The sequence below is a fragment of the bacterium genome (assembly GCA_035549195.1).
Taxonomy (GTDB): domain Bacteria; phylum Oederibacteriota; class Muellerivitia; order Muellerivitales; family Muellerivitaceae; genus DASZRK01.
The window spans coordinates 1-230686 of the sequence record DASZRK010000017.1 but is presented as its reverse complement, the minus strand read 5'-3'; the positions used below and the strand labels follow the sequence as shown (position 1 = coordinate 230686).

At 59.2% G+C, this 230686-nt stretch carries 221 protein-coding genes and 4 tRNA genes (1 of these 225 cut by a window edge); 135 read left to right on the top strand and 90 right to left on the bottom strand.

Going from position 1 to position 230686, the window contains the following annotated elements; genetic code table 11:
* Window positions 1-88: the start of a 3-isopropylmalate dehydratase large subunit gene (gene leuC, locus VHE12_04340; protein HVZ80013.1), read on the bottom strand. It extends 1319 nt beyond the left edge of the window; 88 of the gene's 1407 nt are visible here — the first part of the coding sequence; its start codon is at window positions 86-88; its stop codon lies off the left edge, out of view.
* A 200-nt stretch (window positions 89-288) separates the two neighbouring features.
* Between leuC and VHE12_04335 the strand changes: the two genes are divergently transcribed.
* From VHE12_04335 to VHE12_04320, 4 genes are all read left to right on the top strand, one after another.
* Window positions 289-1164 (top strand): LysR family transcriptional regulator, encoded by an 876-nt coding sequence (locus VHE12_04335; GenBank protein ID HVZ80012.1) that lies wholly within the window; start codon window positions 289-291, stop codon window positions 1162-1164.
* A gap of 59 nt (window positions 1165-1223) precedes the next feature.
* The gene (locus VHE12_04330) at window positions 1224-1694 is read left to right on the top strand and encodes a hypothetical protein (GenBank protein HVZ80011.1); all 471 of its coding nucleotides are present in this window, start codon (window positions 1224-1226) and stop codon (window positions 1692-1694) included.
* A 90-nt stretch (window positions 1695-1784) separates the two neighbouring features.
* The gene (locus VHE12_04325) at window positions 1785-2456 is read left to right on the top strand and encodes an NAD(P)-binding domain-containing protein (protein HVZ80010.1); all 672 of its coding nucleotides are present in this window, start codon (window positions 1785-1787) and stop codon (window positions 2454-2456) included.
* An 18-nt stretch (window positions 2457-2474) separates the two neighbouring features.
* Window positions 2475-3458, top strand: coding sequence for an aldo/keto reductase (locus VHE12_04320; GenBank protein ID HVZ80009.1), 984 nt, complete (start codon window positions 2475-2477; stop codon window positions 3456-3458).
* Here the strand turns inward: VHE12_04320 and VHE12_04315 are convergent.
* Together VHE12_04315 and VHE12_04310 are read right to left on the bottom strand one after the other, a co-directional pair.
* The gene (locus VHE12_04315; protein ID HVZ80008.1) at window positions 3455-3829 is read right to left on the bottom strand and encodes a hypothetical protein; all 375 of its coding nucleotides are present in this window, start codon (window positions 3827-3829) and stop codon (window positions 3455-3457) included. The two genes, VHE12_04320 and VHE12_04315, sit on opposite strands and share 4 nt — an antisense overlap.
* Window positions 3830-4058: 229 nt before the next feature.
* A tRNA-Ser gene (locus tag VHE12_04310) sits at window positions 4059-4148 on the bottom strand.
* A 136-nt stretch (window positions 4149-4284) separates the two neighbouring features.
* Here VHE12_04310 and pdxH point away from each other — a divergent pair.
* The 3 genes from pdxH (at window position 4285) to VHE12_04295 (ending at window position 8291) form a co-directional block, all read left to right on the top strand.
* Complete coding sequence (gene pdxH / locus VHE12_04305; GenBank protein HVZ80007.1) at window positions 4285-4932, top strand: pyridoxamine 5'-phosphate oxidase; 648 nt, start codon at window positions 4285-4287, stop codon at window positions 4930-4932.
* A 138-nt stretch (window positions 4933-5070) separates the two neighbouring features.
* The gene (mprF, locus tag VHE12_04300) at window positions 5071-7692 is read left to right on the top strand and encodes a bifunctional lysylphosphatidylglycerol flippase/synthetase MprF (GenBank protein HVZ80006.1); all 2622 of its coding nucleotides are present in this window, start codon (window positions 5071-5073) and stop codon (window positions 7690-7692) included.
* The gene (locus tag VHE12_04295; GenBank protein HVZ80005.1) at window positions 7689-8291 is read left to right on the top strand and encodes a hypothetical protein; all 603 of its coding nucleotides are present in this window, start codon (window positions 7689-7691) and stop codon (window positions 8289-8291) included. The genes mprF and VHE12_04295 overlap by 4 nt, the downstream gene beginning before the upstream one ends.
* Window positions 8292-8401: 110 nt before the next feature.
* Here VHE12_04295 and hpnE read toward each other — a convergent pair whose 3' ends face one another.
* The 6 genes from hpnE to VHE12_04265 are packed head-to-tail and all read right to left on the bottom strand — an operon-like array spanning window position 8402 to window position 12959.
* Window positions 8402-9739, bottom strand: coding sequence for a hydroxysqualene dehydroxylase HpnE (gene hpnE / locus VHE12_04290; GenBank protein ID HVZ80004.1), 1338 nt, complete (start codon window positions 9737-9739; stop codon window positions 8402-8404).
* Window positions 9736-10572 (bottom strand): phytoene/squalene synthase family protein, encoded by an 837-nt coding sequence (locus VHE12_04285; GenBank protein HVZ80003.1) that lies wholly within the window; start codon window positions 10570-10572, stop codon window positions 9736-9738. The genes hpnE and VHE12_04285 overlap by 4 nt, the downstream gene beginning before the upstream one ends.
* A gap of 33 nt (window positions 10573-10605) precedes the next feature.
* Window positions 10606-11457: a squalene synthase HpnC gene (gene hpnC / locus VHE12_04280; GenBank protein HVZ80002.1), complete on the bottom strand. Its 852-nt coding sequence runs from the start codon at window positions 11455-11457 to the stop codon at window positions 10606-10608.
* Window positions 11458-11496: 39 nt separating this feature from the next.
* A complete protein-coding gene (locus VHE12_04275; protein ID HVZ80001.1) occupies window positions 11497-12153 on the bottom strand; it encodes an MIP family channel protein in 657 nt (218 codons plus the stop codon).
* Entirely contained in the window at window positions 12150-12572 is a 423-nt protein-coding gene (locus VHE12_04270; GenBank protein HVZ80000.1) for an arsenate reductase ArsC, read from the bottom strand. The genes VHE12_04275 and VHE12_04270 overlap by 4 nt, the downstream gene beginning before the upstream one ends.
* Window positions 12573-12584: 12 nt before the next feature.
* Window positions 12585-12959 carry a MerR family transcriptional regulator gene (locus VHE12_04265; GenBank protein ID HVZ79999.1) on the bottom strand — a complete coding sequence of 125 codons (375 nt, stop codon included), beginning with the start codon at window positions 12957-12959 and terminating at the stop codon, window positions 12585-12587.
* A 104-nt stretch (window positions 12960-13063) separates the two neighbouring features.
* Here VHE12_04265 and VHE12_04260 point away from each other — a divergent pair, with 104 nt between their 5' ends.
* The 8 genes from VHE12_04260 (at window position 13064) to VHE12_04225 (ending at window position 21269) form a co-directional block, all read left to right on the top strand.
* The gene (locus tag VHE12_04260; GenBank protein ID HVZ79998.1) at window positions 13064-13198 is read left to right on the top strand and encodes a hypothetical protein; all 135 of its coding nucleotides are present in this window, start codon (window positions 13064-13066) and stop codon (window positions 13196-13198) included.
* 43 nt (window positions 13199-13241) lie between these two features.
* Window positions 13242-14312, top strand: a complete 1071-nt coding sequence (locus VHE12_04255; protein HVZ79997.1) for a hypothetical protein — start codon at window positions 13242-13244, stop codon at window positions 14310-14312.
* Window positions 14309-14431 (top strand): hypothetical protein, encoded by a 123-nt coding sequence (locus VHE12_04250; protein HVZ79996.1) that lies wholly within the window; start codon window positions 14309-14311, stop codon window positions 14429-14431. Before VHE12_04255 ends, VHE12_04250 begins: the two co-directional genes overlap by 4 nt.
* A complete protein-coding gene (locus VHE12_04245; protein ID HVZ79995.1) occupies window positions 14431-15636 on the top strand; it encodes an MBOAT family O-acyltransferase in 1206 nt (401 codons plus the stop codon). The genes VHE12_04250 and VHE12_04245 overlap by 1 nt, the downstream gene beginning before the upstream one ends.
* 11 nt (window positions 15637-15647) lie before the next feature.
* A complete protein-coding gene (locus tag VHE12_04240) occupies window positions 15648-19673 on the top strand; it encodes a hypothetical protein (protein ID HVZ79994.1) in 4026 nt (1341 codons plus the stop codon).
* A 34-nt stretch (window positions 19674-19707) separates the two neighbouring features.
* Window positions 19708-20217, top strand: a complete 510-nt coding sequence (locus VHE12_04235) for a hypothetical protein (protein HVZ79993.1) — start codon at window positions 19708-19710, stop codon at window positions 20215-20217.
* 144 nt (window positions 20218-20361) lie between these two features.
* Window positions 20362-20438: transfer RNA gene (locus VHE12_04230), tRNA-Val, on the top strand.
* A 141-nt stretch (window positions 20439-20579) separates the two neighbouring features.
* Complete coding sequence (locus tag VHE12_04225) at window positions 20580-21269, top strand: SOS response-associated peptidase (GenBank protein HVZ79992.1); 690 nt, start codon at window positions 20580-20582, stop codon at window positions 21267-21269.
* A gap of 13 nt (window positions 21270-21282) precedes the next feature.
* Here the strand turns inward: VHE12_04225 and VHE12_04220 are convergent, their stop codons facing one another.
* From VHE12_04220 to VHE12_04210, 3 genes are all read right to left on the bottom strand, one after another.
* The gene (locus tag VHE12_04220; GenBank protein HVZ79991.1) at window positions 21283-21753 is read right to left on the bottom strand and encodes a 6-carboxytetrahydropterin synthase; all 471 of its coding nucleotides are present in this window, start codon (window positions 21751-21753) and stop codon (window positions 21283-21285) included.
* Complete coding sequence (locus tag VHE12_04215; GenBank protein ID HVZ79990.1) at window positions 21750-23396, bottom strand: NAD+ synthase; 1647 nt, start codon at window positions 23394-23396, stop codon at window positions 21750-21752. Before VHE12_04215 ends, VHE12_04220 begins: the two co-directional genes overlap by 4 nt.
* Window positions 23397-23496: 100 nt before the next feature.
* Complete coding sequence (locus VHE12_04210) at window positions 23497-25512, bottom strand: hypothetical protein (protein ID HVZ79989.1); 2016 nt, start codon at window positions 25510-25512, stop codon at window positions 23497-23499.
* Window positions 25513-25650: 138 nt separating this feature from the next.
* Here VHE12_04210 and VHE12_04205 point away from each other — a divergent pair, with 138 nt between their 5' ends.
* The 6 genes from VHE12_04205 to VHE12_04180 all read left to right on the top strand — a co-directional run bounded on the left by VHE12_04205 (window position 25651) and on the right by VHE12_04180 (window position 29927).
* Entirely contained in the window at window positions 25651-26166 is a 516-nt protein-coding gene (locus tag VHE12_04205; protein ID HVZ79988.1) for a YfcE family phosphodiesterase, read from the top strand.
* Between the two features lie 13 nt (window positions 26167-26179).
* The gene (locus tag VHE12_04200) at window positions 26180-26896 is read left to right on the top strand and encodes a hypothetical protein (GenBank protein ID HVZ79987.1); all 717 of its coding nucleotides are present in this window, start codon (window positions 26180-26182) and stop codon (window positions 26894-26896) included.
* A 55-nt stretch (window positions 26897-26951) separates the two neighbouring features.
* The gene (locus VHE12_04195; protein ID HVZ79986.1) at window positions 26952-28250 is read left to right on the top strand and encodes an NAD(P)/FAD-dependent oxidoreductase; all 1299 of its coding nucleotides are present in this window, start codon (window positions 26952-26954) and stop codon (window positions 28248-28250) included.
* Window positions 28251-28357: 107 nt separating this feature from the next.
* A complete protein-coding gene (locus tag VHE12_04190; protein ID HVZ79985.1) occupies window positions 28358-28714 on the top strand; it encodes a hypothetical protein in 357 nt (118 codons plus the stop codon).
* 241 nt (window positions 28715-28955) lie between these two features.
* Entirely contained in the window at window positions 28956-29444 is a 489-nt protein-coding gene (locus VHE12_04185; protein ID HVZ79984.1) for a nitrate reductase associated protein, read from the top strand.
* 132 nt (window positions 29445-29576) lie between these two features.
* Window positions 29577-29927 (top strand): hypothetical protein, encoded by a 351-nt coding sequence (locus VHE12_04180; GenBank protein ID HVZ79983.1) that lies wholly within the window; start codon window positions 29577-29579, stop codon window positions 29925-29927.
* Between the two features lie 54 nt (window positions 29928-29981).
* Here the strand turns inward: VHE12_04180 and VHE12_04175 are convergent, their stop codons facing one another.
* Both VHE12_04175 and VHE12_04170 read right to left on the bottom strand, forming a co-directional pair.
* Window positions 29982-32063: a hypothetical protein gene (locus VHE12_04175; protein ID HVZ79982.1), complete on the bottom strand. Its 2082-nt coding sequence runs from the start codon at window positions 32061-32063 to the stop codon at window positions 29982-29984.
* A 71-nt stretch (window positions 32064-32134) separates the two neighbouring features.
* Window positions 32135-33730 (bottom strand): peptide chain release factor 3, encoded by a 1596-nt coding sequence (locus VHE12_04170; GenBank protein HVZ79981.1) that lies wholly within the window; start codon window positions 33728-33730, stop codon window positions 32135-32137.
* 107 nt (window positions 33731-33837) lie between these two features.
* Between VHE12_04170 and VHE12_04165 the strand changes: the two genes are divergently transcribed.
* From VHE12_04165 to VHE12_04140, 6 genes are all read left to right on the top strand, one after another.
* A complete protein-coding gene (locus tag VHE12_04165; GenBank protein ID HVZ79980.1) occupies window positions 33838-34500 on the top strand; it encodes a hypothetical protein in 663 nt (220 codons plus the stop codon).
* Window positions 34501-34671: 171 nt separating this feature from the next.
* Entirely contained in the window at window positions 34672-35760 is a 1089-nt protein-coding gene (gene gcvT, locus VHE12_04160; protein HVZ79979.1) for a glycine cleavage system aminomethyltransferase GcvT, read from the top strand.
* 8 nt (window positions 35761-35768) lie between these two features.
* Complete coding sequence (locus VHE12_04155) at window positions 35769-36320, top strand: GrpB family protein (GenBank protein ID HVZ79978.1); 552 nt, start codon at window positions 35769-35771, stop codon at window positions 36318-36320.
* Window positions 36321-36417: 97 nt separating this feature from the next.
* Complete coding sequence (gene gcvH / locus VHE12_04150; GenBank protein HVZ79977.1) at window positions 36418-36780, top strand: glycine cleavage system protein GcvH; 363 nt, start codon at window positions 36418-36420, stop codon at window positions 36778-36780.
* Window positions 36781-36794: 14 nt separating this feature from the next.
* On the top strand, window positions 36795-39539 hold the full coding sequence (gcvPB, locus tag VHE12_04145) for an aminomethyl-transferring glycine dehydrogenase subunit GcvPB (GenBank protein ID HVZ79976.1): 2745 nt from the start codon (window positions 36795-36797) through the stop codon (window positions 39537-39539).
* A 138-nt stretch (window positions 39540-39677) separates the two neighbouring features.
* A complete protein-coding gene (locus VHE12_04140) occupies window positions 39678-40457 on the top strand; it encodes a tetratricopeptide repeat protein (GenBank protein ID HVZ79975.1) in 780 nt (259 codons plus the stop codon).
* Between the two features lie 25 nt (window positions 40458-40482).
* Here the strand turns inward: VHE12_04140 and VHE12_04135 are convergent, their stop codons facing one another.
* Entirely contained in the window at window positions 40483-42327 is a 1845-nt protein-coding gene (locus VHE12_04135) for a hypothetical protein (protein ID HVZ79974.1), read from the bottom strand.
* 225 nt (window positions 42328-42552) lie between these two features.
* Window positions 42553-43488 (bottom strand): polyphosphate kinase 2 family protein, encoded by a 936-nt coding sequence (locus VHE12_04130; protein ID HVZ79973.1) that lies wholly within the window; start codon window positions 43486-43488, stop codon window positions 42553-42555.
* A gap of 164 nt (window positions 43489-43652) precedes the next feature.
* Here VHE12_04130 and VHE12_04125 point away from each other — a divergent pair, with 164 nt between their 5' ends.
* The 11 genes from VHE12_04125 to VHE12_04075 all read left to right on the top strand — a co-directional run bounded on the left by VHE12_04125 (window position 43653) and on the right by VHE12_04075 (window position 53664).
* A complete protein-coding gene (locus tag VHE12_04125) occupies window positions 43653-43940 on the top strand; it encodes a hypothetical protein (protein ID HVZ79972.1) in 288 nt (95 codons plus the stop codon).
* Window positions 43941-44051: 111 nt separating this feature from the next.
* Complete coding sequence (locus tag VHE12_04120) at window positions 44052-44396, top strand: FlgD immunoglobulin-like domain containing protein (protein HVZ79971.1); 345 nt, start codon at window positions 44052-44054, stop codon at window positions 44394-44396.
* A gap of 2 nt (window positions 44397-44398) precedes the next feature.
* Window positions 44399-45028: a DNA-3-methyladenine glycosylase I gene (locus tag VHE12_04115; GenBank protein ID HVZ79970.1), complete on the top strand. Its 630-nt coding sequence runs from the start codon at window positions 44399-44401 to the stop codon at window positions 45026-45028.
* A gap of 102 nt (window positions 45029-45130) precedes the next feature.
* A complete protein-coding gene (locus VHE12_04110; GenBank protein HVZ79969.1) occupies window positions 45131-45949 on the top strand; it encodes a hypothetical protein in 819 nt (272 codons plus the stop codon).
* 111 nt (window positions 45950-46060) lie between these two features.
* Entirely contained in the window at window positions 46061-46432 is a 372-nt protein-coding gene (locus tag VHE12_04105) for a DoxX family membrane protein (protein HVZ79968.1), read from the top strand.
* A gap of 155 nt (window positions 46433-46587) precedes the next feature.
* Entirely contained in the window at window positions 46588-47292 is a 705-nt protein-coding gene (locus VHE12_04100; protein ID HVZ79967.1) for an ABC transporter ATP-binding protein, read from the top strand.
* Window positions 47292-49376: an FtsX-like permease family protein gene (locus tag VHE12_04095; GenBank protein ID HVZ79966.1), complete on the top strand. Its 2085-nt coding sequence runs from the start codon at window positions 47292-47294 to the stop codon at window positions 49374-49376. Before VHE12_04100 ends, VHE12_04095 begins: the two co-directional genes overlap by 1 nt.
* A 136-nt stretch (window positions 49377-49512) precedes the next feature.
* Complete coding sequence (locus VHE12_04090) at window positions 49513-50802, top strand: FtsX-like permease family protein (GenBank protein ID HVZ79965.1); 1290 nt, start codon at window positions 49513-49515, stop codon at window positions 50800-50802.
* Between the two features lie 135 nt (window positions 50803-50937).
* Window positions 50938-51690: an outer membrane lipoprotein-sorting protein gene (locus tag VHE12_04085; GenBank protein HVZ79964.1), complete on the top strand. Its 753-nt coding sequence runs from the start codon at window positions 50938-50940 to the stop codon at window positions 51688-51690.
* Window positions 51691-51752: 62 nt separating this feature from the next.
* A complete protein-coding gene (locus tag VHE12_04080) occupies window positions 51753-53012 on the top strand; it encodes a hypothetical protein (GenBank protein HVZ79963.1) in 1260 nt (419 codons plus the stop codon).
* 94 nt (window positions 53013-53106) lie between these two features.
* Window positions 53107-53664 carry a hypothetical protein gene (locus tag VHE12_04075; GenBank protein ID HVZ79962.1) on the top strand — a complete coding sequence of 186 codons (558 nt, stop codon included), beginning with the start codon at window positions 53107-53109 and terminating at the stop codon, window positions 53662-53664.
* Between the two features lie 3 nt (window positions 53665-53667).
* Here VHE12_04075 and VHE12_04070 read toward each other — a convergent pair whose 3' ends face one another.
* Window positions 53668-54696, bottom strand: coding sequence for a tetratricopeptide repeat protein (locus VHE12_04070; protein ID HVZ79961.1), 1029 nt, complete (start codon window positions 54694-54696; stop codon window positions 53668-53670).
* 116 nt (window positions 54697-54812) lie between these two features.
* On the opposite strand from VHE12_04070, the gene VHE12_04065 reads away from it, so the two are divergent.
* The 9 genes from VHE12_04065 to VHE12_04025 all read left to right on the top strand — a co-directional run bounded on the left by VHE12_04065 (window position 54813) and on the right by VHE12_04025 (window position 60189).
* Window positions 54813-55073: a (4Fe-4S)-binding protein gene (locus VHE12_04065; GenBank protein ID HVZ79960.1), complete on the top strand. Its 261-nt coding sequence runs from the start codon at window positions 54813-54815 to the stop codon at window positions 55071-55073.
* A 37-nt stretch (window positions 55074-55110) separates the two neighbouring features.
* Window positions 55111-55992, top strand: coding sequence for a lipoyl synthase (locus VHE12_04060; protein ID HVZ79959.1), 882 nt, complete (start codon window positions 55111-55113; stop codon window positions 55990-55992).
* The gene (locus VHE12_04055; protein ID HVZ79958.1) at window positions 55992-56777 is read left to right on the top strand and encodes an ABC transporter permease; all 786 of its coding nucleotides are present in this window, start codon (window positions 55992-55994) and stop codon (window positions 56775-56777) included. Before VHE12_04060 ends, VHE12_04055 begins: the two co-directional genes overlap by 1 nt.
* Window positions 56774-57547, top strand: a complete 774-nt coding sequence (locus VHE12_04050) for an ABC transporter ATP-binding protein (GenBank protein ID HVZ79957.1) — start codon at window positions 56774-56776, stop codon at window positions 57545-57547. Before VHE12_04055 ends, VHE12_04050 begins: the two co-directional genes overlap by 4 nt.
* On the top strand, window positions 57544-58485 hold the full coding sequence (locus VHE12_04045) for an aliphatic sulfonate ABC transporter substrate-binding protein (GenBank protein ID HVZ79956.1): 942 nt from the start codon (window positions 57544-57546) through the stop codon (window positions 58483-58485). The genes VHE12_04050 and VHE12_04045 overlap by 4 nt, the downstream gene beginning before the upstream one ends.
* Complete coding sequence (locus tag VHE12_04040; protein HVZ79955.1) at window positions 58482-58793, top strand: hypothetical protein; 312 nt, start codon at window positions 58482-58484, stop codon at window positions 58791-58793. Before VHE12_04045 ends, VHE12_04040 begins: the two co-directional genes overlap by 4 nt.
* A 127-nt stretch (window positions 58794-58920) precedes the next feature.
* The gene (locus VHE12_04035; protein ID HVZ79954.1) at window positions 58921-59337 is read left to right on the top strand and encodes a heavy metal-responsive transcriptional regulator; all 417 of its coding nucleotides are present in this window, start codon (window positions 58921-58923) and stop codon (window positions 59335-59337) included.
* The gene (locus tag VHE12_04030; protein ID HVZ79953.1) at window positions 59334-59840 is read left to right on the top strand and encodes a hypothetical protein; all 507 of its coding nucleotides are present in this window, start codon (window positions 59334-59336) and stop codon (window positions 59838-59840) included. Before VHE12_04035 ends, VHE12_04030 begins: the two co-directional genes overlap by 4 nt.
* A 55-nt stretch (window positions 59841-59895) precedes the next feature.
* The gene (locus VHE12_04025) at window positions 59896-60189 is read left to right on the top strand and encodes a hypothetical protein (protein ID HVZ79952.1); all 294 of its coding nucleotides are present in this window, start codon (window positions 59896-59898) and stop codon (window positions 60187-60189) included.
* A 27-nt stretch (window positions 60190-60216) separates the two neighbouring features.
* Here VHE12_04025 and VHE12_04020 read toward each other — a convergent pair whose 3' ends face one another.
* Window positions 60217-60585 (bottom strand): hypothetical protein, encoded by a 369-nt coding sequence (locus VHE12_04020; GenBank protein HVZ79951.1) that lies wholly within the window; start codon window positions 60583-60585, stop codon window positions 60217-60219.
* A 270-nt stretch (window positions 60586-60855) separates the two neighbouring features.
* Between VHE12_04020 and VHE12_04015 the strand changes: the two genes are divergently transcribed.
* From VHE12_04015 to VHE12_04005, 3 genes are all read left to right on the top strand, one after another.
* Window positions 60856-61875 (top strand): hypothetical protein, encoded by a 1020-nt coding sequence (locus VHE12_04015; protein ID HVZ79950.1) that lies wholly within the window; start codon window positions 60856-60858, stop codon window positions 61873-61875.
* Window positions 61876-64410: 2535 nt separating this feature from the next.
* Window positions 64411-69465 (top strand): kelch repeat-containing protein, encoded by a 5055-nt coding sequence (locus tag VHE12_04010; GenBank protein ID HVZ79949.1) that lies wholly within the window; start codon window positions 64411-64413, stop codon window positions 69463-69465.
* 235 nt (window positions 69466-69700) lie between these two features.
* Window positions 69701-70084, top strand: a complete 384-nt coding sequence (locus tag VHE12_04005) for a hypothetical protein (protein HVZ79948.1) — start codon at window positions 69701-69703, stop codon at window positions 70082-70084.
* A 52-nt stretch (window positions 70085-70136) separates the two neighbouring features.
* Here VHE12_04005 and VHE12_04000 read toward each other — a convergent pair whose 3' ends face one another.
* From VHE12_04000 to VHE12_03955, 10 genes are all read right to left on the bottom strand, one after another.
* Window positions 70137-70685: a nicotinamidase gene (locus VHE12_04000; protein HVZ79947.1), complete on the bottom strand. Its 549-nt coding sequence runs from the start codon at window positions 70683-70685 to the stop codon at window positions 70137-70139.
* Window positions 70682-72106, bottom strand: a complete 1425-nt coding sequence (locus VHE12_03995) for a nicotinate phosphoribosyltransferase (GenBank protein HVZ79946.1) — start codon at window positions 72104-72106, stop codon at window positions 70682-70684. Before VHE12_03995 ends, VHE12_04000 begins: the two co-directional genes overlap by 4 nt.
* 17 nt (window positions 72107-72123) lie before the next feature.
* Window positions 72124-72429 carry a type II toxin-antitoxin system RelE/ParE family toxin gene (locus tag VHE12_03990; protein HVZ79945.1) on the bottom strand — a complete coding sequence of 102 codons (306 nt, stop codon included), beginning with the start codon at window positions 72427-72429 and terminating at the stop codon, window positions 72124-72126.
* The gene (locus VHE12_03985; protein ID HVZ79944.1) at window positions 72413-72688 is read right to left on the bottom strand and encodes a type II toxin-antitoxin system prevent-host-death family antitoxin; all 276 of its coding nucleotides are present in this window, start codon (window positions 72686-72688) and stop codon (window positions 72413-72415) included. Before VHE12_03985 ends, VHE12_03990 begins: the two co-directional genes overlap by 17 nt.
* A gap of 63 nt (window positions 72689-72751) precedes the next feature.
* Entirely contained in the window at window positions 72752-73708 is a 957-nt protein-coding gene (locus VHE12_03980; GenBank protein HVZ79943.1) for a PHB depolymerase family esterase, read from the bottom strand.
* A gap of 8 nt (window positions 73709-73716) precedes the next feature.
* Complete coding sequence (locus tag VHE12_03975) at window positions 73717-75969, bottom strand: TRAP transporter large permease subunit (protein ID HVZ79942.1); 2253 nt, start codon at window positions 75967-75969, stop codon at window positions 73717-73719.
* Complete coding sequence (gene dctP / locus VHE12_03970; GenBank protein HVZ79941.1) at window positions 75969-76976, bottom strand: TRAP transporter substrate-binding protein DctP; 1008 nt, start codon at window positions 76974-76976, stop codon at window positions 75969-75971. Before dctP ends, VHE12_03975 begins: the two co-directional genes overlap by 1 nt.
* A gap of 48 nt (window positions 76977-77024) precedes the next feature.
* Window positions 77025-77948, bottom strand: coding sequence for a TRAP transporter TatT component family protein (locus VHE12_03965; protein HVZ79940.1), 924 nt, complete (start codon window positions 77946-77948; stop codon window positions 77025-77027).
* 93 nt (window positions 77949-78041) lie between these two features.
* Window positions 78042-78779, bottom strand: coding sequence for a FecR family protein (locus VHE12_03960; protein ID HVZ79939.1), 738 nt, complete (start codon window positions 78777-78779; stop codon window positions 78042-78044).
* A 78-nt stretch (window positions 78780-78857) separates the two neighbouring features.
* A complete protein-coding gene (locus VHE12_03955; protein ID HVZ79938.1) occupies window positions 78858-79040 on the bottom strand; it encodes a hypothetical protein in 183 nt (60 codons plus the stop codon).
* Between the two features lie 172 nt (window positions 79041-79212).
* Here VHE12_03955 and VHE12_03950 point away from each other — a divergent pair, with 172 nt between their 5' ends.
* Genes VHE12_03950 through VHE12_03935 form a run of 4 tightly spaced genes read left to right on the top strand, consistent with a single transcriptional unit; the run spans window position 79213 to window position 85189 of the window.
* Complete coding sequence (locus VHE12_03950) at window positions 79213-79821, top strand: helix-turn-helix domain-containing protein (protein HVZ79937.1); 609 nt, start codon at window positions 79213-79215, stop codon at window positions 79819-79821.
* Between the two features lie 38 nt (window positions 79822-79859).
* On the top strand, window positions 79860-81320 hold the full coding sequence (locus tag VHE12_03945; protein ID HVZ79936.1) for a TolC family protein: 1461 nt from the start codon (window positions 79860-79862) through the stop codon (window positions 81318-81320).
* 3 nt (window positions 81321-81323) lie between these two features.
* Window positions 81324-84470 carry an efflux RND transporter permease subunit gene (locus VHE12_03940; GenBank protein ID HVZ79935.1) on the top strand — a complete coding sequence of 1049 codons (3147 nt, stop codon included), beginning with the start codon at window positions 81324-81326 and terminating at the stop codon, window positions 84468-84470.
* Window positions 84471-84529: 59 nt separating this feature from the next.
* Window positions 84530-85189, top strand: a complete 660-nt coding sequence (locus VHE12_03935) for a protein-L-isoaspartate(D-aspartate) O-methyltransferase (protein ID HVZ79934.1) — start codon at window positions 84530-84532, stop codon at window positions 85187-85189.
* Window positions 85190-85271: 82 nt separating this feature from the next.
* Here the strand turns inward: VHE12_03935 and VHE12_03930 are convergent, their stop codons facing one another.
* A complete protein-coding gene (locus tag VHE12_03930; protein HVZ79933.1) occupies window positions 85272-87404 on the bottom strand; it encodes a glycosyltransferase family 39 protein in 2133 nt (710 codons plus the stop codon).
* 94 nt (window positions 87405-87498) lie between these two features.
* On the opposite strand from VHE12_03930, the gene VHE12_03925 reads away from it, so the two are divergent.
* The 6 genes from VHE12_03925 to namA all read left to right on the top strand — a co-directional run bounded on the left by VHE12_03925 (window position 87499) and on the right by namA (window position 94496).
* Complete coding sequence (locus VHE12_03925) at window positions 87499-87990, top strand: hypothetical protein (protein HVZ79932.1); 492 nt, start codon at window positions 87499-87501, stop codon at window positions 87988-87990.
* Window positions 87983-88273 (top strand): hypothetical protein, encoded by a 291-nt coding sequence (locus VHE12_03920; protein HVZ79931.1) that lies wholly within the window; start codon window positions 87983-87985, stop codon window positions 88271-88273. Before VHE12_03925 ends, VHE12_03920 begins: the two co-directional genes overlap by 8 nt.
* Window positions 88270-89784 (top strand): proton-conducting transporter membrane subunit, encoded by a 1515-nt coding sequence (locus VHE12_03915; GenBank protein HVZ79930.1) that lies wholly within the window; start codon window positions 88270-88272, stop codon window positions 89782-89784. The genes VHE12_03920 and VHE12_03915 overlap by 4 nt, the downstream gene beginning before the upstream one ends.
* 84 nt (window positions 89785-89868) lie before the next feature.
* Window positions 89869-90207, top strand: a complete 339-nt coding sequence (locus tag VHE12_03910) for a P-II family nitrogen regulator (GenBank protein HVZ79929.1) — start codon at window positions 89869-89871, stop codon at window positions 90205-90207.
* A 10-nt stretch (window positions 90208-90217) separates the two neighbouring features.
* Window positions 90218-93292, top strand: coding sequence for a DUF294 nucleotidyltransferase-like domain-containing protein (locus VHE12_03905; GenBank protein ID HVZ79928.1), 3075 nt, complete (start codon window positions 90218-90220; stop codon window positions 93290-93292).
* A gap of 148 nt (window positions 93293-93440) precedes the next feature.
* Window positions 93441-94496 (top strand): NADPH dehydrogenase NamA, encoded by a 1056-nt coding sequence (gene namA / locus VHE12_03900; GenBank protein ID HVZ79927.1) that lies wholly within the window; start codon window positions 93441-93443, stop codon window positions 94494-94496.
* A gap of 70 nt (window positions 94497-94566) precedes the next feature.
* On the opposite strand, the gene VHE12_03895 is transcribed toward namA, so the two are convergent.
* Complete coding sequence (locus VHE12_03895) at window positions 94567-95253, bottom strand: SDR family NAD(P)-dependent oxidoreductase (protein ID HVZ79926.1); 687 nt, start codon at window positions 95251-95253, stop codon at window positions 94567-94569.
* Between the two features lie 9 nt (window positions 95254-95262).
* Window positions 95263-95505: a CDGSH iron-sulfur domain-containing protein gene (locus VHE12_03890; GenBank protein ID HVZ79925.1), complete on the bottom strand. Its 243-nt coding sequence runs from the start codon at window positions 95503-95505 to the stop codon at window positions 95263-95265.
* 170 nt (window positions 95506-95675) lie between these two features.
* Between VHE12_03890 and VHE12_03885 the strand changes: the two genes are divergently transcribed.
* On the top strand, window positions 95676-96818 hold the full coding sequence (locus VHE12_03885; protein ID HVZ79924.1) for a glucose 1-dehydrogenase: 1143 nt from the start codon (window positions 95676-95678) through the stop codon (window positions 96816-96818).
* A 94-nt stretch (window positions 96819-96912) separates the two neighbouring features.
* On the opposite strand, the gene VHE12_03880 is transcribed toward VHE12_03885, so the two are convergent.
* On the bottom strand, window positions 96913-97545 hold the full coding sequence (locus tag VHE12_03880; GenBank protein ID HVZ79923.1) for a hypothetical protein: 633 nt from the start codon (window positions 97543-97545) through the stop codon (window positions 96913-96915).
* 306 nt (window positions 97546-97851) lie between these two features.
* Between VHE12_03880 and VHE12_03875 the strand changes: the two genes are divergently transcribed.
* Both VHE12_03875 and cas2 read left to right on the top strand, forming a co-directional pair.
* A complete protein-coding gene (locus tag VHE12_03875; GenBank protein ID HVZ79922.1) occupies window positions 97852-98505 on the top strand; it encodes a hypothetical protein in 654 nt (217 codons plus the stop codon).
* Window positions 98506-98530: 25 nt separating this feature from the next.
* Complete coding sequence (cas2, locus tag VHE12_03870) at window positions 98531-98785, top strand: CRISPR-associated endonuclease Cas2 (protein HVZ79921.1); 255 nt, start codon at window positions 98531-98533, stop codon at window positions 98783-98785.
* A 327-nt stretch (window positions 98786-99112) separates the two neighbouring features.
* Here cas2 and VHE12_03865 read toward each other — a convergent pair whose 3' ends face one another.
* The gene (locus tag VHE12_03865; GenBank protein HVZ79920.1) at window positions 99113-99736 is read right to left on the bottom strand and encodes a hypothetical protein; all 624 of its coding nucleotides are present in this window, start codon (window positions 99734-99736) and stop codon (window positions 99113-99115) included.
* A gap of 190 nt (window positions 99737-99926) precedes the next feature.
* Between VHE12_03865 and VHE12_03860 the strand changes: the two genes are divergently transcribed.
* The 11 genes from VHE12_03860 (at window position 99927) to VHE12_03810 (ending at window position 112967) form a co-directional block, all read left to right on the top strand.
* Complete coding sequence (locus VHE12_03860; protein ID HVZ79919.1) at window positions 99927-100565, top strand: hypothetical protein; 639 nt, start codon at window positions 99927-99929, stop codon at window positions 100563-100565.
* A gap of 114 nt (window positions 100566-100679) precedes the next feature.
* Window positions 100680-102608: an amylo-alpha-1,6-glucosidase gene (locus VHE12_03855; GenBank protein HVZ79918.1), complete on the top strand. Its 1929-nt coding sequence runs from the start codon at window positions 100680-100682 to the stop codon at window positions 102606-102608.
* Between the two features lie 91 nt (window positions 102609-102699).
* Window positions 102700-105309 carry a glucosidase gene (locus VHE12_03850; protein ID HVZ79917.1) on the top strand — a complete coding sequence of 870 codons (2610 nt, stop codon included), beginning with the start codon at window positions 102700-102702 and terminating at the stop codon, window positions 105307-105309.
* Window positions 105310-105335: 26 nt separating this feature from the next.
* Entirely contained in the window at window positions 105336-107498 is a 2163-nt protein-coding gene (locus VHE12_03845) for a hypothetical protein (protein HVZ79916.1), read from the top strand.
* A gap of 146 nt (window positions 107499-107644) precedes the next feature.
* Window positions 107645-108301, top strand: coding sequence for a FecR domain-containing protein (locus VHE12_03840; protein HVZ79915.1), 657 nt, complete (start codon window positions 107645-107647; stop codon window positions 108299-108301).
* Window positions 108302-108375: 74 nt separating this feature from the next.
* Window positions 108376-110046, top strand: coding sequence for an ATP-binding cassette domain-containing protein (locus VHE12_03835; GenBank protein ID HVZ79914.1), 1671 nt, complete (start codon window positions 108376-108378; stop codon window positions 110044-110046).
* Window positions 110047-110104: 58 nt separating this feature from the next.
* Complete coding sequence (locus VHE12_03830) at window positions 110105-110419, top strand: SEC-C metal-binding domain-containing protein (protein HVZ79913.1); 315 nt, start codon at window positions 110105-110107, stop codon at window positions 110417-110419.
* Window positions 110420-110459: 40 nt separating this feature from the next.
* Window positions 110460-110840 (top strand): RidA family protein, encoded by a 381-nt coding sequence (locus VHE12_03825; GenBank protein ID HVZ79912.1) that lies wholly within the window; start codon window positions 110460-110462, stop codon window positions 110838-110840.
* Between the two features lie 61 nt (window positions 110841-110901).
* Window positions 110902-112050 carry a rhomboid family intramembrane serine protease gene (locus VHE12_03820; GenBank protein ID HVZ79911.1) on the top strand — a complete coding sequence of 383 codons (1149 nt, stop codon included), beginning with the start codon at window positions 110902-110904 and terminating at the stop codon, window positions 112048-112050.
* Window positions 112051-112086: 36 nt separating this feature from the next.
* Window positions 112087-112479 carry a hypothetical protein gene (locus tag VHE12_03815; GenBank protein HVZ79910.1) on the top strand — a complete coding sequence of 131 codons (393 nt, stop codon included), beginning with the start codon at window positions 112087-112089 and terminating at the stop codon, window positions 112477-112479.
* 17 nt (window positions 112480-112496) lie between these two features.
* On the top strand, window positions 112497-112967 hold the full coding sequence (locus VHE12_03810; protein ID HVZ79909.1) for a YetF domain-containing protein: 471 nt from the start codon (window positions 112497-112499) through the stop codon (window positions 112965-112967).
* 78 nt (window positions 112968-113045) lie between these two features.
* Here VHE12_03810 and VHE12_03805 read toward each other — a convergent pair whose 3' ends face one another.
* The gene (locus VHE12_03805; protein ID HVZ79908.1) at window positions 113046-114755 is read right to left on the bottom strand and encodes an NCS2 family permease; all 1710 of its coding nucleotides are present in this window, start codon (window positions 114753-114755) and stop codon (window positions 113046-113048) included.
* A 154-nt stretch (window positions 114756-114909) separates the two neighbouring features.
* Here VHE12_03805 and VHE12_03800 point away from each other — a divergent pair, with 154 nt between their 5' ends.
* Genes VHE12_03800 through VHE12_03780 form a run of 5 tightly spaced genes read left to right on the top strand, consistent with a single transcriptional unit; the run spans window position 114910 to window position 119681 of the window.
* Window positions 114910-115395 carry a MarR family transcriptional regulator gene (locus VHE12_03800; GenBank protein HVZ79907.1) on the top strand — a complete coding sequence of 162 codons (486 nt, stop codon included), beginning with the start codon at window positions 114910-114912 and terminating at the stop codon, window positions 115393-115395.
* 43 nt (window positions 115396-115438) lie between these two features.
* On the top strand, window positions 115439-116833 hold the full coding sequence (locus VHE12_03795; GenBank protein ID HVZ79906.1) for a TolC family protein: 1395 nt from the start codon (window positions 115439-115441) through the stop codon (window positions 116831-116833).
* Entirely contained in the window at window positions 116826-117710 is an 885-nt protein-coding gene (locus tag VHE12_03790; GenBank protein ID HVZ79905.1) for an HlyD family secretion protein, read from the top strand. Before VHE12_03795 ends, VHE12_03790 begins: the two co-directional genes overlap by 8 nt.
* Before the next feature lie 16 nt (window positions 117711-117726).
* Window positions 117727-118038, top strand: a complete 312-nt coding sequence (locus VHE12_03785; protein ID HVZ79904.1) for an antibiotic biosynthesis monooxygenase family protein — start codon at window positions 117727-117729, stop codon at window positions 118036-118038.
* A 26-nt stretch (window positions 118039-118064) separates the two neighbouring features.
* A complete protein-coding gene (locus VHE12_03780) occupies window positions 118065-119681 on the top strand; it encodes a DHA2 family efflux MFS transporter permease subunit (GenBank protein HVZ79903.1) in 1617 nt (538 codons plus the stop codon).
* A 93-nt stretch (window positions 119682-119774) separates the two neighbouring features.
* Here the strand turns inward: VHE12_03780 and VHE12_03775 are convergent, their stop codons facing one another.
* The 4 genes from VHE12_03775 to VHE12_03760 all read right to left on the bottom strand — a co-directional run bounded on the left by VHE12_03775 (window position 119775) and on the right by VHE12_03760 (window position 123413).
* Entirely contained in the window at window positions 119775-120581 is an 807-nt protein-coding gene (locus tag VHE12_03775; protein HVZ79902.1) for a class III extradiol ring-cleavage dioxygenase, read from the bottom strand.
* An 86-nt stretch (window positions 120582-120667) separates the two neighbouring features.
* Window positions 120668-121348: a tetratricopeptide repeat protein gene (locus tag VHE12_03770; protein HVZ79901.1), complete on the bottom strand. Its 681-nt coding sequence runs from the start codon at window positions 121346-121348 to the stop codon at window positions 120668-120670.
* A 61-nt stretch (window positions 121349-121409) separates the two neighbouring features.
* Window positions 121410-122009, bottom strand: a complete 600-nt coding sequence (msrA, locus tag VHE12_03765; GenBank protein ID HVZ79900.1) for a peptide-methionine (S)-S-oxide reductase MsrA — start codon at window positions 122007-122009, stop codon at window positions 121410-121412.
* Between the two features lie 66 nt (window positions 122010-122075).
* A complete protein-coding gene (locus VHE12_03760; GenBank protein ID HVZ79899.1) occupies window positions 122076-123413 on the bottom strand; it encodes a tetratricopeptide repeat protein in 1338 nt (445 codons plus the stop codon).
* A gap of 128 nt (window positions 123414-123541) precedes the next feature.
* Here VHE12_03760 and VHE12_03755 point away from each other — a divergent pair, with 128 nt between their 5' ends.
* The 3 genes from VHE12_03755 to VHE12_03745 all read left to right on the top strand — a co-directional run bounded on the left by VHE12_03755 (window position 123542) and on the right by VHE12_03745 (window position 125789).
* On the top strand, window positions 123542-124357 hold the full coding sequence (locus VHE12_03755; protein HVZ79898.1) for an ABC transporter ATP-binding protein: 816 nt from the start codon (window positions 123542-123544) through the stop codon (window positions 124355-124357).
* Entirely contained in the window at window positions 124354-125127 is a 774-nt protein-coding gene (locus VHE12_03750; protein ID HVZ79897.1) for an ABC transporter permease, read from the top strand. The genes VHE12_03755 and VHE12_03750 overlap by 4 nt, the downstream gene beginning before the upstream one ends.
* 311 nt (window positions 125128-125438) lie before the next feature.
* Window positions 125439-125789 (top strand): DUF3303 family protein, encoded by a 351-nt coding sequence (locus VHE12_03745; protein ID HVZ79896.1) that lies wholly within the window; start codon window positions 125439-125441, stop codon window positions 125787-125789.
* A 10-nt stretch (window positions 125790-125799) separates the two neighbouring features.
* On the opposite strand, the gene VHE12_03740 is transcribed toward VHE12_03745, so the two are convergent.
* The 3 genes from VHE12_03740 to VHE12_03730 all read right to left on the bottom strand — a co-directional run bounded on the left by VHE12_03740 (window position 125800) and on the right by VHE12_03730 (window position 128488).
* Entirely contained in the window at window positions 125800-126189 is a 390-nt protein-coding gene (locus VHE12_03740; GenBank protein ID HVZ79895.1) for a hypothetical protein, read from the bottom strand.
* A gap of 157 nt (window positions 126190-126346) precedes the next feature.
* Window positions 126347-128227, bottom strand: coding sequence for a tetratricopeptide repeat protein (locus VHE12_03735; protein ID HVZ79894.1), 1881 nt, complete (start codon window positions 128225-128227; stop codon window positions 126347-126349).
* A gap of 45 nt (window positions 128228-128272) precedes the next feature.
* The gene (locus VHE12_03730; GenBank protein ID HVZ79893.1) at window positions 128273-128488 is read right to left on the bottom strand and encodes a hypothetical protein; all 216 of its coding nucleotides are present in this window, start codon (window positions 128486-128488) and stop codon (window positions 128273-128275) included.
* Window positions 128489-128667: 179 nt separating this feature from the next.
* On the opposite strand from VHE12_03730, the gene VHE12_03725 reads away from it, so the two are divergent.
* The 7 genes from VHE12_03725 to VHE12_03695 all read left to right on the top strand — a co-directional run bounded on the left by VHE12_03725 (window position 128668) and on the right by VHE12_03695 (window position 136895).
* Window positions 128668-130575 carry an acyl-CoA dehydrogenase family protein gene (locus tag VHE12_03725; GenBank protein HVZ79892.1) on the top strand — a complete coding sequence of 636 codons (1908 nt, stop codon included), beginning with the start codon at window positions 128668-128670 and terminating at the stop codon, window positions 130573-130575.
* A gap of 85 nt (window positions 130576-130660) precedes the next feature.
* The gene (locus tag VHE12_03720; protein HVZ79891.1) at window positions 130661-131212 is read left to right on the top strand and encodes a GNAT family N-acetyltransferase; all 552 of its coding nucleotides are present in this window, start codon (window positions 130661-130663) and stop codon (window positions 131210-131212) included.
* A gap of 87 nt (window positions 131213-131299) precedes the next feature.
* On the top strand, window positions 131300-132271 hold the full coding sequence (locus VHE12_03715) for a hypothetical protein (protein ID HVZ79890.1): 972 nt from the start codon (window positions 131300-131302) through the stop codon (window positions 132269-132271).
* A 114-nt stretch (window positions 132272-132385) separates the two neighbouring features.
* Window positions 132386-133405, top strand: a complete 1020-nt coding sequence (locus VHE12_03710; GenBank protein ID HVZ79889.1) for a hypothetical protein — start codon at window positions 132386-132388, stop codon at window positions 133403-133405.
* A gap of 36 nt (window positions 133406-133441) precedes the next feature.
* Window positions 133442-134182 carry a hypothetical protein gene (locus VHE12_03705; protein ID HVZ79888.1) on the top strand — a complete coding sequence of 247 codons (741 nt, stop codon included), beginning with the start codon at window positions 133442-133444 and terminating at the stop codon, window positions 134180-134182.
* Between the two features lie 93 nt (window positions 134183-134275).
* On the top strand, window positions 134276-135370 hold the full coding sequence (locus tag VHE12_03700; protein HVZ79887.1) for an aldo/keto reductase: 1095 nt from the start codon (window positions 134276-134278) through the stop codon (window positions 135368-135370).
* Between the two features lie 100 nt (window positions 135371-135470).
* The gene (locus VHE12_03695; protein HVZ79886.1) at window positions 135471-136895 is read left to right on the top strand and encodes a hypothetical protein; all 1425 of its coding nucleotides are present in this window, start codon (window positions 135471-135473) and stop codon (window positions 136893-136895) included.
* Window positions 136896-136960: 65 nt separating this feature from the next.
* Here the strand turns inward: VHE12_03695 and VHE12_03690 are convergent, their stop codons facing one another.
* The 4 genes from VHE12_03690 to amrS form a co-directional block, all read right to left on the bottom strand.
* Entirely contained in the window at window positions 136961-138010 is a 1050-nt protein-coding gene (locus tag VHE12_03690) for an NAD(P)-dependent alcohol dehydrogenase (protein HVZ79885.1), read from the bottom strand.
* Window positions 138011-138110: 100 nt separating this feature from the next.
* Window positions 138111-138755, bottom strand: coding sequence for a rhomboid family intramembrane serine protease (locus VHE12_03685; protein ID HVZ79884.1), 645 nt, complete (start codon window positions 138753-138755; stop codon window positions 138111-138113).
* Between the two features lie 3 nt (window positions 138756-138758).
* Window positions 138759-139457, bottom strand: coding sequence for a rhomboid family intramembrane serine protease (locus tag VHE12_03680; GenBank protein HVZ79883.1), 699 nt, complete (start codon window positions 139455-139457; stop codon window positions 138759-138761).
* Window positions 139458-139567: 110 nt separating this feature from the next.
* Window positions 139568-140713, bottom strand: a complete 1146-nt coding sequence (gene amrS, locus VHE12_03675) for an AmmeMemoRadiSam system radical SAM enzyme (protein ID HVZ79882.1) — start codon at window positions 140711-140713, stop codon at window positions 139568-139570.
* 83 nt (window positions 140714-140796) lie between these two features.
* Between amrS and VHE12_03670 the strand changes: the two genes are divergently transcribed.
* The 7 genes from VHE12_03670 (at window position 140797) to VHE12_03640 (ending at window position 147014) form a co-directional block, all read left to right on the top strand.
* A complete protein-coding gene (locus tag VHE12_03670) occupies window positions 140797-142158 on the top strand; it encodes an ATP-binding protein (protein ID HVZ79881.1) in 1362 nt (453 codons plus the stop codon).
* A gap of 75 nt (window positions 142159-142233) precedes the next feature.
* The gene (locus VHE12_03665) at window positions 142234-143034 is read left to right on the top strand and encodes an ATP-binding cassette domain-containing protein (GenBank protein ID HVZ79880.1); all 801 of its coding nucleotides are present in this window, start codon (window positions 142234-142236) and stop codon (window positions 143032-143034) included.
* Window positions 142994-143815, top strand: a complete 822-nt coding sequence (locus VHE12_03660) for an ABC transporter permease (GenBank protein ID HVZ79879.1) — start codon at window positions 142994-142996, stop codon at window positions 143813-143815. Before VHE12_03665 ends, VHE12_03660 begins: the two co-directional genes overlap by 41 nt.
* A gap of 59 nt (window positions 143816-143874) precedes the next feature.
* Window positions 143875-144351 carry a cyclic nucleotide-binding domain-containing protein gene (locus VHE12_03655; GenBank protein HVZ79878.1) on the top strand — a complete coding sequence of 159 codons (477 nt, stop codon included), beginning with the start codon at window positions 143875-143877 and terminating at the stop codon, window positions 144349-144351.
* Between the two features lie 26 nt (window positions 144352-144377).
* Entirely contained in the window at window positions 144378-145319 is a 942-nt protein-coding gene (locus tag VHE12_03650) for a hypothetical protein (GenBank protein ID HVZ79877.1), read from the top strand.
* Window positions 145316-146413, top strand: a complete 1098-nt coding sequence (locus VHE12_03645) for a hypothetical protein (protein HVZ79876.1) — start codon at window positions 145316-145318, stop codon at window positions 146411-146413. Before VHE12_03650 ends, VHE12_03645 begins: the two co-directional genes overlap by 4 nt.
* Before the next feature lie 61 nt (window positions 146414-146474).
* Window positions 146475-147014, top strand: a complete 540-nt coding sequence (locus VHE12_03640) for a shikimate kinase (GenBank protein HVZ79875.1) — start codon at window positions 146475-146477, stop codon at window positions 147012-147014.
* On the opposite strand, the gene VHE12_03635 is transcribed toward VHE12_03640, so the two are convergent.
* Window positions 146982-148364 (bottom strand): chloride channel protein, encoded by a 1383-nt coding sequence (locus VHE12_03635; GenBank protein ID HVZ79874.1) that lies wholly within the window; start codon window positions 148362-148364, stop codon window positions 146982-146984. The two genes, VHE12_03640 and VHE12_03635, sit on opposite strands and share 33 nt — an antisense overlap.
* 171 nt (window positions 148365-148535) lie before the next feature.
* On the opposite strand from VHE12_03635, the gene VHE12_03630 reads away from it, so the two are divergent.
* From VHE12_03630 to VHE12_03600, 7 genes are all read left to right on the top strand, one after another.
* Window positions 148536-149600 (top strand): mechanosensitive ion channel family protein, encoded by a 1065-nt coding sequence (locus tag VHE12_03630; GenBank protein HVZ79873.1) that lies wholly within the window; start codon window positions 148536-148538, stop codon window positions 149598-149600.
* On the top strand, window positions 149600-150352 hold the full coding sequence (locus tag VHE12_03625; protein HVZ79872.1) for an outer membrane lipoprotein-sorting protein: 753 nt from the start codon (window positions 149600-149602) through the stop codon (window positions 150350-150352). Before VHE12_03630 ends, VHE12_03625 begins: the two co-directional genes overlap by 1 nt.
* Window positions 150353-150356: 4 nt before the next feature.
* Window positions 150357-151574 (top strand): FtsX-like permease family protein, encoded by a 1218-nt coding sequence (locus VHE12_03620; GenBank protein HVZ79871.1) that lies wholly within the window; start codon window positions 150357-150359, stop codon window positions 151572-151574.
* Between the two features lie 2 nt (window positions 151575-151576).
* Window positions 151577-152806 carry an ABC transporter permease gene (locus VHE12_03615; GenBank protein ID HVZ79870.1) on the top strand — a complete coding sequence of 410 codons (1230 nt, stop codon included), beginning with the start codon at window positions 151577-151579 and terminating at the stop codon, window positions 152804-152806.
* Window positions 152807-152926: 120 nt separating this feature from the next.
* On the top strand, window positions 152927-153646 hold the full coding sequence (locus VHE12_03610) for an ABC transporter ATP-binding protein (protein HVZ79869.1): 720 nt from the start codon (window positions 152927-152929) through the stop codon (window positions 153644-153646).
* Window positions 153627-154817, top strand: coding sequence for a hypothetical protein (locus VHE12_03605; GenBank protein ID HVZ79868.1), 1191 nt, complete (start codon window positions 153627-153629; stop codon window positions 154815-154817). Before VHE12_03610 ends, VHE12_03605 begins: the two co-directional genes overlap by 20 nt.
* A gap of 176 nt (window positions 154818-154993) precedes the next feature.
* The gene (locus tag VHE12_03600; protein HVZ79867.1) at window positions 154994-155662 is read left to right on the top strand and encodes a hypothetical protein; all 669 of its coding nucleotides are present in this window, start codon (window positions 154994-154996) and stop codon (window positions 155660-155662) included.
* A 10-nt stretch (window positions 155663-155672) separates the two neighbouring features.
* On the opposite strand, the gene VHE12_03595 is transcribed toward VHE12_03600, so the two are convergent.
* From VHE12_03595 to VHE12_03585, 3 genes are all read right to left on the bottom strand, one after another.
* Complete coding sequence (locus tag VHE12_03595; protein HVZ79866.1) at window positions 155673-156524, bottom strand: carbohydrate ABC transporter permease; 852 nt, start codon at window positions 156522-156524, stop codon at window positions 155673-155675.
* Between the two features lie 2 nt (window positions 156525-156526).
* Window positions 156527-157417, bottom strand: a complete 891-nt coding sequence (locus VHE12_03590; protein HVZ79865.1) for a sugar ABC transporter permease — start codon at window positions 157415-157417, stop codon at window positions 156527-156529.
* 128 nt (window positions 157418-157545) lie between these two features.
* A complete protein-coding gene (locus VHE12_03585; GenBank protein HVZ79864.1) occupies window positions 157546-158886 on the bottom strand; it encodes an ABC transporter substrate-binding protein in 1341 nt (446 codons plus the stop codon).
* A 244-nt stretch (window positions 158887-159130) separates the two neighbouring features.
* Here VHE12_03585 and VHE12_03580 point away from each other — a divergent pair, with 244 nt between their 5' ends.
* The 6 genes from VHE12_03580 to VHE12_03555 are packed head-to-tail and all read left to right on the top strand — an operon-like array spanning window position 159131 to window position 165132.
* Entirely contained in the window at window positions 159131-160717 is a 1587-nt protein-coding gene (locus VHE12_03580) for a trehalose-6-phosphate synthase (protein ID HVZ79863.1), read from the top strand.
* Window positions 160714-161505 carry a trehalose-phosphatase gene (gene otsB, locus VHE12_03575; protein ID HVZ79862.1) on the top strand — a complete coding sequence of 264 codons (792 nt, stop codon included), beginning with the start codon at window positions 160714-160716 and terminating at the stop codon, window positions 161503-161505. Before VHE12_03580 ends, otsB begins: the two co-directional genes overlap by 4 nt.
* Window positions 161506-161546: 41 nt before the next feature.
* Complete coding sequence (locus VHE12_03570; protein ID HVZ79861.1) at window positions 161547-162221, top strand: hypothetical protein; 675 nt, start codon at window positions 161547-161549, stop codon at window positions 162219-162221.
* Between the two features lie 15 nt (window positions 162222-162236).
* Window positions 162237-162986: a DUF5752 family protein gene (locus VHE12_03565; GenBank protein HVZ79860.1), complete on the top strand. Its 750-nt coding sequence runs from the start codon at window positions 162237-162239 to the stop codon at window positions 162984-162986.
* Window positions 162986-164227, top strand: coding sequence for a glycosyltransferase (locus VHE12_03560; GenBank protein ID HVZ79859.1), 1242 nt, complete (start codon window positions 162986-162988; stop codon window positions 164225-164227). The genes VHE12_03565 and VHE12_03560 overlap by 1 nt, the downstream gene beginning before the upstream one ends.
* Window positions 164228-164274: 47 nt before the next feature.
* Window positions 164275-165132, top strand: a complete 858-nt coding sequence (locus VHE12_03555; GenBank protein ID HVZ79858.1) for a GGDEF domain-containing protein — start codon at window positions 164275-164277, stop codon at window positions 165130-165132.
* Here the strand turns inward: VHE12_03555 and VHE12_03550 are convergent.
* Window positions 165129-166382, bottom strand: a complete 1254-nt coding sequence (locus tag VHE12_03550; GenBank protein HVZ79857.1) for a cation:proton antiporter — start codon at window positions 166380-166382, stop codon at window positions 165129-165131. The genes VHE12_03555 and VHE12_03550 overlap by 4 nt on opposite strands.
* A gap of 227 nt (window positions 166383-166609) precedes the next feature.
* Window positions 166610-167860 (bottom strand): sodium:proton antiporter, encoded by a 1251-nt coding sequence (locus tag VHE12_03545; protein HVZ79856.1) that lies wholly within the window; start codon window positions 167858-167860, stop codon window positions 166610-166612.
* Between the two features lie 117 nt (window positions 167861-167977).
* Between VHE12_03545 and VHE12_03540 the strand changes: the two genes are divergently transcribed.
* The 3 genes from VHE12_03540 to VHE12_03530 all read left to right on the top strand — a co-directional run bounded on the left by VHE12_03540 (window position 167978) and on the right by VHE12_03530 (window position 170068).
* A complete protein-coding gene (locus tag VHE12_03540; GenBank protein ID HVZ79855.1) occupies window positions 167978-168964 on the top strand; it encodes an NAD(P)H-dependent glycerol-3-phosphate dehydrogenase in 987 nt (328 codons plus the stop codon).
* 116 nt (window positions 168965-169080) lie between these two features.
* On the top strand, window positions 169081-169515 hold the full coding sequence (locus VHE12_03535; GenBank protein ID HVZ79854.1) for a VOC family protein: 435 nt from the start codon (window positions 169081-169083) through the stop codon (window positions 169513-169515).
* A gap of 16 nt (window positions 169516-169531) precedes the next feature.
* Entirely contained in the window at window positions 169532-170068 is a 537-nt protein-coding gene (locus VHE12_03530; protein HVZ79853.1) for a superoxide dismutase family protein, read from the top strand.
* A gap of 80 nt (window positions 170069-170148) precedes the next feature.
* On the opposite strand, the gene VHE12_03525 is transcribed toward VHE12_03530, so the two are convergent.
* Both VHE12_03525 and VHE12_03520 read right to left on the bottom strand, forming a co-directional pair.
* On the bottom strand, window positions 170149-172455 hold the full coding sequence (locus VHE12_03525) for a hypothetical protein (protein HVZ79852.1): 2307 nt from the start codon (window positions 172453-172455) through the stop codon (window positions 170149-170151).
* A 158-nt stretch (window positions 172456-172613) separates the two neighbouring features.
* Window positions 172614-174608: a hypothetical protein gene (locus VHE12_03520; protein HVZ79851.1), complete on the bottom strand. Its 1995-nt coding sequence runs from the start codon at window positions 174606-174608 to the stop codon at window positions 172614-172616.
* Between the two features lie 184 nt (window positions 174609-174792).
* On the opposite strand from VHE12_03520, the gene VHE12_03515 reads away from it, so the two are divergent.
* Genes VHE12_03515 through VHE12_03505 form a run of 3 tightly spaced genes read left to right on the top strand, consistent with a single transcriptional unit; the run spans window position 174793 to window position 177450 of the window.
* The gene (locus VHE12_03515) at window positions 174793-176358 is read left to right on the top strand and encodes a phosphatase PAP2 family protein (GenBank protein ID HVZ79850.1); all 1566 of its coding nucleotides are present in this window, start codon (window positions 174793-174795) and stop codon (window positions 176356-176358) included.
* A 14-nt stretch (window positions 176359-176372) separates the two neighbouring features.
* Window positions 176373-176981 (top strand): hypothetical protein, encoded by a 609-nt coding sequence (locus VHE12_03510; protein HVZ79849.1) that lies wholly within the window; start codon window positions 176373-176375, stop codon window positions 176979-176981.
* A gap of 10 nt (window positions 176982-176991) precedes the next feature.
* The gene (locus VHE12_03505) at window positions 176992-177450 is read left to right on the top strand and encodes a hypothetical protein (protein HVZ79848.1); all 459 of its coding nucleotides are present in this window, start codon (window positions 176992-176994) and stop codon (window positions 177448-177450) included.
* A gap of 167 nt (window positions 177451-177617) precedes the next feature.
* Here VHE12_03505 and VHE12_03500 read toward each other — a convergent pair whose 3' ends face one another.
* Window positions 177618-178328: a phosphoadenylyl-sulfate reductase gene (locus tag VHE12_03500; GenBank protein HVZ79847.1), complete on the bottom strand. Its 711-nt coding sequence runs from the start codon at window positions 178326-178328 to the stop codon at window positions 177618-177620.
* 47 nt (window positions 178329-178375) lie between these two features.
* Window positions 178376-179263 (bottom strand): MBL fold metallo-hydrolase, encoded by an 888-nt coding sequence (locus tag VHE12_03495; protein ID HVZ79846.1) that lies wholly within the window; start codon window positions 179261-179263, stop codon window positions 178376-178378.
* Window positions 179264-179403: 140 nt separating this feature from the next.
* Here VHE12_03495 and zwf point away from each other — a divergent pair, with 140 nt between their 5' ends.
* The 3 genes from zwf to pgl all read left to right on the top strand — a co-directional run bounded on the left by zwf (window position 179404) and on the right by pgl (window position 183090).
* The gene (gene zwf / locus VHE12_03490) at window positions 179404-180939 is read left to right on the top strand and encodes a glucose-6-phosphate dehydrogenase (GenBank protein ID HVZ79845.1); all 1536 of its coding nucleotides are present in this window, start codon (window positions 179404-179406) and stop codon (window positions 180937-180939) included.
* A 124-nt stretch (window positions 180940-181063) separates the two neighbouring features.
* Window positions 181064-182161, top strand: coding sequence for a glucose-6-phosphate dehydrogenase assembly protein OpcA (locus VHE12_03485; protein ID HVZ79844.1), 1098 nt, complete (start codon window positions 181064-181066; stop codon window positions 182159-182161).
* 83 nt (window positions 182162-182244) lie between these two features.
* Window positions 182245-183090: a 6-phosphogluconolactonase gene (gene pgl / locus VHE12_03480; protein ID HVZ79843.1), complete on the top strand. Its 846-nt coding sequence runs from the start codon at window positions 182245-182247 to the stop codon at window positions 183088-183090.
* Here the strand turns inward: pgl and VHE12_03475 are convergent, their stop codons facing one another.
* The 3 genes from VHE12_03475 to VHE12_03465 form a co-directional block, all read right to left on the bottom strand.
* Window positions 183091-183513: a pyrimidine dimer DNA glycosylase/endonuclease V gene (locus VHE12_03475; GenBank protein ID HVZ79842.1), complete on the bottom strand. Its 423-nt coding sequence runs from the start codon at window positions 183511-183513 to the stop codon at window positions 183091-183093. It lies immediately after the preceding gene.
* Between the two features lie 283 nt (window positions 183514-183796).
* Window positions 183797-185803, bottom strand: coding sequence for a transketolase (tkt, locus tag VHE12_03470; GenBank protein HVZ79841.1), 2007 nt, complete (start codon window positions 185801-185803; stop codon window positions 183797-183799).
* Window positions 185804-185874: 71 nt separating this feature from the next.
* Window positions 185875-186312: a DUF2203 domain-containing protein gene (locus tag VHE12_03465; GenBank protein HVZ79840.1), complete on the bottom strand. Its 438-nt coding sequence runs from the start codon at window positions 186310-186312 to the stop codon at window positions 185875-185877.
* Between the two features lie 95 nt (window positions 186313-186407).
* Here VHE12_03465 and VHE12_03460 point away from each other — a divergent pair, with 95 nt between their 5' ends.
* The 3 genes from VHE12_03460 (at window position 186408) to VHE12_03450 (ending at window position 188689) form a co-directional block, all read left to right on the top strand.
* On the top strand, window positions 186408-186875 hold the full coding sequence (locus tag VHE12_03460; GenBank protein HVZ79839.1) for a transcriptional repressor: 468 nt from the start codon (window positions 186408-186410) through the stop codon (window positions 186873-186875).
* 94 nt (window positions 186876-186969) lie between these two features.
* Complete coding sequence (locus VHE12_03455; GenBank protein HVZ79838.1) at window positions 186970-187491, top strand: peroxiredoxin; 522 nt, start codon at window positions 186970-186972, stop codon at window positions 187489-187491.
* A 79-nt stretch (window positions 187492-187570) separates the two neighbouring features.
* On the top strand, window positions 187571-188689 hold the full coding sequence (locus VHE12_03450; protein HVZ79837.1) for a glycosyltransferase: 1119 nt from the start codon (window positions 187571-187573) through the stop codon (window positions 188687-188689).
* A 347-nt stretch (window positions 188690-189036) separates the two neighbouring features.
* On the opposite strand, the gene VHE12_03445 is transcribed toward VHE12_03450, so the two are convergent.
* The 8 genes from VHE12_03445 to VHE12_03410 all read right to left on the bottom strand — a co-directional run bounded on the left by VHE12_03445 (window position 189037) and on the right by VHE12_03410 (window position 195817).
* Window positions 189037-189480 (bottom strand): DUF1844 domain-containing protein, encoded by a 444-nt coding sequence (locus VHE12_03445; protein HVZ79836.1) that lies wholly within the window; start codon window positions 189478-189480, stop codon window positions 189037-189039.
* Complete coding sequence (locus VHE12_03440) at window positions 189480-190115, bottom strand: DUF6062 family protein (GenBank protein HVZ79835.1); 636 nt, start codon at window positions 190113-190115, stop codon at window positions 189480-189482. Before VHE12_03440 ends, VHE12_03445 begins: the two co-directional genes overlap by 1 nt.
* A 20-nt stretch (window positions 190116-190135) precedes the next feature.
* Window positions 190136-190702, bottom strand: coding sequence for a hypothetical protein (locus tag VHE12_03435; protein HVZ79834.1), 567 nt, complete (start codon window positions 190700-190702; stop codon window positions 190136-190138).
* 334 nt (window positions 190703-191036) lie between these two features.
* Window positions 191037-191128: transfer RNA gene (locus VHE12_03430), tRNA-Ser, on the bottom strand.
* A gap of 209 nt (window positions 191129-191337) precedes the next feature.
* A tRNA-Ser gene (locus VHE12_03425) sits at window positions 191338-191424 on the bottom strand.
* Between the two features lie 36 nt (window positions 191425-191460).
* Complete coding sequence (locus VHE12_03420; GenBank protein HVZ79833.1) at window positions 191461-192567, bottom strand: site-specific integrase; 1107 nt, start codon at window positions 192565-192567, stop codon at window positions 191461-191463.
* Window positions 192568-193155: 588 nt separating this feature from the next.
* Window positions 193156-194031, bottom strand: coding sequence for a hypothetical protein (locus tag VHE12_03415; GenBank protein HVZ79832.1), 876 nt, complete (start codon window positions 194029-194031; stop codon window positions 193156-193158).
* Window positions 194021-195817, bottom strand: coding sequence for a TraM recognition domain-containing protein (locus tag VHE12_03410; protein ID HVZ79831.1), 1797 nt, complete (start codon window positions 195815-195817; stop codon window positions 194021-194023). The genes VHE12_03415 and VHE12_03410 overlap by 11 nt, the downstream gene beginning before the upstream one ends.
* A 433-nt stretch (window positions 195818-196250) precedes the next feature.
* Here VHE12_03410 and VHE12_03405 point away from each other — a divergent pair, with 433 nt between their 5' ends.
* Window positions 196251-196529 carry a hypothetical protein gene (locus VHE12_03405; protein ID HVZ79830.1) on the top strand — a complete coding sequence of 93 codons (279 nt, stop codon included), beginning with the start codon at window positions 196251-196253 and terminating at the stop codon, window positions 196527-196529.
* A gap of 193 nt (window positions 196530-196722) precedes the next feature.
* Here the strand turns inward: VHE12_03405 and VHE12_03400 are convergent, their stop codons facing one another.
* Together VHE12_03400 and VHE12_03395 are read right to left on the bottom strand one after the other, a co-directional pair.
* Window positions 196723-199590, bottom strand: coding sequence for a DNA methyltransferase (locus VHE12_03400; protein HVZ79829.1), 2868 nt, complete (start codon window positions 199588-199590; stop codon window positions 196723-196725).
* A 354-nt stretch (window positions 199591-199944) separates the two neighbouring features.
* Window positions 199945-200430, bottom strand: a complete 486-nt coding sequence (locus VHE12_03395; protein HVZ79828.1) for a JAB domain-containing protein — start codon at window positions 200428-200430, stop codon at window positions 199945-199947.
* A gap of 622 nt (window positions 200431-201052) precedes the next feature.
* On the opposite strand from VHE12_03395, the gene VHE12_03390 reads away from it, so the two are divergent.
* Window positions 201053-201496: a hypothetical protein gene (locus VHE12_03390; protein ID HVZ79827.1), complete on the top strand. Its 444-nt coding sequence runs from the start codon at window positions 201053-201055 to the stop codon at window positions 201494-201496.
* Here the strand turns inward: VHE12_03390 and VHE12_03385 are convergent.
* The 9 genes from VHE12_03385 to VHE12_03345 all read right to left on the bottom strand — a co-directional run bounded on the left by VHE12_03385 (window position 201493) and on the right by VHE12_03345 (window position 211279).
* Entirely contained in the window at window positions 201493-202473 is a 981-nt protein-coding gene (locus VHE12_03385; protein ID HVZ79826.1) for a hypothetical protein, read from the bottom strand. The two genes, VHE12_03390 and VHE12_03385, sit on opposite strands and share 4 nt — an antisense overlap.
* Window positions 202470-204731 carry a hypothetical protein gene (locus VHE12_03380; protein HVZ79825.1) on the bottom strand — a complete coding sequence of 754 codons (2262 nt, stop codon included), beginning with the start codon at window positions 204729-204731 and terminating at the stop codon, window positions 202470-202472. The genes VHE12_03385 and VHE12_03380 overlap by 4 nt, the downstream gene beginning before the upstream one ends.
* Before the next feature lie 321 nt (window positions 204732-205052).
* Window positions 205053-205868 carry a hypothetical protein gene (locus tag VHE12_03375; GenBank protein ID HVZ79824.1) on the bottom strand — a complete coding sequence of 272 codons (816 nt, stop codon included), beginning with the start codon at window positions 205866-205868 and terminating at the stop codon, window positions 205053-205055.
* A 112-nt stretch (window positions 205869-205980) separates the two neighbouring features.
* Window positions 205981-207087: a hypothetical protein gene (locus VHE12_03370; protein HVZ79823.1), complete on the bottom strand. Its 1107-nt coding sequence runs from the start codon at window positions 207085-207087 to the stop codon at window positions 205981-205983.
* A gap of 259 nt (window positions 207088-207346) precedes the next feature.
* Complete coding sequence (locus VHE12_03365; protein HVZ79822.1) at window positions 207347-208153, bottom strand: HNH endonuclease signature motif containing protein; 807 nt, start codon at window positions 208151-208153, stop codon at window positions 207347-207349.
* A 170-nt stretch (window positions 208154-208323) separates the two neighbouring features.
* Window positions 208324-208995 carry a hypothetical protein gene (locus VHE12_03360; protein HVZ79821.1) on the bottom strand — a complete coding sequence of 224 codons (672 nt, stop codon included), beginning with the start codon at window positions 208993-208995 and terminating at the stop codon, window positions 208324-208326.
* Between the two features lie 167 nt (window positions 208996-209162).
* The gene (locus VHE12_03355) at window positions 209163-209297 is read right to left on the bottom strand and encodes a hypothetical protein (protein HVZ79820.1); all 135 of its coding nucleotides are present in this window, start codon (window positions 209295-209297) and stop codon (window positions 209163-209165) included.
* Window positions 209298-209582: 285 nt separating this feature from the next.
* Window positions 209583-210500 (bottom strand): nucleotidyl transferase AbiEii/AbiGii toxin family protein, encoded by a 918-nt coding sequence (locus VHE12_03350; protein ID HVZ79819.1) that lies wholly within the window; start codon window positions 210498-210500, stop codon window positions 209583-209585.
* On the bottom strand, window positions 210497-211279 hold the full coding sequence (locus VHE12_03345) for a type IV toxin-antitoxin system AbiEi family antitoxin domain-containing protein (protein HVZ79818.1): 783 nt from the start codon (window positions 211277-211279) through the stop codon (window positions 210497-210499). Before VHE12_03345 ends, VHE12_03350 begins: the two co-directional genes overlap by 4 nt.
* A 548-nt stretch (window positions 211280-211827) precedes the next feature.
* Here VHE12_03345 and VHE12_03340 point away from each other — a divergent pair.
* The 4 genes from VHE12_03340 to VHE12_03325 are packed head-to-tail and all read left to right on the top strand — an operon-like array spanning window position 211828 to window position 215406.
* A complete protein-coding gene (locus VHE12_03340; GenBank protein HVZ79817.1) occupies window positions 211828-214089 on the top strand; it encodes a nitric-oxide reductase large subunit in 2262 nt (753 codons plus the stop codon).
* A 30-nt stretch (window positions 214090-214119) separates the two neighbouring features.
* Window positions 214120-214584 (top strand): carboxymuconolactone decarboxylase family protein, encoded by a 465-nt coding sequence (locus VHE12_03335; protein ID HVZ79816.1) that lies wholly within the window; start codon window positions 214120-214122, stop codon window positions 214582-214584.
* A 1-nt stretch (window position 214585) separates the two neighbouring features.
* The gene (locus tag VHE12_03330; protein ID HVZ79815.1) at window positions 214586-215062 is read left to right on the top strand and encodes a hypothetical protein; all 477 of its coding nucleotides are present in this window, start codon (window positions 214586-214588) and stop codon (window positions 215060-215062) included.
* A complete protein-coding gene (locus VHE12_03325) occupies window positions 215059-215406 on the top strand; it encodes a DUF488 domain-containing protein (GenBank protein HVZ79814.1) in 348 nt (115 codons plus the stop codon). The genes VHE12_03330 and VHE12_03325 overlap by 4 nt, the downstream gene beginning before the upstream one ends.
* Window positions 215407-215412: 6 nt before the next feature.
* Here the strand turns inward: VHE12_03325 and VHE12_03320 are convergent, their stop codons facing one another.
* Window positions 215413-216081: a Crp/Fnr family transcriptional regulator gene (locus VHE12_03320; GenBank protein HVZ79813.1), complete on the bottom strand. Its 669-nt coding sequence runs from the start codon at window positions 216079-216081 to the stop codon at window positions 215413-215415.
* Window positions 216082-216204: 123 nt separating this feature from the next.
* Here VHE12_03320 and ric point away from each other — a divergent pair, with 123 nt between their 5' ends.
* Together ric and VHE12_03310 are read left to right on the top strand one after the other, a co-directional pair.
* A complete protein-coding gene (gene ric, locus VHE12_03315; GenBank protein ID HVZ79812.1) occupies window positions 216205-216954 on the top strand; it encodes an iron-sulfur cluster repair di-iron protein in 750 nt (249 codons plus the stop codon).
* A gap of 20 nt (window positions 216955-216974) precedes the next feature.
* Complete coding sequence (locus VHE12_03310; protein ID HVZ79811.1) at window positions 216975-217436, top strand: hypothetical protein; 462 nt, start codon at window positions 216975-216977, stop codon at window positions 217434-217436.
* A gap of 11 nt (window positions 217437-217447) precedes the next feature.
* Here VHE12_03310 and VHE12_03305 read toward each other — a convergent pair whose 3' ends face one another.
* A complete protein-coding gene (locus VHE12_03305) occupies window positions 217448-218521 on the bottom strand; it encodes a hypothetical protein (GenBank protein HVZ79810.1) in 1074 nt (357 codons plus the stop codon).
* Between the two features lie 81 nt (window positions 218522-218602).
* Window positions 218603-219916, bottom strand: coding sequence for a chloride channel protein (locus tag VHE12_03300; GenBank protein HVZ79809.1), 1314 nt, complete (start codon window positions 219914-219916; stop codon window positions 218603-218605).
* Window positions 219917-220145: 229 nt separating this feature from the next.
* Between VHE12_03300 and VHE12_03295 the strand changes: the two genes are divergently transcribed.
* From VHE12_03295 to VHE12_03270, 6 genes are all read left to right on the top strand, one after another.
* A complete protein-coding gene (locus VHE12_03295) occupies window positions 220146-220493 on the top strand; it encodes a hypothetical protein (GenBank protein ID HVZ79808.1) in 348 nt (115 codons plus the stop codon).
* A gap of 31 nt (window positions 220494-220524) precedes the next feature.
* On the top strand, window positions 220525-220950 hold the full coding sequence (locus tag VHE12_03290) for a DUF2231 domain-containing protein (GenBank protein HVZ79807.1): 426 nt from the start codon (window positions 220525-220527) through the stop codon (window positions 220948-220950).
* A 24-nt stretch (window positions 220951-220974) separates the two neighbouring features.
* Window positions 220975-221667, top strand: a complete 693-nt coding sequence (locus tag VHE12_03285) for a DNA-binding protein (protein ID HVZ79806.1) — start codon at window positions 220975-220977, stop codon at window positions 221665-221667.
* Window positions 221668-222243: 576 nt separating this feature from the next.
* Entirely contained in the window at window positions 222244-222846 is a 603-nt protein-coding gene (locus tag VHE12_03280) for a MotA/TolQ/ExbB proton channel family protein (GenBank protein HVZ79805.1), read from the top strand.
* A 1-nt stretch (window position 222847) separates the two neighbouring features.
* Window positions 222848-223255 carry a biopolymer transporter ExbD gene (locus VHE12_03275; GenBank protein HVZ79804.1) on the top strand — a complete coding sequence of 136 codons (408 nt, stop codon included), beginning with the start codon at window positions 222848-222850 and terminating at the stop codon, window positions 223253-223255.
* Between the two features lies 1 nt (window position 223256).
* On the top strand, window positions 223257-223805 hold the full coding sequence (locus VHE12_03270) for a TonB family protein (protein HVZ79803.1): 549 nt from the start codon (window positions 223257-223259) through the stop codon (window positions 223803-223805).
* 31 nt (window positions 223806-223836) lie between these two features.
* Here the strand turns inward: VHE12_03270 and VHE12_03265 are convergent, their stop codons facing one another.
* The 10 genes from VHE12_03265 to VHE12_03220 all read right to left on the bottom strand — a co-directional run bounded on the left by VHE12_03265 (window position 223837) and on the right by VHE12_03220 (window position 230421).
* On the bottom strand, window positions 223837-224394 hold the full coding sequence (locus tag VHE12_03265; protein HVZ79802.1) for a hypothetical protein: 558 nt from the start codon (window positions 224392-224394) through the stop codon (window positions 223837-223839).
* 141 nt (window positions 224395-224535) lie between these two features.
* Window positions 224536-224823: a hypothetical protein gene (locus VHE12_03260; GenBank protein HVZ79801.1), complete on the bottom strand. Its 288-nt coding sequence runs from the start codon at window positions 224821-224823 to the stop codon at window positions 224536-224538.
* A 241-nt stretch (window positions 224824-225064) separates the two neighbouring features.
* A complete protein-coding gene (locus VHE12_03255) occupies window positions 225065-225418 on the bottom strand; it encodes a hypothetical protein (protein HVZ79800.1) in 354 nt (117 codons plus the stop codon).
* Between the two features lie 22 nt (window positions 225419-225440).
* Window positions 225441-225878 (bottom strand): response regulator, encoded by a 438-nt coding sequence (locus tag VHE12_03250; GenBank protein HVZ79799.1) that lies wholly within the window; start codon window positions 225876-225878, stop codon window positions 225441-225443.
* Window positions 225879-226009: 131 nt separating this feature from the next.
* The gene (locus VHE12_03245) at window positions 226010-226168 is read right to left on the bottom strand and encodes a hypothetical protein (GenBank protein ID HVZ79798.1); all 159 of its coding nucleotides are present in this window, start codon (window positions 226166-226168) and stop codon (window positions 226010-226012) included.
* 99 nt (window positions 226169-226267) lie between these two features.
* Entirely contained in the window at window positions 226268-226915 is a 648-nt protein-coding gene (locus VHE12_03240) for a peroxiredoxin-like family protein (GenBank protein ID HVZ79797.1), read from the bottom strand.
* A gap of 79 nt (window positions 226916-226994) precedes the next feature.
* On the bottom strand, window positions 226995-228554 hold the full coding sequence (locus VHE12_03235) for an alpha-amylase family glycosyl hydrolase (GenBank protein ID HVZ79796.1): 1560 nt from the start codon (window positions 228552-228554) through the stop codon (window positions 226995-226997).
* 7 nt (window positions 228555-228561) lie between these two features.
* On the bottom strand, window positions 228562-228897 hold the full coding sequence (locus VHE12_03230) for a helix-turn-helix transcriptional regulator (protein HVZ79795.1): 336 nt from the start codon (window positions 228895-228897) through the stop codon (window positions 228562-228564).
* Between the two features lie 114 nt (window positions 228898-229011).
* On the bottom strand, window positions 229012-229275 hold the full coding sequence (locus VHE12_03225) for a hypothetical protein (protein ID HVZ79794.1): 264 nt from the start codon (window positions 229273-229275) through the stop codon (window positions 229012-229014).
* Window positions 229276-229641: 366 nt separating this feature from the next.
* A complete protein-coding gene (locus tag VHE12_03220) occupies window positions 229642-230421 on the bottom strand; it encodes an aldo/keto reductase (protein ID HVZ79793.1) in 780 nt (259 codons plus the stop codon).
* Window positions 230422-230686: the final 265 nt, after the last annotated feature.

Genomic DNA, 230686 nt, shown 5'->3' with positions numbered 1-230686 from the left:
GGCCGATGAAAAGCTGGTATTGGCCGGTGGGGAGCTTGTCCACCACGTGGGAATCCCAGACCTTGTTGTAGAGCGTTCCTTTCGCCATAAAAACCTCCAAAACCTTATTAACCACAGGTTGCCTTCGGCAACCACAGAGAGCTCAGAGAACAATCCAAACATAGCCCCGATTCTAATATTTGTATAAGATATAGATTCTATATTTAGTATAGTTAAAAACTATTTATGAGTCGGGTCAGGATTTGTCTCCTCTGTGATCTCCGTGCCCTCTGTGGTTCGAAAGGTATTATGGAAACCCACCAACTTCGTTATTTCCTGGCCGTGGCCCAAACCGGGCGCTTCACCGAGGCCGCCAAGGCCTGCCATGTGTCCCAGCCCTCTCTTTCCGTCCAGGTCGCCAAATTGGAGGAGGAACTAGGGGGCCCCCTTTTCGAGCGCACCCGAAAAGGAGGAAGGTTAACGGCACGGGGCGAGACGTTCCTCCCGCGCGCGAAGGCCATCTTGGAGCAGATGGAATCGGCCCGGGCGGATGCCCAGGCCCTGTCGGGTTTGACCCTGGGCAAGGTGACCCTGGGCTGTATGCCCACGACCGGAGCCCATCTCCTGCCGCCTATCCTGACGGCTTTCCGCAAAAACCACCCTAAGATCCAGGTCCAGTTGAAGGAGGAATCCTCGCCCGACCTGGCGCGGGACCTGGAGCAGGGCGAGATCGAATTGGCCATCCTGGACGAAGAGGGCCTGCGGCCCGGCCTGGATTCCACCACGGTCCTTACCGAGGAACTGCTCCTGGCGGTCCCGTCCCGGCACCGCCTGGCGGGGAAGGGACCAGTGAGCTTGAAGCAAGCCGCGGAGGAATCCTTCATTCTAATGAAATCCGGCCACGGGTTCCGGCAGATCACGCTCGACCTTTACCGCAAGGTGGGACTGGAACCCCGGGTGGTCTTCGAGAGCGGCGGCATCGAAACAGTGCAGGCCCTGGTCGCCGCGGGATTGGGGATCAGCCTAGTCCCCCAAATGGTGGCCCGGTTCCCGGGCGTGGCTTACCTCAAGATCCTGCAACCCAAGGCGGCCCGGACCCTCTCGCTCGCCTGGCGCAAAAAGGCCCCGCTTTCCCCGGCGGCGGAAGCGCTCCGGAAGGTCATCCTTTCCCAAGAACTGGGATAGGCCGTGAAAGTGGGTTAAAATCCGACCGCCGCATCGATCCATCCTCAAAGGAGCCTTCCATGCCCTACGGCGTCATGGCCTTGCAGTTCCTCCATCTTCTTTTCGCGGGGGTGTTGATCGGAAGCACGGTCTTCATGAATTTCGTGCTCTGGCCGGTGCTCTTGAAGCGTCCCTCGGCCGAATCCCGCGCTTTCTTCGACGCCTCCTTCAAGCCGGTGAGCGTGTTGATGGGCGCCTCGGGCGGGTTGACCTTCCTGACAGGCCTCTTGCGGGGGACCGTCTTCGGCCAGATCAAGACCATGGCCGATCTTTCCACGGCCTATGGCATCACGTTCCTCGTGGCGGCCGTCCTGACCCTCTTTATGATGATCCACGGCCCCCGGACCGGGAACATGCTCTTGAAGGCGGTGTGGGACGGCAAGAAGTACCGCCAGGACGCGGCCCCCAAGGCGATCGGGATCGTCCGGTTCTCCCTGGTCATGATCCTGGCCATCTTCTTCTGCATGGTCCTCCTGCACTTCGGGCTGTAACGGTTCCCTTAAAAAACGAAAACCTTCTTGATTTGGGGCTGAGCGGCTCCTTAGCCTAGGGCCGCTCATCACCATCCAAGGAGGATCGTCATGAAGAAGATCGGGATCATCGGGTCGGGCGTGGTCGCCCAAACCTTGGGGACCAAATTGGCGGAACTGGGGCACGAGGTCTTCCTCGGCACCCGGGACCCCAAGAAGCTCGACGAAAAGAAGAACATGGCCGGGACCCTGAACGAGTGGCTGGCTTCCATCCAAGGCAAGGCCAAGGTCGTCACCTTCCAAGAAGCGGCCGCCCAGGGCGAGATCCTCATCAACGCCACCCATGGCCAGGCCTCCGTCGAGGCCCTCAAGATGGCCAAGGCCGACCAAGTGGGCGGGAAGACCCTCATCGATACTGCCAACGAGCTGGATTTCAGCAAGGGGTTCCCCATGGCCCTGGCCCACGAGGGCCGGTCGGTGGCGGGGGATATCCAGGCCGCCTTCCCGAACCTCAAGGTCGTCAAATGCTTCAACACCCTCGCCGCGCCCCTGATGGTGAACCCCAAGATGTTGCACGGCGGGGACCATACCATCGTCCTTTCGGGAAATGACGCGGGCGCCAAGGGTCAGGTGACCGATCTTTTGAAGGCTTTCGGCTGGACCGACATCCTGGACCTGGGCGACATCCACGCCGCCAAAGGGCAGGAAATGTACATGGGGCTTTGGGTGAGGCTTTATGGATCCCTCAAGAACGGGATGATCAACATCAAGGTGCAACGCTAGGCTTCAAAAGGGGGGGATATGCTTCCAAAGGTGAAGTTGGGGAACCAGGGCCTTAGGGTGTCCCGCATGGGGTTGGGATGCATGGGGATGTCGGATTTTTACGCGGGCCGGGAAGAGGGCCGGTCGTTGGAAACCCTCCAGCGGGCCCTGGAGCTGGGCCTGGATTTCTGGGACACCGCGGATATCTACGGACCTTTCACCAATGAGGAACTGCTGGGCCGGTTTCTGAAGGGCAAGCGGGACAAGGTCGTCCTCGCCACCAAGTTCGGCAACCAGCGGACCCCCGATGGGAAATTCCTTGGCATCAATGGAAAACCCGAATATGTCCGTTCCTGCTGTGAGGCCTCCCTGAAGCGCCTCCAGACCGATCATATCGACCTCTACTACCAGCACCGGGTGGACGCCTCGACGCCCATCGAGGAAACGGTGGGCGAGATGGCCAAACTGGTGAAGGAAGGGAAGATCCGGTTCCTCGGGCTTTCCGAGGCGGGGCCTTCGACCATCCGGCGGGCCCATCAGGCCCATCCCATTTCGGCCCTGCAGACCGAGTATTCCCTTTGGAGCCGGGACCCGGAGGGGGAATTGCTCAAGACCGTCCGCGAATTGGGGATCGGGTTCGTCCCTTACAGCCCGCTCGGGCGGGGTTTCCTGACCGGCGCCTTCAAGACCCTGGAGGACCTGGCCCCGGACGATTGGCGGCGGAAACAACCCCGGTTCCAGCCGGAGAATTTCCAAAAGAACCTGGACCTGGCCAAAAAGGTCCGGACCATCGCTTCCGAGAAGGGCTGCACCCCCGCCCAATTGGCGTTGGCCTGGGTCCTGGCCCAGGGCGAGGATGTGGTCCCCATTCCCGGAACGACCAAAAAGGAACGCCTGGAGGAGAATCTGGGGGCCTTGAAGGTCCACCTGGACAAGTCGGAGCTGGAACGGTTCGACCAGGACTTTCCCCGAGGCATCACGGCGGGGAACCGTTATGCCGACATGAGCACCGTCAACCGCTAGGCTTTCGGCGTGCGGGTTTTCCAGAACGCGATCACGAAAAGGGTGCCGAGGATGGCGTCGATCGTGGCTCCCGGCAGGATATAGATCCCGACACGGCCCGCCGCCAGAAGCAGGGCCACCGCGATGGCGAAAGGGAATTTCTCCAGGATGGCGGGGATCATCAAGAGCCTGTACTTGATGGGGTCGGTGGAGATGATGAGGAAAACCACCTGAAAGGCCAGGGAGACCCCCACGAAGCCGTAATAGTATTCGGGATGGGTGATGGCCGGGGGTGGAATGGCCTGGGGGTTGCTCTCCACGAAATAAAAAGGGAACAAGATCACGATCCCGTAGCTTCCTGCCAGACGGAACATCCATTTCGCGAAGTTCATGAAACCTCCTCGGGCCTTCGAATGTCCTCCATCTTAAAGCCCGGCCCCCTATCGGGGAACCGGGCTTTCATGGCGGAGAGAGAGGTCAGGACGAAAAGGGCATTTATCCCAATTTTATTCCGAGTGGAGTTTTTCGTCCCACCGCCAAAGGCGGTGCCGAACCCAGGGGTTCAAATCCACCCACTTCAACATGAAAGCCCAGTCCCCCTATCGGGGAACCGGGCTTTAATGGCGGAGAGAGAGGGATTCGAACCCCCGTTACGGTTGCCCGTAAATCTGATTTCGAGTCAGACGCATTCGACCACTCTGCCATCTCTCCGGGTCAAGTTGCTGGTTAGATTGTGGATCGGCCGTTCCGGTCGGGAATCCCCGAAAGGAGTGGTATTTTAGGAACAACCTATGGGCCCGACCAGCCTATTTTAAACCATACCTATTTATGAGAGATTAGAAGCCCTATGGCACCGACCTCCCTCGCCCATCTCCGCCGGGAATACCGCAACAAGCCCCTCTTGGAAAGCCAAGCGCCCGCCGACCCCCTCCGCCTTTTCGAGAAATGGTTCAGGGAGGCCCTCAAGGTGAAGGCCCTGGACGTGAACGCCATGATCCTCGCCACCGTCTCGCCCGCCGGCCAACCCTCGGCGCGGGTCGTGCTCCTGAAGGGCTATGACCGTAAGGGCTTCGTGTTCTTCACCAATTACCTCAGCCACAAGGGCAGGGACCTGGAGCGACACCCCCAAGCCAGCCTCCTTTTCTTCTGGCCCGAACTGAGCCGCCAGATCCGCTTGGACGGGACGGCCCGCCCGGTGGCCACTTGGGAATCGGACGAATATTTCCAGACCCGGCCCCGGGACAGCCAATTGGGGGCCTGGGTGTCGGAGCAAAGCCGGGTGATCGGGGACCGGAAGGTCCTGGACCGCCGAATGAGGGAATTCGAGGCGAAGTTCCGGGGTAAGCTGGTGCCCCGGCCTCCGCATTGGGGGGGATACCGCCTCAATCCCAAGACCATCGAGTTCTGGAAGGGCCAGCCCAGCCGATTGCACGACCGGTTGGTCTACCGCAAGAGGTCCGGAAATGGGTGGGCCCGGGAGCGTTTGGCACCTTGAAGACGATTTGAACCACGGAGGGCGCAGAGAACACGGAGAAAGTCCTTCGGTCTTTTGAACTCAATCAAGGTCCTGAAGGCATCCAGCCGAATGGGTCCTCTCTGTGGCCTCCGTGCTCTCTGTGGTTAGGAAACCTCTATGGATCAAAACCAACAAGCCCAGAACCGAAAGAAGATCCTCCAGACCCTGACCATCCTGGCGGTCATGATCCTTTTCTTCCTGGCCCTGGGGACCCTCCGCCGGGAAGTGCGCATGAACCGGCTGGACCAGGTCCTGGAATATTTCCAAGAGATCCCGGCCCGACAGTTCCTCCTGGCCCTGCTGGCCTCCATGGGCAGTTACTTCGCCCTCACCCTCTACGATGTGCTCGGGATCAAGCACATCAAGAAGTCCATGTCCTACTGGCGGACGGCCCTGACCTCCTTCGTGGCCTACAGCCTCAGCCATAACGTCGGGGCGGCGCCCATCACGGGCGGCGGCATCCGTTACCGGTTCTATTCGGCCTGGGGCCTGACGGCGGGAGAGTCGGCCAGCGTGCTGCTCATCTGCGGCATGACCTTCTGGGTGGGTTTCATGACGATGGGGGCCCTCTTTTTCTTCCTCCAGCCGCCGGAACTGCCGCCTTTCCAGTTGCCGCCCGCCCATTTCTTCTTCGGTACCTTCCAATTCGATTCCACGGTCTTTTCCGGCCTGGTCTTCGGTCTGGGTGTTTTCTGCGTGTTGGCCATCACGGCCTATCTCTTGAGCGCGCTTTTCGTGCGGGGAACGATCCGCATCGCCAAGTGGCATTTCCCAACGCCCAGCCTACCCATCGCCCTGGGACAGATGGCGGCGGGTTGCCTGGACTGGACCTGTTCCGGTTCGGTCCTCTATCTTCTCCTGCCCCATTCCTCCCTCACCTTCCCATCCTTCATGACCATCTACCTCTCCGCCCAGCTCCTGGGGTTCCTCAGCCAGGTGCCGGGAGGGTTGGGTGTGCTGGACGTCATCATCCTGGAGACCCTGGAGCCGGCCTTGCCCGCCACCAGCGTGGCCGGGGCCCTGCTGGCCTTCCGGATCTGCTACTACTTCATCCCCTTCCTGATGGGCCTGCTCAGCTTCGCCGGTTACGAGATCGTCCGTAACAAGGAGGGCTTCCGCCGGGGCCTGCTCATCCTCAACCGATTCGCGCCCGATATCGCCCCGCACATCTTCGGATGGGCCACCTTCCTGGCGGGAGCCTTCGCGGTGATGGCCAACGCATTTCCCGAGACCCCGCGCCGCCTGCTTTGGCTCAATGAATCCCTCCCCCTGGGGATGATCGAAGGGTCCCACCTTCTGATGGGGCTCACCGGCGCCCTGCTCCTGGTCACCGGTCGCGGGCTCCAACAGCGCCTGCGCTCGGCCTATTGGATGGCGTTGGTCCTGTTGGGGCTGGGCGTCCTGGGCGCCCTCTTCAAGGGTTTCGACTACAAGGAGTCCCTGACCCTGCTCATCCTTTTCGGGGCGTTGTTGCCCTGCGGACTTTACTTCACCCGCCGCAATTCGGTCTTCCAGCAAAGGTTCCCGCCCCTTTGGGTGACGGCCATCCTTTTCGTGCTCTTGAGCTTCATCTGGGTCGGGGTCTTCAACTACCGCCAGGAGGACTATGACCCCTCCCTTTGGAACAGTTTTGACCTGACCGGGGACTCGGCCCGGTTCCTGCGATCCGGGCTCCTTTCCACGGTGACCTTGGCCATTTTTTCCCTCATCGCCCTTTTATCCCCGACCCAGCCGGAGACCGATACCCCCGGCATGGGGGAATTGAACCGCGCCTTGGGGATCCTGCGGCGATCCTCCCGTTCCATGAACCTGTTGGCTCTCGCCGGGGATAAGGCCCTCTTCTTCAACAAGAAGGAGGACGCCTTCCTCATGTATGCCATCGAGGGCAAGAGCTGGGTGGTGCTGGGGGATCCGGTGGGGGAGGCGAAGGAACGGGAGGACCTGGCGCTCCGATTCCAGGACCTTTGCCGCCGCAAGAAAACCTGGCCTCTTTTCTTCCTGGTGGAGCCCGATCATTCCCAGTTCTACCTGGATATGGGGCTTTCGGTCATGAAGGTGGCGGAAAAAGCCCGCATGCCATTGACGGGTTTCCAGGTGGAGGGCATCCCTTCGACGGACCTCAAGCACAACCACCAACGCCTCAAGGGGAACGCGGACCTGACCTTCGAGGTAATGCCGGAGGGTTCCTTCAAGGCCCTGGCTCCCGAGTTGGGGCGCATCTCCGAAGAGTGGCTGCGCAAGATCAAGGGCCGGGAGAAGGGCTTCTCCGGCGGTTTCTTCCAGGAGCGCTACCTGAACTACCTTCCTCTGGGGCTGGTGCGCCAGGAAGGGAAGCTGGTGGCCTTCGCCAACCTGCTGGCCACGGCGGACAAGGCCGAGATCTCGGTGGACCTGTTGCGCTGGGGGGCGGAAAGCCCGGAGGGGGTGGAGGATTACCTGCTCCTGGAATGCATGGCCTGGGCTTCGGCCCAGGGCTTCCAGTGGTTCCATCTGGGGACGGCCCCGACCCTGGACCTGGAAGGCGGGCCCTTGGCGGCCTTCAAGGAAAAGCTGGCCGAGATCCTTTCCCCGGGCATCACGCGGCCCCGGCCCGTCGATGTGCGCAAGGAGATGGACCGTTTCAACGCCCACTGGAGCACCCTCTACCTGGCCGCCCCGGCCAACCTTTCCCTTCCGGCGGCTTTCCAGGACATCCAGTCCCTCATCGCGCAGGGGAGCCGGGTGAGGTTCAAGAAATGAGAAAGCCATCCTTTTCCCTGGCACTGGCCCTGGTCGGCCTCCTTCTGGGCGGTTGCGCCACGGGCCGCTACGCGGCCATCGAGCATGGCCCCACGGCATCACCCGAGGAGGCCATCCGCAACGCCGAGGCCTATCTTTGGCAAAGGCCTGACTGGAAGATCGATTGCTCCCATTTCGTGCTGGCCTGTTACCACTCGGCGGTCATGGACAAGTTCTTCTCCAAGTTCGGCTACCTGGGCCATAACCTCACCAAGGACCTTCGCATCTACATGGAACAGCACGGGAAAAGGCGGGCCCATGCCGCCGATATCCAACCCGGGGATATCCTCATCTTCAACAAGACCTACGATAAGAACGGCGACGGCCATATCGACGAGAAGGACACGGACACCCACTGCGGTCTGGTGGAGAATTTCAACGACATGGTGGTGACCTACATCGACGCGTCCGAATCCCGCAAGCCGCCGCGCATCCACCGCCGTCAGTTCAGTTTCTATGACCGGGGACCCAACGAGCACGTGGCCCGGGACCCGGCCACGGGGCGGCGCATCCGCGCGCGGGAAACCTTCTACGCGGCCTATGAGATGCCGAAGGACTAGGACCACCACCGAAAGACAATTGGCCACCGATCAAGGGGATGAACACCGATCTTAGAGGCTTCAGCCTTAACATCGGAGTTCATCGGGGTTTTTCGGTGGCTAAATGGGTTTTATTTCTTTAGAAAATCGATGGCGGCTTTTGCGGCGCGGTGGCCCGAGAGGCAGGCGCCTTCGATGGTGGCCGGAAGGCCGGTGTCGGTCCAGTCCCCGGCCAGGAAGACGTTGGGGAAGGGTGTTTCGCACCCGGGCCGTAGGGGCCCGGTCTCCAGGGTCCAGCGGAAGGTGGCGGCCATTTCCCGGGTGGCCTTGAAGTGGCGAACCTGAAGGTCCTTGGCCGCCGGACATCTCTCCCGCAGTTCCCTCATGGCGAGTTCCACTAGTTCCGCGTCTTTCATCGTTCCTAAGCCTTCGGCCGCGCTGGCGGTGAAGGACAGGTATTGCTCTCCCGCTTTCCCGCTCCATCCCCAATCGCTATTGCGGTTGAAGACCCATTCGAACTTCGCGCCCGGGAGACCCACCATCGGCTCGTCCGTGACCGCTCCCGACAGGATGACATGCACCGACACGATGGGGGACTTACCCAACCGGACCCAATCCTTCGGCCTATCCCAAATCCTTTCCGGCCAAAGGGCCGAGAGATTGGAGGGCGGTATGGCCCAGATGAGCGCGTCCGCTGTAAAAGTTTTGCCGGAGCGGGAAGTCAGTTCGAATGCACCACCCTGGACACGGAAGGATTGGATGCCCTCGTTGAAGTGGATCCGACCGCTGTGATCCTCTAGGAAGGGCTTCACCCGGGGGAATCCCAGTTCGCCCAGGGGTTGAGCGGGGACGGCCAGGGCACTATCCCGTCTTGTCCGGAAAAAGATGCGGTGCAGGACCTCGCCGATCCCGCCAGTGGGTACCCGGTCAGCGGCCAAGTTCATCACCGCGTTGCAAAGCGGTTCCCAGAACCTTTCCCGGGACCTGGGGCCCTGTCGCGTGGCCTTCAGGAAGGCATCGAGTGTTTCCGTGCCCGGTGGAAGGGAGAAGGGCTTACGCGAAAAGCGTTGGAGAGCCTTGGCCATGGCGACCTTTTCGCCCCAGGGAAAAGCATTGGAGGTCAGGAATCCCCAGGCCAGATGGAGCGGGGCTGGCAGGGGAGCGCAATTCAATTTCAGGACCTGACCGCCTTTTTCGAACCAAGTCAATCTCAAGGGATCGATCCAGAGGAAGGGATTCTTTTCGCCCAGGCGTTCCAGGAGCTTGAGTGTTTCCTCATAACAACCCATCAATAGATGGGGACCGTTGTCGACGGGCGCGGGGAAGTTCTCGGTCGCCGGGATGGAATAGACCCGGCCTCCCAGGGAAGAGCGGGATTCCAAGAGTTCGACCGAATGGCCCTTTTCGGCCAGGGCCGTCGCCGCGGCGACCCCCGCGAACCCTCCCCCCACGACCAGGACCTTGTTCATCCGGCCACTTTCCACCAGGCGCAACGAAGGACCGCGCCCAGGACCGAGCTGGCTTTTTCCCGCTTGGAAAGGCGCGTGCGGCCCCGCAGGATCCGGTCGGGATCGTTCCGTAACTTTTGATAGAGCCGGATATAGACCGAAGCGATGGCCTCGGAGAAGGCCCGGTCCCCCCGTTGGCGGAGGGTGAGGGCTTTCCGCGATCGTTCCAGGAAGGTCCAGGCCCGGTCCAACTGGAATTCCACGAAGGGTTTCCAATGGGAATTGCCCTCCTCAATGTTCGAGGGATCCAGGTGGAAGCGCTTGAAATCCTCCGCGGGAAGGTAGAACCGTCCCAGGTCCCGGTCCTCCAGGAAATCCCGGGTGATGTTCGTGAGCTGGAGGAAGATCCCGAGGTTCTCGGCATAGGCCCGGTGGGCGGCATCCCGTAACCCGAAAACTTCCATGATCGCCAATCCCGGACCGCCGGCCACCTGAAGGGCATAATCTTTGAGTTCCTGGAAACGCTTGAAGCGGAGGGGTTTCAAGTCCCGCTCCACCCCGGCGAGGATCCGCCGCAAGGGTTCGGGGGAGAGATGGAAGTCCTTCACGACCCCTTGAAAATCACGGAAAAGAGGGTCCCGGGCCCTTTGCTGGAAGGCCAAGGTCAGTTCCCTCTTGAAGAGGGCCAGTTTGCGGCGTTTTTGGACGGGGGTCCCGGGGCCGTCACTGATCTCATCGGCCGCCCAGCAGAAACGGTAAAGGGATTCCAGGGCCCGCCGCCGGGCCGGGGGCAGGAGGAGCAATGGGTAATAGAAGCTGGTCTTTTTTTCGAGGGAACCTTTTCGCGGGTCCAAGGGCTTCCTTTGCGCGGAAATGAACGCCGACCTTCAAGGAAAGAACAAACTTGCGCCGATGCGGAGCTTGTCCCAACCGGTAAGAACGGGACGATGGGCCAGGACATTGTAGTCGAGGGCCCGGATCCTATCCAAAATGGCCTGGCCACCCTTGACCGTGGCCTTGAGTTCCCACTTCAGACGTCCGGAAACCGATCCAAGAATGGGAAAACCCCTGTGGAAATACGATTCCGTGAAGTCCACCGCTTCCCGTACCATCCGGCGGACCTGCGGTGAATCATGATCGTTCAAGAGGTCCTTTTCACGGATCCCGTGTTTTTTGAGCAATTGCCTAGGGTAATAGATCCGGCCTTTTTTTAGGTCGATGGAACTGTCCTGCCAGAAGTTGATGAGTTGGAGCCCCGAGCAGATAAAGTCCGAATAACGAAGGGTTTTTGGGTCCCGGACCCCACTGATCCACAAGACCATACGGCCTACCGGGTCGGCGCTATGCCGACAGTAATCAAGCAGGGAATTCCAACTGGACCAGCGGTGCTTCACCAGATCCATGCGGAAAGCGCGTAAAAGGGCCAAGGGGAGCGAGAGAGGAATATCGAATTTTTGGATCGTACCCGCGAAGGCTACCAGGGCGGGACCGCTTTTTTTACCTTTCAGCGCTGCTTTAAGGTTCCGCTCCCAGCCGTCCAGGAGGGTTCGGCGTTTTCCCTCGTAGCGAGGTTCGTCCGCGAAGTCATCGGCGATGCGCGCGAAGGCATAAAGAGCGGCGATATGGGGGCGCGTTTCCTTGGGCAGGAGCCATGAAGCCACGGGAAAATTCTCATAATGTGAAAAAGCCAGTTTTTCACATTCCTGATAGGCCTTTTCCAAGGACGGAACGCTTTGCATGCAAGAAGGATAAAGGGGGAGATGGACGAAAAGAAAAGATTATTTCGGCTCGTCCCTTAAATGGACATAGACCCAAGCCGCTCCTGCGGCGCCCAACATGGGTCCCAGGGTATAGATCCAGATCTGGCCGAGGTCCCCTTGGAAAAGGGCGGGCCCCAAGGTGCGGGCGGGGTTCATGGAGGCGCCGGTCACGGGGCCGCCCACGAAAGCCGCCACCATGACGGCAGCCCCGATGGCGGCGCCCGCCATGGTGCCTTCGGCCCGGGTGTCGGTGGCGACGGCCATGATGACGAACATCAGGAAGAAGGTGAGGACCCCCTCCCAAGCCAGGGCCTGCGGGGGATGCACCGAGGAGAAGGTGGTCCCGAAGGCCCGGCCCGGGGGGAGGAGGATCACGAGCAACCCGATGGCGGCGATGGAGCCGAGGCATTGGGCGGCCCAATAGAAGGGGACGGACCTGGGCGGGAAGTGCCGCGTCAAGGCGAAGGCCAGGGTGACGGCGGGATTGAAGTGGGCCCCGGAGATATGGCCCACCGCATAGATCATCATCGCCACGGTCAGGCCGAAGACCACGGGAACGACGGAAGGAGCGATGGAGCCGGGGAAACGGTCGGCGACCATGACGGCCCCGCAACCGGCGAAGACCATCGCGAAGGTGCCGATGAACTCCGCCAGGGACCTTTTCCAGAGGATCAAGACCGGATCCCTTCTTCGGCGGCCCTCTTGAAGCGGTCCCCGATCATGTCCCGCACTTTGCGGAACTCCTCCAGGATCTCCTCAGTGGCCATCTCGGTCTGGGGAGGATCGGGGAAGGACCAATGGAGACGATGCTTGGCGTTGGGGAAGAAAGGACAGGTCTCATGGGCGTTGTCGCAGACCGTGATGACGTAGTCGAAGGGCTGGTCCAGGAACCGGTCCAGGGTCTTGGAGCGGTGGGCCGAGATATCGATGCCGACCTCCTTCATCACCCGGATGGCGTTGGCGTTCACGTGGGTAGCCACCGTGCCGGCGCTCTCCACCGCGAACCGGCCGCCACCGTAATGCCGGAGGAACCCCTCGGCCATCTGGGACCTACAGGAATTCTTGGTGCAGAGGATCAAGACCCTTTGTGCCATCGATGCTTCCCCTTACTTCTTTTTCCCCGCCCATTTTCCCAGGACGCTCTTGAGCCTTTTTTTCATTCGGCCCATTTCCTTCGTTTTCGATTCGAACTCTTGGATCTTCCTATTGAAAAGGTCCACGGTCAGGTCGCAGCAGGGCTCCAGGCCCTTCTCCCCGCAGGCGGTGATGCTCCGGATCTCCTTCAGGGTCAGGCCCAGCCCCTGGGCCTTCTGGATGAAGTGGAGGCGCTCCACCGCTTCCTGGGGATAGAGCCGGAACCCGCCGGGACGTCTCGAGGGCGTTTCCAAAAGCCCCTGCTTTTCATAAAAACGGATGGTGTGGATGGAAAGTCCCGTCTTTCGGGCCACCTGGCCGATCTGCAACAAGCCGTTCCTTTCCATGGCCCCTCCCCGGATAATCTACAATCTAGACCTTACTCTAGGGTCAAGACCCCGGGAACGAAAGTCCCGAGGAGCAGGTAAGATGTCCCGAAAAGGGGGAAGATTTGGGACCGGAAAAGGACGGTAGAACAGGGGACGGGATCCAGCCGGACCCGGCGGCCGAACGGGAAGTCCCCGCTTACTTTGATGAGTTCACCCTTTCCGGGGGCTGTTGCTCGAGCGGCTTGGAAGAAGAGTGATAGAATCTGGCGCGTTGCCTGGAATCCTTTGCCTGGGGCCCCTTTGAGGACATTCACGAAAACCTTTTTCCTGGGGGCCGCGGCATCCTTTTTCGGTCTTTTGGCCTTGGCGGAGATCCTCTTAAGAATGACGGTCCCCACGGGGTTCTGGTACCGGCACTTCGACCTTTCAGGCGACATGACCAGCCTTCCCGAGATCCGGGACCGCATCCGCTACGGGGCCCCGCAGAAGGACCGGATCCTTCTTTTGGGGGACAGCGTCCTGGGCGCCAGCGCCTTGATGGAGCACCGGATCCCCGACGCCCGGCAAAAGACCCTTCGGTCCGTCCTGAGGGGACTCCTGGGGGACCGGCCAACCCTGAGCCTTGGGTCCGATGGGCTCCTGCTCACCGATATCGAGGGGTTGAGCGCCGAATTCTCGGCAACGCCTCCGGGTGAGATCCTGCTGCTCCTGAACTTCCGCATGTTCTCAAAGGAATTCGCCGGAGGTCCCAAAGCCCTTTCCCGGCAATTCCTCCTCGGGGACCTTCCGGAGGACATCCAAAAGCGGTTGGCATCGGACCGAGCGCCGGGCGAGGAAGCCCGCCTCAGCGATGCCCTTTACGACGGCCTGTGCGGCCATTGGTTCCTGTTCCGGGAGACCCAGATGGCCAAGACCCTTTGGTATTACCCGAGCCAGCAGGATTTCTTCCAGCGCCAGTTGGAGAAGGTTGTCCCGGCCAACGAGGTCCTGTCCGAGATCGTGGAGGCTTCCCTCAAACAAAAGGTCGCTTCCTATTACCAGGCCCATACCTGGGACCCGAAGGGCCTGCCCTTCACCTGCTTGAGGCAGGTGCTCGACCAGTGGAGCGCCGCCCATATCCCGGTGCGGGTGGTCCTCACCCCCCAGAACCCTCCATTCCTGGGAAGTTACCTGGACAAGCCCAGCTTTTCGAAGAACCGGAAGGCCCTGGCGGCCTTCATGAAGCCTTATTTGAAAAAAGGGATCACTTATCAGGATTGGGCCGACCGATATCCGCCCTCCTCGTTCTTAGACCATTGCCACATGACCCCCGAAGGCAATCGGCGCTATGCGGGGGACCTGGTGACGGTCCTTTCCGGGAGGGCGCGATGAATTCCCGCGAATTTTGGAAAGGTTTCGCCCTGGGGGTGATCCTCTTCGCTCTTTTCCTGGCCATCCTGCTTTTTTCGGGCGACCTGTCGGCCTCTAAATTCATCTACGTGGATTTTTAATGATCTTCAATACCAGTTGGTTCCTTCTGTTCTTCCTGGCCTTCTACTTGGTCCTTTGGCTCGTCCCGAACCCGAGGCTCCGCTTCTATTACGTCCTCGCCTGTAGCGCTGTTTTCCATTACCACTTCGCGGGGCCCGCCGGGGTCCTGCCCATCATCGTCATGGCGGTCATCACCTTTTTCCTGGCCCGATGGATCCTCCGATGCCCGGAAGGAAGCCGGAAGAAGAAATGGGTCCTCGCCGCCGCGCTCCTGGTCCCCGTCAGCGGTCTTCTCTTCTATAAATACCGGGCCCTGCTCTTGGGGACCTTGGGGCCGTGGATGGGTGGGCCGGTCGGGGATTGGCTGACCCACAACGCCATCCAGCAGGCCATGCCGCTCGCCATCTCCTTCTTCACCTTCGAGTTCGTCCATTACCTGACCGACGTGTATATGGGGCACGGGGAGCCGGTCAAGAATCCCTTCAAGTTCGGGATCTTCTGCATCTTCTTCCCGTCCATCGTCTCGGGCCCCATCAAGCGTTTCCAGCCTTTCCTGGCCCAACTGGAGAACGGGCTGGAACGGCCGGGCCTGGAACGTGCGGCGGTCGGGCTTGCCCAGGTCCTGCTGGGATTCTTCAAGAAGCTGGTCATCGCGGACAACGCGACGATGGTCATCCACCTTTTGGAGAAGCGGACGGACCTCCATTTCGGGACCGTCTGCCTGTTGATGGCCCTGCTTTCAGTGCGGATCCTTTTCGACTTCAGCGGCTATTCGGACATCGCCATCGGCCTGGGGCGCATGATCGGCCTGGACCTTCCCCAAAATTTCAACTTCCCCTATATCGCCCGCAACATCACCGATTTCTGGCGGCGCTGGCACATGTCCCTCAGCAGTTGGATCCGGGACTACATCTATATCCCCTTGGGGGGCAACCGGCACGGCGACCTCCGCAAGTTCCTCAACCTGATGGTCACCATGTTCGTCTGCGGGCTTTGGCACGGGGCCAGTTGGCATTTCGGCATCTGGGGCATGTACCACGGGACGGGGCTGGCCCTCCACAGCGTTTGGAGCCGGTCCCGGACGGGCCAGGCCTGGGCCGGGAGACCCTTCAGCCGCTGGATCGACATCGCGGTGACCAACGTCTTCGTGGCCTATGGCTGGCTGATCTTCTTCTATCCGATGGGTCAAGTGCTCAAGTATACCGTGCGGCTTTTCCAGCTCTGAAGGGACCTGCCATGCCCCTTTTCCCCAGTTCTTGTTTTTTTCTTGGGACCCTCTTCCTTTCATTGTCCATCGGAGGGGCCGAAACCCTGACACCGATGGAAAGTTACAACAGCCTTGTGGCGGGAGGGGAAGATTCGGGATTTCAGGATGGGTCCTTCGAGGCGGCGCGTTTTTCCGATCCCCGGGGACTGGTCTTCGACGATACGGGAAGCCGTCTCTTCGTAGCGGACCGGGAGAACCACCGGATCCGGTTGGTCCACCTGGACGAGCAGAATCGGGTGGAGTCCCTGACCGGGACGGGCATACCCGGACTTGTGGATGGTCCCCTGGGATCAGCCTTATTCAATCAACCTACCGCCCTGGCTTTCATCCCACCCGACAAACTGGCGGTCTATGACCAGGGAAACCAGCTCCTGCGGTTGGTGGACTTGAAGGCAGGGTCGGTGACGACTTTGGGAAAAGGCACCGATGGGACATTCCCGGGAGCCCACGTGGGATCGGTCTGGGCCTTGGCCTACCAGCCTTTGGACAATTCCCTCTATTTTTCCCGACCGCTTGATCACTTGCTCCAACGTATGGAATTGGGGAGCCAAAGGGTATCGACCGTCCTCTCCCACGATACCCGTCTCCCCTCGCCCCGTGCCCTTTGTGTGGGGGCGACGGCGATCTACGCCGCGGACTCGGACCTTCCGACCGTTTATGAGGTGGGAGCGACCCCGAGCGGGGATTTAGGCCAGGATATTGCGTCCCTGAAAGAGGTTGGAAAAGGGGAACACATCCTTGAAATGGTCGAAACGGATGGAAAGGTCTATGCCCTTCAAAGTGGGGGAATCCCCGTGGCCATCGTCGTTCCCTCGTATGAATCGGTGCCTTTGGCGACGGTTTGGGGATCCTTGTTGGACCCGGTCTCCATGGGTGTACCGCCCCTCTTTCAAGCGACTACCCTTCTTCCCACTGGATGGGCGGCTTCCCCAAGAGAGCCCCGCAAGCTTTATCTTTGTGGAGCTTCCGGTAACCGGATCCTCAGCGTGAAGGACCATGGATTCGAAAAATACGAGGAGGCCCGATCCCGGATCGGGGACCGAACCCTATCGGATTTCGATTATCCGGCCAAAAAGCCGCCCAAGACTTTCCGCATCCTGGTGGTGGGGAATTCCCGGGTCATCACTGCTCCCGCGATCGTTCCGGACGCTGGAAGGGCGAATGTCGTTTTCAACGGCGACACACAAGGACGGAAATCCTTCAGGGCGGCGACCTTTCCCAAACAATTGGAGGTGATGTTGAACGCCCGAGCGTCCCTCACGGGCGAGGACCTCCATTTCGAGGTGCTGACCTTCGGCCGTCCTGGGGCCCATATCCAATATTTCGCCCCGGAGGAGGCCCCGGATCTGGCCCGCCAATATCAGGTTGACCTGGTGCTGGCTTTTGTCAGTCCATTTACCGTGGAGGGCTATCAGGCCTATTTCGAAAGACCCCTGGATGCGGATGGTATTCCCTATGTGCCGGATCCGTCGGGTCTCAGGGACGATCCCGAATACATCCTCAAGCCCTGGAAGGACCGGGTCCCGGAAGGCGTCCCGGCCCGCTTCCTGGGATACTGCATGAAAAAAGGATGGATCCGGGCGACCTCTTCCACAAGGCTGGTGTTCCCATTTTTCAGCGAACTTATGGCGGAAGGGGGCCCGGAGGTCCGGGAAGACCTGGTCCAGATGATCGGGAAACCATTCGAGGTCCTCAAAGACAAACTTCGTTCCCTGGAGCATCCGCCTGCATTTCTGGTCTGTTATGCCCCTTCCAAGGACAACGCCGGTTTGGTCCAGGAGGACTATAGGTCCTTTTGGAGGGAACTATGCGGCCGCTATTCCATGGAATTACTGGACCTGACCGATCCCTTCAATGCCTTGAAGACCTGCTTCTATCCCGTCGATGAGAACTGCTGTCATTTTCATTACACCTCTTGCGGGAATACCCTGATCGCGGCCTTGTTGGAACGGTACCTCCCGGGCCGAGGAGGGATCCCTTTACGGGAAGGGGAGAAGGCGGCGGGAGATACCACGGACCTTTCCCCGATGGACCTCTATAACAACCAGGTGGCCGGTTCGGAAGACGCCGGTTTCCGGGATGGGCCTTTTTTCCAAGCCCGGTTCCGGAATCCTGTGGGACTGGCCTTTGACGATAATGGATCCCGACTTTTCGTGGCGGACCGGGACAACCAACGCCTGCGAGTGGTGCGTTTGGATCAGGAAAATATCGTGGGAACGCTGGCGGGAACGGGGGAACGTGGTCGCAACGATGGTCCCCTCACGGCGGCGACCTTCGATCGACCCAGCGCCCTCGCTTGGGTACCACCGGATCATTTGGCGGTTTTCGACGCCGGAAGCGGTTCTTTGCGATGGGTGGACTTGGCCCAAGGAGCCGTCACGACCTTGGGGGCTTTCCCGGAAACCAATAACCGGGATTCTCCACTCAATGGCCTCTGGGATATCGCCTACCGTTCCTTCGACCGGTCCCTTTATTTCACCAGACCCAGTCAACAATCCTTGCAAAGAATGGAAGTGGACACGGGCAAGGTCAGCGAGGTCCTTTTCCAGGACCCCCGGATCCCCCATCCTCAGGCCCTTTGTGTGTCGGGGGATCGTCTTTTCGTGGCTGATCGGGACTTTCCTTCCATTTATGGGATCGAGGGACCTTCCCCAAGCGGAGCGATCTCCTTGATCGAGGCCGGCAAGGGGGACCATGTCCTGGAGTTGGTTTCGCTCGAAGGTGTCCTCTACGCCCTTCAATCCGCGAAGGAGCCTTGGGCTCGGGTAAATCCTTACGAACCCCTTCATCCCGCGACGCCTTGGGGTTTCCTGCTTGATTCGATCGATCCGGGTTATGCGCCCCTGTTGTCCTTTAGAGCCCTGCAAAAGGTCGGGTTCGCCGCCTCTTCCAGTTATCCCGGGAGGGTTTTCGTGTCCCAACCCGGCCAAGGCACACAATCCATCGTGAATTTAAAGGATTACAGCTACGAGGGGACCTGGAAGGGAAGGGATAAGGCCTCCGATGAAGGAAACGGAATCCTCACGGATTTCCGGATCCCTGAAAAAAAGGGCCCCGGTACTTTCCGGATACTGTTGGTGGGGGACTCCCAAGTTCTTTCCGGGGATGCCCCGGACGCCAATGACAAAGTGGGAAATGATTCGGGCGCCCAGGAGGCGAGGATCATGGCTTCTCCCCGGGCCCTAACCCTAGCCAAGCAATTGGAGTTCCAACTCAATACCCAGGCAGCGCTCCATCGTGTCCCGACCCATTACGAGGTCCTGATGGCGGGCCATCCCGGTCGGGCCGCCCAATTTTTCGCCTGCTCGGAAGTCCCCGCGTTGGTGGACCGCTACCATGTTGACGGGGTCCTTTTCCTGGCCACACCCTACAACGTGGACCTGGAAGGGGCTTACACGGATTATTTCATCAAGCCCCTTGGGAAGGACGGAGTCCCCCTTCCGGGGATTGACCCCGAATACCTCTTGAAGCCGACGACCGAGCGTATGCCTCCCGGTGTACCCGAGGAGCTTTACCGGATCGGGACACAGAAAGGATTCATTCACCACCAGTCGCCCAGCCAGGATCACTTTGCTCCCTTCGGCCAGTTACTGGGATCCGGGGACCGAGCCTTACGACAGGACCTTCTCCAACTTGTGGAACTCCCTTTACGGTCACTGGCCAGAAAGCTCCTTCGCCGCAAGGATGGTCGGGGATTCCCGGTCAGCCTCGCCATCTGTTATGCCCCCAGTGGGGACGCCGACGCCCAGACACAAGCCGATTACCATGCTTTTTGGAGGGAGTTGGATTCCAGGCTCCAGGTCCCGTTCTTCGACCTGGATGCCCCTTTTTCGGCGATGGAGCCCGCCTTCTATCCCACCCATGACGCTTGCTGCCACCGCCATTTCACGGCCTATGGCAATTCCCTGGCCGCTTTCCTTTTGAGCTATTATTTACCCCGGCAGGATTGGGTCCCTTTTACGTCAACCTCAACCCGGGTCGGGACGTCAAAATAAAAGATCGATGAAGCCCTATTTTGTGGAGAAACCAATGAAACGAGCATTCGCCTTGATCCTCTGCCTTTCCGTTCTTCCGGCCTTCGCCCAGGATGGCTCCCTCGCCCAATCCGCCAGTGAGGTGCCCTTGACGCCTACCCCGGCCCCGGCCATGGCGCATTGGGACGTCTCGAAGGTCCCCTGGGACGATTGGTTCAAGGACCACGCCACGGTCAAAGAGAAGGCGGAATATGTTTATTTTTTCTGGAACGCCCAGGACGTCAAACTTAACTTCGAGGTGAAGGACAAGAAAAAACGACTGGCGGAAGCGGCGCTGGAAATGGTCCGGCGGATGTATCCGGCGGGCTCCCAAATGGACCAATTGAAGGTGGACATCGTTTACGTCCTGGAACGGGACAGCTATGGGGCTCCCAAGTGGGACAGCATCCAACAGGTAGCGCACTTGGAGTTCAAACGATCCAAGATGCCCAAGGCGGTCAAGAAGCCGTTGGTCGCCACGTCCGCCGTCATGAAGAAGGTCTTTGAGAAATTCGAGGTTTTTTAGCTGGATCGATTGTTCCTTGAAAAGGGCGGACCCCCCCTTTAAACTTAAGCCCCTTTCGGGACATTTACCCGCCAGCTTTTGGCTGGGGGTTGAATATCCTTCTTTGTATTTAGGAAAGGCCTTCGGCCTTTCTTTCGAGGATAAGGACATTTAGCTCAGCTGGTTAGAGCGTCGCGTTCACATCGCGAAGGTCACTGGTTCGAGTCCAGTAATGTCCACCATTCAATGCGCCCCCAAAAGGGCTTACCCATAGCAGGCCCACCGCCCACCCCGAAAGGGGCTGGGCGGTTTTTTTATTGTGGAATCGTTGCTCCGGGCGTGAAAAAGGTGCGGGCCTGTTCAACCGGGGTTAAACTACTCACATGTGCTCCCGTTACGCGTTGAAAAACAAGCCCAAGGACATCGCCGGCCTCTTCAAGACCGAAAAGGTCGTGGATTGGAAGCCGCGCTACAACATCGCTCCCGCCCAAAGGATCCCCGCTTTTATCCGGACACTGGACCACAAGGGTCATGAGTTCAAGATGCTCCAATGGGGCTTTTTCGCTCCCTGGGCCCAGGGAGGGCGACTCCTGGTCAATGTCCAGAGCGAGGAGATCCGGCAAAAACCGGTCTTCACCGAGTCCTTCGAGAAGTGGCGTTGCCTCATCCCGGCGAGCGGGTTCTTTGAGTGGAGGCACCAGGCCAAGGAAACGCGGCCCTTTTATTTTCAGATGGCCGACGAGGCGCCTTTCGCTTTTGCGGGCATCTGGGGCCAACAGAAGGTCGAGGGTGAGAACGTGGAGGTCTGCGCCATCCTCACCACCCAACCCAACGAGATGGTGAGGGCGGTCCACGACCGTATGCCGGTCATCCTGGACCCGAAGGATTTCGGCCTTTGGCTGGATTCGGAGGATGTCAGGGATTTTGAGAGGATCGAGGCGCTTTTCAAACCCTTCCCGGCGGCGCGGATGAAGTCCTACGCGGTCGGGTCCGTCGTCAACAAGGTCGCCCACGACGGGCCGGAATGCATCCAGCCTTCCAATGAGCCGGAGACCCTTTCCTTCCAGTTCTAGGTCCTTTGGGCCTTTATCCCTTTTTTCCGCCGCGATAGGTGGCCGAGCTGTCGGGTGTTTCCCAGAGGACAACTTTTTTCAGGGAAACTTTTTCATTCCTCAAAGGACTTTCCAATAGGTCCCAGATGGTCTTGGCCATGTTCTCAGCGGTGGGTTGGACGGCCGGCGAGGATTTGAAGGGCTCCACTTCCTTATTGATGAAGCGGTGGTCGAAACGGGCGAAGACCTCCCGCTGGAGGATCTCCTTCAGGACCCGGAAGTCGATAACGAAGCCGGTCGCGTCCTGGATGGGGCCCTGGACCGTCACCGCCAGGCGGTAAGAATGCCCATGGGGATAGTGGGAGGCCCTGGGGTCATCCTTTCGGAACCCCGAACATTTCCGGAAGGTCTCCAGGTTCCTTGCCCGGTCCCACTTGGGATTGTGCAGGTAATGGGCGGCCTCGAAGGTGATCTCCTTAGTGATCTGGGCGAGGGTCTTTTTCATGGCGTGTCTTCCTTGAATTTCTGGGCGATGGGCACCCGGCGTCCCATGCCGAAGGCCTTGGTCGTGACCTTGAGACCCGGGGCCATCTGGCGCCGCTTGTATTCGTTCTGGTTTATCTTTTTCAGCACGTCACGCACTAATCCGGCGTCGAACCCTGCTTTCACGATCTTGGAAGGCGGCTGGTTCTCTTCCACATAAAGCCGGAGGATCGCATCCAAGTCCTCATAAGGCGGCAGGGAATCCTGGTCCTTCTGATTCGGGCGAAGCTCGGCGGAAGGGGCCTTGGTGAAGATGGCTTCGGGGATGAGGGGCTTGTCCCGGTTGGCGTAGCGGGCCAGTTCATAGACCATGACCTTCGGCACGTCCGAGATGACCGCCAGGCCTCCGCACATGTCCCCGTAGAGGGTGCAATAGCCCACGGCGATCTCGCTCTTGTTGCCGGTGGAAAGCACCAGTCGGCCGAATTTATTGGAAAGCGCCATGAGGAGAAGGCCCCGCAAACGGGCCTGGAGGTTCTCCTCGGTGATGTCCTTAGGGGTACCCTGGAAGGCCGGCCCCAGGCTCGAAAGGGCCGACTCGAAGAGCGGCGTGATGGGGATCTCCTTGAACTCGATGCCCAGGTTCGCGGCCAACTCGCGGGAATCCTCGATGGAACCCCGCGAGGAATAGGGCGAGGGCATGGTCACTCCCATGACGTTCTGCGGACCCAGGGCCTCGGCCGCCAGGGCGGCCACCAGGGCCGAGTCGATGCCGCCGGAAAGCCCCACCAGGACCTTTTGAAATCCGCATTTGCGGACGTAATCCCGAGTGCCGGTCACCAGGGCCTGGTAGATCTTGGCCTGTTCGCTCTCGGGGACCTGAGAGGTCTTGAGGGTCGGGTTCTCGGTGTCGAAGACGAGCAGGTCCTCTTCGAAGGCCTTGCCCAGCTGAAAAAGGCTCCCGCCGCCGTCCACCACCATGCTGCAACCGTCGAAGACCAGCTCGTCGTTGCCGCCCACCAGATTGCAGTAAAGGACCGGGCATTGGGCCTTGCGGGCCACGTCCTTGAGCAAGGCTTGGCGCACGGAAAGCTTGGCCTGGTGGAAGGGGGAAGCGGAAAGGTTCAGGACCAGGTCGGGTTTGGCTTTCCCGATCTCCTCCATCGGGTCCTTGGCGTAAAGGCGGTGGGTGAAAACGCCCTCCACGTTCCAGATATCCTCGCAAATGGTGAGGGCCACCTTCAGGCCCTTGAACTCGAAGGGCGGTTCAGGCCGAGGTGCGGGAGCGAAGTAACGGGCTTCATCGAAGACGTCATAATTGGGGAGCAGGACCTTGTGGTAGGTCTGGAGGATCTTTCCGTCCGTTACCGCCACGGCCGCGTTGAAAAGGGGGTTGCCGGGCCCGGGGTTCTCCAGGATGGTCCCCACCACCGCCAGGATCCCTTGGGCGGCGGAGGCCACTTGATCCAGGGCTTTTTGGGCGGCTTGGAAAAAAGACAGGCGGTCCAGGAGGTCCCGGGGCGGATAACCGGTCAGGGTCAGCTCGGGAAAGAGGGCGATGGCGCAGCCTTCCGCCTTGGCTTTCCGAAGGGAAGCGAGGACCTTGTCGGTGTTCCCATCGAAATCCCCTACGGTGGTATCGATCTGGCAGACGGCGATCTTCATGGGTCCTCTCCCGCGCTCGATGCGGAATTCCTGTAAAGGGGATTCAGTGTAAGGGGAAGGGTGGGCTAAGTCAAAATGAGGGGGACGGAGGCCGGACGGTTCATTGGGAAGGCCAAGGAACCACCCGTTCTTGGATCAATTTGTGGGCCAACACCAGGGCTTCGACGAAATAACCGTCGGAACTGAAGTGGTCGTATTCCTTATGGTCGGAAAGGGGATACCAAGCGGGGCGCAAGGCGGTGAAATCCTTGGAAAGGTCCAACAATGGGACGTGCGTGTAATCCCCTAGGTCGTTCCAAAAGGGCATTTGGGCCTTCATGGGGAAGAATTGGCCCACCGGGAGGATCCCCAGGCGAAGGGCGACCGGTTGCCCCTTGTGGGTCCTCATGGGATCGATCTTGTCGTGGAGCATGCGGATCGGCCTGCCAATGAGCTGGACAAGGTCCTTTTCAATGTCGGGTTCGGCCACGAGCCGGTTGAAATCGGCGAACCAAAGTTCCTTGCTCTTTTCGTCGGACCGGGCCAGGTTTTTGGACCGGCAAAGCTCGAAGAAATGACCCGCCAGGTTCCCGGGCATTTTATCGGCGATCGGCTTCAACAAGATCTCCGGGTCCAGGTCCTTCTCGGGGATACCCTCGGACGAAAGGGGCCGGATGAAATAATCCTGGAACGAGAAATCGGTGGAATTGGTCGTCCTCCCATCGAACATATCGGGCGTGAACATGTTGGGACTGAAGAGGTAGAGGACCAGGTCCACATCGTATTTTTGGACCACATCGGGGGCCAAATAATAAGGCCAAAGGAAAAGCGGGTGGGTACCGGGCTGGGCCAAGGTCAGGACCTGGAAATGGATGGGGTTGTCATCCAGGGAGGCCAGGGTGTTCAATTCCAATTCCAGGCGTTTGGTCAATCCGCCCATCAGGTTTTCATGGTTCCACCCCTTCTTTTTTTGATCATCGGGAAAGGTGTGGTAAACATGCGAATCCCCGATAACGAGGATCCGGAAGATATGAGGAGGTTTGTCCGCGGGATAGTCCCAGTCGGTCAAACCGCTGGCCAGGGGCATTTCCGGTCCCGCGGCGATGAGATCATCTTGGAACACATCATGGAACGAGAACAAACTCTGCCATTGAGGACTGGGAATATAAAAACGATCGGGTGAAAACGGGTCGGAGATCAGCTGGAGGTTGCTTTCCGGGCCCAAGCCATCAAAGCAGGGAACACTGTCCGCGACCGTTGGGAGGGGGTCACCCCAGGCCGAGACCCATTGGACCTTCCTGTTGTAAGGCTTCAGTTGTTCGAAGGGCGCGCTTGGGTCGTTTTGGAGGGCATAGAGGCCTTTTTTGGAGCCCACGAGGGACAGGATGGCCTTGCCCTGGCCTATTGGTTCCAGGGCGGTTCCGTCCTTCGTTTGCCGACAATGGTAAACACCTGGAAGGTTGCGGTCCGCGACATAAAGGCCTTCTTGCCAAACGCAAAGGGCTTCGGGATTCGGGATCTCAGGGCGATCGTGAAGGACGGTGGTGATGGTATTGGTTTTGAGGTCCAATTTTTGGACCGAACCGAGCGCGGGTTCGGAAAAGAAAAGGCAGTCCTGGGAGCCCTGGAAGTCCATGCTCCAGATGGCGGAAAGTGAACATTTTTGGGCGGGCCCTTCCGAGAGGCCGCCTGCATCGGACCCGGCCAGGGTGGTCACAGCCCTATTCGGAAGATCCACCAGGCGGATCCGGGAATTGCCCTGGTCATTGACCGCCAAAAGGCCCGGACCTATGAAAACCAAGGAAGTGGGGGACCGGAACCTGGCCCGATCGAAAGGCCCATCCAGGTAGCCCGATTGGGTGGTTCCCACGAGGGTGGAAACCCTGTTGTTCTCATCCAATTCCACGACCCGAATGCAATGGTTGTCCCTATCCGCGACATAAATCTTCCGGCTCGAAGGGTCCATGGTCAAACCCGATGGATGGTTGAAGGTCGCCTTATTAAACTCCCCGTCGTCCCGTCCGGTCGAACTTTCGCCGGCTAAAAGGTCCAAATAGGACCACATCGGGGTCACGGCTTGGGCCGATCGGGAAAGAAAAGGGAGGAACAGGCCGCATAAAACCAAGATCCTTGTCATGTGGGCCAATGGGCATCCTTAAGAAAAATCTCCGAGGCGGACCGATCCCAAAAATCCCTTTCGAGATTCTCTTCAAGATAGGATAAAAATTTTATCACCTATTAAAATACTCCGCTACTTGGGTGAAAGGAGGCTCTCTTGATATTTGGAGTCCTGGCGGATACCCGGGGGCCACTTCAAACGCCCCAAGTGGCCGCATTGAAGAAGGCCTTCAAGGGCGTGGACGGTATCCTGCACGCCGGGCCGGTGGGCGAGATGCCTGTCCTGGAACAGCTCAAGAAGATCGCCCCGACCAAAGCGGTTTGCGGCAACGCGGAGAACTCCATCGTTCGCTCCGAGCTCCCGGTGACCCTGGTCTGGAGGTCCGGGGCCTTTATCCTGGGGATGACCCATGGCTATGGGAAACCGGTGGGGCTCAAGAACCATCTATTGTTGCAATTCCAGGAAGAGAAGGAACCGGTCCAGGTCATCGTTTATGGACGAAATTTCGACCCCATCGCCCGGCAAGTGGGGGGACACTTCTTTTTCAATCCGGGCTCCTTCCTGGGAAACCTGCCCGAGGGCCAACATGGACGCACAGGTCCCTGCCGGGTCGGGTTGCTTTTCCTCCAAGGGAAGAAAGTGGACGGTCATTTGTTCACGATCGATCTTTAGTAGAATCAAGGCCATGTCCGACCCGATCCAAGCCCGGAATTGGAGGTTGATCCCTTCCCTCGCCCGCCCCACCCCCGGGCAGATGGCTTACGACACCGAATTGTTCAAGAGGTTCCGGTCCGGGGATTCGCCCATCCTGCGTTTTTTCTACTTCGAGCGGCCAACCCTTACTCTTGGACGCCTGGAAGCCAACCGCCTGGACCTGGCGTCCCTTCCTTATCCTTATGAAGTTCGGCCCACCGGGGGCCGGGCGGTGCTCCATGGTGAAGGGGACCTTTGTTATTCCATCGTGGCGTCCACCTCGGACCACCTGGTCGGGGGGGAACTGTTGGAAAGCTACCGAAAGATCAGCGCCATCCTGTCCTATGCCCTTCGGGACCTGGGCCGGGAAGTGCGGTTGTCCGAGGAGAAACATCCGGGGTTGGAAGCCGGCCACTGTTTTTCCTCGCCCTCCTTCGGGGAACTGGTCCTGGAAGGAAAGAAAGTGGCCGGGGGGGCCCAGGCCCGGGAAGGTTCGGTTTTCCTCCAACAAGGTGTGATCCTCCTTTCGGTCGCGGCGGAGTGGAAAGGGCTCCTTCGGGGAGACCCGGGTCCCGCCATGACCGGGCTCAACGAGGACGCATCCCTTTCTCCCATCGCCCGGATCGACGTGGAACGCGCGGTCATTTCCGCCTTCGAGGAAGCCGGGATAAACTTTGAAAAGGCGACCCCTGCCGGATCTTTGGAGTAGGCAGGCCGCTTTGTGGGCTATTTTGCGTTTTCTCGCGGCCTGCTAGGATAAGCCCATGAAAAAATTCGACGCGCTGGTCATCGGGGGCGGACCCGGCGGTTACACCGCGGCCCTGGCCCTGGCCCATCAGGGCAAGACGGTCGCGCTCTTCGAAAAAAAGAAGATCGGCGGCTCCTGCCTTCACGTGGGTTGCATTCCCACCAAGCTCCTTCAATCGGCCGCGTCCCGCTACCATGCCCTCGGCAAGGAAGGGAAGGCCTGGGGCATCGAGGCCGACAACCTCCGGTTCAATTTCCAGACCCTGGTGGACCGGACCCAAAAGACCCTGGCCCTCCTGGAGCGCGGCATCCAATCCCAACTTTCCGCCGCCAAGGTGGAGGTGGTCCAGGGCGAGGCCCAAGTGAAGGCCAAGGACCTGGTCACCTGCAACGGGCACGAATACCAGGGCACGAACCTGCTCCTCGCGCTAGGTTCACGGCCCCGACACCTGCCCGCTTTCCCCGTTGGCGGCAACGTGGTCACCAGCGATGAACTGCTCTCCCAACCGAGGCTTCCCAAATCCCTTCTCATCGTCGGAGCGGGTGTGATCGGCCTGGAGTTCGCCTGCCTCTATGCCCAGTTGGGGGTGAAGGTGCGCATGGGAGACGTCTTGCCGAAGCTCCTACCCAACATGGACGAGGAATTGGGCCAGGTGATCCTGAATTCGGTCCGCAAACTGGGGGTCGAGATCGAACTGGGACTTTTGGAAGTGAAGCCGAAGGACGAGGAAATGGTCCTGGTCTCGGCGGGCCGTGTCCCCAATTCGGACCAGGCGGGCCTGGGGAACCTGGGCCTCCAGGTGGCGGGCGGGAGGATCGAGACCAATCCTTTTATGGAAACCTCCTTACTCGGGGTTTTCGCCCTGGGCGACCTGACCGGACGCTTCCCTTACGCTCACACCGCTTACGAACATGCCCGCATTGCGGCCGGGAGGATCGGCGGGGGTCAGGAAGGGATGGATGATTCCAAGGTGCCCCATGTGGTCTTCACCTCGCCCGAGATCGCGTCCGTCGGCTTGACCGAAACGGAAGCCAAGGGCCGGTTCCCGAACGCCAAGGTGACCAAGCGCAACTTCGCCGCCAACAGCAAGGCCCGCATCCTGGGCGAGATCGGTGGATGGTCCAAGATGGTCTATGACGGGGACTCGGGGCGCATCCTGGGGGTCCATGTCACAGGTCCTGAGGCGACCGACCTGATCGGGGAAGCCTGCGTGCTGGTGTCCCAGGGGATCACCTTGGAAGCCTTGGAAAAAGTGGTCCATCCTCATCCTACGCTCAACGAAATATTCGGCCTTCATGGAGGGGGTCGAGGCTGAAAATGGGCGGTTTTATGGGGTTTTAGGTTTTCCGTGAATTGCCCGTTTTTTGCTTTAGTTCGATCCCCGACCGTCGTTAGATAGTGAACAACCTCAAGGAGCTTCGGTTGAAAAAGGCCCTTCTTTCCATTCTCTTGGTCCTCGTGGTGGCCCCCCTCTGGGCCGGCCCCCCCATGAAGGTCGTTTATAGCACCTCCCGCACCGCTAAGTTCGACTGGAAATGGCCCTACCATCCCATTGAGCGTTTCAGCGCCGTTCAGACCAAGCCCTACCATTACGCCAGCCGGGTCGCTTCCATGAACCTGGAGAACGTCGCGAAATACCGCTTCTACTTCCCGGAGAAGACCTGCCATCGGGAATGGGGTTACTTTTTCACACCCGGGACCAAGCTTTGTCCCAAGCATCCGGTCATTATTTTCGGTGCCCCCAAGAACTACGACGAGACCATCTACCTGCAGAAGTAGGCCCCGCCTTACCTTCCTGTCCGCATTCCGGTTGTGAAAACTACAATTTTGTCCCCGGGATTTTCCGCCCCATTCCCAAGTCCGTTGTTTACCCCTGGTCCGGAGAAGTTTTCGATATTTTTGGACCCGATCCGGGGCTTTTAGGCTTGTTTTAGGAGTGCCGGATGGGATGGGACCTCATTCGTCCGGTGGTATAACAATTGCTTTTTACCTTCCTAGCCACGTCCCTCGGGAAGGGTCCATGTTCCGGAAATTCAGGTTCGAAGAAACGATCTACTCCGACCTTTCGGATATCCCCATGTCCACCCGCTTCAAGCTCGACCGGGTGGGGATCCAGTTGGATGCCAAGACTTGGTCCCACTTCTCATTGGAAGAGCGCCGGGTCCTTTGCCACCTCTCGGTGCGGAGCCAGGGGGAATTGGGCTGCTATCGTGACTTTCTTTTGTTCCTCCTGCGCAAACATAAGGAAAAGGCCGAAAAACGGGACCCGGAGAGCACCCGGCAAGAGCGGTCGGAATGGGAGAACCTGAGCCGCATCCCCGAAATGGTCTATTTCCGCATCCTCAAGCTCAAGAAGCTGATCACGCCCCAAGAATGGATCGATCTGGACGACCTGGAGCGTTACGTGCTTTTCAAGCTCTCCCAGGACAAACGGAACGATGAGGTCTTCGCCCAGGCTTTCGAGGAATTCCTACCCCTTACCGGGCTCAAGGCCCAACGGATCTCCTAAGCCCTTTTTACGGAAGGGATGCGGGTCCGTAACCCTGATTTAACCCCGTTGGCCGAACCTATCCTCAACGACACCGGCCACGCCCCTCGACATCCTCCTCCGCCTACAAGTCTTTGAGCCAAGGAGAACCTAATGTTGAGCTTGGATCTGGCTTCGGACGGCATTTTGTTCCAGTGCGATGGCTGCCGCCATGTGGGGGAGATCCACGTGGAAGGCATGGCCGAAGATGGTTCGGTCTATTGCTGGAAGTGCCTGGGCCGGATGAAGGCCCAAGAAACCCAAAAGAAAGCCAGGGTCATCAGGATCATGGAACCAAAAGGGGCCATTTCCCCGGTCGAGGACGGCCAGTGCGGCCGTTGCGGGGTCATCCACGAGCCGGTCTCGATCTTCGTCGATGAGAACGGTCAGGGCTTTTGTGTGACCTGCTGGCTGGGCAAGGAGCCCACCGGAAGCCGCCGACGTCTGATCCTCATCGAGACCTGACGGCAAGGCCATCTGGCCTGATCCCAGTTCCTCGGGATCCATAAGGACCGAGCGCTATTCCCATTTTCCGGCCCCTTGTTCGATGATCTTTTGGGCCCGGGAAGACATCATCTCCGCCTTCCTGAAACACGCATCGGCCTCGGCCTTGCGCCCCTGCAATTTCAAGCAGAAACCCAGGTCATAATATAAATGCCCCGCTGGCACCCCAAGCTGGATGGCGTTTCGATAGGCTTCGGTCGCCTCCATGAAATGGGAATCAAGGAATTTAAGGAACGCCAACTTTTCCCAATAGACCGCAGTGAGAAATCGGTCCTCTTGGCATTGTTTCCGCACATCCGGCCGGCTTTCCAAGAATGATTCCCATAGGTCCGTGGATCTCTTGTCTTTGATCGCCCGGTCGATACCATCGAAAGTCCTTTCTGCGGAGATCCAAGACGCGAGGGTCCCCCTTCCGATCTCCTGGGCGCGCACTAGGATCAAACAAATGGGTCTCCGCTCAGATCCGGGGACGGTATCGACGGCCAATTGCCTGAAACGAAGGCCGGGGAAACGCACGATGAAATAGGGAAGATATTCGGAGTTAACGACCATCGAAGCCCATTCCCCAGGCTGGGGATCCCGCCGGTCCAGAAGGTTAAAAGGGTGGACCGCCAGGGAAAGTACCTTATTGTCGTAGTCGGTGTTGAATTCAGTGAAAATATAAAGAGGTCCCGTCCTTTCGCGCTGCGCTTCCAAAGTTTTGTAAGCGTCCCAGTGGGAAATGGGCCGCCATACATGTGCTGGCCCGGCCTGGGGATCGCAATAAGAGCCGAAGAAGGAAAAAGAGTTCATTATCAGGATGGGGATAAGGAGGAGGAGCGGTGCCCATCTCGGGGCCCTGGACCAATATCCCACCAAGCTTTGGACCCCGAAGGTGGCTGCGAGCGCGAGGAAAGGGAAGGCGGGAGTTATCCTCTGCAACTCCAGGCTGTTCGTGACCACGCCCGGCTGAAGGGCCAGGAAGAATCCCACCCCAAGGCCCAACGCCCATTTTCTCGTCGGTGACCCGATCACCTGGATGACCCCCACTAGGACCAAGGCTCCCGTGATAGGGTCCAACATCCCACCTTTCAAAGGGCCAAGGGGAAAACTGGAGGAGCCATCCCAAAAGATGCCGTTCAGGTAAAAGGCGTAGGAGCGTAAGGAGAACCAGTTCCCGAAATCATTCCGGATCAAGGACATTCCGCCGGGGGCCAAGCGTGCCAGTAGCAGAGGAACGGCGAAGGGAAGGGCAAGGACAGGAAAGACCGGCATCAGGGACATGCGGCGCTCCTTCCATTGCGCAAAGACCAAAATGAGCAGGAAGAACGACCAGATCGGGAGCCAGTTCGTATAAACGAAAAAGCCCATCCCGCCCCATAAGCCAAGGGCCAGGAGGAAGAAGATCTTGCGCGGGCCTTTCGCGGTTTTTACGTAGAGGCCCCAAAGCCCGAATCCGGCCAATTGGAAAAGTGGAATGAAATCGTTCGGGGTGGAAAGCCGCATGAGGGAGAACTCCCAAAAGGAAAAGGCGAGGATCCAGGCGAAGATCATCGAGAAGCGGGAGGAAAAACGCGTCCTGGCCGCACCGTAGGCCATCAAGGCGACGGCTATGGAAACTAGCGCCGGGAAAACACGCAAGGCCCATAGGGAAGGCTCCACCAGCCGGTAATAAAGTCCCAGGGCCCAGATCAGCAAAGGCTCCATCCGGGCTTCCGCCCAGAGAAGGTTCCATTTCCAGTGTTCCTTCAATCCCAATGCGAGATAGGAAAAGGTGCCCTCATCTGAAATGGGCAAATAGGGCAATCCTTCCAGGCGGAAGAAGCGGGTGAAGACCAAGCCTAGGAGGAAAAGGATCCAATACAACGGAAGGAACGACCGCCGACCTTTGTCCCGGTCATCGGCCAGGAAAGAGCTTTTTTGTCTTAGGACGGCATGGATGCCTGTCACCGAGGGGACCAGGATCCCGAAAGCGAAGATCCAAAGCTTGGATGTTAGGTCCCATGACCCGAAGGACAAAAGAAGATTGGCCGTGAGAAAAAGAAGGAAATAAAAAGGCGGATGAAAAGGGACCGATAGGGACCGGCCCGGAGTTTTAAAAGGCCGTTCTTGGCGCATGGGCTGATTTTAACATGGACCCGTGGACGTTGTTCGGGTTCCGGATTTCCGGAATGCCCGATCGGGGGGATTCAACCCATGTCCGCGAAGGAATGGTCGGGGCATTTGCGGGCCGTGTAATCCTTGTCCCAGGACGTCTTGAAGAGGATGACCGGCCGGTCCAGCTTGTCCTTGGTCTTGAGCACCTGGACCGGCGGATCGAAGGTCGAGGGATCGCCCTTCAGCCAGGCGCTGGAAGTGAAGGGAAGGGTCTCCAGTTCGCTGTCCACCCCATATTCGCTCTTCAAGCGGTATTGCAGCACGTCGAACTGCAGGCGGCCGACGGCGGCCACGTAGAAATCCAGCTCGTCCCAGCTCTTGAGCATCTGCACGGTCCCCTCCGCGGTCATCTGTTCCACGCCCTTGTCGAAGGATTTGCGCTTGCTGACATCCTTGGGCCGCACCCGGGCGAAGATCTCGGGTTGGAAGGAAGGGAGCGGCTTGAAGTTGAAGCCTCCGGTCAGCGAGATGGTGTCGCCGATGGCGAAGGTGCCGGGGTTGATGACCCCCACGATGTCGCCCGGGTAGGCCAGGTCCAGCGTGGAGCGGTCGGAGGCCAGCATGGTATGGGGCCGGGAGAGGCGGATCTCCTTGTCCAGCCGGTGATGCTTCACTACTAGGTCCCGCTCGTAGCGGCCGGAGCAGACCCTTAAAAAAGCCGTGGAATCCCGGTGCTTGGGGTTCATGTTGGCCTGAAGCTTGAACACGTAGGCGCTGAAGGGGGTCTCGATGGGGTCCACCAGGACTTCGCCCGAGGGCGAGTCCGCCAAACGGGGCCCCGGGGGAGGGGCCATCTCCACGAAGGCGTCGAAGAAGGGCTCCACCCCGAAGTTGGTCAGGGCCGAGGCGAAGAAGACCGGGGTGACCTTGCCCTTGAGGAACTCGGCGTGGTCATAGGCGTTGCCGGCCACCTCCAAAAGCTCCATGTCATGGTGGAGCTTCTCCCAAAGTTCGGGGGAGACGTGGTCCTTCACCCCCGGGTCGGAAAGGGGGATGCGTTCCACCGCCGCCTTGGCGGCGCCGCCCACCGAGACCTTCTTGAAAAGGATCAATTCCTTCGTGCGGCGGTCCACCACCCCGACGAATTCCCGGCCGCTCCCGACCGGCCAGTTCATGGCGGAGGAATGGATGCCGAGCACTTGTTCCACTTCCTCCATCAGGTCCAGGGGCTCTCGGCCGGGCAGGTCCATCTTGTTCACGAAGGTCATGACGGGGATGCCCCGCAGGCGGCAGACCTCGAAGAGCTTGCGGGTCTGGGTCTCCACACCCTTGGCCGCGTCGATGACCATGATGGCGCAGTCGGCGGCGGTGAGGGTGCGGTAGGTGTCCTCGGAGAAGTCCTGGTGGCCCGGGGTGTCCAGCACGTTGATGATGGCGTTCTTGTAGGGGAACTGCATGGCGGAGGCGGTGATGGAAATGCCGCGCTCCTGCTCCATGCCCATCCAGTCGGAGACGGCCACCTTGCCGCCCTTGCGGCCCCGCACCATGCCGGCGGTCTGGATCATGCCGGAATAAAGGAGGAGCTTCTCGGTGAGGGTGGTCTTCCCGGCGTCAGGATGGGAAATGATGGCGAAGGTACGGCGCTTCGCCACCGCGTTCTTGATCTCGTTGGTCGGCACTTGTTCCATAGGGGGCGGTATCTTACCAAATCGCCCCGGTTCCTCAAAACACGCGCGGCCTTGATGCTGTTCCGGCCCCCCCACTAAACTGGGCCCATTCCAGACCAGGAAAAGCCATGAAACTCATCCGACGTATCGTCCAAGAAGCCGTTGTTTTCCTGAAGCGATGCTGGTTCCTGGTAATGCTCCTGGTCCTGGCCTTGTTGGCCTATCCGGTGGAGCGGGGGAGCGAGTTCTGGGTCTGGACCAGTCTTTCCTACGTGACCTCCTTCATTTTCTATGTCCTGACCATCTATCTGCCCCAACGCCGCGACCAAAAGAACATCCACCGGGTCATCGTTCCCTATCTTCAGAAGGTCATCAATGACACTCGGAGCGTTTCCTATTCTTTCCTGGCGGCGTCCGGACATGCTTCGGACATCCAAGGCATGAGGGAGGATGATTTCCACGAGATCTTCAAGAAGGTCAAACCCTTGGAAGGCTCTACCCGATTGGATTTCCTCGGTTTTTCCAATTGGACTGAATATCTCATTCATCAGAAGGGCCGGGTGGTCCAGGCCCTCGACCGCGTGTTGTCCTATGAACACTACCTGGAAACGGATTTCATCCTCCAAGTCGAGACCCTGCAGAACTGCGGGTTGTTCGAGATCATCGACCGGATCGAGAAGAATCCGGTGGAACACGAGGACCTCTCTTTCCTGACGCAGGCCTATTACGAGTGCTACCTGCAGGTGCGGGCATTGGAGACGGCCCTCCAGCGTTACATGGCCGATGTTTGAGAAAGGTCTTGCGCCACTTCTTGCTTCGGCTAGAGTACCCTCATTGACCAAAATCTTATCGGGCGAAGCCCGACAAGATGGAAATGAGGATGACCCAGTCATCCATTCTGGGCCTTCGGCCCAGCTTGTCCAAGGGACAGGGTAACGTCATCCTAACAACGGAGCCTTTTCATGCGTGATACCTTCTGCCTGGCTTGGGACCAAGCCCACGGTGCCAAACTGGTCGATTTCCACGGCTGGAACATGCCGGTCTCCTACCCCAAGGGCATCCTGGCCGAACACGAGGCCACCCGCACCAGCGCCGGGCTTTTCAACATCACTCATATGGGCCGCCTGCGCATCCACGGTCCCCAGGCCTACAAGCTCTCCCAATGGGCCTTCACCAACGACCTTTCCAAGGCCCCGATCGGCAGCGCCCTCTATGGCTTCCTCCTCAACGATAAGGGCGGGATCATCGACGACGTCATCATCTATAAAGAGGCCAACGACCGCTTCCTCTGGATCATCAACGCGGGGGGACGGGAGACGGATGTGGAGCATTTACGGAAGCTGGCGGCGGGGAAGGACCTGAAGATGGACCTCCTCTCCGATGAGACGGCTCTTTTGGCCCTACAGGGCCCCAAGGCTGACCCGGTCCTGAAACGGTTAGTGAAGGATCTGGACCTGGATCAGGTCCCCTATTTCGGGTTCGGACGGGGAACGATCAACGGAAAGGCCGCCTTCATCATGGCCACCGGTTATACGGGCGAGGATGGCTACGAATTGATGGTGGATGTGAAGGACGCGCCCATGATCTGGGACCTTTTAGCTTCCCAGCCCGAGGTCACGGTCTGTGGCCTGGGCGCCCGGGATTCCCTACGGTTGGAAGCGGGCTTACCCCTCCATGGCAACGACATTGACGAGACCACCCAGCCTTATGAGGCGGGGCTTGGCTGGGCCGTGAAAATGGACAAGGAGGGCGGGTTCTTTGGCCGGGAAGCCCTGAACAAGACCCCGGGCCGCAAACTCATCGGGCTCACCCTGGAAGGCCAGAACATCCCACGCTCCCACTATAAAGTGCTGTCCGATGGCCAAGAGGCGGGGGTCGTGACCAGCGGGGTCTTCTCGCCCACCCTCAAGAAGGGGATCGCCCTGGCCTATGTGAAAAGCGATTTCCTGGAAAAACCACTGGCCGTCGAGATCCGAGGCAAGTCCGTGCCGGCGGAAAAGGTGAAACTCCCGTGGGTCCGCCATGTGACCAAGGCCAAGACGAAAGGCTGAACCCGGCGATGGCGGACCGTCCCACAGGTTACGACCCTCAAAATGACGCCATTGAGATCGTGGATTACGATCCGGATTGGCCCGTGCTTTATCTAAAGGAAGAGGGGATCCTGCGAGGGGTCTTGGCGGCCTTCGGCCCCCTTTCTATCGAACACTTCGGCAGCACTTCCGTTCCCGGCCTAGCCGCCAAGCCCATCCTGGACATCATGGTGAGCGTGGCTTCGCGGGACCTGTGGCCTTCCTTGGTCCAACCCCTCCAAAATCTGGGCTATTCCTATTGGCGCGATAACCCCCAAGAGAACGAGATGTTCTTCGTAAAGGGGATGCCGCCCTATGGTGAAAGGCGTACCCATCATGTCCATATCTACGATCGGCAAGGTATGCGTTGGAAAAGGGAATTGGCCTTCCGGGATCACCTTCGCCGAGAGCCCGAAGCGGCAAGATGTTATGAAAGGTTGAAGAAGGAACTGGCGGCGAAGTTCACCTTTGACCGGGAAGCTTACACCCAAGGGAAGGGCGGGTTCATCGAGGAGACCTTGGTAAAAATTACACAAGGATAGAAGTGGAAAACTTTTCCGCTTCTGTTATATTCGTTCCCGTTCCCCACGCACTTCCCCACCGACCATTCCCTGAGCCGTCGCCTCTTCCCGAGAGATCATGCGAAAGTTCGCTAAAACCCACGAATGGTACGAGGACCTGGGCTCCGGCAAGGTCAAGATCGGCATTTCCAAGCATGCCGCCCATGAGCTTTCCGACGTGGTCTTCATCGAACTGCCCGACGTGGGCAAGAAACTGGCGGACAAGCAAAGCCTCTGCGTGCTCGAGTCCGTCAAGGCCGTGGCCGACGCCTATAGTCCGGCCGGGACGGTCGTGGAAGTGAACAGCAAACTCAAGGACCAAGCGGGTCTCGTGAACCAGGACCCGGAAGGCGAAGGCTGGATCGCCATCGTGCAGATCGACAACCCCAAAGCGCTCGACGAATACCTCACTGAAGAACAATACCTCGCGACGCTCCACTAAAACTGGAGTCGAATTTGGCTTACATCCCCATCACCGCCGAAGACGAAAAGGCCATGCTGGCCGTCATCGGCGCCAAGAAGCTGGACGACCTTTTCGCGGACGTGCCCCCCTCCGTCATCCTGAAGAACGGCCTCGATCTACCCCGTGGTCTGACCGAACCCGAGCTCAAGCGTTTCTTCAACCTGATCGGCAAGAACAACCAGCCCGTCTCCGACCGGCCCTGCTTCCTGGGCGCGGGGGTCTATTACCACGAGGTACCCGCCGCGGTGAAGGCGGTGGTGACCCGGCCCGAATTCCTGACCTCCTACACGCCTTACCAGCCCGAGATCGCGCAGGGGACCCTCCAGACGCTCTTCGATTTCCAGACCTATATGGTGGAATTGACCGGCCTTGAGGTCTCCAACGCCTCCCTCTACGACGGGGCTTCCTCCGCCGCCGAGGCGGCCCTGCTGGCGCTCCGCATCAAGAAAGCCGAGTCCTTTGTTTACGTGTCCCGGGGCGTGCATCCCGAATACCGCCAGACCATCCAGACCTACCTGAACCCCCTGGGGCACAAGATCCGGGAGATCCCCCTGAAGGGGACCGAGACCGACCTCGAACAGCTCAAGACCGACCTTTGGCCCAACTCGGTGGTGATGGTCCAATACCCGAATTTCCTGGGAACCGTCGAAGACCTGGCGGCCATCGCCAAGGTCTGCAAAGAAAAGAACGCTTACCTCGTGGCGGTCGTGGCCGAGGCCATGAACCTGGGGCTCCTACCCTCTCCGGCCTCGCTGGGGGCCGACATCTGCGCGGGGTCCGCCCAATCCTTCGGCAATATCCTTTCCTTCGGAGGGCCCCATGCGGGGTTCCTGACCGCCAAGTTCGACGATATCCGCCAGATGCCGGGCCGCATCGTGGGAGAGACCGTGGACCGAAACGGCAAACCCTCCTGCGTGCTCACCTTCCAGGCCCGGGAGCAGCATATCCGCCGGGAACGGGCCGCCTCCAACGTTTGCACCACCCAGTCGCTCATGGCCAATTTTGCGTCGGCCTGGCTCTATTTCAAAGGTGGCGCCGGGGCCCAACAGGCCGCCCGGGACGGGGCCGCCACCGCCCACGCCATCGCCACCGAGATCGCCAAACTGCCCGGGTTCAAGATCGAGACCGCCCGTTATTGCAATGAGTTCGTCATCCGCCCGCCCTCGGCCGGTTTCGCCGATTTCCTGGCCGAATGGGGCATCGTGGCCCCCTTCGACCTTTCCAAGGATTACCCGGAGTTCAAGGACTGCGTCCTGGCGGCCTGCACGGAAATGACCTCGCTCGAGGACATGGAATCCTTCATCTCGGCCTGCGAGGATTTTTCCAAGCACGCGGGCAACGCCTCCGCGGGCGCCGGCCACAAGGTGCACCAGAAGCCCTCCCAATTGCCCGCTTGGATCCAGGCACGGCCTACCCCCAAGATCGAGGCCCATCACGAAGTGGAAGTGATCCGCTATTTCACCGAATTGGCCCGAAAGAACTTCTGCATCGACAACGGTTTCTACCCGCTCGGTTCCTGCACCATGAAATACAACCCCAAGGTCCACGAGGAGATCGCCTTCCAGGACGCCTGGGCCAACCTCCATCCTTCCCAGCGGGAGGACGAGGTGCAAGGCGCGCTCCAGGTCATCTATGAACTGGAACACTGGCTCCATGAGGTGACCGGTTGTCATGCCCTCACCTTGCAGCCCGCCGCCGGGGCCCATGGGGAACTGACGGCCCTCTTGATGGCCAAACGTTATTTCGCCGACCGGGGCGAGCACCAGCGGATGAACGTGATCGTGCCCGACTCGGCCCACGGCACGAATCCGGCCTCCGCCACCATGGCGGGTTGGAAGACGGTCTCCATTCCCACCGACAGCCGAGGGAACATGGACCTGGAAGCCCTCAAGGGGAAGTTGGGCAAGGACACGGCGGTCCTGATGCTGACGAACCCGAGCACGCTCGGGTTGTTCGAGGAGCATATCCTCGAGGTCGCGAAACTGGTGCATGACGCGGGGGGTCTTCTTTATTACGACGGCGCCAATATGAACGCCATTTTGGGGATCTGCCGACCGGCGGATATGGGGTTCGACTTGGTGCATCTCAATCTTCACAAGAGCTTTTCCACGCCGCATGGCGGTGGCGGGCCCGGCTCCGGGCCCGTGGGCTGCACCAAGGCCCTGGAGCCTTACCTCCCGGAACCCCGGGTGGCCAAGGAAGGGAACCGTTACTATCTAAGGAGCGGTTCGCCCCAGAGCATCGGGCGCATGAAGGGCAATGTGGGCAACTTCGGGGTGCTATTGCGGGCGTTGGCCTATTGCAAGCGCAACGGCAAGGAAGGGTTGGAGCGGGTGGGCCGCATCGCCACCCTGAACGCCAATTACCTCTTGGCTCGGCTCAAGAACCACTATCCGGTGGCCTATGACCGCATCTGCAAGCACGAGTTCGTGCTGACCGCCGAACCTTTGAAGAAGAAATACGGCATCTCGGCGCTGGACATCGCCAAGCGCATCATCGACTTCAACTACCATCCGCCCACCATTTATTTCCCGCTGGTGGTGCCGGAGTCCATCATGGTGGAGCCCACCGAGACCGAGACCAAAAAGACGCTGGACGAGTTCGTGGACGCCATGCTCAAGATCCGCACCGAGATGGAGACCAACCCGGATGTCTTCAAGAACGCGCCCTATTCCACGCCCGTCTCCCGGCTGGATGAAGTGAAAGCCGTCAAAGAACCGAAGCTCGTTAAAAAATAAAACCAATTAGCCACAGATGCATGGGATAAATGGGATGGAAGGCGAACGACCCAATAGGATCGGCCTCTAAAGTCTGGGGATTTCCGGTTTTCCCATTGATCCCATGTATCTGTGGCGAAATTCTTTTCGAGGGTTCCCATGTTCTTTTTTGACGGGATTCGTTCAAGAATTTTCATTTTTTACTCCCTTCTCATCTTTTCCCTTTTACCCAGTTTATGTTTCTCCGCCACTTCCGCCGATTATTACCGGGCGGGCCTCAAGCTTTATAACGATCGGCAATACGGCCAGGCCGAAACCTACCTCAAGGCCGCCATCCAGGTGGACCCGAACAATTGGGAGGCCGAGCAGGTGCTTGGCTTCTGCTATTACCGGGAAGGGCGGACGGGCGAAGCCAAGACCGTCCTGCAGCAGAGCCTGGACCATCACCCGGACAATCCCTCGCTCCGAAAATTCGTGAATAGCCTGGGTGGGACCGCAACCAACAACTCCACGTCCGCTTCTCCTGCGGTCTCTCCGGTCATCGGGGGCGGGAATTTCGGGTTGGGGTTGGTCGTGGGGTCGCCCGGCGATTTCGGCGCCACGGGCAAGTACTGGCTGGACAACCAGAACGCCTTCCAAGGGGCCCTCAAGATCAACGGAGGGACCGTCGCCCAGTTCCAATACCTCTGGCACGATTACGACCTGGTCCATCCCAGTTCGGGGGCCATGCCCTTCTATATCGGGGTCGGGGGCGATCTGGCTTTCGGAGGCGGCACCGTCGCCATCGCCGGCTGTGCGCCGATCGGACTGACCTATCTCTTCCAGAAGACCTCGATCCCCATCGATCTCTTCGTCGAAGGGGTCCCCACCCTCTGGTTCTTCAGCGGCGGCACCAGCTTCCAGCTCTATGCCGACCTCGGCGCCCGTTACTATTTCTGAGCCGGAAAAGCCAAAAGACGGCCGCTCAACGGATCAGCAGGATCCTTCTTTTCTTCAGGCTGAAGGGTTCGGCCAGGTAAAAGATATAGACCCCGCTGGCGCAGGGATCCCCGTATTTGTTCTTCCCATCCCATTCATACCATTGGCTCACCGGTCCGGATAAGGAGCGGGAATCCAAGGTCCTGATGTGCTCCCCCGCCGAATTGTAGATCCGAAGTTCGTAATCCCCCGGATAGGACGTGTAATTTACATAGATGGAAACCGGGGGTCCGGAAGGCCGCAGGACGTTCTGGCTGACCTGGAAAATGTCGGCATTATAAGGCGTGGCGGTGGGGGTGAAGGTGGGTGTCCAAGTGCAGGTATTGCCGGGATAACCGCAAGGCGTGAGGGTGGCGGTGGAAGTGGCGGTGGAGGTGGGAGTCCGGGTCGGGGTCCGGGTGGTGGTGAAGGTGGGGGTCGAACTGGGCGTGAAGGTGGCGGTCGGGGTCCTGGTATGGGTCGGCGTGAAGGTCGGGGTGGTGGTCGTGGTGAAGGTCGGGGTCGAGCTGGGTGTATAGGTGGAGGTCATCGTCGGGGTGAAGCTCGGGGTGGCCGTATGGGTCGGGGTCCGGGTGGGGGTCGTTGTCGCCGTGTTCGTGGCGGTGAAGGTAGGGGTCGGGGTGGCCGTGGAGGTCGGGGTGGGGCTGGCCGTGAAAGTGGGGGTGAGGGTCGTGGTGTTGGTCGTCGTGGAGGTGGCCGTGAACGTCGGGGTCAAGGTCGGGGTCGGGCTGGGCGTGTAAGTGGAGGTCATCGTTGGGGTGAAGCTTGGGGTGGCCGTATGGGTCAAGGTCGGGGTGGGGCTCAGGGTCGCCGTGCCCGTGGAAGTGGACGTAGGGCTTGCGGTCGTGGTCGAGGTGGATGTTGAACTGGGCGTGAAAGTGGGGGTCGAGGTCGGGGTACTGGTCGGCGTGGGACTGAGCGTGGAAGTGGGCGTCGGTGTTGGAGTGGCGCAGGAGATCCGCAGGACCGAACCCCCGGCGCCCGTGTTCGTGCCTAAGTAGATGTTCCCCCCGGCGTCCACGGCGATCCCATAATCCGTTTGGGAGAGGGCACAACTGGTCCCCAACAAGGTCCACGATCCGTCGGGATTGATCGTGTATTCAGCGTATTGACCGATCTCAGCCACGTAAGCCGTCGAACCACTGACCCACATTTGATAAGGCTGAGCTCCCGTCGTCGTCACCACGGTGGGGACCTGGTTCGTCAAACTCCCGGGCTCGTCATAGGCCAATATCTTGCCGGTCCCGTATTCCGCCACATAGAGGGTATTCCCGACCTTCCACATCCCGGTGGGCTGGTTCAGACTGCCTCCCGTCGAGCCGATCGTGACACTTCCCTGCAAGGTCCCGCTGGGGTTGTATTCAGCGACCATTCCCGTGACGCTGGCCGTATCCATATAGACGTTCCCGCTGGCGTCCACGTAAAGGTATTGGATGGGGCCGCCCGTATTGACCGTCCATTGGAACGTATAAGGCGAGGTCAGGGAATATTTGGTCAACTGGCCCGAAGTATTGCCGACGTAGAGGAAACCGTTCACATCGTCCACCGCCACGGCATAAGGGGACGGGAGATTAACGGCGGTGTTGAGGGTGGGCCCGTAAGGTCCGGGCGCGGGGTTGCCGCTGCTGTCGTAGACCCGGATCAGGTTGTTGGGGCGGTCGGGCACGTAGATATAACCGTTGGACGAAGCCGCCAGCCCAAAAACGTATTGGGAAAGGGCGGGAGCGGCCCACCCGAGGGCCGTTTGGCAGCAAAGGGCGGCGGCGGAAGGCGTGGGCAAGCCGTGGGCCAAGGCCCAAAGGAGAAGGGAAACAAGGAACGGCTTTTTCATACAAGGTATCCAAATAGTGAATGATCCATATCGAGGCATCAAAGCGCGGATGGACCCGCGGTCATCGAAGGAATGTCCAGAATCATATCACCGGGAACGGGCCGGCCCCCTATGTAGAAAGTGGGCCAGGCCCCTGATTATTCCCTGTTTTTTTGGGGGCAGGGCACTTTTGACGCATTGGGCCTAGGCGGAAGAAGCGGTCCCGTGCGGGAGCCGGTCGGACCGTCAGGCCGTCATCGTCCCTTCGGCCAGCTCCTCCACCTCGTTCTCCAATTGGATCCGGGCCGCCTCCAGGCGCTTACGGCGTTCGGCGGTGATCTTGGGGAATTCCAGGCCTAAGTTGCAGATGGTCCCGGCCAGGATGTCCGCCACCAGGGTCCGCGAGGCCCATTTGTGGTTGGAGGGGATCACGTACCAAGGCGCCCATTCGGTGGAGGTGGCGGTCAAGGCGTCCTCGTAAGCCTTCATGTAATCGTCCCAATAGGCCCGCTCGGGCAGGTCCGAATCGGAGAATTTCCAATGTTTCGCCGGATTGTTCAAACGGGCCAGGAGCCGCTTGCGCTGCTCATCCTTGGACATGTGCAGGTAGAACTTCAGGACGATGATGCCGTTCCGGGTCAGGTGCTTCTCGAAATGGTTGATGTCGCTGTAACGGTGCCTCCAGATGTTCTCGCCCTTGACGCCGGGCGGGAGCTTCTGGTGATCGAGATATTCGGGGTGCACCTTCACCACCAGCACGTCCTCGTAATAGGAACGGTTGAAGATACCGATGCGACCGCGCTGGGGCAGGGCCTTCATGTAGCGCCAGAGGAAATTGTGGTCCAACTCGTCGTTGGTGGGTTTCTTGAAGTTGTGCACCTGGCAGGCCTGGGGGTTGAGCCCCGACATCACATGGCGGATGATGCCGTCCTTTCCGGCGGCGTCCATGGCCTGGAGGATCACCAGGATGCCGTAGGTATCGGAGGCCCACAAAAGGTTCTGGGCCTCGGCCAGGTTCTCCAGGTTGCGCTTGAGGATCTTCTTGGCCAGGCGCATGACCCTTTCCTCGCCGAACCTGTCCAGCAGGTCCTTGTGGGAGGCCCAGCCCGGGTCCAGGTCCCGGAAGTAGACCTGTTTTCCGGGTTTGATGACGAACTTGTTCAGGAAACTTTTCTTGATCACGGTATCCTCCGGGGTCGGCCGATGGGGGGCTATTATCATTCCCCACGACGTCAACGGACCCTTTCCCCGGATTTTTTAACCTGGCCGTAACGCGTGATACGGTCTTTTCAAGGAGAAATCCCGGTGGAAGAATGTCCAAGAACGATCAACACGGAAGGACGATCATGAGGAAATGCCATGCTTGCGGCAAGCCTTGGGAAGGGACGCCCGGTTCCCAGCCCGGGCGCAACGAGACCTGCGCCGGATGCGGCGCGGACCTTCATTGCTGCCGGAACTGCCGGCTCTACGATCCATCCGTCCACAATCAATGCCTGAGCCGCACCACCGAACCCGTGCGCGAGAAGGACAAGCGGAATTTCTGCGATGAGTTCGAGATGGGCGCGAAAGGGGGCGGAGCGGCGGGCCCGCCGAAGGAAGACATGGAAAAGAAGTGGAAGGACCTCTTCCAGTGACCTTGGCCCGGGTTGAACGGGAAGAAAGGGCGAGGTCCGGGCTTGGGGCGGCCCCCCAGCCCGCCCGAACCGGGGTATAATCCATCCAAGGGACTTTTTCAGGAGGATGATTTGAAGACGATCTTGACCGCGTTGTTCCTCGCCGGGGCCGCTTGCGCCTGGGCCCAATCGGACGAACTTTACGTGTCCAAGAACGTTTTCACGCCCGGCACGGACACCGTCGATATCCAGGTCACGGCCCCGAATTTCCCGAATACCGTCTCCCTGCGCATCTACAACTCCGTGGGGGAATTGGTCCGGATCCTGGAGCACATCGACACCATCGGCGCCTTCACCCAATCCTATAGTTGGGATGGGAAGAACGTGAACGGGGACAAGGTGGCCAGCGGGGTCTACCTGATCCTGTTCAAGGACAACCAATCCCTGCATACCGCCCGCATCCTCGCCGTTCAATAGTCTTGCCCGCGCCTAAACCTCGGACCCGTTGCGGATGGCTCAATAGCGATGACCTTCTCATGGTCGCCTACCATGACCGGGAGTGGGGCGTTCCCCTGCGCAACGACCGGCGCATCTTCGAATACCTGGTCCTGGAGGCCTTCCAGGCGGGCCTCTCCTGGAGAACGGTCCTTCATAAGCGCGAGAACTTCCGCCGGGCTTTCCGGGGCCTCGACCCGAAGCGCATCGCCCGCTGGGGCGCCCGGGAGCAGGCCCGGCTCCTCAAGGACGCGGGGATCGTGCGCAACCGCGCCAAGATCAAGGCGGTCATCCGGAACGCCCGCTGCTTCCTCGAGGTCCAAAAGGAGTTCGGGTCCTTTTCCCGCTATATGTGGGGATGGGTCGGCGGGAAGCCCATCCACCACCGGTTCCGTTCGCTCAAGCAGGTCCCGGTGGTGATCCCGGAAGCGGAGGCCTGGTCGAAGGACCTGAAAAAAAGGGGCTTCGGCTTCCTGGGCCCGACGGTCCTCTACGCCCATATGCAGGCCGCGGGGATGGTGAACGACCACATCGTGGATTGTTTCCGTTACCACGGGGTAAAAACCTCACCTCGAAGAAGCGAAAAAACCGGGAAGAAGCGAAGGGTCGTTTAAGGCTCCGTTCTGCATGACGGGAAGTTCGGAAGGGTCCTTCCGCGATCAAGAGTGTTTTGATTTTCCTTTTTCATCCCCTTTTTCATAGAATATCGGCACTCCATGACCACCGAAACGCTCGACGATTCCAAATACGCCAAAGGCACCGGCATCTTCTCCATTTATGAGAAGGTGGAGATGCCCGCCGATCCCAAAAAACTCGGGACGGCCCTGCTGGAGATGGGCAACGACAGCCTGCTGGCCAATCATTTCAACATCCTGGGCTTCATCCCGTTCCCCGGCCTGGGCCTGGTCGGACCGGAGACGGTCCTCCAATTCTCCTGGATCCTTTCCGAGTCCCACCGTTGCCTCATCTATAACCCTAAGACCAAGCGGCTGATCGACGAGCTCTATACCTGCAGCCCCGAGAAGGACGGCCGGCTCATGTTCGAGCGCATGAACAAGCTCATCAAGAAGCCCGCCCGCACCGTGACCTTGCATGAGATCGTGGGCAAGGAGTTGGCCCTAAAGGAGGAGCCGGAGAAGCTCTTCCACTCGGTCAAGAAGGCGGCCACCAAGCTGCGCTTCGCACCGGACTCCAATTACTGCGTCTCGGCGGTCTTCTTCGACATTCCCGACCGAAAGCTCGACGAGGACACGCTGGAGGTCATGCTGACCAAGGCCCTCAACAAGGACGACCAGAAACCCGTCATCGAAGCGGCCTGCCGCTACGATCCCCAGGGCTACACCTACATCCACCATTCGCCCAAGCACTTCGCCGGGCTCCACAGTTACCCGGGCACCCTCAAATCGGCCCACTTGAGCCTTATCGGGACCGGGAGCGCCATCGTGTCCGTGCTGGAGGATATGGAAGAGGTGGTCTTTACCCGCAAAAAGTCCGAACCGACCATCAGTGTGAAGATCGTCGCCGACGATTTTTAGGCTTTTCCCTTCGTTCTACGATTACCCCCGAAATTTACCCTTCCTTGCCGCCTGGAAAGGCGGGGTCGCCTAGAATGGCCGTAAACAAATCCTTCCTTTTAGGAGGCATCCATGGAAAAGTTATTGGTCTTCGTGGGCCGCACCATCTATTCCCTGCCGTTCCTGGGGTTCGGGGCGGGGCACCTGATGAACGCGGACAAGATGAAGGGAATGGTCCCGGGGATGTTCCCGGGCGGGGCCTTTTGGATCTATTTCACGGGCGTGGCCATGATCCTGGCGGCGCTGGCCATCATCACGGGCAAACAGGGGCGGGCCGCCTGCTTCGGCCTGGCCCTCATGCTGCTCGTCTTCATCGCCACGGTCCACCTGCCCGGGTTGGCCGACCCCCCGACCCAGATGATGTCCCTGATGGGCCTTTATAAGGATACAGGGCTCCTGGGTGGGGCCCTGGTGATCGCTTCCACCTTCAAGAGCAAGGCCTGATAGGCCTGTCCGGTCCGGGTCGACCCGTTCGTCGTTCATTCAAGGGTGGCGAGGCCCGCTTTCTCCGGAAGGGCTTGAGATTCCACCCTGGACATTGCTATTTTTTCCCGTCTTCAAGGGCAGCTGAAAGGCCCTAACCCGCACAAGGAGCCGTTATGGGCGACATCGTTTCCATCCAGGACGTTCATAAGGAATACCACCTGGACAAGGTGGTGGTGCCCGCCCTCCAGGGCGTGGACCTGTCCGTCTCCCAGGGCGACTTCCTTTCCATCGTGGGCCCCTCCGGGTCCGGCAAGACGACGCTCCTCAACCTCATCGGTTGCGTGGATACGGCCACCCGGGGCACGGTGCTGGTGGACGGCCATGACACCCGGAACCTGAACGACCGGCAATTGACCGACCTCCGGCTGAACACGCTGGGTTTCATCTTCCAGAGCTTCAACCTGGTGCCGGTGCTCTCGGTCTTCCAGAACGTGGAGTTCCCCCTGCTTTTGCAGCGCAAACTGGGCAAGGAGGAGAGGGCCAAGCGGGTGAACGCGCTCCTGGAAAAGGTGGGGTTGGACAAGCATTCCCATCACCGCCCCAGCGAGCTCTCCGGCGGCCAGCGCCAACGGGTGGCCATCGCCCGGGCCCTGGTGACGCGGCCCAAGATCGTGCTGGCCGACGAGCCCACCGCCAACCTGGACTCGGTGACGGGGGAGAACATCATCGACCTGATGAAGGAGATGAACCGGGTGGAGAAGACCACCTTCATCTTCTCCACCCATGACGCCAAGGTCATGAGCCACGCCAACTCGGTGGTCCGCCTGGCCGACGGCAGGATCGCCGACGGCACCGAGAAGAAGGCCATGGCCCGCTGATGGACCAGGCCCTTCTTCTCTTTCGTATCGCGCTCCGGAACGTCTTTTCCAGCTTCCTGAACGTGGTGATCGGGCTCATCCTCCTGGTGGGGACCCTCCTCTTCGTCGTCGGGGGATCGCTGGTCAACAGCATGGACAAGGCCATGAGCCGGAGCATCATCGGCTCCATCGCCGGGAACCTCCAGGTCTACCAGGCCTCCTCCAAGGACTCGCCCTCCCTGTTCGAGCAATGGCAGATCCCCGACCTGGACCCCATACCGGATTTCTCCAGGATCAAGGGACCGCTCCTTCAGCACCCGAACGTGGCGGCGGTGGTGCCCGAGGGCATCAACACCGCCATCCTGGTCTACGGCAATACCATCGACCAGGTCCTGGAGAAACTGCGCAAGGGCGAGACCCCGGGAACCCGCTTGCCCCGGGAGAAGATCGAGAGCCTCAAGGCCCATGTGCGCCAGATGATCACCGTCATCCAGACCGACATGGGAAAGTTGGGCAAGATCGCGGCCAAGGACGCGGTGGATCCCCAGGCCCTGCGGGACCTGGCGAAGGCCTCCTCCCCCGGTTTTTGGCGGACCTTCGATGCCGACCCGCTGGACCACCTGGAGTTCCTGGAGAACCATATCGCCTACCTGGTGCCGGATTCGGACCAGATCTTCCTGGGTTACGTGGGCACGGACCTGGACAGCTTCACGAAGAGCTTCGACCGCCTCCAGATCGTGGACGGCCAGGCGGTCCCGCCCGGGCACCGAGGAATGCTGCTCTCCAAGTACACCTATGAGGAGCAGTTCAAGCTGAAGGCGGCCCACCGCCTCGACCAGATCCATGAGGCCCTGACGGAGAAACACAAGAAGATCGCCAAGGATCCGGACCTGCAGGACCTGGTGAAGCAGAACCGCCAGCAGACCCGCGAGATCGTCCTCCAACTCGACCCCCTCTCCACGAAGAAGGCCGTCTCCATTCTGCAGGGCGTCCTGGGCTCGAAGGAAACGGAGGTGGCGAAGCTGCTTTCCGCCTTCTTCGACACGGACGACGCCAACTTCGAGGCCCGCTACAAGGTTTTCTATGATCAACTGGCCCCGTTGGTGGACCTTTACCGGATCAAGCCCGGGGATTTCCTCACCATCAAGGCCTATACCAAGTCGGGTTACGTGCAGGCCGTCAGCGTGAAGGTCTACGGCACCTTCCAGTTCAAGGGCCTGGAGAAGTCCGGCCTGGCCGGGGGCATGTCGCTCATGGACCTGATGAGCTTCCGGGACCTTTATGGCTACATCACCCCCGACAAGATCGCCGAGACCCAGGCCCTCAAGAAGGCCGCCGGGGCCACCTATGTGCCCCGGGACAAGGCCGAGGAGGAGCTTTTCGGCGGGTCCGAATCCTCGGTGGTCCAGGAAACCCATCAAAAGAAGATCGACGTGGCCAAGGAGATGGGAAGCGCCCACAAGGTCGACCGGGCGGACCTGGTCCACCGGACCTATTCCCCAGAGGAGATGGAGAAGGGGGTGGCCCTGGGGGCCGCGATCATCCTGAAGGACCCTTCCAAGATGAAGCAGACCCTGAAGGAGCTCCAGGAGATCAGTGACCGGGACAAACTGGGACTCAAGGTCATCGACTGGCAGAAGGCGGCGGGGAACCTGGGCCAGTTCGTCTTCGTGGCCAAGGGTATCCTTTATTTCGCCACCGCCATCATCTTCGTGGTGGCCCTGGTCATCATCAACAACGCGGTGGTCATGGCCACCCTCCAGCGGGTGCGGGAGATCGGGACGCTCCGGGCCATCGGGGCTCGCCGGGCCTTCGTGCTGGCCATGGTGCTCACCGAGACCGTGGTGCTGGGGCTGGTCTTCGGCACGGTGGGGGCCCTGCTGGGGACCCTTTGGGTCGGCTATATGGGGAAGGCGGGCATCCCGGCGGCCAATGACTTCCTTTATTTCTTTTTCTCGGGCCCCAAGCTCTATCCCTGGGTCAATCCGGGGAGCCTGATCGGGGCCTTCTTCGTGGTGCTCATCGTGACCTGCATCTCGGCGCTTTACCCCGCCCTGATGGCCACCCGGGTCTCGCCGGTGACGGCGATGGCCTCGGATGACTAGCTAGAAAGGCAATTAAGAATTTTGAATTTTAAATTTTGAATGTTGGAAGATTTTCGAAAATCTCGAAAATCCACCGTCATTCATGATTCTGGGTTCTTAATTCGAAATTAAGGATTTAAAAATGGATCAATTGTTTTTGATCGCGTATCGCAATCTCCTGAGCCACGGCCGGCGCACCTTCATGCTGGGCGGGGCCATCGCGGCCGTGACGACCCTGCTGGTCTTCCTGGGGTGCCTTTCCTCGGGCGTAAAAAAGACCATGCTCGAATCCGCCACCACGGTGGCCACGGGCCACCTGAACGTGGGCGGCTTCTACAAGATCACCGCCGGCCAGAGCGCCCCCCTGGTGACCGATTACAAGCGCATCCAACAGATCGTGGAAAAGACCCTGCCCGACCTGGATTACGTGACGGCCCGCGGCCGGGGCTGGGCCCGCCTGGTCTCGGAAGAGGCCAGCATGCAGGTAGGGATCGCAGGCGTGGAGCTTTCCAAGGAGCCCAACCTCCCCCAGGTGCTCAAGATCCGCGACGGGAAGCTCTCGGACCTGGCCAAACCCGGGTCGGTGCTGATCTTCGCCAGCCAGGCCAAGAAGTTCAAGGTGAAGGCCGGGGACAGCATGGTCTTCTCGGTGCTGACCGACCGGGGCGTGAACAACACGGTGGACGTGAAGGTGGCGGCGGTGGCCGAGGACATGGGGCTCATGACCTCCTGGAACGTCTTCGTGCCCGAGGAGACCTTGAATCGGCTTTACCAGATCAATGATTCGGCCACCGGGGCCCTGCTGGTCTACCTGAAGGACATGAAGAACATCCCCCGGGACATGGACCTGCTGCGCAAGGCCCTCACCGAGGCCGGCTACACGGTCATGGACCGGAGCGCCAACAAGGCCTTTTGGCAGAAATTCCAGGAGGTGAACCGGGAGGAATGGACGGGCCAGAAGCTCGACATCACCACCTGGGAGGACGAGATCAGCTACGTCATCTGGGCGCTCACCGCCATCGACGGCCTGAGCTTCCTGCTGACCACGGTGCTCTTGGTCATCATCGCGGTGGGGATCATGAACACCCTCTGGATCGCCATCCGGGAACGCACACGGGAGATCGGGACGCTCCGGGCCATCGGCATGCGGCGCTGGCGGGTGATGGTCATGTTCGTGATCGAGACCTTCCTCTTGGGGCTGCTGGGGACCGCCGCCGGGGCATTCCTGGGCTGCCTGATCGCGCTTTTCCTCGACCACCTGCATATCCCGGTGCCCGAGGGGGCCCAGTTCTTCACCATGTCCAACACGCTGCGCTTCGCCCTGGAGCCCGTCCGCATCCTGGGCAGCGCCCTGGTCATCACCCTTTGCTGCACGCTGGTGTCGCTCATCCCCTCGTTCCGGGCCGCCCGTTTGAAGCCGGTCACGGCCATGTCCCACGTTGGATAGACCCTATTGGGACCACGAAGACGCGAAGAGGGCGAAGTTAGAAGAATGAAAAGGGAGGGTTCGGAATTGAAAACGACAAAAGATCTTTCTTCGCGGACTTCGTTTCTTCGCGGTAAAAATCGCCTTTTGGTCTTGATGTTGGTGTTGGCTCCCGGGTTCCTTTCGGCGGCCGAAGCCCTCAGCAAGGCCCGGATGGTCGAGATCCTGAAGGGCATCGACGAGCGCATCAAGAGCCCGGGGGACTACAAGGCCCTGGTCTACATCGAACAGCACGAGAAGGACAAGCCCGATGTGGCCCGGGATGCCCTGGTCTACCGCCGGGACCTGGACCAGAAGCTCATGATCCTCTTCACCAAGCCCAAGACCGACGCAGGGAAGGGATACCTGCGCGTGGACCGGAACCTCTGGTACTACGACCCGACCGTGGGCAAGTGGGAACGCCGCACGGACCGGGAGCGCATCGGCGGCACCGATTCCCGTCGGGAGGACTTCGACCAGTCCGACCTGGCCAATGAATACGATCCGGAGTATCTCGGTGAGGAGAAACTGGGCAACTTCAAGGTCTGGCACCTGAAACTGACCGGCAAACCCGGCAAGGACCTGGCCTACCCGATCGTGGAATTTTGGGTGGACGAGGACTCCGGCAACGACCTCAAGCGGCAGGATTTCGCCCTCTCAGGCCGCCTCATGCGAACCAGCTACCGGCCCAAGTGGCAGAAGCTCTACAGCGAGACCAAGAAGGGCGAGGTCTGGTATCCCAAGGAGATCCGCATCTTCGATGAGATCGACAAGGCCAATTCGACCCTGGTGATCATCGAATCGGTGGACCTCTCGGCCCTGCCCGACAACATGTTCACCAAGGCCTGGCTGGAAACGAAGAGCCGGTAAGGCTTGGCCGCAAATCGGCGCGAATTTCCGCGAATGAAAGAAAAAGACAAAAGGAGATGGACTTGGGTTTGATCCGCGTTCATCCGCGCCAATTCGCGGCCAAAGGTCTTATTTTTTTATTTTTTCTTCTCATGGGGATCACCCGGCCTTCTTTAGCGGCGGACCGGCCCAAGGAAGACGACCTTTTCGGCGGTGAACAAGCCAAGCCCGCGGCCACCACGCCGGCGGACGAGTCCGGCGCGCCGGCGATGCGGAAGAAGGACATCCCCGAGGAGAGCCTGCAGATCGGCGGGACCCTTTCCAGCGAGGCGGACTATTACCTGGTCAACGGCGTTCCCTTGGAGAACGACCAAGTGGCCAACCCCAACCTGCTTTTCCTCTACCTCGACTCGAAGCTGGAGAACGACAGCCGGGTCTTCGCCCGGACCCGTCTTTACTACGATCCCACGGGCCTGACCGGGGGCGGAGGTTCGGCCTCCTTCTCCAATCCCTATGGCTTCGGCCTGGGGACCAGCGAGAACCTGCAGGTGAGCCTGCAGGAACTGCGCATTTCCGCCAACATCGGCCACCAGCTCTTCTTCACCCTCGGCCGCCAAAAGGTGAAATACGGCGCGGCCAAGTTCTTCAACCCGACCGACTTCCTCAATTCCCAACAGTTCGATTTCTTCCTGCCGTCCGACGAACGCCCGGGCGTGGATATGGTGAAGATGCAGGTCCCCTCGGGTACGGCCAATCTTTACCTCTGCGGCCTGGTGGGGAATCCCTCCACGGGGAACCCGAGCGGCGGCTACTTCCGGGGGGAACTGGGGTATGACGGCCTCGAGGGTCTTTTAGGGGCGGGCGAGATATCCCTGTCGGGCATCCTGCCCCGGGGTCAAACCGGGAAGGCGGGTTTCGACATCTCCCAGTCGGTGGGGGACCTGGACTTCTACTTCGAAGGGGCCATGGGCCAGAACGACGCGGGCGAATGGAAGGACGCCACCAGCGTGGGCGCCAGTTGGGAGATCAAGTATGCCGACCGCTCCAGCAATACGGTGACCCTGCAGGCCGAGCATTTCCAGGCGGGGGCCCTGGCCGAATACGGGATCTTCTCCATCTACCTTCCCGGGCCGGGCGGTTGGACCGACCTGACCTTCATCGAGACCAACCTCTACAACCTCATCGACACGAGCGGGCTTTCCCGCCTGGACACGGTCTGTCAGTTCAGCGACCGCCTCAGTGGCCGGGTCTATGCCACGGCCCACTGGGGCTCGTTGGGCGGGACCTTCTACCTTCCGGGCCAGATGGCCGAACTGGGGACCCGGCTCGACGTCAATTTCTAGGGAAAACCTCCCTTTCCGATCATTTGCCTTCCCCATCTTTGCGCCTAGAATGGCCCGGTTGCCGGGGCCTTTATCTTGAAAGCGGGGGTGGGTTATGAAATGGTTCCTTCTTTTCCTGTCGTCGGTGATCCTGGTCTGTGTGGGCTGCGCGGGCCTGAGCAAGGAGTTGGAGTTCACCGACACGGCGTCCCATGCCCTGGTCTTCGGCTACCTGGACACCGATAAGTCGCCTTGCAACCTGAATTACATCGAATACCAGCAGACCTACCCCGCCATCGAGAAGCCTTTTTATTACATGCGCATCGACCAGAAGGCCTTCTACCGGGAGGATTTCACCGTGCCGGGCCGCTTCAAACTCGCCGAGTACGGCGGGAGCCCCCACGCCATCTTCACCAACGTCTCCCAATACAACATGAAGTTCCCGGAACAGGGTTACGATTTCACGATCACCCAGCCGGGGAGACTTTATTTCCTGGGGTCCTACCGGGTGGTGGAGAAGGGGGATTTCTTCGCGTCCGACAGTTACTTGGAGCGGGTGGACCGGCCGAACCAATTGGAAGTGCTCCAAATGATCCAACCCAACGCGGCGAACACGCCCTGGGCGCCCATCATCGCCAACGCCATCCGGATCCTCAGCTCCCGTCCCCAGTAAGGGTCAGAGCGGGAGGGAGAAGCCCGCTTCCAGGGGAATGTAGGAGAAACTGCCGCCCCCGCCCGAGGTCTGGGTCCCGCTGGAGGAAGTGCTGCTGTTGATCCCCCCGAAGACCAGCGAGATCTTGCCCTGAAGGAAGAAAGCCGCGGAGGTGCCCAAGGGGATGTTCACCCCGCCGCCGAGCTGGAGCATGGGGTCGAAGCCGAAAGAAGACCCGCCGTAACCGTTGCTCCCCGTGTTCAAGCCCACCAAGGCGTCCAAGCCGCCGCCGCCGAAGGCGAAGGGGCGGATGTCCTTCTTGTTCCCGAACAGGTACTTGGCCAGCAGCAGCCCCTCCGTGAAGAATTGGATGTTGGTGTAGCTGTAGCCGTATTGGTCGTTCAGGGTCTGGCTGAAGAAATAAAGGTTCGAGCCGATCCCCACCTCGAAATTGTTGTCGATGGGGAAGTTGTAGGTGGAACCCAAGCCGAAGCCCGTCATGCCGCTGTAGAAGACCGGTCCCAGGAAGATGTCCACGTTGTTGCGGTCATGGCTGTGGCCCGCCGTCCAACTGTTGGACTCGTTGGGATTGTTCGGGTTGTTGGGCACCGCTTCCTGGGCGCCGGGAACGGCGTAGGCGTTGGAGGGGCTGGCCAGAACGTCCTGGGCGATGCCCGAGGAACCGGAAGAAGCCGGGTATTGGGCGGCGGGGGAGGTCCCCACCTGGGCCCGCAGGGACTGGACGAAATTGGCCAAGGGAGGGTTGTTGGGGTTCAAGACGAGCGATCTTTCGTAGGAGGCCAAGGCCTCGGCTTTTTGGCCCTGGGCATACTGACAGCTACCGAGACCCTGGTAGGCGACGGCGTTGTTCGGGTCCACTTGGGCGGCGGCCCGGTAATAAACGGCGGCCTGGGTGTAGTTCTTCTGGTTGTAAAATTGATTGGCGGCGGTCAGATATTGGTTGGCCGTGGCCTGGGCCCGGGCTTGGGAAGCGGCCATTCCTAAAAGTGCGACGATCGCGAAAAAGAACGATTTGAGGGAATGGTTTTTCATAGGGCCTCTCTGGATAATTGGGATGGCTCGGAACGGGTAGGAGTATATCGCCCCGCCTCGGAAGCTGGAAACCGGTTTCCCAAGGCCAATTCCGCCGAGAAACAAAGGTGAAATCCATGGACCTCAAGGGCCGCAAGATCACCAAACGCTATCCCAACGGCGAGATCACCGTCGTCTGGAAGCCCCACCTTTGCATCCACTCGGGGCTATGCGCGGCGGGCTTGCCCAAGGTCTTCGATCCTTCCCGGCGTCCCTGGGTGGACCCCAAGGCCGCGGCCACGATCGAGATCCGCGATCAAGTGATCCTGTGCCCCTCCGGTGCGCTCAGCCTGGACCCGCCGCCGACCTTGGAGGACCTGAAGGCCTCCCGGCCCTAGGTGCTTCCCATGCCCTTTTCGTTTATCCTGAGGCCCCATGAGCCCTGACACGATCCCAGCGACCCCTTCGCCCGTTCCGTCCTTCCTCATCAATCCCCATCCCAAGCACGTCTTCCGGGACGCCATCGGCAAGCTTCCCATGAACGGGGTGCATACCATCTGTGAGGAGGCCAAGTGTCCCAACCGGGGTGAATGCCTGCCCCATCACGGGACCATCTCCATCATGGTGATGGGTTCCATCTGCACCCGGGGATGCCCCTTCTGCGCGGTCACGACGGGCAAGCCCCTTCCCTTGGACCCGGACGAGCCGGCCAAGGTGGTGGAGATCGCCCGGACCCTCGATGTGCGCTACCTGGTGATGACATCCCCCAACCGGGACGAGCTTCCCGACGGCGGCGCGGGGCAGTTCACCCGCATCGTGCGGGCCCTGCGCGACTTCAACCCGGCGCTCAAGATCGAGATCCTCGTGCCCGACTTCCAGGGCAAGGAAAGTTCCTACGCCGTTCTCCTCCAGGACCCGCCGGACACCATCGCCCACGACCTTCAGACCATCCCGCGTCTTTACGGACCCATCCGGCCCGGGGCCGACTATGGACGCTCCCTGGGCTTGTTCCGTTGGTTCCGCGGGAGCGCCGGCGGCGCCAAGGTCATGCTCAAGGCCGGGTTGATGGTGGGTTTCGGCGAGACGGAGGAGGAAGTGCTCCAGGTCCTTCGCGACGCGAAGGACGCGGGCGTGAAGTTCTTCACCATCGGCCAATACCTGAAGCCGCCCGGTTCGACCCTGGAGGTGGCCGAATACGTGCCCCTCGACCGTTACCGGCGCTGGACCGAGGAAGGGGCCCGGATGGGTCTGGCCGTCCAGGCCAGCCCGCTCACCCGATCCAGCTACCTGGCCGACCGATTGGCCGGCGGCCGATAATGTCCAAGGGTCCCGGCCCTTCCTGGTCCTTCCGTTTCTTCCTGCCGCTCGTCGCGCCCGTCCTGGTCCTTTTCCTATGGCAAGGGGCCTCCGACCTGGGATGGATCAAGCCCGCACTCTTGCCCGCGCCCCTCGCGGTGGGAAAGGCTTTCCTCGACCTTTTGGCTTCCGGCGAGCTTTGGCACCATTGGAGGGTGAGCATGGTGCGGGTCCTGGAGGGCTTCCTCGCCGGATCGGGCCTAGGCATCCTGCTGGGACTCGGGCTCGGCCTTTCCCCCCGGCTGGAGCGGGCCCTCTGGTTGGTGACGGGGTTCCTGCGGCCCATCCCCACCATCGCCTGGATCCCGGTGCTCATCCTCTGGATGGGCATCGACGAGGGCTCGAAGGTGACCGTCATCGCCGTGGGGAGCTTTTGGCCGGTGCTCTTGAACACGCTTCGGGGTGTACGGGATACGGACCCAAAACTATTGGAGGTGGCCCGGGCGCTTGAAAAGGGCCCCCGAACGCTGCTTTTACGGGTCGTGCTCCCTTCGGCTTTCCCCGCGATCCTCACCGGGCTTCGTATCGCCATGGGGATCGCCTGGGCCAGCGTGGTGGGGGCGGAGCTCATCGCGGCTTCCGCCGGGGTGGGCTACCTCATCATGTACGCCCGGGAGGTCTCCCAACCCGACGTGATGCTCGCGGGGGTGGCGGTCATCGGCCTGACGGGCATCCTGATCGACCTGGCTTTCGAGAGGACCGAGCGGCGGTTCCTCCGCTGGCAGACCCGGGGGGAGGGCCAATGAGCTCCGATCCCCTTCTGGTCCTATCGGGTGTCCACAAACGCTTCGAGATGGCCGGAGGCCCCCTGACCGCCCTGTCGGGGATCGACCTAACGGTGGCCCGGGGCGAGACCCTGGTGCTGGTGGGGGAAAGCGGCTGCGGTAAATCGACCCTTCTTCGGCTGATGGCGGGGTTGGAGAAGCCCAGCGAAGGCCGTGTCCTTTTCGACGGCCGGCTTGTGACGGGTCCGGCCCTGGAACGGGGCATGGTCTTCCAGGAGCCGCGCCTTTTCCCCTGGATGACGGTGGAAGGGAACGTGGCCTTCGGCCTGCCGGAGGGCGCGGATCCCGGAGGCAAGGTGGACGAGATCGTCGGTTGGACGGGCCTGAAGGGATTCGAGAAGGCCTATCCGTCCCAGTTGTCGGGCGGCATGCGGCAAAGGGCGGCCTTGGCCCGAACCCTCGTCAGCCGTCCCCGGCTATTGTTGATGGACGAGCCCTTCGGGGCCCTGGACGCCCTGACGAGGATCCGCATGCAGGAAGAGACCCTGCGGCTGAAGGAACGGGAGAAGGCCACCTTGGTGCTGGTGACCCACGATATCGATGAGGCGGTCTTCCTGGGGGACCGGGTGGTGGTCCTGAGCCCGCGCCCGGGGCGGGTGAAGAGGGTCTTCTCGGTGCCCCTGTCCCATCCCCGGGACCGGAACGGGGCGGCCTTGGTCCGTATCCGGGCCCGGATCTACGATGAGTTCTTCCGCAAGCCGTCCCGCCCGCGAAGGAGGTCCCGAACATGAACATCCGGTCCCTGGCCATTTTCCTCCTGTCGGCCGCGTCCCTTGGGGCGACGGACCTGGGGACGGTGCGAATCGGCTACCAACCTTCCAGCAGCGTGCTCTTGGTCGGCAAGGCCAAGGGCTTTTACGAGAAGGAATTGGCGAAGTTGGGAAAGAAGGTCGAATGGCTCCCGTTCCTGTCCGGGCCTGTCATGGTGGAGGCGGCGGCGGGGGACCGGGTGGACCTGCTGGGGATCGGCAACATGCCGCCCCTGGTGGCCCGGGCCGGCGGCATCGACCTGAAGGTCATCGCCAAGGCGGCCTTCAATCCGGCCACCAACGCCCTGCTGGTGCGGCCCGACTCGCCCATCCATTCCGTCGCCGACCTGAAGGGCAAGAAGGTGGCGGCCCAGGTGGGCTCCAGCCTCCATTTCTTCCTGGGCCAGCTCCTTGCCCGGGCGGGACTGACCTTGAAGGATGTAAGGTTGGTCAACCTGGCGGGGCCGGACCAGGGCCCGGCCCTTCAGAGCGGAGCGGTGGACGCCATCCTGCTTTGGATGCCCTACCGGACCCAATTGGAAAGGGCGGGCAAGGCCCGGGTGGTGGCGGACAGCGCCCATGTGCCCGGCGGCTACAGCTTCTACGCGGTCCGCAATGCCTTCGGCCGAAAGGACCCGGAGGTGGTCCGGGCCTTCCTGAGGGCCACCCGGGAAACGAACCGTTATATGAAAGGCCATCCCCGGAAGACCCTCGAATTCCTGGCCCGGGAAAGCCGGTTCCCCGCGGAGGACCTGAAGCCCTCCCTCCGGGGGTATGACTGGTCCTTGAGGATCGAACCGGAGGATATCCGGGCCATGGGAGCCATTAAGGATTATCTTTTGGCGAGCAAGGTCATCCGCAAGGACTTTCCCATCGGGGAGCTCTTCGACCTGGGATACGAAAAGGGAATGGGGAAATGAACGAGGACCTTTCCGATTCGCGGGTCCGGGTGACCCTTCCTACCGCCTCCCGGCGACCCTATCTGCAAGGGAACCTCCGTGTCTTCGTGGAACAGGCGTTAAGGAGCCTGCCGAAGCGCTTTCCGGGCCTGAAGGTGGTGGAGCCGGTCATCCATCCCGACCGGGTCGAGATGGTCCTGGACCTTCAAAGGCTGGATGAGGACGTGAACCGGATCGTCCAGTCCTTCAAGTCCGAAGTGAAGAATTTGGCCAAGAAAGAAGGCTTTACCCAGCATAACCTTTGGCAGTGGACCCACGAGGAAAAGTGACCCGACCCCCTTGTTTTTGACCTTCCGCCCTACCCAACGTAAATAAGGACGTGCGATGACGGATCGTCATAGAGCTTGACCTTCCACCACGGTGGAAGGTTTATGCTTGCGCGCCAAGGAGGCAGCCATGGACATGACCATAGGCTCCTTGGCCAAGCGGGCCAAAGTGAACCTAGCCACGCTGAGGTATTACGAGCATTTCGGGCTGTTGAAGCCCGTGGGGCGGGCCTCCTCGGGTTACCGGCTCTATAACGAAGGCTCCCTCCTGCGTTTGAAGTTCATCCGGTATGCCCAGGACCAAGGGTTCTCCCTCAAGGAGATCGGGACCCTATTGAAACTGGACCCCCGGTCCTCTTTCGCGTGCCGCAAGGCGAAGCGGATGGCGGAGATCAAGGTCCTGGAGGTCGACCGCAAGATCGATGACCTGGAAAAGATCGTCGATAACCTGACCCGGCTCCTCCGGGAATGCGGTCGGAGGCATGGCCGGGCGGGTTGCCCCATCCTGTCGCGGTTCTACCAGGGGAGCGGTTATGAGGAGGCGTGATCGCCGGAGAAGGCGATCCGTTGCCTCCTGAGCCGCCGGCCCCATTTCAAGGATACCTGGCCCATGGGCCTCGGGAGGCCTGTCCCGCCTGCGGGGAAACGGGGCCGCCCATCTCCCGCCACGCGATGTGGGACCATCTGGAGCCGGAAGGGATCGCCATGGTCCACGCCTGGACCAGGGCCTTTACCTGCCTGAACCCCTCCTGCGACTGTCTTTATTATTCCCTTTGGCGGATGGTGCCGGCCCGCTATTGCAACAAGCCCTTGGGGTTCAAGAGCAATGCCCCCTCCCCCCGTCCGATCTGCTATTGCTTGGGGTTCACGCTCGAGGATATCCGACGGGACGCCGGCCGGGAGGGGAACGGCTCGGTCGTGAGGTCGATCCGAGAACATGCGGCCCAGAATTCCGGCTTGTGCGAGCGATTGAACCCCTCCGGGCAGTGTTGTTGGGGGCAGGTCCGACGCTACCTGGATGGATCGTCGGGGCCCTCGGGCCGGGTATAATGCCCTTGTGTTCCCCCATCCGCTTGACGTCCGAGGGGTCGCACCGGAGGCCCTCATGCGAAAGATCCTGATAGCACTGCTGATGATGGCGACCATGGCCGCGGCGCCGGTCCTGGCCGGGGTATCCGGAAAGGCCCCTGGGACAAGCGTCCCGTCCCACGGGAAGGCCGTGAAGAAGGCCAAAAGCAAAAAGGCCAAGACCCAGCACGCGAAAAAGACCCCCAAGAAGGCCAAGAAAACCAAGGGGAAGGCCAAGGCCAAAAGCGCGAAGAAAAAAAGCGGGGACGAGAACAAGCTCGGAAGCGAGATCGACCAAAAGTCCGTGACGCTGGACATGGAAGGGATCTAAAAGCTCTTTTGCCGGGATCTATTTAGATCATTTCACGTTTGGAACTGAAACCGAGATCGTCGCCAGCATTGAATTCAGATCAGCGGCCTGAGAGAGGGTCAAACTCTTGCCGTCCCCCGCCAACAGGTATTGTTTTTTCTTGTCCATAACGGCCTGAAGATCGTCCCATAGGGATGCCGCCTTAACTTTGGTGATTTTCTTGGCCTTTAACGCCAAACGAATTAAATCCATTTGAGTCAAGATTTTGTAGTTGATCGCTGAAATCGTTGGGTCTGGATTCGTTAAGGGAACAGGGGTTTTGGCGGTTGAAAGTAACGTAAAGGTGAAGAAAAAAACAAAAAAGAAATACAGTTTTTTCATGGTCTTTTCCCCGATAAACCCTTTGGAATCACCCAAGATTATTTTAAGCAGTTATTTCAAAGTAAAGCCAAATCAATCTAAGCCATGAAAACGGACAGTAAATCAACAATTGGCACCTGCATTAGAACTTAAGAATAAGCTAAATTCACTTTTAGAAATTCTTTCCTTTCAACAAAGATGTGACCCATTAGCTTATTTGTTGTCCTAAAATAAAAGTGCATTATTTTCCGAGAGACGAGAGAAACGATCATAAAAATAAATAAACAGACATAAAGAACTCCCAAGTGAAAATGGTTAGGACAAAAAATGAAAAATTTAGGCCTTAATTATATTTTAATTATAGTGGCGTGGAATATTTGTGGAGTGGTTAATTCCCAGGAAGGCCGTAATCAAACGAATTTATCTTTAAACGCAAACGAAAAAAAAGAAAAAATAATTGATGACCATATTTATTTAGTAAAAAAAGAAAAAAAAATTGAAACAAGCAGAATATATTTCGTGGACGATCACAATAAGGTCTTTAGCACATTTCAAATATTCCCTTCTTCTCCAATCAAAGATCCCGACTACAAAATTCTTCATTCAGAAAAATACATAACAATTAGAAGAATTTATTCAAAAGATAGCAGGACCATTGTGGATGGGACGGTTTTGGATTTAAAAGGGGCAACAAAGTGGAAAGTGCCACCCGAATTATTTGTGATTGGTTATTTCGCGGACATTATTCCAAATGATGAAAACAATACGATCATGATTATTAATGCATTAAAAGGGACATTAAAGATATTTTCTGTTAATGGGAAAGAAAAAACAGAAAAACAGTTTTCGCCTCAGGCACCCAGTGAACACTCAACGCTGGATGATGAAGAAGATTCAGAAATCGAATTTAGTTCCCAACCATCAGAAAAGTGTAAATATGTTTGTATTTCAAGAGAATCATCAGAGACTAATGATTTTAAAAATGAAATTACGTTACTTGACGGGAATGGAGACATTCTGTTTCAAAAATTCGACGAACAATCTAGATTCAAATCCGTTTTGGGTGTTTTTGAGGATTTTAAAATGATTGTAATTAAAGGTGATTCGGGTAGGGGAAGACGCAAGACAAGGCAGTTTGAAAGATATTTCGGACTAGATTTTAACGGGAATAAATTATGGGAGCTGGATGCCGAAAAATATTATTTTGACCTTTCAGACAGGTACGGAACAATTGTTCCCCTAGATTATGTTTATAAAGAAATGGACAAAAATGGAAAACATTGTATTCGTGTTGAGAATAAACCTAGCAGACAAAAATTAGATTTAATAACGGGTAAGATTTTTTAAGGAAAATTTACTTTGCTACAGAGGTTTATTTACTTTGCCTTGTTGTTTTTGGTGGCAAGTCAATCTTGGACTTTGGATTGGCCGTATCCAGATCCTAGTGGGAACATGCCTTCGACAGTTCAACATCTGATACGCCAAGTTGTTGGTGGTTATAGAGCTGGAGATCCAACCCGTTTTCATCGTGGCGTTGACATAACAAGACTGCCTGAGAGTAATAGTGGGGTAAGCGTTTTTTCTGTTACGGCAGGAACTGCATCGGTAGTGATTCCTGTCACCATTGTTAACGGGCAACCAGTCACTCTACCCGACGTTCACATTACGGTGGGTGGCTTAATGTATTTTCATGTTTTACCGGTTATTTCGAATCAAGACTCTGTAACCTTTGGCCAATATATCGGGACTTTATTCTCGTGGACTAATGGAATTGCTTCACATGTTCATTATCAAAATACGGATGGATCTAATCCGCTATTAGACATAAGCCCATTTCAAGATGTTGGTTCTCCACAAATACAGCAAATATCTTTTTATGACCATACCAATGACGTTGAAAACACCTCGAATAAATTATTTGGTCGTGTTGACATCAGCGCAGTTGGATACGACACAATTCAATATGTTAATGGTAATGGTGTAACACTTTCCGGTGAAGAAACAGTTGATACTGTTCTATCAAGAGGAGGGAACATTGCGCCGTATAAAATTGGATACATTGTTTTAGATAAATTAGGAAATATCTTGATTGATAGATTTACGACTAAGCCAACAATCTTATTTGATTTTTATCCTCAGAACGATACCGCCGAATATATCCACCTTTTTTTAGTTAAAGATCCAGATCATGAGGATACACACCAATTAAACGGTTATTGGGTCACAGGAGAAACAACCGGGGGCTCGTCTCCCGTCAATGGGTTTTGGGATACTAAACTAATGAAGGGTCAACCTGTTTTAGATTCTGATGATAATTTTATTGATGAACCAACTGAGACCTCGATTAATTTGCAGGCCCAGTTTCCTGATGGTCCAGTATCAGTAAATGTTTTATTTGGAGATACTGTTGGAAATACCGGAACGGCTTCTCAACAAGTAACGCTGGACAATTTCATGCCCTATGTGCAAGAGGTCATTGCATCCCAGGGCGCCAACGTTTTCTACACGGCTTCTTGGCCCACCACTGCGCAGTCCACAACGATCCTCGGAGACATGAATTTCCCGGTTTTTACGCCGGTCCCGACTCCCGATGCCGGAATGGCCTTGACGGTCATCTTCAGCGAATACATGGACACCACCACCTCGCCTGGTGTGACATTCGCCCTTAATACGGGCCAGGAAAATCCGGTGACCGCCGCAGGGAGTTGGATCACCAATGGCGCGGGGCAAGCCCAGACCTGGGTCGTCAACGCGGAATCGGGTCTTATTCCGGTCACTTACCTCGGGGACGTAACCCTCGAAATAGGGGGCGCCAAAGATCTGACTGGGAACATACTCAATTCTTATCCCGGGAATATTGCTTTGCGAAGCAGTGATGGAACGACCTGGCTGGATGGCGTGACAGGCGTCACCCTCGTCTCCGATCCCGACCAAAATCACTTTTTCCAGGTTGGATCCGATCCCGTGCCTTATCTCAAAGCGGTTACTCTAGTCCAAAGTGGTACTGTCTATAGCGCCGACTGGCAACCGCAGGGGTCCCATACGCGGACCCACCGAATAACGCAAAACGGGACTATGTCTGCAGGTCAGGATTTGGTAGTTACGCTCTCCTTCAATATGCCGACGGACCAAAGCTTGCAGCCCAGTGTTCTTTTTGTTTTCTCAAATGGTCGAATTGAGACCGTCTGCGGAAGTTGGACAGACTCTCAAACTTGGCAAGGAACCGTGAATTCCAGTCAATTGCAAACCGGGTCAAATGGATCGGTGAAGATTTTCGTCGGAGAGATGAAGAATATGGACGGGGATGACTTGGATTCGGATCCTGGAACAACAGCTTATATCGATGCGGCAGGAAATCTGAACGATGATGAACCCGGATGGGACAAGACCAATACCTTCAATTTGGGAGGGGGGAATCCCGCAGGCGCGAACACCGTCATTTCTATCACGCAAGACGATTTGGATGTTTGGCAGTTTTGGTCAGGCACCCAATTTCGAACGGGTGGTTATACCTGGGGTTGGATCCAAATTCCGGATAATACCGACTACAGCCGGTCTTCCTTTTATGAAACCGCGCATTATTTTCCGGATTGGCCGATCATGGCCTATGCGAATGGAAGACCATCTTCGGTAGCGCAGTTCTTGCCGGCATTTCCTTATAATGAAAACTCGACTTCAAAGTTCAAAGTTTTTGCTCCCCAAACCATTTGCGGACAAGCCCAAAGCCTAGTGCGCGGCGGTGGGCTCCTATCGGCTTACTTCACTCCCGGCCCGAATAATGATAAATGGCTGAATGTCGGAGCCTCTTCCCCGGGAAGTTATGGCGATAGCCAGCATCCCAACTCCGAAAGTGTTCGATTTTCGTTCGTGCTCAATGTGGTCATGCAAGACACCCCCACAGAAACGTTCACTCCGACGATCACATTGACGCCGACGGTCACGAATACACCCACACCCACCCTATCCCCCACCCCGATGGTCACGGCCGTTGCGACGGTAGATGCGTTGGGAGTGACCGTTACTTTGCCGAATGGAACCTCACTTTGGGCAGGCGCGGGCGCCCTGGACCAGGGAACCACAGTGACGATCGCCGACTTGGCTCCCGCGGATGCCCCTCCCGCTGGCGCCTATCAGCCTTCGATCGGCGATGTCTATTCCTTCAGGGCGGAGGGGACCGGAGGGCCGGTGACGGACGTTGGAAGCAACACCGTCACCTTGACCCTGGTTTATGACCCCGGTGAAATACCGGGCGGTTACTCGGCCGGCCAATTGCAAGCTGCTTACTACAACGGCTCGACGTGGGTCGACGTTGCTTCCGGTTTGGATGAAACGAACCACACCTTGACGGTCGTGACGGACCGGATAACGGATTTCGGCGTTTTCATCCATTTGCTGACACCAACGCCAACCCATACTTGGACGGAAACACCCTGCGGTTATCCAAGCGATACGTGTACCTTCACCCCATCCCCGACTCCCACGCCTATTCTCATCGTTTGCCCGCCGGTCGCAACCTGGAGCGCGCAAGGGGCCGAATCGGTTGCTTTGGACGGGCAAGGGAATGTCTATGTAGGCGGCTATTATTTGGTTTCGGAGAATTCCAACCGGTATATCGCTGTTTTCAACCCCGCGGGCCAACCCATCACCCTGTGGGACGGCCAAGGGCATATCAATGAACCCCGTGGACTCGCGGTCGATGCCCAAGGAAGGGTTTATGTGGAGGATGGCGGGATCCCTCCTATCAAAATTTTCGATGGTAATGGACAATTCATCACCCAATGGGGCTCTTCCGGGAATGGCGCGGGTCAATTACAGGTGCTGGATGGGATAGCGATCAATAAAGCCGTCAGTTTGGTCTATGTGACCGACGGAGGCAGCCACCAAAAGGTCCAGGTCTTTACCTTGGACGGCCAACCGGTTACTCAATGGGGGTCTTCCGGTTCCGGCGGCAATGGCACCTTCAGCGGCATCGCTGATATTTCCTTGGATCCCTCAGGGAATGTCTATGTCTCCGATATCAACACGGGTTTGATCCAGGTCTTTGATCCGGATGGAACATGGCTCCGCCAGTGGGACACAAGGCAAGGGACCTATTTATACGAGCCTTACCACATTTCAGTGGACCAGGGCGGATTGGTATATGTTTCCGACGGCAACGCGGCCGCGATATTCAATGGGAGCGGGACCCTCATCGGATCGACCGATACGTCCTTGGGGAATATGACCGATATAGATACCGGGAACGCCGTGTGGTATTCGGTGGGGCGTAACAATGGGATCGTCCTAAAATTCGCCAATTGCACCTTGGATGGTACACCTGTCGGAACGGTAGCCCCGACCCTGACCTCTACGGCGACCTCCACCGCGACCCCCAGCGCCACCCAAACCCCGACCTCCTCGGCCACCCATACCCCCAGCTTCACCACCACGGATACAGCGACCTCCACGGCTACGGAAACACCGACCGATACAGCCACCCATTCGGCGACCAATACCACAACTTCCACCGCCACTGATACGCCGACCAACACAGCCTCCAATACCGCGACTTCCACCCCCAGCAATACGGCGACGCCGACCGCTACCTCCACGGCGACTTCGACCGCCACCCGGACCGCGACCTCCACCCCCAGTTCCACGGCCACTTCCACGGGAACCAATACCGCCAGCTCCACCGCGACGAAAACGGCCACGAAGACCGCTACTTCCACGGCGACCTCGACGGTCACCTCAACGCCGACCAGCGATCTAGGAAGTACCTGGGCAATAGCGGCCTCCAACACCGGGTTCACCACCCGGGCGAACTCTTCTGCGGCGGTGTTCGATGACGGGTTCGGTGCTAAGTTCTACATGATGGGTGGTTGGAATGGCTCCAATGCTTATGCCGATGTTTGGACCTCCCCAGATGGAACGAATTGGGCCCAAGCGGTCACGAACGTCGGATGGGGTGCCCGCTATGGGCAGGCTTCCGTGGTTTACAAGGGGAAGATCTGGGTCATCGGCGGGAAGGCCGGCTTCGGTTTGAAAAACGATGTCTGGTCATCCGTCAATGGGGTGAATTGGACCCAAGTCACCTCCAGCGCGGGATTCAGCGCCCGCTATTTCCACACGGTGGTGGTCGATAATAATGGAACGGCGATGTGGTTGATCGGCGGGAACGATGGTTCGGTCAAACAGGACGTCTGGTATTCCAGCGATGGCGCGACATGGACCCAGGCCACTTCCAGCGCGGGTTTCGGGGCCAGGGAACAGCTTTCCAGCGTCGCCTATAGCGGTGCGCTTTATGTGATCGGCGGACGGTCCGGGAGTACGGGCACCTACTACAAAGATGTTTGGTATTCGACCAATGGTTCGACCTGGACCCAATCGACTTCGAACGCCGCGTTTGACCGAAGGAGCGGTCAAACCAGCATGGTCGCGGGTGGACGGATGTGGGTCATAGGGGGCTACCGCTTTATCGGCAACAACAACCAAGTCAACTATAACGATGCGTGGTTCTCCACTGATGGAGCCAATTGGTACGAAACAACGGACGCGGCTGATTTTACGAGCCGGGATAGCCATACGGGCGCTTATTTTCTCGGCAAGCTTTGGGCTGTAGCGGGTGTCCATCATACCAGCAATGGTTCAACGACCTATTATCACGACGCCTGGTATTCGAATTCCACCCCGGCCGTCCCAACAGCGACTCCCACACCCACGGCCAAGCCCAATTATGGCTCCACCTGGGATATGGCCAGCTTCAATACGGGATTTTCAACGCGATGGGACCATTCCAGCGTTGTTTTCAACGCCGATGGGGATGATCGGGTTTATGTGATCGGGGGTGCCAGCGGATCGAATAAGTTCTCGGATGTGTGGTCCTCGCCGGATGGGATCAACTGGACCCAGGCGGTCACCAACGCGGGTTGGGGAGGCCGGTCCGGGCAGGCGTCGGTGACCTACAACGGGAAGATCTGGGTGATCGGCGGGGATACGGGGACCAAAAAGAACGATGTTTGGTCCTCCAGTGACGGGGTGACTTGGACTCAGGTGACATCCGGCGCGGCTTTCTCGGCCCGGACGGGCCATCAAGTGGCGGTCTTTGATGATGGTACAGGCGCCAAAATGTGGTTGGTGGGCGGGGATAATGGGACCAACCGCCTGAACGACGTTTGGTATTCCTCCGACGGTAGTTCCTGGACGCAGGCCACCTCCGGGGCCGATTTCAGCGCCCGGATGGGGCATGCCCTTATCGCATGGAACAATAGGCTGTGGATCGTCGGGGGGCGATCGGGCAGCACCTATTACAACGACATCTGGATGTCCACCGATGGTGTCCATTGGGACCAGGAAACCTCGTCGGCTGGTTTCACGGCCAGGGCCGAACACACGAGCCTTATCGCCGACCGCCGTCTTTGGGTGATCGGGGGGGCGACCAGTTCCACCCAGGAAAAGAATGACGTTTGGTATTCCCCCAACGGCTATTCCTGGACCCAGGCGACTTCGGCGGCCGATTTTTCGGCCCGTTACGGCCATACCAGTGTCTTTTTCGCCGGGAAAATGCTCGTCATTGGAGGGACGAATGGCAGCACGGACCGCCATGACGTCTGGTACTCGCCCTCCAGTCCCGCCTTGGGGACCGCGACCTTCACCCCCACGCCGACCCGGACCCCGACCTCAACACCTACTCCCGATTGCTGCCAGACGGTTATGGACCTTCCCGACCAGTCGGGCGGTTTCGGCAGCCCTCAGGGAATGACGGCCGATTACGGTCAGCATCGGCTCTACATCACCGACGCGGCCAACGACCAGATCCAGGTCTATACGACCGCCGGGGTGACCGCCGGAGTCTTCGGCAGTACGGGTACGGGACTGGGCCAATTCGACTTCCCCTACGACATCGCCTACGGACAGGACGGCTATCTCTACGTCGCCGAGTACAGCAATGCCCGGGTGCAAAAGCTACAGACCGATGGGACCGGGGTTACCTTCATCGGGGCCGGGGTCTTGGGGAACGTCAGAGGTGTTTTCGTCGACTCGGGGGGAGGTGTCTACGCGACCTGCCAATGGGGAAGTGCCGGGGCGGTCTTCCGGTTCGACGAGACCAGCCCGAACGTCTACAGCATGACGGTTTCCTTCGGGGGCGATAGCGTGGGGGTCCCGACGGGGGTCTACAAGGAAGGCGACCAGGTCTATGTGGCGGATTCGAGCCATAACCGGGTGCTGGTCTTCACGGAAACGGTCAATCAAGGCGTTTATTCCTATGGTACTCCACAGGAGATACTGAGCTCCGGATTTGACCACGGGGAAGTGGCGTTGCCGTTCTTCGTTAAGCCAGACCTGGCCGGGGACGTCTATGTCACGGACGGAACGGATTCCCGCTTCCAGGCGCTCTACCCCAATTTCGACTGGTGGTGGCAATGCACCCGGAGCGGCAACGTTTTGATGGGGGTCCAACCGAACGAGTTCGGCAACGTGCTGGTCAGCTTCTCCAATACGAATAAGGTCGAGATGTTCCATGGTTGTGCCGTGGAGCCGACCCTGACGCCGACACCCGGCGGGCCCAACATTCGCAGGAGCGGTTCGGCGACGAATGAGGGCCATGAGGGCCCCACCTTCACGCCGACCTCGACCCCCACGATCACTCCTTCCCCAACTCCCGATCCGAACCAATTCGTGGTGGCGGCGCCCAACATCTCCCGGAATGGGGAACCCATCCAATTCAAGGTCTCCCTGCCGAAGGATATGACCCTGGACCTGACGCTGGTGGATATCTCCGGGGAGGTGGTCTACACCGAAACCCTGGAAGGCAGGACCGGGGAAAATGCCCTTCTTTGGGACCTGGAGAACCAGTGGAAGACAAAGGTCGCCAGCGGTCTCTATATCTTCAAATTGACCGCGCACGATGGAACGAAAACCCTCCAAAAGATCGGCAAGTTGGCCGTGCTGCATTAGGCCTAAAGACACTTCCGCCCAAGGGACTTGATCCCTGAAAAGCCCGGTGCAGGTCTTTGGTCCGGGGCCGGGTTTTGCTTATTCCTGAAAGGCGCATGGCCTCCTGGTTCCGGATGTCCTTGATCCCGCCGGAGAAACCCAATTGGGGGCTTGTTTCCAAAAGGCACCTGTGTAACCTTGGGAAGGTCCTAGGGTTAATGCCTCGGAAGAAAATCCACCTTTGGAGGGGGAGACGATGAAAAAAGCTTTTGTTTTTGGCCTGGGTTTGGCTTTTCTAGCCGTGACCGGATTGGTCCAAGCCGATGAAATGAAGGACAAGCACCTGAAGGAAGACCACTCCAAGATCCTGGAGTGCGAGGTCGTCGATGTGGCCTGCTACCTGGGCAAGGGCGCCCATGGGCCGGACCACACGGCCTGCGCCGCCAAGTGCATCAGCGAGGGCGGGATGCTGGCCCTGCTTTGCGAGGGGAAGCTTTGCGTTCCCGTGACGCCGGAATTCCACCAGGTCCGCACCCGTTTCGTCTCCAAGGGAGGGGAAAAGGTGAAGGTCCGGGGGAACATCGTCGACAAGGATGGGACCCACTTCCTGATCCTGGCCGACATGGGGAAAAAGAAGTAACCCGAGATCATCGAGAACGGCCGGAAGCCTCCCGGGAAACCGGGGGGCTTTTTTATTTCTCCAGGACCTCGTCGGCGGTCAGGAGGGTGATGCCCGCGTGGGCCATGGCCTTCAGGGCCTTGTCCCCGTCGCCGGGCTTGGCGTTGACCGCAGCCACGGCGTCCTCCACCACGAAGGTCTCGAAGCCGTATTTGTCCGCGTCCAGGGCGGTGGCCTTCACGCAATAGTCGGTGGCCAGACCCACCACGTAGAGATCCTCGACGCCCTCTTTCTTGAGGAATTCCGCCAAGTTCGTGTTGGTGGCTTCGAAGGCCGAATAGCCGTCGTCCTTGTTCTTGGTGCCCTTCAGGAAGACCTTCTTGAGCTTGGAAACGTCCAGCTTGGGGTGGAAGTCGGCGCCGGGCGTGTCCTGCACGCAGTGGGGCGGCCATTTCTTGAAGTGCACGCTGCCCTTGGGATGCCAGTCCTTGGAGGCGATCACCAGGGGGAAGGCCGGCATGAGGGAATTGATGACGGGCACGACCTTGTCCCCTTCCGGAACGGCCAAGGCGCCGCCGGGGCAGAAATCGTTCTGGACGTCCACCACCAGCAAGGCCTTCATGTTTTCCCCTCGGGGCCCTGGAATTCCCTCAACAAATTGTCCCGCAGTCCCATCAACTTGGCGCTCAACCCCACCTTGTAGGTGTGGGGGTTCTCGAAGCGCTTGCGCTCGGGCGAGAGCTTGGAGAGCCGTTCCTTGGCGTAGGCCGCCGATTCCTTGACCGTCGGCCGGGCCAGCGCGCGGCCCTCTTCCATCACTTTAAAAAGTAAAGACTCAGGAAAACAGTGGGCGATCCGGCTTTTTTTATCGGGTGAAACGGGGTGAAAGATGGTCTCCACGGCCCTTTCTTCCTCCAACAGGATGCCGTCGGCGTAGAAGAACCCCTCCGGGTCGGTATAGCGCACCACCTTTTTGACGCCCGGCAGCGAGGTCTTGGACAGGTTCTCCGAGATCTTGAGGGTGGGGCGGTCGCCCAGGACCCCCAGCTTATAGACCCCGTCCAAGGCCGATTGGTCCTGGCCGGTCAGCAGGCTGGTCCCCACGCCAAAGACGTTGATGGGGGCGTGCTGGTCCAGGAGGCTGCGGATGAGGTATTCGTCGAGCTGGTTGGAGGCCACGATCTTCACGTAATGCAGTCCGGCGGCATCGAGCATGCCCCGGGCATGCTTGCTCAGGTAGGCCAGGTCCCCCGAGTCCAGGCGGATGCCGGAAAGCCGGTGGCCCTTCTCCTCCAGCTCCTTGGCGACCAGGATGGCGTTGGGCACACCGCTGTCGAGGGTGTTGTAGGTGTCCACCAAAAGGGTGCAGCGTTCGGGATAGATCTCCGTGAACTTCCGGAAGGCGGTGAGCTCATCGGGAAAGCTCTGGATCCAGGAGTGGGCCTGGGTGCCCGAGGGGGAGAGGCCGAACTCCCGGGCCGAGAAGACGTTGGAAGTGGCGGTCACGCCCCCGATGTAGGCGGCCCGGGAGGCCTGGATGCCGGCCAGGCCCTGGGAACGCCGGAAGCCGAAGTCCACCACCTTGCGGCCCTCGGCGGCGAAGACCATGCGGGCGGCCTTGGTGGCGATCAGGGATTCGAAGTTCAGGAAATTGAGGATGAGGGTCTCCACCAGCTGGGTCTCCAGCAGGGTACCGTGGACCCTTAGGACCGGTTCCAGGGGGAAGACCACCTCCCCCTCCCGGACGGAAAAGATCTTGCCCCGGAAACGGAAGTCCTTCAGGTGATCGAGGAACCGCTTTTCGAAACCCTGCTCCTTCAGGTAATCCAGGTCCTCGGGCTCGTAGCGGAACTCCTCCAGCACGGGCAGGAGGTCGTCGAGCCCCGCGAAAACGGTGTAGCCGCCCTTGAAGGGGTTCTCCCGGAAGAAGTAATCGAAACAGGCGGGGATGTTCTCTTGGCCGGTCAGGACATAGCCCTGGGCCATGGTCAGTTCATAGAAGTCCGTGTAGAGGCCGGTGTGACGGGGGATGAGGGAGGACATGGGGCCATCCTAAGGTTCTAGAGGATATCTTCCAAGTTCTTGGAGCCGTGAATGACGCGATGGATCTCGATCATTGAACCCCGGACCAGGTAGAAAACCAGGAAGTTCCCGAGCATGAGAACACGATAGCCCAATTTCTTCAATTTATCGTTCCGTGGGACCCGGCCCATTTCGGGGTGGGCCTCCAGCCGCCCGATCCGTTTATCAACGGTTTGAACGAAGGCGGCCGCGCGGGATGGGCTATCCAGCGCGATCCAATCGAGGATCGAGACCAGGTCGTCTTGGGCCGCTTGGAGGTAACGGAGGCTACGCCTGCTGGGCATTCAAACGCCGCTTGAGGGCCTGGATCATTTGGGGATGGGAGAGGCCCTTATCCCCGGAGGCGGATTGGGCCTGTGCCACGGATAATTTCTCAAAAAGATCCAACTGCGATCTCAGCTTCTCATAGTGCTCCATGCTCATGACCACGAGGTCGCCTTCACCATTGGTGGTCAGATAAACGGGTTCATCCTGCTCATGACACAGGGTGGAGATCTTCCGGGTCTGGTTCCGGAGACTGGAAATGGATTTGATGATGGGCATGGGCGCCTCCTAGGCTATAGGCAAATTAACACCTAATTTTGATATTGGCAAGAAAGGCGGTTTTTAGCGGGAATGGCGCTTGAAGAAGTCCCAAATGAGGTCGCTGGCGTCCAGTTGGCGGCTCACCTTGCCCACCATCCATTCCCCCGCGTAACGAAGGCCGCCCGGCCAGGTATGGCCCCCGCCGTGGACGACGAAGAAGAGGACCTCGCTGCCGTTGGCCGAAGGGGGATAGGCGATGCGGTCCACCCGAGTGGGGTCCTTGGGGTCCAGGACGGGCAAGGCGGTGGTGACCGGCGCGCCCTTGCATCCGTCCAGGGCCGCCCAATCGGCCGCGGCCCGGGCCGGGGCGATGATCTCGCCGCGCTTGCGGCGGAAGAAATGGACGAAGCCCCCTTCGAAGGGGACCAGGGGATCCTTATCGCCGTTGATGAAGAGCATGGAAACGGGGAACTTGGGGGAACAGACCGCCGGCAGGTTCTTGGGCATGGAACCGGCCACGGGGGCCCCCGCCGCGATCTTGTCCGAAAGCTCGCAGACCAGGCGGCAGGTCATCATGGCCCCGTTGGAGATGCCCGTCACATAGACCCGCTTCGGGTCCACGCCCTCTTTTTGGACCATGAGGTCGATGAGAGCCGACAGGAAACCCACGTCGTCCAAGTCCTTGCCGTGGGCCTCATCGTCGATCTTGCGCCCGTCGTTCCAGTTCTTCCCGATCCCATCGGGATAGGCGACCAGCCATCCGTCCCGGTCGGCCAATTCATTGAAGCGATCGAAGGTGAGCTTCTGCATGCCGGACCCGGTCCCCGTGCCCCCGTGCAGGCAAAGCAGGAGGGGATGCCGGAGCTTCGGGTCCAGGGTGGCGGGGCGGTAGAGGACATAGGTGCGCTTCAGGCCGTCCCAGGCCATGGAGCCGTTCTCGGGACGGGAGGTCAGGGAAGCGGCCTTCAGGGACGCGCAGGAGATGAGTAAAAGAGGCAGAAGGGAAAGAAGCAGAACGGGCCGGAAGGGAGGACGCAAAGCCCGCCTCAGTCCGCGAAGAACTTGGGCAGCCAGGTCGTGAGGATGGGGATATAGGTGATGGCGAAGACCATGGCGTGCAGGATCAGGTACATGGGCAGCACCGCCCAATAGACCTCGGTCATGGGTTTCTTGAAGCGGTAGCTGGACAGGAAGAGGTTGATCCCCAAGGGGGGCGCGATGAAGCCCAGTTCCATGTTGGCCAGGAAGATGATGCCCATGTGCACCCGGTCCACCCCGAAGGCGTCGGACATGGGCATGAGGAGCGGCACCACCACCACGATGGCGGCGAAGATCTCCAGCAGGCTCCCCACCACGATGAGCATGAGGTTCACCATCAAGAGGAAGACCCATTGGGAATGCACGGTGTCGTGCACCCAGGCGGCGAGCCGGGCGGGCACCTGGGCGTCCACCATGTCGTTGGTGAAACCCAGCGAGACGCCCAGGATGAGCAGCACGCCCCCCACCAGGATGCCGCATTCGGTGATGACCTTGGGGACATCCACCATCCTCAGCTTCCGGTACAGGAAGACCTCCACCAGGAAGGCGTAAAGGGCGGTCAGGGCGGCGGATTCGACCAGGGTCACCTTGATGATGAAGAGGAAGAAGAAGACCACCAGGGGCAGGGCCAGTTCCCACTTGGCTTCCCAGAAGGAGGCGAGGGCCTCGTTGACCTTCTTTTCCACGTCCCAGCCGCGGCTCCAGGGCGCCAGGACGGTCCTTTGGATGATCGGGAAGAGATAGCTGCAAAGCACCAGCACGAAGCCCAGCGAGGAGAGGTGCACGAAGGTGATGGGGCCCACGGTCGCGGTCGCCGCCTTGGCGCCGTCCAGCGCGCCCAGGACCATCCAGGCGAACTGGGCGAAATATTTCCATCCGTAAAAGGCCAGGACGGCCAAGAAGACGCCTAAGGAGCCGACGCAGGTCCAAAGTTTCAGGGTACGCCAAATGGAATATTTCCCCAGGGTCTCCTTGGACGCCTTCCAGATGCCCCAGAGGGCGGTGAGGAGGAGAAGGATCATGCCGGGGATGAATCCGCCGAGGAAAAGGTCCTTGATGGAGGTGGCGGAGACCACGCCGTAGAGGATCACGGGAAGGCTGGGGGGAAAGAGCATGCCCAGGGACCCGGCGGAGGTGAGGAGCCCCAGGGCGTCCCGCTCCTTGTATTTCTCGGCCAGGAGGATGGGCATGAGCAGACCGCCCAGGGCCAGGATGGTCACGCCCGAACCGCCGGTGAAGGCGGTGAAGAAGGCACAGACGCAGGCCGTCACGATGGCGGGCCCGCCCCGCAAGGATCCGAAGAAGGCCTCGAAGACCCTGAGCAGGCGTTGGGAGGCGCCGCCCTCGGCCAGGAAATAACCGGTCAGGGTGAAGAGGGGAATGGTGGGGATGGTGGGCGAGACCACCATGCGGTAGGTCTCCACGGGGATGGAATCGATGGGGGTGTCCGAGTTCCACAGGAAGATCAGGGCCGCGCCGCCCAGCACCAGGAAGACGGGCATGCCGAAGACCACCGCCACCATCAGGATGCCGAAGCAGATATAGATGAAGGTCTGGGAGGGGTTGTGGATCATGGGGGCCAGGTAGGCCAGCCAGCCGGCGATGAAGAGGGTGATCAGGCGTTCGTTCCATTTTTCCGAGGAACGCCAGATCATCCTGAGCAGGATCATGGAGAAGCCCACGGGGATGCTGAGCAGGACCACCCATTTGGGCAGGCCGATGGCGATGATGGAATCCACGTCCCGTTCGATCATGGCGAAGGACCAACTGGCCTTGACCAGGTAAAGGGTGATGGCGGCGCCCAGACCCGCGGTCACGATATGGGCGGCGGCCTTGAAACGGTCGGGGATCATGCTGGCGGTGGTGGCGAGCTGCAACAGCTTGCCCTCGCGGGCGGCGATGGCACCTCCGAACATCATGATGGCCAGCACCGAGTGCTGGACCAGGTTGAGGGAGCCGGGCACCAGGAGGGGCGGGAACCAGTCGAAGATGGCGTGGAGCTTGCGGGCCAGGATGTCCAACAACGGCAGGGCCATCATGACCCCGAAGAAGAAGGTCAGGAAGAGGTTCTCAGGACCGTGCCAGGGGGCGGGTTTGGAGGGCGCTTCGCCGGGATGTCCGTCCATGACGAGGCCCGAATGGATATCGACCGGGGACTCGGGTGATGGTGCGGGGGCCGACGGGACCGGGACCTTCCGGGCCCGGGCCGGGGACCATTTTTTCTTCGAGGGGCCCCGGGAGGGCCGCTTACGGGAAGGCATTAGGGAGCGGCCGCCTTATGTTTGGCGCGGTACTCGTCGCGGAAGGCCGTGGCCTGGTCCAGGATGTCCTGGGGGATGACCTTGCCGCCGATCTCCTTGGAGATGCTGGCGTTCAGGGCCTCCCATTGGGCGTATTGGTCGGGGGTGATCTCATGGATGATCAGGCCCTTCTTTTTCATGACCTCGATGGCCTTGGCTTCCCCGGAACGGATCTGGTCGCGGAAGGCGACCCCGGCCGTCTGGGCGGCCTTGAGGAGCGCGGGCTGGGCGGAGGCGGGGACCTTGGCCCAGGCCTTGGTGGTGATGACGGTGGCGCCGACCAGCGGGGCCCATTTCATGTCGGTCATGTGGGGGGCCAGGGCGAACCATTGGAAGGAAAGGGCCGAGATGGGGGTCGTGTCGAAGGAATTGATGAGGCCGGTCTGGAGGTTGGGCAGGATGTCGGTGGCGGCCAGGGGGATGGGGGAGTAGCCGGCGGACTTCCAGATGCTCATGGTGTCGGCGTCATCGCCCCACACGAAGAACTTGGCCTTCTTGAGGTCGTCGGGGGTGAGGATGGGCTTCTTGCCGAAGAACATGACCCAGCCGGCGTCGCCCCAGTTGAGGACCTTGAAGCCCTTCTTCAGGAGGCGGTCCTCCAGGATGGGCTGCATCTTGGAGCGCACGTAATCGCTCTCGGCGTAGTCGCGATACATCATGGGGACGGAGAGCACCTGCACGCCCTTGTCGATCTGGCCCAGCCCCACCACGGTGAAGACACCCACCTGGATCTGGCCGATGCGCATCTTGCTGACCATGTCGGGCTCGTCGCCCAGCACGCCGCCGGGATACATGGTGAGGTTCACCCCCGCGGCCTTCCACTGTTCGCCCATTTCCCGCATGATCTTGTCCCACACCGAGCCCTCGGGGGCCAGGGTCCCCAGCTTCAGGGTCAGGTCCTGGGCTTGGAGCGCGGGGGCCGCCAAGAGCAGGGCCGACAGCAGGATGTTCTTGAGGGAAAGGCGCACGAGGGACTCCTTGTAAAACGGATTGCCGACCATTCTAACGTTAGACGGTTACTTCACGAACAAAGTATCGACATGGGAAAGGAGCCATTTGGCCCTTTTTTGCGTGATCAGGTTGACCAGGCGCCAGCTGGGTTTCTTGTCGACGTCGATGGCGAGGGCCTTGTTGCACATCTCGATGAACTCCTCGCGGTCCTGCTCCTTCTCATCGACGGCCGCGGCGTAGTTCACGTAGGTAGAGGCGCTCAGGCCCCCGTTGAGCTTCAGCGCGGCCTCGAAATGTTCCTTGGCCTTCTTGAGCGAACCGCCCATCAGGGCCGGGCGGCTTCCCTCGTAGGTGATGAGGAACTCATGCAGGGAGCCGTCGTCGTAATCGGGCTCCAGCTCGTAGGCCCGGTAGATCAGGGCCTCGCCCTGGGGCACGTCGGAGACCAGTTCGGGGTCGTCCTTGGAAAGGGAGATGGCGGCCAGCCAGGAGACACCGGTCCAATAGAGCAGGTCGATGTCCTCCTTTTTCGCCAGGGCGACCGCGGCCTTGGGGTCCTTGAGGAGCAGGTCGCTGAAATGCTCGTAGCGCACGTCGAAGCCCCGCAGGCCGTAGTCCCGGGCGCGGATATAGAGCTTCTTGGCCCGTTCCTTCAGCTCCTGGGACCTGGGATAGTCCTTGTCGGCGATGTATTCCCCGTCGGAGTGCACGAAGGCGTAGGCGTATTCGGTGAAGCTCTTGGAAAGGGCGGTGAGGAGCGGCACATGGCGGGGGGTGGCGGAGAGGATGCTCTCCATCAGTTTCAAGCTGAAGGGGACCGCCTGGCGGATGAGCTCGGGGTCGTTATCGGAGGAAAAGGTGTCGCCGGGGGCCGCCAGGCTGTCGGCGAAGGAATCCACCATCATGGACTTGATGAAACAGCCGCTGAAAAGGGGAGTCATCAGGGCCAACAGGAGCAGGCCCAGGAACCAATGTCTTTTTGTTCCCATTGTCGTTTCCTTGGATCTTCCGTAATTCGAAAGGGGACCTTTTTACCCCCCGGCCCCCCGGGGTGTCAATGCGCCGCAGGATGCCTTGAAACCTCAGCGGGGCGGGGCGGTTGGGCCCAGCCCCGAAAGCGGAAGGAAAGCCCCCACCCTTGGGGCCTGACCCGGCTCCAACCCCCGCAGGGGCGGGCCCAACCTTTCCCAAGCCGCGAAACGCCGGGCGCATTGGGGAAGGGACCTTTGAAGTCCCTGGAACCGCCCATGGGCCGCCCGGCAGGTCTGCCCGGGCCCGCAATCCCTCGAGAAGTCCCCACCCTGGACATGGACCCGGCCCGCCCGCACGGCGGTCTCCACCGTGCCCCCATGGGAGGCGATCTCGAAGACCGTCCCTTGCGCACCGCAGACCACGCCTTCCGTACCCACCTCGAAAGAGGACCCGGTCTTCTCCATTGGTTCCCCCACGTCACCCAAAAGATCGCCCGTCCAGAGTTTCAACCGGGTCCGGAATCCGTTCCCCGCCTCCTCCCGCAGGGTCTCAATGGTCATTTCACTGTTCCCATCCAGGTGTACCAGGATGCCTTTCTTGAGCGAGAGCACGGCCTGCGTCCCCTCCCCGACCAGGATGCGGTCGCCTTCCTCCAGGCGCGTGCCCAAGCGCCCGCGTTCCCAACCGGCGGACCCCTCGGAACGGAACTGGACCTGGCCCGACCCTTGGATGTCGGTGATGAAATAAGCCGTCAGGATGTCCTCGAGCGAGGGCTCCAGGCTGGAACGGCCCGGGTCGGGCAGGGCCGTTAGGAGGATCACCAGCATTCCCAGCTTCAGTCGTTCCAAGCGGGTTCCTTTTTTAATGAGGGTCGTGGCATAAAAAAAGGCGGCCCGGAGAACCGGGCCGCCTGGACCGAGCGGGAATTACTTCGCTGGAGCGGCCGCCGGGGTCGAAGCCGGAGCGACATGCTTCTTGGCGGTTTTTTTATGGTGCTTCATGTGGTGTTTCTTGACGACGGGAGCCGGGGCGGCGTCATCGGCCATCACGAATCCGGAAGTCACGGCTAGGAAACCCAACGCCAGAACAGCGGTCAAAATCTTTTTCATCCTCATCCTCCTTGAATGGGTGGGTCGTTCCGATCGCGCCCACCTCTTATAAGACGGGCCTGGCGACCGGGGAGTTGCCTACCCAAGACCCCTTGAGGTTACCTCGTACACCTTGATCGAGAAAGGGAATAGGGCTTGATTATTGACCGACCGGTTGGTAGGTTAATGCCCCATGGTCAACAAGATCAACGAAGAAAAGCATCAGACCCAACGCATGTGCCTGCTCGCCAAGGCCCGCCAGCTCTTCGCCTCCCAAGGGGTGAAGGAAACCAGCATGTCCCAGATGGCGAACGCCTGCCAGGTGACCAAGGCCACCCTTTACCACTACTTCCGAAGCAAGGAGGAGATCCTCAAGGAGATCCTCGCCTGCCGCAACGCCGAGATCGTGGACATGAGCCGGGGGCCGATGCCCGCCAATCTCGAGGAGTGTTTCTACCAGATCGGCAAAAGCCATCTGGAGCACATGGACAAGCCCGAGAACCTGGAACTGATGAAGATCCTGCTCTCGGAGACCATGAAGAACCCGGAGATGAAGAAGTATTACATGGATTTCGTGGTGGAGAACATCACCCGGGGCGCCCGGGAGGTGCTGGCCCCCTTCGTGAAGGGCCGTAAGGACGAGCGGGAGTTGAAACTGCTCTTCTTCCAGTTCATGGCCGGTCTCATCCACTACAACTGGAACAGCAAGATGGTGGGGAGCCTGTCGGAGCTTTTGGGGGATGACGAAACCTTCGTGCGGCGGCTGTCCAAGACCTACGCCGCCGCGGTGTTGAACGGATGACTTTTCTTTTTTCGACGGTCCAACAAGGGAGGTCGGTTATGTCTCGGTTCCATGCCGTGGCGGTCCTTTTCATCCTGGCCCAGGCGGCCTTCGCGCAGGATAAGTTGGTCTTGGACGATTACCTGGGGCAGGTCAAGGCCAAGGGCCCGGCCTACCGCGCCGCCCAGGCTTCGGTGGAAGGCTATGAGAAACAGTCCCACCAGCAGGACCTCCTCTACTCCCCCCAACTGGGATTGAGCTACGGTCACCAGAGCAATTACCAGCTCCAGCCGAACAACCCCTTCTATCCCACCAGCACCCTGGGCGACAGTTTCATCGCGTCCCTGTCCGATAAGCTTCCCTTCGGGCCTTCCATCTCCCTGGGCTACGCGGTGACCAACGTGAACCTGGAATTCCCGTCCTCCGCCCTGGCCTTCCTGGGAAGCCTGCCCAACTACTACCCCGAATATTTCCAGGCCGCGCCGGTGGCGTCCCTCTCCATGCCCTTGGTGAAGGATTTCCTGGGCACGCAGACCCACGCGGGAGCGAAGAAGGTCCAATACCAATTGGAGTCGGCTTCCCAAGGCGCGGTCTTCCAAAGGGAGCAGGTCCTCTTCAACGCCAAGGTGGCCTATTGGCGTTTGGCGCTGGCCCGGGAGACCCTGGCCATCCGCCAGAACACGCTGGAGCGCAGCCAGAAGATCTGGGAGTGGACCAAGCGCCGGGTCGCCCGCAACCTGGCCGATCCGCCGGACGCGCTCCAGGCCGAAGCCTCGGTGCGTGTGGCGGAACTGGACCTGGAGACGGCCCAGGAGGACGAAAGGTCCGCCCGGCTGGAGTTCAACCGTTACCGGAACGTCCCCGAGGACCAGGTGCCGGAAAAACTCGGATCGCTCGAGGATTCTCTGGCCGGTATGAAGGTGGAGGTCCCGGAGGATCCGGCGGCCCGGATGGACCTGCGCGCCACCGAATCGACCGCCCTGCAGCAGAAGGCGGTCTTCGACGAGGCCTACCAGAACATCCTGCCGGACATCACGCTCCTGGCCTCCTACCAGGGCAACGGCCTGGGGTCCCAATGGGGCCCGGCCAACGACATGGCCTTCGGCACCGATCACCCGGTCTGGACCCTGGGCGCCCAGTTCAACCTTTCCCTGGACGTCTTCACGGCCCAAAGGACCGCCGACGGTTATGAACTGAACTACAAGAGCGCCCAATTGGCCCTGGAGGACAAGAAGGCCGAGGTTGGCCAGCAATGGCAGGACCTCCGGCACCACCTCACGGACGTGGACAAGCGGCTCGAGATGGCCGCCCAGATCGAGTCCATCCAGAAGGACAAGGCCGACCAGGAGAAGACCCGCCTGGAACTGGGCCGCACCACCCAATTCCAGCTCCTATCCTTCGAGAACGATTATTCGCTGGCCCGCTTGAACCGCCTTTCCCTGGTCCTGGAAAAGCTGTCCTACCTAGCCCAGGCCCAGTGGTGGTTGACGACCGAACCCGATGCCTCCGGAAAGGACTGATCCATGAACCTCCCCAAACTCGCCATCGAGCGGCCGGTCTTCATGAGCTGTATCGTCATCCTCATCATGGTCCTGGGTTATATGGCCTCCCAGGCCCTGGGGGTGGACCTGTTCCCCGACGTCAGTTTCCCCTTCGTGTCCGTGACCACGCCCTACAAGGGGGCGGCACCCGAAGAGATCGAGAACCTGATCTCCAAACCCATGGAGGAGCAGTTCTCCACCCTGGAGGGCGTGAAGAAGGTCTATTCGGTCAACCAGGAGGGCTTCTCGGTGGTGACCGTGCAGTTCACCCTGGAAACGGACAGCAAGGACGCCGAACAGCGGGTCCGCGACCGCCTGTCCTTCGTGCGGCCCCGGCTGCCCAAGGACATCGACGAGCCGGTCATCCAGCGCCTGGACCCCTCGGACCAGCCGGTCATGATCGTGGCGCTCGATTCGACCCTTCCGGCCTACCAGGCCTATGACCTGGCGGACCAGGTCATCAAGCCCCAACTGTCCCAGGTGGACGGGGTGGGCGTGGTGGACATCTTCGGGGGTTCCAAGCGGGAGATCCGCGTGGAACTGGACCGGCACCGCCTGAACGCCTACCGCATCAGCGCCAGCTCGGTGGCCAACAACATCGGCCTCAACGGCCAGAACGTGCCCGTGGGCAAATACGAGACCGGCGGCCAGAACACCCTTTTCCGGTCGGTGGGGGAATACAACGACCTGGAGCGCCTCAAGCACACGGTGGTCAACTTCCTGGGGTCGGACGTGCCCATCACGGTCGACAAGATCGGCCGGGTTCTGGATACCACCGAGGACGCCCAGAACTACAGTTCCCTCAACGGGAAGGCCTCCCTTTTTCTCAATATCCACAAGCAATCGAAGGCCAATACGGTGGCGGTGGTGGACGGGGTCCTCAAGGCCATGGGCCACATCAACGCCGTGCTCAAGACCCATCCGGGGAACCCGGCGATCTCCCTGGTGCGGGACGACGCCAAGTTCGTGCGCCTCAACCTGGAGGACGTGCGCAACACCATCGCCATCGGCATCACCCTGACGGTGCTGGTGGTCTTCTTCTTCCTGGGGTCCGTCCGCTCGACCCTCATCACCATCACCTCGCTCCCGGTGTCGCTCCTGGGCGCCTTCATCCTGATGAACGGCATGGGCTTCACCCTGAACCTCATGACCCTCCTGGCCCTGTCGCTGGCGGTGGGGCTCCTGATCGACGACGCCATCGTGGTGCGGGAGAACATCTGGCGCCATATGGAGGAGGGGGAGGAGCCCAAGAAGGCGGCCTTGAACGGGACCCTGGAAGTGGCCATGGCGGTGGTGGCCACCACCTCGGTCGTCATCGCGGTCTTCCTGCCCATCGCGTTCCTCAAGGGCACGGTCGGACAGTTCTTCCGCCAGTTCGGCATGACGGTCTGTTTCGCCATGGGGGTCTCGCTCTTCGAGGCCATGGTCATGGGACCCATGTTGTCGGCCTATTGGGGCAAGGCGAAGGGGGGAAAGCACGTGCGGCCCGCCGGCATCCTCCATTGGTTCGACAATTTCCAGACCTTCCTGGAGAAGCAATATGAAAGGCTCATCACCTGGTCGGTCGCCGAGAAGGGAAAGGCCTTCCTCAGCAACCGGGGGATCGTCCTATTGGCGGCCTTGGTCATCTTCTTCGTGAGCCTTTTCATCGGGGTCAAGTTCGTGCCCTTCACCTTCCTGCCCAACGGGGACAACGGGGAATTCCTGGTCAGCCTCAAAGCGGCCCCCAACACCGCCCTGGACACCATGCGGGACAAGACCGAGAAGATCAGCGCCATCATCCACAAACACAAGGAGATCGCCCTGACCAGCGAGGTCATCGGCGATACCCAGGGGAACGATAATACCAGCACCATCTACGCCAAGTTGACCCCCTGGCAGACCCGCAAGCTCACCACTTCGGACATGAAGGACCTGGTCCGTAAGGAATTGGAACCCTATCACGACGAGCTCCAGCCCCAGGTGGCGGACCGCGACCTGGTGGCCAACCAGGCGCCCTTCAACCTGGTCCTGGCGGGGGAGGACTACCAGACGCTGGAACCCCTGGCCGACAAGCTCAAGGAACAGATGAAGTCGATCCCGGGCCTGACCGACATCACCACCAACTACGACGGCGGCAAGGCCGAGTTCCAAGCGGTGCTGGACCCGGTCAAGTGCCGGCAATTGGGCGTGCTGGGCATCGAGGCGGGCAATGAGCTTCGCACCCAGATCGAGGGCAACGTGCCCGCCAAGTTCCGGGAGAACGGCCTGGAATACGACATCCGGGTCCGCGATCAGGAGGACCAGCGCAACCTCCAGAAGGATTTCTACGACGTCTGGGTGCCCAACACCAACCACCGGCTGATCCGCCTGTCGGACATCGCGCAACCGGTCACGACCGAGGGGCCCAGCAAGATCAACCGGCTCAACCGCCAGCGCTACATCATGATCTCGGGCCAGCTGGGCAAGGGCGGCGCCCTCCAGTCCATCCGCAACGACGCCGAGAAGATGGTCAAGGCCATGGACCTGCCCACGGGGGTCAGCTATAGCTTCATCGGCCAGTCCGAGGACATGCAGGACCTGATGGCCAGCATGCTCATCGCGGTGGGCCTGGCCCTCCTCTTCACCTACATGATCCTGGCGAGCCTCTACGAGTCGCCCATCCTGCCCGTGACCATCATGGTCTCGATCCCGCTGGCCATCGTGGGGGCCTTCGTCCTCATGGCGCTCACCCACCAGACCATGAACATCTTCAGCATGATCTCCATGGTCATGCTCATGGGGCTCGTCACCAAGAACGCCATCCTGTTGGTGGACTACACGGTGCAGATGGAACGCAAGGGCATCCCCCGCAACGAAGCCATCCGGCGGGCGGGGGTCATCCGGCTGCGTCCCATCCTCATGACCACCCTGGCCCTCATCGTGGGGATGCTGCCCACAGCCCTGGCCCTGACCGAGGTGGCCAAGTTCCGCCAGTCCATGGGCGTGGCGGTCATCGGCGGGCTCTTGAGCTCGCTCTTCCTCACGTTGCTGGTGGTGCCCTCGGTCTACGGTTATGTGGACGATTTCCGGCTCTGGCTACGGCGCCTTTTCGGGACGGACCCGAAAACACAGGCCAAAGCGGGGAAAGCCGTGAAGGCAAAGGCCTGAGGAGGTCCTTATAATGCTCCCGTTCCCGGCCCCCGAGGGGCCGGGCGGGAGACTTCCTTATGGACGCCAGGGAGATCAGCCGTCTGGCCGAACGCCATGTGATGGTGCGCGACCAACTGGAGAAACGCGGCATCCATAATCCCTGGGTGCTCCAGGCCATGCTGGACGTACCCCGCCATTTCTTCCTCTCCGAAACCCAACAGACCAAGGCCTACGACGACGGGCCCCTTCCCATCGGCGGCGGCCAGACCATCAGTCAACCTTACATCGTCGCCTCCATGATCGAGCTCATCGAACCCGATCCCTCCCACCGGGTGCTGGAGGTGGGGGTGGGGAGCGGCTATTCCATCGCGGTGCTTCGGCGCATCGTGAAAGAGGTCTATGGCGTGGAGAAGGATCCGCGCCTTTTGGAACAGGCGCAGGCCCGGTTGAAGCAGCTCAACCTGGGGGAGGTCCAGATGCGGGCGGGGGACGGCAGTTTGGGATGGCCGGAAGCCGCGCCCTTCGATTCCATCCTGGTGGCGGCCGCCGCGCCCAAGGTCCCCGCTTCGCTCGTCGCCCAATTGAAGCCGGGCGGGAACCTGGTCGTTCCCGTGGGCGGCCGGGAGGAACAGGACCTCATCCGGGTCCACAAGAACGCCGCCGGCCACATCCAGGAGAAGGTCCTTTATAAGGTGCGTTTTGTGCCGCTCGTCGGGGCGGAAGGTTGGAGCGAATAGATCCCCCAAGAAGAACATTTTCGCCGCGCACCAAGGGCTCGAAGAAAAAAATGGACCCGAATGACCTATAGTTGCCGGATCGTCAGCGGGAAGAAACCCTGAGCGGGACCTTCCCGAAGGCCGTGGCGGGGACCACCTGCCATTTGTCCGTGCCGGGCCTCTTCCAGATGAGCGTCAAGGCCAGTTGATCCCCCGAATCCTTCTCGAGCTCCAGCCGCAAGGAATGGGAGCCCTTCCCCAAACGGGTCCCTTGCCCCCCTTGGACCGCTTTCCCATCCAGCCATAATCGGACCTGGTCGGTCGCCAGGGCCTGGAACTGGTAATCCCCCGCCTGGTCGATCCTCAATTCCCCCGTCCAGCGGACCCGAAAGGGCGGGCCCTGGGTGAAGGGGAAATCGAACTTGGAAGTGAAATTGAGGAGCGGGTCCCTTTGAATGGCCGTGGGCTTGCCTTTCCAATCCGCCCCGTTGAAGTAGACCCCCTGGAGACCCCTCGTCCAGGGGACCGGCCCCTTCGGGCCGGCCGGTTGGATATAACCGATATAAAGCAGGGCATGCCCGGCGCTGTCCCGGTAAGGGGCGGCCGAGAGGCCCGGATGGACCATCTCGAGCAGGTCGACGACGCCCTTCTTCCCGCCCTCGAGGAAGAGCAGGGAAGGTCTTTCGGTCGGGGCCTTTCCCGAGATCCAATCCGCCAGATGGAAAGGATGGACCGCATCCTTCATGGGGTAGGTCAGGAAGGCGACGGTATGGTTCCCGTAAAAAGAAGAGGGGATGAAGTAACGGTCCCTGCCGGGCGCGTTCCGTTCCGCTTTCAGGATGCTTTGGCCGATGAAGTTCTGCGCGGGCCCGAAGGCGTCCAGGCAGGCCGGATCCCGGGCCTGCCGCACGAAATAGGTGTGAACGTTCTGGGCGGTCATGAGGGCCATCAGGTTCGCCAGGAGCAGGGCGGGCACACTGGGTTTCTTGAACAGGGCCCCCGCGGCCTCGAAGGTCCGATCGAGCATGACGCCCGCGAAGAAGGCCACGAAGGGCGTGAGGGAGACCAGCCGGTTGGCGTGGGCGGGGTCGGTGGTGAGGAGGTTCGTCAGCAGCATCGCCCCGGCGCCGGCGAGCGGATAGAAAAAGCCCGGTTCCCGGCGCCTCCGCCAGGCCAGTCCCAGCCCCAGGATGAAAAGGACCCCCGTGACATCATCCAGCATCCGGCGGTCCGGGATGTTGTGGCGGGGGTTCGGGTCCCCGGCGCGGTTGAACATGAGGGCCGTACCGGCCCAAACGTCCCCAAGGGGTTTCAAGCTCCGCTCTTCCACCAGGGCCGTGCCCAGGAAAAGGGCCTTTTCCCGGAAACCCAACTGCTTCTTTTGGGCCATGACCGCCAAAAGGGGCGCGCAAAGGATGAGCACCAACAGGAAATAGCGCAGGAAGGGTTGGGGGTCCCGCTTTTTTTGGTGGAGCCATTCGTCCGCCGCGTAAGCCAGCATGAGGAAGGGGACGATCTTGAAGGCCTGGTAGGTGTAGAACCCGGCCCCGACGAAAAGGGCGGAAAGGTAAAAGGCCCAACGCTTGTCCCGGCGCAGGCCATAGGTCCAGAAGGCCAGGGCGCCGAAGAGATAGAAAGGGACCTGGATGCTGGGGTAACCGTTGCGGGTCATGGTCCAATTCCACCGCATCACCGCCAGCACGAAGAGGGAGAGCAGGGCGGTGCGGGGCCCGGCCCATTGCCGGACCGTCCAGTAAATGAAGGGAAAGGAAGTCAGGGAAAGCAGGATGAAGAAAAGATGGAAGGAGAAAAGGGAGGATCCCGCCAGCCCGAACCACCCGGCCAGTTGGTAGAAAAGAAGGACCTCGGGCACCTCGTAATCGAAGACCTCCCCGAAGGGCCGCCATCCTTCGTGCAGGATGCGAAGGGCGCAGACCCCGGTCAGGCCCTGGTCCGTATGCATCCCCGCCGGGACGGAATCGATGCGGAAGACCCGGAAGAAAAAGGCCAGCCCCAGGACCAGCAGGAAGCCCAGGACCTCCCAGCGCAGGGGGATCGCCGGGGCGGCTTTCGGCTCGGAGGACGCGTGGGAAAGGGTCGCCAGGGCCGCCGCGTAACCCAAGAGGCCCACGCAGAGTCCCAGGAAGGAAGGCCCAAGGGCCAAGGCGGCCTGGCCCAGGGCGGCCAGGAAAAGCGCGATGAAAAAAGGGATGGCGTTGGCTGGGGAGTTGGCCAAATTTTCTCCGTTCCGTTTTCCGGATGAACCCGTTCGTTCTCCTTGTATTATGAGGCATCCGTCACCCCAGCCCCAATCGCGAAGAGGCGCTCTTTTGAAGAAAATCCTGCCGTTCCTGGGCGTCCTACTGGCCCTGGCCCTCCTGGACGCTTTCTCCCGGGTCCCCCTCGATCCGCCTCCCGGCCATTTGATGCCCCGTTATGAAAAAGATTCCCTGTCCGAGACCCGCATCGCCTCTCCCCGCATGGCCGTCCTGGGCGATTACCGGGGCTTCGACCTGGCCGCCGCCTCGGTCCTCTTCGGGATCGCCGGCTGGGTGGTGCTGCTCCTGGACCCGAAGGGGCACCGGGGCGTGGCCGGACTCCTGCTGACGCTGGGCACCGGTGTTGCGTTGGGACTGGGCCTGGTGGAGTTGGCCCAAGGCAGCAATTTCCTGGACCATGAGGCCCTCGCCCGGTGGGTGGATCCGCTGGAGGCCCGGTGGAAGGGTGTCTTTTGGCTTTCCTGGGCGGCGGGTCTTTCCTTATTAGGGGCCTTGCTGGCGGCCTTCCGGACCGAAGGCCCGGCGGAGCATTCCCGTGACTAGCCTTCATTTCCTCCTTCCGATCCTGATGGCGGTCCTCGGCTTCTTCGGGATGGCCATGGCCGCATCCCCCAAGACCCGGGTCGGGGCTTGGGCCCTTTTCCAACTCGGGTGGCTGCTGGCCATCCTGCTCCTGGAACCCCAGGGCGGGGCCGTGACCTTCACGGTCGCGTGGGTCTTTGGTTTCGTCTCCTTAACGGTCCTCGGGGTCCTCTGGGCCCTTTCCCGCCGGATCCCCGCACCCGAGGCCGTTTCCAAAGGCCCGGCCCGTAAGGGCGCGAAATGAGGGACCACCTTCCCATCCTCATCCCCCTGGGGCTTTGGGCCGGGGCTTGGGCCGTGGCGGCCTTGGGCCCCCTGTCCTACCGGCTTTCCCGACTGGCGGGCTACCTGGGTTGGGCCCTTTCGCTGGTCTTCGCGTGTCTCGCGCTTCCGGTGGTCCTGGCGCAGGGCCCTTGGCATTATTCGCTCGGCGGCTGGCCGCCCCCCTGGGGCATCGAAGTGGTCCTGGGGCCCTTGACCCTTTTCCTGAGCTTCTTCGTGTTGGGCGCGGGATTGCTGGGATACGCCTCCTTGGGTCCCTTTGGTCTTCTGGCGGGGCTCTTGAAGAGCCGGGAAACCCTGGCGGGTTCCCTCCTTTTATGGATGGCGGGGAGCCTGGCCGGGATCCTGGTCGTCCGGGACGGCTTCACCCTTTATCTCCTGGTCCAGGCCGCGGTGTCGGCGGGCGCGGGCCTCTTGGTGGGCATCACCCGCAAGGGAACGGGCGAGGGATTCCGGTTCCTGCTCTGGGGAAGCCTGGCCGCGACCCTTTTCCTCTCCGGCTTCCTCGTGCTCCATGCCTCCGCCGGGACCTTCCACCTGAGTGACCTGCGCGCTCAGCTCTTCATGGACAAGTCCTTCGACCTGGCCCAGGCGGCGGGCATCCTTTTCACCGGGTCCCTGGCGGCGGTCTTCCTCTTTCCCTTGCCCTTCCTTCAGACCCCGGCCTTCACGCAAGGGCCGCTCTTCCTCTGGGGATTCCTCTCCGCCCTGCTCCCCCGGATCGCGCTCTTCCTCTTGTTCCTCGTTCTCTTCTTCGTGTTGAACCTTCCGGGCATGGTCCCGCCCGCTTGGTTCACGGGAGCGGCGGGTCTTTTGGCGCTGTTACCCTTGGGGGCCTTTGTCCTGGCGGCGCGGCAGAAGGACCTGCTCTCGGCCGTGGCCTACCTGAGCCTGGCCCAATTGGGTTTTCCCCTGCTGGGGTTCGTATGCGGGAACAAGAGTTCCATGACCGGGTCCCTGCTGGAATTGGTGAGCCAGGTGATCGGCGTGTTCGGGCTTTTCCTGGCCGTGGAGATGGCGGCCATCAAGAAGGCGGGTTCCCATCCCCTGGCCCAATTGTCGGGCCTGGGGCGCCAGGATCCGGGGGCGGCCCTGATCTGGGTGGTGCTGGTCTTCTCGGTGGCGGGCGTGCCGCCCACCGGCGGCTGTTTCGGCAAATATTACCTGCTGCAGGGATTGATCGAGAAGAAGGATTGGGCCCTGCTGGCGCCCCTGGCGCTGGTCTTGCTCTTCAACCTGGTCATGGTCTTCCGGTTCCTCTGGCTGCTTTTCGAGCACCGGACCAAGGTGACGATGCCGGCGGCCCTGTCGGCCGGTTCCCGGGCGAGGCTCTATTTCCTGGCCTTCTTGCTGTTGGTCCTGGGGGGCTTCCACACCCAGATCGTCCGGCGCTTCATCGAGCCCGCCCTGCCCAAGGCCTACCAGAACATCCCCTTGCCGGACGTCCCTTTCCTCGGCAAACAGGTGGAGTGAGGCGGGTCATTGAGACGGGTAGGTCCCCGGAGTAACCTTATTCCCGGAAAAGGACGGAACCACCGAAGGTCCAAGGAGAGAGCCATGGTCAAGATTGAGGCGGTCATCAAGCCCCACAAGCTGGACGCGGTGAAGGAAGCCCTGGTGAAGGTCGGCGTCACGGGCATGACGGTGTCCGAGGTGCGCGGCTTCGGCAAGCAGAAGGGCCATGAGGAACTGGGCGGCGACACCGTCACCATCGAATTCCTCCCGAAGCTCAAGCTGGAGATGGTCTGTGCGGACGACCAGAAGGACAGGATCATGGAGGCCCTGGCCCGGGCCGCCAAGACGGGCAAGATCGGCGACGGGAAGGTCTTCGTGTCGCCGGTCACCGACGCGCTGCGCATCCGCACCAATGAAAAAGGCGATGAAGCTGTGAAGTAAGGGCTTCCCCATGGAAACCCTGGGACCCCTGCTCACCTCGCCCAAGCCGCCACCGGCCTCCGAGATCCAACGGCTCCTGAAGCCTTACGGCTTCCGGAAGCCCGCCCGTGCCTGGAAGGAACTTTCGGCCTTCGCCCAGGGCCTTTTCGACCGGGCCGCCTGGCTGGAACTCCTGCCGCTCCTGCTCTTCGAGTTCGCCCAATCGCCCGATCCGGACCAATCCCTCAACCATTTCGGCACCTTCGCCAATGTCGCCTTCCACCGCTCCCAGCTCTTCCAATACCTCACCCGCAACCCCGTGGCCCGCAAGGCCTTGGCCCAGGTCTTTGGGTTGAGTCCCGCCTTGACCACCGTGCTTTGCCGGGAACCGGCGCTCCTTTACTGGCTCTTCGAGGAGGACGGGGTCTTCGCCCCCTTCCGGCCCGAGAGGTTCCGGGCGGAGTTGGACGTGGAAGTGGAACAGGCCCTCGATGAGGAGGGAAAGCTCAACGCGCTGCGCCGGGTGAAGGCCCGGCAGATGCTGCGCCTGGGCGTCCGGGACCTGCTGGGGTTGACCGACGTGAAGGACCTGACCTTCGAGATGGCGGGGTTGGCCGACGCCCTGGTGGAAAAGGCCTTGGAGGTGGGGAAGGCGCATTTCGCGCCCCTGCCGCCCGGCTCCTTCTGCGTGCTGGGCCTGGGCAAGCTGGGCGGCCGGGAACTCAACTACAGTTCGGACATCGACCCGCTCTTCGTTTACGACACGCCCCTCGCGGGCGAGGAGGCGGAAAAGGCCCGCCGCGCCTTCAACGACCTGGCCGACTGGCTCATCCAGGTCCTGTCCGAACCCACGCCCTTGGGGAATGTCTTCCGGGTCGATATGCGCCTGCGGCCCGAGGGGTTGGGCGACATGGCCCGCTCCCTTCCCTCCTACCTGGAGCATTACGAGGTGCGCAGCCAGCCCTGGGAACTGCAGGCCCTGCTCAAGGCCAGGCCCTGCGCGGGCGACCTGGGACTGGGCGACCGCTTCCTCAAGGAAGTGGAGCCCTTCATCTTCCGGAAGAACTACGACTCGGTCTATCTGGCCGAGATCCGGGAGATCATGGACCTGATCAAGCAGAAGATGGAATCCAAGGGCCGCCTCCACACCCAGGTGAAGCTGGGCATGGGCGGCATCCGCGAGATCGAGTTCATCATCCAGTTCCTCCAGCTGGTGCATGGGGGGGCCCGGCCCGAGGTGCGCAACGCCAACAGCCTGGAGGCCCTGGCGATCCTGGGGGACAAGGGCATCCTGCTCAAGGCCGACGCCCAGTTCCTCTCCGACAGCTACCGGTTCCTGCGCAACATCGAGCACCACCTGCAGATGGTCCACGGACTCCAGACCCACACCCTTCCCAAGAAGAAGGAGGACCTGGAGAGGATCGCCCGGTCCCTGGGGTTCCACGCCGGGGCCGAAGGCTCCCCGGTCCGCCAGTTCAAGGCCCATTACGCCGCCACCACCAAGGGGGTGCGGGCGCTCTATGAGGAAGTCTTCCAGATCAAGCGGCGCAAGGACCCCTTCGCCCTGATCGCCGAGGAGGCCATGACGGGCGACCTGGACCGGCTGGAAGGGCCCCTCGCCAAGGCCGGGCTCTTCCTGGAACCCCGCCAGGCGGGGGTGAACCTGAGGAACATCTTCCACCACCTGCGCAAGACCGCCGGCTCCCGGGGGGAAAGGCTCTGGAGCTCTTTCGCCACCGAACTGCTGGGCGGTTTGCGGAAGGTCTCCCATCCGGACCGGGCCCTGAACCAGATGGAACGGTTCCTCCAGGCCACCTCGCTGCCCGACCTCTATGTGCGTTACCTGCTGGAAAAACCGGCCTTGCGGAAACTGTTGTTGGAGCTTTTCTCCCAAAGCCTCTTCCTCTCCGAGATCCTGGTGCTCCAGCCGGGCAACTTCGACATCGTGATCAAGGCCCTGTCCGAAGGGACGCCCCAGTCCATCCAGGACACCCTGGACCCCCTGGAGGACCTGCTGGCCGAGACCTCCGATTGGGAGGAAAAGCTCAACCGGCTCCGGGACCTGCGCAACAGCGAGGTCCTGCGGGTGGGCCTGCAGGACATCCTGGGAAAGCGGGACCTCTTCGAGAGTTTCGCCGAGCTTTCCCGCCTGGCACAGGCCGTGAGCCGCGCCGCCCTGGGGATCGCCACGGAAAAAATGGACATTCCCATCCTCTCGGGACGTCCTTCGATCCCCAAAGGCTTCTGCCTCTTCGCCATGGGCAAGTTGGGCGGGCGGGAGATGAACTACGGTTCGGACCTGGACCTGCTCTTCATCTATGGGGATGAGGAAGGGAAGGGGATCGGGTTCGAGACCTATCTCAAGCTCTCCGAGACCTTCACCCGGGCACTGGCCGCGCCCACCAGCCACGGCATGGCCTATAAGATCGACGCGCGCCTGCGCCCCATGGGGCGGGAAGCCATGATGGTGCACTCGGTGGAGGCCTACCGGAGCTATTTCGCCGCCTACGGCCAGGCCGCCGAGCGTCTCGCCTATACCCGGGCGGTCTTCATGGCGGGGGACCGCCAGGTGGGGTTCCGGGCCAAGGAGGTCATCGAGGATTACGTCTATGGCCGGGGGCTGACGAAGGAGGACCTGGGTTCGATCTTCGACATCCGTTCCCAGATGGAGGAGAAGGCAAAAAAGGCCGAGGGGATCGAGCTGAAGGTCTCGCCGGGTGGCATCGTGGACGTGGAGTTCCTGGTCCAGACCCTGCAGGTGGCCTGGGGCAAGGACCGGCCGCTCATCCGGATGCCCCACCTGCCCAGCGCCCTGGGGTACCTGGCGGAGGAGAATTTATTGCCCCGGGGTATAGCGATCGAGCTGATGGACGCCTATCGTTTCTACCGGCTCATCGAGGCCCGGCACCGGATGGTGCGGGAGACCGCCGATGATGAACTGCCGACGGACCCGGTCCGCCTGAAACGCCTGGCCTGGCGTTTGGGGGGGGCCCAGGGCCCGGGCGCCGAGGAATTGATGGAACGCATCGAGAGGACCCAGGTGCGGGTCCGGGAGTTGTTCAAGCGATTGCCGGAATGGGTGAAATTCGAGGAAAAGACGATCTGACCCCGGAGAGCACAGAGGACACAGAGAAAAGCCAAATCTAATCAGCCACAGATGCATGGGATGGACAGAGACCTAAAACAATTAAGACGTGCTTTTGCCTTTCTCTGCGATCCCTGTGACCTCTGTGGTTCGAAATTTTGGAGGTCTTATGCTTTTTGAACCATTGAAACTACGCGACGTGAGCTTCCGCAACCGCATCGCGGTGTCGCCCATGTGCGAATATTCCTACGAGGACGGTTTCTCGAACGATTGGCAGTTGGTGCACCTGGGAAGCCGGGCGGTGGGGGGCGCGGGGCTCGTCATGGCCGAGGCCACGGCGGTGGAGGCGCGGGGACGCATCAGCCCCGGGGACCTGGGGATCTACCAAGATGAACACATCGAACCTTTGGCCCGGGTCGCGAAGTTCATCGCGGAACACGGGGCGGTGCCCGGCATCCAACTGGCCCACGCGGGCCGCAAGGCCTCGACGGGCGTGCCTTGGGTGACCGAAAAACCCATCGGCCTGGACCAGGGCGGATGGGAACCGGTGGGGCCCAGTGCCATTCCCTTCGCCGATGGGTACCAGACGCCTAAAGCCCTCTCAAAAGAAGAGGTGGTCCGAACAGTAGGTCTCTTTAAAGCGGCGGCGGAACGGGCCTTGAAGGCCGGGTTCCAGGTCATCGAGCTGCACGCGGCCCACGGCTATCTCGTGAACGAGTTCCTCTCGCCTTTCTCGAACCGGCGCGAGGATGAATATGGGGGATCCTTCGAGAACCGCTCCCGGTTCCTGCGGGAGATCGTGAAGGAAGTTCGAAAGGTTTGGCCCGAGAAGTTCCCGCTTTTCGTGAGGCTTTCCGCCACCGAATGGAAGGACGGCGGCTGGACCCTCGAGGATTCGGTGGAACTGGCCAAGGTCCTGAAGAAAGAGGGCGTGGACCTGATCGACTGCTCCAGCGGCGGCAACGTGCCGGGGGTGAAGATCCAGGTCGTGCCCGGCTACCAGGTGCCGTTGGCGGAGAAGGTGAAAAAAGAAGCGGGCATCGCGACGGGCGCGGTGGGCCTGATCACGGGAGCCCAACAGGCCGAGGATATCCTGAGGGAAGGGAAGGCGGACCTGGTCTTCCTGGCCCGCCAGATGCTGCGCGACCCCTACTGGCCGCTCCACGCCGCCAAGGAACTGGGCGTGGACGTGAAGTGGCCGGTGCAGTACGCCAGGGCCAAGTGAAGGATCAAGGGACCCGATATCAAGTCAACTTCATCCCGGACCCTTGCCCCTTGAGGGAGCGGGGGAAAAGTCACTGGATCGAGGCCGAAAGCTTGTCCCGCTTGGTGTAAAGGTCCCAAAAGAGGGTGGCGACGTCCTTGGGGTCCACGGTGCCGTTGCCATTGTCCCAGGGCGTTCCCTTCACCAAGCCGCCGATCATGACCTCGCCCACGTAGATGCCCTCGGGACGGAGCTTTTCAGCAAGCAAACGGGTCGTCTTCATCTTGGCGGTGTTGGCCAGGCCCAAGCCCATGGCGTTGTATTGCACCACGGAGGCGTCCACTTTCGGATCCATCAAGCCAAAACCCCCGTTAGTGACCAGGATCGCGCCTTGGGCGGCCTTCAGATCGGCCAGGGTCTCCCGGACGGCGGCCAGGAAACTCACCACGGAAACATCGAAAAGCTTGTGCAAGGTCGCCGGGTCGGCGGTCAAAAGGTCCCCGGCGCCTTCGGCGAAGGAGTTCCAATGGAACGCCCCGACGGGCCCGAACTTGGCGCGTGCCCGGACGAACAGTTCCCTGGTCGCTTCGGGGCTCGCCATGTCGGTCGGGAATCCGGCGGCTTGGATCCCCTTGGCCTGGAGGGCTTTTTCGGCGGCCTTCAGTCGGTCCGGGTTGCGGGCGGCGATGGCGATAGGGAATCCCTTTGAACCGAAATGCTCCGCCACGGCGTTGGAGACGCCGGGGCCGTATCCGCAGACAACGAGGGTCTTGGCCATGTCCGATCCTTAAAGCGTTTTGTGGGTGCCGTCGCAATAGGGTTTGTTCTTCGAATGCTTGCATTGGCAGAGGAAGGCGGTCTTGGATTCCTCGGCCTTGAAAACCAGCGGCGTGAAGGGCGGATGGGCCTTGTGGGATCCGTCGCAGAAGGGCTGGCTTTTTGAGTGGCCACAGGCGCACCATGCGTAGGTCTTCCCGGCTTCCAGCTCCACCTTGGCCGGGAATTTCGCGGCGATATTCGGTTCGGACATAAAACCTCCTTGGGTCGGTCAACGTCCTGATCATTAAAGCGGAAAGTCCCCAAAAGGAACATGAGGCGCCGCTTTTTTTAGTATCGCAAAAGTAACTTCCGGGCCGACGGGGAAGGGGCCAAAATGGCCCTCTGCGCCGTCCCCTATCCCAAGAATCCGAAAGGATCCCCATGAAAGCCATCGCGGTCTTTCCCGGCCAGAAAAAGGTCCAGTTGATCGACGCCCCCGAGCCCTCCCTCCAGGGGCCGCATGACGTCAAATTGAAGATGCTGGACATCGGCGTTTGCGGGACCGACAAGGAGATCTGCGCCTTCGAATACGGCAATCCGCCCCAGGGTTCCGACTATCTCATCCTGGGCCATGAGTCCCTGGGCCAGGTGATCGAGGTGGGGTCCGGGGTGAAGACCCTCCGACCGGGCGACCTGGTGGTGAACGTGGTTCGGAGGCCCTGCGGCGATCCCCACTGCGTGCCTTGCCGCGTGGGACGGCAGGATTTCTGCGTGACCGGCGGTTTCAAGGAGCGCGGCATCAACGGCCTGCACGGTTTCATGACCGAGAAGGTGGTGGATGACGAAAAATTCATGAACCTCGTTCCCGCCGAATTGCGGGAGGTGGCGGTGTTGGCCGAGCCCCTGACCATCGCGGAAAAATCCCTCTTCCAGGTCTGGGACATCCAGGCGCGTCTTCCCTGGGCCTGCCGCCACGACCAGCATCCGCACCGCAAGGGCGAGAAGATCCCCGCCGCCGAGATCGGTTACCCCCACAACGCGGTGGTGTTGGGGGCGGGGCCCGTGGGGCTCTTGGGCGCCATGCTCCTTTGTTCCTACGGCTTCAAGACCTTCGTTTACTCAAGGGAACCGGCCGGTTCCCCCAAGGCCCAATTGACCCAGGAGATCGGGGCCACCTATCTGTCGGGTTCCACCGTCAACCTGGAACAGTTGGCCCAGATCGTGGGCAACGTGGACCTGGTCTATGAGGCCACCGGTGCCTCGGGGTTCGCCTTCCAGATGATGAAGTACCTGGGCACCAACGGGGTCTTCATCCTCACCGGGGTGCCGGGCCGCAAGGGCCCCATCGAGGTGGACACGGACCTGATCATGCGGGACCTGGTGCTGAAGAACCAGGTGGTCTTCGGGTCGGTCAACGCGGGCAAGAACGCCTATGAGAAGGCCATCGAGGACCTGGGGGTCTTCCAGAAACGCTGGCCCAACGCCCTGAAGTTCCTCATCACGGGCCGCTACGCCCCCGAGAAGTTCCAGGACCTGCTCCTGGGAGCCCCGGGCGGCATCAAGAATATCGTTAGTTTCGAGTAGAATTTTTCGGAATTGGTGAAGAGGTTAAAGGTGGACACAAAATCGTTAGGCATGGTCGTGGACATATGTTAACGGCGATGCCACCAGGAAATAATTAAAGATTTTTATTTTCTTCTAATTTTTCGATTCTCTTTTCAGCTTCTAGTAAATCTGCTTTTAGTTGGTCTCTTTCATTTTTTATTTCGACCAATTCTCTTTGGTTGGATAGATAATTCTGAACCAGATTATTGGCGGGAATCCTCTCTTCCATTCCGATTCCGTTATCTGTCCCTGGAATTTCCACCTCCTTTTTTCTCACCAAATTATAAGCGCCTTGAATTACCACTCTTTCATTAATCGCCTGAATCTTCTCATATTCCATTCTTACGTATTGCGATTTAGGTATTGGTTCAACTTTATTTATCCAGGCATTGACCCATTTCTTAAAGAGTATGTAACCGTCATGCAATATTGGTCCCAAGATCAAAATGCCTAAAGTTGATAACGCCGGATAAACAACAACAGAACCCCACCGGAGGGATATATTTCCCCAGTAGTCATTAACTAGATATTCTTGAGTAACATTGGTAATTGTTTCTTGCGGACTTTTAAAACCACAAATTAAAAGATATACAATCTTCCAGTTCCAAATAAACCAAGATCCAAGAAAAGCCCCAAAGATTGGATGATTAATCCGACTTAATAGACCTTCGCCGTTTTTAGCCGCATCTTCTACTGGATTGCCCATAGGTCATATCCCATCCACAAGTTTAGATACCGAAACTTTCAAAGCCTTCGCTAATTTAGTCAGTGTTCTCAAAGACGGATAAGTAGCCGCTTGTTCTACAGATCCAACCACCTTGCGGTCCGTAATGCCGGCTTCTCAGAAAGTTCGAATTAGGTCAGTTCCTGATTGGCCTGTAAAACCTTAACAGTGACTCCGTTTTTGGCGTTCTTCAATTCCTCTGCCTCGGTGAGCTTTTTCATAGCCCGTTGACCACCTAACTTTTGCTAGTATTCTAAAACTAGCCGAAGCTAGTCAATGGAGGTGATTATGAGTGGCCGTTTGTTTCTCGTGGTTTTATTTATGCTTTGTTTCGGGTTTGGTAATAGCCAAGTCAAATCAGTATTTCCTGGGTATAGAAATATCTTGTGGGGAGTCACTTACAAAGAATCCGGTTTAAAGACGACAATGCCCGATAAGAAAGAAACCGATATGTTTGGCAATGAATCAATGCCTGATCATTTCGGAAGTGGGGTTGACAGCCTTCTGCTATCTAAGGCTTTGGGTATAGCAGAAGATTCGGACACGCATATGCCCAAAGAGCTTTTAAAAGATACAAACTTTACTCATTATGGTGAAATCCATGAAGACGTGGATTTTGTGTTCTATAGAGACATGTTTGCCTTGGCCGCTTTTGTAATAAACACGAGTAGTTATGATGTTTTCAAAAAAGAGCTTTCTCAGAAATATGCCTATAAAGAAAAATGGACATACGAGGATGCCGAGGTGGAACTTTATGGAAATGACATTACCGAAGTACGGCTAATAGATGACGGTTCTAACTATTGCACTGTTCTTTATGATTCCCCAAAAGTGATGCGAGAAATACGGAAGGACCTGGATAATTCATATAAAAGTGAAGATTTACAAAAAGAATCGGAAAAGAAAAGACGAGAAAAAGTAGATATTAAAAAAATAGAATGAACCGACTATTTAAAAGGATTTTCGCATGTCACTATTTTTTATTTGTTATGACCTTGCCAAAGCCGATGAAAATGAATATTCGGACTTGTTTGAAGTCTTAGAAGCAATGGGTGCAATACGAGTACAAAAATCTGTTTGGGTGGTTAAGGCGGAAAAAAGCGCCTCTGAAATTTTCGAAAAACTAAAGAGTTATTTCCCTGATGATCAAGATAGGCTTTTAATCGGAAACGTAGATGGCTGGTCCAGTCGCCATTCAATGAATAAAATCAAAAATCTCTAATCATTCTAAATCCTTTGCGCTCTCATGCTCTTCCAATAATGAAGGGTTGGGAGTAAGACCATCATCAAACTTTACGTTTCAAAGCGAGTTTTTAAATACCTTAGGTGCTTTCCATTCTTCTTTTGATTCCGGTGTAAAAGTTAAACCCCCATTTTGCCAATAAATTCTCGTGGATATACCCTAACTATATGTCACATCTAAAATTAGGAAACTATTTAGACTATGTTTTCTTCGAGTCGATCTTCATAAAAGCCACTAAAGCGTCTTCGGATTTTTGCGAATGCATGGTTAAAGACTTTTCGTACTTCTTGCCTTTTTTGGATTTTTTCATAGGTTTTCCAAATTAACATAATCATCAAGAAACTTAGGATTGAAATTTGAATCAAGCATGTCTGCTTTTAATGAATCACGTTTCTTGGACAAGTATTCCAAATCTCGTAAAAGGTCACACCGCATATCATAGATGCTATTGAAAAGCGCCGAAGGTGGGATATGGTCATTAAATTCAGTTTCAATAGATTTTCCAAATCCATGCCTCAGACCTGCAAAAACTTGTTCGGTCCATTTTTTGTAAATAATCCTAAAATCATCTGTTTGCGAATAATCCATTTGTTCTTTTAGAACATCACCGTTTGGAAGTTTCACTGGTGGACTCACTTCGATTTTGCGAGTGACTAGGGATTCATATTTTCTTTTTCGACAAAGTCTTTTTCCTTGTTTGATTTTCTTATTCAAAAACCATTTAAGCTTGGTAGTTTTGCTGAAAAAAGTGTCCCATTTTCTTCCCAGCTCAAAAACTCCAATCCCAAACAGGACATAAGAAAGAACGCTCATAGGAATTTGCCCAGAATTGAGATTGAAGCAAGAGAGAATTTCTGTTCGAAAAATAGCAATGAGAGAAGCGACAAAAAATGAAGTGAATGAAAGCCAAAGATATTTAAGGAATTCCATGTCCAAATTCTACTCGTGAGTCGTTGGTATGCGAATCCTAATAGTCGGCCTGAAAAGGCTAAGAACCCAGATAATTTTCTAAATGAAAAGGTTACAATTAAAAGAAGGTTGTTCATTACTGGCCCACAAAATCCTGTTTGGCTGAGTTTGCCAGCGGCATAGTTCCGGAATTTTAAAGGGAGAAAAACCAATGAAATTCATATTTATGTCCCTGTTGTTTTTAATGTTTTTTTCATGGGGGAAAGTTACTGCGGTCAAAGCTGAGGAAAGCTTGGATCAACTTGTTGCCGAAGCGAAAAAGCACAATGAAGATATATTCTATGACCCGTACAAAATTTCTCGAGAAGAGGATAAGTTCGAAGGATTTACAACGTATACCCTTGTAGAAGGAGGAAAGCTTTTTGGGTGTTCGGACGACGAACAAGATAAGAGGCCGACTCTTCCGACGGGGGTATATTTTGATCCTCAGAAATATACGTTTAAAAATGGAAAGGTTTCATACAAGATTAAAATTGTTTTTGAATCTTCCAATTGGCTTTTCATTGGAAAGGGAAAGTCGTTGGTCCTTTTGGTGGACGATAAGAAAATAATTTTTTCTGGACCGGGAAGTAAAAAACGAGAGACTTCAGAAAATGGTTTTTTTGAAAATTCTGAAGCCACAGTGAAGGAAACTGCTTTTTATTCGGTTACCAAAGACCAACTGATCCAAATTTCCAATGCAAATGAGGTTCGAGTCAGGATAATCGGAGAAAAAGAAAATCTGGAATCTTGTTTCAATCAGCATGATTTTGTTTCGATGAAACGTTTTGTTAAGGAAATGATTCAATAATTTATTCAAGGTTCTAGGGCGATGTAACGAAACGCATTAAAACCGTGAAATTTTAAATTAAGTACGTTTTTTTCTGGCGATCTCAATGCCTTAGTGATTAGAAATTGAGGATTTATGCCCTTACCCATCAACCAAAACACCGAGTGGCTGGAGGCCGACGGCCTGGGCGGCTTCGCCCTGGGCACGACCAATGGCATCCGCACCCGGCGCTACCATTCCATCCTCCTGACCGCCACCACGCCCCCGACGGGCCGGGTGGCCCTGGTCAAGGGCCTGGACGTGTGGGTGGAGTTCAACGACAACATCTTCCACCTCAACTCGAACCTCTATTTCCCCGGGGTGGTGTCGCCCAACGGGGCCGAATCCATCGAATCCTTCCAGTCCGAGCCCTGGCCCAAGTGGACCTTCCGCCTGCCCAAGGGCATGGCCCTGGAGCAGGAACTTTTCGTGCCACGGGGCGCCTCGGCGGCGGTCCTTTCCTGGAAGCTGATCAACGCCAAGGAGCCCCTGCGCCTTTCGGTGCGGCCCCTCTTGTCCTTCACCGACTACCATTCGCTCCAGAAGGAGAACCCGGACTTCCGCTTCGAGGCCGACGTTTTCGAGAAGAGCGTCTATTGGAAGCCTTACGACGGCATGCCCACCCTCGCCGCCCTGCACAACGGCCATTACCACCACCAGCCCAACTGGTACCACCAGTTCCTCTATTCCGAGGAGCAGGCCCGCGGCCTGGATTGCGTGGAGGACCTGGCTTCCCCCGGCCTCTTCCAATGGAACATCAGCAAGACCCGGGCGATCATGGTCTTTTCCGCCGAGGCCGCCAAGCCGGCCGCCCCGGACCAATTGAAGGTGGTGGAGGAGGTCTTCGACCGCTACCGCACCCAGGAGGAGGAACGCCGGGGAAAATTCCCCAACCTGCTGGCCAAGGCCGCCGAGAACTATTTCGTGAAGCGGGGCCAGGGCGAGACCCTCATCGCGGGTTATCCCTGGTTCACCGACTGGGGCCGGGACACCTTCGTGGCGATCCGGGGATTGGGCCTCGCCACCGGCCGGGTCGCCGAGAGCCGCAAGATCCTCCTGGAGTGGGCCAAGGCCATTTCCGAGGGGATGGTCCCCAACCGCTTCCCGGACCGAGGCGAGACCCCCGAATACCATTCGGTGGACGCGTCGCTCTGGTACATCATCGCCTGTTACGACTACCTCAAGGCCGCCCGGGAAGGGGACCTGTCCAAGAAGGATTGGAGCGAGTTCCAGGCTCCGGTGGAGAAGATCCTCAAGGGCTATTCGCAAGGCACCCGCTGGGGCATCCAGGCCGACGCCGACGGCCTGCTTTGGGCGGGGGAAGGCGACGACTCCCTGACCTGGATGGACGCCCGGGTCAACAACCGCGCGGTGACGCCCCGGGTGGGCAAGCCCGTGGAGGTGGAGGCCCTGTGGGTGAACGCCCTTTGGGTGGGCGGGCATTTCTCCGAGGAGTGGGAAGCGCTCTTCAAGAAGGCCCTGACCTCCTTCCAGAACCGCTTCTGGAACGGGGCGACGGGTCATTGCTACGACGTGGTGGATGTGAAGCGCCAGCCGGGGACGGGGGACGCTTCCTTGCGGCCCAACCAGGTCTTCGCCCTGGGCGGCCTGCCCTTGACCCTGTTGGACGATGAGAAGGCGAAACTGGTGTTGGACACGGTCGAGGCCAAGCTTTGGACCCCCATGGGGTTGCGGACCTTGGCGCCCAACGAGCCCGGCTACCGGCGCCAATACAAGGGCGGCATCCTGGAGCGCGACAGCGCCTACCACCAGGGAACGGTCTGGCCCTGGCTCATGGGACCCTTCGTGGAAGCCTGGGTGCGGTCACGGGGAAATACACGCCAAGCCAAGGACGACGCGCGTCAAAAATTCCTGGAACCCCTTTTGGAGAACCTGGACAAGGCGGGGTTGGGCCATTTCTGCGAGATCGCCGACGGGGACGAGCCCTTCACGCCCCGGGGTTGCCCCTTCCAGGCCTGGTCCCTGGGCGAGGCGATCAGGTTAGATCAGGTGGTACTGAAGTAATTCAGAGGCATATTTAAACTGAGGTTGCTTCGTCATGAACGCCGACCTATTCGGCCGGCATTCCTCGCAATGACAGCATTTGGAGTTTTTATTGGATCCCGAATCCGAGCGGCTCGAACTCTTCATCAACGGCCATCACCCCTGGAAGAACTGGGGTCCCTACCTCTCCGAACGCCAATGGGGGACCGTGCGCGAGGACTATTCGCCCAACGGCACCTGCTGGGACTATTTCCCCCACGACCATGCCCGTAGCCGCGCCTATCGCTGGGGCGAGGACGGCCTGCTGGGTTTCTCCGACAGCAAGGGCCTGGTCTGCTTCGCTCCCGCCCTCTGGAACGGGAAGGACCCCATCCTCAAGGAACGGCTCTTCGGCCTGACGGGGGACGAGGGCAACCACGGGGAGGACGTGAAGGAGAACTACTACTACCTTTCCGCCGCCCCCAGCCACGCCTATATGAAAGCCCTCTATAAATATCCCCAGGCCGAGTTCCCCTATGACCGTCTGTTGGAGGAGAACCGCCGCCGGGGGAAGAACGACCCCGAGTTCGAACTGATGGACACGGGCCTCTTCGACGGGAACCGCTATTTCGACCTCTTCGTGGAATACGCCAAGGCCGCCCCGGACGACATCCTCATCCGCCTGACGGTGGTGAACCGGGGGCCGGAAGCGGCGGACCTCGCGCTCCTTCCCACCCTTTGGCTGCGCAACACCTGGGGATGGGGCCGGGACAGCGAGGGTTATTGGCCCCGGACCCCGATCCAAAAGACCCCACAGGGGATGGCCCTGGAGCATCCGTCCCTAGGCCCCTGGGTCCTCCAGGCGGAGGGTTCCCCTGAGATGCTCTTCACCGAGAACGAGACCAATTTTGAGAAGCTCTTCCACACGGCCAACGCATCCCCCCATGTAAAGGACGCCTTCCACCGTTACGTGATCGAAGGGAAAAAGGACGCGGTCCATCCTTCCCAGGGCACCAAGGGGGCCTTCCTCTACCGGCTCCAAGTTCCGGCGGGCGGGCAACAGGTGGTGCGGCTGCGTTTTTCACCCCAAGCCCAGGCCGCGCCCTTCGGGGCGGGGTTCGACAAGGTCTTCGAGACGAGGGCCGCGGAACTTAAAAGCTTCCTCGACCTGAAACTGCCTCCCGCCCTCCGGCTGGCGGAACGACAGGTGGCCGAGCAGGCCTATGCCGGGCTTCTTTGGTCCAAGCAGTACTACTTCTACCAGGTGAAGCAATGGCTGGAGGGCGACCCGAACCAGCCGCCGGTGGACCCGGGCCGCCGCCGGGGCCGTAACCGGGATTGGGACCATTTCGGTGCCGAGGACGTCTTCTCCATGCCCGACAACTGGGAATATCCCTGGTTCGCGGCCTGGGACCTGGCCTTCCACACGGTGGTGATGGCGCGGATCGATCCCTTTTTCGCCAAGCACCAGCTGATCCTGCTGCTGCGCGAATGGTACATGCATCCCAACGGCCAGCTCCCGGCCTATGAGTTCGCCTTTTCCGATGTGAACCCGCCCCTGCACGCCTGGGCCGCCTGGCGGGTCTATAAGGTCACCGCTCCCAAGGGCCACCGGGACCGGATCTTCCTTTCCCGGGTCTTCCAGAAGCTCCTGCTCAATTTCACCTGGTGGGTCAACCGCAAGGACGAAGAAGGGAACAACCTTTTCTCGGGAGGGTTCCTGGGACTGGACAACATCGGGGTCTTCGACCGAGGGCAGTTGAAGCCGGGCGCCACCCTGGAACAGGCCGATGGGACGGCCTGGATGGCCTTCTATTGCGGCACGCTCCTTTCCATGGCCCTGGAACTTTCCCTGGAGGATCCCGCCACCGAGGACATGGCCACCAAGTTCTTCGAGCACTTCCTCTCCATCGTCCAGGCCATCAATAGCCTGGGCGGCACCGGCCTTTGGGACGAGGCGGATGGCTTTTATTACGACCAATTGCACGACCAGGGCGACTGCATCCCCCTGAAGGTCCGCTCGGTGGTGGGCCTCATCCCCTTGATCGCGGTGGAGATCCTCAAAGAAGAGGAACTGGAGAACCTGCCCGAGTTCCACAAACGCATGAAGTGGTTCCTGCACCATCGCCCCGAGGAGGCCCAAGCCATCCTGCGGCGGGACGCGGGGCAGGTGGGGAAGGGCTGTTACCTGTTGTCGGTGGCCTCCAAGGAAAAGCTGGTGCGGGTGCTCAAGTACGTGCTGGACGAGAACGAGTTCCTTTCGCCCTACGGCATCCGGGCCCTGTCCAAGTTCCACCGGGACCACCCCTTCAAACTGCGGCTCGACGGGCAGGAGAACCAGGTCGATTACGAGCCGGCCGAATCCCGCACCTGGCTCTTCGGGGGCAACTCCAACTGGCGGGGGCCCGTCTGGATGCCCATCAACTTCCTCCTGGTGGAGGCCCTGGAGCGCTACCACCATTTCTACGGCGATGAAGTGAAGGTGGAATGTCCCACCGGATCGGGGAAATGGATGGACCTGGGCGAGGTGGCGGACTTCCTGTCGAAGCGGATCGCCGCCCTTTTCCTGCCCGATGCCGAAGGGAACAGGCCCTGCCACGGGGGCGACCCGCGTTACGCCCAGGACCCCGCCTGGAAGGATTACGCCCTCTTCTACGAATATTTCCATGGCGACAACGGCAAGGGCCTGGGCGCCAGCCACCAGACGGGTTGGACCGCCCTGGTCGCCAAATTGATGGAGTGACCGTTTCCCGCGATAATAGCCGGACCGTGAGACTCCCATCCTTCCAGAGACCCCGCCCGGGGTCCGCCACCTTGCTCCGTTCCGCCTGGTGGCCCTTCCTTTCATTGCTCGCGATCAACCTCTTCCTCAGCCGTCTTTCGGGAACGGACCTGGCGCCTATCCTGGCCGCCCTGGTCCTCCTGGCCGCCGTCCTTTTCTTCCAATACCGGACAGGGACGGCTCCTAGGGGAAAGGGGAGCCTTTCCTCCCGGGAATTCCTCGGGAACTTTCCCCAGGCCTGGTGGTGGGTCCTGCTGGTCCTGGTCGTTTTCCTGCGCTTCTACCACCTCGACGAGCCCTGGCCTTGGCCCAACCGTGATGAAGGCCTGCACGGGATGCTGGGCCTGGGCCTGGCGCGTCATTGGTCTTGGCAGTTCTTCTACACCTTCGGCCAGCATCCGCCCTTGCTGATCTGGGGACTCCGGTTCTTCCTTGCCTGGTTCCATTCCCCTTTCCTGGGTCTCTGGCTGATGCCGGCCCTGGCGGGGTTCACGGCCTGGGTCCTGGGGACCTTGGCCCTGCGCAGGGTGTTGTCCCGGTCCCAGGCCCTGGTCGGAAGCGCCCTTTTGGGGCTGGGCTTTTGGCCCTTCTATGCCGGACGTTGGTGTCAGCAAGGGTCCCTTATCCTTCCGTGGGAGATGCTCTGCTTCCTCCTGTTGGCCCTGGTCTTGAAAGAAAAAGTGCCCGCCAAACAAAAGGGATGGGTCGCCGTCTTGGGTTTCGTGACCGGCCTGGGGTCCCTGACCTTCACGGTCTGGCCCGTTGGCGCCGTCATGGTGGCCCTGGGACTTTTCGCGGGAGGGAAGGGCGCCCCGGAACGGCGCCGGGAACTGCCCCTTTATTTTCTTTCCGCGTTGTCGCTGGCCTTGGTCCCTTTCCTTTGGGCGGCGATCCACGAAGGTTTTGGGCGGCATCTTTGGTCCATGTCCGCGGCCAGCGGCTGGTTCCCGGCAGGCCATCAGGCCATGACGGTGCTCTCCTATTTCGCGGCCCTTTTCTGGGGAAGGTGGCAGGAGGACGCCTGTTACACCGCCGATAGCGGCGGGTTCCTGGACCCGCTTTGGGGCGCGGTGTTCTTCGTGGGGGTCGTCCGTCTTTGGGCCGGACGCAAGGACCCTTTCTTCCGTTGGATCCTGGCCGGCGGTCTTTTAGGCCTGGTCCCGGGACTGCTTTCCATGAACGTGGAGATGTTCCGTGTCATCGGGGCCCTTCCCTTCCTTTACCTGATCACCGCCTTGGGGGCGGAGTCGCTTTTGGAAAAGGTGAAGGGACGAACGACCCGAAGGGCCGTGTTGTTCGGGGCCCTGGCCCTGGCCTTGGCCTGGAACGGATACCGGTTCCTCCAATACCGTGTCGATCCGGAACTCCATGCCGACCATTGGAGCGGGGAAAAGGGCGCCTTGGAATACCGCAGGGCCTGGCGGATGCTCGGGCAGATCGCCCGGGACCAGGGGCCGGGTTGGATCTTCACCGAATTCCTGGAGACCCCGGACGACCAGACCCCTTGGGTGACCAGTTACGCCTTCAACGCCGCTGATAACCCGGCCTTGGACCCGGCCCGGGTCCGTTGGGCCGCCCTGTTCGTGGACCGGGATTATGGTCCCTACCTGACCGCCGCCCTCCCGGAAGGCCGGGCCTTCGAACTGGGGCAGGGCCTTTCCCAGAGCCTAGGCCGGTGCCTGTTCCTGGTCCCGGTGAACGAGCGCACCCGGGCCCGGCTGGAAGAGTGGAGGCAAGCCCATGTCCGGTTCCGGGCGCTCAGCGATGCGATCGACTCCATCAACGGGCCCGAGGCCTATGAGACGGTCCAGGGACTCTTCCGGCAGATGCAGGAAGAGCCCCTCCCGGACCCGTTCGTGGTCTGCTGGTTCTGGGAAAAGAAGGCCCAGTTCCTCTATGACCATGGTTTCCAGGAACACTATGAGGAACAATGCGACGCCCTCCGGCACGCCCTGAAGGGGCTTCCCCTTTTCCATCTTCATTACGAATTAGGATGTCTTTTGATGCGGCGCGGTCATTGGGAGGAAGGACGCCGGGAACTGGAGTCCGCGCTGAAACAAAGGCCCGGCGATCCTTCCGTCCGGAACGCCTTGAGTGTGCTTCAGGACCTGGAAAAAAAGGCCGGTTCCCCCCCAACGTCGAGGCGGTGATCCTTTCCTCTTTTTGCCTTGTTGGGATCCTTTTTCTGAAGTGGGGCTGGATCGATCCACCGATGTCCCGGGCTAGATTGCCCCCCTCTTCCGGCAAGCCCGGTCCTATAATGCGCCCTCGCCCATTCCAACCCCGGAGCCGCGCCTTGAAACGTCCGTTGTTCCTCATCCTATTCTTCTTCCTTTCCGGTCTCCCGGGCCTCCGGGCCCAGGACGACGGGGTGCGCTTCCGCACCATCCTGTCCAAGGGCAATGTCACGGCCTATCGCGACGAGAACGACGAGACCGCCCGGCTCTACACCAACCAGATGGTCGATGACGGGGACAAGCTCACCACCGGGAAGGACTCGGAAGCGGTCCTTCGCATGAAGGGTTGGGCCACCCTTTACCTGGCTCCCCGTAGCCGGATCCAGTTCGAGAAGCTGCGCAATGGGGACAAGGGGCCCCAATGCTGGATACGCCTCATCACGGGCCGGATGGTCTGCCAGTTGGACAGGCCCTTTCCGGGCGCCTTCGAGATCCACGCCGGAAGCGTCCGGTCCCATGAACACGGGACCCTTTTCGAGGCCATCCGCAAGGGGGAGAGCCTGGAACTGGTCTCCTACGAGGGTTCGCTGGTGGCCGATTACCATGGGAAGAGCAAGCTGGCCAAGGACCGCGAGGTCATCCGTATGGACAAAGGCAAGTTCCGCAGCCGCAGTTACCACCTGGACCGCCATAAACTGGCGGACTTGAAGGCCTTCCAGGACCTTTTAGAGAGGATCCAGGACCTCACCCCCGTGCCAGGCACCTCCCGGCCTTGACTCGAACCCTTTCCTGTTGCAAATTGCCCACTTTGGACGGCCCCCCGGGGCCCCATCCCCTACAAGGCTAGCCCATGATCTCCGCTAAAGAAGTCACCCTCCGCTTCGGCAAGAAGACCCTGTTCGACAAGGTCACCGTCAAGTTCAATCCGGGTTATTGCTACGGCCTCATCGGGGCCAACGGGGCGGGCAAATCCACCTTCATGAAGATCCTTTCCGGCCAGATCAAGCCCGACGAGGGCGAGATCGCCGTGGACCGAGGGGTCAAGGTGGCCGTCCTCAAGCAGGACCAATATGCCTATGACGAGTTCTCGGTGCTGGACACCGTCCTCATGGGACGGGAGGACCTCTGGAAGATCCAGCAGGAGAAGGACGCCCTCTACGCCAAGCCGGAGATGACCCACGACGAGGGGATCCGGGCGGCCGAGCTGGAGAACCAGTTCGGCGACATGGACGGCTACACCATCACCGCGGGCGCGGGCGAACTGCTGGAAGGGCTCGGGGTCGAGACCGCCAAGCACGACTGGAAGATGAAGCAGCTCACCGGGGGCTGGAAGGTGCGGGTGCTCCTGGCCCAGGTGCTCTACGCCAAGCCCGATGTGCTTCTGCTCGACGAGCCCACCAACAACCTGGACATCCGCACCATCGATTGGCTGGAAGAGTACCTCAACGGCTATGAAGGCACCATCATCGTTATTTCCCACGACCGCCACTTCCTCAACCATATCTGCACCCATATCGCCGACGTGGACCGGGAAAAGGTCACGGTCTATTCGGGCAACTATGATTTCTTCACCCAGGCCTCCAAACAGGCGCTCGACAGCAAGATGAGCGAGAACGCCCGCAAGGAAAAACAGATCGCCGAGCTCAAGGCCTTCGTCGCCCGGTTCTCGGCGAACGCCTCCAAGAGCGCCCAGGCCACCAGCCGCGCACGATTGTTGGAGAAGATCGAGCTGGAGACCATCATCCCCTCCACCCGCCAATACCCCCGGCTCTTCTTCAAGGAGAAACAACCCGCGGGCAAGGACATCCTCAACGTCAAGAGCATCAGCAAATCCTACGGCGACCTGAAGGTCCTCAAGAAGATCAGCTTCATCGTGGGCAACGGCGACAAGATCGCCATCATCGGTCCCAACGGCATCGGGAAGACCACCCTTATCAAATGCCTGGTGGGCAGCTACCAGTCGGAAGGTTCGACGCTCGCCCAATGGGGGCTCAAGATCGACGAGGGCCAGATCGCCTGGGGTTCCACGGTGAAGCTCTCCTCCATGCCCCAGGACGTGAAGGAGGAACTCACCAAGGACATGACGGCCCTCGAGTGGCTTCGCCAGTTCGCGCCGCTGGAGGAGGGCCAGGTCATCCGGGGGATGCTGGGCCGCATGCTCTTCACCGGCGAGGAGCAGGACAAGAACGTGAAGGTGCTCTCCGGGGGAGAGTGCCAGCGCATGGTGCTGTCGCGCCTCATGCTGGAGGGGGGCAACGTGCTCATCCTCGATGAGCCCACCAACCACATGGACCTGGAGTCCATCGAATCCCTGTCCACCGCGCTTTCCGAATACACGGGCACGGTCATCTTCTCGTCCCACGACCAGGACCTCATCGGAAAGGTCGCCAACCGCATCTTCGAGCTCAAACCCGACGGCACCTATACCGATTTCAAGGGAAGCTACGCCGAATACGAGGAATGGACCGCCGCCGAGGCCAAACGGGCCAAGGAAGCGGCCAAGTCGGGCTCTAAAAAATAAAAAGCATCGCGCCCAGGCCTATAATGCCTGGGTCAAAAAGACGGGAAGAGGAGATCTTATGGCCGACCAAGACTGGCAGTCCCGCATCAAGACCGGGCGCAACGACGATTGTCCCTGCGGTTCCGGCAAGAAATACAAGAAGTGCCACATGGAAGCCGACCAGAAGGCCCAGAGCGAGGCCCTGGCCAAGGCCAACGCCGAGGCGGCCAAGAACGTGAAGGCCGATGAGCACGATCAGGACCATGACCGCCCCGGCCACGATCGCCCCGGCCATGGCCACGGCCACAACTATGGCAGCAGCCACGGCCCCAAGCCGGGATCCCCGGTGGTGCATCAGGTGAGCGCCCCCCGCAAGGCCGGCGGCGGCTCCTAAGTTTTTCCTAAGACCCCATTCCATCCATCAAGGAAAAGTCATGACACGCGAGAACATCAGCACCGGCTCCAAGTGGGAACCCATCCTGGGCTATTCCCGGGCCGTGAAGGTCGGTAACACCATCCACGTCTCCGGCACGACGGGCGCCGGGGCGGACGGGAAGTTCGAGGCCGACCCCTACGTCCAGACCCAGAACGCCCTCAAGACCATCGGGGAGGCCTTGGCCAAGGCCGGCGCTTCCTTTAAGGATGTGGTGCGCACCCGGCTTTATGTCACCAAGATCGCCGACTGGGAGAAGTACGGCCGCGCCCACGGCGAGGTCTTCGGCGAGATCCGTCCCGCCATGGCCATCGTGGAGGTCTCCAAGCTCATCGACCCGGCCATGCTGGTGGAGATCGAGGCGGACGCCATCATCGGCTGAGCGGCGAACGAAGACTTTTTTGACCGTCGTCCAATATTGAGCGGTTTATCAAGGAGTTCTTATGACCTCCTGCCCGGCATGCGGCCAACCCCTCGCGCGCAAGCAAAGCGAGTTCGGTGTCTTTTGGGGTTGTGAGGGTTGCGGGGCCTGGTTGATCGGCCTTCCCATCCTCCGGCGCACCCTGGACCCGGGATTCTACGCCCGCCTTTGGCAGTCGGTCCTGAACATCCAAGCGGGGACCGAAAAGCTCTGCCCCGGCTGCTCCAAACCCATGAACCAAGTCTCGGTCGGAACGCCCGAGGCTCCCATCGACCCTTACGTCTGCAAAAGCTGCAATCTCGCTTTTCTTTCCGCGGAGGAAAGGGCCCATCTCCCCGTCCGGTTCGCGCCCGAACCGGCCAAGCCTGAGCCCGAGAAACCCAAGGATGTCCTCCCCCCGGAGGCGGCCCAACTCCTTGCCATCCACCAGGCGGAAGTGATGGCCGAGAACGCGCGCCGCGAGAACCAATTCGACGCCAGCCATCTCCCCTTGTGGCAGAAATTCGTGGCCGCCTTCGGGTTCCCGGTGGAGGACTCCTGGGAGGTCGCCCACGCCTTCCCTTGGGTGACCTTCCTGGTGGTGCTGGCCACCAGCGCCACCAGCCTTTATTTCTTCACGGACTTCAAAGCCTCGGTGGAGGCCTATGGGTTCGTCCCGACCGAATATGACCGCTCAGGATATCTCACATTCCTGACCTGCTTCCTGGTCCATGGCAACGCGCTGCACTTGATCGGCAATATGTATTTTCTTTTCACTTTCGGGCGGGGGGTGGAAGACCGGATCGGCGCCCTGGGGTTCCTGGCCCTGCTGGTCCTGGCCACCCTGGGAGGCTCCCTTTTCACCCTTTGTTTCAGCCCGGATTCGGACATCCCCAACATCGGCGCCAGCGGGGGGATCGCGGGGGTGCTGATCTTCTACGGGTTCGCCTTTCCCAAACGGCGGCTGGTGGTCAAGATGTCCGTCCCCATGTTCACGACGGGCCAATTGATCCGGTTGCCCGCTTGGGTGGTCCTGGGCATCTGGGTCGGGCTCCAGGTCCTGGGGATCTTCAATCAGCGGGGAAGCGGCATCTCCTATTCGGGGCACCTGGGCGGCTTGCTGGCGGGCCTTGTTTTCTGGTCGGCCTGGAAGTGGAAGAACAAAGAGGTGCCCCGGACGGTGCAAGCGTAGAATGGCCGGAGATCCTTATCTTTCAGGAGGAATTAGATGAACAAGACCTTGCGGGTATTGTTGTTGGCCCTTCCGTTCCTGGGGCTGGCTTGCGCGGATTCCCAGTCCAATATGGGGCCGGCGACCGCCTTTGAGACGTCCTATCAACTGGCCTTGGAGGGCAAATACGACCAGACCGCCGATTATTTTTCCGACAGCGTCCTGACCTACCTCAAGAACAACCCGGACATGACCCTCCAGAAGGTCTGGGCCGCCCGGCTGAACGACGGGGCGGTCAAGGGGATCAAGATCATCGAGCGGCACACCGACGAGAAGAACTGCGACATCCAGTTCATGCTCTTGGGCGATGGTGGCATGACGGACGCGGAGGACACCCTGGTCTTCGAGAAGGGGATGTGGAAGTTCGATAAGCTCAAAAGGGTCCGGTAGGACCCGAAGGAGAGGGCATGGAACACCTGTGGGTGCCTGAAATATCGGTCTGGGAGAAGGTACTGCGTTCGGGGGTGGTCTATCTTTTCCTTCTCTTCGCTTTCCGGCTCACGGGCAAACGCCAAATGGCCCAGCTCACGCCCTTCGACCTGGTGGTGGTCCTGCTCATCTCCAACGTGCTCCAGAACGCCATCATCGGCAACGACAACTCCCTCGGGGGCGGCATCCTGGGGGCGGCCACCATCCTGGGCCTCAACTTCGCCGCGGCCGAATTGACCTATCGCTTCAAGGCGGCCCGGCGGCTGTTGGAAGGCGGGCCGACGGTGCTGATCCATAACGGGAAGGTGCTCAAGGAACAATTGGGGAAGGAAAAGCTCACTCTGGAGGACCTGGAGGCGGCCTGCCGCAAGAACGGGGTCCGGGACCTGAAGAAGGTCCGTTTCGCGGTGCTGGAGGAGAACGGCCAGATCAGCGTGATCCCTCAATAAGGGAAAGCGGGGCCCACTCTGTCCTGATCCAAAGCCCTTCCGGTCCCCGGAAGGGCTTTTTTTATTGGCGGTCCCTTTTTAAAGGTATCCGACCTTGCTGGTGGGAGGGGAGGAGAACTCGTCCTTCTTGGCGGCCTTCTTCTTGCCCCGGCGGGAGGATTTGGCGTTGGATTTCTGGTGGAAGTGGATCAGGAAGAGGAACCCGGCCAGGATCAAGTAGAGCAGGCCGAAGCGGGGCGACCAGGTGATCCCGAAACCGTCCTGCACGCCGCTATCGGTCAGGCGGTAGGCGTGGATGAGGCCGATGAAGGAGAAAACGGACGCGGCCAGGACCCATTGGGCGGCCTTCAGGAACTTCTTCTCGATGAGGAACACCATCACGGCCGCGAAGATCATGGAGGTCAGGAGCGATCCCTGGCTGAGGATGATGATGCCCCGCACATAGAGGTTGTCGGCGGTGAGCTTATCGGCCATGGCCACCGTCAAGGGCGACCCGGCGGACCGCAGGGTGGACTCGATGAGATAGATGAAATAAGCCGCCAGGGTGGGGATGAGGCCGAAGGCCACCGCCAGGGAATGTTCCTTGGGGATCTCCATGAAGGCCTGGGCGGTGATGATGATGGCCACCCAAAGCAGGATGCCCAGGATGCATTCCTTGGGGATGAGCATCAGGAAGAAGGAGACGCCGCCGGTGAGGCAAAGCAGGGTGATGAAGAAACCGTTCAGGATGGAATAACCGTGCCGGGCCCCAAGGGCTTTCCAGCCCGGGTGGCCGATGTAGATGGTGGTCGGGAAGGGGCTTCCCAGGAAGGCCGCCAGGAAAGTGGCGAAGCCGTTCCAGAGCAGGGAAGGCTTGGTCGGGTAACGGTCCCCGGCGGCCTCGGCGCTTTCGAGGTTCAACAGCGACCCGATCACATTGAAAAGCCCCATGGGGATGATGACGGCCAGGTATTTCCAGCCGTTGGCGTTGAAGACCAGGGCGAAAAGGTCCGTCGGCACGGGCTTGGGAGGATAGACCGACCAGAGGATGGGATCGGAGGAGAGGGTGGCGGTCACCAGGTTGGGCGCCAGCGAATGGAGGGGCCAATAGAGGAGGGTCCCGACCAGCACCGCCAGGAAACCTCCGGGCAAGGCGAAGGGCCATTTGATGCGCGAGGAGTAGGAGATGAGGATGAGGAAAGTGGGGATGAGCCCCACCGCCGGGTTGGCGAAGATCTGGAAGATGAAGTCCATGGCGATGAAGGTGATGGCCACTCCGGCCAGCGCGCAGAGCAGGGCCGCCCGTGGGGTGTTGCGGCGGAGCCAGTCGCCCACGAAGGCCCCACCGGTCTCCATGACGCCGTTCAGGAAGCAGGCGAAGAGCCCGGCCTGCCAGGCCAGCTTGTAGCTGCCGGTCTCCCGGTAGATGGGCGCCATGATGAGCAGGATGAAGGCGATCAGGCTGGGGGTATTGATGCCGAAGGGAAGGGCGGTGGTGTCGGGACGGCCGGCCTTGAGGGCCACCCGCCGGGCCTGCCAGGCGTAGAAAAGGTTGCCTAATAGGATGGAAAGGGCCGCGCCCGGGAGGACCTGGCCGGTCACCAGGTCGCTGGGGAAACCGCAGAGGGCCTTGCAGAGATAGCCGATCAGCATCAATTGCAGGAGATTGTCGATGAAAAGGCCGAAAAAGCCGTCCAAGTCGCCCCGGGTGAACCAGGGGAGGGCCTTGATCTTGGAGGTCCCGGGTGAGAGGAAGGGAAAGACCAGGGTGGCCCAACGGGTTTTTAGGTCGGCCAGGAACTTAGGCATGGCAAAAGACTAAAGGGGCCCCCCGGACCGGTCAAGGTTTTTATCCCCCGGATCCCCGGGGGCTCCGGGAAGGAAAAATTTCGGGGAGGTATTGACAGCGAATCTGATAATCAGTATTACTGACTATCACCTGACCCGACCAAAAGGAGCCCCCATGACCCCCGCGATGAAAAAGACCTGGAACGACGGACCCGCCCGGGTGCCCGATTCCATGTTGGAACGCATGGGGTTCCTCCTGAACCGGTCCACCCAAAAAATGAACGAGATCGCCCTCAGGACCCTGGAGCCCCTGGGGCTCATGGGCAAGCACCTGGGCGTGCTGCTCACGCTCAAGGAAAAAGGCCCCATTCCCCAGCAGGAGATCGGCAACTGCATCCACGTGGACCGCACCACCATGGTGCAGATCGTGGACGACCTGGAGCGCCTCGGCCTGGTGGAGCGAAAGGACAACCCGGAGGACCGCCGGGCCTATTCGCTTTCCGTGACCGCCAAGGGCAGGGAGACCCTCACCAAGGGCCTTCACCTGGTCTCCAGCGCCGAGAAGGAGTTCTTCGCCGACCTTCCTTCGAAGGACCAGAAGGAACTGGTACGGATCCTCAAGCACCTGGTCCTCTCCCACTACTATCCACAAAAGGCGTGAACCCCAAGGCCGGGGCCTTTCCCGGCGCAACGAAGGAGCCGTCATGAAAGACCATTGGAAAATATCAGCGGCCGTGGCCCTGCTCGCGTTAGCCACGATCGGCGCGGGCGGCGCCCGGGCCCAGGACGCGTCCGTTACGGCCGCCGGGGGGTTGACCCTGGAGGCCGCCGAGCAGGAGGCCCTGGGGGAGTCGCCCGACTACCGGAAGGCGCTGGCCCAGGAACGGGAGGCCGGATGGGGGCAATTGGACGCCCTCTCCTCGGGGTTCCTCCCCAAGCTTTCCATCGAAGGGCAGCATTTCTTCAACCAGGAGCTCTTCAACGGGAGCCTGGACAATTACACGGCCCTGAGCGTGCAGTTCCCGGGGTCGCCGAGCGCCATCACCTTCCCCGGCATCTACCCGGAGACCAGCCTGACCCTGTCGGCCAGGCTTCCGATCTTCGACGGGTTCAAGAATCTCCACCAAATGGATGCGGCCGACCGCCGTCACGAGGCCGCGGCCCTGATGTCCGATCAAGCCTTGCTCCGCCTGAAGGAGGGCGTGCGGCTGGCCTATTTCAAGGCGCTGGCCTCCCAACTCCTTTCCGACATGGCCGACCAGAACGTGAAGACCTTCGACGAGCACCTGCGCATCGTGAAGGACCAGCTGGACAACGGCCAGGCCACCAAGTACGACCGCCTGCGGGTGGAGGTCCAGCTCTCCGAGGCCCAGTCAGGGCAGATCGAGGCTCACGACAACCTGGTGCTGGCCCGCATGGCCCTGGCCCGCGCCATGGGCCTGGCCAAGGACGAACGTCCCCTGACCGGGACCCTGCCGGTGGTGAATGGTGACCAGGTCCTCAAGGCGTTGCCGGACCACTATGAGGAGGGGACGGAACTCAAGGCGGCCCGGCTGGAATCGGTCCGGGCGGAGGATCTGGGCGCGTCGGCCGATTCCTTCTGGTTCCCCCAACTGTCCCTCTTCGGCCAATACCAGTGGTACAACACGCCCGGCTACATCCTCGGGAACCTGGATTTCAACGATTACACCTCCTTCCAGACCGACTACTTCGTCGGGGCTTCCCTCAAGTGGGACATCCTGGACGGGGGCCTTTCCCTCGCCAAGGCCAACGAGGCGCACGAGCGGGCCGAACAGGCGAAGAGCGACTACCGCGCGGCGCAACTGCAGGCGCCCTACGACTTCGACCTTTGGAAAAGGCGCCTGATCTCGAACGTTTCCCTCTACCAGGCGAAATTGACGGATGTGGACAAGGCCAAGGAGAGCGTGCGGTTGGCCACGGTGGGGTTCAAGGCGGGGACCAAGACCACCACCGACCTGTTGGACGCCGAGCTGGAGGAATACCGCGCCTCCGCCGGATTGGTGCAGGCCCAATTGAACGCCTGGGAAGCCTTGATCAACCTAGAGCTGGTGACCGGAAAGAGGTGGAGCCATGACTAAGATGACATCCCAAGCCCCGGGAACGGGCAATGGAAAGAAGACGATGATCCTGCGGGCCCTCGGGGCCGTCGCCCTGGTGATCGCGGCTTATTTCATCTGGAAGAACTACAAGTACGAAGGGACCGATGACGCCTATGTGCAGGCCCATACGGTCCTGTTGGCGCCCCGGGTCGGCGGCAAGGTCACCCAGGTGATGGTGCGGGAGAACGAGAAGGTGAAGGCGGGCCAGCCCCTGGCGGCCCTGGACAACCAGGACTACTCCACGGCCTACAACCAGGCCCTGGCGGACCAGGCCTCCATCCAGGCCGAACTGGTCCAGGCCCAACAGGACTACCAGCGCATGCAGAAGCTCTACGAGGAGGAGGCGATCTCCAAGCAGCAATTGGACGCCTCCCTGGCGCGCTACCGGAACCTGTCCTCACGCCTGAAGGCGGACCAGTCCAAGATCGACCAGGCCAAGCTCAATTTGAGCTACACCCAGATCGTGGCCCCGGAGGACGGGACCATCGCCAAGAAGTCGGTGGAGCCCGGCCAGGTGGTCCCGGCGGGGCAGGCCCTCTTCGGGTTCGTCGCTTCCGGGGAACGCTGGGTGGTGGCCAACTACAAGGAGACCCAGATCGCCCGCATCAAGCCAGGCCAGAAGGCCACGGTGGAAGTGGACGCCATCGCGGGGAAGACCTTCGAGGGCGAGGTGGAAAGCCTGGGGTCGGCCACCGGCTCCACCTTCACGCTGCTCCCCCCGGACAATTCGACCGGGAACTTCACCAAGGTGGTGCAACGCCTGCCGGTGCGCATCAAGTTCGTCCACTTGACCGAACAGGACGTCGACCGGTTGGCCGCCGGGCTTTCGGCGGTCGTGTCCATCCGGGTGCATTGAGCCCAAGGAGGGGAGAATGGAGATCGTCCTGATCGATGAGTTCAACGTGCCCCCAGCCGCCCGGGAGGCCTTCCTGGAGAGGGCCCGGGGGGTGCAGACCTTCCTGAGGACCCTTCCCGGCTTCGTGGAAGGCCACCTTTACGAAAGGACCCAGGGAGAGGCCAGCGATTTCGTCACCACCGCCGTGTGGCGGGATGAGGCGGCCTATCGCAATGCGCGGGACCAGGCCGCCCAGGAGTTCGAACGCCAAGGGTTGGACCCCGCCGAGTTCCGGGAAAAGAACCACATCACCGCCCGCAGGGGCCTTTTTCAACGGTCGTCTTACTGACCCTCGATCCATCACGGAGCTGACCCATGTCCGCCGCCGCTGCCGCCGCCCAACCCGCCGAAGCCTCCCCCGGGATCTCCCGGGCGGCGTTCTTCATCGTTCTGACCGCGGGGCTCGCGTCCCTTTTGGAGATCGTGGACACCTCCATCGTGAACGTGGCCATCCCCACCATGATGGGCAACCTGGGCGCCACCCTGGAGGAGATCGGCTGGGTGGTGACGGGTTACATCATCTCCAACGCCATCGTGCTTCCCATCTCGGGCTGGCTGGGGACCCGCTTCGGCCGCCGCCACTACTACATCACCTGCATCCTGCTCTTCATCGCCGCCTCGGTGGCCTGCGGCCTGGCCCCCAATCTCTGGAGCCTGGTGGTCTTCCGCGTGGTCCAGGGGGCGGCGGGCGGCGCCCTGCTGCCCACTTCCCAGGCCCTCATCCAGGAGGCCTTCCCCGGCCGCCGCTCGGGGATCGGCAGCGCCCTTTACGGCATGGTGGTCATCATCGGTCCCACCATCGGCCCTCCCTTGGGCGGCTACCTGACCGACCATTTTGGCTGGCGGATGATCTTCAACATCAACCTTCCCCTGGGCCTGCTGGCCGCCTTCATGGCCTACCTCTACATCCCCGACCACGCCTCCGACGGCGAACACGCCGCGGCCCACGAGAAGATGCGTAGCGCCCCCGTGGACGTGATCGGCCTGACCCTGCTGGTGGTGGCCGTGGGCTGCCTGCAGTTCGTCCTGGAACGGGGCGAGGCCGACGACTGGTTCGCCAACCCCCTCATCCTGGTCTTTTCGATCGTGGCGGGGATCTGCCTGCCGGCCTTCGTCTGGTGGGAACTGACCCACGAGCACCCCATCATGGACCTGCGGCTTTACAAGAACCCGGCCCTCATCAACGGCACCATCATGATGGCCTGCGTGGGGGGCATGCTTTACGGGCTCATCTTCTTCGTGCCCATTTTCGCCACCAACATCATGGGCATGGACGCCACCCAGACGGGGAACCTCTTCACGCCGGGCGCCTTCGTGGCGGGGCTCATGATGCCCATCATCGGCAGCCAGCTCCAGAAACGGGACCCGCGGCTCTTCATGATCTATGGGCTGGTCTGCGTGGACTTCGCCCTCCTGCTCCTCACCGGGTTCACCCCCCAGACCACCTATTGGCAGATGTTCTGGCCGCTGCTCATCCGCGGATTGGGGATGGCCGCCATCTTCATTCCCGTGAACGCCGTGGTGTTGGGTGGCTTCCAGGGTCCGGCCTTGGGCCAGGCCGCGGGGATCCTGAACCTGTCGCGCCAGTTGGGGGGGAGCTTGGGGATCGCCATCCTCTCCACCATGTTCACCAAAGCCTCCACCAACGCCTATGAGCACCTGCGCCAATACATCAGCCCGCTCAACCCCGGCTTCCAGCAATGGTCCCAACAAGCCCAGGGGATGGCCTATCGATTCAGCAACGAATTGGGCCTGATGCACCCGGACAACCTGCTCATCAAGGAAGCCTATTTCCGGGTGAAGAAGCAGGCTTTCGTCATGGCCTTCGACCAGATGGCCTGGGTGATGGTGATCGGCTTCCTGGTGGCGGGCATCCCCATCTTCTTCATGAAACGGCCCTCTTTCATGGGAAAGCCCACCGACGGTCATTAAGACCGGCCCGGAGTCGGTACAGTCCTCCAAAAGCCCTATCGAGCAATTTGGTCCTCTTCGCGTCTTCCAGGTGAAAAGGATCCGTTAAGGGTCTTAGGTGAATTCCACGGAGCGCATGGAGAGGGTCCCGTATTCGAAGCCCTGGTGGGGATAGCGGACGGTCCCGAGGCCGGCGGTCTTCGCCGCCGAAAGGGCCGCCAGGAGCGGCGTGAAGTGGTCGTCGGTGGGTTGGGCGCGGTGCGGCTCGGGCGCCTCCTTCTGCCAGAGGGCCAGGCCTTCCAGGTCGAGCGCGTCCAGGCGCCCGGCGGCCCATTCGTCGAAATCCTTGGCCCAATCCCAAGGGTCCCCGTAACGGTTCCCGAAATCCACCGCCCTCAGGTTGTGGGTGATGTTCCCGCTGCCCAGGATGAAATGACCTTCCGCGCTTAAGGGGGCCAAGGCGGCTCCCAACACCAGATGTTCCTTCATGGGGACGCGGGTCGAGAGCGATACCTGCAGAACGGGGACGTCGGCCTTGGGGAACAGATGGAGCAGGGGCACCCAGGCCCCGTGATCCAGGCCCCGGGTCGGGCTCTCGATGGCCCTGAGGCCGGCCTGGTGAAGAAGATCCTTGACCCTTTGGCCCAGGTCCGGTGCCGGGGGCGCGGCGTAAGCCACGTGGTAGAGTTCGTCCGGGAAACCGTAAAAATCATAGATGAGACCCGAGGGGCGGGTGGGCCCGAAGTGCGTGGCACGGTCCAGCCAATGGGCCGAAAGCATCAGGACCCCCTTGGGGGGCCCGTGCCGCTCCAGGAGCGACTTGCCCCAGGTGCGCCAGGCCTCCACGGCGGGGCCTTCTTTTTCCAACCCGAGGGTGGGAGCGCCATGCCCGACGAATCCGATGGGATAAGGAGAGCTCATGGGGACAGCTTAAGGTTTTTTTGAGCGGAACAGGTATGGGTTCCTGCGAGCGGGACACCTATTCGGGTTACCGGCGTGAAACGCCCTCAAGGAGCATCGTCCTTGGCGGCTTTGGCTTTCATCCAATCCTTCGCCTTCTTTTTGGCTTGCTGGACCTGGTCCCCGGTCATGTGCTTCTCCAGCCAGGCCAGATCGTCGCGCAGTTCCTCCTTGCGCCCCCCTTCCAGTTCCTCGTGGTCCAGGGCGATGAGGAACCATTGATAAGAAGCCACCAGGTCCTTGGTGCATCCCTCGCCGAGGGAGAACATTTGGGCCAGGTTGACCTCCGCGTCCAGGTCATCCTGCTCCGCCGCTTTCTGGAACCAGCCGAAGGCGATCGAAAGATCCTTCGGCACGCCGCCGCCCCGGGCGAAAAGGAGCCCCAGGTTCGACTGGGCGGAAGCCAATCCCTGGTCGGCGGCCTTTTTGAACCAGCGATAGGCCTCCCTGCCATCCTCCTTCACGCCGATCCCGCGGAAATAAAGGAAGCCCAGGTTGTTCTCGGAGGCGGCGTCCCCTTTTTGGGCGCCTTTCTTGAACCAGGAGAACGCCTTGTCCAGGTTCTTCCGGCAGCCTTGGCCCTTCTCATAAAGAAGGCCCAGGTCCCCCATGGCGGCCGGGTCCCCCCGTTGGGCGTCCAGGAGGGTGCGGTCGAAAAGACGCTGGTCCTCCGGCGAAAAGACGGGAGTTTCCTCGGCCAGGAGGGCGGCGTGGGAGGGGCAAGACAAGGCGATCAGGAACGAAAAGAAAAGGACGGCCCATGGGAAGGGGCCGGGAGACCGAAGGGGCTCAGTGCTTGCTGGCGCCCCAGACCTTGTCCAGATATTCGTCCCGGCCCGAATGGCTGTGGTAGAGCTCGTAGTGCAGGGGATTCTTCTTGTAGTAGTCCTGATGGTAATCCTCCGCGGGGAAGAAGTTCACGTAAGGCTTGATGGGCACCACGATGGGCTTGTCATAGCGGCCCGACCTGTCCAAGTCCCGGCGCGACCTCTCGGCGACCTGCTTTTGCATGGCGTCATGATAGAAGATGGCGGCGCGATAATGGGGCCCCCGGTCCACGAATTGCCCATTGGGGTCCGTGGGGTTGATCTGCCGCCAAAAGACGTCCACCAGTTGGGAATAGGTGATCTTCTTAGGGTCATAGGTGACCTGGATCCCTTCGGTGTAGCCTTTGTCCCCGTAATCCTCGTAGGTCGGGTTTGGCCCCTGGCCGTCGGTGTAACCAGCCACGACCTTGAGCACCCCGTCCAGCTTCTCGAAAGGCGGGGTCATGCACCAGAAGCATCCCCCGGCGAAGGTGGCGACGCGGGTCTTGGGAGCGGCTTGGGCCCGGGCGGAAAGCCCGAGGGCCAGGACGACGCAAAGGGGAAGCAGGGTCTTGGGGTTCATGGGGGGCTCCTTTCAATGGGTCCTTCCGCCATTACGCCGGCCCCGGGCTCCCGGTTACGTCTTGGGTCAGAAACTGTAGAAGTTCACGGCCAGACCGGCCTCGATCGCGGTGAAATCCAGTGTGGCGTACCCGTTGTTGTTGGCCCCGCCGATCTGGGTCTGGTCCTCCACGAAGACGCGGTTGTTGAGGGTCGGTTCGACCGCCAGCCCCACGTTGGCGCTATAGCCGTAGGGGGAATCCAAGGTCCCCGTGAATTGGGTGATCTTGGCGTATTGGCCGCCCACGTAGACGGTCAAGCCGATCCGGGGGGCCACTTGGAACTCCCGGCCGATGCGGGCCTGGAAACCGGGACCGTTCCCGTGCAGGTCCCCGGACCATTGATCGTAGGCGTTGGGGTCGCTTTCATAGATGACGTCGCTGTAGCTGCGCTCCACATGGACGGTCCCGAAGTACCAGCCCACCCCCCCGGAGAGGAAGAAGCGGCCCGAGGAGTCGGGCAGGAAGAGGTAATAATCCAGGGTCAAGGGGATGACGATGGGGGTCAGGGTCGTTTGGTCGTAGTCCGAGTCGTAGATGACGGTCGTGCCGTCCGAGTAGGTGACCGGTCCCCCGGTGGTGGTCACGGCGGAAGGGCCGTTCTGGTAATTCACGTTCAGGCGGTAGTCGGAAAGCTGCATGTACTTGAGGCCGATGGCGATGCCGCTGTTGGGGCTCAGGAGGAAACCCAACTGACCGCCGGATTCGATGGCGTCGTTGGGGCTGGTGGCGGAGCCGGTCCAACCGCTGTCATTGATGTCCTGGTTCCAGGCATTGGCGCTCCCACCCAGGTCCCCGTTCTTGGCGTTGGCGTAGCCGAGCGAGAACTGGACCCAAGCCCGGGCATGGTCGATGGCGGCCAGGCCGTCATTGTAGACCACGGGGGTCGGACGGGGCTGAGGGCGGGGTTTTTCGACCACCACGGTCCTTTCGGTCACATAGGGGGTGGCTTGGCTGTCGGCGGGGGCGCGGTTCACGGTCACGGGCTGGGCGGTCTCCCACTGGTCGTCCTCCGCTCCGGCGGGTAGGGGCGCGGTCACGGCGGCGGTGGAAGTCCCGTCGGATCTTAACTGGTCCACCAGGTTCCTAAGGGTCGGATCGTCCGGATGGATCTCCAGGGATCTTTCATAAGCCTCCAGGGCCTTGGCCCGGTCACCGGATTTCAGGTAGGCGTTGCCCAACGCCTCATAGGCCTTCCAATCCTTCGGGTCGGCCTGGGTGGCCCGTTGGTAATATTCAGCGGCCTTGGCGTAAAGATCCTGCTGCATCAAGGCGTCCCCCATCTGTCGAAGTTCGGCCGAAGTGGCGGCGAAAAGGGAGGGTGCGCCCGAGAGAAGAAGGGCGATCAATAAGGATAGATTTCTCATGGTCTTTTCCTCGAACCAGGGTGTCATCACATCTTCGGAGTTTAGACGCCGCCCAAGGGTCGAACGCTCCGGGGTAAAAAGGGCGCCGTTGGCGGATTTTCAGGGCTTGGCTCTCCTATAATCGCACCATGTCCCAGCCCTTGGAAGTCATCCAACTGATGAAAAGCTATGTCCCCCGCCGGGGCGGGGGCCCCGTGGAGGCGGTCCGCGGCATTTCCTTTTCCGTGGCCCCGGGGGAATGTTTCGGCTTGTTGGGCCCCAACGGCGCGGGCAAGTCCACCACCATCCAGTGCATTTCGGGCTTCTATCCCCCCACCTCGGGCCAGGTCCTCATCGATGGCCGGGACGTCCACCGGCACCCCAAGGAGGCCCGGCGGCAATTGGGCGTCTGCAACCAGGAAGAGACCCTGGACAGTGATTTTTCGGCTTTGGACCAGTTGGCCCTCCACGCGGGTTATTTCCATATCCCCCCGGCGGAAAGGAAGCGCCGGGCGAAGGAACTGATGGAAAAGTTCGGCCTGGCGGAGAAGTCCAAGGAGAACGTGGAGGCCCTGTCCGGCGGCATGAAGCGCCGCCTGCAGGTGGCCCGGGCCCTGATCTCCGACCCGAAGGTGCTCATCCTGGACGAACCCACCACGGGGCTGGATCCGGACGTGCGGCGGATGCTCTGGGAGGTGCTGGTGGAAGCCCGGGGCAAGGGGACCGCCATCCTTCTCTGCACCCATTACATGGACGAGGCGGAACGGCTCTGTGACCGGGTGGCCATCCTCGCCCAGGGGAAGATCCTCGATGTGGATTCCCCGGAAAAGCTCATCGCCCGGCATATCGGCCGGGAGGAAGTGGAGGAGGAGGTCCGTCCTGGGGTGACCTGGAAAAGGCGGCCCAACCTGGAGGACGTCTACCTGAAACTCACCGGCAGCCGCCTTGGGGTGGAGGGGCTATGATCGGGGACAGCTTCTGGGGCATCTGGTGCGTGTGGAAGCGCTACTACGCGGCTTTCCTCAAGGGCATCCTTTACTATCTATTGACCACTTTCCTGGAGCCCATCTTCTATCTGCTCTCCTTCGGCCTAGGGCTGGGGGCCCTGGTAGGTTCCATCACCACCGAAGGCCTCCACTTGAGCTACCGGAGCTTCATCTTCTCGGGAATCATCGCCCAGACGGTCCTGTTCCAGGGATACTTCGAGGGCTCCTATGGGGCCTTCGTGCGGATGTATTACCAGAAGATCTTCCAGGCCATCGCCATCACGCCCATCACCCTCTCCGAGGTCCTCTGGGGGGAACTGCTCTGGGACTCCACCAAGGCCACTGTCGCCGCCGAGGTGGTGGCCTTGATCGGGGTCCTCACGGGGGATTTCCATCCCGCTTGTCTTTTGACCATCCTGCCCGTGAGCTTCGCTTCGTCCTTCCTCTTCTCCGCCATGGGCCTGGCTTCGGCGGGTTATTCCCAGTCCATCGACCAGCTTTCCTACCCGCAGTACCTGCTCATCTTCCCCATGTTCCTTTTTTGCGGGGTCTTCTACCCGATCGAGACCCTGCCGTCCTACCTCCAGAAGGTCGCCTGGTTCTTCCCGCTCACTTCGGTCAATTCCATCCTGCGCTCCCTCACCCTGGGGCTCCCGTTGGCGCCCATCGCTTTCCCGTTGCTCGCGCTGTGGTTGGTCGTGATGGTCTGGGTGGCGCGGCGGGCCATGACCCGCCGCTTGGTGAAATAGGCCATCTTTTGGGCGATTCGACTTCAAAAAACCGACAGGGCCCCAGAAGTCTTACGGGAACCAAGGCCATTTTTTAACGATTAAATGCGAGGCGTCCTGTCAGAAGAAAGCGAGGCCCGCTCTTTCGGGAAAAAGTCCCCGCCCAGGATTAACTTTAAACTCTCGGGTTGCCCGGTTCGATGCTTGGAAGGCCGTCCGGGCATCCTTTATGCACCTTGGGAAGTCCTCAAAAGGCGCTGCCCCGCTCTTCCAACCGATCCTTCCGGTTTCTGCCAAAACCTCCCAATTCTCGTTCCCTTTCGGAGGTTCCCGTGCGGTTCTTGATCCATATCCCCGATCTTGATGGCTTCTTATATGAACGGCATTGCCGCGATGACCTGTCCCAGGCCCTGGAGCGTTTCCAGGCCCTCCGGGCCACGGGCCTGCTATTGGATGGGGGACTTTTTGCGGACGACCGGGGAGGGTTCCTGGTTATGGAAGGGGAGAACCAGGCGCAGGTCGAAGAGGTCCTCTCCTCGTTCTTCGACCTGGACCGGGTGGCTTTGCAGGTCCACCCGGTGGTCTCGCTAGGACAGATCGGTTCGCTCTTTCAGGAGATCCAACGCGAAGATCCCACGAAAGGCAAGGCTTTCGGGATCCCCCACGACGAGGTGCGGGTCTAGACGGGAAACTTCAGGCGGACCGGAGCCATTCCAGGGCTTCGGGCTCGGTGAGAAAAACGCGGACCGAGAGGCCCCGGTTCTGGGCCACCTTTTCCCCGAAGCGTTTCGGGTCCAGGAGGGGCTCCTGCCCGAGGAGTGCGAAGTGGCTGGGCGGGATGGAATCCTTGGCCCGGGCCGCCAGATAACGGGTGGCGAAGAGGGTGGCGAACTGGAACCGCTCCCAAATGTCGGGCGCTCCCATGACCTCCCGGACGTCGATCAGGACCCGTTCGGCCTTGACCGCGGCTACTTCGTTGATAAGTTCATCAAGGACGGCCCCGAGACCTCCCACTTCGAAATCCCCTTCGATCCCGAAATAAAGGTGGTCGTTCCTTTTTTCAGCTTTGGTTCGATAAGGCATAGGCGTCCTTCGGTCCCGCGATAAGAGCGATGAACACAGGGTCTTTTTCCCCCGCGTCCAGGCAATCTTTCGGCCACCAACAGGTAAAGTCAAGGAAAGGAGCAAGGGCGTTCGAGGTGCTCGGAAAAATCCAGGAATGGGAAGGATTTTTAGGGGATCAAAGCGCGGCCAGCCGTTGCTTGGCCGCGTCGTGGCGCGGGTTCAACTCCAATGCTTTTTCAAAACAGGCACGGGCCTGTTCCTTGGCCCCGCCTTTTTCATAGGTCACACCCAGGTTGAAGAAGAGTTCGAAATATTTCCCCCGGGAACGCCGCAGGGCCTCCACAAAGAAGGAACGGGCCGCGTTCAGGTCGCTCTGCCCGTAGGCGAAGGCGCCACAACGGAAGAGGCCCATCGGGTAATCCTGGTGACGGACGAAGCCCTCCAGCCAATCGCCCAAGGGATGGGACGGGGTTTTGGCCAAGTCCAGGGCCCAGGCGTCGGGCGGCGGATCCTTCAATCCCTCCGAGGCCAGGAGGTCCTGGAATGTGGTCGGGGCAACATCCATCAGGACATCGGCCCGGGCCCAAAGGGCCGTGTCCTCGTCGAAATACTGGAGGCGCCAACCGGGAAGTCCCTTCAATTGGGAGACCCATTCCATGTCCATCATGGGATTCAATAGGACGGCCTGGATGTCCCAATGGTCCAACAGCGTCTTTAAGCCCCCGTTGTAGAAACTGTCGCGGTATTGGGTGAAGAGGTCCTCGCCCATCACCTCCAGGCGTCCGTCCAAAAGGGGCCGTACCGGCCCCTGCCAATCCAGCCAACCCCCATAGGAAAGGTCGTTCAGGAGTTTCCCGTTGAAATGGTGATCCGTCAGGTAGCGGGATGCTTGGATGGGATAGCGGGAGGATTCCAGTCCCAGCCCGGGATGGGTGATGCGGCGGTCCGAGACGTAATAGGCGCCGGTCGCCACCCGGGCGCAGGTCAACAGAAGGGCCAAGGCGGTTCCGGCGGCCGCCGGACGGCTCCTCGACAGCCGGTCCGCCCAGGCGGCAAGACCCTTCCAGGCGCCCAACCCTTCCTCCAAGGCCCGTGCCGCGATGGGAAGGACCGCCCAGAAAAAGAGGGGGACGTTGCGGATGGCCGCCACCGAGAGCCCGAAGAAGGCCAGGGTCAGCGCCAACTCGTGGAATTTCCGGCGACGCCAGGTCAGGCCGATGAGAGCGACCAACAGGATCGCCAGCACCCGGTAGGTGAAAATGGGCAGGTCCGGCCGGAAAGGATCCATGGCGGCTTCCCGGACGGTCCAAGGTGATTGGAACTCGGAGATGTAATGCTTGAAGATGTTGGAGGACTGGAAACGGGTGAAGAGGAGCCAGGGGAACAGGACGCCCTTGAGGAAATAGGGGTTCAGGAAGTCCGCGGCGACCGAGAGGGCGCCCCATTTCAGAAGGGAACGGTCCACCCGCTTGTAATGGAACCAGTTGGTCAGCAGGTAGGCCCCCATGGCCGCCCAACCCAGGATGAAGAGCCCCTCGAGATTGACCCAGAGGAGCTGGAGCAGGGGGAGGAGAAAAAGAAGGTTCCGCCCCTTCTCCAGGCGCAGGTCCAGCACCTGGAGGGTCACGAGCAGCAGGACCCAGGAGAGGACCTCGGGGCGTTCCAAAAAGCGGAGCTCGACCGCCACCAACGCGGGGGTCAGCAGCGCAAGGGCGGCCCAAGGACGGGTACGGTCCAGGACCCGGTAGGCCGTCAGGCCGAAGGCGGTGAGGACCGCGCCCAAGTGCATCAGGGAGATCAGGGGGTAACTTCCCGCCTTATAGAGAAGGAAGCAGAGGACCTGGTAAAGCCAATGGAGATCCAGGTAGGGATGGCCTTCCGCCCCGAAGGTGAAGCGGTCGGTCCGGGGGAAGGCATGGTTCTCGAGGATCCATTGGCCCGCCCGAAGGTGGTAGCCCAGGTCGAAGTCGAAATTCCGGTGGAAAGCGTAAAGGAAGGCCAGCAGGAAAAGGGAGCCGAGGGGAAAGGCCCAAAGACCGAAGGATCTTTTGAACAAAGGGGAACCATCCTTCAAAAGGGGGTGGCTCGCGGAAGAGGGGGTTTAACCTTGGAGGATCTGCTTGAAGTCCTGGAAAACGGCAGGATAGACCGTCGGCGTGTCGTTGGTCACGACATAGGGTTCCTGGGTGGCCATATCCTTGAATTGGTAATCCACCGCGCCCTCGACGTTGGCGTATTCGGTCACCTGATCCGCGGGTTTCGGGAACTCGGGGAACTCATAGGAGTTGGCTTCTTCCGGTTGGGCGAAGGAATTCATGGGGTCATTCTAAGCCCGGTCCGGAGGGCTTGGGAACCATTCTTTTGAACCCCTCCTTGACCCGGGTCATGGTCCCGGAGGCGTCCTCCGGTCATCTTGGGGTCCTAGGGGTTTTAGGACCGGCGGGGTTAAAATAGGCCCACCGGACGTTCCATCACCACCTTATAAAGGAAGCCATCATGAGCGTCACCGAGACCGCGAAACACCTGTCCGAAAAAGAGAAGGAATCCCTGGATGTGGCCGAGGGGGCCCGGGAGACCGAATGGACCAAACCCTCTTTCGTGGCCGAGCTCTTCATGGGACATTTCCGCACCGACCTCATCGATCCCTATCCCCTGCAGGACCCGAAGGACAAGGCCATTGGCGACGAGTTCCTGGGACGATTGGAGGCCTTCCTCAAGGCCAACCTGGACCCGGACGAAGTGGACCGCACGGGGGACCTGCCCAAGAAGGTGGTCGACGGGCTGGCAAAGCTCGGTTGTTGGGGGATGAAGATCCCCAAGGAGTACGGCGGCCTGGGGCTCTCCCAGATCAACTACAACCGGGCGGTGGCCCTGGTGGCCTCCTATTGCGGCTCCACGGCGGTGTGGCTCTCGGCCCACCAATCCATCGGCGTGCCCCAGCCCTTGAAGCTCTTCGGTAGCGCCGAACAGAAGAAGAAATACTTCCCCAAGTTCGCCAAGGGCGCCATCTCTGCCTTCGCTTTGACCGAGCCCGGGGTCGGGTCCGATCCCGCCCAAATGACCACGACCGCCGTCCCTTCCGCCGACGGGAAGACCTGGACGATCAACGGCTCCAAGCTTTGGTGCACCAACGGCCTGGTGGCCGACGTCATGGTGGTCATGGCCCGCACCCCGCCCAAGACGGTGAACGGCAAGGAAAAGAAGCAGATCACCGCCTTCATCGTGGAGAAGGGGGCCAAGGGCATCGAATACGCCCACCGCTGCGACTTCATGGGCATCCGCGCCATCCAGAACGGCGTCATCAATTTCAAGAACGTGACCGTTCCGAAAGAGAACATCCTTTGGGGCGAGGGCCAGGGATTGAAACTGGCCCTCATCACCCTCAACACCGGTCGCCTGACCCTTCCCGCCGCCTCGGCGGGCATGAGCAAACAGGCGCTCCAGATCGCCCGCAACTGGGGCAAGGAGCGGGTCCAGTGGGGCCAGCCCATCGGCAAGCACGAGGCGGGCGCCGTCAAGATCGGCAACATGGCCGCCTCCTCCTTCGCCCAGGAAGCCATGACCTATTACACCTCGGCCCTGGTGGACAAGGGCGGAGCGGACATCCGGCTGGAAGCGGCCATGGCCAAGCTCTTCTGCAGCGTGGCCTCCTGGCGGATCATCGACGACCTGATGCAGCTTCGGGGCGGGAGGGGTTACGAGACCGCCCGGTCGCTCCGGGGCCGGGGCGAAAAGGGCTACGCGGTGGAACGCATGATGCGCGATGCCCGCATCAACCGCATCATCGAGGGGACCGACGAGATCCAGCATCTCTTCATCGCCCGGGAGGCCCTGGACAAGCATATGCGCCTGGCTATGGCTATCCTGAACCCGAAGGCGCCCGTGGCCGAGAAACTGTCGGCCCTGGTGAAGAGCGCCCTTTTCTATCCTTTCTGGTATCTGAGGCTTTGGATCCCGACGGGCTGCTGGCCTTTCTATATGGGTTATGGGGCTCTGGGGACCCATATGCGTTTCGTGGACCGGGCCTCCCGCAAGCTGGCCCGCACCCTCTTCCATCAGATGGTCAAGTTCGGGCCGAAACTGGAACGCCGCCAGATGATCCTGGCCCGCCTGGTGGAGATCGGGACCGAGCTTTTCGCCATGGCGGCTTCCTGCGCGAAAGCGACGGCCCTGCTCAAGGAAAATCCGGCGGATCGGGGTCCTCTGGAAATGGCCGACCTTTTCTGCCGGGAGGCCCAGGTCCGCATTTACCAGTATTTCGTCGGGGTCTGCTGGAACAACGACCTGAAGGAAAAGGCCGCGGCCGACAAGGCCATGGATGGCGGCTATGAGTGGCTGGAGAAGGGGATCGTGGTGGACGATGGGATGGGATTCCAGGGAAAGAAGGCCAGAGCCCGGAATTAGTCCCCGGCCGAAAGGCCGATGTTTAACACCCTGTTTAAATGGCGTTCACAGGGGCCCCGAACAGGTCCCTTATCTTGCCGGGCTTATGAGAGCCATGATCGAGGGCCTTTTGCGTATCCGACCCGGAACGACCGACGATATCGACGAGATCTCCCGCGTTTATGAGGAGGCCTGGAAGGCCACCTACCAGGGCGTGGCCCCCGAACCCTTCGTCAAGGGAATGACCGCTGGCGCGGCCGCCCAGATCTTCCGGGACAGCCTCCAACCGGGCCCGGTGGGTGAGTTCAAGTATTTCTTCTATGTGGCCCAATCACCCTCAGGGCGTCTGGTGGGCTTTTGCGACGGCGGCAAGGAACGCAGCCACCCGGAGAACGGGGTGGGGGAACTCTACGCCATCTATATCCTCCCGGAGTTCCAGAAGAAGGGCATCGGCAAGATGCTCTTTGAGGCGGCGGTGGAAAGCCTCCTATTGGCGGGCATGAGGTCCATGGTGGTCTGGGTGCTGTCGGAAAGCCACTACCGGAAATTCTATGAGGAAATGGGCGGGAAGCTGGAACCGGGGGTCAAGACCCTGCAGGTCGGCGCGCACCGCATCGACCTGGTCGCCTATCGCTGGCCCGACCTGAGCCATCATTAAGCCGAAATAAGGCGCCCTTTACCTGGATTTTCCTCCGCGCCTCCCGCCACAATAAGTCCGCCACCCCAGTTTTCGGATAGGAACCCCATGGCCTTCACCCACCGCCCCATTGGTCTCCAGGACCTGGAGACCTGTCTTTCCTATTTGCGTGAAGGATTCGCCTTCGACGGGCCCCGACGCCGGAAGCTCCTTTCCTTATGGGAAGAATTGTCGCGTTCGGGGAACTGGATCACGGTGGCCGTTGAGGACAGACGCCGCCGGCCCGGGGAACGGCTGATCGGCTTCGGCATGTCGGTCTTCGTGACCGACGCTTTCGCCCAGCGGGCCTTGAAAGGGCAGCCTTTCTTGTCCCGGGCTTTCCTGGACCAGTGGGAAAAGGGGGACCGGCCCTATCTTTCCAAGGACGAAGTGGCCCAGGCCAACGCGGGACCCGGCTTGAACCTGATGGTCCTTCATTATGGATGGAACTCGAACGTCCCTCCCGAGGACGTCCAGCGGGCCCAATTGCTCCAGACCGAACGGTTCATCCACCAGCACGCGGGCTACAAGGCCAAGGAATACCTGCAGGAGGTCTTCGGGCCGGAACTCCTGGCGTTCGTGCTGGGCGCTGGCTCGACCTTGCGGCACGACTACCAGGGCGCCCGCTGGAAGCGTTCCCTGGCGGGGGTCCCGAAGAAGGACCGTCCAGCGCTCGTCGGTTTCCGCCCGGAGGAAATGAAGGACCAACCGGGCACGGCGGCCGCCATGTTCCAGGCCAAGGCCGTCCCGCCCCGCTTCTTCCTGGCGCCCAGCGAACAGGAGATGCTGGTAGGGGCCCTAGAGGGAAAGACCGACGAGGAATTGGCGAGGAGCCTGGACCTTTCGCCCTGGACCGTGAAGAAGCGTTGGCAATCGGTCTATCTGAAGGTCAAAAAGGCCGATCCGGACCTGCTGGGGTCCAAGGGCCCCACCGACCGGACCGAGGAGGGTCGCAACCGGCAAAGGCGGCGCTACCTGGTGGACTACCTTCGTCACCATCCCGAAGAGCTCCGCCCCCGGGCCACCAAGAAAAAACCGTAGGTCCTCCTTTAACCTTCCCGTCCATTTCCGCCGAATTACACCAAAAGGGGTCTATCGACCCCGGAGATTCACACACAAAATCCACCTCAAAACCGAACGGGGGTGGAGAACATGGTGGGTCTCAAAAAAGCGGGTTGGACCGGACTACTGCTGGCCTCGCTAGCATCCATCGCGGGGATCTCCATCCAAGGTTGCGGTGGGAATACGGCGGGCCCCGTCACCAACAATACCTATTACCTCAACCCCACGGCCACGCCCGTCGGTACCGAGGGGCAGGATTGGTATTTCACCACCTTGAACGCCGCCTTCTCCGCCCGTTCCGAACAAGCTTCGGTCGTTTACAACAACAAGATGTGGGTGATCGCGGGCCAGACCGGGACCCTCACGAACAGCGTCTATTATTCGTCCGACGGCATCAATTGGGTCCTGGCCAACGCCTCCCCGGCCTTCACCGCGCGGCATAAATTCGCGGTCCTCAACTACAACAACAAGCTTTGGTTGCTCGGGGGCGAGGATACCTCGACGTTCCAGAACGATGTTTATACCTCCACCGACGGGGCCAACTGGACACCTGTGACCGTCACGACCCCTTTTACGGCCCGGGATGGTTTTGGCGCCTTGGTTTATAACGGAAAAATGTGGGTGATCGGGGGCACGACGGGGTCCTTCAAGAGCGATGCATGGTACTCCACCGATGGCGCCACTTGGACCCAGGCTACGACCGTCGCGGGCTTCGGGCAGAGGGCCGATCTTTCGGCCCTGGTCTACAACAACAAGATGTGGGTGATCGGCGGGATCCTCTCCGGGACGGGCGTTGTGAACGACGTCTGGTCCTCCCTGGACGGGGTGACCTGGACCCAAGTTACGGCCTCGGCGGCCTTCGCGGCCCGTTCGGACATGGGAGCGGTGGTCCACAACGGGAAAATGTGGATCGCGGGAGGTTATGGGACGAGCAGTTCCCTGAACGACGTTTATTCCTCCACCGATGGGGTGACTTGGACCCCCGCCACCTCCTCGGCCTCCTTCAGCCCCCGCTATGGACAGACCATGTTGGAATTCAACGACCGGATGTGGTTGATCGGGGGTTATGACGGCCTGTTCAAGAACGATGTTTGGCAGTCGCCGGGTAGCTGAGGATCTGGGCGGGGACTTGAAAGGAAGGAAAAGACCATGAAGAAGCTCTTTATCCTCGGGTGCGTGCTTTTATCGGCGGGGGTGATCCTATTATCCGGCCCCGGTTGCGGGTCCTCGCCCTCTTCGCCGTCCGGTCCCACCCCCACCCCGACCGTTTCCATCCTCTGGGGTTATCCCACCCTCGACCATTTCACCAACATCAGCAACGTCCAATCCGTATTGGCTTTCGTATATGTCAATGTCGGCGGGCAACCGGTCACCGACGCCGCGGTGAGCCTGGCGGGCACCTTTACGGGGGCCCCTGTCGCCTTGACCTACCAACATCCGGTCACTTTCGGTTCCCTGGTCCTGGGGGATTACGAGAACACGGGCCTTAATTATGAGGCCAACCAAACCTACATCCTGACGACGACGGCCCAGGGAAAGACCGCCGCCGCGACCCTGATCGCCCCGGGCGGCAATATTACCCTGTCGGCCGATACGGACGGCTCGGTGACGCAGGTCAGTTGGGACCATGAGGGATCTTACGATCTGGTGGAAGTCTATGAGCGGAGCCCCGGGGCAGTGGATACCTTTTTAATGGGGCCGGACGTGAACTCCCCCTTGGCCGTCCCCAACTCGGGTGTTAGCAACGCTTATGGCGGCGGAAGCGGCGCTTCCTACGACGTCACCGGACAGGTGGAAAACCGGACCGCGACGGTTTCCAATGCCTCCATTACGGTGGGGGGTTATTTTTACGCCCGGGACGAGAGAACCGTTCGGCTCACCTTGCCCTGAGGGGATAGGTACCGGCCCGGGGTCGCCGCCTGGGCTGTCTTTTATCCCCGGTCGTTCTTCCTTATGATGAGGCTCCGATCCCAAGGAGCCCTGATGCCATTCGCGACCCCTGACGCAACCGCCCGCTATACCCATAAGTTCTCCGACCTTCAAAAAGCAGGTTTCTACCGGCCCTTCAATGGCCTGTCCATTTCGTCCCTGGGTCTGGGAACCTACCTGGGCAATCCCAACGAGGCCGACGACAAGCTTTACGTCGAGGCCATCAAGACAGCCCTGATCTCCGGCATCAACCTCCTGGATTCGGCCATCAATTACCGCTGCATGCGCAGCGAACGGAACATCGGCCAAGCCCTTCGGGAACTCGTGGCCGAAGGGAAGCTGGCCCGGGAAGAGGTGGTGGTCTGCACCAAGGGGGGCTTCATTCCCTTCGACGGCCAAACGCCCTCCGATCCGGCCGGTTATTTCCAAAAGACCTACATCGGACCGGGCATTTGCGGGGAAGAGGACGTAGTGGCCGATTGCCACTGCATGACGCCCCGCTACCTGCGGGACCAAGTGGAACGGTCGCTCAAGAACCTCGGGGTCGACACCCTGGACCTTTTCTATATCCATAATCCGGAGACCCAGTTCGAGGAGGTCGAACTGAAGGGGTTCTATTTCCGCCTGGAGGCGGCTTTTCGGGAGTTGGAGGCCCTGGTGAAAGAAGGGATGATCGCGGCCTACGGGACCGCCACCTGGAACGGTTACCGGGTGGCGCCCGGGAGCCCGGGGTTCCTGTCCTTGAACGAGGTACTGAAAGCGGCCGAGAAGGCGGGCGGTTCCACCCACCATTTCAAGGCGGTCCAGCTCCCTTACAACCTGGGCATGGCCGAGGCCTATGGCTTGGAGAACCAAGTGCTGGGCTCCCAGACGGTCCCTTTCCTGGAGGCCGCCAAGGCGAACGGGATCGCGGTCTTCACCAGCGCCTCCATCCTCCAATCCCGCCTGTCCCGGAACCTCCCGCCTTCCGTGGCCGAGGCCTTCCCGGGGCTCTCAACCGACGCCCAAAGGGCCATCCAGTTCGTCCGTTCCACGCCGGGGGTCACCTGTGCCCTGGTGGGCATGAAGCGAAAGGCCCACGTGCAGGAAAACCTGAAAGTCGGGTTTCAGCCGCCCGCCACGGACAAGGTCGCCTCTTTTTTCAGTTAAAATGGGCTCCTTTAGGCTTCTGAGGGCCCTTTTTTCCCGGGAATAAAAGGTCGCTCTCTCGTCTAGAAGATGAAGGAAAAGAGAGGCGAAGAGGTGTTTTATGAAGTGTTGGATCTATTGGATGTCCATCCTCTCGGTGGGGGTCTGGGCGGGGGCCTGCAGCCCCACGTTCAATCCCACCGATCCCATTCCCGTGACGGTCTCGCCCACCCCGACCGGCACCCTGGTGCCTTCCGGATTCACCCTGACGAAATTCCAATCCGCCTCCAATCTCTCGTCCGGACAGACCATCTTCTACGTTCTGTCCTATTCCGAGCCCTCAACGGCCGTGGCACCCAACTTGGCTCTATGGGATACGGTCCCGACCGGGGTCCAGTTCCTTCAAGTTTATCCAGGGCCAGGTAATCCTCCCCAATTCACGCAGAACGGAAATGTCCTGATCTGGGGATACCCAGGCCCGGTGACCGGCCTTTCCGGGGCCATCACCTGGTCGGGGGCGGTCTCCTGTTCTTCCGGGGCCATCACGAATACCGCGTCCCTCCAGACCCAAAATTCATTCGTCACCTATTCCAACCAAGTGGTGGCCTTTGTGAGCTGCAACACGGATACGCCGACCCCGACCCCTAGCCAGGGGACCACCCTCACCCCGACGATCACCTCGACCATTCCGATTAGCATGACGGCCACCTGGACCCCCAGCCCGACGGGAACCGTCCCGGCGACCTGGACCGATACCTATACCCCAACAGCGTCCGTTTCCGTGACCAGCACCTTGACGCCACCCGTGACCGTCACGACCACGACTACTGGGACCCCGAGTCCGACGGGGACTTCCGGAGTGACCTACACCTTCACTCTCACTCCGACCCAGCCCGTGACCTGGACGGCGACCTATACCCCATCGGTGTCCGTTTCTGTGACTGGCACCGCGACGGTGCCCGTGACCGTCACGACGACCCATACCTGGACCCCCACCCCGAGCATGACGTTTTCCCCCACGGTTTCCGCGACCATCACGCCGACGCCCTTCGTCACCTGCACCGCCCCGGTCACTTGGGGCGATTGGAACGGGACCGCGAGCCCGGTCACGATCCTTTATGGAACCTCCTGTCAGAAATACACGCTCACCCAGGCTACCCAAGTGAATAACATCGATTTCGTGACCGCTAGTGTGGGTGGGTCGGCTTATATGGCGGTCGGGATCTATGCCGATGGAGGGGGTTATCCAGGTGCTTTGATATGGAACTCATCCTTCCAAACCTTCACGCCATCGGGTTCGGCCTATGGTTTCACCGTCCCATCGATCGATCTGGCCGCAGGGACCTATTGGTTGGCCGTGGTGGGCGATGGGACGACCACGCTGGAAAAAGCCGTTGGCTCGACCTCGACCCGGTACTGGCGCAATGGGGTCGTTTTTCCGGATCCCTTCATGAGCCCCGGAGGCCCCTTGCCCACACCCATCAATACCCCACCACCCAACTCGACCACCGATATCGCCGATCTCTGGTCGTTGGGTTGCCAATAACGGCCTAAAAGACAAAAGGCCGCGTTCCCTTACAGGAAGCGGCCTTTTTTATTGCCCGAAAAGTCTCAGCCTTTGAGCGACGCCATGTCGATGACGAAGCGATAACGAACGTCGTTCCTCAGCATCCGTTCGAAGGCCTCGTTGATCTTCTGCATGGGAATGACCTCCACGTCCGCCCCGATGCCCTTCTTCCCGCAAAGGTCCAGCATCTCCTGGGTCTCCTTCACGCTTCCAACCTGGGAACCCGCGATGGAGCGGCGCTTGGCCGTGAGGGCGAAGGGCGTGACGGCCGGGGCCTTGGCCGGAAGACCCACCAATGCCAATGTGCCGTCCCGCTTGAGGAGCTCGGCGTATTTCGTCAGGTCGTGGTCCGCCGAGACCGTGTCCACGATGAGGTCGAAATGGCCCGCCAGGTTGGCGAAGGATCTGGGGTCGGACATGTCGGCGAAATGCTTGGCGCCCATCCTTGCCGCGTCCTCCTTTTTCTTGGAGCCGGAGCTCAGCACCGTCACCTCGGCCCCCAGGGCCGCCGCGAGCTTCACCCCCATGTGGCCCAAACCGCCAAGCCCCAAGACGCCCACCTTCTTGCCCGGGCCGGCGCCCCAATGCTTCAGGGGAGAATAGGTGGTGATACCCGCGCAGAGCAGGGGCGCCGCTTGGGGAAGGGGAATGCCGACCGGGATGCGCAGCACATAGTTCTCATCCACCGTCACCTGGGTGGAATAGCCGCCGTAGGTCGGCTTGCCGGTCTCCTTTTCCACGCCACCGTAGGTCCAGATGATGGTGCCCTCGCAGTATTGCTCCAAACCTTCCTTGCAGGAGGCGCAGGTGCGGCAGGTGTCCACGAAGACCCCCACGCCCACCGCGTCCCCGACCTTGTGGCGGGTCACTTGGGCGCCCACCGCCTCCACTTTTCCCACGATCTCGTGGCCCGGCACCATGGGATAGGCGCCAAAGCCCCATTCGTCCCGCACCTGGTGCAGGTCCGAGTGGCAGACGCCGCTGAAGAGGATGTCGATGAGCACATCGTGGGGCCCGGGTTCCCGGCGTTGGAGATCGAAGGGCTTCAAGGGCTCCTTGGCTTTGTGGGCGGCGTAGGATTTTGCGCTCGGCATGGGTCCTCCTGGAATGGAATGAGCGCCTAGGCTAGGGAAGGGCTTGGTGGAACGCAAGGGGAAGGGGAACGCAAGGAAGCGCTTTTTTTATCCTTCGGTCCTACGCGGTCCTCTTCTTGGATGGGGTCACGAAGAACAAAAGCGCGATCCCGGTGAGGAAGCCCCCCACGTGGGCCCAGAAGGCCACACCGCCCATCTGGGGCGTGGAAGAAACGGCCATCAGGTATTGCTCGAGGATCCAGAAACCCACCACCAGGAAAGCCCGGGCAGGGAGCGAGAACAGGGGAAAGATGAGGAAGAAGAACTGGAGCCGCATCCTCTGCCAGGGGAAGTAGATCATATAGAGGGCGCAGATGCCCGAGATGGCGCCGGAGGCCCCCACCAGCGGGATCGGCGAGCGTGGATCCACGGCGAATTGGAGGTAGCAGGCCCCCAGGCCGCTGAGCAGGTAGGCCAAGAGGTAGTTCGCCCGCCCGATCTTGGCCTCGACCATGTCCCCGAACACGTAAAGGAAGTACATATTGCCCAGGAGGTGGGCGAAGCCCGCGTGCAGGAACATGGAAGTGAGGACGTCCCGCAGGTGGGGATGGAGCGGCACGAAGCCATGGAGATCCACCAGTCGGTCGAAGTCCGGGCGGAAGAAGGTCCGGAAGAAGACATAAAAGTTCAGGGCGATGAGCCCCAGGTTCACGAAGGGGAACTTCTTCGGGGGATTGCCCTCTTGGACGGGAAGGACGAAGAACAAGGCCTAGCCCTTCGACTTCTTCTGCGGCATCAGGAAATGAAGGACGGTCCCCAATGCCAAGGCGCCCAGGTGGGATTTCCAGGCCGTGCCCGCGGTGGGGTTGGTGGTCACCAGGGTGATCCCCATTTTATTCATGGTGTGGAACAGGGCCGCCATCCGGCCCCAGGGTAAAAAGGCCAGGCCCAATTGGATCACGGCCCAGAACCCCATGACATAGGCCGTGCGGGAGGGGATCTCCAACAGGGGCGCCCCGAAGAAAGAGAAGACCCACTTCATCTTGCCCCAGGGATACATGAAGAGGTACATGACCCCCAGTCCGGTCACGACCCGGGAAGCGCCGATGAGGGGAAGCACGCTGTCCTGGTTGAAGTACCAATGCACCCCTTCGCTGAAGTAGGCGATGAGGAGGTAGGCGAAAAGGTAGTTCCGGCGGCCGATGCGTTCCTCCACGCCCTTGCCGAACATGAAGAGGAAGGTCATGTTGGTCACGAGTTGGACCCAACTGCTGTGCAGGAAGGGTCCGGTGAGGAAGCCCCACCCCAGGTGACGGACGGGGATGAAACCATAATCACCGAGGACCTGTAGGGTATCGGGCTGGCTGAGGGCCCGGTAGGCGACCACCACGTTCAAGAGGATCATCAGGGTGTTGGCCCAGGGGATCTTCTTGGAAGCGGGAGTATCCTCGACGAAGGTGACGAACAAGGGAGTCCTTAGCCACGAATTGGCGCGAATGAACGCAAATGATAATCAGGCAAAGGTGGAATTAAAAGCTGTTCGGTGAAGGCGGAAAACTTTTCCGTTCCCCATCCACCTCAATTTGCGGCCAAAGCCTCTTCTGCTTTTGGCGTGGCCGAAATGGATAAGACCGTGTTGGGCTCGCGGGAAGGCACCTCCCAGACCCCCGGTATGGCGGTGGCGCATTTGGGGCAGGTCCCTTGGGGCCCCATCAAGTTCCGGATGACCTGGAAGCCACGGCGCTCGATGAGGAGGGCCCCGCAGGAAGGGCAGTCCGTATTCTCCGTGGTCCCTACCTCGCCGGGTCGGTTGCCCGAATAGACATAATGAAGGCCGGCGGCTTTGCCGATCTCCCAGCTCAGGTTCAATCGGGCGGGTTCGGTCCAGTCCTTGCCTTCCATCCGGTAGTCGGGATGGAAAGCGGTGACGTGCCAGGGGATGTCCCGGGAGACGGAGGCCAGGAACCGTGCGATATCGGTCAGTTCCTTTTCGCTGTCGTTGAGGCCCGGCACCACCAGGGTCACCACTTCCAGCCAGAACCCCATGGCCTTCAGGCGCTCGATGGTCTCCAGCACCGGCTTCAGGGTGCCCCCGATATACCGGCGGTAGGTCGGGTCACGGAAGCTTTTGAGGTCCACCTTATAAAGGTCCAGCCAGGGGCGCAGGTATTCCAACACCTCCTTCGTGGCGTTGCCGTTGGAGACGTAGGAAGTGACCAAGCCCCGGGTGCGGGCCAGTTGGAAGACCTCGGCGGCCCATTCGCTCGTGATGAGGGGTTCGTTATAGGTGGAAGTGATGACCGGACAACCGTGGTCGAGGGCGGCCTCCACCAGGTCCCGGGCGGTCATATCCCGGGGGACCGCGCCGTTTGCCTCGGAGGCCGGGTCCCGGAGGGCCTGGCTGGTGATCCAGTTCTGGCAGTAATCGCAGTGATAATCACAGCCCAGCATGCCGAAGGAAAGGGCGCGGGAACCGGGCAGGGCATGGAAGAAGGGCTTCTTCTCGATGGGGTCCACCTGCAGGGCGCCCACATAATTCCGGGGGACCTTTAAGCGCCCGCCTTCGTTGAAGCGGACCTTGCAGATGCCCTTCTTGCCCTCCGGAATACGGCAACGGTGGGCGCAGGCATGGCATTGGACCTTGCCATCGGGCAGGGTTTGGACCAACGAACCTTCGACCGTGCGGCGGTGAAGCTGTTCTTCGAGCGATAAGATGGGCGGCATGAACGACCTTTCGCGTCCATTCTAGGAACCGAAAGCCCCAAAAAACAGGCCGGGTCCCTGAGCTTGGCGTAAAATGAGGTCCCATGTCCAAACGCCCCGAAGAAAAAAAGAAAAGCAAACCTTCCCAGGCCGCGCGCCGCGCGTTGGAGGACTTGAAGGGCTTATTGCTGCTCGACGGCGTCCTGAAGGACCCGGTGGGAGAGGCTTTGGCCCGGCTCCTGAAATGGCTGGCGAAGGAGGATGCCGAACCCCAACGAGGTCTTCGCCGTTACGGCAAGCTTTGGCGCTGTTTGATGGAATCAGGCGTGCTGGAAAGAAAAGGGAGGGTCGGGAACCTGTTGCAGGACCATCTCTTGGAACGCCTGCTGACGGATGACAACCCGTTCCACCGACGGGCGGAGCAGGGGCCTTTGCCCGGGATGGACCCTTCCCTTCATTCCTTCTATATGAAAGACCTGGCCGCCATGCGGCGGGTCTTGAAGACCGACTGGGAGGCCGAATTCTTCAAACGTTCCAGTTCTCTGGGAGAGGTCAAGGCCCCATCCCTGGAAGGGGCCCGGGAACCCAAAGGGTCCGTTCCCGAAACCGCCCAGGCCAAGACCCGGCGCCGCCTCAAGGAAAAGCTCCTGGGAAGCGCGGGTCCAGAGGTCGCTGCCGAGGTCGGGAACTATTTCCTTCAGTATGGCCTTGGGGATTTTGGGCGCTATCGGGCTTTCCGGTGGAAGGACGGTCTCCAAGGGGTGGCGGTTCCGGACCCCATCCGGCTGGAAGAACTGGTCGGATATGACGAACAGCGCCAACCCCTTCTCGAGAACATCGAAGCCTTCGTGAAGGGGAAATCCGCCAATCACGCCCTCATCTACGGGGAAAGGGGCACGGGCAAATCCTCCACGGTGAAGGCCTTGCTCAACCGCTACGGCGACCAGGGACTGCGCTTGGTCGAGGTCCATCCGGACCAATTGAACGAATACCCGCGCATCCTCCCGCTCTTGCGGGGGCGGCGCGAGAAATTCATCCTTTTCGTCGATGACCTTTCGTTCGAGGAGAACGAGACCGGCTACAAGGGATTGAAGGCCCTGCTGGAAGGGTCGGTGGAGGCCAAGCCCTCCAACGTCATCCTCATCGCCACGTCCAACCGGCGGCACCTCATCCGGGAGTTCTTCGCCGACCGGGCCGGGGGGCTCCAGCAGGAAGGCGAGATCCATGGGGCGGACACGGTGGAGGAGAAACTTTCCCTGTCCGACCGTTTCGGCCTGGTCATTTCCTTCTACTCTCCGGACCAGGACATCTACCTCCAGATGGTGGAGAACTGGGCCAGGGTGGAGGGGATCAAACTGCCCGCCGCGGAACTGCGGGCCCGCGCCATCCAGTGGGAGAAGGCGAACAACGTCCGTTCGGGCCGCACGGCCCGGCAATTCATCAACGACCTTCTCGGCAAAGTCTAGGTCCCGGGCCCGGCCAGGCTTCCGGGATCGTCCAAACGAGGTCTTAAGTCCATTCCAGTCCCCCTTGAGGAAATGATGGCGCCCATGATCTCGGTCCAGAACCTATTGAAGACCTTCCAGGAAGTGAAGGCCGTTCAAGGCGTTTCCTTCGAGGTGGAGCCGGGCGAGTGTTTCGGTTTGTTGGGGCCCAATGGGGCGGGGAAGTCGACCCTCATCAAGATGCTCATCACGCTCTTGAAACCTGATTCGGGCCAGGCTACGGTCAACGGATCCTTCCTGGACCGCGATCCGGCCCGGATCCGCGAGTCCATCGGTTACGTTCCCCAATCCCTGTCGGTGGATGGGGCCCTGACCGGCCGGGAGAACCTCACCCTTTTTGGGAAGCTCTACGGTCTTTCCGCCAGCGACCTCAAGGATCGGGTCCCCAGGATCCTGGAATGGATGGACCTCTCGGAAGCGGCGGACCGGCCGGTCGCCCATTACTCCGGGGGCATGGTCCGGCGCCTGGAGGTCGGCCAGGCCATCCTGCACCGGCCCGCGGTGGTCTTCCTGGATGAACCCACGGTGGGCCTGGATCCGGTGGCCCGCCAGGCCCTTTGGGACCATATCCGGAACCTCCAGGAGGAATACGGCACCACGATCTTCCTGACGACCCATTACATGGACGAGGCCCAGGAGCTTTGTGACCGCATCGCCATCATGGACCGTGGGAAGGTCGTCGCCATCGGCACCCTGGCCCAGTTGCGGAAGAGGGCCAGGCTCCCCAAGGCCGATATGGACAAATTATTCGTTCATTTCGTGGGCCCGATGGCCCAGGAACAGGGGGACCTCGCGGATGTCAAACGCGCCCGCCGTACGGCCCAGCGTCTCGGCTAAGAGGAGACTTTCGGGGATCCGCTCCTATCTCCGCCATGTGGGGGTCATCATCGAATTGGAAGTGCTCAAGATGATGAAGGATCCCGTCGAAGTGCTGTCCCGAAGCGTCCAACCCGTGATCTGGCTCCTGCTCTTCGGACAGGCCTTCAGCCGGCTCAAGGCGGTGCCGGAGGCGGGAGGGGATTACCAGGCCTTCCTCACGCCCGGCATCCTGGCCCAGGCCATCACCTTTGTCTCCATCTTCAACGGCCTTTCCATCATCTGGGAGCGGGACATGGGCCTGCTCCAAAAGATCCTGACGACCCCCATCGAACGTTCGGCCCTGGTGCTGGGAAAGATGCTGGCGGCCACCTTCAAATCGCTCAGCCAATTGGCGGTGGTGATCCTGGTGACGGCCCTCTTGGGCATCCACCTCCTCTGGGGTTGGGATAGGGCCTTTGGCCTCTTGGTCTTCGTCATCCTGGGTTCGGCTTTTTTCTCGGGCTTCTCCATGGTCATCGCCGCCTGGGTGCGGACGAGGGACCGCATGATGGGCATCGGGCAACTGGTGACCATGCCCCTTTTCTTCGGTTCCAGCGCCCTTTATCCCATCGCCATCATGCCGCCCTGGCTCCAGGCTTTCGCCAGGGCCAACCCCTTGAGCTATTTGGTGGACGGGTTGCGGGGGCTTCTCCTGGACCCGAACTACACCCAATGGGCCCTGGACGGCGGGGTGCTCCTGGGGGCGTCCCTCTTCATCTGGGCGCTCGCTACGCGGGAATACCCGAATCTCTTGACCTGACCCATCCGGCCTTTCCTGAAGTAAAATCCTAACCTGATATCAGCGAACGAGGGGTCCCAATGGCCGTTGACCTGAACGTCTTCAAAGACGCGCTGCCTTACCGTGGCTTCCGGGATGAGGACTGGAAGGCCCTCGCGGAGGTCCTGACCGAGGTGAGGTCCGCCTCCGGGTCCCGGGTCTTCCGGGAGAACGACCCGGGGGACGGGTTCTTTTGGATCCGCTCCGGCAAAGTGAAGATCTCGCGCCAGGTCCTGCCCGAGGGGAAGAAGACCCCCCAGGAACAACTTCTCACCGTCCTCACCGCGGGTCAGGTCTTCGGCGAGATGGCCCTGGTGGACAAGGCGCCCCGGTCGGCGGACGCGACCGCCGAATCGGACACGGTCCTCTTCCACCTTTCGGAAGCTGCCTATGAGGGCCTCCAAAAGGCCCATCCGGGAACGGCCCTTCGCATCCAGGATGTGATCGTGATGACGCTCTGCTCCCGGATCCGGGAGGCCAACCGCAGCTTCGAACTCATCCGCTTTTGGTGCACATGAGATCCGGCGCCCGTACCCTTTTTCCGATGGCCCTGGTTTTTTTGGCGTTTTCCGTCCTTGGGGCCGGTGAGCCCGTCAAGACCCCCGTCGATCCAGCCGGGAAATTCCTGCCCGACCTGGTGCTTTGCGGCAAGAAGCACGACGGTCTTATCCATGTCCGTAAGGAAAAGGTGGATTGGGACTGGGCCTTGGACGGTCCGGTCCTGGATGTCCAGCCCCAACCGGCCTATGAGACCTACCTGGTGACGGGGGGATCGGGGAAGGTTTCCCTGGTCCGCAAGGTCTGGAAGGGCTGCAAGGTGCTCTGGGATTGGAGCGCCCTTTCCGGCGTCTCCGTCGTGAGCGCGGTGGTGGCCGATTGGGACGAGAAGGACAAGCCAACTTTGGTCCTGGGCGCGGACGCATCCGGCCCCCGCCTCTTCCTGGCCGACGCCCGGGCCCACGAGACCAAGGTCCGTTGGAGCTACAAGCTGCCCGCCGCCCCCTTGCGGGTCCATCTTTGCACCGATAACGGGAACTTCCTGGTGACCTTGGGCGACGGCACCGTCCAGGAACTCCATTTCCAGGAGGACAAGGTGGTGATGACCTTGGGCCAAGGGGACGGGCTCCAAAAGCCCCTGGACGCGGTGCGGGACCCTTGGGCCAATACCTATGTGGCCGACGCGGGCCGGGGCGATGTCCTTTGTTTCGACCCCAAGCGGAAGGTCCTCTGGACGGTCCACCTTCCCTTCGCCCCGGGCAAGCCCGAGGCCATGGCCCTTTCCCTCTACCGGAAGATGGAAAAGCGCATGCTCATGGCCTCGGTCCACTTCTCGGGCGGGAACTCGGAAACCGCCCAGGACGTGATCTATGTGATCAACACCGCCACCGGCGGGGTCCTGGCCTGGAGCGACAAGACCGAGAAGGGCGGCTACCCCAGCTTCACCAAGGCCGTCCCTGACCGGGCCGAATACCTGAAGAAGCAATGAACGCTTCCTTTGGCCGGGCGCTCCTTTTTTTTTCGTTGGCCGTAGGCCCCTCTTTGATCGCATGGGCCGAGGAACCCGGCCCGGACCTTTCGGGCCGCGTCGGGGTCGAAGGGGGAACCTTCCAACCGGCGCAGGGGGCCGTCCATCCCTACCTCGGCTCCCTTCTCATCTTGGGGATCCATCCCGAGATCACCGAGGGCCTTTCCTTCGACTGGGCAGGACAAGCCGACGGCCAGGAGGCCGGGGTGCCCATGCCTTTTTCCGAACCGGAGGCGTCCCGCAGGAACATCGTGGACCTTCAGTGGGAAAGTGTTGGGGCCGATGGCGGCGCCTATCGCCTGGCCATGGACCAGGCGGCCCTTCATTGGGCCTCCGGACCTTTGGAACTACGGGCGGGCCTCTTCAAGCCCGATTGGGGCCATTCCATCTTCGGCCGCCCCACCGACTATTTCTTCCCGGTGCCGCCCCTTTCCTGGTTGAAGGACGAGCCTTCCGCCAGTGAAGGCGCGGATGCCTCCTGTTTCCTGTTCGACGACCTGAGCGCCGAGGGAGCGGCCCGGTTCCTGGAAGGAGGCGACGCTGAATGGGTGGTCCGGCTGATCCAGCGAGGGATCGGCCTGACGGTCACGCCGAGTTTCGCCCGGCTCCAGGGCAAGGATGGGTTCGGGTGGGAGGTCATGGGGACTTTTCCAACGGTCCAGGTCCGGTTCGAGGGTGTGGACTGGCGGTTCGCCAACGGAGGCGACGCAATGGATTGGAACCTCGGGGTTTCGACCTCGCGTTATGGGGTGAAATACACGGCCGAGGTCTTGCGGGATGGGACGGGTGGGATCCTGGGCGGAGGATCGGGCTACTCACAGGGAAGCTATCTATTCATTTCCGCCGAAGGGACCCTGACCCCGGAATGGAAGATGTCGACGGCGGTCGTGGTTCTCCTCGATGGGGGGACATTCCTTTTTCGGCCCAAGGTCACCTGGACCTTCACGTCCCATTGGGAAGCGGGGCTCCAAGCCCAGGTCCCGCTGGGGGACTGGGACGGGCCCCTGCACACTTGGCCGGGACGTTGCGGGTTTTCGCTGGACTACCTTCTTTGAACACCCGGGCCCCGCGCCCCTATAATGTCGCCGATCCCCCGATGGAACGAAAGGCATCCCCATGAAGAAGACGGAGAAAAAAGCACTCCGGCCGAAGCTCCCCGACAACATCGTGCTGATCGGCATGTTCGGGAGCGGCAAAAGCACCGTGGGGCGCATCCTGGCCCAAAAACTCCGCTACCACTTCGTGGATGTGGACCATCTGATCGAGGCCAAATATAAGAAGCCTCTCCAGAAGGTCCTGGACGAGCTGGGGATGAAGGGGTTCATGAAAATGGAGGAGGCGGCCATCCGGGCCCTGCATTACCGCCATTGCGTCATCTCGCCCGGGGGCAGCGCGGTCTATTACCCCAAGGGAATGGCCCACCTGAAGAAACTGGGACCCCGAGTTTTCCTGAAGGTGCCCCTGACCATCCTGAAACGCCGACTTTCCGATTGGTCCAACCGGGGGGTCGTCCGGCGGGGTGGTTCCACCCTCCCGGCCCTCTATAAGGAAAGGGCCCCGCTCTTCCGCAAATACGCCGACCTGACGGTGCCGGTGAAGGGCAAGGACGCCGAAAAGATCGCCCTACTCGTCCTCCGGGGGATCCTCCGGAGCTGAGTCGGGCTTCGAGTTCCCATGCCGGGCCAGGTAACGGTAGAGGGGGGTGGGCATGACCAACCGCCCGATCCCCTGGGCCAAAAGGGCCGCCACCATGAAGGGGATGAGCAGCGTACTCTGGTCGGTCATCTCCATGATGATGATGACGGCGGTCAAGGGGGCCTGGACCGCGCCCGAGAAGAAGGCCACCATCCCCACCAGAGCGCAGGCTTTCAGCGAATGATTGTGCAAGAGCTCCCCCGTCGTGAAACCCAACCCCGCCCCGATGGAAAGACAAGGGGAGAAGATCCCGCCCGCCATTCCCGATAGATAAGAAAAGATGGTGCAGATGAGCTTTTCCAGGAAGAGGAGCGGGGCCAGGGTCCCGTGCTCGCTTTCCATGAAGTTCCGGGTGACCTCGTAACCGGACCCGGCGGTGTCCCCGTGGGTCAGAAGACCGAAGACCGAACAGACCGCTCCGCAGACCAGGGCTTTTCCCCACCAATGGGAGGGGAGCAGGTTGGGCAGGGGCCGGGTCAGCACCTTGGCGAAGAAGCCGCCGGTCAGCCCCCCCAGGATCCCCAGCAGGATGGCGGTGGGCAGGATGTGCCAGGAAGGGTCCGAAATGCTGGGATGGCCGAAATAAAGGTAGTTCCCCCCGATGCCCCGGGCCGTGATACCGCCCACGATGACGGCCAGCATCACGGTGCGCTTGAACTGGGCGAAGGAATGCTCCGCGATCTCCTCCAAGGCGAAGGTGATCCCGGCGAGAGGGGTGTTGAAGGCGGCCGAGATGCCCGCCGAAGCGCCGGCGATGAGGTAGGACTGGGGGTCCAGGCTCCCGAAGTAGCGGCGTGAGAACCGGGCGGTCATGGCGAAGAAGGAGGAGGCCACCTGCACGGTCGGGCCTTCCCGGCCGATGGAGGCCCCGCCCAGGATCCCCAGGGCGCTGGAGAGGACCTTGAGGACCGCGGTCCGGATGGAGACCAGGCCGGAGGAAAGACCCGCGGCCTTCTCGATGCCGGTCTTGTCGATGGCCTGGAGCACTTGGGGGATGCCGCTCCCTTTGGCCTCGGGCGCGAAACGCACGACCAGCCAGGTCGCGGCCAGGAAGAAAAGGGGGCCCGAGAGCGAGACCTCCCACGGATAGCGTTGGAACAGGAAGCTGAAAAGGGCCTGGGCCCAGGCGATGAGGCGGGCATAGAAGGTGGCGAGGAAACCCACGCCGATGGCGGCGATGAGAAGCGAGGCCTGGAAGGAACTCTGGGGATGGATGGGGTTGAGGTCCTGGGCGGCCCGGTTGACCCCGATCCCGATCCTCGAGATCGAGCGGGACAATTCGCCGGACCGTGGATTGTTCTTGCCCGCCATCGGTGATCCCCCCTGGAAGATGTCCGCGCCTGCAGAGTAACTTAGGCATGCCCTTGAAACCAAGTCCAAGAGGAATTTACTTCTCCCCCGTTCTTGGTCCCGCCGAAAAAAAGCCGAGCGGGTTGGCGGGACCCACAGGATTTGGTAGGGTGAAGGTCCGGAGGGAACAGCATGGACGGCCTCTTCCATCGGCAGTGGACGGAAACGGAGCATTGGTTCCTGGCCGGCGCGGTGCTGGTCGCCTGGGTGCTCCTCGGCCTCTTCCTGGCGCGCATCCTCCTCCACCGCCTCACCCGTTGGGCCAGCCGCAGCGCCAATAAGACCGACGACCACCTGGTCGCCGCCCTGGCCCTGCCCCTCCGCGTGCTGGTCCTCCTGAGCGGGGCCCTGGTGGCCGCCCATTTTTCGCCCCTGGACGCCGATGGCCGGGCGGACCTTTCCCAATGGCTCAAAGTGGCCCTGCTGTTGCTCGGGGTCTTCCTGATCGACGGTCTCCTGCAGGGCCTGCTCAAGGACCTGGAAAAAAAGCAGGCCGAGATCCGTCATTCCCACGTGATGTTCTCGGCCCTCCTCCACCTGGCCGTCTGGGGCATCGGCCTGTTGATGGTCCTGGAGGCCCTGGGCATCTCCATCACGCCCCTACTGGCCTCCCTGGGCGTGGGCAGCTTGGCGGTGGCGCTGGCACTGCAGCCGGTGCTGGCCAACCTCTTCTCGGGGTTCTACCTGCTGATGGACAAGCCCCTTCGCCCCGGGGATTTCATCCGTTTGGAGACCGGGGAGGAAGGTCATGTGGAATCGGTGGGTTGGCGCACGACCCGGGTCCGCATGCTTTCCAACATCCTGGTGGTGGTACCCAACGCCAAGCTCACCGAGAACCGCCTCCATAACTACGATCTTCCGGACCAGGAATGCGCCGTATTGGTGGAAGTGGGGGTGGCCTATGACAGCGACCTCAAGCGCGTGGAGAAGGTGACCACCGAGGTGGCCCGGGAAGCCCAGAAGACCGTGGAGGGGGCGGTGGCGGGGTTCGACCCCTTCATCCGCTACCATACCTTCGCCGACTCCTCCATCAACTTCACGGTCATCCTGCGTTCCAAGACCTTTGTGGACAACTACCTGCTCAAGCACGAGTTCATCAAGGCCCTGCACGAGCGATTCCGCAAGGAAAAGATCACCATCCCGTTCCCGCAAAGGACGATCGAGTGGCGCGGCGGCGTGGGCCCGGGCCCGATCTGATGTCCTCCCACCGATCCCTCGTCCTCCTGGGACTGTCCCTTCTTTTTTCCCTGTCCCTTGCCGCGGCGGACCGTCCTGCGGTCAAGGAAGTCCTGAAAAAGGTGGACGACCTTTATCGGGGGGCCACCAGCCAGGGGGAGGTCTCCATGATCGTGGAGACCCCGGACTGGAAGCGCACGATGGGGATGAGCCTCTGGAGCGAGGGGATGGACAAGACCTTCGTGGTCCTCCGGTCCCCGGCCAAGGACGCGGGGGTCGCCACGCTCCGGGTGAAGCGGGACATGTGGAACTATTTCCCCCGCATCAACAAGACCTTGAAGGTGCCGCCTTCCATGATGATGGGGTCCTGGATGGGGTCGGACTTCACCAACGACGACCTGGTGAAGGAATCCTCCCTGCTGGACGATTATGACGCCGTCTGGTCCAAGGAGGAGGAACCCGGCACTTGGGCCTTGGACCTGACCCCGAAGGCCCGGACCGCCACCGTCTGGGGAAGGATCCACATGATCCTCCGGGCGGGGACCCTTATCCCCCTGGCGGAGGAGTATTTCGACGAGCATGGGGAAAAGGTCCGGATCATGAAGTTCAGCGACGTGAAAAAGGTCGGGGACCGCGAGCTTCCCATGACCCTGGAACTCACGCCCTTGAAGAAACCCGGCAACCGCACCGTCCTCATCTACAAGTCCCTCGAATTCGACAAGCCCCTGCCGCCCTCCACCTTCAGCCTGCAGAACCTCCGCCGGGCGCGGTGACCCCTTGTTCACCCTGCGCATGGCCTTCCGGAACCTGAAGCGCCAGAAGCGCCGTACTTTCTTCACCGGGCTCATGATGGTGGGTGGCTTCTGGCTCTGCTCGATCTTCCTGGGCGTGGCCGAAGGAAGCTACGATTCCATCATCGACTTCTTCACCCGGGACCATACGGGCCACCTCCAGATCCACCGCAAGGGCTACCTGGACCACCCGTCCCTGCAGGCCACCCTCGATGATTGGGACCATGTGCGGCAGGTCCTGGCCGGGGACCCCCAGGTGGTCTCGGCGGCCCCCCGGGTCTATGCGGCGGCCCTGGCCTTCGTGGGCGAGAAGACCACCGGCGCCCGCCTGGTGGGGGTGGCCCCGGACCTGGAAGCGGCGACTACGCGCCTGAAACGCAAGATCACCGAGGGGGCCTATTTCCCCGCGGGCCTGGAGAACCCGGTGCTGGCGGGCGAGGGCCTGGTGAAGGCCCTGGACCTCAAGGTCGGGAGCCAACTGGCCCTGGTCTCCCAGGGAGCCGACGGGTCGGTGGCCAACGACCTCTTCACGGTCGCCGGGATCGTCTCGGGTGGGAGCGAGGGCGGGGTGGACCGGAACCTCTACCTGCGGCTTTCGGACGCCCAAAGGTTCTTGGTCCTGGGGACGCGCATCCATGAGGTGGCGGTGCTCCTGAAGAACATCCGGGAGGCTAAGCCGGAAGCGGCCGCCATCGCCGCCCAACTCAACGATCCCTCCCTCTCGGTGGATCCCTGGCAGGTCGTGGAGAAGGACTTCTACAAGGCCATGACCGCCGACAAGAACGGCAACTATGTCTCCCAGGTCATCTTCCTGGTGCTGGTGGCCCTGGGCGTCCTCAATACGGTGCTCATGAACCTCCTGGAACGGATCCCCGAATACGGTTTGTTGAAGGCGCTGGGCACCCGTTCCTCGGCCATTACCGGCATGATCCTCTGGGAGATGCTCCTGCTTTCGTTGTTCTCCCTCATCCCGGGGGCGGCCCTGGCCTGGGCTTCCAACGCCTGGCTGGCCGCCTATGGATTGAGGCTGCCCCATCCCTACACCTATGGCGGAATGGTCTTTTCCACCATGTACGGCCAGGTCTCCTGGTTCGTCTTCCTGGTGCCCACGGTCCTGATCGTCCTGGTGGCGGTCCTGGTCTGCATCCCGGCGGCCCGGCGCATCCGACGCCTCACCCCCATCGAAGCCTTGCGGAGGGCCTGACCATGGGACTGCTCCTTCGCATGGGATGGCGCAACATCCTCCGCAACCGTCGGCGAACCCTGCTCACGGCTTCCATCATCGCGTTGGGGCTGGCCTGCCTGATCCTCATGGACGCCTTCATCCAGGGAATGGTGAAGAACCTGGTGGCGACCGCCACCGACACCTTCCTGGGCCAGGCCCAGGTGCACGCGGCGGGTTTCCGGACCGAGCTGAAGGTGGAACAGACCATCCATGACCTGCCGGGGGTGGTGGAAACGCTCCGGACCGATCCGGACGTCGCCGCCTTCGTCGAGCGCATCCAGGTGATGGGCATGGTGAGCTCCGCCGCCGACGCCGAGTCGGTGGGGGTCTTCGGTGTGGACCCGGAAAAAGAAAAGAAGCTCTCCAAGATCGCCCAAGCCGTCGTGAAGGGGGAAGGGCTGGGAGGGAGCGGGGACAACGGCATCCTCCTGGGGGAACGCCTGGCCATGACCCTCCAGGTCGGGGTGGGCGACCGGGTGGTGGTCACCTGTGCCAGGGCCGGGACGGGGGAACTGGAGCAGGAGATGTTCCGGGTAAAAGGACTTTTCGCCTTCAATTCCGCCGCCATGGACCGGGACCTGGCCTTCATCGGCCTGGAAAAGGCCCGGTCGATGGCGGGCCTGCCGGGGGCCGCCCACGAGATCGCCTTCCGTTTCAAGGAAGGGGACGGTTCGGAAGCTTTCCACGATGGGCTTTATCGGAAGCTCTCCGAGAACGGCAACGAGGCCCTGGACTGGAGCCGGCTCATGCCCGACATGAAGTCGGCGATGGACCTGACCGGTGTTTCTTCCGCCATCCTGGCCGTCCTCCTGGCGGTCCTGGCGGGCCTGGCGATCCTCAATACCCTCTTCATGGCGCTCTACGAGCGGTTCTTCGAGTTCGGTGTCCTGCGGGCCCTGGGCACCCGGCCCTTCCAATTGGGGGCCCTCGTCATGGCCGAATCGGCGGCCTTGGGGTTGTTGAGCGTGGCCTTGGGGACGTTGTTGGGGTTCCTCTTTACCGGGATCCTGTCGGCCACCGGCGTCAATTACGCGGGCATCGAGTTCTCGGGGGTGACCTTCCAGCAGGCGGTCTATCCCCAGATGCGGGCCCTGCAATACACGGTCTTTCCCCTGGGGGTCTGGGTCTTCACGGTGTTGATCGCCCTTTACCCGGCCGTGCACGCCGCCAGGATCGTGCCCGCCAAGGCCTTGCACCGCAGTTTGGGTTGATAGGCACCCTCGATCCGTCCTTCTCCCCTCCAGGGGGAAGGAGCCTCGTGCCATCGCCCCTGGGGGGAGAGGGATAGGGTGAGGGGTGCCGGAGAAGTTCTTCGTTAAAAGGAGAAGTGAATGAGGACAGTCCTAAAAGCCAAGATCAGGCAGGCGGTCATCCGGCTCGAAGGCGTTTCCCGTTCCTACGGGGAAGGCGAGGCCCGGGTGAAGGCGCTGGACCACGTGAGCTTCGAGATCAGGAAAGGCGAGTTCACGGCGGTGGTGGGACCCTCGGGGTCGGGCAAGACCACCCTTTTGAACCTCATCGGGGGCCTGGACCAGCCCTCCGCCGGACACCTTTGGCTGGGTGACCGGGAGATGGGAAGCATGGGCGGCAATGAGCTTTCCGATTTCCGCCGCGACCACCTGGGCTTCATCTTCCAGGCCTACAACCTGGTGCCGGTGCTGACGGTCAAGGAGAACATCGAGTATGTCCTCCTGCTGAAGGGAGTGGGCGAGGCGGAGCGACGCGCGCGGGTGGCCAAGATGCTCAAGGAGGTCGGGCTCTCGGGCCGCGAGGACCGGTTCCCCAACGAACTCTCGGGAGGCCAGCAGCAGCGCGTGGCCGTGGCCCGCGCCATGGTCTCCGAGCCGGACCTCATCCTGGCCGACGAGCCCACCGCCAACCTGGATTCGGCCTCGGGCGCGGCCCTGTTGGACCTCATGCGCCACTTGAACGAGGAACATGGAAGGACCTTCCTCTTCTCCACCCACGACCGGATGGTCATGGAGAGGGCGCGGCGCCTTATCACCATCAAGGACGGCCGGGTGGTCCGCGATGAAACCAAGAAAAAATAACGCGCTCCTTCTCGGCCTCCTTGGAGCCATGGCCGGGGGGGCCTGGGCCCAGGAAAGCCCTTGGGGCCTGACCGGGTCCGTGAAGACCTATTTCTATTCGGTGGGAAGCGCCCCCCTCGGCGGTTCCGGCGGCTGGGTGTTGGACAGTCCCTTCCGGCTCCGCCTCCTCTATAAACCCGACGACGTCCTCACCCTGGAAGCGGCCGAGGAACTGGAGTCCCTGGACCAGTCCGGCACCGGCGGGTCCACCGGCACCTTCCTGACGGCGATCTCCCCTTACCGGTTGGCGGACCTTTCCAACCCCGTCGCGGGCCCATCCTCGGGGGATGGGGAACGGCTGCTCCAGGACCTCGACCGTCTTTCGATCGCCATCCATCAGGGGAAATGGGAAATGACCCTTGGACGCCAGGTGGTCTCCTTCGGCTCCGCCCATCTGGTCAACCCGACCGACGTGTTGGCCCCCTTCAACTTCCAGGCCCGAGACCAGGAGAACCGCTCGGGTGTGGATGCGCTGCGGGTCCGCTATGCCTGGGGGGACTTCGGGGAGATGGACGCGGGCTATGTGGCGGGCAAGGACGCCCGATGGGACCAGAGCGCCCTCTTCGTGAAGCCCCATTTCCATTTGGGCGGGATGGACGTTTCCTTGTTGAGCATGCTCTTCCGGGAGAACCATCTGTTGGGGGTGGACCTGCAGGGGTCCCTGGGCGGCGCGGGCTGGTGGAGCGAGGGGGCCTGGGTCTGGCCCAAGAACGGGGATACCGCCTATGGCCGCCTGACCCTGGGGGTGGACCAGTATTTCGCGGGGGACCTGGACCTTTCGGTCGAATACCACTTCAACGGCGCCGGCCAGCAGGACGCATCCCGCTATTTGGACCTGAACCCGACGGCCTATGGCGCGGGGACCGTTTATTTCCTGGGCCGTCACTACCTGGCGCCCGCCCTCTCGTGGCAGGCGGACCCGCTGTTGTCGCTCCAGGGCCAGGCGGTCATGAACTTGACCGACGGTTCCTGGTGGCTGGTGCTTCACGCGGAATACAACGCCCTAGAAAACCTCTATGCCGACGTGGGCATGGCCCAGCCGGTCGGATCCGGCCTCGAGGGATTCCTACCTACTTCCGAATTCGGCCTCTACCCGGCCTTCCAATACGCGGACCTGCGGTTCTATTTCTGATCCTTCAAGTCGCTCCTAGCGATGTTTCGGGAAAGGGGAGCGGAGGGGCAGGGCTCCAAGATCGGCCCAAGGGCCGTTCCTATAAACCTTGGCTTAAATGTTGAAAATGAGGTGGGTGGTATACTTGGGCTATCTTTTGGAAGTGATATCTGGACCGTTCCAGGACGAGGTGCCCTATGATCCGTTCCCCCAGGCTTATCCCCTATTCGGGGACCGTCTTTTCCCTGGTCATTGTCCTTTTCTACATGGGTTGCAAGATGCCTTCTTGGGTGCCGACCCCACCCGCTCCTTCGGGTCCCACCCCGACCTTCACACCCCTTCCCGCCGATACACCCGTTCCCCTTCCAGGGACCCCCACTCCTTCGGCGGGATGCCTGACGGGACCGGCTTTGACCGTTCTGACGGGCACGGGAGGTCCTTTAGGCTATTGCGGGCCCATCGGCACCTTGGGCACGCCCTCCCCCACACCGACCCCGGCCTGGTCGGGTAGCCTTCCCACCCATCCGGATGGGAAATACGTTCTTGCTTCCCTCGGGGATTGGAACAACTACCTTTCTTCTTCCTATTACCCACAAACTAACTTAAGTCCTCCTTTCAACCCGGCCACCCAAAGGCTGGCGGTCGATGCGTTCACGAAATCCTTGATGTGGAATGAGGTGATCGACCAGGTGTGCGACGACGGCGCGACCATCCATGTCATTGTGCGGGAAAATCCAGGATGCTACGGAAATCCTCCCGCTTGGACCTGCTCGTCGGGTGCCGTCCTCGCCGTGGTCCTTCCTCAAAATGGAGAACCGGTCGAGTGGGATGTTCTCCTCAATGCCTGCCCCCCCTGGATCCAATAGGGCCGGTCTTCTAATCCTTCAACCCGCTCATGGCGATGCCCCGGATGAAGGTCCGCTGGGCGAAGGCGAAGAGCGCCAGGATGGGGAGCGACGCCAGCACCGAGGCCGCCATCAAAAGGTGCCATTGGGTGCCGCCGTTCTGGCTCTGGAAGAACTGCAGGCCTAGGGCCAGGGTGAAATCCTTCTGGCGGGTCAAAAAGAGAAGAGGCCCCAGGAAGTCGTTCCAGTTGTAGATGAACTGGAAGAGCGCCACCACCGACAGGGCGGGCTTGGAGAGGGGCAGGATGAGGGAGGCCCAGATGCGCCATTCGGGACAGCCGTCGATCTGGGCGGCCTCGTTGATCTCCTTGGGAATGCCCAGGAAGAACTGGCGCAACAGGAAGATATTGAAGGCGGACCCGAAGAAGGCCGGCACCCAGAGGGGTTTCAAGCTCCCGATCCAATGCAGTTCCCGGAAGAGCCCATAAAGGGGCACCATCAGGATGGGGAAGGGCACCATCATGGTGGAAACGGTCACCCAGAAGAAGGCGTCCCGCCCCTTCCACTCGATACGCGAGAAACCGTAGGCCGCCAGCGAGCTGGAGACCAAGGTCCCCACCACCGATAAAGAACAGACAATGAGCGAGTTGGCGGTGTAGCGGAAGAAGTCGATGTAACGCACCGCCTCCCCGTAATTGCCCCATTGGAAGGGATGGGGGAGCCATTGGGGCGGCACCGCCATGGTCTGCTCCACCGGTTTGAGCGATGTGGAGAGCATCCAGAGCAAGGGCGCCAGGAAGAAGACCCCGGCCCCGACCAAAAGCAGGTGCGCGCAGGCCTTCCCGATCCTTTCCATCCGCTTGCGGCTTTGAAGGGTCGCCATGGTCATTGCCCCCGGTAATGGACGCTGCGCTTCGACAGCCGCAGGATGAGCCAGGTGAGGCCCAGGATGAGCAGGAACAGCACCACCGCCATGGCGCAGGCGTAGCCCATGCGCAGGTAGCGGAAGGCGTTGTCGTAGAGGTACATGGTGTAGAAGAGGGCCGACCCGGCGGGCTGGCCGGGGATGGGGAAGGTCATGACGTAGGGCACCGCGAAGACCTGCAGGGCCGTGATGAGGCCCATGACGAGGTTGAAGAAGATGGCCGGGGAGATCATGGGCAGCGTCACGTGGCGGATCTTGTGGAACCAGCGGGCGCCGTCGATGTCCGCGGCCTCATAGAGGCTTGGGGGCACGTCCTGCAGGGCCGCCAGGTAGATGACCACGGCGTTGCCCACGGTCCAGACGCCCATGAGGATGAAGGCGGGTTTGGTCCAGAGGGGGTCCTGGAGCCAGGAGGGGCCGTCGATCCCGAAGAGCGCCAGGGCGTAGTTCAAGAGGCCGAACTTGGGGTTGAAGATCCAGAGCCAGAGGATGGCCATGGAGATCATGGGGATGATGGAGGGCAGGAAGAAGATGGATCGGTAGACGCCTTTGCCCCGGATGTCGGCGTTGAGGAGCAGGGCCAGGACCAGCGCCACCAGGGTGCTCAAGGGCAGCAGGAAGGCCGCGTAGTAGAAGGTGTTATAGACCGAGTGCCAGTAGACCTCGTCGGTGAAGAGGTCCACGTAGTTTCCCAGGCCGATGAAGACGGGTTTGGTCAGGACCGAGTAGTCGCAGAAGCTGTAGATGAAGGAAGCGCCCACCGGATAGAGGGTGAAAAGGACGAGCCCCACGATCCAGGGCGCGGTGAAGGCCAGGCCCATCTTCAAGTTCTGTTTTTCCCGTCCGGTCATGTTCCCGTCCTGAATTTAAGAAGATTATCGAACCACAGAGATCACAGAGGAAGCCGAAGCCCCTCGTTTTTGATCAAAGATCCTTCTCCGTGCGCCGCCGAAGGCGGCCCGTGGTGAAATGGTTCTTTTCAATCCGATGGCTTCAAGCCCAGGCGGTCCATGCGGCGCAGTTCCCGGGCCCAGAGCTTGCCGATGCGTTTTTGCAGTCCCCCGAGGACCTCCTCCGGGGTCTTTTGGAGCAGCCAGACCTGGTCGAAGGCCGCGTTCCCCTCGTCGAAGTACTCGGCGAAGATGCCCATGCGGGGCGCCGTGAAGGCCCCAGGCGAGTCGGCGAGGTCCCGGAAGACGTGGAGCCAGGGGTTTTGGTTCTTCCTCCAGAAATCCTTGGAGACCTTCTTCAACATGGGGAACTTGCCCTGCAAAAGGCTCAGCTTTTCCTGTCCCTCGGGGCTGACCAGGTAGGCCAGGAACTCCATGGCCTCCTTCGGGTGCGGGCTCCCGGCGGGGATGACCACCACGTCGCCCTCGATGAGGGTCCGGTCATGGACCTGCTCGGAATAGGCCGGGAAGGGGGCCACCCCATAGTTGAGCTTGGGGTTGAAATGCCGGATGAAGGTGGGCATCCAGACGCCCTGGAGGATCATGGCGAGCTTGCCCGCCATGAAGGCGTTCTGGGGCGAGGCGAAGTTTCCGAATCCGCCCCGGAAGGCGCTGGTCTTGGCCACTCCGTATTTCCTCGAGTAATCGGCGAACCATTGGAGGGCCCGGCGGTTCTCCGGCGTGTCGGCGGTGACCGAATGGGTCTTGTAGTCGTAAAGGCTGCCCCCGGTGTAATAGGGCCAGGACCAGTTCCACCAGCCGGGCTCGGTGGGGAGGAATCCCATTTGTTGATAGCCGCCCTTGCCGTCGGGAAGGGTGAGCTTTTGGGCGTATTCCTCGAACTCCCGGATCGTTCTCGGGGGGCGGTCGGGATCGAGCCCGGCGGCTTTGAACAGGTCCTTGTTGTAATGGAGGGCCAGCGTCATGCCCGCGATGGGAAGGGCGTAGGTGCGGTCCCGGAGCCGGCATTCCTTGAGATAGATGGGGATGAAATCCGAGAGCCGGATGCCGTGGCCGGCCATGTCCCCGTCGAGGGGTTCCAGGGCTCCCTTCTCGGCATAGACCTGAACGTTGCGCGAATAGAGGCCGGAGATGTCCGGCGGGTCGCCCCCGGCGGCGGCGATGAGGAGCTTCTTCTCGATCTCGCTGACGGTCATGAGGTCCACGTGGATGCGGTCCTGCTTTGTGTTGAAGGAATCCACCACCGCCTGGATGGCGTCGCCCTCGAAGCCGTTCCATTTTTCCCAATAGGTGATGGTGACGGGCCCCGAAGCGGGCGCCTTCGGGTTCCCCGGCGCGCAGGCGATGGGAAGCGCGAGGAGGGCGGCGAGGGCCCATCCGTATCCGGTCCTGGAAATTCCTGCGGTCACGATGATCTCCCGTTGCTTGGATCGTCCTACTCATAGCACAGTGAAGGGATGAAAAAGACACGAAAGTACCGCGCGTCCATTCTCCCGTAAAAAGGCCGGGAAAGGGAGCTTTTGGGTTGAAAAGTCACGGGACGCGGGCTTATGGTGGGTTTGGGCTTTTTGATCGTCGTTCGCATCCGCCTGATCCGGCCAGGAAACGCTGAAACCAGCCGGAGAGGATGATCCCAGTCGAGGGGAGAAATCCTTGAAGGATTACCTGAGCCGTTCCCTCCGCCGCCTCACCGAGGCTTCCAACCGCGCGGCCGCCCGCGTCGAACGCCTGCGGGAATTCGACCATATCACCACCCGGGAATCCCTCCTCGAACTGGTCGGAAAGAAACTCAAGGACCGCCAACTGCTCCTGGTCTCCAACCGGGAGCCCTATGCCCATGTGATGCGCGACGGCAAGATCACCGTCATCCGCAACGCCGGCGGCCTCACCATCGCACTGGACTCCATCGCCCGGGCCTTCCATTCCCTTTGGGTCTGCCACGGGGCGGGCGCGGCCGATTTCGAGGTGGCCGGTCCGGACGGCCTGGTGGCCGTCCCACCGGGCGAGGAAAGCTACAAATTGAAGCGTCTGGCCCTGGAGCGTGAGGAGGAAAAGGGCTATTACGAGGGTTTCTCCAACGAGACCCTCTGGCCCCTTTGCCACGTTTCTTATGTCCGGCCCAAGTTCCACCCCGCCGACTGGGAGACCTACGACGCGGTGAACCGCAAGTTCGCGGAGGCCGTGGCGGATTCCGCCGAACCCGGCGCCCTGGTCTTCCTGCAGGACTACCACCTGAGCCGGGTGGCCCTGCACTTGAAGGCCCTTCGCCCCGACCTAGTCACGGTGCTTTTCTGGCACATCCCTTGGCCCAATCCCGAGATCTTCCGCATCCTGCCTTGGAAGAAGGAGATCCTGGAAGGTTTGCTGGCCAACGACATCCTGGGGTTCCACCTCAAGTACCACAGCGAGAACTTCCTCGATACGGTGGACTCCGAACTGGAGACCCGGATCGACTGGGAACGTCACCGTGTCTCCCGGGGCGACCGGGTGACCCAGGTCCGTTATTATCCCATCTCCATCGACTTTGATTCCATCTTCCGGCAGTCCCAGGGCCCGGAGGTGGAGAAGGCTTGCAAGGAATTGTCCCAAGAGCCGGCCTTCGCCGGGCAGAAGCTCATCCTGGGTGTCGACCGGTTGGATTACACCAAAGGCATCCCGGAGCGGTTGGACGCCCTGGACCGCCTGCTCGACCTCTATCCCGAATACCACGGCCGCATCAAGTTCCTCCAGATCGGGGTGCCCAGCCGCACGGGCCTGGAGGATTACCAACAGGTGGTCAACGCCATCGAGGAACGCTGTGCCTTCCTGAACGCCAAGCACGGCAAGGGCGGGTGGGAACCGGTGATCTTCCTCAAGGGCCACCAGGATTTCGACACCCTGCTCCCCTATTACCGCCTGGCGGACGTCTGCGTGGTGAGCTCCCTGCACGACGGAATGAACCTGGTGGCCAAGGAATTCGTGGCCTCCTCCAGCAACGACAGGGGCGTGCTGGTCCTGTCGCCCTTCACCGGCGCGGCGCGCGAGCTGGAACAGGCGCTGTTGGTGAACCCCTACGACATGGAGAGCTTCGCCCAAACCCTTCGCGTGGCCCTGGAGATGCCGGCGGAGGAGCAGAAGGCGCGCCTGGACCGCATGCGCCTCACGGTGGCCGAGAACAACATCTATTCCTGGGCCCAGCAGATCCTCACCGAGGTCATCCACCTGGCGGAGGACCAGGCCCTGGAAAGGGGGACGGCATGAAGGCCGCCCCCTATTTCTATCCCGGGGGCGAACGGGAGGCCGGCCCGACGGTCTTCCAAAAGACGCCCCGTCTCATCTCGCTGGATTTCGACGGCGTGCTGGCCGAGATCGCTCCCACGCCTTCCATGGCCTATCTGCAGGACCGATTCCGTAAGGTCCTGACGGGGATCCTGGCCCAGCCGGAAACCAAGGTAATCATCCTGGGCGGCCGCTCGGTTCAGGACCTGCGGGACAAGGTCCGCCTGCCCGGCATCCTTTACGTGGGGAACCACGGACTGGATTTCTCGCCCCCGGCCGCCGGCTGGGGTATTCCGGCCCTGAGCGCCTGGATCCGCGAGGTCCAGGCGGCCCGTGGAAGGCTGGAGAAACTGGTCCGTAGCTGGCCCCAGGCCCTGCTGGAAGTGAAGGGGCCGGATCTGAGCCTGCATTTTCGCCGATTGGCCCCGGATCGGGCGGCCGTCCTGCTTCCCCAGGCCCTGGAGGCGGTGCGGGACCTGCCGGTGGACCACCGGGAGGGGAAATGCGTGCTGGAGATCAAGCCCGCGGATTCACCGGGCAAGGGCCACGCCCTGCGGCGCATCGCCGACCGGTTCTTCATGGGGAAGCCCCCGGGCATTTGCGTGCATGTGGGGGATGACCCTTCCGATGAGGACGCTTTTTCGGTGCTGCGCTCGATGCGCATCACCGCCCTGGGGTTCAAGGTGGGGCCCGAACCCACCCAGGCCCATTACCGCCTGAGGGACCTGGACCAGGTCCACCGGTTCCTCGGCTCTTTCCTTCGGGATTGAAGAAAAGCTTTGTTGCGTTGATCCATCAATAAGGAGGCGTTATGGAACCCTTGACGGGAAGGGATTGGACGGCCCCGATCCAGCAATTCTGGTCGGATATCCAGGGATTCGCACCGAACCTTCTGGCGGCCCTCATGGTCCTGGCCGCGGGCTTCGTGCTGGCCTGGATGGCCCGCTGGCTGGTGGAGGCCCTCTTCCGGGCCCTCCGGCTCGAGAAAAGATTGCAGGACCTCTGGTTCTTCCGGCTTTGGTCGCAGGGGTTCCAGGGCCGCAAGGCCACCCAGGCCCTTTCGGCCTTCAGCTTCTACCTGGTCCTTTTCCTGGCGGTGCTGCTGGCCATCCACATGCTGGGCGGGGGCGGGGGAGTCCTCAACACCCTCCTGGGGGTGGTGCCCCGGGTCTTGAGCTTCATGATGATCCTCTTCCTGGGAAGCCTGCTGGCCATGTTCATCTCGGTGCTGGCCCAACTGGCCCTGCTGGGCTCGGGCGCCCAGCACCCCCGCTTCTGGGGGAAGGTGGTGGCCTGGAGCACCTTCGCAGTGACCGTCATGTTCTCGCTGGAGCCCCTGGGGCTGGTGGGCAGCTTCCTGACCACGGTGGTCCTCATCGTGCTGGGCGCGGTGGGGCTGGGCGGCGCCATCGCCTTCGGCCTGGGCGCCAAGGACCTGGCGCGGGAGTTCCTCATCGAGATGCTCAAGAACCACGATCCAGAATAAATCCAGGGAGGGATCATGCCCGGACCATTCCAGTTCATGACCTCGGTGGAGGCCGTCCAGCTCACCGGGATCAAGGCCGCCAGCCTCCAGGAGCTCTATGAGGGCCTCCAGAAGGTGGACGACGCCTCCATCTACCACCACACCCACCGCTTCTACCGGGCCCATTCCTTCCTCGGGCATTCGGACCGGTCCGATTTCGCCCTCTGGGTGGCCCAGAACCTCCGCGAGGAAGCGGTCGCCGAGCGGTTGGGGGCGCTGGACCTGCGGGACTATCCGACCTTGAGCTCCCTGCGCGAGGCCGTTTTCGCGATCCTCGAACCTTTCCGGGAAGAACCGGATCGCTGGGCCCGGCGTGTGCCCCCGGGGCTGGAGTTCCATTTTTGCCGCGCCGTCAGCCTGGTCCTCTCGACCGGACATCGGGCCTCGAACCTGGAGGAATTCGTCCATGGCCTGGAGCGGGTGGACGCTTCCTGCATCCATTACCACCTGATCGAGGCCCAACTCCACTATCACGGCCCGGACGACGGGTTCCACAATGACTTCTCTCAATGGCTTTTGGACCTCGGGTTCCCCGAGCAGGCCGAGGCTGTCGCGGCGCTGGATCCCTACCAGGGGGACCTGGAGAACGTCCGCAAGCGCCTGGTCGGCATCGTTCGGGGGAACCGCCTCCGGGACACTTTCCACCGGATCGCTGACCGGCTATCCCATGACCCGGCGGGGGAAGCGGCCTCCCACTGGCTCAAACGCTGGAGAAAGGAATCCTGATGACCTCCCCCTACACGGATTACCGGCGCATCATCGGAGCGAGCGAACATGACCTGATCGCGCGCATCGCCCGGAAGCTCTCGGATCAAAAGGTCGTGATGGTGAATTCCACCCGGGACGGGGGAGGGGTGGCCGAGATCCTCCGGAACATGGTGCCGCTCCTGAACGAACTGGGGGTGGAGACCAGCTGGGAGGTCATCGAGGGCCGGCCGGATTTCTATGCCTGCACCAAGACCCTGCACAACGCCTTGCACGGGCGTCCCGAACCCCTGACCCCCGCCATGCTCAAGGCCTTTTGGGAGATCTCGGAGATGAACGCGGGCAAACTCAAGGACCAGTTGGACCGGCCCCTGGTCTTCATCCACGACCCCCAGCCGGCGGGGATGATCAAGCGTCTGCGCAAGCCGGGCCAGCGTTGGATCTACCGCTGCCACGTGGACGTTTCCACGCCTTTCCCCAACGCCTGGGAATTCCTGGGGCCCCTGATCGCTGAATACGACGCCTCGGTCTTTTCCCACCCCAGCTTCGCCCAGCACATGGAGAAGCCCCAGTTCCTGGTGGCCCCCTCCATCGATCCGCTCTCGGACAAGAACAAGGACCTGCCGGAGAATTTCATCCAGCGTACCCTGCGGCGCTACGGGCTGGACGCCAAGCGGCCCCTCATCACCCAGGTCTCCCGCTTCGACAAGCTCAAGGACCCGCTGGGCGTCATCGAGGCCTTCCGCAAGGTGAAGAGGACCCATCCCGACTGCCAACTGCTCCTGGCGGGCGGGGCGGCGTCGGACGATCCCGAGTCGGTGCATATCCTGCCCGCCCTGCAGGAGGCGGCGGGGAAGGACCCGGACATCCACATCCTGGACCTGCCTCCCTTCTCCGATCTGGAGATCAACGCCCTGCAACGGGCCAGCACCGTCGTGCTCCAGAAGTCCCTGAAGGAGGGCTTCGCCCTCACGGTGTCCGAGGCGCTCTGGAAGGAAAGGCCGGTGGTGGCCATGGCGGTGGGGGGCATTCCCCTGCAGGTCCTGGCGGGCAAGACGGGCTACCTGGTGCATACCATCGAAGGGACGGCGGCGGCCATCCGGAGGGTGTTGGATCAACCCGAGGAGGCGGCCCACTTCGCCAAGAACGGCCGGGAGCACGTGCGGCGCAATTTCCTCATTACGCGCCATATCCGGGACTATCTGAGCCTTTTCCTTTGCGTGCTGAATCCCGGGAAGACGGTGGTCCGTCTGGCGTCCTAACCCTTGCCGGCCTTCGGGACCGGCCATCCCGGTCCTGGAGGAAAACCTTGGAAAAAGCACCCGCCCATCAACGCTTCTACATCCTTTTTCTTTCCCTGGCCCTCGTTTTTTTCCTGATCTACCTGGACATCCTCAGCGGGTTGGAAGTGCACCTGACCGCGCTCCTGCTGGTCCCCGTCTATTTGGCGACCCGCTATTCAGGCCTGGGGGCGGGGATCCTGATCTCGGTGCTGTCCTCCCTGAGCCTGCTCATCGACCCGCTGCTGGAACGCAAGATCTACCCGCATCTTTGGGAGGTCTTTTGGAACATCGTGGTCCTCTTCATCTTTTTCGCGGTGGTCTCCTACCTGTCGGACCGCCTGCGCAAGGAATCGGCCCATAACGAGCGCATGGCCCAACGGGACCACCTGACGGACCTGCTCAATGGCCGCGCCTTCTTCGAGGCGGCCGAAAGGGTGCGGGTCGCCTCCATCCAGAACGGGCGCCCTTTCTCACTTTGTTTCCTGGACCTGGACGAGTTCAAGAAGGTGAACGACGAACTGGGCCACATGACGGGGGACGAACTTTTGCGGATCGTGGCGGGCGCCATCCGGGGAAACATCCGGGAGGACGACATGGCGGTGCGTATGGGAGGCGACGAGTTCGGGATCCTCTTCCCGGGCGCGGGTCCCGAGGAGGCCCAGGGGCTGGTGGAGCGGGTGAGGGAAGCGATCCGGGGCGAAATGGCGTTGCGGGGGTGGGGCGTGACGCCCAGCCTGGGGGTGGCGACCTTCTATGAGGTGCCGGGGACGGTCAAGGACATGGTCCATCACGCCGACCAGCTCATGTACCGGGCCAAGACCGGAGGCAAGGACCAGGTCTGCCGGGGGACGGTGGGCCCCACCCCCCGGACGGCGGTCCCTTAGGCGGCAGGGTCGTCCGGGGTTCGATCGGCGGGAACGGGGACAGGCACGGCGGCCTGGGCGCTTTTTTTGAGGGCCAGGGGAAAACCCACGGCGAAGATCAGGATGGTCGTGAAGACGCAGGCGAAGACGATGACCGGCAGGTCGTCGGTGCCCGCCATGCCGGCGGCGGCGGGCATGGTGGCCAGGACCCCGGCGGCCATCCCCCGGGGCAGGGAGGCGGTGACCAACAGCCTTTCCCCCGCGTCCAGCTTGCCGCCCCGTCCGGACACCCAGGCGCCGGGATAACGGGCGGGCAGGAGCAGGAACCCCAGGAGCACGCCGAAGAGGATGAAGCCCCAGGGCGGTGTCAACATGGCCCCGATGAAGGTGAAGAAGAAGGACTTGATGAAAAAGGCCAGTTGGGAATGGAAGCCCCGCACGTCCTCCCCCATCCCCAGGGGTTCGGTGAGCTTCAGTTTCCGTGAGATCCAACCCGCGTTCCCGACGACGACCGAATAGGCCAGGATGGCCAGGGCCGCCGACCCGCCGCTCCGGTCCACCAATACATAAAGGAGGATCAGGAAGGAAAGGGTCACCGCGTAGGGCTGATTGATGGAACGAAGGGGTTTCAAGGCCAGGAGCCAGACCGCCCCCGCCCCCAGGCCGAAGAAGAGGCCCAGTCCGAAGGATCGCGTCAAGGCGCCGAAGGGGGAACTCCCGCCATTGGATGTGAAGAGATCCAACAGGGCGCTGGTCCCCACCACGCAGAAGACGTCGGTGAAGGCCGATTCGAGGTTCAGGAGGTTCGAGACCCCCGGTTTGATCTTGGCCTGCTGGAGGGTGGGCATGATCACGATGGAGCTCGAACCGCCCAGGATGGTCCCCAAGAGCAGGCAATGCTGCCAGGTCCAGCCTGGAAGAAGGCCCGCGGAGGCGGGGATCAGGGCAACGAGGAAGACCGCGAGGACCGAGGCGGAAAAGGTCAGCAGGGCGAGAAGGAGGGAGCGGTGGGCCTCCTGGGCCACTTCCCGGATCTTCAGGCGGCTGCCGCCCTCGAAGAGCACGATGATGAGGGTCAGGGCCGCGAAGTAGGGGGCGATGCGCCCCAGGGAGCGGGCCTCCACCAGGTGGGTCACGGGGCCCACGAAGAGCCCCATGACGATGAGCCAGACCACATCGGGAATGTTGGTGCGCTTGAAGACCGCTTCGCCCACGCTGCCGACCAGGAAGATGCCCGCGAGGGAAACGAGGAAGAGGGTGACCGGGTTCATGGGGGTCCTTGGGGGAGCGAATGGGAGCGGGGCTATCTTAAAGGAAATGGGGGGAAGATTTGCAGTGGGTCTCGGTCCTATTCGTCCTTTTTACCGGGCGGTGACAAGGGAGCGACGTGTTCGGGGTGGGTCCCATCCAAACGATCTCCGGCCCATCCTGGCGGATGGTCCTTCATCCCCTTAGGACGTGCTTCAAGTTGCCCGGGGAGGGATCAGGGCGGCGGCCGTTACCCGACGCCATAGCGCGATAAGAGCTTTCGCATGGTCATGCCCTGGACCAGCACTGAAAAAAGGACCACCGCGTAGGTGGCGGTCAAAAGGATCCCTTTTTCGGGGATGGAAGGCAGGGACAGGGCCATAGCGATGGAAAGCCCGCCCCGAAGACCTCCCCAGGTGAGGATGGGGACGATCCCCGGCTGCTTGCGCCGCCAATGCAGGAAGGTGATGGGGACCAGGACCGATAGGAAACGGGAGGATAGTGCCACGGGGATGATGGCCAAGGCCGCCCAAAAGGCCCGGCGATCGAGCCTGGGATCGAAGCCCATGAGCCCGATCAAAAGGAAAAGGATGGCGTTCAGGATGTCGTCCATCATGCCCCAGAAGGCGTCCACATGGCCGATGGTCCTCTCGCTCATGGCGAAACGCTTGCCCTGGTTGCCGATCAGAAGGCCCGCCACCACCACCGCGATGGGACCCGAAACGTCCAGGCGGAAGGCCAGGGCGTAGGTGGTCATGGCCAGTGAAAGGGTGATGAGCAGTTCCAGCGGGGCGTAATCGATGCTCTTCAAGGCCCGGAAGGCAAGATAGCCCAAAAGGAAACCCAGCAGGACCCCGCCGGCGACCTCCCTCAAGAAAAGGAGGGCGACGCCTAGGCTGTTCAAAGGTAGGTGGGGTGCCTCGGAAACGCCGGCCACTCCCAGGAGGGTCAGGAAGACCACCACGCCCACGCCGTCGTTGAAGAGCGATTCCCCGGCGATCATGGCGTCCAATTCCTTAGGGGCCTTGAGTTCCTTCAAAAGGCCCATGACCGCGATGGGGTCGGTGGGGGAAAGCAGGGCCCCGAAGACCAGGCAGATGGGGAAGGGGATCGAAAGGCCCAGGAGCCCGAAGAGCGCGAAGGAAAGCCCTCCCACCAGGAGGGTGGAAAGGATGACGCCCACGGTGGCCAGCACCAGGATGGTCCATTGGTTGCTGCGCATGTCCTCGAATTTCACGTGGAGGGCGCCGGCGAAGAGGAGGAAACAGAGCATTCCCTTGAGGAGGACCTGGTAGAAATCGATCCCGGACAGGAAATTCTCGACCATGTCGCGCAGGTCCCATTGAGGGAAGAGCCAGTCGGAGCCCAGCATGAGCAGGGAGCTCAGGAGGGCCAGGCTCAGGATGCCCGTGGTGGTGGGCAGGCGGAGCAGCCTGTAGTTGACATAGCTGAAGACCGCGGCCAAGGCGACCAGGATCGCGGTGGCATCGAACAGGTTCATGGCGTTCCTTTCTCCGGGCCGGTCCCGACTCCCCTATAATAAGCGGGTCGGTCATCTTTCCGTCGAGGGTTTTAAGAAGGCCGTGCGATGCTTCAGGGCCCAGGGTGAGGTCGTCCTATGAAAACAGCCGTGATCGGTTCGGGGAACATGGGAACGGCCTTGGCCTGCCTCTTGGCGGACAACGGCCACACGGTCACCTGCTGGGACCATATGCCCGAGGTGGTCGAGGATATCGTTCAGAACCGCCGCAACAGCCGCTTCCTGCCCGATGTGGCCCTGCCTTCGTCCGTGACCGCCGATATCCTGCTCAACCACGTGGTGCGCGAGGCCCGGCTCATTTTCATCGCCACGCCTTCGCTCTACTTCCGGCAGGTGGTGAAGGAAGCCTCTCCCTTCTCCATGCCCGAGGCGGTGGTGGTGGGCGCGGCCAAGGGATTGGAGGCCGGCACCCACAAGCGCATGAGCCAGGTCTACGCCGAAGCCTCCCTCCACACCGCCGATCATTACGTGGCCCTGTCGGGCCCCTCCATCGCCAACGAATTCGCCCGCAAACAACCCACCGCCGTGGTGCTGGCGGGCTCCAACGCCCATTGCGTCCAGAAGGCCGCCGGGGCGCTGGCCAATCCCTACTTCCGGGTGGAAAGCTCCGACGACCTCGTCGGGGTGGAGGTCAGCGGGGTCCTCAAGAACATCTATGCCCTGGGCTTCGGACTCCTGGACGGATTGGACCACGGCAGTCCCAACCTGAAGGCCGCCTTCGTCATCATGGCCCTGAAGGAAATGAAGCAGGTGGCGGTGGCCATGGGGGCCAAGGAAAGGACCCTGGAGGGCCTGGCGGGCCTGGGCGACCTGGTGACCACCGGTTTTTCGGCGGATTCCCACAACCGGCGTTTGGGGGAGTATTTGGCCTCGGGGATGGAATATGATGCGGCCTTGGCCAAGCTGGGCGGGGTGGTCCCCGAAGGCGTGCGGACCCTGGAGATGATCATGGAGACCATGGGCGGGGTCGCCGAAACCCCCTTGGCGGGCCTCATCCAGACCTGTTTGCGCCAGCCCGCGGCCCGTTCCCGATTCGTGGACGAGGTCTGGAAGATAGTTCCATAAAGGCAATTCTCAATTTTTAATTCTTAATTTTGAATTGTGGCGAGGCTAAAACGCCCTCAGGTTCTCAATTAAAAACTAAGAATTAAAAATTTCAAATTTTTTTAAAGGGTTTTCTTTTGGGCTTAGAATTCGTCTCCCACTTTGCCGAGTGGCACCACGTCCTTTTCAAGGTGAAGGACGCGGACGCCTCCATCCGCTTCTACAGCGAATACCTGGGCATGAACGCCGTCCAGGACCAGAAGGACACCGACGGCAAGCGTTGGGTCTGGATGCGCTTCAGCGAGAACCCCAACGCGCCCCTTTTCGTCCTCCTGGAGGACACCCAGTTCAAGCATGGGACGGCCCCGGCCCAAAGTTTCCAATCCTTCGCCTTCCGCATGACGGACCTGAAACCCGTGGAGGAAATGAGCGCCCGGGCCAAGAAGGACGGGCATTTGATCGAAGGGGCCGCCTACGGCGGCCATATGCGGGGTTATTTCTGCGTGATCGCGGACCCGGACGGGAACCGCCTGGAGTTCTCCTATGTGATGAACCACAAGCCGGAAAAATAAGGCAGAGGGAGGGGTTATGCGTAAAGGCATGGTCGTGGGTCTGGTGGCGGGGTTCCTGATGGCGGGAGCGGTGGTGGCGGCCGAAGCGCCCCTGACCGCGGTCTGTGAGCTGGCCCCCACACAGGGCAACAAGGTCATGGGAACGGTCAAGTTCATCCAGCACAAAGGCTACGTGACGGTGAAGGCCCATGTGACGGGGCTCACCCCCGGCAAGCACGGGTTCCATATCCATGAGTCGGGGGATTGCTCGGCGCCGGACGCCAGTTCGGCCAAGGGGCATTTCAACCCGGGCAAGCACGACCATGGGGCGCCGGGCGCCGCCGACCGCCACGCGGGGGACCTGGGGAACTTGAATGCCAACGCCAAGGGCGTGGCCAACTACACCCGCAACGACAAGGTCATCCAATTGACGGGACCGGACAGCATCATCGGCCGGGGCATGATCGTGCACGAGAAGGTGGACGACTACAAGACCCAGCCCACGGGCAACGCGGGCGCGAGGGTCGCCTGCGGCGAGATCAAGTTGGTGAAAGAGGCCGAAACCAAGAAGTGATGGACCGCTGGACCGAAAAGCAAAAAGCCGGGCCCCTCGCGGGGTCCGGCTTTTTTTGTTTCAGGGCCTATGGATTTGGGTTACGGACATTTGTCCGCGTAGACGGATAGGACGTAGTCCCAGTTGATTCCACTGCCCATTGAACCCGGGAACGTTGTGATCGAGCCGCCTTGGAGGTATCCATGATCGGTGACGCTACTGTAGGAAAAACCCATGGCAGTGCCGTAATTATCATGGATGAGCCCGATCCAGTAGGTGGCAGGAGCGGACAAGGCGACACCTGGGACCGGGAAGTTATTCCAGCCGACCGTGACCGGCAAGGCGTTGGATTGGGTTTTGAGTGTGCCAGGGACCCCGGCGTTGTCCGTGTAAAGAGCCATTCTCACGTTCCCAGTACCCGAAGCCACATAGGCATTGAGACGGATGACCGTGACCGGACCGCTGGCGAGATTGAAAGCGCTCAAGAGGTAATTTCCACCGCCGAAGGTCGAGGTGCTGCCTTGGGTCGCGTTGATGCCGAAGGCAGTGGGGCCTCCGCAAGCCGGTGTCTGGGTGATGGTGGGCGTGAAGGTCGGGGTATAGCTGGGGGTGAAGGTCCAGGTGGCGGTATAAACCGGCGTTGGTGAAGCCCCGACCACGCAGTAATCCGCGTAAAAATCGAAGGTGTAGGCGACAGGTCCGCTGCCACTGAAGGTGGAAGGGATGATGGAAGAAGAAGCGTAGCCGTCGCTCGAATCGTAATCATAGTCCTGCATCGCGAAGACGGGCCCGGGAGTGGAGCCGGAGCTGTCGTTGGCGGCGGCGATCCAGTAGGTCCCGGCGGGGAGCGGGGTGTCCGGGATGTCGGCGGTGTTCCAGCCGACGGCGGCCACCAGGGTGGCCGAGGTGGCGATCAAGGTGCCCGGCCCGGAGCCGCTGTTGCTGTAGATCCCCATCCGGAGGCTTCGGCTATTGGTGGTGGTGATGTAACAGTGGAGGTTCTTCACGGTGCCGGCCACGGGGAGGACATATCGGGAGGCGAAGGAACCGTTATCGATGCCTGTAGTCGAGGGTCCGACGAAGTTATTGCCGAAGGCATAGGAGCCCGTGCAGGACAGGTTGGGTGTCTGGGTGGCGGTCGGCGTAGAAGTGGGAGTGGCGGTGGGCGTGAAGGTCCAGGTGACGCTGGGGACCGGGGTCGGGGAACCGCTCAGCACGCAATATTCGGCGTAGAAGTCGAAGGTGTAGCTGTCGGGGCCACTGCCGCTGAAGGTGGAGGGGATGATGCCGAAGGTGGAATAGCCGTCGGTCGCATCATCGCCGTAATTCTGAGTGGCGAAGACGGGCCCGGGCGTGATGCCTGAGTCGGCGTTGGAACCGGCGATCCAATAGGTCCCGGCGGGCAAGGTGGTGTCCGGAATGTCGGCGGTGTTCCAGCCGGTGGCGGCCGCTAAGGACGCGGAGCCGGCGATCAAGGTCCCAGGTCCGGAACCGCTGTCACTGTAAAGACCCATCTTGTAGTGACGGCCGTTGGTGGTGGTGATGTAACAGTGGAGTTTGGTGACGGTCGCGCCTACGGGAAGAACGGCTCGGGTAGCGAAACTGCCGTTGTCGATCCCCACGCTGGAGGGTCCGACGAAATTATTGCCAAAGGCATAGTTGCCTTGGCAGGAAGAATTGACCGTCTCGGTAAAGGTAGGTGTGTTGGTCGGCGTGGCGGTGGGCGTGAAGGTGAAGGTCTCCGTCGGGTCCGGGGTGGGGGAACCGGCCAGGGCGCAATAATCCGCGAACATGGAGAAGTTCCAGTCGGTGGAGGAACCGGCGCCGAAGGCGGCGGGCAGGGACCCGGGGCTGGCGTTGGTGTAATGGCAGTCGCCGGTCGTGCCGTAGTCGTTGGAAAGATTGATGCCGCTTGAGGAGGAGGGCGAAGTAACGGCGATCCAGTAATCGCCGGAGGGCAGGATGGTCTGGGGCGTGTCCAGCACGTTCCAGCCGGACACGGCGGCCTGCTGGGTCGAGGCCACGATCAGCGATTGGGGGGCTCCGCCGTTGTCGGTGTAAATGGACATTTGGATGTCGGTGGCGGAAACGGGCGCCGAAGCCAGGAAGACATCCAGGCGGAAGACGTTCCCATAAACGGGCAGGTTGAACTTGTTCGCCACCATGATGCCCCCGCTGGGAGCCAAGGGCCCGCTCCCGAGGACGTTCTTCCCGAAGGAATAGTAGGGCGCGCAGATGGGGGTCTTGGTCCGGGTGGGTGTTCCGGTCGGCGTTCCCACGATGGTGATCGTTCCAGTGGGGGTGTTGGTCGGATTGTTGGGTGAGGTCGGAGGATTGCCGGGACAGCCGGTGAGGAAGAATCCGCCCGTCAAGAGGATGGGCAACAGCAGTAGGGACAGGCGTTTCATGGGTCTCTCCGGTCGGTTGGGATGGCAGAAGAATAGGGGGAGGGGCCCGGGAAAGCCACCGATCTGTTCGTTAATTTTCGGTCCGGTAACTTTCCGAATGGGACGGACCTATCCATCTCTTTTGTGGTTTCTATCAAAGCTGTGGATTTGTTCAAGGATCAGGGGCAGGTATTGGCGTAGAAGGAGAAGGATTGGTCTTTCCCGGTCGTAAAGGAAGAACCGGAGGCGGGGAAAGATGTTCCGAACGTATGGGCCAAGATCCCATAGGGCTGTCCGGCGACGGGGCTGGAATTATAAGAACCGTCCTGGAGTTGGAAGGCCAGCCAATAGGTGGCGGGACCCGAGAGTGAGACGTCGGGTATGTCCAGGGTGTTCCAACCGGTGGTCACGCTCTGGGCGCCGGCCTGGATGATCAATGTGCCTGGCACCCCCGAATTGTCGGTATAAAGGCCCGCTTGGGCCTGTTGGTCCCCGCTCCCGTTATAAACCGAGAAGGAGATGACCCGGCCCGGAGTGGCCAAGGGAAAGGCCTCGGCGATGATGACCGCCACGGGTGTGGTGGCGGGAGTCCCGATGGATTTGTCCCCGTAAGAATTGGGAGCGCCGCAAGGGGTCTGGGTCGTTGTGGAGGTGGGTGTGGAAGTGATGGTGGAAGTCGCGGTCCGGGAAGGTGTGGCGGTGGGGGTCCCGCTTGGTGTCGAGGTCGGGGAAAGGGTCGGGGTCGAAGTGATCGTGGGGGTGGGGGTCGCCGTCAGGGTCCCCGTGATGGGGGGCGGACAATAATTGGCGGTGATGGAAAGACGATATCCGAGATCGGCCTTGGGATCCTCGAAGGTAACGGGAAAATTCCCGAATGGATAAACGTAATTGTGGCGGATGGAGTCGCCTGAGGAGCCGCTGTCGTAGCTCAGATAAGTGCCCGTGGTCAGTTGCAAGGCCAGCCAATAGGTGGCGGGCGAGGAAAGGACGGTGTCGGGCAGGTCCAACTGGGTCCATCCCGAGGAGTTGGAGAGGTAGAGAAGATGGGACTCGACCACCAAGTTGTTGGGGACGCCGGCATTGTCGTCATAGACGGCGGCGCGAATGGGGCCGCTGATATTGGTGAAATAGGCCGAGAGGCTGGTGAGGGTGATCGGGAGCGCATAGGCGACGGGAGCTTTCAGGGCGAAGTAGTTGGTGAACCCGGCGCTGGAGGGACCCTGGGTGGGATAGCCGAAAGTCGAAGTGGTCACGCAGGCGGGAGTGTCGGTGAAGACGGGGGTGAAGGTGTTTGTGATGGTGGGTGTGAAGGTTTGGGTGGGCACGGGGGTCCGGGTGAAGGTGGGGGTGCCAGCGAGTGCAGGCGGGCAATAGTTGGCGACCAGGGAGAGAAGATAGGGGTAGGAAGCGAGGGGCGGATCGAAAGTGGAGGGGAAAGGGCTGAAGGGGAAGGCGTAATTGTGTCCCATCATGCTGCCGGCGGGCCCTGAGTCGTACTTGACCTGAGTATTGGCGTTGGTCTGGAGGGCCAGCCAGTAGGTGGCGGGCGAGGAGAGGACGGTGTCGGGCAGGTCGAGATTCACCCAACCGGAAGTGACACCTCCGGACCCGGCGGGGATGAGGAGATTGGATTGGACGACGAGATTGTTGGGGGAACCGGAGTTGTCGTCATAAACGGCGCAGCGGACCTGGTCGTAAAGGATGTTGAAGTCACAGCTCAGGGAGGTCAGGGTGACGGAAGCGGGATCGGAGACGATGGCTTTGCAGGCGTAATAGTTGGTGAAGATGCCGGAGGAGGCCCCGGGTTGATCGTACCCGAAATTCGAGGTCGTGACGCAAGCCGGTGTGTCGGTGGGAACGGCGGAAGTGGAGGCGGTGGCGGTCGGGGTAGCGGTGGCCGTATGGCTTGGGGAAGCGGTCGGGGTGGAAGTGGGCGAGGAAGGTGTCAGGGTCCCGGTGGGGGTTGGGGTAGGCGAGGAACTGGGCGTGGAGGAAGGCGTCGCGCTCAAGGTCGAGGTCGGGGTGGACAGTGGCAGGGTGGCGGTCGGGGTAGCGGTCGGGGTGTCCGAAGAGCCGCTGGGCGTGGTCGGGCCGCTGCTCCCAGGGCAACCGGTCCAAAGGACCGTTCCAAACCCCAACACTAAAAGAGAGGTCCAAGCCCCACGAGAACGCATCGGCCGCCTTCGATCCGCAAAGGATGAGAAGAAGGTAATGGAGAGCGGCGGCATTCACCAGGTGAACGACCCAGAAAGCGGAAATAAATTTTCGACCACTCGTGGTAAACGGTTTTCCAGAAGGGTCCCCGCCGGGCCCTTATGGTAAGATGGCGGCGCCGCGCGAATGAACCGGGAGTTCACCTTGGCCTTTTCCTTCCCCCATACCATCCGTAGGAACGCCTGGGTCCTTTCCCCCTCCGAATGGCTGACCTCGCTGCTTTCCCTCTTCTTCTTCCTATTGTCCCTGGGCGCGCTTTTTGCCGAGGAGCCGGGGGCCCTGGCCGCCTTCGAGCAAGCCGCCTTTTCCACGGCGGTCTGGGTGGGTTGGCTTTACTTCGTGGCGGTGCGGCGGCCGCCCCCCTTCGGCTTTTGGGGACTGGTGCGGGGTTTGAGCCCCTGGTTGGGGCTGGTGCTTTGTTACGGTTTGATGAAGACCCTCGTGCCGGTGATCCATCCCCAGCTCTTCGACGCGACCCTGCGGCAGTTGGACCTGCACCTGATGGGCAAGGGGCCTTCCCTCTGGAACAAGGGATTGATCGGCCGGCCCTTCCTGACGGACCTGCTTTGCCTCTTTTACCTGGGGCTCTTTGCCTGGTTGGTCGGGCTGTTGGCCTTCCATAGCACCGTGCGACGGGCGCTTTATCAGCGTTTCATGTTGGGGCTCATCCTGGTCTATATAGGAGGCTTCAGCGGTTACCTGCTCTATCCGGCCATCGGTCCCCGCTTCGCCTACCCGGAGGAATGGAACTGGCTTTCCGGCGGCGTCATCTTCCAGTGGTCCCAGGTCCTCATCGTCAACCTGGGTTCGAAGTTCGACGTGTTCCCAAGCCTCCACGGGGCCATCTCGGGTTACCTGCTGTTCTGGCAGGCCGCCCATGACCGGCGCAGCCTGATCTGGGGCCTTCCGCTGACCGTCGGCATCTGGCTCTCCACCCTTTTCCTCGGCTTCCATTACCTGCCCGATCTCCTGAGCGGGGGCCTGTTGGCGGCCCTGGCCGCCTGGGGCGGGCCGAAGCTGGAGGTCTTCCTCGGCACCGTCCGCCGGTCCCTGGAACCCCCAAGGGTCTGGCTCCTGAACCTCACCGAAGGGCACGGGGAACATTATGGGAAATTAGCCGGGCGCTTGAGCGAACTGCTGCCCCTCGGGGGCGAGACTTCGCCGGGATTCGTTTGCGGGCGGCAATCGCGCGCGCGGGCCGAAGGGGTGGTGCGTCAGGCCCTGGCGGACCTGGGACCGGGCCCCTATTGGGTGCGCCCCTCGGACGCGTCCGGCTCCAAGAAGAACACCCTCCTGGCCCTCAAGCCCCTTTCCCTGGAACAGACGGTCCGCATGGTCTTCGAGCCTTCCTTGAAGCGCTACTTCCTGGTGCAGAAGGCCCTCAAGGTCTCGGCCCTGGGGGTCTGCCGGTCCTTCCCCTCGAAGGGCCTGAAGCTGACCGACGTGGAGATCCGTATGACCTCATTGCCCTCGGGCGACGTTCTGGAAATGCGCCTCACCCCCCAGAAGAACCTTTTCCGGGGCTTCCTGGAGACCCCCTGGAACTATTTCCCGTCCTCCTTCCCCTTGAAGGGTTTCGAGCTCTTTGACGTGGTCCAATTGACCCGGAAATTGGCCGCCCGTTGGGGGAAATTCACCGAGGTGGAATGGATCCTTTCCGAGGGCCAGGTCTATGTGCTGGACGGCCGGCCGGTCCGGGAAAAGGACTGAGGCGTCCAAACCCCATGCGAATCAAACCCAAGGACCGATCGTCCCACAAAAAGGTAATTCTTCCCGCCGCGCTGGGGCTCCTCAGCCTGGCAGGTTGTGTTTCCATTTACGACAGCAAGGTCCAGGTGGAGAGGCCTGCGGCGGTGGAGTCCTACAACAACCGGAGTCCCCTGGATCGTTGCGCCCCCCATGTCTATCCCCATCGGCTCATCCAGGCCACGGCGGGCGGAGGTTATCCCTACCTGAACGCGGGCGGGGCTTTGATCGATACCCAGGAACAGTTCGACCAGTGGTGGGCGGGGCTTTCGGTCCAGTTGGACCAGGACAAGGTGGTAACGGATAACCTGAAACCGCTCATCGATTGGAGCAAGCAATCGGTCTACATGATCCCCCTCACCCTTAATCCCTGTGAGAAGGTCAAACCTTTCGGGGATGGGATGTCGACCGATTGCTACACGATCACGATCCCCATCTACCGCTGGACCGACGAGGAGAATTGCCAAAAAAATTCGGCCAACATTCCGGTCTTCATCTATATCTATCCCAAGGCGGTAGGCCAGCCGGTCTCGATGGAGTGGCACTATCCCACCCCGACCCCGACCGTTGTACCGGCCTCGAAGTGAGCAGATCGTGATGGAAAAGAGGACCTGGCGGGGTGCCGCCTTGGGCGTCCTGGCGCTGACCACGGTGGGCCAAGCCCGGGCGGGCAACGAGTGGGTGACCTTCCCCTTGGTGGCGGCCGATTACTACGGTTGGGCCTACACCGAATCGTCGCTGGACCACGCGGACATCTATACCTGGAGCACGGCGGGAGTGGACGCGCTGGGGTGGGGGCTCTTCCTGGCGGCGAAGGACTACGACGCGGGGCTCTTTTTGGTGAACGCGGCGGGGGACGCCAAGACCCTTTATCCGGTGGCGACCCTGCTCTGGGCCCCGGAACCGCCGGTGCGGGAGAGGGCCTGGATCGCGCTCGGCACCCATACGGCGACCCTGCTCGCCCTGGAACTCCTGGGCCGGCCGGCCCTTAGCATCCAGACCACCCAGGGACCCCACCGCGACGGCATGGGCCTTTCCTATGCCTTTCGATTTTAAAGGGATCCATCAAGGCTGTTCGAACCACGAAGGCGCGAAGTTCACAAAGTAAGAAATCCCGGTCCACCCCCCAAGATCCTTTGCTTCTCTTCGTGTCTTTGTGGTGAGAGTGTTTTTCCGGTTTTATTCGAGGGGTTGGAAAACCACGGCGCGGTTGGAGGGCCGGGTCATTTCGGCGGCTGGTTCTCCGCGGCGAAGGTGTGGATGCCGCATTCGATCTTGCCGGTCCCGGCCCAACGGCCGCTGCGGGGGTCCTCCCCCAGCTTGACGGGGCGGGTGCAGGTCTCGGGGGAACAGCCGATGGAAAGGTAGCCCTTTTCCCAGAGCGGGTGATAGGGCAGGCCATGTTCCTTGGCGTAGTCCCAGAACATCTTCGAGGTCCAATTCAACAAGGGGCTGATCTTCATCACGCCGTTGCTGTTGGGGACGAGGAACTGCACGTCCTTGCGGGTGACGGCCTGGTTGCGGCGGATGCCGGTGATCCATCCCTTGTAATCGACGATGGCCTTCTCGAAAGGCGCGATCTTGTTCATGGCGCAGCAGGCGTCCGGGTCCCGCTCGTAGAGCTTTCCGTAGCCCTTGAGGAACTCCTCATGGGGGATCTCGGGGGTCAGCTCCCGCAGATTCAACCCCAACTTCTTGACCAGCAGGTCCCGGTGCTCCAGGGTCTCCTTGAAGTGAAAGCCGGTGTTGGTGAAAAGGACGGGGATGTCGGGCTTAATGCGGGTCACCAGGTGGAGCAGGACCGCGCTCTCGACCCCGAAGGACGTGGACATGCAAAGGTCCTGGCCGTATTCCTGGACGGCCCAACGGACCACATCCTGGGCGGTTCGAGCCTCAAAACCTTGGTTCAATTGGTCGATCGTTGCTTGTTCCATGGGGGCATCATAGGTTTCCGGGGAAGGGAAACCAAGGGCCTCGTCCTTTAGCCGGGCCAGCCGGCCTCCAGGGAAGCCTTCATACGGCCCACCAATTGCTGGAGTTCTTTCCGCATTTCCTCCCCAGGCAAGTGCTTGGCCTGTCCGTGGCCGGGAAGCACCCATTCGAAATCGAACCTTGTCAACTTCTCCATGGACTCGACCTGACGACGCCAGGAATACCAGGCCACGCCCTGGGAAGCTCCCAGTTGCTTGCGGCGGCGTCTCCACCAGAGATGGTCGCCGGTGAAGAGGTATTTATCCCGATAGAGAAGGACGCAATGGCCCTCCGTGTGACCAGGCGTGGGGATGATTTTGAAACCGGGGACCGGTCCAAAGACCGATTCGCCGTGCACGAGCACCTCGGCACCGGGTTGGGCGCCCGCGTCCGCTTCGTGGATGATGCGTTTGGCCCCGAACTTTTCGGCGTAACGGGCGGCCTCGGCCACGTCGTCCTGGTGGGTGAGGAAGATGGTCCCGATCCCGCCCATTCGCTCGAATTGCCGCACCAGGTGGGGCAGGAACTTGGGGGAATCGATCAACCAGTTGCCGCCCTCGTGCCGGATGAAATAGCTGTTGCCGCCGAAGGACTTGGGGGAGTTGAAGCCACAGTAGAAGACGCCGTCCTCGATCTCCCGGGGGAAATCCTCCATCACCTCGGCCGAGCGGTTGGGGCCTGTGGTCCCGATCGATCCGGTGGGACAGGCGAGCAGGGCGCGCAGGGCCGAGCGGATCTCCGCCTCGTCCCGGGGCTGGCGCTTCACGAAGGAGTGGTCGCCGCTGTCCTCGAACAGGTCCGGGGCCAATTGACGGCAAGTGTCGCAATCGATGCAGGTCGAATCGACGAAAAATTCCCCTTCGACATTTTCGGCGAGCTTTTTTCGGGGATCGGCCATGGGAACCTTTCGAACGCCAAAATCCTTGGCTAAATACGTTTCACGTTTGTAATTTGCGGATGCGTCGAAAGAAAAACAATCCCACCTTCCCCTAAAGGGCTAGAATAGGGCTCCTTTCGTCAGAAACCGGTGAGGATCCCATGACCCCGACCGCCCTGCTTGAAAATCCTTTGCGCCAAGGCCTTTTTTCCGATCGTACGCCCTTGCCCTGTAGCCTCGTCATTTACGGGGCCTCGGGCGACCTGACCCACCGCAAGCTGGTCCCCGCCCTCTTCGATCTCTACGAAAAGCACCTCCTGCCCGCCTCCTTCTGCCTGGTGGGCATCTCCCGTTCCAAGATGAGCGATGAGGAGTTCAAGGCCAAGCTCAAGGAGTCGCTCCAGAAGAGCGAGCCCCAACTCTCCGACCAGCTTTGGGACAGCTTCTCCCAGAATTTCCACTATCTCGCGGGCGGCTATGACGACCCCAAGGTCTTCCGGACCCTCGCCGAGACCCTGGACCGCTTCGACAAGGAAAAAGGCACCGCCGGCAACCGCATCTTCTACCTTTCCACCCCGCCCAATGTCTTCGAACCCATCATCACCAACCTGGGCGATTCGGGGCTGGCTTCCGAGGAACGGGGCTATTCGAGGGTGGTCATTGAGAAGCCCTTCGGGCACGACCTCGCTTCGGCCCAGGCCCTGAACCGGCATGTGAAGGAGGTCTTCCGGGAACACCAGATCTACCGCATCGACCATTACCTGGGGAAGGAAACGGTCCAGAACCTGTTGGTCATGCGCTTCGCCAACTCCATCTTCGAGCCCATCTGGGACCGGCGCCACGTGGACCATGTGCAGATCACGGCCTCCGAGGACCTGGGGGTGGGTAGCCGGGCGGGATATTACGAGAACTCGGGCATCCTGCGGGACATGTTCCAGAACCATCTCTTCCAGGTCATGTGCCTGATCGCCATGGAGCCTCCGGTGGCCTTCGAGGCCAACGCCATCCGCGACGAAAAGCTCAAGATCCTCAAGTCCATCCGTCCCTTCGACGACAAAAGCCTGAAGCACTGGGCGGTGCGGGGCCAATACGGCCCGGGCTACCTGGCCGGCGAGAAGGTGCCGGGCTACCGGCAGGAGGAGGGGGTTTCCCCCAAGTCCATCACGCCCACTTACGCGGCCCTGAAGATCTTCCTCGATACTTGGCGCTGGCACGGCGTGCCCTTCCTGTTGCGATCCGGAAAGCGGCTCCCCAAACGGGGCACCGAGGTCTCCATCCAGTTCAAGGAACCGCCGAACCTGCTCTTCAAGAACAACGTGAACGAGCTTTCACCCAACGTGCTGGTGGTGCGCATCCAGCCCGACGAGGGAATCACCCTCAAGTTCGAGACCAAGGTGCCCGGCATGACCATGGAAGCCCGGACCGTCAACATGGACTTCCGCTACGGCACCACTTTCGCCGAAGGGACCAGCGAGGCCTACGAGCGGTTGCTGCTGGATTGCATGCTGGGGGACGCCACCCTCTTCATCCGCGGGGACGAGGCCGAGGCGGCCTGGGGGGCGCTGATGCCCGTGCTGAACCATTGGGAGACCACCGAGCCCGAAGGGGAGTTCCCCAACTACGAGGCCGGGAGCTGGGGCCCGGCGGAAGCCGATGCCATGCTGGAGAAGCCCTGGCGCAAGTGGAGAAGGCTCTAACCCCGATCTAATCACCGAGAACTCAGAGAAGACGAAAAAGGAAATTGTTCCGGATTTAAGATCCAAAAGATCTTTTCTCTGTGCCCTCGGGAACTCTGTGGTTCGAAAGCTTTGGAGGTTTTTCATGGGAATTTCAGCCCAAAGCATCGAGAAGGACCTGGCGGACCTTTGGAAACCCCTGGAAGGGGAATCCAAGGACCTGGGACTGCAACGGGTCTATACGACCAACATGGTGGCCTACGCCTCCAACCACGACGAGGGATACCGGGTCGAGCAGATCCTGAACGACCTGGCCGAGAAACAGCCGGGTCGCTACATCCTGGTGCGTCCCGCGGCCGACACCACCGAATCATCCCTGCGCTCCTATGTTTCGGGCCACTGCCTCTTCAACACCGGCAAGGAAAAGCGGGTCTGCTGCGACCTCATCAAACTGGTCGCCCAACCGGGGGTCATCGAGAACCTTTATGGCTTCACCTTTTCCCTCCTCATGCCCGACCTGCCGGTCGAGTTCTGGTGGCCGGGGGACCTCCCCTACGAGAACGCCTATTTCGAGAAGATGGCCCTGGCCTCCAACCGCGTCTGGGTGGATTCCTCCAAGTTCCAAAAGCCCATCCACGCCCTCTCCCGGCTCGCGGCCTTCTGGCACAGCCGGTTCCCCCACTGCTTCCTGGGGGACCTGAACTGGGTGCGCATCCAACGCTGGCGGGCGCTCATCGCCGAGCTTTTCGACGGGCAATGGGCCCCCTATCTCAAGCGGATCCGCAAGGTCACCATCGAGCACGGGTCGGGCAACCAGCCCACCCGAAGCCTCTTCCTGGCCTGCTGGCTGGGCTCCCAATTGGGGTGGAAATACTCGGGGACCCGCATGGCCGAGTTCGCCGACCGGCTGGATTTCGAGACCCCCACGGGCAAGGTGGAGGTCCACCTGAAGCCCGTACCCGTCAATGACGCCCGTTGGGACCGTATCTTCGCCGTTGGTATCGAGACCAATGGGGATAAGCCCGGCCTCTTCACCGTCATCCGGGACTCGGACCCGCATTGCGTCATTGCCCGTACCGAGATCGACCATAAGGTCGGCTTCCAGCGGACGGTCTCCTTCGACCACCTGCACACCAACGAACTGCTGGACCTGGGTCTCAAGCACCTGGAGGACGACCTGGTCTGGCGCCGGGCCCTGGAGATGGTCGGTACCACCCTCATCAAGCCCAAACTGACCCTTTAAAAGACCCGCCACCCTTGGAAAAAACGAGGAGGGGTGCGTAGAATCCGTTGAGGGATGATTTCCTCCTTTGAAGAGAGGGGAGCATGGCCAAGAAGCCCGTAAAAAAGAAGAAGACGCCCGTTCGTAGCGTCAGGAAGGCCGTGAAAAAAGCGGCTTCTCCCCAAGCCTCCACTAAACCCAAAAAGATCGGATTTTTTCCTGAAGTGAAGCTTTTTCCGGACGCGGCCACCTTGGTGCAGGAAGCGGCTCCGCTCTTCATGCAGGCCTCCCGCGACGCCGTGAACGCCCGGGGCCGTTTCGTAGCCGCCCTTTCCGGCGGCACCACCCCCAAAGGCCTGTTCCAGCAATTGACCGAGGAGCCCTACCGCAGCCTCATCCCCTGGGACAAGTGCTTCTTCTTCTGGGTCGATGAGCGCCACGTGCCCTTCGACCACCCGGACAGCAACTACCGCATGACCCAGGAATTCCTCCTGTCCAAGGTTCCCACCCCGAAAGAGAACATCTTCCCCATGACCAACGGGGCCTTGCCGGTCGATAAGGCGGCCAATTCCTACGAGATCAAGATGCGCAAGTTCTTCGGGAGCGGATCCGTGCCGCGTTTCGACCTGTCCCTCATGGGGATGGGGGATGACGGGCATACCGCCAGCTTGTTCCCAAGGGTGGAGCAGTTGAACGAGATGGAAAAATGGGTGGTGGGCTATTACGTGGATGACGCCAAGAAGGACCGGGTCTCGCTGACCTTCCCGGTCTTGAACGCCTCGCGGGAACTGCTGGTCTTGGTCTCGGGGGACAAGAAAGCCAAAATGCTCAAGGAAGTACTGGAAGGTCCCAAGGATCCGCCTCGCTACCCGATCCAATACCTCAGGCCCACCGACGGAAAACTGGTCTTTATGATGGATGCTCCGGCCGCGGCCCTTCTTAAGAAATAACTACCGTTTTTCCCAATCCTCGACCGGTCCGACCACCGAACGGAACGACGGATGGAGCCTTGGGATTCTCGTCATCGACTGGAGCCTCACGGGGTCTCTTTTCCGCAGTTTTTTCCGCAAGTGCTCCCATTCATACTTTATCTGCCCCCGGGTCACAGGGATAAGGTTCATCTTTCCCGCTCTTCGCACCTTATGTCGCGCGAAGGAATACCCGCGCGTCTCCGCTTCTTTCCAAACTTCCAATAAATAGTTGCCGATGGCTTTACGAGGATCCTTCTGAGTCTTGAAGCGGGCGAGTTGGGGATGGTTCTTATAACCTTTGGTCTTTCCCTCCAAAACCTTTTGGGCAAGAAGACCTTCCCGCCAGACGGCCAAGAGGCCTTTTGTGTCCAGATATCGAGGATGAAGGGACCAAAGCCTCAAAAAGCCCTCCAATGAAATCCAACGTAATAATAGATGAGCCAGAGGCCCTGGAAGAAGCCGATGAAGATGAGAAGAGGCTGGGCATGGGTGGTGGTGATCATGGATCCCTGGAAACGATGAGTGGTTCGTTGTCATCGCGAGGAGTGCCCCGTGAATAGCGGGGCGATCACGACGAGGCGACCTCAGTCTAAATATGCCTTTTCCCAAGGAGTGTATTTTGGAACTGAGATTGCTTCGTCATTGGCGAATGCCTAATCGGCGTTCATTCCTCGCAATGACATGGTTATAGGTTCTTTATTGAGTCCTTCGCCGCTTCGACCACTTTTTCCGCGGTGAAACCCAGGTTCTTTAGGGCCACGCCGCCGGGGGCGCTGGCGCCGAAGCGCTCCAGGGTCACGAAGCGGCCTTTGTCCCCGGTCCAGCGGTGCCAGCCGAAACTGGTCGCTGCTTCCACGGCCACACGGGCCTTAACGGAGGAGGGCAGGACTTCTTCTTTATAAGAATCCGATTGGGCGGCGAAGAGTTCCCAGGAGGGGAAGCTCACCACGCGGGCGGCGATCCCTTCCTTTTCCAATAGTTCCTGGGCCTTCACGCAAAGTTGAACCTCGGAGCCAGTGCCCATGAGGATCACTTGGGGTTTTCCACCCTTGGCTTCCGAGAGCACATAGGCGCCCTTGAGGGTGCCCGAGGCCGGGGCCAGCTTGGAACGATCGAAGGTCGGCAAGGCCTGCCGGGAGAAGACCAGGGCGGTCGGCGCATTCTTGCGGTGGAGCGCCGCCAGCCAGGCATAGGCGCTTTCGTTGGCGTCGGCGGGGCGGATCACACAGCCGTTGGGCGTAGCCCGCATGGCGGCCAGGGTCTCCACGGGTTGGTGGGTCGGCCCGTCCTCGCCTTGGCCGATCGAATCATGGGTGAAGACGAAGATGGATTGCACGCCCATCAGGTGGGCTAGGCGGTAGGCGGGCTTCATATAGTCGTTGAACATCAGGAAGGTGCCGCCGAAGGGGATGACACCGCCGTGCAGGGCCATGCCGTTCAGGCAAGCGGCCATGCCGTGCTCGCGGATGCCGAAGTGGAAGATGCGGTTCTTGTATTGGCCCGCCTCGAAATCGCCGCCACCCTCGATGAGGGTAAGGTTGGATTCGGCCAGGTCGGCGGAGCCCCCGAAGAAGAAGGGCACTTCCTTGGCGATGGCATTGAGGACCTTGCTCGAGGCCTGACGGGTGGCCAGTCCCTTCTCGTCGGCGGGGAAGACGGGCAGCTTTTTCTCCAGGTCGGGCGGCAGGTCCTTGGCCAGGGACAGGGTGAATTGCTTGAAACCTTCGGGGTCGGACTTGATCCGGTCCTTGCCGCGGGCGTTCCATTCGGCCTCCAGCTTTTTGCCCTTCTCCACCGATTCGAGGCAGCGCTTCTTGGCCTCCTCCGGCACGTGGAAGGTGGGTTCCTGGGGCCACTTGAAGAAATCCTTGGTCTTCTTGATGTCGTCGGGCGACAGGGGCGACCCGTGCACCTTGGAGTTGTCCTGCAAGGGGCTACCAAAGCCGATGTGGGAGCGGACGGCGATGATCGACGGGCGGGAAGTCTCGGCCTCGGCGGCGGTCATGGCCTTATCGAGCGCCTCTAGGTCGTTGGCATCGTCCACGCGCAGGGTATGCCATCCGTAGGCCTCATAGCGCTTGAGCACGTCCTCGGTGAAGGCCAGCTTGGTGTCGCCTTCGATGGAGATATGGTTGTCGTCGTAGATCACCTTGAGCTTGCCGAGCTTCAAATGGCCGGCCAGGGAAGAGGCCTCGTGGGAAACGCCTTCCTGCACGTCGCCATCGGAGGCGATGACCCAGGTGCGGTGGTCCACCAGGTCCTTGCCGAAGCGGGCGGCCATGATGGCCTCGCCCATGGCGAACCCGACGGCGGTGGCGATACCCTGGCCCAGCGGTCCCGTGGTGGTCTCGACCCCGTCGGTGTGGCCGAATTCGGGGTGACCCGGGGTCTTGCTGCCCCATTGGCGGAATTGTTTCAGGTCGTCCAGGGTCACTTTGTACCCGTGCAAGTGCAAAAGGGCGTAGATGAGCATGGAGCCGTGGCCGGCCGAAAGCACGAAACGGTCCCGGTCCACCCAAAGGGAATTGGCGGGGGAGTGCTTCAGGTGGCGGGTCCAGAGCACGTGGGCGGCGGGGGCCATGCCCATGGGCATACCCGGGTGGCCGGAGCTGGCCTGGCGGGTGGCGTCCACGGCGAGCATCCGGATGGTGTCGACGGCGAGTTGGTCGGCTTGGTCGAAGGGCTTGGACATGACGGGCTCCTTATCGGTCGTTTGGGTCCAGAGATTCTAAGGGATTTCGACGAAAAAAACGTGGGGCCCGGTCAGAAAACGGGAGGGTCGAGGGACTGCCGGCCCCGGAAGCCGCCCTCCAGGCTGTGCCAATGGGTCACCTCGTCCTCACCTTCCTTCCAGCAAAGGAAGATGAGCTCCCGGCCCCGGAGGCTGTAGAAATCCACCAGTCCGGTGTCCAGGTCCTTCAGGTGGGCGCCGCTTTCCTCCAAGGCCGATAGGTCCTCCTCGAAACGCTTGGAGTTGAAGTGAAGGACCTCCATCCACTTGGCCACCGCCGCGTGGCCCTCCTGGGTCAGGACCCCGGGGGCGGAGCTTTGGGTCATCTCCTCGATCTCCACCTGGGCCTGGGCGCGCAGGATCGCCGCCCGCAGTTCCCGGAGGGACTTGAGGGTCAAGCGGACCTGAGGAAGGAGGGCATTGGCCTCCTCCAGGGTCAGGGTCTTGATGCGCAGGTCGTCGTTGGCCATGGGGTCATTGTACCAAGGGCGGGGTCCCATCCCTCCACGCAAAAAGGCGCAGGGAGAGGTTGACATCTATTACTAGTTGCAATAAATTACCAACCATGAAACCCAGCCCCGCCTTCATCCAGGAAAAACTCCAGCGTTTCGAGGAGCTTTGCCGGGAACAGGGACTTCCCCTGACCAGCCAACGACAGGTCATCCTGGAGACGCTGGCCGGCCGGGTGGACCATCCCACCGCCGACCAGGTCTTCGAAGCGGTCGAAGGGCGCCTGCCCGGCCTTTCCCGCACCACCGTTTACCGGGTCCTGGAGACCCTGGTGCGCTTGGGGATCGTGCACAAGGCCAGCCATCTGGGGTCCGCCGCCCGTTATGACCCGAACACTGAGCGGCATCATCATCTGACCTGCCTGCAATGCCATAAGGTGGTGGATCTGGAGGAGGACCGCGTGCGGGAATTGCGCCTGCCCCCGGCCTCCGGAAAAGGTTTCGAGGTCGTGGATTATTCGGTGCACTTCAAGGGCTACTGCCCCGATTGCGCGGGCAAGCGCAGGACCAAGGCGAGGAACTAAGACCCGGGATGGCCGGGGGGTTGAAACCCCGGGGAAGGGTCATCGATACTACCGTCCTCATCCGGATGGTGGGAATAAACACAAGGAGGCGGTTATGGCGGTTCAAGTAGGACAAAAGGCCCCTGATTTCCAGGGCCAAGCGGTGATGCCGAACGGCGAATTCAAGGACATCAAGTTGTCCGACTACAAGGGCAAATGGGTGGTGTTGTTCTTCTATCCCTTGGACTTCACTTTCGTGTGCCCGACCGAGATCAAGGCGTTCAACGAGAAGTACGAGGAGTTCGGGAAGATGAAGGCGGAGGTCATCACCTGCTCCACCGACAGCGTTTATAGCCACAAGGCCTGGCAGGAAGCGGGCCTGGGCAAGCTGAAGTTCCCCCATTTGGCGGACACCGCCCACACGATCTCCCGCGCCTTCGGCGTGTTGATCGAGGATAAGGGCATCGCCCTGCGCGGCACTTTCGTCATCGATCCGGACGGCAACCTGAAGCACGCCACCATCAATGACACGGCCGTCGGCCGTAACGTGGAGGAGACCATCCGCACCTTGGCGGCCTTCGAGACCGGCAAGTTGACCGGATGCGGCTGGACCCCCGGCCAGAAGACGATCAATTAAGTTTCGAGGTTAGAATGAAGGGGACCCCCAAGAGGGGGTCCCCTTTTTTATTGTCCCGATCCATGAAAAGGTCCCGCGAATGCTCATTCTTTCGATCTATTGGTGGTCCCTGGTCGCCTACCTGCTCTTCGTTGCCTGGGACAACACCCTCCTTTTCGAGAAACCGCCCGCCCTGGACAAGGGACGCAAGAAGTGGCCCTTCGTCTCCATCCTGATCCCCGCCCGCAACGAGGAACTACGGATCGAGCCCTGCCTCAAAACCTTGCTGGCCTTGGATTATCCAAGATTCGAATTGATCGTCCTGGATGATCGCTCCACGGATGGAACCCTGGCGTTGTTGAGGAAGCGGGCCCGGAAAGACCATCGGCTGAAGGTGATTTCAGGAACCGAATTGCCCCCGGGCTGGAAAGGGAAGCCCTGGGCTTGCCAGCAGTTGGCAAAAAAAGCCAAAGGGGAATGGTTCTTCTTCACCGACGCGGACACATGGCATCATCCCCACCTCATGAAGCGGTCCATCCAGATGGCTTTGGCGAAAAAAGCGGATGTGCTGACGCTTTTTACCCGGCAGGTCACGGGGACCTGGATGGAAGCGCTGGTGGTGCCGGTCATGGCCTATACGCTCCTGGCCTTCCTACCCGCCCGGTGGTCGCTGCGCAAGGACAGCTTCTTCTCGAAGTTCGCCGGGGTGAGCGGCCAATACATCCTCATCCAAAAGAAGGTCTACCGCGCTTTCGGCGGGCACGAGCGGGTCAAGAACGAGATCGTGGAGGACTTGAACTTCGGCAAGCTCATCGTGCGGGGCGGCTACAAGCTGGTCTATGGCGACGGGTCCGACCTTTCCTTTTGCCGCATGTACACCAATGCCCGGGAGGTCTGGGAGGGTTTTTCAAAGAATTTCTATTCGGCGGTGGCCTTCAACCCGCTTTTCTTTCTTAACGCCCAGGCGGCCCTGCTCCTGGATGGAGTGGCTCCTTTTGTCGCGCTTTGTTTGGGTCCCGATGGCCCGCTCTTCGGACCGGCGCTGGCCATGGTCCTGGTGTCCTTCGGGGTCCGCGCCCTCGAGAGCTTCCGTTATGGCTTCAGCCGCGGATCGGTGTTGTTCCATCCTTTGGGCTGCCTGCTCTTTTCGCTGATCGGGTTCAATTCGGTTTTCTGGCACCTGACGGGCCGGGGCCATTGGAAGGGAAGAAAGATTTAAAACCTACAGGTTGATGCCTTTGATTTTTAAGGCATCAATAAGAACGTTTTGTGATTGGGTCTCCATATTTTGTTTGTAGTTTTTGCAGCAAAATTGAAATACAACCCATAGTGTTTTATTGGCGTCGATAGAGAATTCTTTAAACCCATGCAATGAATCGTCTAAATGTGGGAGAGAAGTGGCGTAATCCATATGAATAGGGCAGACGCATTCTTTAAAAACTCGTCGAATGTCTTTCATTAACAATTCAAGCGGCCAGTATTTCAAATAGAGTTCTTGGAGATCTGGCCGAATAAAAAACTTATGCTCATTTGGTCCAAATAGTCCCATGAAATAACGCTCTTAAGTTAAGACTTGTTAGGTGGGTTCTGCTTTTTCTTGGCGAGTTCCTGTTGGACCATGGAGATCCATTCCTTGACGTCCTTCTTGGGGGTCGGAGGGGTGGGCACCAGGGGCCGGGCGGGCATGGGCACGACGGCCGCGGGTCCGCCGGCCTTGGCCTTTTCCTTGGTCTTCTCCACGTAGGTCTTCTGCAGGTCGTCCAGTACTTCCCTCAGCACCTTTTTTTCCTCGATGTTCAGGTTGCCCGAGGTCTTCTTGATGAGCGAAGTGATCATGTTGATGGTCATGCGGGCGCGAGGAAGGTTGAGATCCTTATCCTTGTAATAGGGGTGCACCAATTCGCCCAGGTCGATCTTGGCCGAGGAGGCCAGCATGACCACCAGGTCGATGAAGTAGTAGTCGGTGGTGCCCCACTCGCGGTTGTCTTTGTAGTTCAACGGTTCCGGCATCAATCCCTCTCGCCGCTGATCATTCGCACCGCCCTCACCCAGGCGTCCCATTCCTTACCGAGGGCCTCTTGGGAACGATGATAGTCTTGTTTTTCGAGGAATTCATTCAATTCCTGGGCGAGCTTTTCCAGGGCTTTCCGCCCCGCCATCGCCAATTCCCTGCGTTTTTCCGTGGACATCTTCTCGTCCAGGGTGCGGGTGAGATGGGGCAGGCAGAGGATGCCCTTTTCGCCAAAGGCCTTGCGCAGCTCCTCCGACTCGTCCCAGGCCAGGGCGAATTCCTTGGTGACGGACAGGTCCCGTTCCTCCTCGGAGACGCAGAGTGGACAAGGCCGCGCGTCCTTCTTCTTGAAGAGCCGTGGCGGGGCGGAGAGCTCCTTCAAGCCCCGGTCCAGCAGGCTCCCGTAGATGACGCCCATCCCCAAGGCCTGGCGCTGGTGCACGCCCATCCAGGCGTGGTGGCGGCAGAAGCCCTTGGAACCGAAGAGCTTGTCGCGGGTGACGGGATCGGTGACGGATTCATCCAGGAGGGAACGCAGGTGCTCATAGGCATAGTTGCGCACGGTGAAGCAAAGGGGGCAACGGTCGGGTTGGAACAGGGACAGGAAACGGTCCGGATCGGCGAAGGACGGCATGCATCAGCCCAAGATGGGGTTCAGAAAAGCTTCCGGGTCCAGATGGAAGGCTTTTTTTCTTCGTTATCGATGCTGGAACGCACCGCGGTGAAACCGCTCACCGGGGAGAGCCCGCCCGTGGGGGGCTTGGGCGACTGGTTCGTGAAGTCTTCCTGGTTCTTCTGCCAGAAGTACCAGCCGATCCCGCCCAAGACGACCAGCACCAGGAACCAGAGGAACCAGTGGGGGCCGCTGGACTTCTTGACCGGCGCCGGGGTGCTTTCCATGGGAGCGGTGTTCTGGGTGGCGGCCGGGGTGATGACCGGGGTGGCATCGGTGGGCGTGGTCACGACGGTGGTGGTGGAGTTGGGGCCCTTGGTGCGGTGGATCTTGGCGGTATAGGACTTCTGGACGTGGGTGCGGATGGAGGTGCCGTTCTCGTCGCCGGTGGAGACGGAGGTCTCGACGGTGGGGGTGGTCTCGGGGTTCAGGACGGTCTCGGGGGCTTTGTCGCTTTGGACGTTCGATTTGCTACCGCAGGCGGGAAGGAGCGCCGCCGACAGCGCCAGAAGGGCTACGAACGAGGCGTTTCTCAGGAAGGTGTTCAAAGGTGTCTCCTCATAGGTATAGCGAATAACGATATTTTACCCGAGGGAAGGACAGGGGGTAAGGAAATACTGGTGTTCGGGGCCATGGGAAGGGCGGACAACTAGAGGTAGAGGTCGGTGAGGGGCGGGAATACTAAATACGAGACAAGAAAGAATCCGGACCCTATGGGCTCGAAACCCACTTGAGAGGGAGGTCAGGACGAAAGAAACAGTCATCACCGGTTCTTCCTGATCGAAACTTTCGTCCGGCCGCCTTGGGCGACCCCGAACCCGAGGGTTCGAATCTTTTGTATGAAAGCCATAGAACGAGGCGCCCTTCGAGCGCCCCTTTCTATGGCGGAGAGGGAGGGATTCGAACCCTCGAGAGGGTGTTACCCCTCCAACGGTTTAGCAAACCGTCGCCTTAAGCCGCTCGGCCACCTCTCCGATCGCTTAAAAAGAGAACTAGATCAAAAAATCAACAGCTAACCAACCGAAAGCGGAAGAGGGGCAGATCCGGACAAAAGAAACATTTATAGTCGTCTCTTCTTGATGGAAACTTTTGTCCCGCCGCTTTTGGCGGCGCCGAACCTACGGTTCTCGTCCTTCAACACACTAAGCCACATGGAAGGGATGGAAAGTCCATTCCTTCCATGTGGCGGAGGGTGCAGGACTCGAACCTGCAAGGGGTTTCCCCCGGTGGATTTCAAGTCCACTGCCTTACCAATTAGGACTAACCCTCCATCTCCGTAAAACACTTACGCTGCAACGAATCGGGATCACCCTCCGAACCCTTGAGCTTTCGAAAGACCCTCTGGTGTCATTCCCGTGTCATTGGCCAACATCCGGACCCGCCTCAAGGCTTCCTTTCGGTCGCCCCGGTCGATGCGGTCGTATCTTCTGAAGACCGCGTGCGTCTTATGTCCCGAGATTGACATGATCGTGGAATCACTGACCCCGGCTTTCCGGAAGTTCGTGACCGCGCAGTGCCGTAAATCGTGGAAATGAAAGTCCGAAATACTAGCACGTTGGCACGCCCGGAGGAAAGCTGTTTTCGGGTCCTTTAGCCCGTGGCCCCGGAAATTGAAGACAAAAGGACTGCCCAAAACTTTGGGAACTTTCCGGAAAAGGTCGATCAAACCCTCGTCCAGCGGTATCTCCCGGGCCTCCTGGGTCTTGGTGTCCTCGGACTTCAAGGTGATGACACCTTCCTTCAAGTCCACCTGTTCCCATTTGAGCCCCGTTATCTCGCCCCGTCTCATGCCGGTGACGTAAGCCACCTGCACGACGGGCCGGTAATGGGGGGAGCAGTTCTCCAAGAGCCTCCGGTATTCCTCGGGGGTCAGCGTCCGATTCCGGGAAGTCTCCCGGAACATCCGCACCCCCACCACCGGGTTCCATTCGATCTTCCGGTCCAAGACCGCCCTACGGGCGATGGTCTTGAGACAGGCGATCTCGCGGTTCAAGGTGGCTCCCTTTAGCGTCTTGCCCTTTGCCTCGGCCTTTTTTTGGCGCTCGGTCAGGTAATCTTCCACCAAGCTTGGCGTCAGGCTTATCAGGGGCCGCCCGCCGAAAAAGGCCTTGAGGGCCTTCACCGAATGGGTGTCCCTTTTGTAGCTTTTTTTCCTCGCCATTGAAAAGGCCAGGAAGGCTTCCGCCGCCTCGTCGAAGCTCACCTGCGGCTTATCGCCCGGCAGGAATTCCCCCGCGACGATCTCCTTGGTGTGCTCCGCCAAGATGCGCTTGGCCTGGGCCAATGGTATCTGGCCCAGCCTTACCCTTTTGCGTCTCCTTAACCCTCCTTCCTTCACGAAGTAATCCAGGAAATACCCCTTGCCGTCCTTGCGGAGGTGTTGGGGCAGTCCATGAACATTAGGTTTGCTCATAACGGCCTCCTAATGTCCCCAGCAGAAGGCATTTTACCAGCCGCCCAAGCCGAAAGGGGGGTCGGTTTTTGGAAGACTTGGTCGAAGACGGAGGCCCAAATCCGGGGGTACTTACCCACCTTTACGGAGGGCAGGAGCCCCGTTTGCCGCCAGTAGCGGACGGTGTTCACCGATACCTTGGCCAGCTCGGCTACCTGCCTTTCCGACAAGAGACAATCCTGGCTTGCAGCCCTACGGTCAGCTTTTCGACGGTCCGCCATATCCGGCCTCCTTGGATGGAAGTTGATAGATACAGATCCCCGAAGGGGATACCTTCAGGGAAAGGTGTGGAAAACCCCGCCCGTCCCATCAGGGACACCACGGGGGGTTTTCCACGGTGTTCGTCTTTCGTCTTAACTCCTAATCCTTCGAGTCCTGCACCCGCAGCCACTTGGTTGTTCAAGAAGCCAGCCCCCACTCCCGAATTCCAGGTCATCTCTATTGATCCTGGGGGAGTGGGGGCTGGCGTCGAAGAACAACCAAACTCCTTGTGGGTGCGGGTGTTCCGGGTCTTTTTCCCTTTAACCGGAATAAAGCTCCGTTGAAACCTCATGCCGTCATCCCTTCCGCCATTGGAACGGCTTCCGGTGCCGCCAAGGACTTCAGGATGGGGTCCTTCACGAAAGGCAGGTAGCCTCCACCCAGCCTGGCCCAGGGCACCCGGCGGAAGGGCAGTCGGTCCACCTTCTCGAAGAAGTTGAACCCCCAGAGGGCAGCCTCCCTGGGGTCTCCCTGGAGGAAGGTGGCCAAGCCGTTCATCATGCGGACGGCGTGGGCCTTGTCCCGGCTGACCACCAAGCGGAAGGCTTCCGGGAAGTCCCGTCTCAGGTTCAGGACCATCCCGGCCATCTTGTCCCGGTTGTAAGCCGAGTGCTCGTATTCCAGGACGAAGGAACAGGCCCGGCCTTCCAGGGTTCCTTCGAAGTAACCGTCCGGGGTACGGTGGTGGACCCTCCGGGGTTTGACCTTGCCTGCCAGGTCCCAGCCCGCCCCGGCCTCCAAAGCCCTCTTCCATTCGAACTTGAGGCCGCACCGCATCTCGTAGTCGGACAACCAGGCCAATCCCTCCAGGCCCCCTTCCGCCTCGATCTGGACCCGCATTGCCACCACCCTCTTGTCGTGCTCCCTCTCAAAGGGGTTGATGTGGGGGGACCGGATCTCGGGGGTGGTCAGGATGCGGGCCAGCCCGGAAAGCTGCTTCAAGGCCTTCCGGGACAGGTAAAAGTAGTTGTCGTCGTTCTGGAACTTCCGGACCCTCAAGACCAGCCCCTTGGCTTCCAGGGCCCGCAAGCGGGAACAGGCGGTTGCGTAGGTCTGTTCGGGGTGGAATTTCCGGTGGAAGAGCCTGGGGGTCATGAACTTATTGGAGTGGAGATAGGCCAGGGTCTCCACGTCCTTGGGTTCCAGGGTGGGGTCAGGCCGCATTTTCGTCCCCCATGCCGCCGTCCTTCCTCTCCTGGGGCTTGTCCCAGGGTTTGGGCTTCATGACCTCTTCCAGGGAGCTTTCGTTCACCAAGCCCCCCGACCTGCGGAAATGGGAGGCCCCAGGCTCATAGGTCTCCGGGACGGGGGAAGCCGGTCTCAGGGAGGCCTCAAAAATGTGGACCCCCGCCGTTCCCACCACCTTCACGATGGCCGCGCCGGGCCGCAAGGCCTTGATGAGGTTGGGGTGGAACCGGAACTTCTCCACCTTGGGTTTGGAATAGCCCGCCATGGTCCCGTCCGACTTGAAGGATTCCACTTGGTAGTCCTGGTCCAGTTCGGTCCCGAATTGCCGGGCAAAGTGTTCCGCCGTTGCCGGGTCGTCCACCCCCAAGACGATCTTGTTCCGGGCCGTGTTCATGACCTGCTCCAGGAACTCCTGGGATATCCCGCTCAAGTCCCCCAGGGATTGGTGGGCCAAAAAGAGGTTCACTTTCGCTTCACGGCATTTGTTAATGAAGTCAATGAAGCGGGGATAGGCCAGGTTGTAGAACTCGTCCAGGAAGACCCGGAAGGGTTTCTCGGGTCGGTTCCGGTAGCGGTCGGCGACCTGTTCGGAGAGGTCCATCATGGCCAGGATGGAGAGCGGCTTGGCGTCGTCGGGGTATTTCGCCGCGTTGGGGGAGAAGAGGAAGATCCGGTCGTTCTTCACGACGTCCTCCATGCGGATGTTGGGGTCCCGGACGTTCAAGAGATGGGCCCACTCGCTGTTGCAGAAGCGCTGGAGCTTGGTCACCAAGCCCGACAGCTCTTCCTGGCGCTGTTTGCCGGGCTTCGTCAGCCATTGGTTGCGGAAGTACCTCGCGTAGGGGGTATCAGGGTGTTTGGCGCAGAACCAATGGATGGTTCGAAAGGTGTCCGTCTCCTCCGTGGCCAGGAGCAGGTCCAGGAAGGTCAGGGTCTTGATCTCCTTCTTCAGGAGTCCCACCAGGTTGTGCAGGAAAGCCTTGCCCAATTCCACGTAATAGGGTTCCGTCCGGGTATTGTCGTAATAGAGGGCGGTGAAGACCCGGTTGGCGATGGCGTCGGGGTTGGAACCGTAAAGGGGGTTGTAGGTATCGGAGCCCCGTGGATCGTCCACGTCAAAGTAGAGGAGGCCTTTGCGGCCTGAATAACTTGAGGTCTTCAGGTAGTAAGCCACGTCCCGACGTAAGTTTCCTTTCACGTCAAAGACGAAGCATCCCAAGCCCTGATGGATGGTCTGCTCAATGAAGGGTTTGATGACGAAATGGGTCTTGCCGGTTCCCGTTCCGCCCACGATCTGGACGTTCATATGGAGGGAGTCGGTCGGGAATCCTTTCCGGCCCGCCTTGTCCACGGTCAGGGGATAAGGTCCCGCGTCCGGTTTTCTCCCGACATCCGCTTTCCAAACGAGACCCCAGGTTCCCAGGATGGTCAAAAGACTTAAGCCCACCCAATAGGGGAGGCCGTACTCAGGGGCGACGTATTCGAGAAGGTCAATGGCCACAGACAAACTAATAGCCACCTTGGTGATGAAGAATATTTTGTCGCTATGGCGGAAATAGAAGGCGGTCGGGTAGGGAAGGCAGGAAAGCAGGAAGAGGAACATCGGGGGCCGGATGACATTGAGGGGGATATTCCCGATGAAACTGGAGGAGCCATCGAACCCCGCGAGATATCGCAGGAGGTCAATGACCAGGAAAAAGAGGGGAGGAGTTAGAACCATCCAAATGATCTGGTTGAAGCTCAGCTTCGAGTCGTTTGACATACCGCACCTGGCTTTCCGGAGACCGCCTCCGTTCCACACTTCCTGGCGGTCCCCGCCAGGTCAGGCTTTGGGAGACTTTCTCCAATCATTGTTGTGGCGCTTATCGGCGTAGTATTCGTCAATGGCCCTCCGAATAAGCTCGGTACGGCTTGACCCGGTTTGTTCCTGCCTGACCCTCAAGAGCTCCACTTGCTGGGGGGTCAAGCGAAGAATGATCCTCAAACCGCCTAGGCTTTTGCGTCCACGTTTTTCTTTCTTCATGGTGGTGAATTTATTCCTTTCGTCGAAATTCGTCAAAACTTTTTCGGTGTTTATCGTATATCAGTTAATGGTTCGAGGCTATAAATTTTCTTTGTATATAAAGGTTTTGGATTTAACGAAGTCTTAATTCGTACATCAATAAGAAAAAAAGTTTTTCAATTAAATTGGGAAAATGAAAAAATCATTGCACACCTATTCCGCAAAGTATTCCGACGACCTTCTTTTGAGAGGAAAAAAACTGTTTGAGGAAAAAGCGAATCGGGAAATGACGATGGGGGAAGTTTTGGAGTGGACTGAAAGTTTAGTTCAATACGGAGAAATAATTATTGAGATGTATCAGAAAGAGATGGTTAAGAAAAAGCCGATCATAGAGCGTCTGGTTCGGATTTTGGTTCTGAGGTTACAGTCTGCCCATCTAGCCAACGAAAGAAACGAAGAAGTCCATCCATGACGTCTACACAAAATCTTGCAGCCACATAAAGGATTTTGGAATAGATGGGGTTAGAAAATGTGGCGGTGGCTTTTAGTTCGGTTCTTTTGCCTGAAACTTCTTCTTGGAATTTATTTTTTGGAAAGCAGTCGCACACAAATTCAATTCCATATTCGAACTCAGCATTTTTAAAGTAAGACATTTCGCCTCCTAGTCAATGTTGTTTTTTTCGTTTTCTTGAAACTATTTTCCCTGCGATTGGTTCCGAGACCAATGGGCTCCGGGCTTTGAGGTACAAATCAAAAAGAAACTCGAACCTCTTTCGGTCGCTTTCAAAAGGTTCCTTTCTATAACATTTTTCTACTTCTCTATCTAACTCGGCATGAGCTTTATTCAAATTGGATGGCATACTTAATGGGTCATAAAGATCGGCCAAATTAGAAGTTGGATGTGATTGTCTTGCAGCAAGGACAGCCTTCGCAGCTTCTTCAACTTTCTCTTGTTGCCTCTCATTGGGATTCTCTGGCCAAGGGAAGTTGTTATAAACCAAACCAACAGAGTACCTGTATCGACTTTCTAATCTCCCGCAAATTTGTCTTACCCATGCCATGTGCATTGTTGAATTCAATATTCCAAAGTGAAAGTAAGTGGCTTCAGGAAGAAAAAGACAACTATCAGCAACAATATTTTCTGGCCCAAAATAGGACATTGGGATATATCTGCGATTTTCGGAACTATGCCTCGGAACAAGAACGAAAGATGTTTTTGGTTGTCGAATTTCTCCAAACAATGACGGGTAAGCAGCGAGCTTTCGAGTCGCTTCTCGGTCGCTCTCCGATCTATACTTTTTTACTAGTTCAATTCTGTTTTTAATCTCTTTTAAATCGTTTATTAGGTTTGGTTCGATATCTTTAAGCCAAATGCACCATCTGGGGATATTCCTGAGAAATTCTTTCGAGCTTAAAAATGGGCGAATAACCTTTTTTGCTTTTGGTTCCTTTTTTATTAAATCATCTTTTTCATCATTGGTTAAAAGGAAGTTTCCATCGTCATTAGGCATGTTACCGAAATACATCTCGGGGATATTTGGGCTTATAGGAGTCTTTCTTTCTTCTATGGCTGTGTCAGGCCCTTCGGAAATATATGGGCTGATATTGCTAACTTCGGTACGAAGGAATCCTTCTTTTTCATCCAACAACTCAAAAATGTATTTGGGTTTCCTCTCGAAAGCACCGAAACCAATGATTACAACATGAACATTTGCTTTTCCTTTTGCCTCGCTTTCCCACGGGAAAGTGCGGTAGCCAAACCAAATTTTAAGACCATATTTTCCAAATAAAGTAGGCCAAAGGATTCCTGGTTGTTCTCCTTGGGATATCGAATTGGTAGAAACGAAACCAACTCCTATTTTTGTATTGTGTATGTATTCGGCGGCCTTCCGGTACCAGCAACAAACATAATCTAGAACACCTGAACCATCGCCTTTTCCAAATACCTTTTCCATGTCGTTTTGTTGATTTTTGTCTCTGGCCTTTTTGCCAACAAAAGGAGGATTTCCTAAAATAAAGCTACATTCTGTGTTTGGCAGTAATTCAGTCCAATCGAAATTAAGAGCGTTTGCACATTTGATATGGGGAGATTGTTTTAAAGGAATTCGAATATATAACTGATGAAAAGCATTCGAAACTTCTTGATTCATTTGGTGATCTGTAAGCCAAAGGGCGACTTCTGCAATGCGTGCTGGCCATTCTGAAAGTTCAATGCCGAACATTTGATCAACATTTACTCGCGAAAGCCTATAAACATCCTCAGAACTCAATACCATTTGATCCATTTGCCCGGCAAAAGCTTCTTTAAGAACTTCCAATTCTAAAAGTCTTAACTCACGATACGTAATAACCAAAAAGTTTCCGCAGCCACAAGCCGGGTCTAAAAACTTCAACCCGGATAACTTCTTTCGGAAATCTTCAAAGCGGCCTTGGCGTCTGGAAGAACGGTCGTTTTTAATCGTATTAAATTCGATGTAAAGATCATCCAAGAACAAAGGGCGAACAATTTTTAAAATGTCTGCTTCGCTTGTATAGTGCGCTCCCTGACCACGTCTCTCTGCTTTTTCCATAATCGATTGAAACATGGAGCCGAAAACGGCCGGAGAAATACGACTCCAATTGAATTTCGCGCAAGAAATTAAAGCATCCCTCATTTGTTTATTGAAATCGGCAAAGGCTAATCTTTCTTTAAACAGGTCGCCATTTACATATGGAAAAGATGCCAAATCTTCATCCAATGATTTTTGACGAGTAGTCTCCGGAGTATTTAATATTTCGAAAAGTCGGTTAAGTTGTGAACCAAGATCGGACCCGTCTTCACGGGTATGATTGAGGATGAATTGGGAGAATAAATTAGGCTCAAATACAAGAGAATCTTCTGCGAACAGGCAAAACAAAATACGAACCAGGAACCTTTCCAGGTCATGACCTTCGAACCCACCGCTTTCTAGCGCCTTATGAAGTTTCCCCATGATTTCAGCTGCTTCAATATTGGCTGGATCTTCCGGGTTCCTTTTGACTGGCTTTTCACCTCGCAAAAAGGCAAAAGAACGAATGTTCTTATTTAAATCCTTTAGCTGAAATTCTTGAGACCCAAAAGTAGCTGGGCTTTCGGATAGTTCTATTGGAACTTTTTTGGAAGGGAGAAGGGAAGGGTCGCTTTCTAAGTCGTAGATAACAAATCGTGAGAAATCGGATATGACTACGAAGCGAGGGATATCATTTTCACGGCCTTCATTAACCAGGTCTTGGATATAGGAAAAGGCCTGGGATGACGCCTTGCTTAAGTCTTTGCCTTTTGATTTGTGTTCGACTAATAGAACGCCTTTCCAAAACAGGTCAATAAAGTGATATTTTCCCTTGATGGTACGAACAGGCTCTTCAAAAGAAGCGACGGTTCGTCTTCTTATTCCAAAAATTTCAAAGAATTCATTCCAAAATGTTTGCGCTTCGCCGTCTTCGCTAGATACATCTTTCCAGTTCCCCGAAAATTTAAGGGCACGGTCACGAATTTCATTCCATGATAGGCGGATCATAAAAGTTCCGAAAATTGGTTTGTTTTAAACATTTGTGTATTTTAAATGATTCGGTGTTGTGGAAAGTATTAAAAGCAGGGGAGAGGTGCAGGGGAGGGAACACCCTTCCCTGCGGGCGCAAAAAGGCCCTGGGTTCGGGCCTTGGTTTTGTTGGGTTTTATCCTTGGTAGTCTGACTCGAAAAGCTCCTCACATTCCAAGCAATAGCCCGTTTGCCAATTGAGGGTCATATTCCATCGTCCACAGCTTGGGCAAAAACCCAAACAGGTTGGGCAGGGCCTGCCCTCGTTCTCTTCGTTCCAGCCGTGATAACAAACTTCGCCTTCGTGTAAGAAGTCCATTCCGCGCCTCCCTAAGCCAAAAGCCCGGCTTGGCGGAAAGAAAAGTGGCCTTCATGGGTCACGATGAGATGGTCATGGACGGTGATGCCTAAGGCCCTAGCCCCGGTCAGGATTTGACGGGTCAGCTGTTTGTCTCCCTCGGAAGGCTCCAGACTTCCGGCTGGGTGGTTATGGCTGAAGATAATGCCCGTAGCCTTCAAATCCAGGGCCTTCTTGAGAACTTCCCTGGGATAGACCGCAGTATGGTCCACGGTCCCCTCCTGGTTCAGGACCACGTCTAAAACATGGTTCCGGTGGTCCAGGTACATGGTCAGGAACGCCTCGGTATCCTTCCCGCCGATGTATTGTTTGAAGTAGGCGGCTACGGCCTCAGGGCTGGAAATGACCGGCCCGCGCTTATAGTCGGCCCTAGCTTCCGCCCAGGACGTCGGGGGTACTGTCGGCGGGGGTAACACCTTCAGGTCGAATTCCAGCGCTTCGTATTTTCTCTTCGTCATGGCCTTGCTCCTTTAACTGGGAGCAGCCTCCGGGGCCGCCCCTCAAAGAGGAAAGGGGCGGCCATGGAGAGAAAAAGGCCGGGTAGGTAGCCCAAGCGGACTACCGGCCCATGAACGTTTTCAAGTTTTCCGACGGAGTGCGATAGCGAAGCGACAGCATCCGAGACCTGGTGACCCGGACACGGTCTAGGTGTCCGAGGACATGGACATGAGTCCAAAGGGCGTTCGGAATAATAGAAAACATGCTCAGAATTGATTGTTAATATTTACTCTTGTAGGGAATAATTAAAGTCAGATTAGGTAAGGACGTATTTATGACTGAAAATCAAAATAAATTCGAATACAACTGCCAAAATCCTAGTTGCCAATATTCATCAACTAAGGGTTATAAGATTTTATTGTCCCTGCCCAATTTGGTCCGATGCCCCTATTGTGGGCAAATGACTTTAAAAAGAACTGTGTCTACCCCTTCTCCTGGCGCAAGACCAGTTGCAGGGGCCGGCGGGGGAGCCTTGCTTGGCTGGGCAATTGGGGGCCCACCAGGTGCAATAATTGGTGGCTTGTTGGGTCTTCTTGCTGGAGCAGCCTCGGAGGAAAACGATCGTCATGTAGGGCCCAAAAAATGATCGATCCTATAAACCCAATGTCATGGCTTACTTTTGCAGGTGGTTGCTTTGGAATCGCTTTGACACTTCGGCATTTCATTATTAAAGGTGCCATTGGAAAGATTGCAAGACTTAGAGGTGCATTCAACGAGAAAGTTAAAGAAATAAACAAAGGAAATAAAACGGTTACTTGTGATTCTCTGCCAAAGGTTTTCACATACCTTTATGACAACGAGAGGATGTTAACCCGAGTAGAATCTGCCGCTAAATGGTGTTGGATCGCACTGTTGGGTTGTTCGCTTGCATCTTTTTCCGTTTGTCTAATGGCTTTGTTGAAGTGGGTTGATTTAAAGGATTTTGAAGAATTGAAGAAAATCGGAGCAGGTATTGTGGTTCCCTTTTTGCTTTCTTTAGCAGGGATAATTTGGGTTGCGCATTGGGATCACTCCAACCCAGATTAATCTTGGTATTTAAGTTTTTTAAATACCTCCTCAAAATCAATTTCTCCATTTTTCAATTTTTCTCTGACTTCTAGTATTTCACTCGGCTTAAGTAAACCTTCGATTTTAAACTTCGAATCAATTCTCAACCTGATCAGTAATTCATTTAGTTCAGAAATAATATGGTCCCGAAGAATTGCTTGGGCCCATTTAAAAGTTATGTATTTGTGGACTTTAAAAAATTCGTTCTCGTACTCATTAGCAAGATTTCTGTAATTCCAACCCCACTTTCGCGTTATTGAAAACCCAAAAACCATTTGATTACGCCGATAGTCCCCGAAGTCAAAACCCTTTGTTAATTCCTGATATGGATCTTGTCGGAAAAAACCAGGGCCCACTCCAGAATATTTTGCAAGTTCATTCAAAATATTTTTATACCGTTTGTAACCGCCTAAACGACTTGGAATGGTAATTTCAAAAACATCCTCAACGGGGCACGATAGATATTTCGCCTTCAAATATTCCCTGTCCAGCTTGGGGACAATTTGAAAATACTTGTAAAATGGCACTTTGATTGTTCTCGCACGGTAAAATTGGTGAACGTAAAATTCCGCCTTCCCTTTATTGTTAATGCCTTTAAGAATTTCATATACCGCCCTTCCTTCCCAGCTAACATCTTGAGAAATTTCATTTACCGCTTTGCAAATTAAATCGGTTTCATTTCGAGGTTCATGTTCGCAAAAATCGGAAAGTAGATTTATAGCCTTTTCGTTCTCTTCATCAGAGCCTTCAAAGGTAGCAAGAATTTGATTATTTTCTCGCCCCAATTCAAAACCATAGGGCATCACTCCGGTTCGCAAATCTTCGGAAAAGAACTGTTCATATAATCTCGGCGAGTATGTTCCTTGTAAGCTTTGGAAATAATTGGCCATCCGCGGTTTAAGACTTTGCTTTAATTGCTCACGTGGATTTTCCGTAAATGGCTTTCTAAATTTCATGCTTGTTCTCGCTTTTTCAACTCATCTTTGACAAAGGTATTGTTTTTGGCTTCTCTCTTAATAGCTTCCGTAAGATCCTTCCAGCTCCCTTTAAAATTAACACCCTTGGAATCTGCACGTTTTAAAAGATATTCGGAGATAAAAATATGGCCTCCATCGAAAGAACAACTAAAATCCCCCTCTGAAAATATTCGTACTAATGGACTTTGATGTAACGCGATTTCTTCCGGTCTAATAAAATCAACAACCCCTGGTATGGATTTTCTTTGTCGAAAGGCTTTCATTACATTTTCTCTTAAAAATCTGTATGTCATCTGAGACCAGCCAGTCCTGTGTAAACTGCTCGGAGATAAACCAGGGTTTTGTTCATCCGATCTCAAAATACTCGCGAGTGATTCCATTTTTTTAGGTGCGTTTTGGTCAGAAAGATATTTATCCCAAATATCCTTAATTACATCCCAAGAAGAATCATTACCGTAATACTCAGAGAACAGCTTCACATATCCGCTCAGTTCTATCAGTTCCAAAATTGGTCCGCATGCAAGGGTATAAGCATTTTCAAAGTTTCTGCCCTCCAACGAAGAGTCAGGAAATAATTGGCCAAACTTTAAAATACATCCTTCGAAATACCCGGGATACAACTCGTTAGCTAAATCCATTTTATTTTCGGTGCAGTATTCGAGAATACTTTCTCCCATTAAATTTAAAAACTGACCTAAATAATCCGGGAACTCTTCCGTTCTTTTAAAAGGACTTAGTGATTTCACTGCTTGTGGCAACATCTTAATTAACTCTTTTTTCTGAGAGTCAAGATCCGAAAACAGATTAGAAAATTCCAATTTTGGCCAGGGCAATTTTTTAATATGCCGTTTTTCGATTAGCGATTTCCAAACCTCGCTCAGTCTCGAAAAATGAGCATAGGTTTTATTTATATACTCCAACTCATGACTAATAAAACAACTCAAGTGCCATGGTCTTTTCTGCAACGAGAGGTCTTTTAAATTTTTGCTCTTAAGTGTTTTTGATCTTTTGAACAAACAATCAATGTTTTCATTAATTTTTTGCGCATGAAACAATATTACTAATTCGGCTTGATACCATTGCGGGCTCAATATTTCTCCCTCACAATCAAGCTCAAATAATATTGTCTTTTGGAGCCATTCGAGATCGGCCAATAAATTTGGAGGAAAATTGGTTGAATAAATCGATTTGCTATCAACCCATTCAATTTTTTTAATTCGTTCTGAGATTTTCTCAGGAGACAACTTCTGCGTTTCAGCAGAAAAAGCGATAAGTATCTCAGCCTTGAGGATCAAAAGAGTTTCAAAAATTGCTATTTCTTTAACCGACTCCTCTTTGCCTGGCGATACTTCCCCTAAATTTTCAGAATGGATTTTTAATAATCGTTCAACTAAATCCAAAGCAGTGTTAACCTCACCATTTTCTGCCAATGCTTTTAAATAATGATTAATTAACCTAACAACATCGATTGCCAACTCTAAACGTTTTGCTTTTAAGTTTATTTCAAAACATTTAATCGGAATCGTAAGTAAATCATTTTCTAGCCAATAGTTATCTTGAACACTCTTAGGTGAGATAGAAGTGCCAGTGTTTTGTGCTAATTCGACACTCGTGTAGTCGGAGGTGTACCAATCTGGATGCTGGTATTTTAAATCGTACCAAAAACTTTTTGTCGGTATGCGTTTCTTTTGGTTTTGATAATAAATCAAAAGTCGAACAATCATTTTTGAAAAATCAAAAAACGATTGCCCGTTTAAGTGCTCTTGTTTTTCAATGATGTCCGTCAAAGTTTTTAGGGTGGATATGGCCGCCGATGTTACTTTATTTAAATGATTTTGAATTGATGGGTCTTTAAAAAAGAATCCAGAAGTTGTGACTTTTTTAAATGAGGATTGGAGCTCGAATATGAACGTCTTTGATAACTCTGTGGGATCAAAATAATTGAAAGCAGATTGGCCCAAAGCCACAAATACGAAAATTCCGACCCCGGCTAATAAAACCATAAATAAGGCGGCCAATCGCAAAGGGCCTAATCCAAACATATTCATCGCTATTAAACCGAGCGCAAAGAAGGTTACATAAGACAAATAACCCATATACGTACTACCAGTTCTTTCCCTGGCAAGTAAGTCTCGAATATTATTTGGAGTTTTAGAATAAATCGCGGTGCCCACGGCCGTTAGGCCGTTGTAATACAAACCAATAAAAAGTCCTCCTACACCAGCGATTGTTCCCAATAAGGTGTTATATGTATCCGAGAAAGAGTCATGCGACGTGACAGGAATTGAATTGAAGCAGAATATTTCACTTAATTTCCAAAAGAGAAGACAAGTAAAGATTGCCAAACATAAAGGCCAAAGAGATTTTCTCAATAAGGCTTTAGCGATATTGAATCTTGCTGAATTTTCTTCGAACGAATTTTCTGTTTTGTAAAAATATTTAACCAGCCTAAATTTGATCTGGAATAAATAAGTGCGTATCTTCCAGTATGTTTTAAATTGATTTAGAAAAATTAATAACTTGTATCTCATAATTTTCGGACGTTTCCATTTAGGATTTCACTTCTTCAACATCTGCCCCATGAACGAAAGCAAGATCATGCACTCAAAGATCGTTAGAATTAACCAATTCAAAAACACTTTTACCCCAGCGGATAGGCCGCTCTTTGAAGTTCGATCACTTAACGTGGAATAAACAGTTTCGATGCTAAAAAACGCCAACCCTATTACAGCGAGAATGATCAATCGAGTAATGAAGGTCGGGAAGTGAGTGAATATTGTGATGATTGAAGGATAACTATCTAAATCCGTTAAAGAGTCAAATTTCCATAAGGCAAACAGCAAAAACGATGGCACGCCCGCCGCAGAAAAAATATAAAAAGGAAGAATCCATATCCAATGGTACCAATCAATATTCAGGATGGATTTTGGATGACTATACTTTTCGGCGGAGGACTCACCCAATCCAATGGCGAAATATGCGACAAATGGCGACAACACCATAGTTAATGCTGGAATTACAATTAGATTTACTTTTGATGCCAACAACTCTTGTTGTAAATCCATGTTGTAAAAAGCTAAAGCAAATGTTGCACCTCGAAAAAGAAGATTCGGCCCAATGAGTATTATTGCTTTAATCCATCCATTCCAAGTGTCCTTGGACAATGTCCCGAAAACATATCCACCAGCTAAATAACCTAGTTCTGAAACTAGAATCGTGAAAATAGCGGCCAAAAAACCAGGTTCTTGCATAGTATTTTTTCCGACCACACAACCATAAGAAAATGTAAAACTTAGGCCGCAAAGGAATGTAATTGCGAACGAAAATATTGAGATCAATATCATTTTTCCAAAACTAGGCTTTTCAAATTCCAAAGTCTTTTCCTTTTTAAATATTTTGATGTTTTATTCTCAGGGTCTCTTTTCTTCGTGGCTTGGGGCAAAGCCTTAGGAGAAGGGGGTGTGCTGAGGATTACCGGAGGATTTTTTAAACTCGAATCCCGGCTTTTTCTAATATATCCAAGACATTTTTTGCGCCTCTAACTAATTTTTTAGAAATATTGATCGCTCTAATTTGAGTTATTTTATTTCCCAGTATTTTCATCAAAAGTTTCGATAATTTTTCTTCACCAGCCAAATACATCTCTCTAAGGGAGTGAATGTCCGCTTTTTTCAACCCGTCGTAAATTTTACTTTTATTTGCTTCTACCAACTGCTGTTGACCAAAATTAAGGTCAGAGAATGCATCCCATTCAACCCTTAAGAAAAACTCTTTTAACCCTATAACATCACTTAACGCCCTCGTATATTTAACAATGTCCCGTTTACTATCCGTTTTAATGAAAGCATCTACAAATTTTTTTATAAATTTTCTATTTTTTGTTTCGAAAACTATCTCGTTCCCCTTAATAAAGTAAGCTACATATTTATAAGCCAGTTCCTGGACAGCTTTTGCTATTTTCTTTTTTACGTTCTTTAAATAATTGACTCGTTCTTTCTGCACTTTTGGAATTATTACCTTGTTGATGTATTGCCGAAGATTATTACGTTTTAATCCAGGAAGATTTTTAACAGGTATTAAATATAAAGTCATTCTTTCAAAAGGTTTTATTGATCCAGGCCATTCAAACAACACTTTTGAAAACGGAAGCATTTGCTTGTCATTATCTTCAAATGCGTCTCCCATCCCTTCAGAACTTTTGGCTATACAAAGGTAATCTTCATTTAAATTTAGAAGATCAATTACTTTTTCGCGGTAAACACCCGAACTATCTAAAAATTTCGAGAGTAATGATTTCAATTGTTCATATTCTGAAATTATTGTTTTATCTGCGGATGCTTGTTCTTTAAGCTTTTCTATTCCTCTTTGAATATCTCTGTTTTTTATTGATTCGATAAAGGAAGGATAATTAGCCGCAAAAATATTCACCAATGTAGCAATTGCAAATAGCCCAATCGTCACATAGATGGGCCAAATCTTTATGAATTCAGGGTAAAAGGAACAGACATATAAAATTAAAGATGAAATAAACAGAAGGATATGTTGGATTTTTTTTGCCCAAATAAATTTAAAAAGGTTAATCATCTGGCCCAAAATATTTCCATTCAATAAAACTGAGTTTCACGGATGGCGATTCTCTGGAAATGTCGCCATACAAGTTTATGTTCATTATATTACTCCCGAATTTTCATTCGGGAACAAAGGTGCCGACTGCCTATAAATCGACATTAAACGGCCGATAAATTAACTAGCTTTTATTACTTCTTAGGGTTTGTGACAAAGCCCCAGGAGAAGGGGGTGAGCCGAAAATCACCGAAGGGAGTTGAGGTCAGGGGGAAGGCTTTCCCCCCGATCAACAGAAATCATCAAAAGTATCTCCTCCTGTCCATTCTTTACCCTGTGCTAAACAATATTGCTTCTCGGCCCCATCTTGGCCGAAAAAACTCCCCAAATTCGTGTGAACAAACTGCCCATCTTCAAATGTAACTTGGGCAAGTGTCCAAGGCTTCAAGGATTTTCCTTCAAAGCAACACATCACCCAAAGCGACTTACCGTCTTGAGAAACTGCAAATTGCTCGACTATGGATTTTTGAAATTCATTTCGGGAAAAAACACAGCCCAAAGTAAGCCGTTGTGCATAGGAAGATATTGGTGTTTCTCCCGCGTCCTCCGGGCAACAAAGAAATTCGCAAGGTGTTCGCCATTTCCTCTGCACGGCGTTCAAGGTTATCGCTGGAATTTCTTCCGACAATTCTTCAACGCCCTCGACGGACACTTCTTTATGAAAGACCCATTCACCCAACGGCCCCCCAGGTAGAGGCTTGTCATTTTCAGCGGAATCGAGCAAGCGCTGGTAGCTTGTGCGTGCTTCCTTGGGATTGACAGGCCGCATCCAGCTAAAATTTTGTTTACCGTCGTTCCGTCTCTGTTCCGGAGGTGTATTTAGGAAATTATCGATACTACCAAAGGCATACTCGATGCGTTTAACAGTGAGGGGATTTTGAAGCACATTTTCTAACTTTGTTAGCCACCGAAGGTTCTCGGGCCGGTTGTTTCTCCTATTTGTATCAATGTGGTCGACCACGTGCTGCGGCGAGGGCGCCTCGCCGTGGAACGCGGTTGCGACGATCCTGTGAACGCGGACGGAGGCGATCTCCATGTAACCCGTTTTTGGATTCGGTCTGCCAAAAGTCCATCGTTCATCGGCTTTGCGAGGGCGTTTGCCCGCCTTGGCATGACGAAAGACGGCCCCGTTGTCCCGGACGGTGTACCGATCTCCTCCGTAAATGCATTCAACCTTCCTGCGGTAATCGTAAGGTCGGACGCCGATCACGAAAGACCCTCGTCTTCAAAAAAAAGGTTTCGGTTCTGCTCAATGAGGAGGTGGCCTAATTCCTTACTTAATTTTTGATCAAGCTGACTTATAAGAGCTTTGGCCATACGCTTTGCAAACCACTTCGGCCTCTCATAGTGGGGCCCCAAGGTCGCAAGACAAACAGCCGTGGCAGCTGACCGGGGAACTTCCTGTTGGTTTGCCACAGTCCTGCCAACTGTACGCACCGCTTCCAGGACCGCCGCGGCTTTTTCAGCGTCGTTGCAGTTGGAAAGATTGAGGGCTGAAATGAGGTGAGAGGCCAGCGCTCGTGTTTTTTCCACACCTAACTTTTCTTCTTTTATGAATCCCATTGGATCAGGTGTGGTCCTGAACTTATTTGAGGGATACGCTCCTTCGTCCACATCGTTCTTCAACTCATCAGGCATTGAAACAATGTCGTGGAAGATCTGTTGGAGCTTTTGTTGCGCTCGAACATAGTCCTCGTCTGTCCATCCGGAAGGCAGCTCAATCGCCTGGTCCAAGACGATCTTGATTTCTTGCGGAGTTTTATGTTGCCTATGGAGCCCCAGGCTAAGCTGTAGGTGTTTGAAAGCATTTTCAGCTTGTCGCTTCAATGCCTCTTTTTTCCGAAAACGGATTTGCTTTTCCGCATCTGTGATGGGCATGCCTGTCTCCTGGTAACGTTACTTTATTATTAGGTAACATAACCATTAGAAATAAGCAATAGTAAAGCAAAGGCAAGGGTTTGGGGCGAAGCCCCAGGAGAAGGGGGTGTGCCGAGGATCGCCCAGAGGGAAGCCGAGGCCAGGGGGAAGGCCTTCCCCCGAAAGGCTCATTTTTCAGAAGCTTTTATAGCCCCCTTGAGCAAAAGCAATTCCAGCCTCTCTTGGCGTTCTTTCGCTTCCTCTTTCGATAACGGAACAAATCGAATTTCTATCGGCAAATCTTTCAAATTCTTTTTTTCCAAGGTTGTCTCTCCAAAAGTTGGTTTGCAGAAATGGCCGCTCAACGATCAAAATCGAAAACTTTGATTTTCCGGTTTCTGGGTATTTTCCTAATCAAGAAAATGGCTGAATTTAGGAAAATATTTTGGATAGGCCAACAAAATGAAAGGCCAAAGTTTTGGGCCAATTTTTGCTTTTCATAGAACCCTTAATAATTAAGGGGTTTGTGTTTTCCGGTTTTGTTGGTGATTTTGGACTTGGATAAAAATGTCTATACATTTAAATAAGTATAGGCATTTCTATCCAATTCACTTTTCATTCAAGGCTTTGCGTAAAAGTACAGACTGTTCCTGCCGTTTCTTGGGAGACATTCGACGGATATTTTCCAGCTTCCACTGTAAACCGGGCAAACGTTCGATATTCGGCAAGTCCAAAAGGGTCCAGTCGGGTTCGCCATCTTTGAGGGAGAGCAGAAACTTCTTTTCCTTATCCTTCAAGCCTTTATGAATAAGACGAAGAAGTTCATCCCTTGTTTCCAACAAGTCATTTAACTCCACTGGCTCCAGGGTCATGCCTTTGAACTCTTTCTCAAAAACGGATTTTATGTCTTTCCATTTTGGTTTGAGGAGTTCATTCATTGGGCGGTCATGGCTGGCGAGATAGACCACGAAAGCCCGCCGGATTTCATCCGTCAGTCCCTCTTTTTCCAAAAGAAGTTTAACGTCAAAAAAATCTCTCGGATGTTGCCGGTCCAAAGCCGCGCAAATCTTTCCGCCGTAAATATCAGCTAAAGATAGGACTTTGGTCGAAACCGATAACTCGAATTCCTTTTCAGCTTTTTTGCAAAGCTTTTCTTGGACAGGGGGATAGATGGATCCCCGTAACACCAAATTGGGTTCTACCTTGATCGTTGCGTCGGCCTGTCGGACGGTCATTTTGACCGTGTAGTCAGTCCCTTTAAGGGTTTGTTCATCTACTTTGGCCCCCAAAACCTTCCTCACCTGGGCGGCCACTTCTTTGAGTGACCGCGAGATATTGGATAGGGCTTCATCGCGTGGGTTAACAGGGAGGTAGGTCAGGTCAATATCAACGGAAAGCCTGGGCATTTCCCTTAAGAAAAGATTGATGGCCGTCCCGCCTTTCAAGGCAAAGTGACCTTGCTTTTCAAAGTAGGGAAGGACCTGCAAAAGAAGCTTCGCCTGTTTGAAATAGCCGGTATCTCTCATGGAACGCTCACGGGGGTTTTAGTGGGAACAGTTATTTGGTACTTGGGATCAAAAGAACCACCTGGAACCACAACCCTTTTGCCTTTTCCTAATTTCACCTTAGAGAGATTTAGCTCTTTGAACCAAGCATGGTTCGCATGTTCCGCCATATAAAGGAAACATCTCTTTACCTTGATGGACTTACAAGCTTTTAAGAGGTCCATCACCATATCTGGCCGCAATGTGGAAAGGCCTTCCATCAAATCGGCCGCGCCCTCAAAGGTCGTATAACGCGGCATTAATAAGAGCGTTTCAAACATAGCCCTTTCAGGAGATGAGAGGGTCAATGGAAAATTACTTTGATTGTCGACGGTAAAGCCAAATTCCTTTTTATAGGGCAAAAAGTCGGTGGTTTGGTACCTGGGCTTATTTGCCCACTTGTGCTTGAGGAACCAGGAAGGCGGTTTCGTGCCTTTGGGCCCAAAAAGATATAACGGAGGAACCGTGTTGATCGGAGCGGTATGACCATAGCCATGCCACCTCAACGCGGTTTCGCCACCGGCATGGATCGGGAGTTGGAGCTGTTGCTGGATAGTGTAAAGACCGCCTATCCATAGAACGGTATCATCTGCCCGTGTGAAGGCACCTGGGCCTATGGGCCTTATCCAGCCACCCTTTACATACTTTCTTGCCAGAAATCGGCTTACACCCTTTTGAGACAACCACTTTTGAGTGGCTACCGTTCCATGGAGCCAAGATATTAGGATTTGGTTTAATTTGTTCTTTATTTGTGTACTCATGGTACACAAATTATAACCTAAATAAACTGTTCTAATCATCAAGTTTATAAATATCCTAAATTGTGTACTTTTAGTACACAAAATCGAATATTTCTAAACTTTAAAATCTGAAATGTTAGTGTGCAAAATGATTTTAATGAGAACCACCATCCTTTAATAAGCCAAATCGTTATTAAAGGATGAGGCTTTATCTTTTAATAATGAAATTGCACTTAGTGCAATTTGATCCAGCCTTATTGCACGATAAGGCCCGAACGTGCAATTTGAGTTATTAGGATCAAAATCCTTTCAAAAGTGATTTTTGATCGAACTGTGCTGTGCTCAATGACATTTGCCTGAGCGTTGATAAACGGTCGTTCCCGCCACAGGTTTTATGACGAAATCCAAGTTATCCGGGCTTGAGAAGCCGGAATGGGTGGATATTTTCACGGCGAGATTGTATTTTCGGTTTTGCCGGCCTGGGTGTGTTTCACGTGACTTAAGTTATAACGCCGTAGGGATCGAGGGACGTAAATAAGGGTGTTTTAATTTTTAAAGCGGAGGGGAAATTGGAAATATCAAAAGCTTGGCGCCATTGGGCAGTCATCGTCGTCATCGCCGGATTTTCGGTCTTGATGTTCATGGGCAAAAAGGTCTATGAAAACGCCCCGCCGATACCCGCCAAGGTCGTGGACGTCTCCGGGAAGGTCCTTTTCACCGGGGAGGATATTTTAGTCGGCCAAGCGGTTTTCCAAAAATATGGCATGATGGATTACGGGTCGGTCTTTGGCCACGGAGCCTACCGGGGCCCGGATTTCACGGATGATTACCTGCACCGTTCGGCTTGGCTCCAACGCGACATCAAGGCCCAAGCCGGGTTCCGGAAGAAATACGCCGACCTGGCCGACAAGGACAAGGCGCAGATCGACCAGTCCGTGATGGCCGAAGCCAAGGCCAACCGTTATGACGACTCGACGAAAACCCTGACCTTCACCCAGGAGCAAGCCCAGGCTTGGCCGGAACTGACGTCCGTTTACACGGATATGTTCATCAACGGCGGTGGCGATCAAAGCCTGCCTAAGAACTACATCAAGAATGTCGATGAGGTCCAAAAACTCACCGATTTCTTCGCTTGGACCGCCTGGGCCGCTTCGGCCCAAAGGCCGAACGCGGATTACAGCTATACCAACAACTGGCCGCCGGAGGATGCCGTCGGCAACCGCCCCACCAAGGCGGTCTTCCTTTGGAGCGCTCTCTCCCTTATCTCCCTCTTGGGTGGTTGCGCGCTCGTCCTGATGTTCTTCGGCAGGTTCGACTACCTGGGATGGGGCGGGGACGAACCCGCGATCAAAAAAAGCATTCCCTTGAGGGATTTCAAGATCACCCCAAGCCAAGTCGCCACTTATAAGTATTTCTTAATTGTAGCCGTTCTTTTTGCCTTCCAAACCCTCATGGGGGTCTTCACGGCGCACTATTTTGTGGAGACCACTGGTTTTTACGGTTTTGACATTCGGGACATTCTCCCGACCACGATCACCCGTACTTGGCACCTTCAGCTTTCCATTTTCTGGGTGGCCACGGCCTGGCTAGCGGCGGGATTGTTCATGGCCCCTCTCATCGGAAAAAAGGAGCCGAAATACCAGGCTTTTTGGGTGAACGTGCTCTTTGGAGCCGTCGTGTTGGTGGCGGTCGGTTCCATTGTCGGGGAGTACCTGGGGATCAAGGACAAGCTAGGCCAATATTGGTTCTGGCTGGGACACCAAGGCTGGGAATATTTGGAGCTGGGGCGTTTTTGGCAGATCCTTTTGACCGCCGGGATGGGTATTTGGGCCGTCCTGGTCTTGCGTGCGGTCTGGGGCCGTTTGAAAGGGCAGGATTGGGGAAGCATGCCTTACCTCCTGGTTTACGCCATCCTTGCCATCCCTTTGATGTTTTCGGCGGGCCTTCTCTACACCCCGAAGACCAATTTCGCCGTCGCCGACTTCTGGCGCTGGTGGGTGGTGCATTTGTGGGTGGAGAACTTCTTTGAGCTTTTCACCACCATCGTGGTGGCTTATTTCTTCGTGATCCTGGGGTTGGTCACGACCCAGACCGCCGTCCGGGTTGTTTACCTGGACATCATCCTTTACCTGGGTTCGGGGCTCATTGGCACCGGTCACCATTACTATTGGACGGCCCAACCGGCCATCAATTTGGCCTTGGGAGCCTTCTTTTCGGCCATGGAAGTGGTGCCCCTGCTCTTGCTGACCCTTGAGGCTTACGACTTCGCCAAACTTAGGCGGGGAGAGGCGGGAACCAAGGAATCCGACGGATTCTTCGCCCACTATTGGGCCATCATGTTCCTGATCGCGGTGGGTTTCTGGAACTTCGTGGGAGCCGGGATATTCGGGTTCCTCATCAACCTTCCCATTGTGAGCTATTACGAGCACGCGACCTACCTGACACCCAACCACGGCCATGCGGCCTTGATGGGTGTTTACGGCAATTTGGCCATCGCGGCCCTGTTGTTCGTATTAAGGTTCTTGGTCAAGCCGGAACATTGGTCCCACCGCATCCTCAAGGTGTCCTTCTGGTCGCTTCAGATCGGGCTCATGCTGATGCTCGCGTTGGACATCTTTCCGGTCGGGATCCTGGAAATGGTCCAAAGTTATACCCATGGCTATTGGTTCGCCCGCAGCCAGGATTTCTGGAACCAGCCCGTCGTGCAAAAGATGACATGGGCCCGCGTGGTGGGTGACCTGACCTTCGTGGTAGGCGGAGTTTTGCCACTGCTTTATTTCACCGTGAAGTCGATGTTCTTCCTAAAGAAGCCGGACACCGGAACCGAATAAGTTCGGGGGCTTACTGGAGAGGAGGTTCGAATGGAAAAACAACGATTGGATTATTTTGGGACCGCGCCGGAAAGTTATAAAGCCATGAAAGTTTTCAGCGATTATTTGAAAACTTGCGGCCTGGAACATCCTCTCTTGGAATTGATAAAGATACGGGCTTCCCAAATGAACGGTTGCGCCTTTTGCCTAGATATGCACATGAAAGACGCCCGTGCCGCTGGGGAAACGGAGGAGCGCCTTTATATGCTGAATGCCTGGCGGGAATCCGGGCTTTACAGCGACAGGGAAAGAGCGGCCTTGGCCTGGACCGAGGCGTTGACTTTTCTGGGGGAGTCCCAAGCTTCCAAGGATATTTACGATGAAGTGGCCAAGCATTTTTCCCCAAAAGAAACTGCGGATGTGACCCACGCCATTGCGGTCATTAACTCATGGAACCGCTTGATGATGGCATTCCGGGTCCCCCCGGGCCGGTATCAACCCAAGTCGAAAGGTTGATATGAAACGCGAGAAGTTCCTTTGGCCTTTGACCCAATCCCACCATCGGGCCCTTATAGAGGCCCGGCGGGTGAAGGAAAAACTTTCGGCTTCCGATGCCGTCCATGAGGAAGTTGTTAAGGAAATGGCAGCGGAGGTCCGCAAGCTTTATGAGGAAGAACTAAGGCTCCATTTTTGGGATGAGGAAAAGATCCTGGCTTTGTATGAAGAGCGGATGGGGAAGGACGAACCCGAGCCCCAGCGGATCAGGAAAGAACACCGCCTGTTGGAATCCCTGCTCCTTCGCGCCGACCGTGAGGGTCTTTTGGGATTTGCCGAGCTTTTGAATTCCCACGTCCGTTTTGAAGAGGATGTCCTGTTCGGACGTGTCGAAAAGGTCCTGGATGAGGGTGGAAAGAAGGCGGTGGGCCAACTTTTGGAACGGGAAACCTCCTTGAACCATTCCAAACCTGGTGAAACGAGGGGGTTAAAACCATGATCCAAATTAAGCGGGTTTACCAAACCCCTTCATCAAAGGATGGGAAACGGTTCCTGGTTGACCGCCTCTGGCCACGCGGTCTTTCCAAGGAGAAGGCTAAATTAGCCGGGTGGATAAAGGAGGCCGCCCCAACCCCTGAACTGAGGAAATGGTTCGGCCATGACCCGAAAAAATGGATCGAGTTCAAGAAACGCTATCGGAGGGAGCTTCCCGCACACCTGGCACTGTTGAGGCCGCTTTTGGAGGCGGCCCGGCAGGGGACGGTCACCCTTCTTTTTGCCGCCAAGGACGAGGCCCACAACAATGCCGTTGTCCTGAAAAGCTACCTGCGGTCCCGCCTTTAAATCGGTTCATTTTTTAGAAAACTTCTCAAGTCCTTGAGGATCGGACAAGACCGCGTAGCGTTCCTTATCCACGGAAATATATCCTTCCTTTTCCAGCTTGGCGAAGGACCTGGAAACCACCTCACGGACGGAACCTAGCCTCGCGGCGATGGTGGAGACTGAAGGTAATTTCAGCTTCTTCAACCGCTTATCACGGAATTCCTCCAATAAAAAGGCGGCCAAACGTTGATCGACTTCTTTGAGGGAAAGGGACTCGGCGAGGACGGATGTCTTGCGGAGCCTTGAGGCCAAAAGTTTCAGGGCCGCAAGGGCAATGGGTGGGAATTCCGAAATAAGTCTTTGAATGTCTTGCTTGGAAATGAAAAGGACTTCACTCTCTTCTTCGGCGATGACGGAGGAAGGATAAGGTTTTCCGTCAAAGACAGGGACTTCCGCGATGGTGGTCCCTGCCCTCTCAATATGAATGATCTGCTCACGGCCGTTCGTGTTCTCCCGGTAGGCCCGGAGGGTTCCCGTGGTGATGACGTAAAGACCCTTGGCCTCTTCCCCCGCCGAAATAAGGACCGCTCCTTTTTTCAGTTTTTTTTCAACGCAGGAATCGGCAACGATCCCCAGTTCCTTCACCCCCAGGGAACCGAACATCTCCGTCCGTTTTAAGGCCGCGATCCTATCCATTTCGCCATCATAACGACCATGAAATCATTCCTCAATAAAAGGCTCTTTCCGGTGACTTGAATCACGGCCCCCAAACGCCTTTGGTCTTAAAGTAATGATGTAAGAAAGAACAAGGAGCCGAACATGAAAACAGGAATCAGCAGATTCGAAGCGACCAGGACCGTTGGGGTGATAGCCTCCGAATTCGAGCCCTCCATCCCCGTTTTTGAGGGTTTCAAGATCGATTATTGTTGCGGGGGAAACCGGACACTCTCAGAAGCCTGCAATTTGGCGGGAATTCCGGTCGAAAAAGTCGTTTCCGCCTTGAAGAAGGTGGAGGAGGACCGGGCTTTTGCGGCGGGGGCTTCGATGGATTGGAAAGGGAAATCCGCCGCTGAACTCATCGACCATATCTTGACCAAACACCATGTTTATACGCGGTCCCAACTGGCCCGGCTAAAAGCCCTTTCCGAAAAGGTCCTGAATGTCCATGGGAACAATCACCCCGAGTTATCCCGCTTGTCCGAGATCGTCCATGAGATGGCCGAGGAGATGGAGGGCCACATGGCCAAGGAGGAGGAGCAAGTATTTCCCTATCTACAAGCCGTGGAAAAAGCGGGATGGAATAAAGAGGGAATTGCCGACCCTTTCGGGGGAGGTCCCCTGGACACCCATCCCTTGAAGATCCTGATGTGGGAGCACGGGATGACTGGGGAGGAGTTCGTGGAACTGCACCAGCTGACTCAAGATTTCACCCCGCCCCCGGATGCCTGCCGTTCCTATCAGGCCCTTTATGGGGGTTTGAGAGAATTGGAAGCCGACCTGCACCGCCATGTTCACCTGGAAAATAATGTGTTATTCGAGAAAGCGATGGAAAAAGGGATTTTGGATTAGAGCCGAAAAGGAGGAGCGTCATGAAAAGAGAAAAATTCTTATGGCCTATCACCCATGCCCATCATTTCGGGTTGATGGCCGCCAAATCGATCCAAAGGAAGTTGGCTGAGAAGCCGGGGAAGAAAGAGTTGGAAGAACTTAGGAAAAAGGCCATCAAGTTCTTCAAGACCGACCTTGCGGCCCATATTGGGGTGGAGGATAGGATATTGGACCAGTTGGCCTTCCATACCGGACAGCGCGATCCCTTGCTCGAAAAGGCCCGCTCGGGGCATGAGGAATTGGGGAGGCTGCTGAAAATGAAGGATGCCCGTTCGCTGGAGTTGTTCGCGGCAAAGCTCATCAAGCACATTTATTTCGAGGAAGATGAGCTTTTCAAGGCGATCGAGGGAGAATTCACCCAGGCGGAAAAGGAATGGGTGGAAACGGACATCCAATTCAACATCCACAATTGGCCCATGATACCGGCTTTCGCGGCCCGTTGAACCCCGGAGGATCAGCCCCTTCGCCGTCTTCCTTCCCGCACCGCCCAAAAGGTATTGAGAATGAAGAACAGGAGCGCTAAGGCGTTCCACAGGGCGCCCCAGCGGCGAAGAGGGGTTGATCCAGCGATATCCCCACCCACCCGGAGCGCCAGGGATGCCTGCAATAGGAACCAGTGGGAATAAAAGAACCGGTGGAAGGGGACCGGTGTTTTCAGGACGCGTGGCAAAAGAAGGGGCGCATGGCTGAAGACCATCGAAAAGACGAGCCCCAAGAAAATACAATGAAGTAAAGCATCATAGGCAAAACCAGAGTCCACCGGAGCGGCGATCGATCCGACCAATCCCCCGAGGAACAGCCAAACGTAGCTTGAGACGAGGCAGGTCTTGGTGTAGGTTTTCCAGCCTTCCGTTCCTTGGCCGATCCATTCTTTCTCGAATATCAGCAGGCAGAAGGCCAGAAGCAGGAAGCCCGCCCCTGCGACGCGGACGCCGATGGCCGGTTCAAAAGGCTGTAAAACAACCCCGGTCATAAGCAAAGCAACGTCCACTAACAGAAGTGCCCCCCGCCATCCGCTAGGCCGCCACCGAATGGCCTCCAAGCGCTCCGAAGCAATGGTCAGGACGAACAATATCTGCCAACCCGCCATGACGTGGGGAATAGGTTCCCCCCGCCACCAAAACAAATTACCCCAGGCCCAACCGGCTCCCCCTCCTAAAGCCAAGGCGGCGGCATAGGCCGGTTGTTTCCCAAAAAAACCGATGGAAACCAAAAGATAACCCAGGCTTGCGGCCAGGAATAACAAGGCTCCCCAGTTCTCTGGACCACCCAATAGAAGGGTCCAAGCCCCTGCCACCGTTGCCAAGGGAACGATCAAGCCGGTCTTTGACCGAAGGGCACTGGCCCTCGCCAGGCCGATGATGGTCCCGAAAAAGCCGCTGACCATCAGGGGACCATGAAAAGAGATCCAGTTGGCTTGGGGGACCGGCAATTGCCATTGCAAACGCAAAAGTCCGCCCCAGACGGCAAATACCAGGGTCAATAGAGCCGAAAGGACGAGGGGAATGCGTTTGGAGATTTGGCGCAAGACAGGCTCCTGAAGGCCGCTGTTTTCGGAAGAGGATGGGTCATTTTACAACGAGTGGCTATGACTTATCTCACGGTGTACTTAATGGATCCCATGGTGATGGCCCGTGTATCCATGCGGCACATGGACACCGCGCCGGGCGATCTTTTCGGTCATGATCGTGTTGCGCATGAAAAGGCAGGAGACCAGGTAAGCCCCGGAGCAACTGAGGAAGAGGGGGAGGAGGCCCAGGGGTTGGTGGGTCAATTCGAAAGCGAAGATCACGGAGGTCAGGAAAGCCCGGGAGGCCCCGGTAAAAAGGGCGGCCATGCCCACCAGGGCCCCGACCTTGGGGTCCAGGCCCGCCATGGGGAAGACCCAGGCCAATCCGCCCGCCATCAGGAATCCTAACCCTCCGCCGATGGTGAAAAGCGGGGCTAGGGTGCCCCCTGAGGTGCCGCTCCCAAGGGAAAAGCACCAAGAGAGGAACTTGAAAATAGTGAGGCCTATGATGAGCGAAAAGGTGAAATCACCTTTCAGCAGATGCTCGATGTTGTCATAGCCTACCCCCATGGTCTTGGGCGAAAAGAGCCCGATGGTCCCTACGGCTATCCCCCCCAAGGCGGGCCACCATTTCCAATGCAACGGGAGGTGTTCGAAGCCGTCCTCCACGGCATAAACGGCCTTGGTGATCCCGATGGCGAAGAGGCCGGCCAGGCACCCGATCAAGGCATAGAGGGCCAAGGCCTTGCCGGAGGGAACGGCCAGGTCCGGCATGGGGAACATGGGAGCCGCATCCACCAGGCGCATGCGCAGGGCCAGGGCGGTGGCACTGGCGAAGGAAACGGGCAGGATCGATTTGGGATGGAACTCGAAGAGCAAAAGCTCGATGGCCAGGAGCGCCGCCGAGACCGAAACGCCGAAGGTGGCCGCCATGCCCGCGGCCGCCCCGGCGGCCAGGAGGATCTTCCGCTCATCCGTGGAAAAATCGATCCATTGTCCTACGACGGAGCCGATCGCCCCACCTGTGGCGATGATGGGCCCCTCGGCACCGAAAGGACCGCCTGTGCCTATGGAAATGGCCGACGACAAGGGCTTGAGCCAGGTCAGGTTCGGGTGGATGCGGCTTTCCTTGGTAAGGATGACCTCCATGGCCTCGGGTATGCCGTGTCCCCGGATGGCTTGGTGCCCCCAATAGGCCATGAGCCCCACGATGACGCCGCCGATCACGGGGACCAGGATGACGAGGGGACCGAGGCCGTTGTCCGCCGGGGAGACGGTCTCGAAGGAAAGGCGGTGATAAAAGGAAAGGTTGGTGAAGAAGGCGATCAAACGGACCAGGCCCAGGGCCACCAGTCCGACCACCAGCGCGATGACGATGGAGGCCGCGCAAAGGATGGGGGTTTTGGCGTTCAAGATTCCGGGCCCGGTCCGGGGATGGGATCCCTTTGCCCGGCGGGATGAGGCCTTATTCTTGGCCAAAACTTCTCCTTTCGATCAACTGGGAATGACCCGAGTTTACGGAAAAGGCCCCGGGAATTGCAACGGACCCAGGACCCTTAACCTAATAAAACAAGTATTTACTTGTTTTATTAAAAGGGGCCCTTTATAGTCCGGGAAGATCTTCGATCCTAAAGGAGGCCTTATGCTTTTGATCGCTGTCGGGTTGTTCGCCGTCGCCGCTGTGGGTGGTTTGATCCTGGCGGTTCTCCATTTCAAGAAGAAGAACCTCCCCCTTCCATTGGCCTTGCTCCACGGGCTCCTGGGAGCGGCAGGCTTGGTGACCTTGCTGGTCTTCCTCTTGCAGGGAGGGACCGCCTCGAAAGTCGCCCTTTCGCTCGGCTTGTTCCTGGTGGCGGCTTTGGGAGGTTTCTTCCTGTTCTCCTTTCACCTGAGGAAAAAGCCGTTACCAAGCCCGGTCGTGATCATCCACGCCCTTGTCGCCGTTGCCGCTTTCATCCTGCTCCTGTTAGCGGCCTTTTTCCCGGCCTGAAATGATCCATCGGGAAGGCGCTTTCAGGCCGATGGGTCATCCGCTCCATGCCCCCTTTACCCATTTTCCGTTGGCATTGTGGGTGGCGGCCTTCCTGGGGGACCTGGTCCATGCCGGGTGGGGAGGGGAGTTCTGGCGGGCCTTCTCGTTTTGGAACATCGCTTTTGGCATGGGCTTCGGGATCGTGACGGCCACGACCGGCTTTTACGATCTGATGAAGATCCCGGATGGCAAGTCCGGGGCCCTTCGGACGGGGATGTTCCACATGGGGGCCATGTTGACGGCCTTTTGCCTTTTTGGGGTCAGCCTTTATTTCCATAGGGAAACTCCCGCCGCCGAGCCGTGGCGGCCCCTGCCCGGGCTTTTGCTTTCGGGATCGGGGACCCTGGTCCTTCTCTTCGGCGGCTGGCTGGGAGGGCAGTTGGTTTACCGGCATGGCGTAGGCTATGATCGATAACAACATGAACATCAGGCCCCACGGATGAAATTAGAGAATCTTTCCCACTCCAACAGGTCCATCCTCCTGTTATTGAAAAGACAGGGGGCCTTGACCATGGCCCAACTCGCCCACGAAATGAAGGTCACGAAGGAGGCCGTCCGGCAGCAACTCCTCGGGCTTCACCGGCAAGGTTGGGTGGAAAAAGAGGTCCTTCGCGAGGCCAAGGTCCGCAGTGGACGGCCCACGGTCCGGTATGGCCTGACCCCTTTGGGGGACCATTTTTTCCCCAAGGATTACGACGCTTTGGCGGCTGAGCTATTGGAGACCATCGGCCGGAGGTTGGGGCCTCCTGCCCTGCGCCGGCTTCTTTCCGATATGACGGAGACCAGGGTCAGGAAATGGCGGCCCGTATTGGAAGGGAAACCCCTCCGCGATAAGGTCAATTGCCTCAAAGACCTGTATTTGGAAAAGGATCCCTTCCTGTCCGTGACCGAGACCGCCGATGGTTTCCGCATGGTGGAAGGGAACTGCCCGTTCTTGAACGTCGCTTCACGCCAACCAGCCTTATGCAGTGTCAGCGTATCGGTCCTGACCCAACTTTTAGGCGTGAAGGTGGTGCGAGAAGAAAGGTTCCAGTCGGGGGACGGCCGCTGTGTTTTCCATGTCTATAAGCATAAGCCGGTGAAGAACAGGCCGGCTTCATTTCAATTGGAACCGGAGGCCGGTAAGGCCTAAAGGATTTCGGCAAAACCCGTTCCTCTCCAAGGCGGATCCCGGGCTGAATGACACGGGAATGACACGGGAAGGGGTCCACTGCCCATAAAGCCCTATCAGGCAATGGCGGAAGTCCACTTCCCTGCCTGTGTCATAACCGTGTCATTGGAACCCATCTTTTCGGTTACTTTCTCGTCGGCGGCCATCACCAACCGTCTAAATGAAAAAAGCCTTTGCCCGCGAAACCATTGCAGGCAAAGGCTTTTGTTTATGTGCTGGGGACTGAGATTTTTAGTCGGAAATTTCGGAAAAGCCCTGAAAGAATTTCAAGTCCACTGCCTTACCAATTAGGACTAACCCTCCATTGTGGTGGGCCACCTGGCCATAAAGCCGAAGTGTCGAACCACAGCCCTAATTGTAGCCCGCGCAAAGGGCCTAAGTCAGGGGGGTTATTGTAGCCAAATCGGCAGGACGGACAACTTATATTCCTGAAGGCGACCGATCGTTCTGGTATCGTTCGATGGGCCGGGGCCCATCACCTGGGGGTTTGAAGGCGCGCGACGCGGGGATTAGGATGGGGCCCTTGAGGAGGACGACGTGATCCAATTCTTCATGAAGGGCGGGCCGCTGATGTGGCCCCTGTTGGCGGTGTCCCTGGCGACCGTGACGGTCGCCTTGGAGCGCCTCTGGTTCATCCTGCGCGAGGGCCGTTCCCGGCGTCCGGCGGACGTCGAGGCCTTCTTCACGAAGCTGGAAAAGGGCCAATGGGACGCCGCCCAAGCGGCGGGGAAGGGCTCGACGGATTTCGCCGCCCGCGCCCTCGCCTATGGTCTGGAGAACCGCGCCACTTCCTTTTCTGGCGCCTACCTGCAGGCGGCGGCCCGGGAGCTCGCGCGCTTCAGCCGGGGCCTGGCGCTCCTAGACACGGCCATCACCCTGGCGCCCTTGATGGGGCTTTTGGGCACCGTGACCGGGCTCATCCGTTCCTTCGGCCTCTTGGGGGATTCGGAACTGCAGGCCCCCGCGGCCCTGACCGGCGGCATCGCGGAGGCCCTCATCGCCACCGCCTTCGGGCTGGTCATCGCCATCACGGCGCTCATCCCCTTCAACTTCCTCAACGCCCGTCTGGAGGCCGCCCGCCGCGAGATGGAGGATGCGGGCACCCGGGCCGAACTGCTGATCCAGAAGGCCGGGAAGTGACATGATCATCCCTTCCCCGGTCGCCCGGCGTCGGGCCCGCCTGGAGATCATCCCCTTGATCGACGTGATGTTCTTCCTCTTGGCCACCTTCATCATGGTGTCCCTCTCCATGATCCAGGACCGCTCGATCCCCGTGAACCTGCCCGGGGCCCGCAGTTCGCAAGCCAGTCCTGAGAAGGCGGCCGTCATCCTCGCCGTCACGAAAGAAGGGAAGATCTTCTGGAACAAGGAGGCCCTGGACCTGAAGGACCTTCCCGCCCGCCTGCAGGGCCTGGTCGCCGCCGATCCGGACCCGAAGGTGATGGTCCACGGGGACAAGGCGGCGGATTTCGGAACGGTGGTCTCGGTGCTGGACGATGTCCGCAAGGCCGGCGTCAAGCGAACCGCGATCCGCACCCAGGGAAAATGAAATGCGGGATGCCACCCTTCGGACCTGTTTCGCCCTGGCGATCCTCCTCCACGCAGCGGTCTTTGTCCTGGGAAGCCTGGGCTTGAGCACCCGGGTCGAATATGGCCTGAGGGGGCAGGCGGCCCAGGCGGGTGAGGCGCCCAAGGCGCGGCGCCCCGAGGAGCAGGTGGTGAGCCTGGAGGACTTTTCCGACGAAGCCGCTAGGGTCCGTCCCAAAGCCCGGCCTGTCCCCGCCCCGGAGGATCCCCAGGCGAAGGGCCCGGCCCAGAGCGGCACGGCCGATAGGCCTTCCTATCTTCGGAACCCGCCACCGCCCTATCCGTTGGAAGCGCGGTTGGCCAAGCAGCAGGGCAGGGTGACCCTGAGGGTCTCCATCGACGCGGAAGGGAATGTCACCGGGGTCCTGTTGAAGGCCAGCTCGGGGTTCCCGCTCCTGGACGAAGCCGCGCTCGCCACGGTCCGGGATTGGAAGTTCAAACCGGCGCGCCTGGGCGGCGTGGCCATCTCCACCGAGACCGATATCCCGGTGCGGTTCCGGCTCGATCCCTGAAACATCCCCGGAATGCCCGGCCGAACGGGCGTTAGGGACCGGGTCCCTTAGGGTCCGGTTGGGAAAGATGGGACTGGAAGAATTTGTGGTAGTGGCGGTATTGAAGGTACATCAATTCGAAAAGGGCGTCGCGCAGGTCATAGTTCACGTCCCCGCCGAGGCGCCGGAGCACTTCCTTCACGCAGAAATAACGCGGGCCCGGGCCCGAACCCTGCGGGTCCTCCGATTCGCTCCAGAAGTTCTGCAGCTCCGCCACGACGGCCATGACCTCCGGATAAAGCGCGGCGATCTCGGCGCCCGCGAGGCGCATGAGTTCCTGTTGTCGCAGGCTCTCGTGCACATATTCCTTCAGGATGCCCTCGCGGACCTCCTCCGGGACCTCCTGGACGATGAAGTCGGACTTGAGGGTCTGGGCCAGGTTGACGGTGCTCAAGGAGAGGATGAGCTTGAGCGTCTCCCGGGGCTTGGAGGGATGGACGTGCTTCTTCTGGCGAAGGATCCCCAGGTTCTCGTCCAGGCCGGTGTTCTTGATGATCTGGCGGGCGATCCCGGAATAGTCGGTCTTGTCTCTTTTGAAGAAGGGTTGCATAAGGGGTCCCGATCCATTCCGGCCATATCCCCGGCCGAACAGGACCGGGCTCCTGGCATGATAAGCCCGCTCCTCCCTCGCGGGTCCGCGAAATGAAGAAAGCACTTTCTTTGTCGGGTGGGTTCTTGGCCTCCGGCGTCCCTACAGGACCGTGCGGCGGCCGATGGGGTCCGTCAAGGAATCGTGCGCCCAGATGCAGAGCTCGTGGTCAAAGAACATGTCGGGATCGAAGGCGGGGAAGATGATCTTCGCGGCGACCAGGGCGTTCTCCCAAGGGCCGAACAGGACCCAGGCGGCGTCCAGGAGCTCCGGATAGGTCCGTTCGACATATCCGTAGGAAGGGAAGACCTTGTTGCAGTGGTAGATGTTCCGTATGACCAGGATGACCTGGTCCTTTCTCCAATTCGTCCCGGCCTTGGGGTCGGCCATGAGCCACCTCTTTCAGGAGGTGGGCCTTCTCTATCCGTGGAGGTCCGTTCGCGGGGTCATGGGGAGGTAGGCCTTTGGGTCTTGCCTCGCCTGACCCCTGCCAGTGTGCTACCCGCACGGAAGGTCCGCAAGAAAAAGACGCAGGGATCCGCGGCACCCGGAAAGCTGTCGCTAAACTTGGCAGGGCTGTGAAGAAACCGGACAGGGGATGGTCCGGCCTTGCTTATCCACTGTGGTGGGTTCAGTGGACGTTCGAGATCGAATCCTTGGTCTTTTCATGCTTGGTCTTCAATATCTTTTTCAGGCTCTTCGTCCGGTCGCCTTCCCTTTGCTCCCGACCCTGCAGGTCCAGGTCGTCCTTCCCAAGGCTCTTTTCTTCCTCCAAAGCCCTTTTCGATCCCTCCGATAGCCGATCATCGGCTGCCTTATTTTTCTTGACCGTTCGAAGGGCGGGATTCGCCGTTCTTTTAAGGTTCGGGGTGGCCAGGACCTTTTTCTTGGAGCGCAAGGCCGGTGTGGGTTTCCCGGCCGTGTCGGGCCGGACCCAGGCGGGAAAGACCAGGAACAGGGAAAGCGGAAGGATCAGGAAGCGCATGGTTCGGGAAGGACGGGACCGGTCAACCCTTCGCCCGGCCCTCCAGGATCCGGTCCACCACACGGGGAAGGGCGGGGAACTCCAGCATGTTCAAGGGTTTCACCAGATAGAAGTCGCTTTCCAGCTCCCGGCTGTCCAGCACGTCCGAGGCGTTGCTGGAACCGGACACCACGACCAAAGGGATGTTCTCCAGGCGGGGGTCCACTTTGATCTCCGCCAGGACTTCGCGGCCGTCCTTGCCCGGCAGGCTCAGGTCCAACAGGATCAGGTCGGGAAGGCTGCCACGGCCGGCCTGGCGGCGCAGATATTCGAGGGCGGTCTCACCGTCGGTGATCATCTCCACATGGATGGGATGGCGGCTGTTCTTCAACGCCTGCCGCATGAAGAAGCTGTCGGCCGCGTGGTCCTCCACCATCAGGACCTCCACGGTCTTTTTGGAAACTTCCAAAATCGTCGCCATATGTCCCTCCTCCGTATAGGAAAGGGCTGTCGGACCCATCCGCCCTTTCAAAAATCATCATGCCGGGGGACGGCTTTTTCAATTCCCTGTCCGAAGAAAGGCGCCCTAAAAACGACCGACCGGCCGAGGGCCTAGCGTTTACCCAGGGCGGCGGCCTTCTGCCACTTGGCTTCCAGGTCCACCATGGCCTTCGACAGGGCCTCACCCTTCAAATGGCGGACCTTCTTGCGGTCCAGGCGCTTGATCATGAAGAGGGTCTTGGCTTTCTTGGGTCCTTTTTGCTTGGTCATGACGGCTCCTTGAAGCGGCGGAATGGTGGCCAGGCCAGCCTAGGGCTTCCGGGGGCGAATAGATATGGATGGGGAAAATAAAGGCGGAGCGGACGGGCCTTAGTCCCTCCGGTGTTCCTGGGCGGCCTTCAGGAGCTCCTTCGGGTCGATGCGAACCTTGTAATCGGGATCGAAGTGCGAGAAGAGGATGGTCCCGTCCCGGCCCACCAGGTAGGCCGCCGGTACGGGCAGCTCGTCCTGGTTCGAACCGCCCGAGGCTTCATCGAGCTTGATGTTCCACTTGCGGTACTTCTCTTGTGTCATGGCGTCCAAGCGGAAGACCAGCCCGAATTTTTTCGCCAGGGCCAGTCCCCGGTCGGTGAGCAGGGTATAGGTCAGTTCGTGCTTTCCCGCCATTTCCTTCAGGTGGGTGGCGTCGTCGGGGCTGATGGCCAGTGTGCGCCAGCCCAGGGCGGTAAGGTCCTTCTGGATCCCCTGGAGCGCTCCCAGGTGGGCGTTGCAGTAGGGGCACCAACTACCTCGGTAGAAGATGAGAAGGCTGGGCTGTTCGGCCAGGAGCTTCTTGAGGCGCACCTTCTTGCCCGCCACGGTGCGCAGGACCCCGTCGGGGACCCGGTCGCCCTTTTGAAGGGGCGCGACCGCTTGGGCGTTCTTGGAGACCTTGCCGACGGTGTTTTCGGAAGCCTGGGTCGGGAAGGTGGAGGCGAGGCTGAGGATCAAGGCGGCAACGGAAAGGATGCGTTTCATGGGGCTCCTAGCGAGAGGGATTTGGAAGGCATTACCCCCTTGGGACGTCCCGGGTTACGGAAAGGCCGTCCTTTTGTCTTTAGAGCTGAAAGATCCCGAAAGAGGTCCCCGCCAGTTCGATCGCGCCCCGGTGAATGCGCGCTCCCTGGGTCAAGAGGGGCAGAGGCCAGGCGCCCCGGGACAGTTGGAAGCGGGCCTTTTGACGGCCCGGCTGGATCACGACCAGCAGCTTCTGGCCGTCCCTTTCCCGGAGGTAGGCAAGCGGCTGGTGTCGGCCCTTGGAGAGCACCTGGAAGGAACCCTTGGCCTGCAACGCCGGGTGGGCGTGCCGGAGGGCGGCCAGGGCCCGCACGGTGGCCAGCAGGGAAGAAGGGTCTTTTTCCTGGGACGCCACATCGGGAGCTTTGGGCGATGGGTCCACCGGCAGGTAAAGTTTTGTGGGCCTGGCCGTCGAGAAGCCTTTGTTGCGGCCTTTGTCCCATTGCATGGGGGTCCGTGTGCCCGTCCTCTCGTAGCCCCCTTCCTTAGTGGGGGTCTTCTCCAGGTAGGACATGCCGATCTCGTCGCCGTAATACACGAAGGGAACGCCGGGTAGCGTCAAAAGGAACGCGAAAGAAGTCTTCAATTCCTTGGGACCCAGGTAACGGGAAATTCGGGAAAAATCGTGGTTGCCCGAGGGCACGCAAACATAGCCACGGCTTCCAGCCTCTTTCGTCAGGTGCTGGAAGGTCTTGAGGAAGAGGGTGATGTCGCCTTGGCCCGAGGAATGAAAGAAGCTCTTTTTCCCGTCGCGGAACAGGGAAAGGTAGGCCCCGGCGTGGGGGCCGAAGTGAAGCAGGAAATCGGCGTCGAAGCCGGCCTGGATGGCCCGGGAGGGGTCGGACCATTCGGAAATGAGGAAAGCCTCGGGGTAGCGGCGCTTCAAGGCGCCCGAGAGCTTCCGCCAGAGGCGGATCGTGGCCTGGCCGTCCGGGTCGCCCTTCACCAGCGAACCGGCCATGTCCACGCGGAATCCCGAGGCTCCCAACTTCATCCAGAAGAGCATGATGCGGAGCATCTCGGCCGCGGTGGCCTTGGGGCCCGGGTGGTCCACCCCCTGCTGCCAGGGCTTCTTGGGATCGGGATGGGCGAAACCATAGTTGAGCGAAGGCTGGGAATAGTAATAGTTGGCCGCGTAGCCCACGGAGCGCTCGGCCAGGCCCCGGATGAGGTTCAAGCCGGGTTCGTGGATCTCCGAATGGCCGTCGGCCCAGACATAGCGGTCACTATAGCGGTTGCGGCCGGCGCGGGAGGCCATCCGGAACCAGGGGTGATCGATGGAGGTGTGTCCCGGCACCAGGTCCAGGCAGACACGGATACCGCGCTTTCTGGCCTCGGCAAAGAGGCGCTTGGCGTCGGCGTTGGTGCCGTAGCGCGGGGCGATGCGGTAAAAGTCCGCTACGTCGTAGCCCGCGTCCTGGAAGGGGGAGACGAAGCAGGGGTTGATCCAGAGGGCGTTGAAACCCATGGACCGGATGTAGTCGAGCTTTCGCGTGAGTCCCGGCAGGTCGCCGATGCCGTCGCCGTTGGAATCGTAGTAACTCTGGGGATAGACCTGATAGAAAAGGGCGTTCTCGAGCCAGGAAGGGGGTCGGTTCATGGAAGGATCAGCGGATGATACTTTCGGACTGCTCCATGAACCTATAAAGGTCGATGACGTCCACATGCAGGGCCAGGGCGATCTTTTCGATGACGCTCTGGGTGGGGTTGGACCTCGGATGGGCCTCCTCGATCTTCTTCAGGACAGGGTGGGGGACCTTGGCCTTGGCGGCCAGGGCCTTTTGGGTCATGCCCTTCCTCAAGCGGAAGGTGGTGACATTGGCCCCGAGGCGGTGCTTGGGGGTGGGGTTCTGGGCGGCCTTGTAAAGGTGCAGGTGTTCTTTCTTCCAGCGGGCCAGAACGGCCTTTTTGACCTTCTTCGGCTTTTTCGCGCGGATGTTCATGATCCCTCCTGGCGTTGGGAGCCGGCCGCCGGGCCGACCCCTTCCATCAACGCCTTTTTAGGATATCAGGACGGATGAAGGGGGAATAGCGCTCCCTCGATCCGCCCGGTGGGCTTAGTGGCGGCCCCGGAACCCGTCCCGGTTGCCCTTGGGCTTGAACTTATTGTTGGTGCGCTTGGGGTCGGCGAAACGGTTCCACCCGCCGGGCGTGGTCCCGGTCGTCTTCGGGAGTTCCATCTTCACGGGCGTGGCCGGTGCCGTCGGGGCTGCGGCCGCTTTCGAGGTTTCCGGGGCCTTCTTGGTCGCATCGGGCGTGGGCGCGGGTGTTGGCTCAGCGGCCGCCACCGTCTCCTGGGGATTGTTGTTCTGATCTTCCATTGTGATTTCCTTATAAAGGCTCGGGGCCAGTTTTGTGCGAAACGGGCTATACCTTAGGGGTTGAGGGGGGAAATGAATAGAGGTATTCGATAGAAAAGGGGGTATGGGAGGCGGGAATGGGGCGAGGGTCCTTTGTTTAAAGGTTTATTGGATACCGCACCCGTTGGGAACGGATCTTTTTTCCGGTTCGGCGCAGTTCAGGACGATGCGCTCGTTTTTGACGCCATGGATGGGAACAAGACAAAGGTCGAAGGGTCCTTCGCGGTCCTTGAGAGGATCTTCCGACCTCTTGCCGCTCAGAAGATCCAATTTCTCGATCAGCGTTCTTGTTGGACCGGTTTTCGGGGTTCGGACCAGGGTCCGGGCTTAGTTCCGAGGGGCCTTCAAGAGCTCCATCTCTTCCGCCGTCAGCTCGAAATCGAAGATGCCGATGTTCTCCCTCAAGTGCAGGCTTCCGGCCGCCTTGGGGATGGCGGCGATGCCGCCCTGTTGGATGAGCCACCGGAGCGCCACCTGGGCGGGGGTCTTGCCATGCCTCTTCCCGATCTCTGCCAGGTCCCTGCGGCCCAGGAACTTTCCCTTTTCCAGGGGCGTATAGGCGCAGACCACCACCTTCTGTTGGAAGGCGTAGGGGAGCAGGGCATCCTGCGGATGGTCGAGGCTCAAGGGGACCTGGTCGCAAGCGATGGGCCGGTCGGCGAGGGCCTGGGCCTTCTTGAGGAGTTCCAGCGGGAAATTGCTGACGCCGATGGAGAGGGTCTTGCCCTGATGGGCCAGGCGGCTAAGGGCCCGCAGGGTCTCTTCCAGGGCCACGGCTTCGTTGGGCCAATGGATGAGGAGCAGGTCCACGTGGTCGGTCTTGAGGCGACGGAGCGAATCCTCGGCGGCGCGGATGAAATCCTTCTCCCGATGGTGGTTGGTCCAGACCTTGGTCGTGAGGAAGAGCTCCTCCCGGGGCACGCCGGAGTCGGCCAGGGCCTGGCCGATCTCGGTCTCGTTGCCGTACATCTCGGCGGTGTCGATATGCCGGTAACCCGCCTGGAGGGCCATGCGCACCACCGCCACGCAGTCGTTGTCCCGGAGGTTCCAGGTGCCGAGTCCCAGGGCGGGCATGGAGCGGCCATTCGGCAAAGGGAGATGGATCATTTAGGGAACCTGCCCGCCCGGTTTTGGCGCCCGTCGCAAGCGACGGCGCCGCGACTCGGCACAACCAAGAACGCCACTCGGCTGGTGGGCCGAGTGGCAGGTGTCCCGAGTTCTGGGGCGGGCATGGAACGGCCATTGGGCAAAGGGAGATGGATCATTTAGGGAACCTGCCCGCCCGGTTTTGGCGCCCGTCGCAAGCGACGGCGCCGCGACTCGGCACAACCAAGAACGCCACTCGGCTGGTGGGCCGAGTGGCAGGTGTCCC

Bases quoted from the DNA above. Each gene is read 5' to 3' on its own strand.
- VHE12_03410 (HVZ79831.1), bottom strand. From the start codon at position 195,817: ATGTCAAACGACTCGAAGCTGAGCTTCAACCAGATCATTTGGATGGTT.
- VHE12_04085 (HVZ79964.1), top strand. From the start codon at position 50,938: ATGTTGGTGTTGGCTCCCGGGTTCCTTTCGGCGGCCGAAGCCCTCAGC.
- VHE12_03465 (HVZ79840.1), bottom strand. From the start codon at position 186,312: ATGGCCAACGACGACCTGCGCATCAAGACCCTGACCCTGGAGGAGGCC.
- VHE12_03820 (HVZ79911.1), top strand. From the start codon at position 110,902: ATGACCTCCTGCCCGGCATGCGGCCAACCCCTCGCGCGCAAGCAAAGC.
- VHE12_04315 (HVZ80008.1), bottom strand. From the start codon at position 3,829: ATGAACTTCGCGAAATGGATGTTCCGTCTGGCAGGAAGCTACGGGATC.
- VHE12_04245 (HVZ79995.1), top strand. From the start codon at position 14,431: ATGATCTTCAATACCAGTTGGTTCCTTCTGTTCTTCCTGGCCTTCTAC.
- VHE12_03345 (HVZ79818.1), bottom strand. From the start codon at position 211,279: ATGAGTACACAAATAAAGAACAAATTAAACCAAATCCTAATATCTTGG.
- VHE12_04195 (HVZ79986.1), top strand. From the start codon at position 26,952: ATGAAAAAATTCGACGCGCTGGTCATCGGGGGCGGACCCGGCGGTTAC.
- VHE12_03945 (HVZ79936.1), top strand. From the start codon at position 79,860: ATGTCTCGGTTCCATGCCGTGGCGGTCCTTTTCATCCTGGCCCAGGCG.
- VHE12_04240 (HVZ79994.1), top strand. From the start codon at position 15,648: ATGCCCCTTTTCCCCAGTTCTTGTTTTTTTCTTGGGACCCTCTTCCTT.
- VHE12_03880 (HVZ79923.1), bottom strand. From the start codon at position 97,545: ATGGGCAATCCAGTAGAAGATGCGGCTAAAAACGGCGAAGGTCTATTA.
- VHE12_03600 (HVZ79867.1), top strand. From the start codon at position 154,994: ATGATCCGTTCCCCCAGGCTTATCCCCTATTCGGGGACCGTCTTTTCC.
- VHE12_04180 (HVZ79983.1), top strand. From the start codon at position 29,577: ATGTTGAGCTTGGATCTGGCTTCGGACGGCATTTTGTTCCAGTGCGAT.
- VHE12_04065 (HVZ79960.1), top strand. From the start codon at position 54,813: ATGGACCTCAAGGGCCGCAAGATCACCAAACGCTATCCCAACGGCGAG.
- ric (HVZ79812.1), top strand. From the start codon at position 216,205: ATGAAAACAGGAATCAGCAGATTCGAAGCGACCAGGACCGTTGGGGTG.
- VHE12_03240 (HVZ79797.1), bottom strand. From the start codon at position 226,915: ATGAAACGCATCCTTTCCGTTGCCGCCTTGATCCTCAGCCTCGCCTCC.
- VHE12_03230 (HVZ79795.1), bottom strand. From the start codon at position 228,897: ATGAACATCCGCGCGAAAAAGCCGAAGAAGGTCAAAAAGGCCGTTCTG.
- VHE12_03285 (HVZ79806.1), top strand. From the start codon at position 220,975: ATGAAATTAGAGAATCTTTCCCACTCCAACAGGTCCATCCTCCTGTTA.
- VHE12_03805 (HVZ79908.1), bottom strand. From the start codon at position 114,755: ATGCCTAAGTTCCTGGCCGACCTAAAAACCCGTTGGGCCACCCTGGTC.
- VHE12_03225 (HVZ79794.1), bottom strand. From the start codon at position 229,275: ATGGAAGATCAGAACAACAATCCCCAGGAGACGGTGGCGGCCGCTGAG.
- VHE12_03720 (HVZ79891.1), top strand. From the start codon at position 130,661: ATGAGAGCCATGATCGAGGGCCTTTTGCGTATCCGACCCGGAACGACC.
- VHE12_03250 (HVZ79799.1), bottom strand. From the start codon at position 225,878: ATGGCGACGATTTTGGAAGTTTCCAAAAAGACCGTGGAGGTCCTGATG.
- VHE12_03965 (HVZ79940.1), bottom strand. From the start codon at position 77,948: ATGGGAACAAAAAGACATTGGTTCCTGGGCCTGCTCCTGTTGGCCCTG.
- VHE12_03705 (HVZ79888.1), top strand. From the start codon at position 133,442: ATGAAGAAGCTCTTTATCCTCGGGTGCGTGCTTTTATCGGCGGGGGTG.
- VHE12_04015 (HVZ79950.1), top strand. From the start codon at position 60,856: ATGAAAAATTTAGGCCTTAATTATATTTTAATTATAGTGGCGTGGAAT.
- VHE12_03350 (HVZ79819.1), bottom strand. From the start codon at position 210,500: ATGAGAGATACCGGCTATTTCAAACAGGCGAAGCTTCTTTTGCAGGTC.
- VHE12_03655 (HVZ79878.1), top strand. From the start codon at position 143,875: ATGGCCGTTGACCTGAACGTCTTCAAAGACGCGCTGCCTTACCGTGGC.
- VHE12_04050 (HVZ79957.1), top strand. From the start codon at position 56,774: ATGAGCTCCGATCCCCTTCTGGTCCTATCGGGTGTCCACAAACGCTTC.
- VHE12_03540 (HVZ79855.1), top strand. From the start codon at position 167,978: ATGAAAACAGCCGTGATCGGTTCGGGGAACATGGGAACGGCCTTGGCC.
- VHE12_03895 (HVZ79926.1), bottom strand. From the start codon at position 95,253: ATGGCCAAGACCCTCGTTGTCTGCGGATACGGCCCCGGCGTCTCCAAC.
- VHE12_03760 (HVZ79899.1), bottom strand. From the start codon at position 123,413: ATGAGAAATCTATCCTTATTGATCGCCCTTCTTCTCTCGGGCGCACCC.
- VHE12_03525 (HVZ79852.1), bottom strand. From the start codon at position 172,455: ATGAAACGCCTGTCCCTACTGCTGTTGCCCATCCTCTTGACGGGCGGA.
- VHE12_04100 (HVZ79967.1), top strand. From the start codon at position 46,588: ATGGGCGACATCGTTTCCATCCAGGACGTTCATAAGGAATACCACCTG.
- VHE12_04125 (HVZ79972.1), top strand. From the start codon at position 43,653: ATGAGGAAATGCCATGCTTGCGGCAAGCCTTGGGAAGGGACGCCCGGT.
- VHE12_03325 (HVZ79814.1), top strand. From the start codon at position 215,059: ATGATCCAAATTAAGCGGGTTTACCAAACCCCTTCATCAAAGGATGGG.
- VHE12_03360 (HVZ79821.1), bottom strand. From the start codon at position 208,995: ATGCCCATCACAGATGCGGAAAAGCAAATCCGTTTTCGGAAAAAAGAG.
- hpnE (HVZ80004.1), bottom strand. From the start codon at position 9,739: ATGAACAAGGTCCTGGTCGTGGGGGGAGGGTTCGCGGGGGTCGCCGCG.
- VHE12_03755 (HVZ79898.1), top strand. From the start codon at position 123,542: ATGTCCCAGCCCTTGGAAGTCATCCAACTGATGAAAAGCTATGTCCCC.
- VHE12_03700 (HVZ79887.1), top strand. From the start codon at position 134,276: ATGCCATTCGCGACCCCTGACGCAACCGCCCGCTATACCCATAAGTTC.
- VHE12_03825 (HVZ79912.1), top strand. From the start codon at position 110,460: ATGACACGCGAGAACATCAGCACCGGCTCCAAGTGGGAACCCATCCTG.
- gcvT (HVZ79979.1), top strand. From the start codon at position 34,672: ATGCGTGATACCTTCTGCCTGGCTTGGGACCAAGCCCACGGTGCCAAA.
- VHE12_03455 (HVZ79838.1), top strand. From the start codon at position 186,970: ATGGCGGTTCAAGTAGGACAAAAGGCCCCTGATTTCCAGGGCCAAGCG.
- VHE12_03830 (HVZ79913.1), top strand. From the start codon at position 110,105: ATGGCCGACCAAGACTGGCAGTCCCGCATCAAGACCGGGCGCAACGAC.
- VHE12_03670 (HVZ79881.1), top strand. From the start codon at position 140,797: ATGTCCAAACGCCCCGAAGAAAAAAAGAAAAGCAAACCTTCCCAGGCC.
- VHE12_04110 (HVZ79969.1), top strand. From the start codon at position 45,131: ATGACCACCGAAACGCTCGACGATTCCAAATACGCCAAAGGCACCGGC.
- VHE12_04075 (HVZ79962.1), top strand. From the start codon at position 53,107: ATGAAATGGTTCCTTCTTTTCCTGTCGTCGGTGATCCTGGTCTGTGTG.
- VHE12_03975 (HVZ79942.1), bottom strand. From the start codon at position 75,969: ATGCCTTCCCGTAAGCGGCCCTCCCGGGGCCCCTCGAAGAAAAAATGG.
- VHE12_03265 (HVZ79802.1), bottom strand. From the start codon at position 224,394: ATGCAACCCTTCTTCAAAAGAGACAAGACCGACTATTCCGGGATCGCC.
- VHE12_03995 (HVZ79946.1), bottom strand. From the start codon at position 72,106: ATGTCCTCCCTCATCCCCCGTCACACCGGCCTCTACACGGACTTCTAT.
- VHE12_04040 (HVZ79955.1), top strand. From the start codon at position 58,482: ATGAACGAGGACCTTTCCGATTCGCGGGTCCGGGTGACCCTTCCTACC.
- VHE12_03715 (HVZ79890.1), top strand. From the start codon at position 131,300: ATGGCCTTCACCCACCGCCCCATTGGTCTCCAGGACCTGGAGACCTGT.
- mprF (HVZ80006.1), top strand. From the start codon at position 5,071: ATGGATCAAAACCAACAAGCCCAGAACCGAAAGAAGATCCTCCAGACC.
- VHE12_03860 (HVZ79919.1), top strand. From the start codon at position 99,927: ATGAAATTCATATTTATGTCCCTGTTGTTTTTAATGTTTTTTTCATGG.
- VHE12_04035 (HVZ79954.1), top strand. From the start codon at position 58,921: ATGGACATGACCATAGGCTCCTTGGCCAAGCGGGCCAAAGTGAACCTA.
- VHE12_03990 (HVZ79945.1), bottom strand. From the start codon at position 72,429: ATGCCCAGCAGGCGTAGCCTCCGTTACCTCCAAGCGGCCCAAGACGAC.
- VHE12_04185 (HVZ79984.1), top strand. From the start codon at position 28,956: ATGTTCCGGAAATTCAGGTTCGAAGAAACGATCTACTCCGACCTTTCG.
- VHE12_03295 (HVZ79808.1), top strand. From the start codon at position 220,146: ATGCTTTTGATCGCTGTCGGGTTGTTCGCCGTCGCCGCTGTGGGTGGT.
- VHE12_03330 (HVZ79815.1), top strand. From the start codon at position 214,586: ATGAAACGCGAGAAGTTCCTTTGGCCTTTGACCCAATCCCACCATCGG.
- VHE12_03495 (HVZ79846.1), bottom strand. From the start codon at position 179,263: ATGGCCGATCCCCGAAAAAAGCTCGCCGAAAATGTCGAAGGGGAATTT.
- VHE12_03910 (HVZ79929.1), top strand. From the start codon at position 89,869: ATGGTCAAGATTGAGGCGGTCATCAAGCCCCACAAGCTGGACGCGGTG.
- VHE12_04210 (HVZ79989.1), bottom strand. From the start codon at position 25,512: ATGACAAGGATCTTGGTTTTATGCGGCCTGTTCCTCCCTTTTCTTTCC.
- VHE12_03810 (HVZ79909.1), top strand. From the start codon at position 112,497: ATGGAACACCTGTGGGTGCCTGAAATATCGGTCTGGGAGAAGGTACTG.
- VHE12_03405 (HVZ79830.1), top strand. From the start codon at position 196,251: ATGAAAAAATCATTGCACACCTATTCCGCAAAGTATTCCGACGACCTT.
- VHE12_03235 (HVZ79796.1), bottom strand. From the start codon at position 228,554: ATGAACCGACCCCCTTCCTGGCTCGAGAACGCCCTTTTCTATCAGGTC.
- tkt (HVZ79841.1), bottom strand. From the start codon at position 185,803: ATGTCCAAGCCCTTCGACCAAGCCGACCAACTCGCCGTCGACACCATC.
- VHE12_03615 (HVZ79870.1), top strand. From the start codon at position 151,577: ATGGGACTGCTCCTTCGCATGGGATGGCGCAACATCCTCCGCAACCGT.
- VHE12_04005 (HVZ79948.1), top strand. From the start codon at position 69,701: ATGAAAAAAGCTTTTGTTTTTGGCCTGGGTTTGGCTTTTCTAGCCGTG.
- VHE12_03835 (HVZ79914.1), top strand. From the start codon at position 108,376: ATGATCTCCGCTAAAGAAGTCACCCTCCGCTTCGGCAAGAAGACCCTG.
- VHE12_03630 (HVZ79873.1), top strand. From the start codon at position 148,536: ATGGACGGCCTCTTCCATCGGCAGTGGACGGAAACGGAGCATTGGTTC.
- VHE12_04155 (HVZ79978.1), top strand. From the start codon at position 35,769: ATGGCGGACCGTCCCACAGGTTACGACCCTCAAAATGACGCCATTGAG.
- VHE12_03725 (HVZ79892.1), top strand. From the start codon at position 128,668: ATGAGCGTCACCGAGACCGCGAAACACCTGTCCGAAAAAGAGAAGGAA.
- VHE12_03560 (HVZ79859.1), top strand. From the start codon at position 162,986: ATGACCTCCCCCTACACGGATTACCGGCGCATCATCGGAGCGAGCGAA.
- VHE12_04010 (HVZ79949.1), top strand. From the start codon at position 64,411: ATGCAAGACACCCCCACAGAAACGTTCACTCCGACGATCACATTGACG.
- VHE12_04055 (HVZ79958.1), top strand. From the start codon at position 55,992: ATGTCCAAGGGTCCCGGCCCTTCCTGGTCCTTCCGTTTCTTCCTGCCG.
- VHE12_03245 (HVZ79798.1), bottom strand. From the start codon at position 226,168: ATGACCAAGCAAAAAGGACCCAAGAAAGCCAAGACCCTCTTCATGATC.
- VHE12_03500 (HVZ79847.1), bottom strand. From the start codon at position 178,328: ATGGAACAAGCAACGATCGACCAATTGAACCAAGGTTTTGAGGCTCGA.
- VHE12_03420 (HVZ79833.1), bottom strand. From the start codon at position 192,567: ATGAGCAAACCTAATGTTCATGGACTGCCCCAACACCTCCGCAAGGAC.
- VHE12_03815 (HVZ79910.1), top strand. From the start codon at position 112,087: ATGAACAAGACCTTGCGGGTATTGTTGTTGGCCCTTCCGTTCCTGGGG.
- zwf (HVZ79845.1), top strand. From the start codon at position 179,404: ATGACCCCGACCGCCCTGCTTGAAAATCCTTTGCGCCAAGGCCTTTTT.
- VHE12_03785 (HVZ79904.1), top strand. From the start codon at position 117,727: ATGGAGATCGTCCTGATCGATGAGTTCAACGTGCCCCCAGCCGCCCGG.
- VHE12_03885 (HVZ79924.1), top strand. From the start codon at position 95,676: ATGAAAGCCATCGCGGTCTTTCCCGGCCAGAAAAAGGTCCAGTTGATC.
- VHE12_03790 (HVZ79905.1), top strand. From the start codon at position 116,826: ATGACTAAGATGACATCCCAAGCCCCGGGAACGGGCAATGGAAAGAAG.
- VHE12_03565 (HVZ79860.1), top strand. From the start codon at position 162,237: ATGCCCGGACCATTCCAGTTCATGACCTCGGTGGAGGCCGTCCAGCTC.
- VHE12_03650 (HVZ79877.1), top strand. From the start codon at position 144,378: ATGGCCCTGGTTTTTTTGGCGTTTTCCGTCCTTGGGGCCGGTGAGCCC.
- VHE12_04105 (HVZ79968.1), top strand. From the start codon at position 46,061: ATGGAAAAGTTATTGGTCTTCGTGGGCCGCACCATCTATTCCCTGCCG.
- VHE12_03485 (HVZ79844.1), top strand. From the start codon at position 181,064: ATGGGAATTTCAGCCCAAAGCATCGAGAAGGACCTGGCGGACCTTTGG.
- VHE12_04175 (HVZ79982.1), bottom strand. From the start codon at position 32,063: ATGCGCCAAGAACGGCCTTTTAAAACTCCGGGCCGGTCCCTATCGGTC.
- VHE12_03530 (HVZ79853.1), top strand. From the start codon at position 169,532: ATGCGTAAAGGCATGGTCGTGGGTCTGGTGGCGGGGTTCCTGATGGCG.
- VHE12_04170 (HVZ79981.1), bottom strand. From the start codon at position 33,730: ATGGAACAAGTGCCGACCAACGAGATCAAGAACGCGGTGGCGAAGCGC.
- VHE12_04220 (HVZ79991.1), bottom strand. From the start codon at position 21,753: ATGAAAAAGACCCTCGCCCAGATCACTAAGGAGATCACCTTCGAGGCC.
- VHE12_04025 (HVZ79952.1), top strand. From the start codon at position 59,896: ATGCGAAAGATCCTGATAGCACTGCTGATGATGGCGACCATGGCCGCG.
- VHE12_03385 (HVZ79826.1), bottom strand. From the start codon at position 202,473: ATGAAATTTAGAAAGCCATTTACGGAAAATCCACGTGAGCAATTAAAG.
- VHE12_04045 (HVZ79956.1), top strand. From the start codon at position 57,544: ATGAACATCCGGTCCCTGGCCATTTTCCTCCTGTCGGCCGCGTCCCTT.
- VHE12_03915 (HVZ79930.1), top strand. From the start codon at position 88,270: ATGAGGGACCACCTTCCCATCCTCATCCCCCTGGGGCTTTGGGCCGGG.
- VHE12_03255 (HVZ79800.1), bottom strand. From the start codon at position 225,418: ATGCGCTTCCTGATCCTTCCGCTTTCCCTGTTCCTGGTCTTTCCCGCC.
- VHE12_04060 (HVZ79959.1), top strand. From the start codon at position 55,111: ATGAGCCCTGACACGATCCCAGCGACCCCTTCGCCCGTTCCGTCCTTC.
- VHE12_04330 (HVZ80011.1), top strand. From the start codon at position 1,224: ATGCCCTACGGCGTCATGGCCTTGCAGTTCCTCCATCTTCTTTTCGCG.
- VHE12_03695 (HVZ79886.1), top strand. From the start codon at position 135,471: ATGAAGTGTTGGATCTATTGGATGTCCATCCTCTCGGTGGGGGTCTGG.
- VHE12_03450 (HVZ79837.1), top strand. From the start codon at position 187,571: ATGCTCATTCTTTCGATCTATTGGTGGTCCCTGGTCGCCTACCTGCTC.
- VHE12_04235 (HVZ79993.1), top strand. From the start codon at position 19,708: ATGAAACGAGCATTCGCCTTGATCCTCTGCCTTTCCGTTCTTCCGGCC.
- VHE12_03855 (HVZ79918.1), top strand. From the start codon at position 100,680: ATGCCCTTACCCATCAACCAAAACACCGAGTGGCTGGAGGCCGACGGC.
- VHE12_03750 (HVZ79897.1), top strand. From the start codon at position 124,354: ATGATCGGGGACAGCTTCTGGGGCATCTGGTGCGTGTGGAAGCGCTAC.
- VHE12_04335 (HVZ80012.1), top strand. From the start codon at position 289: ATGGAAACCCACCAACTTCGTTATTTCCTGGCCGTGGCCCAAACCGGG.
- VHE12_03505 (HVZ79848.1), top strand. From the start codon at position 176,992: ATGGAAAAGAGGACCTGGCGGGGTGCCGCCTTGGGCGTCCTGGCGCTG.
- VHE12_03625 (HVZ79872.1), top strand. From the start codon at position 149,600: ATGTCCTCCCACCGATCCCTCGTCCTCCTGGGACTGTCCCTTCTTTTT.
- VHE12_03740 (HVZ79895.1), bottom strand. From the start codon at position 126,189: ATGCCTTATCGAACCAAAGCTGAAAAAAGGAACGACCACCTTTATTTC.
- VHE12_04095 (HVZ79966.1), top strand. From the start codon at position 47,292: ATGGACCAGGCCCTTCTTCTCTTTCGTATCGCGCTCCGGAACGTCTTT.
- VHE12_03275 (HVZ79804.1), top strand. From the start codon at position 222,848: ATGATCATCCCTTCCCCGGTCGCCCGGCGTCGGGCCCGCCTGGAGATC.
- VHE12_03395 (HVZ79828.1), bottom strand. From the start codon at position 200,430: ATGACGAAGAGAAAATACGAAGCGCTGGAATTCGACCTGAAGGTGTTA.
- VHE12_03415 (HVZ79832.1), bottom strand. From the start codon at position 194,031: ATGCGGCCTGACCCCACCCTGGAACCCAAGGACGTGGAGACCCTGGCC.
- otsB (HVZ79862.1), top strand. From the start codon at position 160,714: ATGAAGGCCGCCCCCTATTTCTATCCCGGGGGCGAACGGGAGGCCGGC.
- VHE12_03865 (HVZ79920.1), bottom strand. From the start codon at position 99,736: ATGGAATTCCTTAAATATCTTTGGCTTTCATTCACTTCATTTTTTGTC.
- VHE12_03730 (HVZ79893.1), bottom strand. From the start codon at position 128,488: ATGAATTCCTTCGCCCAACCGGAAGAAGCCAACTCCTATGAGTTCCCC.
- VHE12_03590 (HVZ79865.1), bottom strand. From the start codon at position 157,417: ATGACCGGACGGGAAAAACAGAACTTGAAGATGGGCCTGGCCTTCACC.
- VHE12_03780 (HVZ79903.1), top strand. From the start codon at position 118,065: ATGTCCGCCGCCGCTGCCGCCGCCCAACCCGCCGAAGCCTCCCCCGGG.
- VHE12_04200 (HVZ79987.1), top strand. From the start codon at position 26,180: ATGTCCGACCCGATCCAAGCCCGGAATTGGAGGTTGATCCCTTCCCTC.
- VHE12_04325 (HVZ80010.1), top strand. From the start codon at position 1,785: ATGAAGAAGATCGGGATCATCGGGTCGGGCGTGGTCGCCCAAACCTTG.
- VHE12_03775 (HVZ79902.1), bottom strand. From the start codon at position 120,581: ATGAGCTCTCCTTATCCCATCGGATTCGTCGGGCATGGCGCTCCCACC.
- VHE12_04000 (HVZ79947.1), bottom strand. From the start codon at position 70,685: ATGAAGGCCTTGCTGGTGGTGGACGTCCAGAACGATTTCTGCCCCGGC.
- VHE12_04250 (HVZ79996.1), top strand. From the start codon at position 14,309: ATGAATTCCCGCGAATTTTGGAAAGGTTTCGCCCTGGGGGTGATCCTC.
- VHE12_03635 (HVZ79874.1), bottom strand. From the start codon at position 148,364: ATGGCGGGCAAGAACAATCCACGGTCCGGCGAATTGTCCCGCTCGATC.
- VHE12_03955 (HVZ79938.1), bottom strand. From the start codon at position 79,040: ATGAAAAAGATTTTGACCGCTGTTCTGGCGTTGGGTTTCCTAGCCGTG.
- VHE12_04215 (HVZ79990.1), bottom strand. From the start codon at position 23,396: ATGAAGATCGCCGTCTGCCAGATCGATACCACCGTAGGGGATTTCGAT.
- pgl (HVZ79843.1), top strand. From the start codon at position 182,245: ATGGCCAAGAAGCCCGTAAAAAAGAAGAAGACGCCCGTTCGTAGCGTC.
- amrS (HVZ79882.1), bottom strand. From the start codon at position 140,713: ATGCCGCCCATCTTATCGCTCGAAGAACAGCTTCACCGCCGCACGGTC.
- VHE12_03875 (HVZ79922.1), top strand. From the start codon at position 97,852: ATGAGTGGCCGTTTGTTTCTCGTGGTTTTATTTATGCTTTGTTTCGGG.
- VHE12_03660 (HVZ79879.1), top strand. From the start codon at position 142,994: ATGTCAAACGCGCCCGCCGTACGGCCCAGCGTCTCGGCTAAGAGGAGA.
- VHE12_03550 (HVZ79857.1), bottom strand. From the start codon at position 166,382: ATGAACCCGGTCACCCTCTTCCTCGTTTCCCTCGCGGGCATCTTCCTG.
- VHE12_04295 (HVZ80005.1), top strand. From the start codon at position 7,689: ATGAGAAAGCCATCCTTTTCCCTGGCACTGGCCCTGGTCGGCCTCCTT.
- gcvH (HVZ79977.1), top strand. From the start codon at position 36,418: ATGCGAAAGTTCGCTAAAACCCACGAATGGTACGAGGACCTGGGCTCC.
- cas2 (HVZ79921.1), top strand. From the start codon at position 98,531: ATGTCACTATTTTTTATTTGTTATGACCTTGCCAAAGCCGATGAAAAT.
- VHE12_03800 (HVZ79907.1), top strand. From the start codon at position 114,910: ATGACCCCCGCGATGAAAAAGACCTGGAACGACGGACCCGCCCGGGTG.
- VHE12_03985 (HVZ79944.1), bottom strand. From the start codon at position 72,688: ATGCCCATCATCAAATCCATTTCCAGTCTCCGGAACCAGACCCGGAAG.
- VHE12_03510 (HVZ79849.1), top strand. From the start codon at position 176,373: ATGCGAATCAAACCCAAGGACCGATCGTCCCACAAAAAGGTAATTCTT.
- VHE12_03440 (HVZ79835.1), bottom strand. From the start codon at position 190,115: ATGCCGTCCTTCGCCGATCCGGACCGTTTCCTGTCCCTGTTCCAACCC.
- pdxH (HVZ80007.1), top strand. From the start codon at position 4,285: ATGGCACCGACCTCCCTCGCCCATCTCCGCCGGGAATACCGCAACAAG.
- VHE12_03595 (HVZ79866.1), bottom strand. From the start codon at position 156,524: ATGGCGACCCTTCAAAGCCGCAAGCGGATGGAAAGGATCGGGAAGGCC.
- VHE12_04140 (HVZ79975.1), top strand. From the start codon at position 39,678: ATGTTCTTTTTTGACGGGATTCGTTCAAGAATTTTCATTTTTTACTCC.
- VHE12_03260 (HVZ79801.1), bottom strand. From the start codon at position 224,823: ATGGCCGACCCCAAGGCCGGGACGAATTGGAGAAAGGACCAGGTCATC.
- VHE12_03545 (HVZ79856.1), bottom strand. From the start codon at position 167,860: ATGAACCTGTTCGATGCCACCGCGATCCTGGTCGCCTTGGCCGCGGTC.
- VHE12_03290 (HVZ79807.1), top strand. From the start codon at position 220,525: ATGGGTCATCCGCTCCATGCCCCCTTTACCCATTTTCCGTTGGCATTG.
- VHE12_04225 (HVZ79992.1), top strand. From the start codon at position 20,580: ATGTGCTCCCGTTACGCGTTGAAAAACAAGCCCAAGGACATCGCCGGC.
- VHE12_03310 (HVZ79811.1), top strand. From the start codon at position 216,975: ATGAAAAGAGAAAAATTCTTATGGCCTATCACCCATGCCCATCATTTC.
- VHE12_03940 (HVZ79935.1), top strand. From the start codon at position 81,324: ATGAACCTCCCCAAACTCGCCATCGAGCGGCCGGTCTTCATGAGCTGT.
- VHE12_03605 (HVZ79868.1), top strand. From the start codon at position 153,627: ATGAAACCAAGAAAAAATAACGCGCTCCTTCTCGGCCTCCTTGGAGCC.
- VHE12_03645 (HVZ79876.1), top strand. From the start codon at position 145,316: ATGAACGCTTCCTTTGGCCGGGCGCTCCTTTTTTTTTCGTTGGCCGTA.
- VHE12_03795 (HVZ79906.1), top strand. From the start codon at position 115,439: ATGAAAGACCATTGGAAAATATCAGCGGCCGTGGCCCTGCTCGCGTTA.
- namA (HVZ79927.1), top strand. From the start codon at position 93,441: ATGCTTTTTGAACCATTGAAACTACGCGACGTGAGCTTCCGCAACCGC.
- VHE12_04270 (HVZ80000.1), bottom strand. From the start codon at position 12,572: ATGGCACAAAGGGTCTTGATCCTCTGCACCAAGAATTCCTGTAGGTCC.
- VHE12_04165 (HVZ79980.1), top strand. From the start codon at position 33,838: ATGAAACTCATCCGACGTATCGTCCAAGAAGCCGTTGTTTTCCTGAAG.
- VHE12_03335 (HVZ79816.1), top strand. From the start codon at position 214,120: ATGGAAAAACAACGATTGGATTATTTTGGGACCGCGCCGGAAAGTTAT.
- VHE12_03690 (HVZ79885.1), bottom strand. From the start codon at position 138,010: ATGCCGAGCGCAAAATCCTACGCCGCCCACAAAGCCAAGGAGCCCTTG.
- VHE12_04070 (HVZ79961.1), bottom strand. From the start codon at position 54,696: ATGAAAAACCATTCCCTCAAATCGTTCTTTTTCGCGATCGTCGCACTT.
- VHE12_03610 (HVZ79869.1), top strand. From the start codon at position 152,927: ATGAGGACAGTCCTAAAAGCCAAGATCAGGCAGGCGGTCATCCGGCTC.
- VHE12_03640 (HVZ79875.1), top strand. From the start codon at position 146,475: ATGAAGAAGACGGAGAAAAAAGCACTCCGGCCGAAGCTCCCCGACAAC.
- VHE12_03905 (HVZ79928.1), top strand. From the start codon at position 90,218: ATGGAAACCCTGGGACCCCTGCTCACCTCGCCCAAGCCGCCACCGGCC.
- VHE12_03365 (HVZ79822.1), bottom strand. From the start codon at position 208,153: ATGGAGATCGCCTCCGTCCGCGTTCACAGGATCGTCGCAACCGCGTTC.
- VHE12_03445 (HVZ79836.1), bottom strand. From the start codon at position 189,480: ATGCCGGAACCGTTGAACTACAAAGACAACCGCGAGTGGGGCACCACC.
- hpnC (HVZ80002.1), bottom strand. From the start codon at position 11,457: ATGCAAAGCGTTCCGTCCTTGGAAAAGGCCTATCAGGAATGTGAAAAA.
- VHE12_04135 (HVZ79974.1), bottom strand. From the start codon at position 42,327: ATGAAAAAGCCGTTCCTTGTTTCCCTTCTCCTTTGGGCCTTGGCCCAC.
- VHE12_03520 (HVZ79851.1), bottom strand. From the start codon at position 174,608: ATGCGTTCTCGTGGGGCTTGGACCTCTCTTTTAGTGTTGGGGTTTGGA.
- VHE12_03570 (HVZ79861.1), top strand. From the start codon at position 161,547: ATGGAACCCTTGACGGGAAGGGATTGGACGGCCCCGATCCAGCAATTC.
- VHE12_03390 (HVZ79827.1), top strand. From the start codon at position 201,053: ATGATCGATCCTATAAACCCAATGTCATGGCTTACTTTTGCAGGTGGT.
- VHE12_04320 (HVZ80009.1), top strand. From the start codon at position 2,475: ATGCTTCCAAAGGTGAAGTTGGGGAACCAGGGCCTTAGGGTGTCCCGC.
- VHE12_03460 (HVZ79839.1), top strand. From the start codon at position 186,408: ATGAAACCCAGCCCCGCCTTCATCCAGGAAAAACTCCAGCGTTTCGAG.
- VHE12_03665 (HVZ79880.1), top strand. From the start codon at position 142,234: ATGGCGCCCATGATCTCGGTCCAGAACCTATTGAAGACCTTCCAGGAA.
- VHE12_03270 (HVZ79803.1), top strand. From the start codon at position 223,257: ATGCGGGATGCCACCCTTCGGACCTGTTTCGCCCTGGCGATCCTCCTC.
- VHE12_03935 (HVZ79934.1), top strand. From the start codon at position 84,530: ATGGACGCCAGGGAGATCAGCCGTCTGGCCGAACGCCATGTGATGGTG.
- VHE12_04265 (HVZ79999.1), bottom strand. From the start codon at position 12,959: ATGGAAAGGAACGGCTTGTTGCAGATCGGCCAGGTGGCCCGAAAGACG.
- VHE12_03950 (HVZ79937.1), top strand. From the start codon at position 79,213: ATGGTCAACAAGATCAACGAAGAAAAGCATCAGACCCAACGCATGTGC.
- VHE12_03320 (HVZ79813.1), bottom strand. From the start codon at position 216,081: ATGGATAGGATCGCGGCCTTAAAACGGACGGAGATGTTCGGTTCCCTG.
- VHE12_03220 (HVZ79793.1), bottom strand. From the start codon at position 230,421: ATGATCCATCTCCCTTTGCCGAATGGCCGCTCCATGCCCGCCCTGGGA.
- VHE12_03890 (HVZ79925.1), bottom strand. From the start codon at position 95,505: ATGTCCGAACCGAATATCGCCGCGAAATTCCCGGCCAAGGTGGAGCTG.
- msrA (HVZ79900.1), bottom strand. From the start codon at position 122,009: ATGAACCCCAAGACCCTGCTTCCCCTTTGCGTCGTCCTGGCCCTCGGG.